At 59.3% G+C, this 224,769-nt stretch carries 229 protein-coding genes, 2 tRNA genes and 2 riboswitches (2 of these 233 cut by a window edge); of the genes, 135 read left to right on the top strand and 96 right to left on the bottom strand.

Annotated elements, in window-relative coordinates; translation table 11 throughout:
* The 5 genes in view from Q0864_RS09220 to Q0864_RS09200 are tightly spaced (at most 19 nt apart) and all read left to right on the top strand, a layout consistent with a single transcriptional unit that may run on beyond the window.
* On the top strand, positions 1-363 hold the 3' portion of the coding sequence (locus Q0864_RS09220) for an aspartate carbamoyltransferase catalytic subunit (RefSeq protein ID WP_298568372.1). The gene continues 600 nt to the left of window position 1, outside the view; the window shows 363 of its 963 coding nt (coding positions 601-963); the start codon falls outside the window, past its left edge; it ends in the stop codon at positions 361-363.
* On the top strand, positions 356-829 hold the full coding sequence (locus Q0864_RS09215) for a hypothetical protein (protein WP_298568369.1): 474 nt from the start codon (positions 356-358) through the stop codon (positions 827-829). Before Q0864_RS09220 ends, Q0864_RS09215 begins: the two co-directional genes overlap by 8 nt.
* Positions 826-2,097 (top strand): dihydroorotase, encoded by a 1,272-nt coding sequence (pyrC, locus tag Q0864_RS09210; RefSeq protein ID WP_298568366.1) that lies wholly within the window; start codon positions 826-828, stop codon positions 2,095-2,097. Before Q0864_RS09215 ends, pyrC begins: the two co-directional genes overlap by 4 nt.
* Positions 2,090-2,698, top strand: a complete 609-nt coding sequence (plsY, locus tag Q0864_RS09205) for a glycerol-3-phosphate 1-O-acyltransferase PlsY (protein WP_298568363.1) — start codon at positions 2,090-2,092, stop codon at positions 2,696-2,698. The genes pyrC and plsY overlap by 8 nt, the downstream gene beginning before the upstream one ends.
* A 19-nt stretch (positions 2,699-2,717) precedes the next feature.
* Positions 2,718-3,197: a DUF805 domain-containing protein gene (locus Q0864_RS09200; RefSeq protein WP_298568360.1), complete on the top strand. Its 480-nt coding sequence runs from the start codon at positions 2,718-2,720 to the stop codon at positions 3,195-3,197.
* Here Q0864_RS09200 and Q0864_RS09195 read toward each other — a convergent pair.
* Entirely contained in the window at positions 3,194-3,448 is a 255-nt protein-coding gene (locus Q0864_RS09195) for a DUF167 domain-containing protein (RefSeq protein WP_298568357.1), read from the bottom strand. The genes Q0864_RS09200 and Q0864_RS09195 overlap by 4 nt on opposite strands.
* A 76-nt stretch (positions 3,449-3,524) precedes the next feature.
* Between Q0864_RS09195 and Q0864_RS09190 the strand changes: the two genes are divergently transcribed.
* The 3 genes from Q0864_RS09190 to Q0864_RS09180 all read left to right on the top strand — a co-directional run bounded on the left by Q0864_RS09190 (position 3,525) and on the right by Q0864_RS09180 (position 6,000).
* Positions 3,525-4,637 carry a class II histone deacetylase gene (locus tag Q0864_RS09190; protein WP_298568354.1) on the top strand — a complete coding sequence of 371 codons (1,113 nt, stop codon included), beginning with the start codon at positions 3,525-3,527 and terminating at the stop codon, positions 4,635-4,637.
* A 77-nt stretch (positions 4,638-4,714) separates the two neighbouring features.
* Positions 4,715-5,293 carry a nitroreductase gene (locus Q0864_RS09185; RefSeq protein ID WP_298568351.1) on the top strand — a complete coding sequence of 193 codons (579 nt, stop codon included), beginning with the start codon at positions 4,715-4,717 and terminating at the stop codon, positions 5,291-5,293.
* The gene (locus tag Q0864_RS09180) at positions 5,290-6,000 is read left to right on the top strand and encodes an EI24 domain-containing protein (RefSeq protein WP_298568348.1); all 711 of its coding nucleotides are present in this window, start codon (positions 5,290-5,292) and stop codon (positions 5,998-6,000) included. The genes Q0864_RS09185 and Q0864_RS09180 overlap by 4 nt, the downstream gene beginning before the upstream one ends.
* Before the next feature lie 122 nt (positions 6,001-6,122).
* On the opposite strand, the gene Q0864_RS09175 is transcribed toward Q0864_RS09180, so the two are convergent.
* The 3 genes from Q0864_RS09175 to mce all read right to left on the bottom strand — a co-directional run bounded on the left by Q0864_RS09175 (position 6,123) and on the right by mce (position 7,703).
* Positions 6,123-6,701 (bottom strand): hypothetical protein, encoded by a 579-nt coding sequence (locus tag Q0864_RS09175; protein ID WP_298568346.1) that lies wholly within the window; start codon positions 6,699-6,701, stop codon positions 6,123-6,125.
* A 322-nt stretch (positions 6,702-7,023) separates the two neighbouring features.
* Complete coding sequence (locus Q0864_RS09170; protein ID WP_298568343.1) at positions 7,024-7,299, bottom strand: DUF1467 family protein; 276 nt, start codon at positions 7,297-7,299, stop codon at positions 7,024-7,026.
* Complete coding sequence (gene mce / locus Q0864_RS09165; RefSeq protein ID WP_298568340.1) at positions 7,299-7,703, bottom strand: methylmalonyl-CoA epimerase; 405 nt, start codon at positions 7,701-7,703, stop codon at positions 7,299-7,301. Before mce ends, Q0864_RS09170 begins: the two co-directional genes overlap by 1 nt.
* Before the next feature lie 158 nt (positions 7,704-7,861).
* Here mce and Q0864_RS09160 point away from each other — a divergent pair, with 158 nt between their 5' ends.
* Positions 7,862-8,581 (top strand): response regulator, encoded by a 720-nt coding sequence (locus Q0864_RS09160; protein ID WP_298568338.1) that lies wholly within the window; start codon positions 7,862-7,864, stop codon positions 8,579-8,581.
* A 139-nt stretch (positions 8,582-8,720) separates the two neighbouring features.
* Complete coding sequence (locus Q0864_RS09155) at positions 8,721-8,903, top strand: hypothetical protein (protein WP_298568336.1); 183 nt, start codon at positions 8,721-8,723, stop codon at positions 8,901-8,903.
* Positions 8,904-8,979: 76 nt separating this feature from the next.
* Here the strand turns inward: Q0864_RS09155 and Q0864_RS09150 are convergent, their stop codons facing one another.
* From Q0864_RS09150 to aspS, 3 genes are all read right to left on the bottom strand, one after another.
* Positions 8,980-10,206: a DUF1501 domain-containing protein gene (locus Q0864_RS09150; protein WP_298568334.1), complete on the bottom strand. Its 1,227-nt coding sequence runs from the start codon at positions 10,204-10,206 to the stop codon at positions 8,980-8,982.
* Positions 10,207-10,223: 17 nt separating this feature from the next.
* Positions 10,224-11,609, bottom strand: a complete 1,386-nt coding sequence (locus tag Q0864_RS09145) for a DUF1800 domain-containing protein (protein WP_298568332.1) — start codon at positions 11,607-11,609, stop codon at positions 10,224-10,226.
* A 96-nt stretch (positions 11,610-11,705) separates the two neighbouring features.
* Positions 11,706-13,556 (bottom strand): aspartate--tRNA ligase, encoded by a 1,851-nt coding sequence (aspS, locus tag Q0864_RS09140; protein ID WP_298568328.1) that lies wholly within the window; start codon positions 13,554-13,556, stop codon positions 11,706-11,708.
* 255 nt (positions 13,557-13,811) lie between these two features.
* Here aspS and Q0864_RS09135 point away from each other — a divergent pair, with 255 nt between their 5' ends.
* From Q0864_RS09135 to Q0864_RS09125, 3 genes are all read left to right on the top strand, one after another.
* Positions 13,812-15,125 (top strand): glycosyltransferase family 87 protein, encoded by a 1,314-nt coding sequence (locus Q0864_RS09135; protein ID WP_298568326.1) that lies wholly within the window; start codon positions 13,812-13,814, stop codon positions 15,123-15,125.
* 179 nt (positions 15,126-15,304) lie between these two features.
* Positions 15,305-18,541 (top strand): carbamoyl-phosphate synthase large subunit, encoded by a 3,237-nt coding sequence (carB, locus tag Q0864_RS09130; RefSeq protein WP_298568324.1) that lies wholly within the window; start codon positions 15,305-15,307, stop codon positions 18,539-18,541.
* Between the two features lie 125 nt (positions 18,542-18,666).
* Positions 18,667-18,966: a hypothetical protein gene (locus Q0864_RS09125; protein ID WP_298568321.1), complete on the top strand. Its 300-nt coding sequence runs from the start codon at positions 18,667-18,669 to the stop codon at positions 18,964-18,966.
* Between the two features lie 11 nt (positions 18,967-18,977).
* On the opposite strand, the gene Q0864_RS09120 is transcribed toward Q0864_RS09125, so the two are convergent.
* The 5 genes from Q0864_RS09120 to Q0864_RS09100 all read right to left on the bottom strand — a co-directional run bounded on the left by Q0864_RS09120 (position 18,978) and on the right by Q0864_RS09100 (position 22,883).
* Positions 18,978-19,460: a hypothetical protein gene (locus Q0864_RS09120; RefSeq protein WP_298568318.1), complete on the bottom strand. Its 483-nt coding sequence runs from the start codon at positions 19,458-19,460 to the stop codon at positions 18,978-18,980.
* A gap of 128 nt (positions 19,461-19,588) precedes the next feature.
* The gene (gene rimO, locus Q0864_RS09115) at positions 19,589-21,010 is read right to left on the bottom strand and encodes a 30S ribosomal protein S12 methylthiotransferase RimO (protein WP_298568315.1); all 1,422 of its coding nucleotides are present in this window, start codon (positions 21,008-21,010) and stop codon (positions 19,589-19,591) included.
* 70 nt (positions 21,011-21,080) lie between these two features.
* A complete protein-coding gene (locus tag Q0864_RS09110; RefSeq protein WP_298568312.1) occupies positions 21,081-21,275 on the bottom strand; it encodes a hypothetical protein in 195 nt (64 codons plus the stop codon).
* A gap of 48 nt (positions 21,276-21,323) precedes the next feature.
* Complete coding sequence (locus tag Q0864_RS09105) at positions 21,324-21,896, bottom strand: GcrA family cell cycle regulator (protein WP_298568309.1); 573 nt, start codon at positions 21,894-21,896, stop codon at positions 21,324-21,326.
* Positions 21,897-22,007: 111 nt separating this feature from the next.
* A complete protein-coding gene (locus Q0864_RS09100) occupies positions 22,008-22,883 on the bottom strand; it encodes a DMT family transporter (protein WP_298568307.1) in 876 nt (291 codons plus the stop codon).
* A 234-nt stretch (positions 22,884-23,117) separates the two neighbouring features.
* On the opposite strand from Q0864_RS09100, the gene Q0864_RS09095 reads away from it, so the two are divergent.
* A complete protein-coding gene (locus Q0864_RS09095; RefSeq protein ID WP_298568304.1) occupies positions 23,118-24,302 on the top strand; it encodes an aspartate aminotransferase family protein in 1,185 nt (394 codons plus the stop codon).
* Positions 24,299-25,225: an ornithine carbamoyltransferase gene (gene argF, locus Q0864_RS09090; RefSeq protein ID WP_298568302.1), complete on the top strand. Its 927-nt coding sequence runs from the start codon at positions 24,299-24,301 to the stop codon at positions 25,223-25,225. The genes Q0864_RS09095 and argF overlap by 4 nt, the downstream gene beginning before the upstream one ends.
* A 40-nt stretch (positions 25,226-25,265) precedes the next feature.
* Here the strand turns inward: argF and Q0864_RS09085 are convergent, their stop codons facing one another.
* The 3 genes from Q0864_RS09085 to hrpB all read right to left on the bottom strand — a co-directional run bounded on the left by Q0864_RS09085 (position 25,266) and on the right by hrpB (position 29,921).
* Positions 25,266-26,747, bottom strand: coding sequence for an inorganic phosphate transporter (locus tag Q0864_RS09085; RefSeq protein WP_298568299.1), 1,482 nt, complete (start codon positions 26,745-26,747; stop codon positions 25,266-25,268).
* Positions 26,748-26,880: 133 nt separating this feature from the next.
* Complete coding sequence (locus Q0864_RS09080; protein WP_363317612.1) at positions 26,881-27,294, bottom strand: NUDIX hydrolase; 414 nt, start codon at positions 27,292-27,294, stop codon at positions 26,881-26,883.
* A 173-nt stretch (positions 27,295-27,467) separates the two neighbouring features.
* Positions 27,468-29,921, bottom strand: coding sequence for an ATP-dependent helicase HrpB (gene hrpB / locus Q0864_RS09075; protein WP_298568293.1), 2,454 nt, complete (start codon positions 29,919-29,921; stop codon positions 27,468-27,470).
* A gap of 114 nt (positions 29,922-30,035) precedes the next feature.
* Between hrpB and meaB the strand changes: the two genes are divergently transcribed.
* The 5 genes from meaB to Q0864_RS09050 all read left to right on the top strand — a co-directional run bounded on the left by meaB (position 30,036) and on the right by Q0864_RS09050 (position 34,594).
* On the top strand, positions 30,036-31,022 hold the full coding sequence (gene meaB / locus Q0864_RS09070; protein ID WP_298568290.1) for a methylmalonyl Co-A mutase-associated GTPase MeaB: 987 nt from the start codon (positions 30,036-30,038) through the stop codon (positions 31,020-31,022).
* A 194-nt stretch (positions 31,023-31,216) separates the two neighbouring features.
* On the top strand, positions 31,217-33,046 hold the full coding sequence (locus Q0864_RS09065) for an ABC transporter ATP-binding protein (RefSeq protein ID WP_298568288.1): 1,830 nt from the start codon (positions 31,217-31,219) through the stop codon (positions 33,044-33,046).
* Between the two features lie 200 nt (positions 33,047-33,246).
* Positions 33,247-33,534 (top strand): 50S ribosomal protein L28, encoded by a 288-nt coding sequence (rpmB, locus tag Q0864_RS09060; RefSeq protein ID WP_298568286.1) that lies wholly within the window; start codon positions 33,247-33,249, stop codon positions 33,532-33,534.
* A 130-nt stretch (positions 33,535-33,664) separates the two neighbouring features.
* Positions 33,665-34,012 carry a hypothetical protein gene (locus Q0864_RS09055; protein WP_298568283.1) on the top strand — a complete coding sequence of 116 codons (348 nt, stop codon included), beginning with the start codon at positions 33,665-33,667 and terminating at the stop codon, positions 34,010-34,012.
* 48 nt (positions 34,013-34,060) lie between these two features.
* Complete coding sequence (locus tag Q0864_RS09050) at positions 34,061-34,594, top strand: copper chaperone PCu(A)C (protein WP_298568280.1); 534 nt, start codon at positions 34,061-34,063, stop codon at positions 34,592-34,594.
* A 114-nt stretch (positions 34,595-34,708) separates the two neighbouring features.
* Here the strand turns inward: Q0864_RS09050 and Q0864_RS09045 are convergent, their stop codons facing one another.
* On the bottom strand, positions 34,709-35,401 hold the full coding sequence (locus Q0864_RS09045) for an NAD-dependent deacylase (protein ID WP_298568277.1): 693 nt from the start codon (positions 35,399-35,401) through the stop codon (positions 34,709-34,711).
* A complete protein-coding gene (locus Q0864_RS09040) occupies positions 35,398-36,048 on the bottom strand; it encodes a helix-turn-helix domain-containing protein (RefSeq protein ID WP_298568275.1) in 651 nt (216 codons plus the stop codon). Before Q0864_RS09040 ends, Q0864_RS09045 begins: the two co-directional genes overlap by 4 nt.
* Before the next feature lie 131 nt (positions 36,049-36,179).
* On the opposite strand from Q0864_RS09040, the gene Q0864_RS09035 reads away from it, so the two are divergent.
* Both Q0864_RS09035 and Q0864_RS09030 read left to right on the top strand, forming a co-directional pair.
* Positions 36,180-36,413, top strand: coding sequence for a YdeI/OmpD-associated family protein (locus Q0864_RS09035; RefSeq protein ID WP_298568271.1), 234 nt, complete (start codon positions 36,180-36,182; stop codon positions 36,411-36,413).
* Positions 36,414-36,476: 63 nt separating this feature from the next.
* Positions 36,477-36,935, top strand: coding sequence for a low molecular weight protein-tyrosine-phosphatase (locus tag Q0864_RS09030; protein ID WP_298568268.1), 459 nt, complete (start codon positions 36,477-36,479; stop codon positions 36,933-36,935).
* Here Q0864_RS09030 and Q0864_RS09025 read toward each other — a convergent pair whose 3' ends face one another.
* The 3 genes from Q0864_RS09025 to Q0864_RS09015 form a co-directional block, all read right to left on the bottom strand.
* Positions 36,936-37,247 carry a hypothetical protein gene (locus Q0864_RS09025; protein ID WP_298568265.1) on the bottom strand — a complete coding sequence of 104 codons (312 nt, stop codon included), beginning with the start codon at positions 37,245-37,247 and terminating at the stop codon, positions 36,936-36,938. It lies immediately after the preceding gene.
* 103 nt (positions 37,248-37,350) lie between these two features.
* Positions 37,351-38,298 (bottom strand): 1-phosphofructokinase family hexose kinase, encoded by a 948-nt coding sequence (locus tag Q0864_RS09020; protein WP_298568262.1) that lies wholly within the window; start codon positions 38,296-38,298, stop codon positions 37,351-37,353.
* A gap of 134 nt (positions 38,299-38,432) precedes the next feature.
* Complete coding sequence (locus tag Q0864_RS09015; protein ID WP_298568258.1) at positions 38,433-39,482, bottom strand: Glu/Leu/Phe/Val dehydrogenase dimerization domain-containing protein; 1,050 nt, start codon at positions 39,480-39,482, stop codon at positions 38,433-38,435.
* 127 nt (positions 39,483-39,609) lie between these two features.
* On the opposite strand from Q0864_RS09015, the gene Q0864_RS09010 reads away from it, so the two are divergent.
* From Q0864_RS09010 to Q0864_RS08980, 7 genes are all read left to right on the top strand, one after another.
* Positions 39,610-40,065 carry an Lrp/AsnC family transcriptional regulator gene (locus Q0864_RS09010; protein WP_298568255.1) on the top strand — a complete coding sequence of 152 codons (456 nt, stop codon included), beginning with the start codon at positions 39,610-39,612 and terminating at the stop codon, positions 40,063-40,065.
* Positions 40,066-40,115: 50 nt separating this feature from the next.
* Entirely contained in the window at positions 40,116-41,915 is a 1,800-nt protein-coding gene (gene lepA, locus Q0864_RS09005; RefSeq protein WP_298568252.1) for a translation elongation factor 4, read from the top strand.
* Positions 41,916-41,919: 4 nt separating this feature from the next.
* Complete coding sequence (locus Q0864_RS09000) at positions 41,920-42,762, top strand: DUF4062 domain-containing protein (protein ID WP_298568249.1); 843 nt, start codon at positions 41,920-41,922, stop codon at positions 42,760-42,762.
* 100 nt (positions 42,763-42,862) lie between these two features.
* Complete coding sequence (locus Q0864_RS08995; RefSeq protein WP_298568247.1) at positions 42,863-43,369, top strand: alkylphosphonate utilization protein; 507 nt, start codon at positions 42,863-42,865, stop codon at positions 43,367-43,369.
* 46 nt (positions 43,370-43,415) lie between these two features.
* Positions 43,416-43,610 (top strand): CTP synthetase, encoded by a 195-nt coding sequence (locus Q0864_RS08990; protein WP_298568244.1) that lies wholly within the window; start codon positions 43,416-43,418, stop codon positions 43,608-43,610.
* A gap of 74 nt (positions 43,611-43,684) precedes the next feature.
* Positions 43,685-43,864, top strand: a complete 180-nt coding sequence (locus Q0864_RS08985; protein ID WP_298568241.1) for a CTP synthetase — start codon at positions 43,685-43,687, stop codon at positions 43,862-43,864.
* Positions 43,865-43,919: 55 nt separating this feature from the next.
* A tRNA-Arg gene (locus tag Q0864_RS08980) sits at positions 43,920-43,996 on the top strand.
* Positions 43,997-44,133: 137 nt separating this feature from the next.
* On the opposite strand, the gene Q0864_RS08975 is transcribed toward Q0864_RS08980, so the two are convergent.
* The 3 genes from Q0864_RS08975 to Q0864_RS08965 are packed head-to-tail and all read right to left on the bottom strand — an operon-like array spanning position 44,134 to position 45,285.
* Positions 44,134-44,325 (bottom strand): hypothetical protein, encoded by a 192-nt coding sequence (locus Q0864_RS08975; RefSeq protein WP_298568238.1) that lies wholly within the window; start codon positions 44,323-44,325, stop codon positions 44,134-44,136.
* Position 44,326: 1 nt separating this feature from the next.
* Complete coding sequence (locus tag Q0864_RS08970; protein ID WP_298568235.1) at positions 44,327-44,548, bottom strand: hypothetical protein; 222 nt, start codon at positions 44,546-44,548, stop codon at positions 44,327-44,329.
* Positions 44,545-45,285, bottom strand: coding sequence for a hypothetical protein (locus Q0864_RS08965; protein WP_298568232.1), 741 nt, complete (start codon positions 45,283-45,285; stop codon positions 44,545-44,547). Before Q0864_RS08965 ends, Q0864_RS08970 begins: the two co-directional genes overlap by 4 nt.
* 396 nt (positions 45,286-45,681) lie before the next feature.
* Between Q0864_RS08965 and Q0864_RS08960 the strand changes: the two genes are divergently transcribed.
* Positions 45,682-47,073: a hypothetical protein gene (locus Q0864_RS08960; RefSeq protein ID WP_298568229.1), complete on the top strand. Its 1,392-nt coding sequence runs from the start codon at positions 45,682-45,684 to the stop codon at positions 47,071-47,073.
* A gap of 71 nt (positions 47,074-47,144) precedes the next feature.
* Here Q0864_RS08960 and Q0864_RS08955 read toward each other — a convergent pair whose 3' ends face one another.
* The 13 genes from Q0864_RS08955 to fabA all read right to left on the bottom strand — a co-directional run bounded on the left by Q0864_RS08955 (position 47,145) and on the right by fabA (position 59,280).
* Entirely contained in the window at positions 47,145-48,683 is a 1,539-nt protein-coding gene (locus tag Q0864_RS08955; protein WP_298568226.1) for a hypothetical protein, read from the bottom strand.
* Complete coding sequence (locus Q0864_RS08950; protein WP_298568223.1) at positions 48,680-49,648, bottom strand: glycosyltransferase family 2 protein; 969 nt, start codon at positions 49,646-49,648, stop codon at positions 48,680-48,682. Before Q0864_RS08950 ends, Q0864_RS08955 begins: the two co-directional genes overlap by 4 nt.
* Before the next feature lies 1 nt (position 49,649).
* Positions 49,650-50,045 (bottom strand): GtrA family protein, encoded by a 396-nt coding sequence (locus Q0864_RS08945; RefSeq protein WP_298568220.1) that lies wholly within the window; start codon positions 50,043-50,045, stop codon positions 49,650-49,652.
* A complete protein-coding gene (locus Q0864_RS08940) occupies positions 50,033-50,731 on the bottom strand; it encodes a class I SAM-dependent methyltransferase (protein ID WP_298568217.1) in 699 nt (232 codons plus the stop codon). Before Q0864_RS08940 ends, Q0864_RS08945 begins: the two co-directional genes overlap by 13 nt.
* Positions 50,732-50,855: 124 nt before the next feature.
* On the bottom strand, positions 50,856-51,944 hold the full coding sequence (locus tag Q0864_RS08935) for a Zn-dependent alcohol dehydrogenase (RefSeq protein ID WP_298568214.1): 1,089 nt from the start codon (positions 51,942-51,944) through the stop codon (positions 50,856-50,858).
* A 9-nt stretch (positions 51,945-51,953) separates the two neighbouring features.
* Positions 51,954-52,661, bottom strand: a complete 708-nt coding sequence (locus Q0864_RS08930; RefSeq protein WP_298568211.1) for an alpha/beta fold hydrolase — start codon at positions 52,659-52,661, stop codon at positions 51,954-51,956.
* The gene (gene pcaD, locus Q0864_RS08925) at positions 52,654-53,448 is read right to left on the bottom strand and encodes a 3-oxoadipate enol-lactonase (protein ID WP_298568829.1); all 795 of its coding nucleotides are present in this window, start codon (positions 53,446-53,448) and stop codon (positions 52,654-52,656) included. The genes Q0864_RS08930 and pcaD overlap by 8 nt, the downstream gene beginning before the upstream one ends.
* A complete protein-coding gene (locus tag Q0864_RS08920) occupies positions 53,448-54,653 on the bottom strand; it encodes an endonuclease/exonuclease/phosphatase family protein (protein ID WP_298568208.1) in 1,206 nt (401 codons plus the stop codon). Before Q0864_RS08920 ends, pcaD begins: the two co-directional genes overlap by 1 nt.
* A gap of 12 nt (positions 54,654-54,665) precedes the next feature.
* Positions 54,666-55,637, bottom strand: coding sequence for a threonine/serine dehydratase (locus tag Q0864_RS08915; protein ID WP_298568826.1), 972 nt, complete (start codon positions 55,635-55,637; stop codon positions 54,666-54,668).
* A complete protein-coding gene (locus Q0864_RS08910; protein ID WP_298568206.1) occupies positions 55,634-56,461 on the bottom strand; it encodes an alpha/beta hydrolase in 828 nt (275 codons plus the stop codon). The genes Q0864_RS08915 and Q0864_RS08910 overlap by 4 nt, the downstream gene beginning before the upstream one ends.
* A 203-nt stretch (positions 56,462-56,664) precedes the next feature.
* Entirely contained in the window at positions 56,665-57,453 is a 789-nt protein-coding gene (locus Q0864_RS08905) for an SDR family oxidoreductase (RefSeq protein ID WP_298568203.1), read from the bottom strand.
* A gap of 28 nt (positions 57,454-57,481) precedes the next feature.
* Positions 57,482-58,711: a beta-ketoacyl-ACP synthase I gene (gene fabB, locus Q0864_RS08900; RefSeq protein ID WP_298568200.1), complete on the bottom strand. Its 1,230-nt coding sequence runs from the start codon at positions 58,709-58,711 to the stop codon at positions 57,482-57,484.
* A gap of 59 nt (positions 58,712-58,770) precedes the next feature.
* The gene (gene fabA / locus Q0864_RS08895) at positions 58,771-59,280 is read right to left on the bottom strand and encodes a bifunctional 3-hydroxydecanoyl-ACP dehydratase/trans-2-decenoyl-ACP isomerase (protein ID WP_298568197.1); all 510 of its coding nucleotides are present in this window, start codon (positions 59,278-59,280) and stop codon (positions 58,771-58,773) included.
* 189 nt (positions 59,281-59,469) lie between these two features.
* Here fabA and irrA point away from each other — a divergent pair, with 189 nt between their 5' ends.
* A complete protein-coding gene (irrA, locus tag Q0864_RS08890; RefSeq protein ID WP_298568824.1) occupies positions 59,470-59,886 on the top strand; it encodes an iron response transcriptional regulator IrrA in 417 nt (138 codons plus the stop codon).
* Positions 59,887-59,996: 110 nt separating this feature from the next.
* Here irrA and Q0864_RS08885 read toward each other — a convergent pair whose 3' ends face one another.
* Together Q0864_RS08885 and Q0864_RS08880 are read right to left on the bottom strand one after the other, a co-directional pair.
* Positions 59,997-60,425 carry a peptidylprolyl isomerase gene (locus Q0864_RS08885; protein ID WP_298568195.1) on the bottom strand — a complete coding sequence of 143 codons (429 nt, stop codon included), beginning with the start codon at positions 60,423-60,425 and terminating at the stop codon, positions 59,997-59,999.
* Between the two features lie 117 nt (positions 60,426-60,542).
* Positions 60,543-61,406: a hypothetical protein gene (locus Q0864_RS08880; protein ID WP_298568192.1), complete on the bottom strand. Its 864-nt coding sequence runs from the start codon at positions 61,404-61,406 to the stop codon at positions 60,543-60,545.
* 147 nt (positions 61,407-61,553) lie between these two features.
* On the opposite strand from Q0864_RS08880, the gene miaB reads away from it, so the two are divergent.
* The 18 genes from miaB (at position 61,554) to trpB (ending at position 78,337) form a co-directional block, all read left to right on the top strand.
* On the top strand, positions 61,554-62,885 hold the full coding sequence (gene miaB, locus Q0864_RS08875) for a tRNA (N6-isopentenyl adenosine(37)-C2)-methylthiotransferase MiaB (RefSeq protein ID WP_298568189.1): 1,332 nt from the start codon (positions 61,554-61,556) through the stop codon (positions 62,883-62,885).
* 234 nt (positions 62,886-63,119) lie between these two features.
* Entirely contained in the window at positions 63,120-63,698 is a 579-nt protein-coding gene (locus tag Q0864_RS08870; RefSeq protein WP_298568186.1) for an OmpA family protein, read from the top strand.
* Positions 63,699-63,702: 4 nt separating this feature from the next.
* The gene (locus tag Q0864_RS08865) at positions 63,703-64,038 is read left to right on the top strand and encodes a hypothetical protein (protein ID WP_298568183.1); all 336 of its coding nucleotides are present in this window, start codon (positions 63,703-63,705) and stop codon (positions 64,036-64,038) included.
* A 155-nt stretch (positions 64,039-64,193) separates the two neighbouring features.
* A complete protein-coding gene (locus Q0864_RS08860; protein WP_298568180.1) occupies positions 64,194-65,246 on the top strand; it encodes a PhoH family protein in 1,053 nt (350 codons plus the stop codon).
* 1 nt (position 65,247) lies between these two features.
* On the top strand, positions 65,248-65,739 hold the full coding sequence (ybeY, locus tag Q0864_RS08855; protein WP_298568822.1) for an rRNA maturation RNase YbeY: 492 nt from the start codon (positions 65,248-65,250) through the stop codon (positions 65,737-65,739).
* Positions 65,740-65,775: 36 nt separating this feature from the next.
* Complete coding sequence (locus Q0864_RS08850) at positions 65,776-66,723, top strand: hemolysin family protein (protein WP_298568177.1); 948 nt, start codon at positions 65,776-65,778, stop codon at positions 66,721-66,723.
* On the top strand, positions 66,716-68,239 hold the full coding sequence (gene lnt / locus Q0864_RS08845) for an apolipoprotein N-acyltransferase (RefSeq protein ID WP_298568174.1): 1,524 nt from the start codon (positions 66,716-66,718) through the stop codon (positions 68,237-68,239). Before Q0864_RS08850 ends, lnt begins: the two co-directional genes overlap by 8 nt.
* Before the next feature lie 32 nt (positions 68,240-68,271).
* A riboswitch (SAM-SAH riboswitch) is annotated at positions 68,272-68,320 on the top strand.
* Positions 68,321-68,324: 4 nt separating this feature from the next.
* Positions 68,325-69,491 carry a methionine adenosyltransferase gene (gene metK, locus Q0864_RS08840; protein WP_298568172.1) on the top strand — a complete coding sequence of 389 codons (1,167 nt, stop codon included), beginning with the start codon at positions 68,325-68,327 and terminating at the stop codon, positions 69,489-69,491.
* Between the two features lie 82 nt (positions 69,492-69,573).
* Positions 69,574-70,302, top strand: a complete 729-nt coding sequence (locus Q0864_RS08835; protein ID WP_298568169.1) for a tRNA (guanine(46)-N(7))-methyltransferase TrmB — start codon at positions 69,574-69,576, stop codon at positions 70,300-70,302.
* 67 nt (positions 70,303-70,369) lie between these two features.
* Positions 70,370-71,722, top strand: coding sequence for a 3-phosphoshikimate 1-carboxyvinyltransferase (aroA, locus tag Q0864_RS08830; protein WP_298568166.1), 1,353 nt, complete (start codon positions 70,370-70,372; stop codon positions 71,720-71,722).
* Complete coding sequence (locus tag Q0864_RS08825) at positions 71,719-72,240, top strand: hypothetical protein (protein ID WP_298568163.1); 522 nt, start codon at positions 71,719-71,721, stop codon at positions 72,238-72,240. Before aroA ends, Q0864_RS08825 begins: the two co-directional genes overlap by 4 nt.
* The gene (gene cmk, locus Q0864_RS08820; protein WP_298568160.1) at positions 72,237-72,839 is read left to right on the top strand and encodes a (d)CMP kinase; all 603 of its coding nucleotides are present in this window, start codon (positions 72,237-72,239) and stop codon (positions 72,837-72,839) included. The genes Q0864_RS08825 and cmk overlap by 4 nt, the downstream gene beginning before the upstream one ends.
* A gap of 103 nt (positions 72,840-72,942) precedes the next feature.
* Positions 72,943-73,572, top strand: a complete 630-nt coding sequence (locus Q0864_RS08815; RefSeq protein WP_298568157.1) for an NAD(P)H-dependent oxidoreductase — start codon at positions 72,943-72,945, stop codon at positions 73,570-73,572.
* A 239-nt stretch (positions 73,573-73,811) separates the two neighbouring features.
* Positions 73,812-75,491: a 30S ribosomal protein S1 gene (gene rpsA / locus Q0864_RS08810; RefSeq protein ID WP_298568154.1), complete on the top strand. Its 1,680-nt coding sequence runs from the start codon at positions 73,812-73,814 to the stop codon at positions 75,489-75,491.
* 291 nt (positions 75,492-75,782) lie between these two features.
* Positions 75,783-76,064 (top strand): integration host factor subunit beta, encoded by a 282-nt coding sequence (gene ihfB, locus Q0864_RS08805; RefSeq protein WP_298568151.1) that lies wholly within the window; start codon positions 75,783-75,785, stop codon positions 76,062-76,064.
* 9 nt (positions 76,065-76,073) lie between these two features.
* The gene (locus Q0864_RS08800; RefSeq protein WP_298568148.1) at positions 76,074-76,424 is read left to right on the top strand and encodes a LapA family protein; all 351 of its coding nucleotides are present in this window, start codon (positions 76,074-76,076) and stop codon (positions 76,422-76,424) included.
* 6 nt (positions 76,425-76,430) lie between these two features.
* On the top strand, positions 76,431-77,075 hold the full coding sequence (locus Q0864_RS08795; RefSeq protein ID WP_298568146.1) for a phosphoribosylanthranilate isomerase: 645 nt from the start codon (positions 76,431-76,433) through the stop codon (positions 77,073-77,075).
* A 14-nt stretch (positions 77,076-77,089) separates the two neighbouring features.
* Entirely contained in the window at positions 77,090-78,337 is a 1,248-nt protein-coding gene (gene trpB / locus Q0864_RS08790) for a tryptophan synthase subunit beta (RefSeq protein WP_298568143.1), read from the top strand.
* 6 nt (positions 78,338-78,343) lie between these two features.
* On the opposite strand, the gene Q0864_RS08785 is transcribed toward trpB, so the two are convergent.
* From Q0864_RS08785 to pth, 3 genes are read right to left on the bottom strand one after another with little or no spacing between them, the layout of a single operon-like run.
* Positions 78,344-79,510 carry a serine hydrolase gene (locus tag Q0864_RS08785; protein WP_298568141.1) on the bottom strand — a complete coding sequence of 389 codons (1,167 nt, stop codon included), beginning with the start codon at positions 79,508-79,510 and terminating at the stop codon, positions 78,344-78,346.
* 22 nt (positions 79,511-79,532) lie between these two features.
* Positions 79,533-80,555 (bottom strand): DUF2332 domain-containing protein, encoded by a 1,023-nt coding sequence (locus Q0864_RS08780; RefSeq protein WP_298568137.1) that lies wholly within the window; start codon positions 80,553-80,555, stop codon positions 79,533-79,535.
* Entirely contained in the window at positions 80,552-81,259 is a 708-nt protein-coding gene (gene pth / locus Q0864_RS08775; protein ID WP_298568134.1) for an aminoacyl-tRNA hydrolase, read from the bottom strand. The genes Q0864_RS08780 and pth overlap by 4 nt, the downstream gene beginning before the upstream one ends.
* A gap of 151 nt (positions 81,260-81,410) precedes the next feature.
* Here pth and Q0864_RS08770 point away from each other — a divergent pair, with 151 nt between their 5' ends.
* A complete protein-coding gene (locus Q0864_RS08770) occupies positions 81,411-82,064 on the top strand; it encodes an FkbM family methyltransferase (protein ID WP_298568132.1) in 654 nt (217 codons plus the stop codon).
* 56 nt (positions 82,065-82,120) lie between these two features.
* On the opposite strand, the gene Q0864_RS08765 is transcribed toward Q0864_RS08770, so the two are convergent.
* The 11 genes from Q0864_RS08765 to Q0864_RS08715 form a co-directional block, all read right to left on the bottom strand.
* Positions 82,121-82,780 (bottom strand): 50S ribosomal protein L25/general stress protein Ctc, encoded by a 660-nt coding sequence (locus tag Q0864_RS08765; RefSeq protein WP_298568129.1) that lies wholly within the window; start codon positions 82,778-82,780, stop codon positions 82,121-82,123.
* A gap of 110 nt (positions 82,781-82,890) precedes the next feature.
* Entirely contained in the window at positions 82,891-83,292 is a 402-nt protein-coding gene (locus Q0864_RS08760; protein WP_298568126.1) for a hypothetical protein, read from the bottom strand.
* The gene (locus Q0864_RS08755; protein ID WP_298568123.1) at positions 83,285-84,385 is read right to left on the bottom strand and encodes a flagellar type III secretion system protein FlhB; all 1,101 of its coding nucleotides are present in this window, start codon (positions 84,383-84,385) and stop codon (positions 83,285-83,287) included. Before Q0864_RS08755 ends, Q0864_RS08760 begins: the two co-directional genes overlap by 8 nt.
* Positions 84,385-85,158, bottom strand: coding sequence for a flagellar biosynthetic protein FliR (locus tag Q0864_RS08750; protein ID WP_298568120.1), 774 nt, complete (start codon positions 85,156-85,158; stop codon positions 84,385-84,387). Before Q0864_RS08750 ends, Q0864_RS08755 begins: the two co-directional genes overlap by 1 nt.
* Positions 85,155-87,236 carry a flagellar biosynthesis protein FlhA gene (gene flhA / locus Q0864_RS08745; RefSeq protein ID WP_298568117.1) on the bottom strand — a complete coding sequence of 694 codons (2,082 nt, stop codon included), beginning with the start codon at positions 87,234-87,236 and terminating at the stop codon, positions 85,155-85,157. Before flhA ends, Q0864_RS08750 begins: the two co-directional genes overlap by 4 nt.
* Complete coding sequence (locus tag Q0864_RS08740; protein WP_298568115.1) at positions 87,233-88,051, bottom strand: transglycosylase SLT domain-containing protein; 819 nt, start codon at positions 88,049-88,051, stop codon at positions 87,233-87,235. The genes flhA and Q0864_RS08740 overlap by 4 nt, the downstream gene beginning before the upstream one ends.
* Before the next feature lie 78 nt (positions 88,052-88,129).
* Positions 88,130-90,388, bottom strand: a complete 2,259-nt coding sequence (locus Q0864_RS08735; RefSeq protein ID WP_298568114.1) for a hypothetical protein — start codon at positions 90,386-90,388, stop codon at positions 88,130-88,132.
* Positions 90,385-91,254: a flagellar motor stator protein MotA gene (motA, locus tag Q0864_RS08730; protein ID WP_298568111.1), complete on the bottom strand. Its 870-nt coding sequence runs from the start codon at positions 91,252-91,254 to the stop codon at positions 90,385-90,387. The genes Q0864_RS08735 and motA overlap by 4 nt, the downstream gene beginning before the upstream one ends.
* A 75-nt stretch (positions 91,255-91,329) precedes the next feature.
* Positions 91,330-91,947, bottom strand: coding sequence for a hypothetical protein (locus Q0864_RS08725; protein ID WP_298568109.1), 618 nt, complete (start codon positions 91,945-91,947; stop codon positions 91,330-91,332).
* Complete coding sequence (locus Q0864_RS08720; RefSeq protein WP_298568107.1) at positions 91,944-92,333, bottom strand: hypothetical protein; 390 nt, start codon at positions 92,331-92,333, stop codon at positions 91,944-91,946. The genes Q0864_RS08725 and Q0864_RS08720 overlap by 4 nt, the downstream gene beginning before the upstream one ends.
* 15 nt (positions 92,334-92,348) lie before the next feature.
* A complete protein-coding gene (locus Q0864_RS08715; protein ID WP_298568105.1) occupies positions 92,349-92,846 on the bottom strand; it encodes a flagellar basal body-associated FliL family protein in 498 nt (165 codons plus the stop codon).
* A 127-nt stretch (positions 92,847-92,973) separates the two neighbouring features.
* Here Q0864_RS08715 and fliF point away from each other — a divergent pair, with 127 nt between their 5' ends.
* The 4 genes from fliF to fliP are packed head-to-tail and all read left to right on the top strand — an operon-like array spanning position 92,974 to position 96,284.
* Positions 92,974-94,620: a flagellar basal-body MS-ring/collar protein FliF gene (gene fliF, locus Q0864_RS08710; RefSeq protein WP_298568102.1), complete on the top strand. Its 1,647-nt coding sequence runs from the start codon at positions 92,974-92,976 to the stop codon at positions 94,618-94,620.
* 14 nt (positions 94,621-94,634) lie between these two features.
* Positions 94,635-95,243 (top strand): flagellar biosynthesis protein, encoded by a 609-nt coding sequence (locus tag Q0864_RS08705; RefSeq protein ID WP_298568101.1) that lies wholly within the window; start codon positions 94,635-94,637, stop codon positions 95,241-95,243.
* Positions 95,236-95,526: a FliM/FliN family flagellar motor C-terminal domain-containing protein gene (locus tag Q0864_RS08700; RefSeq protein WP_298568099.1), complete on the top strand. Its 291-nt coding sequence runs from the start codon at positions 95,236-95,238 to the stop codon at positions 95,524-95,526. The genes Q0864_RS08705 and Q0864_RS08700 overlap by 8 nt, the downstream gene beginning before the upstream one ends.
* Positions 95,527-95,543: 17 nt before the next feature.
* A complete protein-coding gene (fliP, locus tag Q0864_RS08695; protein ID WP_298568098.1) occupies positions 95,544-96,284 on the top strand; it encodes a flagellar type III secretion system pore protein FliP in 741 nt (246 codons plus the stop codon).
* Positions 96,285-96,334: 50 nt separating this feature from the next.
* On the opposite strand, the gene Q0864_RS08690 is transcribed toward fliP, so the two are convergent.
* A complete protein-coding gene (locus Q0864_RS08690) occupies positions 96,335-97,498 on the bottom strand; it encodes an alpha-hydroxy acid oxidase (RefSeq protein WP_298568097.1) in 1,164 nt (387 codons plus the stop codon).
* A gap of 192 nt (positions 97,499-97,690) precedes the next feature.
* Here Q0864_RS08690 and Q0864_RS08685 point away from each other — a divergent pair, with 192 nt between their 5' ends.
* The 5 genes from Q0864_RS08685 (at position 97,691) to Q0864_RS08665 (ending at position 102,647) form a co-directional block, all read left to right on the top strand.
* The gene (locus Q0864_RS08685) at positions 97,691-98,752 is read left to right on the top strand and encodes a Hint domain-containing protein (RefSeq protein ID WP_298568095.1); all 1,062 of its coding nucleotides are present in this window, start codon (positions 97,691-97,693) and stop codon (positions 98,750-98,752) included.
* A gap of 165 nt (positions 98,753-98,917) precedes the next feature.
* A complete protein-coding gene (gene rpsD / locus Q0864_RS08680) occupies positions 98,918-99,538 on the top strand; it encodes a 30S ribosomal protein S4 (protein WP_298568092.1) in 621 nt (206 codons plus the stop codon).
* Between the two features lie 182 nt (positions 99,539-99,720).
* On the top strand, positions 99,721-100,860 hold the full coding sequence (gene hisC / locus Q0864_RS08675) for a histidinol-phosphate transaminase (RefSeq protein ID WP_298568089.1): 1,140 nt from the start codon (positions 99,721-99,723) through the stop codon (positions 100,858-100,860).
* Positions 100,857-101,774: a prephenate/arogenate dehydrogenase family protein gene (locus tag Q0864_RS08670; RefSeq protein ID WP_298568087.1), complete on the top strand. Its 918-nt coding sequence runs from the start codon at positions 100,857-100,859 to the stop codon at positions 101,772-101,774. Before hisC ends, Q0864_RS08670 begins: the two co-directional genes overlap by 4 nt.
* 51 nt (positions 101,775-101,825) lie before the next feature.
* Entirely contained in the window at positions 101,826-102,647 is an 822-nt protein-coding gene (locus tag Q0864_RS08665; RefSeq protein WP_298568086.1) for an extensin family protein, read from the top strand.
* A gap of 2 nt (positions 102,648-102,649) precedes the next feature.
* On the opposite strand, the gene Q0864_RS08660 is transcribed toward Q0864_RS08665, so the two are convergent.
* Positions 102,650-103,651, bottom strand: a complete 1,002-nt coding sequence (locus tag Q0864_RS08660) for a DUF2125 domain-containing protein (protein WP_298568083.1) — start codon at positions 103,649-103,651, stop codon at positions 102,650-102,652.
* A gap of 71 nt (positions 103,652-103,722) precedes the next feature.
* On the opposite strand from Q0864_RS08660, the gene Q0864_RS08655 reads away from it, so the two are divergent.
* From Q0864_RS08655 to Q0864_RS08645, 3 genes are all read left to right on the top strand, one after another.
* Positions 103,723-104,262, top strand: coding sequence for a gamma-glutamylcyclotransferase (locus tag Q0864_RS08655; protein ID WP_298568080.1), 540 nt, complete (start codon positions 103,723-103,725; stop codon positions 104,260-104,262).
* Between the two features lie 80 nt (positions 104,263-104,342).
* The gene (locus tag Q0864_RS08650) at positions 104,343-105,542 is read left to right on the top strand and encodes a biopolymer transporter ExbB (RefSeq protein WP_298568077.1); all 1,200 of its coding nucleotides are present in this window, start codon (positions 104,343-104,345) and stop codon (positions 105,540-105,542) included.
* A gap of 3 nt (positions 105,543-105,545) precedes the next feature.
* On the top strand, positions 105,546-107,282 hold the full coding sequence (locus Q0864_RS08645; RefSeq protein WP_298568074.1) for a peptidoglycan -binding protein: 1,737 nt from the start codon (positions 105,546-105,548) through the stop codon (positions 107,280-107,282).
* 157 nt (positions 107,283-107,439) lie between these two features.
* Here the strand turns inward: Q0864_RS08645 and clpA are convergent, their stop codons facing one another.
* Together clpA and gloB are read right to left on the bottom strand one after the other, a co-directional pair.
* A complete protein-coding gene (clpA, locus tag Q0864_RS08640; RefSeq protein WP_298568071.1) occupies positions 107,440-109,764 on the bottom strand; it encodes an ATP-dependent Clp protease ATP-binding subunit ClpA in 2,325 nt (774 codons plus the stop codon).
* A 158-nt stretch (positions 109,765-109,922) separates the two neighbouring features.
* Entirely contained in the window at positions 109,923-110,687 is a 765-nt protein-coding gene (gene gloB / locus Q0864_RS08635) for a hydroxyacylglutathione hydrolase (protein WP_298568068.1), read from the bottom strand.
* A 78-nt stretch (positions 110,688-110,765) separates the two neighbouring features.
* Between gloB and Q0864_RS08630 the strand changes: the two genes are divergently transcribed.
* The 9 genes from Q0864_RS08630 to Q0864_RS08590 all read left to right on the top strand — a co-directional run bounded on the left by Q0864_RS08630 (position 110,766) and on the right by Q0864_RS08590 (position 119,245).
* The gene (locus Q0864_RS08630) at positions 110,766-111,404 is read left to right on the top strand and encodes a DUF938 domain-containing protein (protein WP_298568065.1); all 639 of its coding nucleotides are present in this window, start codon (positions 110,766-110,768) and stop codon (positions 111,402-111,404) included.
* Positions 111,405-111,496: 92 nt separating this feature from the next.
* Entirely contained in the window at positions 111,497-112,261 is a 765-nt protein-coding gene (locus Q0864_RS08625) for a methyltransferase domain-containing protein (RefSeq protein ID WP_298568062.1), read from the top strand.
* Positions 112,262-112,655: 394 nt separating this feature from the next.
* A complete protein-coding gene (locus tag Q0864_RS08620; RefSeq protein WP_298568059.1) occupies positions 112,656-113,216 on the top strand; it encodes a F0F1 ATP synthase subunit delta in 561 nt (186 codons plus the stop codon).
* Complete coding sequence (atpA, locus tag Q0864_RS08615; RefSeq protein WP_298568056.1) at positions 113,216-114,754, top strand: F0F1 ATP synthase subunit alpha; 1,539 nt, start codon at positions 113,216-113,218, stop codon at positions 114,752-114,754. Before Q0864_RS08620 ends, atpA begins: the two co-directional genes overlap by 1 nt.
* A 15-nt stretch (positions 114,755-114,769) precedes the next feature.
* The gene (locus Q0864_RS08610) at positions 114,770-115,648 is read left to right on the top strand and encodes a F0F1 ATP synthase subunit gamma (protein WP_298568054.1); all 879 of its coding nucleotides are present in this window, start codon (positions 114,770-114,772) and stop codon (positions 115,646-115,648) included.
* An 18-nt stretch (positions 115,649-115,666) separates the two neighbouring features.
* A complete protein-coding gene (atpD, locus tag Q0864_RS08605) occupies positions 115,667-117,091 on the top strand; it encodes a F0F1 ATP synthase subunit beta (RefSeq protein ID WP_247037074.1) in 1,425 nt (474 codons plus the stop codon).
* 12 nt (positions 117,092-117,103) lie between these two features.
* On the top strand, positions 117,104-117,517 hold the full coding sequence (locus Q0864_RS08600) for a F0F1 ATP synthase subunit epsilon (protein WP_298568048.1): 414 nt from the start codon (positions 117,104-117,106) through the stop codon (positions 117,515-117,517).
* A gap of 93 nt (positions 117,518-117,610) precedes the next feature.
* A complete protein-coding gene (locus tag Q0864_RS08595; RefSeq protein ID WP_298568045.1) occupies positions 117,611-118,825 on the top strand; it encodes a TCR/Tet family MFS transporter in 1,215 nt (404 codons plus the stop codon).
* Between the two features lie 72 nt (positions 118,826-118,897).
* Positions 118,898-119,245 carry an H-type lectin domain-containing protein gene (locus tag Q0864_RS08590; protein ID WP_298568042.1) on the top strand — a complete coding sequence of 116 codons (348 nt, stop codon included), beginning with the start codon at positions 118,898-118,900 and terminating at the stop codon, positions 119,243-119,245.
* A gap of 63 nt (positions 119,246-119,308) precedes the next feature.
* On the opposite strand, the gene Q0864_RS08585 is transcribed toward Q0864_RS08590, so the two are convergent.
* A complete protein-coding gene (locus tag Q0864_RS08585; protein WP_298568040.1) occupies positions 119,309-120,322 on the bottom strand; it encodes a ribose-phosphate pyrophosphokinase in 1,014 nt (337 codons plus the stop codon).
* Between the two features lie 106 nt (positions 120,323-120,428).
* On the opposite strand from Q0864_RS08585, the gene Q0864_RS08580 reads away from it, so the two are divergent.
* Positions 120,429-121,028, top strand: coding sequence for a 2-hydroxychromene-2-carboxylate isomerase (locus Q0864_RS08580; protein ID WP_298568036.1), 600 nt, complete (start codon positions 120,429-120,431; stop codon positions 121,026-121,028).
* Positions 121,028-121,858, top strand: coding sequence for an alpha/beta hydrolase (locus Q0864_RS08575; RefSeq protein ID WP_298568035.1), 831 nt, complete (start codon positions 121,028-121,030; stop codon positions 121,856-121,858). Before Q0864_RS08580 ends, Q0864_RS08575 begins: the two co-directional genes overlap by 1 nt.
* Here Q0864_RS08575 and Q0864_RS08570 read toward each other — a convergent pair.
* The 6 genes from Q0864_RS08570 to Q0864_RS08545 form a co-directional block, all read right to left on the bottom strand.
* Entirely contained in the window at positions 121,855-122,904 is a 1,050-nt protein-coding gene (locus tag Q0864_RS08570; RefSeq protein ID WP_298568032.1) for a beta-eliminating lyase-related protein, read from the bottom strand. The two genes, Q0864_RS08575 and Q0864_RS08570, sit on opposite strands and share 4 nt — an antisense overlap.
* On the bottom strand, positions 122,904-123,356 hold the full coding sequence (locus tag Q0864_RS08565; protein ID WP_298568029.1) for a YcgN family cysteine cluster protein: 453 nt from the start codon (positions 123,354-123,356) through the stop codon (positions 122,904-122,906). Before Q0864_RS08565 ends, Q0864_RS08570 begins: the two co-directional genes overlap by 1 nt.
* On the bottom strand, positions 123,356-123,646 hold the full coding sequence (locus tag Q0864_RS08560) for a Dabb family protein (RefSeq protein WP_298568026.1): 291 nt from the start codon (positions 123,644-123,646) through the stop codon (positions 123,356-123,358). Before Q0864_RS08560 ends, Q0864_RS08565 begins: the two co-directional genes overlap by 1 nt.
* A 9-nt stretch (positions 123,647-123,655) precedes the next feature.
* Entirely contained in the window at positions 123,656-124,594 is a 939-nt protein-coding gene (locus tag Q0864_RS08555) for a bifunctional riboflavin kinase/FAD synthetase (RefSeq protein ID WP_298568023.1), read from the bottom strand.
* Between the two features lie 77 nt (positions 124,595-124,671).
* Positions 124,672-125,115: a MaoC family dehydratase gene (locus tag Q0864_RS08550; protein WP_298568020.1), complete on the bottom strand. Its 444-nt coding sequence runs from the start codon at positions 125,113-125,115 to the stop codon at positions 124,672-124,674.
* A gap of 198 nt (positions 125,116-125,313) precedes the next feature.
* On the bottom strand, positions 125,314-126,186 hold the full coding sequence (locus tag Q0864_RS08545) for a TIGR01459 family HAD-type hydrolase (protein ID WP_298568018.1): 873 nt from the start codon (positions 126,184-126,186) through the stop codon (positions 125,314-125,316).
* A 312-nt stretch (positions 126,187-126,498) separates the two neighbouring features.
* Between Q0864_RS08545 and Q0864_RS08540 the strand changes: the two genes are divergently transcribed.
* Positions 126,499-126,834, top strand: a complete 336-nt coding sequence (locus Q0864_RS08540; protein ID WP_298568016.1) for a hypothetical protein — start codon at positions 126,499-126,501, stop codon at positions 126,832-126,834.
* Between the two features lie 147 nt (positions 126,835-126,981).
* Here the strand turns inward: Q0864_RS08540 and Q0864_RS08535 are convergent, their stop codons facing one another.
* Positions 126,982-127,902, bottom strand: coding sequence for a manganese-dependent inorganic pyrophosphatase (locus tag Q0864_RS08535; RefSeq protein ID WP_298568013.1), 921 nt, complete (start codon positions 127,900-127,902; stop codon positions 126,982-126,984).
* A 106-nt stretch (positions 127,903-128,008) separates the two neighbouring features.
* Between Q0864_RS08535 and Q0864_RS08530 the strand changes: the two genes are divergently transcribed.
* The 5 genes from Q0864_RS08530 (at position 128,009) to Q0864_RS08510 (ending at position 133,352) form a co-directional block, all read left to right on the top strand.
* Positions 128,009-128,677 carry a DUF2161 family putative PD-(D/E)XK-type phosphodiesterase gene (locus tag Q0864_RS08530; RefSeq protein ID WP_298568011.1) on the top strand — a complete coding sequence of 223 codons (669 nt, stop codon included), beginning with the start codon at positions 128,009-128,011 and terminating at the stop codon, positions 128,675-128,677.
* Between the two features lie 51 nt (positions 128,678-128,728).
* Positions 128,729-129,868 (top strand): cytochrome c peroxidase, encoded by a 1,140-nt coding sequence (locus Q0864_RS08525; RefSeq protein ID WP_298568008.1) that lies wholly within the window; start codon positions 128,729-128,731, stop codon positions 129,866-129,868.
* Between the two features lie 174 nt (positions 129,869-130,042).
* Positions 130,043-130,330, top strand: coding sequence for a co-chaperone GroES (locus Q0864_RS08520; protein WP_298568006.1), 288 nt, complete (start codon positions 130,043-130,045; stop codon positions 130,328-130,330).
* Between the two features lie 40 nt (positions 130,331-130,370).
* On the top strand, positions 130,371-132,011 hold the full coding sequence (gene groL / locus Q0864_RS08515) for a chaperonin GroEL (RefSeq protein WP_298568003.1): 1,641 nt from the start codon (positions 130,371-130,373) through the stop codon (positions 132,009-132,011).
* 204 nt (positions 132,012-132,215) lie between these two features.
* Positions 132,216-133,352: a hypothetical protein gene (locus tag Q0864_RS08510; protein ID WP_298568000.1), complete on the top strand. Its 1,137-nt coding sequence runs from the start codon at positions 132,216-132,218 to the stop codon at positions 133,350-133,352.
* Positions 133,353-133,419: 67 nt separating this feature from the next.
* Here Q0864_RS08510 and Q0864_RS08505 read toward each other — a convergent pair whose 3' ends face one another.
* Positions 133,420-133,899 carry an NUDIX hydrolase gene (locus Q0864_RS08505; protein WP_298567997.1) on the bottom strand — a complete coding sequence of 160 codons (480 nt, stop codon included), beginning with the start codon at positions 133,897-133,899 and terminating at the stop codon, positions 133,420-133,422.
* Between the two features lie 69 nt (positions 133,900-133,968).
* On the opposite strand from Q0864_RS08505, the gene Q0864_RS08500 reads away from it, so the two are divergent.
* Positions 133,969-134,718, top strand: coding sequence for an alpha/beta fold hydrolase (locus tag Q0864_RS08500; protein WP_298567994.1), 750 nt, complete (start codon positions 133,969-133,971; stop codon positions 134,716-134,718).
* A gap of 13 nt (positions 134,719-134,731) precedes the next feature.
* On the opposite strand, the gene hemN is transcribed toward Q0864_RS08500, so the two are convergent.
* The gene (gene hemN / locus Q0864_RS08495) at positions 134,732-136,087 is read right to left on the bottom strand and encodes an oxygen-independent coproporphyrinogen III oxidase (RefSeq protein WP_298567991.1); all 1,356 of its coding nucleotides are present in this window, start codon (positions 136,085-136,087) and stop codon (positions 134,732-134,734) included.
* A gap of 77 nt (positions 136,088-136,164) precedes the next feature.
* Here hemN and fnrL point away from each other — a divergent pair, with 77 nt between their 5' ends.
* Positions 136,165-136,905: a transcriptional regulator FnrL gene (gene fnrL / locus Q0864_RS08490; protein ID WP_298567988.1), complete on the top strand. Its 741-nt coding sequence runs from the start codon at positions 136,165-136,167 to the stop codon at positions 136,903-136,905.
* Between the two features lie 91 nt (positions 136,906-136,996).
* On the opposite strand, the gene Q0864_RS08485 is transcribed toward fnrL, so the two are convergent.
* Entirely contained in the window at positions 136,997-137,836 is an 840-nt protein-coding gene (locus Q0864_RS08485; protein ID WP_298567985.1) for a universal stress protein, read from the bottom strand.
* 217 nt (positions 137,837-138,053) lie between these two features.
* Between Q0864_RS08485 and ccoN the strand changes: the two genes are divergently transcribed.
* The 8 genes from ccoN to ccoS all read left to right on the top strand — a co-directional run bounded on the left by ccoN (position 138,054) and on the right by ccoS (position 146,156).
* On the top strand, positions 138,054-139,655 hold the full coding sequence (gene ccoN / locus Q0864_RS08480) for a cytochrome-c oxidase, cbb3-type subunit I (protein WP_298567982.1): 1,602 nt from the start codon (positions 138,054-138,056) through the stop codon (positions 139,653-139,655).
* Positions 139,656-139,669: 14 nt separating this feature from the next.
* The gene (ccoO, locus tag Q0864_RS08475) at positions 139,670-140,395 is read left to right on the top strand and encodes a cytochrome-c oxidase, cbb3-type subunit II (protein WP_298567979.1); all 726 of its coding nucleotides are present in this window, start codon (positions 139,670-139,672) and stop codon (positions 140,393-140,395) included.
* Between the two features lie 12 nt (positions 140,396-140,407).
* A complete protein-coding gene (locus Q0864_RS08470; RefSeq protein ID WP_298568820.1) occupies positions 140,408-140,584 on the top strand; it encodes a cbb3-type cytochrome c oxidase subunit 3 in 177 nt (58 codons plus the stop codon).
* Positions 140,585-140,617: 33 nt separating this feature from the next.
* Entirely contained in the window at positions 140,618-141,490 is an 873-nt protein-coding gene (gene ccoP, locus Q0864_RS08465) for a cytochrome-c oxidase, cbb3-type subunit III (RefSeq protein WP_298567976.1), read from the top strand.
* Positions 141,491-141,856: 366 nt separating this feature from the next.
* Entirely contained in the window at positions 141,857-143,269 is a 1,413-nt protein-coding gene (ccoG, locus tag Q0864_RS08460) for a cytochrome c oxidase accessory protein CcoG (protein ID WP_298567973.1), read from the top strand.
* A 3-nt stretch (positions 143,270-143,272) separates the two neighbouring features.
* Positions 143,273-143,758, top strand: coding sequence for a FixH family protein (locus Q0864_RS08455; RefSeq protein WP_298567970.1), 486 nt, complete (start codon positions 143,273-143,275; stop codon positions 143,756-143,758).
* A 34-nt stretch (positions 143,759-143,792) separates the two neighbouring features.
* Positions 143,793-145,991 (top strand): heavy metal translocating P-type ATPase, encoded by a 2,199-nt coding sequence (locus Q0864_RS08450; RefSeq protein WP_298567967.1) that lies wholly within the window; start codon positions 143,793-143,795, stop codon positions 145,989-145,991.
* A 3-nt stretch (positions 145,992-145,994) separates the two neighbouring features.
* Complete coding sequence (gene ccoS, locus Q0864_RS08445) at positions 145,995-146,156, top strand: cbb3-type cytochrome oxidase assembly protein CcoS (protein WP_298567964.1); 162 nt, start codon at positions 145,995-145,997, stop codon at positions 146,154-146,156.
* A gap of 8 nt (positions 146,157-146,164) precedes the next feature.
* On the opposite strand, the gene Q0864_RS08440 is transcribed toward ccoS, so the two are convergent.
* Entirely contained in the window at positions 146,165-146,785 is a 621-nt protein-coding gene (locus Q0864_RS08440; RefSeq protein WP_298567961.1) for a response regulator transcription factor, read from the bottom strand.
* Positions 146,786-146,950: 165 nt separating this feature from the next.
* Positions 146,951-147,619 carry an arylesterase gene (locus tag Q0864_RS08435; protein WP_298567958.1) on the bottom strand — a complete coding sequence of 223 codons (669 nt, stop codon included), beginning with the start codon at positions 147,617-147,619 and terminating at the stop codon, positions 146,951-146,953.
* Positions 147,620-147,646: 27 nt separating this feature from the next.
* Here Q0864_RS08435 and Q0864_RS08430 point away from each other — a divergent pair, with 27 nt between their 5' ends.
* Entirely contained in the window at positions 147,647-148,315 is a 669-nt protein-coding gene (locus Q0864_RS08430; RefSeq protein ID WP_298567955.1) for an ATP-binding cassette domain-containing protein, read from the top strand.
* A complete protein-coding gene (locus tag Q0864_RS08425) occupies positions 148,312-150,837 on the top strand; it encodes an FtsX-like permease family protein (RefSeq protein ID WP_298567952.1) in 2,526 nt (841 codons plus the stop codon). Before Q0864_RS08430 ends, Q0864_RS08425 begins: the two co-directional genes overlap by 4 nt.
* Here the strand turns inward: Q0864_RS08425 and Q0864_RS08420 are convergent, their stop codons facing one another.
* The 10 genes from Q0864_RS08420 to Q0864_RS08375 all read right to left on the bottom strand — a co-directional run bounded on the left by Q0864_RS08420 (position 150,838) and on the right by Q0864_RS08375 (position 158,484).
* On the bottom strand, positions 150,838-151,266 hold the full coding sequence (locus Q0864_RS08420; RefSeq protein ID WP_298567949.1) for a hypothetical protein: 429 nt from the start codon (positions 151,264-151,266) through the stop codon (positions 150,838-150,840).
* Between the two features lie 62 nt (positions 151,267-151,328).
* Positions 151,329-152,108 carry a succinate dehydrogenase iron-sulfur subunit gene (locus tag Q0864_RS08415; protein ID WP_298567946.1) on the bottom strand — a complete coding sequence of 260 codons (780 nt, stop codon included), beginning with the start codon at positions 152,106-152,108 and terminating at the stop codon, positions 151,329-151,331.
* 12 nt (positions 152,109-152,120) lie between these two features.
* Positions 152,121-153,926 (bottom strand): succinate dehydrogenase flavoprotein subunit, encoded by a 1,806-nt coding sequence (gene sdhA / locus Q0864_RS08410; RefSeq protein WP_298567943.1) that lies wholly within the window; start codon positions 153,924-153,926, stop codon positions 152,121-152,123.
* Between the two features lie 18 nt (positions 153,927-153,944).
* A complete protein-coding gene (gene sdhD, locus Q0864_RS08405) occupies positions 153,945-154,316 on the bottom strand; it encodes a succinate dehydrogenase, hydrophobic membrane anchor protein (protein ID WP_298567940.1) in 372 nt (123 codons plus the stop codon).
* 10 nt (positions 154,317-154,326) lie between these two features.
* On the bottom strand, positions 154,327-154,710 hold the full coding sequence (gene sdhC, locus Q0864_RS08400; protein ID WP_298567935.1) for a succinate dehydrogenase, cytochrome b556 subunit: 384 nt from the start codon (positions 154,708-154,710) through the stop codon (positions 154,327-154,329).
* 258 nt (positions 154,711-154,968) lie between these two features.
* Positions 154,969-156,003: a MaoC family dehydratase gene (locus Q0864_RS08395; RefSeq protein WP_298567934.1), complete on the bottom strand. Its 1,035-nt coding sequence runs from the start codon at positions 156,001-156,003 to the stop codon at positions 154,969-154,971.
* Positions 156,003-156,206 (bottom strand): DUF1737 domain-containing protein, encoded by a 204-nt coding sequence (locus Q0864_RS08390; protein ID WP_298567931.1) that lies wholly within the window; start codon positions 156,204-156,206, stop codon positions 156,003-156,005. Before Q0864_RS08390 ends, Q0864_RS08395 begins: the two co-directional genes overlap by 1 nt.
* Before the next feature lie 2 nt (positions 156,207-156,208).
* Positions 156,209-156,757 (bottom strand): NnrU family protein, encoded by a 549-nt coding sequence (locus Q0864_RS08385; protein WP_298567928.1) that lies wholly within the window; start codon positions 156,755-156,757, stop codon positions 156,209-156,211.
* A gap of 14 nt (positions 156,758-156,771) precedes the next feature.
* Complete coding sequence (locus Q0864_RS08380; RefSeq protein ID WP_298567926.1) at positions 156,772-157,620, bottom strand: CoA ester lyase; 849 nt, start codon at positions 157,618-157,620, stop codon at positions 156,772-156,774.
* A gap of 105 nt (positions 157,621-157,725) precedes the next feature.
* Positions 157,726-158,484, bottom strand: coding sequence for a sulfite exporter TauE/SafE family protein (locus tag Q0864_RS08375; protein WP_248369617.1), 759 nt, complete (start codon positions 158,482-158,484; stop codon positions 157,726-157,728).
* 158 nt (positions 158,485-158,642) lie between these two features.
* Here Q0864_RS08375 and mdh point away from each other — a divergent pair, with 158 nt between their 5' ends.
* The 9 genes from mdh to Q0864_RS08330 all read left to right on the top strand — a co-directional run bounded on the left by mdh (position 158,643) and on the right by Q0864_RS08330 (position 169,493).
* Positions 158,643-159,605 carry a malate dehydrogenase gene (gene mdh / locus Q0864_RS08370; RefSeq protein ID WP_298567919.1) on the top strand — a complete coding sequence of 321 codons (963 nt, stop codon included), beginning with the start codon at positions 158,643-158,645 and terminating at the stop codon, positions 159,603-159,605.
* A gap of 254 nt (positions 159,606-159,859) precedes the next feature.
* Positions 159,860-161,053, top strand: a complete 1,194-nt coding sequence (gene sucC, locus Q0864_RS08365) for an ADP-forming succinate--CoA ligase subunit beta (protein ID WP_298567916.1) — start codon at positions 159,860-159,862, stop codon at positions 161,051-161,053.
* A 4-nt stretch (positions 161,054-161,057) separates the two neighbouring features.
* The gene (sucD, locus tag Q0864_RS08360; RefSeq protein ID WP_298567913.1) at positions 161,058-161,942 is read left to right on the top strand and encodes a succinate--CoA ligase subunit alpha; all 885 of its coding nucleotides are present in this window, start codon (positions 161,058-161,060) and stop codon (positions 161,940-161,942) included.
* 61 nt (positions 161,943-162,003) lie between these two features.
* A complete protein-coding gene (locus tag Q0864_RS08355; protein WP_298567910.1) occupies positions 162,004-164,982 on the top strand; it encodes a 2-oxoglutarate dehydrogenase E1 component in 2,979 nt (992 codons plus the stop codon).
* A gap of 3 nt (positions 164,983-164,985) precedes the next feature.
* Positions 164,986-166,485 carry a 2-oxoglutarate dehydrogenase complex dihydrolipoyllysine-residue succinyltransferase gene (gene odhB / locus Q0864_RS08350; protein WP_298567907.1) on the top strand — a complete coding sequence of 500 codons (1,500 nt, stop codon included), beginning with the start codon at positions 164,986-164,988 and terminating at the stop codon, positions 166,483-166,485.
* 16 nt (positions 166,486-166,501) lie between these two features.
* Entirely contained in the window at positions 166,502-167,050 is a 549-nt protein-coding gene (locus Q0864_RS08345) for a hypothetical protein (RefSeq protein ID WP_298567904.1), read from the top strand.
* Positions 167,047-167,436: an MAPEG family protein gene (locus tag Q0864_RS08340; protein WP_298567900.1), complete on the top strand. Its 390-nt coding sequence runs from the start codon at positions 167,047-167,049 to the stop codon at positions 167,434-167,436. The genes Q0864_RS08345 and Q0864_RS08340 overlap by 4 nt, the downstream gene beginning before the upstream one ends.
* A gap of 87 nt (positions 167,437-167,523) precedes the next feature.
* The gene (gene lpdA, locus Q0864_RS08335; RefSeq protein WP_298567898.1) at positions 167,524-168,909 is read left to right on the top strand and encodes a dihydrolipoyl dehydrogenase; all 1,386 of its coding nucleotides are present in this window, start codon (positions 167,524-167,526) and stop codon (positions 168,907-168,909) included.
* Between the two features lie 92 nt (positions 168,910-169,001).
* Entirely contained in the window at positions 169,002-169,493 is a 492-nt protein-coding gene (locus Q0864_RS08330) for a hypothetical protein (RefSeq protein WP_298567895.1), read from the top strand.
* 92 nt (positions 169,494-169,585) lie between these two features.
* On the opposite strand, the gene Q0864_RS08325 is transcribed toward Q0864_RS08330, so the two are convergent.
* Both Q0864_RS08325 and Q0864_RS08320 read right to left on the bottom strand, forming a co-directional pair.
* Positions 169,586-171,130: an alanine/glycine:cation symporter family protein gene (locus Q0864_RS08325; RefSeq protein WP_298567893.1), complete on the bottom strand. Its 1,545-nt coding sequence runs from the start codon at positions 171,128-171,130 to the stop codon at positions 169,586-169,588.
* A gap of 21 nt (positions 171,131-171,151) precedes the next feature.
* Positions 171,152-171,586: a universal stress protein gene (locus Q0864_RS08320; RefSeq protein WP_298567890.1), complete on the bottom strand. Its 435-nt coding sequence runs from the start codon at positions 171,584-171,586 to the stop codon at positions 171,152-171,154.
* Between the two features lie 146 nt (positions 171,587-171,732).
* Here Q0864_RS08320 and Q0864_RS08315 point away from each other — a divergent pair, with 146 nt between their 5' ends.
* Complete coding sequence (locus Q0864_RS08315; RefSeq protein ID WP_298567887.1) at positions 171,733-172,191, top strand: Lrp/AsnC family transcriptional regulator; 459 nt, start codon at positions 171,733-171,735, stop codon at positions 172,189-172,191.
* Positions 172,192-172,207: 16 nt separating this feature from the next.
* On the opposite strand, the gene Q0864_RS08310 is transcribed toward Q0864_RS08315, so the two are convergent.
* Both Q0864_RS08310 and Q0864_RS08305 read right to left on the bottom strand, forming a co-directional pair.
* Positions 172,208-172,858, bottom strand: a complete 651-nt coding sequence (locus tag Q0864_RS08310; RefSeq protein WP_298567885.1) for a GntR family transcriptional regulator — start codon at positions 172,856-172,858, stop codon at positions 172,208-172,210.
* 48 nt (positions 172,859-172,906) lie between these two features.
* A complete protein-coding gene (locus tag Q0864_RS08305; RefSeq protein WP_298567883.1) occupies positions 172,907-173,638 on the bottom strand; it encodes a SprT family zinc-dependent metalloprotease in 732 nt (243 codons plus the stop codon).
* Between the two features lie 128 nt (positions 173,639-173,766).
* On the opposite strand from Q0864_RS08305, the gene Q0864_RS08300 reads away from it, so the two are divergent.
* The 8 genes from Q0864_RS08300 to Q0864_RS08265 all read left to right on the top strand — a co-directional run bounded on the left by Q0864_RS08300 (position 173,767) and on the right by Q0864_RS08265 (position 179,438).
* The gene (locus Q0864_RS08300; RefSeq protein WP_298567880.1) at positions 173,767-174,090 is read left to right on the top strand and encodes a TIGR02300 family protein; all 324 of its coding nucleotides are present in this window, start codon (positions 173,767-173,769) and stop codon (positions 174,088-174,090) included.
* An 86-nt stretch (positions 174,091-174,176) separates the two neighbouring features.
* A tRNA-Ala gene (locus Q0864_RS08295) sits at positions 174,177-174,252 on the top strand.
* Between the two features lie 99 nt (positions 174,253-174,351).
* A complete protein-coding gene (gene gph, locus Q0864_RS08290) occupies positions 174,352-175,008 on the top strand; it encodes a phosphoglycolate phosphatase (RefSeq protein ID WP_298567877.1) in 657 nt (218 codons plus the stop codon).
* A 71-nt stretch (positions 175,009-175,079) separates the two neighbouring features.
* Complete coding sequence (gene phnD / locus Q0864_RS08285; protein WP_298567873.1) at positions 175,080-176,054, top strand: phosphate/phosphite/phosphonate ABC transporter substrate-binding protein; 975 nt, start codon at positions 175,080-175,082, stop codon at positions 176,052-176,054.
* Positions 176,055-176,120: 66 nt separating this feature from the next.
* Positions 176,121-176,924 (top strand): phosphonate ABC transporter ATP-binding protein, encoded by an 804-nt coding sequence (phnC, locus tag Q0864_RS08280; protein ID WP_298567871.1) that lies wholly within the window; start codon positions 176,121-176,123, stop codon positions 176,922-176,924.
* Positions 176,921-177,733, top strand: a complete 813-nt coding sequence (gene phnE / locus Q0864_RS08275) for a phosphonate ABC transporter, permease protein PhnE (RefSeq protein ID WP_298567869.1) — start codon at positions 176,921-176,923, stop codon at positions 177,731-177,733. The genes phnC and phnE (Q0864_RS08275) overlap by 4 nt, the downstream gene beginning before the upstream one ends.
* Positions 177,733-178,548 (top strand): phosphonate ABC transporter, permease protein PhnE, encoded by an 816-nt coding sequence (gene phnE / locus Q0864_RS08270; protein ID WP_298567867.1) that lies wholly within the window; start codon positions 177,733-177,735, stop codon positions 178,546-178,548. Before phnE (Q0864_RS08275) ends, phnE (Q0864_RS08270) begins: the two co-directional genes overlap by 1 nt.
* Before the next feature lie 2 nt (positions 178,549-178,550).
* The gene (locus tag Q0864_RS08265; protein ID WP_298567865.1) at positions 178,551-179,438 is read left to right on the top strand and encodes an HAD hydrolase-like protein; all 888 of its coding nucleotides are present in this window, start codon (positions 178,551-178,553) and stop codon (positions 179,436-179,438) included.
* 29 nt (positions 179,439-179,467) lie between these two features.
* Here Q0864_RS08265 and Q0864_RS08260 read toward each other — a convergent pair whose 3' ends face one another.
* On the bottom strand, positions 179,468-180,232 hold the full coding sequence (locus Q0864_RS08260; protein ID WP_298567863.1) for a 3-keto-5-aminohexanoate cleavage protein: 765 nt from the start codon (positions 180,230-180,232) through the stop codon (positions 179,468-179,470).
* Positions 180,229-181,548, bottom strand: a complete 1,320-nt coding sequence (locus Q0864_RS08255; protein WP_298567861.1) for an aspartate aminotransferase family protein — start codon at positions 181,546-181,548, stop codon at positions 180,229-180,231. Before Q0864_RS08255 ends, Q0864_RS08260 begins: the two co-directional genes overlap by 4 nt.
* 100 nt (positions 181,549-181,648) lie before the next feature.
* Here Q0864_RS08255 and Q0864_RS08250 point away from each other — a divergent pair, with 100 nt between their 5' ends.
* From Q0864_RS08250 to Q0864_RS08225, 6 genes are all read left to right on the top strand, one after another.
* Positions 181,649-182,512, top strand: a complete 864-nt coding sequence (locus tag Q0864_RS08250; RefSeq protein WP_298567859.1) for a MurR/RpiR family transcriptional regulator — start codon at positions 181,649-181,651, stop codon at positions 182,510-182,512.
* A gap of 31 nt (positions 182,513-182,543) precedes the next feature.
* The gene (locus tag Q0864_RS08245) at positions 182,544-183,512 is read left to right on the top strand and encodes a TAXI family TRAP transporter solute-binding subunit (RefSeq protein ID WP_298567857.1); all 969 of its coding nucleotides are present in this window, start codon (positions 182,544-182,546) and stop codon (positions 183,510-183,512) included.
* 130 nt (positions 183,513-183,642) lie between these two features.
* Positions 183,643-186,255, top strand: a complete 2,613-nt coding sequence (locus Q0864_RS08240) for a TRAP transporter permease (RefSeq protein ID WP_298567855.1) — start codon at positions 183,643-183,645, stop codon at positions 186,253-186,255.
* Positions 186,252-186,686: a universal stress protein gene (locus Q0864_RS08235; protein ID WP_298567853.1), complete on the top strand. Its 435-nt coding sequence runs from the start codon at positions 186,252-186,254 to the stop codon at positions 186,684-186,686. The genes Q0864_RS08240 and Q0864_RS08235 overlap by 4 nt, the downstream gene beginning before the upstream one ends.
* Before the next feature lie 454 nt (positions 186,687-187,140).
* On the top strand, positions 187,141-188,346 hold the full coding sequence (locus Q0864_RS08230; protein WP_298567851.1) for an AMP-binding protein: 1,206 nt from the start codon (positions 187,141-187,143) through the stop codon (positions 188,344-188,346).
* Positions 188,343-189,458: a thiolase family protein gene (locus Q0864_RS08225; RefSeq protein WP_298567849.1), complete on the top strand. Its 1,116-nt coding sequence runs from the start codon at positions 188,343-188,345 to the stop codon at positions 189,456-189,458. Before Q0864_RS08230 ends, Q0864_RS08225 begins: the two co-directional genes overlap by 4 nt.
* An 8-nt stretch (positions 189,459-189,466) precedes the next feature.
* Here Q0864_RS08225 and Q0864_RS08220 read toward each other — a convergent pair whose 3' ends face one another.
* Positions 189,467-190,144 carry a nitroreductase gene (locus tag Q0864_RS08220; RefSeq protein ID WP_298567847.1) on the bottom strand — a complete coding sequence of 226 codons (678 nt, stop codon included), beginning with the start codon at positions 190,142-190,144 and terminating at the stop codon, positions 189,467-189,469.
* Between the two features lie 55 nt (positions 190,145-190,199).
* On the opposite strand from Q0864_RS08220, the gene Q0864_RS08215 reads away from it, so the two are divergent.
* The 9 genes from Q0864_RS08215 to Q0864_RS08175 all read left to right on the top strand — a co-directional run bounded on the left by Q0864_RS08215 (position 190,200) and on the right by Q0864_RS08175 (position 200,106).
* Positions 190,200-190,325 (top strand): hypothetical protein, encoded by a 126-nt coding sequence (locus Q0864_RS08215; protein ID WP_298567846.1) that lies wholly within the window; start codon positions 190,200-190,202, stop codon positions 190,323-190,325.
* Between the two features lie 316 nt (positions 190,326-190,641).
* Positions 190,642-192,612: an acetate--CoA ligase gene (gene acs / locus Q0864_RS08210; protein WP_298567844.1), complete on the top strand. Its 1,971-nt coding sequence runs from the start codon at positions 190,642-190,644 to the stop codon at positions 192,610-192,612.
* Positions 192,612-193,295: an adenylate kinase gene (locus Q0864_RS08205; RefSeq protein WP_298568818.1), complete on the top strand. Its 684-nt coding sequence runs from the start codon at positions 192,612-192,614 to the stop codon at positions 193,293-193,295. Before acs ends, Q0864_RS08205 begins: the two co-directional genes overlap by 1 nt.
* Before the next feature lie 63 nt (positions 193,296-193,358).
* Positions 193,359-193,619, top strand: coding sequence for a DUF4212 domain-containing protein (locus tag Q0864_RS08200; protein ID WP_298567842.1), 261 nt, complete (start codon positions 193,359-193,361; stop codon positions 193,617-193,619).
* A gap of 13 nt (positions 193,620-193,632) precedes the next feature.
* Positions 193,633-195,420, top strand: a complete 1,788-nt coding sequence (locus Q0864_RS08195) for a sodium:solute symporter family protein (protein ID WP_298567840.1) — start codon at positions 193,633-193,635, stop codon at positions 195,418-195,420.
* 104 nt (positions 195,421-195,524) lie between these two features.
* On the top strand, positions 195,525-197,360 hold the full coding sequence (locus Q0864_RS08190) for a DUF294 nucleotidyltransferase-like domain-containing protein (RefSeq protein ID WP_298567838.1): 1,836 nt from the start codon (positions 195,525-195,527) through the stop codon (positions 197,358-197,360).
* Between the two features lie 39 nt (positions 197,361-197,399).
* A complete protein-coding gene (locus tag Q0864_RS08185; protein ID WP_298567837.1) occupies positions 197,400-197,930 on the top strand; it encodes a hypothetical protein in 531 nt (176 codons plus the stop codon).
* Complete coding sequence (locus tag Q0864_RS08180; protein WP_298567835.1) at positions 197,927-199,342, top strand: 3'-5' exonuclease; 1,416 nt, start codon at positions 197,927-197,929, stop codon at positions 199,340-199,342. Before Q0864_RS08185 ends, Q0864_RS08180 begins: the two co-directional genes overlap by 4 nt.
* Positions 199,343-199,419: 77 nt before the next feature.
* Entirely contained in the window at positions 199,420-200,106 is a 687-nt protein-coding gene (locus Q0864_RS08175; protein WP_298567832.1) for a D-lyxose/D-mannose family sugar isomerase, read from the top strand.
* A 27-nt stretch (positions 200,107-200,133) separates the two neighbouring features.
* On the opposite strand, the gene Q0864_RS08170 is transcribed toward Q0864_RS08175, so the two are convergent.
* Positions 200,134-200,907, bottom strand: coding sequence for an amino acid ABC transporter permease (locus Q0864_RS08170; protein WP_298567829.1), 774 nt, complete (start codon positions 200,905-200,907; stop codon positions 200,134-200,136).
* 8 nt (positions 200,908-200,915) lie between these two features.
* Positions 200,916-201,617: an amino acid ABC transporter ATP-binding protein gene (locus Q0864_RS08165; protein WP_298568816.1), complete on the bottom strand. Its 702-nt coding sequence runs from the start codon at positions 201,615-201,617 to the stop codon at positions 200,916-200,918.
* A gap of 155 nt (positions 201,618-201,772) precedes the next feature.
* Between Q0864_RS08165 and Q0864_RS08160 the strand changes: the two genes are divergently transcribed.
* Positions 201,773-202,546, top strand: coding sequence for a transporter substrate-binding domain-containing protein (locus tag Q0864_RS08160; protein ID WP_298567827.1), 774 nt, complete (start codon positions 201,773-201,775; stop codon positions 202,544-202,546).
* 59 nt (positions 202,547-202,605) lie between these two features.
* On the opposite strand, the gene Q0864_RS08155 is transcribed toward Q0864_RS08160, so the two are convergent.
* Positions 202,606-203,727 carry a class I SAM-dependent RNA methyltransferase gene (locus tag Q0864_RS08155; protein ID WP_298567825.1) on the bottom strand — a complete coding sequence of 374 codons (1,122 nt, stop codon included), beginning with the start codon at positions 203,725-203,727 and terminating at the stop codon, positions 202,606-202,608.
* 109 nt (positions 203,728-203,836) lie between these two features.
* On the opposite strand from Q0864_RS08155, the gene Q0864_RS08150 reads away from it, so the two are divergent.
* Positions 203,837-204,865 (top strand): proline racemase family protein, encoded by a 1,029-nt coding sequence (locus Q0864_RS08150; protein WP_298567822.1) that lies wholly within the window; start codon positions 203,837-203,839, stop codon positions 204,863-204,865.
* Between the two features lie 6 nt (positions 204,866-204,871).
* Here Q0864_RS08150 and Q0864_RS08145 read toward each other — a convergent pair whose 3' ends face one another.
* A complete protein-coding gene (locus Q0864_RS08145; RefSeq protein ID WP_298568814.1) occupies positions 204,872-205,435 on the bottom strand; it encodes a DUF1285 domain-containing protein in 564 nt (187 codons plus the stop codon).
* Positions 205,436-205,551: 116 nt separating this feature from the next.
* Between Q0864_RS08145 and Q0864_RS08140 the strand changes: the two genes are divergently transcribed.
* From Q0864_RS08140 to Q0864_RS08125, 4 genes are read left to right on the top strand one after another with little or no spacing between them, the layout of a single operon-like run.
* Positions 205,552-206,556, top strand: a complete 1,005-nt coding sequence (locus tag Q0864_RS08140) for a MoxR family ATPase (RefSeq protein ID WP_298567819.1) — start codon at positions 205,552-205,554, stop codon at positions 206,554-206,556.
* Positions 206,553-207,413 carry a DUF58 domain-containing protein gene (locus Q0864_RS08135; RefSeq protein WP_298567816.1) on the top strand — a complete coding sequence of 287 codons (861 nt, stop codon included), beginning with the start codon at positions 206,553-206,555 and terminating at the stop codon, positions 207,411-207,413. Before Q0864_RS08140 ends, Q0864_RS08135 begins: the two co-directional genes overlap by 4 nt.
* On the top strand, positions 207,410-210,193 hold the full coding sequence (locus Q0864_RS08130) for a DUF4159 domain-containing protein (protein ID WP_298567813.1): 2,784 nt from the start codon (positions 207,410-207,412) through the stop codon (positions 210,191-210,193). The genes Q0864_RS08135 and Q0864_RS08130 overlap by 4 nt, the downstream gene beginning before the upstream one ends.
* Positions 210,190-212,298 carry a hypothetical protein gene (locus tag Q0864_RS08125; protein WP_298567810.1) on the top strand — a complete coding sequence of 703 codons (2,109 nt, stop codon included), beginning with the start codon at positions 210,190-210,192 and terminating at the stop codon, positions 212,296-212,298. Before Q0864_RS08130 ends, Q0864_RS08125 begins: the two co-directional genes overlap by 4 nt.
* 3 nt (positions 212,299-212,301) lie before the next feature.
* On the opposite strand, the gene Q0864_RS08120 is transcribed toward Q0864_RS08125, so the two are convergent.
* Positions 212,302-213,003 (bottom strand): DUF599 domain-containing protein, encoded by a 702-nt coding sequence (locus Q0864_RS08120; protein WP_298567808.1) that lies wholly within the window; start codon positions 213,001-213,003, stop codon positions 212,302-212,304.
* Positions 213,004-213,091: 88 nt separating this feature from the next.
* Between Q0864_RS08120 and Q0864_RS08115 the strand changes: the two genes are divergently transcribed.
* From Q0864_RS08115 to Q0864_RS08095, 5 genes are all read left to right on the top strand, one after another.
* A complete protein-coding gene (locus tag Q0864_RS08115) occupies positions 213,092-214,525 on the top strand; it encodes an FAD-linked oxidase C-terminal domain-containing protein (RefSeq protein WP_298567805.1) in 1,434 nt (477 codons plus the stop codon).
* Positions 214,522-215,646, top strand: a complete 1,125-nt coding sequence (gene glcE / locus Q0864_RS08110) for a glycolate oxidase subunit GlcE (RefSeq protein ID WP_298567803.1) — start codon at positions 214,522-214,524, stop codon at positions 215,644-215,646. The genes Q0864_RS08115 and glcE overlap by 4 nt, the downstream gene beginning before the upstream one ends.
* Before the next feature lies 1 nt (position 215,647).
* Entirely contained in the window at positions 215,648-216,928 is a 1,281-nt protein-coding gene (gene glcF / locus Q0864_RS08105; protein ID WP_298567800.1) for a glycolate oxidase subunit GlcF, read from the top strand.
* 89 nt (positions 216,929-217,017) lie between these two features.
* On the top strand, positions 217,018-217,842 hold the full coding sequence (locus Q0864_RS08100; protein WP_298567797.1) for a trypsin-like serine protease: 825 nt from the start codon (positions 217,018-217,020) through the stop codon (positions 217,840-217,842).
* A 118-nt stretch (positions 217,843-217,960) separates the two neighbouring features.
* Positions 217,961-218,413: an Hsp20 family protein gene (locus Q0864_RS08095; RefSeq protein WP_298567794.1), complete on the top strand. Its 453-nt coding sequence runs from the start codon at positions 217,961-217,963 to the stop codon at positions 218,411-218,413.
* A gap of 64 nt (positions 218,414-218,477) precedes the next feature.
* Here Q0864_RS08095 and Q0864_RS08090 read toward each other — a convergent pair whose 3' ends face one another.
* The 5 genes from Q0864_RS08090 to Q0864_RS08070 all read right to left on the bottom strand — a co-directional run.
* A complete protein-coding gene (locus Q0864_RS08090; RefSeq protein ID WP_298567791.1) occupies positions 218,478-220,679 on the bottom strand; it encodes a glycosyltransferase family 2 protein in 2,202 nt (733 codons plus the stop codon).
* 117 nt (positions 220,680-220,796) lie between these two features.
* A complete protein-coding gene (locus Q0864_RS08085) occupies positions 220,797-221,681 on the bottom strand; it encodes a DMT family transporter (protein WP_298567789.1) in 885 nt (294 codons plus the stop codon).
* A gap of 73 nt (positions 221,682-221,754) precedes the next feature.
* Positions 221,755-221,895, bottom strand: a riboswitch (FMN riboswitch).
* A 61-nt stretch (positions 221,896-221,956) separates the two neighbouring features.
* Positions 221,957-223,921: a VWA domain-containing protein gene (locus Q0864_RS08080; RefSeq protein WP_298567785.1), complete on the bottom strand. Its 1,965-nt coding sequence runs from the start codon at positions 223,919-223,921 to the stop codon at positions 221,957-221,959.
* Entirely contained in the window at positions 223,918-224,457 is a 540-nt protein-coding gene (locus tag Q0864_RS08075; protein ID WP_298567782.1) for an RNA polymerase sigma factor, read from the bottom strand. The genes Q0864_RS08080 and Q0864_RS08075 overlap by 4 nt, the downstream gene beginning before the upstream one ends.
* A 107-nt stretch (positions 224,458-224,564) precedes the next feature.
* Positions 224,565-224,769: the 3' end of an NAD-dependent succinate-semialdehyde dehydrogenase gene (locus Q0864_RS08070; RefSeq protein ID WP_298567779.1), read on the bottom strand. It continues 1,274 nt past the right edge of the window; 205 of the gene's 1,479 nt are visible here — the last part of the coding sequence; its start codon lies beyond the right edge, outside the window; its stop codon occupies positions 224,565-224,567.

Genomic DNA, 224,769 nt, shown 5'->3' with positions numbered 1-224,769 from the left:
TTCGGGGTCGAGGTCTATGACGACATGGAAGAGGGTCTGAAAGATGCCGATGTCGTGATGATGCTGCGTCTTCAGCGTGAACGGATGGACGGCGGGTTCATCCCATCCGAACGCGAATACTATCACCGCTTCGGGTTGGACGCTGAAAAGCTGGCCCATGCCAAACCCGACGCTATCGTCATGCACCCCGGTCCGATGAACCGTGGGGTCGAGATTGACGGCACCATTGCAGACGACATCAACCGGTCGGTCATTCAGGAGCAAGTCGAAATGGGCGTCGCCGTGCGCATGGCCGCAATGGACCTTCTGGCCCGCAACCTGCGCGCCGACCGTGCCGCCAAGCCCGAGGGTGTCTATGTCTGAGCATGACTTCGAACTGGAACCCCGTTTGGAAAGCCAGACCGGCCCTGCGCTTGAGTCGGGCGAGCGGCTGATCGAAAGCTTCTCCGGCAACCTGACCACCTATGTGAAAGAGCACGTCTTGCTGGCTGCGCTGGGGTCCGTTCTGATGTCTGGCATCCTGATCTATATGGGCAATCCCCATGCCTGGACCGGTGTGGTCGGGGCCGTCGCCGCCATCGCCGTGCGCGGGGTCTATGTGGCGCGCGAACAGGTGGGGTTCACATGGTATCTGACAAACCGGCGGCTGATTGGACCGGGCAATCGAACCATCCTGCTGGGCAATATCGCCAAGGTGAACACCATATTCTCGGCCGCTCAGGTGGTGACGACGATGGGCGACAAATACATGATGAAATACCAGGCCGACACCAAGGCCACCCAAGCCGCGATTGACCGCGCGCGGGGCGTGATGGGGGACACTGTATGACAACGACTTTCACCAATGCGCGCCTGATTGATCCTGAGATGGACACGGACGCGCTGGGCAGTCTGACCATCGAAGACGGTGTGATCTCGGGTGTAAATGCGGGCGAGGATGGCACCGTGATCGACTGCGGCGGCAAATGCCTTGCGCCCGGTATCGTCGATATCGGCGTGAAAATCGGCGAACCCGGCGAACGTCACAAGGAAAGTTTCCGCAGTGCGGGGCTGGCGGCGGCAGCGGGGGGCGTCACGACGATGGTGATCCGGCCCGACACGACGCCAGCCGTCGACACGCCCGAAACGCTGGCCTTTGTCGCGCGTCGGGCAAGCCAGGTGGCGCCAGTGAACGTGCATTCCATGGCCGCACTGACCAAGGGCCGCGCAGGCCGCGAAATGGTTGAGATGGGGTTCATGCTGGACGCAGGCGCGGTGGCCTTCACCGATTGCGACCATGTCGTCACCGACAACAAGGTGTATTCCCGCGCGATGACCTATGCGCGCAGCCTGGGCGCGTTGATCATCGGCCACCCGCAAGACCCGAACATGTCGAAGGGGGCCGCCGTGACCTCGGGCAAGTTCGCCAGCTTGCGCGGCTTGCCAGCGGTCAGCCCGATGGCCGAACGGATGGGGCTGGAACGCGATTTGGCGCTGGTCGAGATGACCGGCGTCGCCTACCACGTCGACAACCTGTCCACAGCGCATGCGTTGCCAGCTTTGGAACGGGCCAAGGCGGCGGGGCTGGATGTGACCGCCGGGGTCAACATTCACCACCTGACGCTGAACGAGCTGGACGTGGGCGACTATCGCACCTTCTTCAAGGTCAAACCCCCGCTGCGGTCGGAAGATGACCGGCTGGCGATGGCCGATGCCGTGGCGACAGGTTTGATCGACATTATCTCGTCCATGCACACCCCGCAGGACGAAGAAAGCAAACGCTTGCCGTTTGAAGAGGCCGCGTCGGGCGCAGTCGCGTTGGAAACCCTACTGCCCGCTGCTATGCGTCTGGTCCATGCCGGGTTGATTGACCTGCCGACGCTCTGGCGGGCTGTTTCGTTGAACCCCGCGCGCCGCTTTGGTCTGCCGGGCGGAGAACTGACACAAGGCGCGCCCGCAGATCTGGTTCTGTTCGACCCCGACGCCCCTTTCGTGCTGGACCGGTTCAAACTGAACTCGAAATCCAAGAACACGCCGTTTGACGGCACGCGGATGGAGGGGCGCGTGCTGGGCACATGGGTCGGTGGCGAACGCGTGTTCGGAGGTGACGATGCCTGAGCTGATCACCTCGCTGCCCGTGCTCGCGGTGGTCGCGGCCTTGGGTTACCTTCTCGGCTCGGTGCCCTTTGGCATCGTCATGGCGCGCCTGTTCGGGCTGGGCGATTTGCGCCAGATCGGGTCAGGCAACATCGGAGCGACGAACGTGCTGCGCACCGGGAACAAGCCTGCCGCCTTGCTGACGCTACTGGGGGATGCAGGCAAGGGGGCGGCAGCGGCGTTGATTGCGCGGGCGTTGTTTGCGGATGATGCGGCACAGATCGCAGGTTTCGCGGCTTTTCTGGGCCATTGCTTCCCCATCTTTCTGGGCTTCAAGGGCGGTAAAGGGGTCGCCACTTGGCTGGGCACGATGCTGGCGCTGGCATGGCCCGTCGGGCTGGCTGCCTGTGCCACATGGCTTGTGGTCGCCCTGCTGTTTCGCATTTCGTCGCTGGCGGCACTGGCTGCTGCTGCACTGTCTCCGATCTGGGCGATATTGCTGGGCCTTACGAGTTACGCAGTTCTGTCAATCGCACTTGCATTGTTGATTTTCATCCGCCATCGCGCGAACATTGAACGACTGATTGCCGGGGATGAACCCCGCATCGGGGGAAAAAAATAGCCCGGACAGGGGGACAGATATGAGCTTCATGGAGTCAATTCGGACGTGTTTTTCAAAATACGTCACGTTCCAAGGCCGCGCCCAGCGGTCGGAATTCTGGTGGTTCGTGCTGTTCGTGTTTGCGGGGCAGTTGCTGCTGGGCATGGTTGACAGCGTTCTGTTTGGCACGGTGACAACTTATGACGGCGGGTTCGAAGCCCAAACAAACACGCCGGTCCTGTCCGGTCTGTTCGGCCTGGCCACCTTCTTGCCGTCGATCTCGGTCGCTGTTCGTAGGTTGCATGACACCGATCGCAGTGGCTGGTGGTATTGGCTGTTCCTGATCCCCTTGGTCGGCTTCATCATCCTGGTTGTCTGGTTCGCCGGCAAAGGCACGCATGGCCCCAACCGGTTTGGCAATGACCCCCTTGGTGGGGAGGGCTACGGTGGTGACGGTGGTGGCGACGCAGATGGCGACTTTGCAGCCTCCTCAATTCCGCGCGTTCGCGACGAGGCTTAATCGATCCGAAAAACCTTGTCTCGCGATATCGCGCCCTGTGTCAAAACGAGGCGCGATTTTGCGATGCCAAGGGCGTGTGCCAGCAGTTTTATCACGGCTTTTGTGGCCTTGCCGTCCTCGGGCACGGCCGTGACAGAGACGTAAAGCTGATCCCCGCGTGCATCGACCTGATTGCGCGCGGCTTTGGGTGTGACGCGGACCGCCAACAGCGCGCCGGGATTTGCCAAATGGGACAGGTCACCTTTCTTCATGGCGCCATCCTGTCGGGCAGGGCTGGACGATGCAAGCGTGCTGGGTCACTCTGCCTGCAAAATAGGAGTGCGCGTGATGAACAAGACCGGCTTTTTCTGGGACGAAAAATGCTTTTGGCATTCGGGTGGGAATTATGCGGGCAAACTGCCGGTGGGTGGTTTGGTGCAGCCGCTGGCTGCCGGAGGGCTGCCTGAAAACCCGGAAACCAAGCGCCGGCTGAAAAACCTGATGGACGTGACCGGCTTGTTGGGCGCGCTGCGCACGCAATCGGCGGCCGAGGCTGATCGCGAGATGCTGGCGCGGGTGCATCCGGCGTCCTTTCTTGACGCCTTCAAGCGCGCCTCTGACACGGGTGGCGGCGAACTGGGTTTGCGCACCCCGTTTGGGCAGGGCGGATACGAGATTGCGACCCTATCGGTGGGGTTGTCCGTAGCCGCGCTAGAGGCCGTTCTAAAGGGCGATCTGGACAATGCCTATGCCTTGTCGCGCCCGCCCGGCCATCACTGCCTTCCCGAGTTTCCCAATGGGTTCTGCCTGCTTGCAAACCTCGCGATTGCGATCCGCAACGCGCAGGCGAAGGGGTTGGCCAAGCGGTTCGTGGTGTTGGATTGGGATGTGCATCATGGCAATGGCACTGAGGCGATCTTTATCGAAGACCCTGACGTTCTGACCATCTCGATCCATCAGGAACGGAACTATCCAACCGACACGGGGGATGTGGATGTCCGAGGGGAGGGCGCTGGGGCGGGCGCGAATATGAACATTCCACTGCCACCGGGGGCCGGGAATGCCACGTATCTTGAGGTGATGGAGCGTATCGTCGACCCTGCAATTCGCGCCCATGAACCCGATGTGATCGTGATTGCCTGCGGCTATGACGCGGCGGTGAACGATCCGCTGTCTTGTATGCTTGCGACCGCCGATACGTTTCGGCAGATGACACGCATGGTGATGGAACTGGCTGGCGATCTTTGCGACGGGCGTTTGATGATGGCCCATGAAGGCGGTTATTCCGAATCCTATGTGCCATTTTGCGGCCATGCTGTGTTGGAGGAGATGTCAGAGGCCGGCATTCATGCTGCCGACCCATTGGCCGAGAATTTCGCCGCGAGCCAGCCAAATGACAGAATGGTGCGCGTCTACTCGGACCTGATAACCGAGATGCGAGATTTTTTTAATGTTAAGTGACGTAACATCTTGACGCGCCACTCTCGACACCCGACATGTTCCCCACGCCTGCATTTTGCCAGATCAAGGACAAAACCATGCCCGACCGCAACCAAGCTGCGCTGGAATTCCTGCTGACGCGCCGCTCGCGACCTGCGAAAACGCTGACCGGACCCGCGCCTGACCGAGAGGCGCTTGAACCTATCCTGACCGCGGCTGCGCGCAGCCCGGATCACGGCAAACTCGAGCCGTGGCGGTTCATCGTGCTTGAACGCGGCGCGATGGGGCGGCTGGTGGAACTTGTCGGCGTCCGGGGTGAGGCATTGCATGAACCAGCTGAGCAGATCGCGAAAGCGCAGTCAGCCTTTGCCGACAGCCCTTTGGCGGTTGTGGTCGTATCCGCGCCCGTCGCAACCCCCAAGGTGCCACAGATCGAACAGGTCCTGTCCGCTGGCGCGGTTTGCTTGTCGCTTCTGAACGCCGCTCTGGCGTCGGGATGGGGTGCGAACTGGCTGTCGGGTTGGATCAGTCACGACCGGGTTTTTCTGAGCGAAGGGTTGGGGCTGCAAGACGACGAAACCGTTGCCGGCATCATCCACATCGGCACCGAAACAAGCCCACCGCCAGAGCGCCCGCGACCGGATCTGGCCACCATCACCGAATGGGTATCGACATGATCCTTGACGATTTCTTCCGCTCGGTCGGTCAAATGACTGACCCGCGGTTTCGTAATGTGCTGATGAAGGGGCTCGCCCTGACAGTTGGCTTGCTGGTTGGCGTCACGCTCGTGATGACATGGTTGGTGGGGTTCTTGGTGCCCGACACGCTTAGCTTGCCGTTCATTGGCGACGTGTCATGGGTGGACGGCTTGGCGTTGTGGGCGTCCGTTCTTGTGATGATCGTTCTGTCAGTGGTGCTAATGGTACCTGTAGCTGGTGCCTTCACTGGCATTTTTCTGGACGAGGTCGCAGACGCCGTCGAAGCCCGCCACTATCCCCAATTGCCACCTGCACCGGACGTTCCGATGCTGGAAACCGTTCGCGACAGTCTGGGGTTCTTTGGGGTGATCGTCGGTGTGAACTTGATCGCATTGATCCTGTTCTTCTTCGTCGGTCCCTTTGCACCGGTCCTTTTCTGGGTCGTGAACGGGTATTTGCTAGGTCGCGAATACTTTCAGATGGCCGCCATGCGCCGTGTTGGTCGCACCGAGGCCAACCGTTTGCGCGCGCGCCACAATCTACAGGTTTGGTTGGCAGGCACGCTGATGGCCATTCCGCTGTCGATCCCGCTGGTGAACCTGCTGATCCCTATTTTGGGGGCGGCGACCTTCACACATATGTTCCACCGCGTTTCAACGCGCGCAAACGGCGCGGGTGAGATCTGACCGCGAAAGGCTTTTCAACGGGTTTTCATCGGGCGCAAAAAAAGAGCGCGCCACGGGGCGCGCTCTTTCCAGTTATGTTTGGCTCTGTCCGGGTGGGTTTCGCCTGAATGTCGGCGGAACCCTTAGTTGGATCTTGGCTTGGGTTTGCACCCCTCTGCACCGCATTCCCCGGTATCGCCGACATGTTCCGGCGGGCAAACTTGCCCTCCTTCACCGCCGATTTCGTGACACCCGTTGTCGCCACCTGCTTCTTCGCCAGGCTCACCGGTGTCGCCACCGGGTTCACCAGTGTCGCCGCCGCCATTGTCAGGCTTGGATGGATCCTTCTTCGACGGATCTTTCTTGCTTGGGTCCTTTTTGGGCGGTTTGTCGTCCTTGCCGATCACCTTCATGCCGTCGGTTTTGTCGCGGCTTTCCCTTTCTTCTGCCGATGCTGCGGTTGGCATGTTGCCAAGGACCTTCGCAAAGGCCGGGCATTCTTCGGTCGTCTGCTCAAGCACATAGACGAAATCCGGATGGCGCTGAATATACGACACCATTCCCGGTGTCACGATCTCGCATTCGCAAAGATTGCTTGGCTCAAGCGAACTCTCAGCCGTTGCGATGGTGCAGCGGGTCTGCGCAGCGGCGGGCCCACCGGCAATGGCGAGCATTGCGCCAGATGATAGAAGTGCAACAAGTGCTGTGGTTTTGGAAATCATTTTTCTTACCCCCTCAAGTAAGGCGTTTAAATCTGACGAGGCGAGCAGGTTTGTCTTCCGCTTTCCTCACTAGATAGTTGGGGTGAAACTTTCCAAAATGCGAATTGCAAAATGCGAAGATGAGAAGGGAGGAGAAAAAGCCGGCGCCAGAAATCTCATTAATACGCTGTTTATAAACGAATAAAATATGAATCGTTCATAGGTTGCGTCAGATCGCCGCGCCGCGCAGAAAACCACAGCCTAAGCGTGTGCTTCACGAATAAGGGTGTGGGCAAATGCCTGAAAAGCGCAGGATAAGCCGGACTGGACGAGGTGATCGTGCCTAGGTAGGCGAGTCGTATTGGTCGAACCAGTCCAGATCCTCGACGGAGATCCAGCCCGATACGATGATCCCAGCCACCACAGCCCATACGGCGGTGGTGATGATGGTGACGATCACCATCGTGCGACCCAATTTGAAATTCGCGGGCGCGCCGGCATGGGTGCCGGGCACGACCTCGCCTTCGTCGCCCTGTGTGCGCAGACGCACTGGCAGGGTGACGAACATAACAACGAACCAAATGACAACATAAAGAACGATGGCGGCGGTGATTGACATCAGGTCTGCTCCAGCTCGACAAGCGTGCCGTTGAAATCCTTGGGATGCAGAAACAGCACGGGCTTTCCGTGTGCGCCGATCTTGGGCTCTCCGGTCCCCAGCACGCGCGCGCCTTCCGCTTGCAGCTTGTCACGTGCCTTAAGGATGTCGTCCACCTCGTAGCAGATATGATGAATGCCGCCGGCGGGGTTCTTTTCCAGAAAACCGGCGATCGGGCTGGCATCCCCCAATGGATAAAGCAGTTCGATCTTGGTGTTTGGCAAGGTGATGAACACAACGGTGACGCCGTGGTCGGGTTCGTCCTGAGGCGCACCGACTTCGGCCCCCAACGTGTCGCGATACTGCGCCGCAGCTGCGTCAAGGTCCGGCACGGCAATGGCCACGTGATTCAGACGTCCGATCATGTCAATTCTCCCTATCTTGTGCTGGGCTGGTTATGCCGGGCTTCATCCACTTCGGCAAGCGCCGCGGTGCCGCATGGAAAAAAGTCACACTGCCGCTTGGCCGCTTAACGGATTGTTAGGCAGTTTTGACGCACCTTGGGACGTGAAAGGAGAGGCAGATGAGCGATGACCTCGAACAATTCATGATGACCCAGCCACCAAGTGCTGACCGTCCTTTGCAAGGACTGACCGTGCTTGTCGTCGAAGACAGCCGATTTGCGTCCGAGGCTATCCGGCTCTTGTGTCTACGATCAGGTGCGCGCATTCGGCGGGCCGACAGCCTGTGCGCGGCCCATCGTCACCTTCGGGTCTATCGTCCCTCCATCGTGATCGTCGATATGGGGTTGCCGGATGGTTCTGGCGCTGACCTGATTGGGGAACTTGCCAACGATGTCATTCGGGTGCCTGTCCTGTTGGGGATGAGCGGCGATGAAACCACACGCGATGCCGCTATGAGCGCAGGCGCCGACGGGTTTTTGGCCAAGCCGGTCGAAAGCCTGGCGGTGTTCCAGCAGTCGATCATGTCCGTCCTGCCCGCAGCAGAGGGCCCGGTCGCCCCGCGTGCCTTGCCGCAAGAAATGGTCGAACCCGATCAGATGGCCTTTCAGGATGACCTTTCCCATGTGGCCGAGCTCATGCGTAATGACGTCGATGGATCGACACAGGACTATGTGGCACAGTTTCTTGGCGGTCTGGCGCGTAGCGCGCACGACCCATCGCTGGAAGATGCGGCCCAATGTTTGGCGCGCGCGCGTGCTGAAGGGCGTGGAACAGGCTCTGACCTGGCCCGCGTAGCTGGGATGCTGCAAGAACGGCTGGCGGCGCGTCAGATGCTCTGAAGCGTTGCGCCACACGCCACCGTATTACCCCCGGTGGGGCATGAAATTGGCCGCGCGCTTCCTCATTTCCGCCCAAATTGACTGCCAGAAAAAGACCTGAGGACGGGGTGGTCTGAACGTTTTTAACGAGGAAGTAACGATGAAAAAGCTGATCAAGCGTTTTGCAGATGACGAGTTTGGTAATGCCGTGATCGACTGGACTGTTTTGGTTGCAGGTGCTGGCATGATGGCCGTGGCCGTTTTTCTGACAGTAGCCGAGCAAACTAAGCCCCGAGCCGATGCGACAACAGAAGTGATTGATCAACGTCCTTTGGCTGGCTAACCGCCGACCATAGCGCCGCCTGGACCCGCGGTGCAAACTTTCAAGCGCGCGTTTTTTCTAACGCGCGCTTGTTTTGTTATAGCAGGATGCTGGGCAGGCCATCCGAGATATCCAAACCGGGGAAGATCGTTTGCTCAAGTTCGGATTTGTCCAGACCGAATAGCCCCTGCATCGCAGATGCGGCATAAAGTCGGATATCCGCAGTCGGCATCAGATCCCGCCTTTGATAAAGGTCTGCTTCGTCCAAGCCGGGCCATGTGCCGTGCACGGTCTCGCCACGCAGTGCGCCGCCGGCCATAACCACCGCCCCGCCGGTTCCATGGTCTGTGCCCCTGCTGCCATTTTGCCGAACCGTGCGCCCAAATTCGGTCATCGCCATGACCGTGGTCTTGCCCCAGAGGTCACCCAGCTCTGACTTCAACGTCATGATCGCGGCTTGCAGCTTTCGCACAGAACCCGCGAAACTGCCCGCCTGCGAGACATGTGTGTCCCAACCGGTGATCGAGAAAGACGCGATGCGCGTGTCTTCTTGCATCATGTCGGCGGTAAACTTGGCGATGGCCTCTATTCCGCCCCTGCGATTGGCCGCTTGCACGGATTGCATCATCATCTGCTGCGGGTCGTCCGTGTCATCAGGGTCTTGCGAATTGTCCAATCGTTTTGCCAAATCTATGGCCTCGTGCAGGGATACGGAAAACAAGGGATCGGACTTGTGCATCCGTTCAAGCAGAACTTGCGTGGCTGGCGACAGGGTCAACGACGCCTCGGGCGACCAACCCGTCGTTTGGGCTGTCCCATTCAGGATCAACAGGTCTTCGCGTCCTACCGCCAGAGCCGTTCGCAATTGAGCCTCTGGCATGGTCTGGACCAACCTGTTCAACCAACCATCCGAGATGCGACCATCCTTTCCGACGCCAGCTTCAAGGATGTCTTGCCCGTCGAAATGGCTGCGCTTGTCGCGGTAAGGCGTCGATACGGCGTGGGCAAAAGACAGCTCGCCTTGCGTCCAAAGCTGATGCAAGCCCTTTGCGGAGGGGTGAAGTTCGTAGAACCCGTCAAGCGGCAGGCCTTTCTTGTCGCCAAGGATCGTCGGGCGCAGGCCGGCGAAAGCCGGGTCGCCAACCGGGCGCACAAGATCCAGACCATCCATGCCGCCGCGCAAGATGATCACGACCAAACGGTGATCTCCCGGCGTTGCTGCCAAGCTGATCGGCGTCATCAAGGGGCAGGCGGCCAGTGAGCAACCCAGCGCACCAGCCCTTGCCAGAAACTGCCGACGGGTGGGGGGGCTTTGAACGGTCATGGGGGTCGTCCTTTCCATCAGCGCTTCTGAAACTCAGGCGAGGACAAGATCATCCCGACACCTTCTGTGCGGGTTTCAGCGGCCCGCGCGGCGAAAAGCGTGGTGTCCCCGGCAAGGCTGCCCAGTGCGGTCGTGACGAATTCGCGCGGGTCGGGTAGGGGGGTGGTCAGCACAGGCGGCGCAGTCATCGACCATTGTATGCGCGCCGCCAATCCTTGCGGTGTGATCCAGTTGCGTGCGTCTTCTGGCCAGCCATCGGGGCCACTTGGTCGTCCCCAGGCTTGCCCCATCAATTTCAGCGACCCAAGCAACATCAGGTTGCGTTCTTTCGGGGTTCGCGTTTCAAGCGCCTCGTGGGACACGTCCAATGCGCGCAGGCTGCTGGCAACGAAATCAAAGGGTTGTTTGACCTTCTGCAGATCGCGCGACCAGGCAGCCGGGTGGTCAAGCATCGCCTCATAAACAGTCACAAGATCGCCGTCACTTGCCAGAAAGGCCTGCTCAATTTGTGCGACAAGATCGGGGTCCGGGGTGTCTGCCACGAAATGCGTAGCTAGCTTCCGGGCAATATGACGCGCCGTATCCGGGTGACGTGCCAGATCGTCGAGCGCTTCCATCACATCCTCGACCCGAGGTGTCGTTGTGCCATAGCTTTTGCCAAGCACGGTTTCCGCGCCCGGATTGCCCTTTTTGTGGTCAAAGCCAGCTTTTCCGGTCTTTTTGAGCGTGAAGCCTGCCAGCAGGTTGGCAAACGCGCGCACATCCGTTTGGGTATAGCCCCCCTCGACCCCCAATGTGTGGAGTTCGAGGATTTCGCGGCCAAGGTTTTCGTTCAGGCTTCGCTTGCCCTTCTGCGCCAGCTTGCTGTTTTCACCGGCCGAGGCGAACTGGTCCAGATAATACAGCATCACGGGGTGCGTGCTGGACGCTTTCAGCATGTCGGCAAAACGGCCTGCGATATGAGGGCGGATTGCGTCCTCAGTAAAGGTCGTGCCGAGATACTCGAACTGGTTTCCCTTGCCGATGGCTGTGAAATGATCAGACCAGAACCGCACAAGGCGTTCGCGAAAAGTGTCTTCGGCCATGCTGGCGCGACTGAGGCTGGCAAGGAACCATGCATTCCGTTTGCGCCGCATCTCGCGACGTTTGACCTGTAAAGCCTTCTGCGCCGCATCGAAGTCAGTCTTTCCTTTGTCCTTGGCCGCCCTTCGTGCCCTGCCAAGGCCGCGGATCTCAAGGATGTCGGGATAGGTTTCGACAAAGCCGGGGATGGGCAGCATTGCCGCCTGCGTATCTGCGCCGCGTAGCGCTTCCAGCATTCCAGTGGTGCTTTGAACTGGCGCGCTGCGCGGGCCAAGTCCAAATCCAAAACGAACCGCAGCGATTTCGGGATCGAAACTCATCCCAGGTCTCCTGCAAAGAAACTTGCCCGCGTATCCTGCACGGGCAAGTCAATTATGAACAGGGGAATTTGTCCGACTTGGCGACGGAGCCTGCGATCAGTCTTGCGGGATGACCCGTAGGTGCAGTTCGCGTAGCTGTTCGTTCTGCGGTTCGCTGGGCGCGTTCATCATCAGGTCTTCGGCGCGCTGATTCATCGGGAACATCACCACTTCGCGGATGTTTTCCTGATCGGCCAGCAGCATCACGATGCGGTCCACCCCGGCAGCACAACCACCGTGCGGGGGCGCGCCGTATTGGAAGGCGTTTACCATGCCACCGAACCGCTTGCGCACCTCGTCTTCGCCGTAACCGGCCAGATCGAAGGCTTTGAACATGATCTCGGGCTTGTGGTTCCGGATCGCGCCGGACACCAGCTCATAGCCGTTACACGCAAGGTCATACTGATAGCCGCGCACAGCCAAGGGGTCGCCCTCCAGCGCCTCCATCCCGCCTTGTGGCATCGAAAAGGGGTTGTGGTCGAAGTCCAGCTTGCCGGTTTCGTCGTCCATCTGGAAGATCGGGAAATCCACGATCCACGCGAAGGCAAAGCGGTCCCGGTCCAGAAGGTTCAGCTCGTCGCCAATGACGTTGCGCGCGCGCCCTGCGACGGGCTCAAACGCTTTGGGCTTGCCGCCAAGGAAGAAGGCCGCGTCCCCAATGCCAAGACCCAGTTGCTGGCGGATCGCCTCGGTCCGTTCGGGACCGATATTCTTGGCCAGCGGACCGGCGGCCTCCATGCCGCCTTCGACTTCGCCGGACTTCAGCTTGGCCTGCGCGTCTTTGACCGGAATGCCCAGTTCCTGAGCAACCGCATCGGCGGTTTTTTCGCGCCAGAAGATGTAACCCATACCGGGCAGACCTTCTTGCTGCGCAAATTTGTTCATGCGGTCGCAGAACTTGCGCGACCCGCCCGTGGGGGCGGGAATGGCACGGATTTCGGTGCCCTCTTGCTCCAAGAGCTTGGCAAAGATTGCAAAACCCGAGCCGCGGAAATGGTCGGATACAACTTGCATCTTGATCGGGTTGCGCAGGTCCGGCTTGTCGGTGCCATACCACAGCGCCGCATCCTTATAGGAGATTTGCGGCCAGTCCTGATCGACTTTGCGACCGCCGCCAAATTCCTCGAACACGCCTTTCAGCACTGGTTGGATGGTGTCGAATACGTCCTGTTGAGTGACAAAAGACATCTCCATATCCAACTGATAGAAGTCGGTAGGCGAGCGGTCGGCGCGCGGGTCTTCGTCGCGGAAACAAGGGGCGATCTGGAAGTATTTGTCGAAGCCCGCCACCATCATCAGCTGTTTGAACTGCTGCGGCGCTTGCGGCAGCGCATAGAACTTGCCGGGGTGCAGACGCGACGGCACAAGGAAATCGCGCGCGCCTTCAGGGCTTGAAGCCGTGATGATCGGCGTCTGATATTCGCGGAAGTCCAATTCCCACATCCGCTTGCGCATCGAAGTAACGACATCCGACCGCAGCTTCATGTTTTTCTGCATCGCCTCGCGGCGCAGGTCGAGAAAACGGTATTTCAGGCGCGTCTCTTCCGGGTATTCCTGATCGCCAAAGACCATCAGCGGCAGCTCTTCCGAGGCGCCCAGAACTTCCAGATCGCGCACGAAGACTTCAATCTCGCCGGTTGGGATCTTGTCATTGATCAGGCTTTCGTCGCGCGCCTTCACGTTACCGTCGATGCGAATGCACCATTCGGACCGCACCTTTTCAAGGTCAGCAAAGACAGGGCTGTCGGGGTCGCACAAAACCTGCGTGATGCCATAATGGTCGCGCAAATCGACGAAAAGCACACCACCATGGTCGCGGATGCGATGGACCCAGCCAGACAGGCGGACGGTATCGCCGACGTTCGATTTGTTCAGTTCAGCACAGGTATGGCTGCGAAAAGCGTGCATTGGTTGCCCCCAAGAGCAGTTTATTTGTATCGCGCCGATACACCTGCCTTGAGGGGTAAAGTCAAGCCGAAGCGGTCGATTGGTCCCCATTTTGCGCCCGAGTGGTGATGATTTTCTTGGTCCGACAAGCCAGACGGGCTACAAATCAGCAAGAAGAACGCGGCAAGTCGTGTGCCCTTTGGTGATTAATTCGTCCAGGGTTGGTGACATCAGGTCGTCATGAGCATGTAATTGGTTTTCGAACGGGCATTCGCAATGAACGCGCACACACAGGCATTGGATCCTGAAAAGGATCGCAGATACATCAAGCTGTTTCTGAGCCTTTTCTTCGCCCTTGTCTTGTTCGCTTATCGAGAGACGTGGCCGCTGGACCTCTCAGCACTGTATTTCGCGGCACGCTTCTATCACGATGGCCAGTTCGATCAGATTTTCCCGATTGGGACCGCGTTTTTGTGGGATCCCGACGCCTATCCCCGCGCGTGGCGGCTGTTGGCCGCGGGTGAAATCAGTCGCTTCGATAGCCCGACATTGTATCTGACCCCATTTGTCTACCCACCGATCTGGGCGGCTGTTTTGGCGCCAATGGCAGGCGTGCTCTCCTTCAAGCTTTTCTGGCTCGCATGGCTTTCGATCTATGCCGGGTGTTTTGTCTGGATGTTTTTTCTCAGCTACCGATTGGTCAGGCCAACACGCCTGTCGATGCCAGCATGGATCCTTATCCTGCTGCCCTTCGTGGTCTTTGGCGCCGCGCCACAATTGGCATTGAACCTTGGGCAACCTCAAATTCTTGTGGCGATGCTGACGCTACAAAGCTTTGTGTGGTTGTCAGAGGGCAAGCCGCGCCGCGCCGGTGCGATACTTGCGCTGGCGGCGGCGATCAAGCTCACACCCGCGCTGTTTGCCCTGATATTTCTGATGGAGCGCGACTGGAAAGCGCTGGGTTGGTTTGCTGCGGTTGGTGCTGCACTGGCGGGGGCTTCGGTCGCCGTCACGGGTTGGCCCTTGCACGATCAGTTTCTGCGTCAACTCGCGCTTTTGGATGGCCAGGTCTTGATTTCGCGTATCAACCTCAGTCTCAACGCGGTTCTGACCGGCGCTGGCAGTCTGTTCAATGGTGCGTCGAGCCAACTCCAACCCGATCCGGGGTTCATCGCAGAGCCCGCTTGGGTCAGCTGGGTGATGCGCTTGGCTCTCATCTTGTCCCCCATCGCGATATTCGTCACAACACGCGATCACGGCCGGCGTAAACGGACGTGGTTACGTATCATGATGGTGGCGATGATAACGCTGTTTCTCAGCCCGCTGGGGTGGCTGCACTATCTCGTTCTGCCGATCTTTCTGCTGCCGGGTCTGTTGGAATTCAGTGGGCGGAGGTGGGTGGTGCCACTGTTGGGCCTCGTCGGTGTGGGTCTGTCGTTACCAGTCTATTTTCTGCTCGCCCTGTATCCGTCCACGTTTCTTTTGCAGGTCGCGATGAATGTCGGCATTTGTGGCGCGATCGTTGCGGCTTTGGTTGCCACCAGTCGCGGTGCTGCGTGCAGGGGCAATGCCCCTTCTGTCAGGGTCTGAACCAGTGGCAATCTTGCTGCTGTTTGCGCCCTTCTTGGCGCAAATGTCCATGTGTCCCTGTCAAACCGGTTGCTGATACGCATTCGGGGCTTGCGCAAAGTGCCCCTATGTCTATAACCCACGACAATTTGCGCGCGGGCGAGAATCCTGCGTGCGTCAGTCTGCCGATGGGGGTCTTCATGCCGAAAAGAACCGATATCAACTCTATCATGATTATCGGCGCGGGGCCCATCATCATTGGGCAAGCCTGCGAGTTCGATTATTCTGGTGCACAGGCGTGCAAGGCGCTGCGCGAAGAAGGGTATCGGGTCATTTTGGTGAACTCGAATCCCGCGACGATCATGACCGATCCGGGGCTGGCGGACGCGACCTATATCGAACCGATCACCGCCGAGGTTGTCGCAAAGATCATCGAAAAAGAACGCCCCGACGCGCTGTTGCCCACGATGGGCGGACAGACTGGATTGAACACCGCATTGGAACTGGCTGATCTGGGTGTGTTGGAGAAATTCGACGTAGAACTGATCGGTGCCAAACGCGAAGCCATCGAAATGGCGGAAGACCGCAAGCTTTTCCGCGAAGCTATGGACCGTTTGGGCATTGAAAACCCGCGTGCGACCATCGCCAATACGATGGAAGAATGCATGGCCGCGTTGGAAGACATTGGCCTTCCCGCGATCATTCGCCCGGCCTTCACCCTAGGTGGCACAGGCGGTGGCGTGGCGTATAACCGCAAAGAATACGAACATTTCTGCCGCTCTGGTCTGGATGCCAGCCCGGTCAGCCAGATCTTGATCGACGAAAGCCTGTTGGGTTGGAAAGAGTTCGAGATGGAGGTGGTGCGCGACACTGCTGACAACGCTATCATCGTCTGCTCAATCGAAAACGTGGACCCGATGGGGGTGCATACGGGGGATTCGATCACGATTGCCCCCGCGCTGACGCTGACCGACAAGGAATACCAGCTGATGCGCACGCACTCGATCAATGTGCTGCGCGAGATTGGCGTCGAAACCGGCGGATCAAACGTGCAATGGGCCGTAAACCCCGAAGACGGCCGCATGGTCGTGATCGAGATGAACCCGCGTGTCAGCCGGTCGTCGGCGTTGGCATCAAAGGCCACCGGGTTCCCGATCGCCAAGATCGCCGCGAAGCTGGCGGTGGGCTATACGCTGGATGAACTGGACAACGATATCACCAAGGTGACGCCCGCCTCGTTCGAGCCGACCATCGACTATGTCGTCACCAAGATCCCGCGCTTCGCGTTCGAGAAGTTTCCCGGCTCGGAACCTCACCTGACCACCGCCATGAAGTCAGTGGGCGAGGTTATGTCCATCGGGCGCACAATCCACGAAAGCCTGCAAAAGGCCCTGGCGTCGATGGAAACCGATCTGACAGGGTTCGACGAGATCAAGATCGAAGACGCGCCGCAGCATGCAGCACTTGTCCGTGCAATCTCGAAACAAACGCCTGATCGTTTGCGCACCATCGCGCAAGCGATGCGCCATGGCATGTCAGATGCCGACATCCACGCCGTGACGGCATTCGACCCATGGTTCCTGGCCCGCATTCGCGAGATCATTGAGTGCGAAGAGCAGGTAAAGGTCCAAGGCCTGCCGACCGACGCGGACGGCCTGCGCAAGCTCAAGATGATGGGCTTCACCGATGCGCGTCTGGCGACCCTGACCGGCAAGAAAGAGGCCGAGGTGCGTTTGGCGCGCCGCAACGTCGGGGTGAATGCCGTCTTCAAACGCATCGACACCTGTGCGGCCGAGTTCGAGGCGCAAACCCCCTATATGTATTCGACCTACGAAGCCCCGATGATGGGCGAGGTGGAATGCGAAGCCCGCCCGTCAGACCGCAAAAAAGTGGTCATTCTAGGCGGCGGTCCAAACCGGATCGGGCAGGGGATCGAGTTCGATTACTGCTGTTGTCATGCCTGTTTCGCGCTGACCGAAGCTGGCTATGAAACCATCATGGTCAACTGCAACCCCGAAACCGTATCGACGGATTATGACACTTCGGACCGGCTGTATTTCGAACCGCTGACGTTTGAACATGTGATGGAAATCTTGCGCGTCGAGCTGGAAAACGGAACGTTGCATGGTGTGATCGTGCAGTTTGGCGGCCAGACGCCGCTGAAGCTGGCCAATGCGCTGGAGGCCGAGGGCATCCCGATTCTTGGCACCACGCCCGACGCCATCGACCTGGCTGAAGACCGCGAGCGCTTTCAGGCGCTGGTCAACCAACTTGGCCTGAAACAGCCCCATAACGGGATTGCCTCGACCGATGCGCAGGCGATGAAAATCGCCGAGGATATCGGGTTCCCGCTGGTGATCCGCCCTTCATACGTTCTGGGTGGTCGCGCGATGGAAATTGTGCGCGATTTGAAGCAGTTGGAGCGCTACATCGCCGAAGCAGTGGTTGTGTCCGGTGACAGCCCGGTTCTGCTGGATCACTACCTGTCCGGCGCCGTCGAGGTCGACGTGGACGCGCTGTGTGATGGCGAAAAGGTCCATGTGGCCGGCATCATGCAACATATCGAAGAGGCCGGCGTGCACTCGGGCGACAGTGCCTGTTCGCTGCCGCCCTATTCGCTGTCGCCTGAGATCATCACCGAGCTGCGCAAGCAGACCGAAGCGCTTGCCCTCGCCTTGAACGTGGTCGGCCTGATGAACGTGCAATTCGCCATCAAGGATAACGAGATTTATCTGATTGAGGTGAACCCACGTGCCTCGCGCACGGTGCCGTTCGTCGCCAAAGCGGTGCTTAGCCCGATCGCCTCGATCGCCGCGCGCCTGATGGCGGGCGAAAAGCTGGATGCGTTCGATTTGGTCAATCCCGAGATTGACACCTATGCAGTGAAAGAGGCCGTTTTGCCCTTCGCGCGCTTCCCCGGTGTCGACACCATTTTGGGACCGGAAATGCGCTCGACCGGAGAGGTCATGGGCACCGACAAGAGCTTTGATATGGCGTTTCTGAAGGCCCAACTTGGGGCCGGCACCATCCTGCCTTCGGACGGAACGGTGTTCTTGTCGATCAAGGACAGCGACAAAGGCGACCAACTGGCGGACACGGCGAAAATGTTGGTGGAGCTTGGCTTCTCGATCCTCGCAACATCCGGCACGGCCGCGTTCTTGGCGCAGCATGACGTTGCCGCCATCGTGGCGCCCAAGGCGTTCGAACCCGGGCGCACCATCATTGACATCATGAAGGATGGCGGTGTGGATTTGGTGATGAACACCACCGAAGGCGCGCAGTCGGTCGATGACAGCCGCCAGATGCGCAGCGTCGCGCTGATGGACAAGATCCCGTATTTCACCACCCTGACAGGCAGCCATGCGGCCGCACGGGCAATGAAGATGCGCCTTGAACGGCCGATCGAGGTCAAAGCGCTGCAAGACACCAGCGCCTGACACCAAAACGGAGAAAAGCAGAGCAGCGCGCCGCCACGCGCGCTTTTCCGCCTCTCCGTGCGTGATGTTTTGACGGGGAGCGTTCAACTTATGGTATCATGGTGGTGATCCAGCAGGAGAGCTCTATGAAAAACGTTGTCCCCATAATGATGATCGGCCTTCTGGCCGCATGCGAAACCGCGCCACCCTATACCCCACCCGCAACAGACCTGCCGCTGTTTGGTGGAGGCTACCGCGCCGATGGCGACCAATGCCGCCGCGTCGGCGAAAGCGCGGCCACGGTGGAATATCTTGACCACACCGCTGACCTCGTGGCCTGCCCCGAAGACTACGAAGGGCTCGGCGTGTTCCAGGCTGATACCGGAGGGGTTGAGGTCGCCCGGATTGAGGGTTGGGTGTTGTTCAGTGTGAGTAGGGAGGGGTAGAGTGCCGTCCGCTAGGTGCAAGTGTTGATGCCCTTCTCAGAGATCTCTTTCCAATTCTCGCCCAAGACCTGCTTAGCCTGAATGGCGGAATTGTAGCCACGTTCGCCTTTTCTGAGCATCAGCACATTCAAGTCTTGATCATGTGTGCCAGTGAACAGAACACTCTGGCCACCATAATAGGTGTTGGATGTTCCATAAGCGCGATTGCCGTAAGCGGACGCATTGGCGTAGGTGGTGGCATAGGTTGGCCCAGTGACCACCGTCTGCGTATTGTTGGCAGATGCCGCCCCCAGAATCACAAAGCGGTCGTAGCCTCTGCGCAGAGTCTCGACTGCTGCCATTTTGTTGGCCACCTTTGTCGTCGCGATCCGTCCGCAGGCCGCTTCAGCCGAAGTCTGCAAGATGAACTGGTTTTTAGCCAAGTCGATGGTGGTCGATTCAGCACACGCGGTCAGAATCAAGGCCACGCTCGCAATTTTCAGAAATCTCATCATATCCTCGTGATTTCAACCAATTGGGGAATTGTATCTCGGCGGATATTAAGTTTCCGTTTAAAGCAGCCTGTAGGCTTAAGTAAGACATTTATGTGACGAAATGTTCGATGCGTGAGGCCGATCACGACTTACCGCAACCGCCCCCACAGATCATACTCCCCCGCCTCATCCACCTCAACGGACACGATCTGCCCGACGGCCAGCCCCTCTGTCCCCTCATCAATGAACAGGTTTCCGTCGATCTCAGGGGCGTCGGCTTTGGTGCGGCAGGTGGCGATGCCGTCCTCATCAATATCGTCGATGATCACGTCCATGACCTGACCCACCTTGGCGGCCAGTTTGGCTTCGGAAATCGCCTGTGCCTTCTGCATGAACCGGTCCCAGCGGTCTTGTTTGATCTCGGCGGGCACGTGGTCGGGCAGGTCGTTTGACCGGGCACCATCGACATTTTCGTATTGAAAACAGCCGACGCGATCCAGTTGCGCCTCGTCCATCCAGTCCAGCAGGGTCTGGAATTCAGCCTCGGTTTCGCCGGGATAGCCGACGATGAAGGTCGAGCGCAGGGTGATATCGGGGCAGGTCGCGCGCCACGCCGCGATCTCGTCCAGTGTTTTCGACGCGGCCGCCGGGCGGGCCATGCGTTTCAGAACGTCGGGGTGGGCGTGCTGGAACGGGATATCCAGATAGGGCAGGATCAGCCCGTCTGCCATCAGCGGGATCAACTGGCGCACATGCGGATAGGGGTAGACATAATGCAGCCGCACCCACAGGTCGCGCCCGGCCCCAAGCGCGCCAAGATCGCGCGCCAGATCGGTGATATGTGCGCGGTGGCCCCGATCTTCGGCGTGTTTGATGTCGACCCCATAGGCCGAGGTGTCTTGGCTGATCACCAGCAGCTCTTTCACGCCAGCCTCGACCAGCTTTTCCGCTTCGCGGATCACCGCATGTGCGGGGCGGCTTGCGAGCTTGCCGCGCATGTCGGGGATGATGCAGAACTTGCACTTGTGATTGCAGCCCTCGGAAATCTTCAGATAGCTGTAATGGCGCGGGGTCAGCGACACGCCGGTCGCTGGCAGCAGGTCCACGAACGGGTCGGGCGAGGGCGGCACGGCGCCGTGCACGGCGTCTAACACCTGTTCATACTGGTGCGGGCCGGTGACGGCCAGCACGCTGGGATGGGTGCCGCGGATGTAATCCTCTTCCGCGCCCAGACAGCCGGTGACAATGACGCGTCCGTTTTCGTTCAACGCCTCGCCAATCGCCTCAAGGCTTTCCGCCTTGGCAGAATCCAGAAACCCGCAGGTGTTCACGATCACCGCATCCGCGCCGGTGTAATCCGGGCTGATCGAATAGCCTTCGGCGCGCAGTCGGGTCAGGATACGTTCGCTGTCGACCAGCGCCTTGGGGCAGCCAAGGCTGACCATGCCGATGGTGGGCTGTCCGTCGCGTTTCGGCTCGGAAAACCGGGCTTTCGGGGCAAGGTCAGGGCGCAGGTTGGGTGGGTTCACAGGATTTGTCATGGCGGGCATATAGCTTGCAGCGGAACGCATGGGAAGGGGCGGTCGGCCATCATCCAGCGATCATTCCAGCCAAGGCGTCGCCAGAGATCGCCTGTGGCCACTAACTCTTCGGAGCGTCGCCTAATGCGATCAGTAATAAGATCGCCAGCAATGGGCTACCCACCAAAGAGATCAATACCCAGATCAAGGCACTGCGGTTGCGCTCGGTTGCCATGGATGCGGGCAAAATTAAGTATAGCCAGATCACAAAGACCAAAACGGCTATGGCAAGCAGGAAGCCGACTAAGCTATCCATTGCACTGACCTTCGAGATGAACGGGCCAACCTGAAATACGCTGAGGTATCACCGTTTCCGGTCACGCCGCGAGGACATCGGCTGGAACGCCACGCCCACATGCGCTTCGCAATACGGTTTGCCTTGCTGCACGGGCAGGCCACAGAACCAAAACTCCTCGGTCGCGGGGTCACCGATGGGCCATTTGCAGGTCCGCTCGGTCAGCTCCATCAGATGCAGCTTCTTTGCGCCCTTCTCGACCTCGCGCACCGAGGCGAGCGCTTCTGGGCTGATCTCGTTCGCAGATGGCTGTGGCGGCAGGGGTTGGCCGGCCGGGATGATCTGCTTACGCGCCGGGATCGGCTTTACGTCGGCTGCGGGTTTCGCAGTCGATTCAGCCTCTTTCTTGGGCGCGGCTTTCTTAGGCGCCGGTTTGGGTTTGGCGGCTGCTTTGGGCGCGGGTTTTTCCTTGGCGGGTGTTTTCGCACCGCCCCCGGAACGGTTTGACAGCCCCAGACGGTGCACCTTGCCAATCACGGCGTTGCGGGTGACGCCACCAAGTTCCTTGGCGATGACCGAGGCAGATTGCCCCTCGCCCCACATCTTTTTCAGGATTTCAACGCGTTCGTCGGTCCAGGACATATTTCTTCCCGTTTTTTTGGGGGTGGCTGCCGGGTAATCCCAGAAAGCCCAGTGAATTCACAAGCGGCTATTCTAGTCATAGGCGCGCGGGATACAAGCGCAGATGCAGCATCAGTGCGACCGGCGCCCCTCGCGCCAGACAAGAAGCGCAGCGCCCGCTACGATGATGCCCGCCCCAATCAGGCTGGTGGCGACCGGCACGACGGCGAAGGCCACGAAGTCATACAGCCCGGCGAAGACAAGCGTGGCATAGGAAAAGGGCACGGCAAAGCTTGCTTCTGCACGTTTCATGGACTGGATGAAGCACGCCTGCGCCAAAGCCATCATCAACCCAAGCGCCACCAGCGCCGCCCATTGCGCCGCGGTCGGCGGTGTCCACACCCAGATCACAGTCAAAGTCGCGACGGTCAGGCCAATGCCGTTGTTGATCCACAGGATCTGCAAGGGTGCTTCGTGCCCGGTCAGGCGCTTGATCAAGGTGATCTCAAGCCCCATGACGGCAGCGGCGGCCATCGCCAAAAGGGCTGCGGGGTGGAAGCTGCCCGCGCCGGGCTGGATCAGGATGACGGCGCCAGACAGAGCAATCGCAGCAGCGATCCATCGCCACGGTCCCACACGTTCACCAAGAAGAGGGATCGCCAGCAGCATGGCGAAGACCGGGTTAAGAAAACTGATCGCGGTGGCATCCGCCAGCGGGATAAACGTCACCGCGGCGAACAGAAGCGATATTCCGGTCCACCCCGCCACCGATCGCGCGACATGCAACGGCAGGTTCGGGGCTCGGATCTTTGGCCGGGTGATGGCGACCACCGTGCTGATGGCAAGAAAGGCGAACATGAACCGCCCGTGGCTGATCTGAAGCGGATGAAGTGGCGCCCCCAGCACATCGCGCCCCACGAGCTTTGCCATCAAAGTCGTGCCCGCAATCAGCGACGAAGCCAGCAGCATGAAACCAGCAGCGGCAAGGGGGGTGTGGCGTGTCTCCATGACACGGCATTAGCCCCTGGCGCGCGACTTGAAAAGGCTGGACAGCCCGCCCGCCATCCCGTAAGCCCACCGCATGATCAAACGCCAGCATATCGCCGCGACCCGACGCCGACGCATCCGCGCCTGACGTCCCGTCCTGTTTGTTCCCGCGCGTTTGCGCAAAACTCTTCTGAAAATGTTGACTTGAAGTCTGCCATACGGCACCCAAGGGCTTCTTTTATAAAGGATACCGGCATGATCCCGTCGCTTCTTCCGACCTATAACCGTGTCGATCTTGCGTTTGAGCAAGGTCAGGGCAGCTGGCTGTTCACGGCAGGTGGCGAACGATATCTGGATTTGGCAGCCGGGATCGCGGTGAACGCGTTGGGCCATGCCAACCCCGACCTGGTCGAGGTGCTGACCCGGCAAGCGGCGAGGCTTTGGCATATCTCGAACCTTTATACGATCCCGCAGCAACAGCAGTTGGCGGATATGCTGGTCGATGCGAGCTTTGCCGATACGGTGTTTTTCACAAATTCCGGCACCGAGGCTTGTGAGTTGGCGGTGAAAATGGCGCGCAAATACTGGCATGACAAAGGTCAGGAGGGGCGCACTCGGATCATCGGCTTTGAAGGCTCATTCCATGGCCGCTCTTCCGCAGGGATCGCGGCGGCGGGTGGCGACAAGCTTACCAAAGGGTTCGGCCCGCTGCTGCCCGGGTTTACGCATCTGCCTTTCGGTGATCTGGACGGGCTGACCAACGCGCTGTCCGAAGGTGACGTGGCGGCCGTGATCATCGAGCCCGTGCAGGGCGAGGGTGGCATCCGGCCCGTCGCAGACGATGACCTGAAAGCAATCCGTGCGGCGTGTGATGCTGCCGGTGCGCTTTTGATTTTTGACGAAGTTCAATGTGGCATGGGGCGCACGGGCAAGCTTTTTGCCCATGAATGGTCGGGTGTGTCGCCCGACATCATGATGGTGGCGAAAGGTATCGGCGGGGGCTTTCCGCTGGGTGCGGTTCTGGCCACCGAAGACGCGGCAAGCGGCATGGTTGCAGGCACACACGGGTCGACCTATGGCGGCAACCCGCTGGCCTGTGCCGTCGGGGCAAAAGTGGTCGAGATCATCAATGACCCGGCTTTTCTTGAAGATGTGCGTCGGAAATCCGGCCTGCTGCGCCAAAAGCTGGAAGGGCTTGTCGCGTCGCATCCAGACGTGTTCGACGCTGTGCGCGGTTCGGGCCTGATGCTGGGGCTAGTGTGCAAGGCGCCGAATACAGATGTCTTGACCGCGTGTTACGACGCCGGGGTGTTGTGCGTGCCTGCCGCCGACAATGTGTTGCGTGTGTTGCCCGCCCTCACGATCGAGGATGACGACCTGAATGAGGCGCTCGCCCGCCTTGAAACCGCCGCCAAGACCATAGAGGGGCAGGGCACATGAGACATTTTCTGGATATCAACAAGACCGACACTGCTGACTTGAAAGGCATGATTGCACAGGCGCGTGCGATGAAAGACGCCCGCGCCGGTTTGCCCAAGGGCACTCTGGATGAAGGCATGCCTCTGGCCGATCATCTGGTCGCACTGATCTTTGAAAAACCCTCGACCCGGACCCGTGTCAGCTTTGACGTGGGTGTGCGCCAGATGGGGGGGCAGACGATGACCTTATCGGGGTCTGAAATGCAGCTTGGCCACGGAGAGACGATTGCCGATACGGCCCGTGTGCTCAGCCGCTATGTCGACATGATCATGATCCGCACCTTTGAGGAAGCGACCCTTCTGGAGCTTGCCGAATTTGCCGATGTGCCAGTGATCAACGGGCTGACGAACCGGTCGCACCCTTGCCAGATCATGGCCGACATCCAGACCTTCGAGGAACATCGCGGCTCGATCGCGGGCAAAAAGGTGGTGTGGACCGGTGATGGCAACAACGTCTGCGCGTCGTTCATTCATGCCGCCGGGCAGTTTGGTTTCGATTTGACCTTCACCGGTCCAGAAGTGCTGGACCCCGAGCAGGTCTTTGTCGAAGAAGCGCGTGCCAAAGGGGCAAAGATCGAGATCGTGCGTGACCCGATGGAGGCCGTGGACGGGGCCGACCTGGTTGTCGCAGACACGTGGGTCTCGATGCATGATGCGCCATCCGCGCGCGAACGGCGCCACAACCTGCTGCGCCCCTACAAGGTGGATGCGGCGTTGATGGCAGGGGCCAAAGCAGACGCGTTGTTCATGCATTGCCTGCCCGCGCACCGGGAAGAAGAAGTCGCCAGTGCCGTGATGGACGGCACGCAATCAGTGATTTTTGACGAGGCCGAAAACCGCCTGCATGCACAAAAGGCTGTGATGCGGTGGTGCTTGGAAAAGTAGCACCCGTTCGGGCGCATTGCCTATGCTTAGGGCGCTGGGATCAGGCCACGATCGTGTTCAGCAGATAGAAGATAACCGCTGACATCAGGGCTGCCGCGGGCACGGTGATCACCCATGCCGCGACGATGGTCATGAAATGCGAGCGGCGCACCAGCTTGCGGCGACGGCGTTCTTCTGGTGCGATCCGTTTGACCTGCGGGCGCGCGGCCGAGGTGCGGCGCAGGCGGCGCTCCATGTGAAATTCGCGGTAGAACCCGACGCCAAAGACGCCGCCAACCGCAATGTGGGTGGAGCTGACGGGCAGGCCCAGCCAACTGGCGATGATCACGGTGATCGCGGCTGACAGCGCGACGCAATAGGCGCGCATCGGGTTCAGTTTGGTGATCTGGCTGCCCACCATGCGGATCAGTTTCGGGCCAAACAGAACAAGGCCAAAGCTGATACCGAATGCACCGATCACCATGACCCATGTGGGAATGGACACTTTGGCTGCGAAATCGCCGAAGCTTTCGACGTGCACGATGGCGGCCAGCGGCCCCACCGCGTTGGCCACGTCATTCGCGCCATGGGCAAATGACAAAAGGGCAGCCGAAAAGATCAGCGGCAAACCAAACAGGGTCTTGAGCGACTTTGTCCGGTTCTCCAACCCTTGCGCCTGACGTGCAATCAAGGGGGCCGAGACCACATAAAAGATCGCAGCCACGGCGGCACCGATCAAAAGCGCTGTGCCAAGGTCAATCTTGATGATCCGCTTGAGCCCCTTGAGCGCAAGGTAGGCACCAAAGGCGCCGGCCATGATGGCAATCAGAACTGGCACCCATCGTTTGGCGGCCGCAATCTTGTCGTCCTGATAGATGATCTGGTGTTTGATGAAGGCAAGAAACAGGGCCGCGATGGCGCCTCCCAGAACCGGTGAAATGATCCATGATGCCGCGATCGTGCCCATCGTCGGCCAATTGACGGCGGCAAACCCCGCCGCCGCGATCCCGGCCCCCATCACGCCCCCCACCACAGAATGGGTGGTCGATACCGGCGCGCCGATCCATGTGGCTAGGTTGACCCACAGAGCTGACGAAATCAGCGCCGCCATCATGGCCCAGATGAACGTGCGCGGCTGGGCAAACCCGGATGGATCAATGATCCCTTTCGAAATGGTTGAAACCACGTCCCCGCCAGCCAACAAGGCCCCGGCGCTTTCAAAGATGACGGCAATGATGATTGCCCCGGTCATGGTCAACGCATTTGCCCCAACCGCGGGGCCCATGTTGTTGGCCACGTCGTTGGCGCCAATGTTCAGAGCCATGTAAGCGCCGAACGCGGCGGCGGTGACAACGATCAAAGAGGTCGGGTTCTGGCCAAAGAAAACAGCCGCACCAAGTGCAGCGACAACGATGAAGGCAAGCGCAACACCCATGCCTACCAAGGGGCGCGCGACATATTGCGCTGCGTATTCGACCTGGCTGATCCGGTTAAGGTCCTTGTCCAGTGTCTTCCACTGGCTGCCGATCTTTTCCTTGGCCATCGATCGCTCCCCTTGATTTCAGGCTGTCAAAGGCCACGCCGCGGCCTCGCGTTTTCGCGCATGCGCTAGCGTGTCAGGGAAGCAATTGCAACAGATTCGGACCGTCCAGTTTCAATGGAAAACCGGGCGTGGCCTAAAACGCGCGAAGCAGGTCCTTTAGGCCTTTTTCATTCACCATCCGGGCAGCGTCTTCGGGCGCCACCCATTTGCGTGAGCGTTCGTCTGCTTCGGGGAATTCATCGGCAAGCGTTTCGACTTCAAGCGGAAAAACCGTGGCTTCACATCGTGCGATGCCACCGCAATCCATTTCTTTGTCAAATTCGAATGCGCCCACGGGGCCGCGATCCAGTTTGCCCTTTGCGACACCGGCTTCTTCCCAAGCTTCTTGCTGGGCGGCCTCGGCTGCATTTTTGCCGTCCATTGGCCAGCCTTTGGGCAGGATCCAGCGCCCGGTGCCGCGGGATGTGACCAAAAGAACTTCTTTGCCGTCGCCCGTGCCGCGATAGCACAAGGCAGCGACTTGAACCCGTTTGGGGCGTTGGATCATAGGGGACACAACCTCGTCCCAGGCTTGCTTTAGGAGTGAAGACATAATCGGACCTGCGCGTTTCTTGTTTGTGCTCGTGTTCTTATCGTTAGTCCTTAAAATAGGGGGTTTTATGGGGAAATTGCAAGTAAATCGCCCGTGATGGCGCGCGCAAGCAGTTCCCCGCGCCCTTTCTAACCCTTTCGGGGCTTGGCGCGCAGCGTCGGATCCTCTTGGGTCGGATCCTCGGGCCAGGGGTGTTTGGGATAGCGTCCACGCATGTCCTTGCGCACATCGGCATAGCTCGACGCCCAGAAGCCGGGGATGTCTGTCGTGGTCTGAACAGGGCGCCGCGCCGGAGACAACAGCGTGACCCGAAGCGGTGTCTTTCCGATCATGGGATGACGGGTCGTGCCGAACATTTCCTGCAAGCGAAGGCTGATTTCGGGACCATCACCGGAATAGTCGATGGGGATTTTACGACCCATAGGCGTGGTGAAATGCGCGGGCGCGCCCTGATCCAGCCGCGTCATCTGCGCCCAGTCAAGTCGTGCGCGCAGGGCGTCGAGCAATTCGAACCGCTTCCAGTCGGCGCTGGTCTTCACACCAGAGAGGTGAGGCAAAAGCCAATCCTCAAGCGTGTCCATCAGAGCACCGTCGGACATATCGGGCAAGTCGTCACCGCCTGCGCGCAATAGTTCAACCCGCGCAATGAACCGGCGCGCGGCGTTCGAAGGACGCAGCCCAAGCTCGCGCACCCCGTCCAGCATTGCGTGCGCGATCGCTTCAGTAGGGGCGTCTTTCCACATCCGGTCATCCAGCACCAAAGCGCCAAACCGCTCTTGTCGCCGGGCGATGACCCTACCGTCACGCTTGGACCAAGCGCAGTGGTCGATCCAAGTGATCTGATCGGCAAACAACTCGTGCAGCTCGCCTTCGCTGATCTGGATGGCTTGGCGAATGCGGGCTTCGCGCGGGTTTCCATCGGTGTCGGTGACGACGATCAGACGCGCGCCGGCAAGGGGGTCGCCTTCGTCCATCACGGCCCCTTTGCCGCCGGACAAAACGAAACGCGGCGTGTCACCGGGGCGCCGCAGCCCCACGCGGTCAGGATAGGCCAGCGCGGCCATTTGGGCTTCGCTGAGCGTGGTGTTCTTTGGCGGAACAAGTTTGCGAAGGCGTCGGGCCTCAGAGCGGAGGCGTTCTATCGCGCCTCGGTTTGGCGTGATGGCGCGGCGCGCCTCGAACGATTTCGGGTCGCGGATGGCTTCAAGCCTTAGGGAAAGATCACGGGGCGCGTGACGGGGCAGTGGATCACGCTCGCCCCACAGTGCAGCAAGATCGGCGGCATCGGGGCCGGCGGTTGCCAGCATGTGCCCAAGGCGCGGGTGCATCGGCAGGCGGGCCAGCGTCTGGCCGTGCGGGGTAATCCGACCATCTCCATCCAGTGCGCCGAGCGCTTGCAGCAACGATTGCGCCTCGGCCAGCACGCCTGAGTTCGGGGGCGTCAGAAAGGCTAGATCTGACCCATCGGGTGAGCCCCATTGCGCAAGCTCAAGCGCCAGAGGGGCAAGGTCGGCGGTTTCAATCTCGGCGGGTGGGAAGGGGGGCAGACCGCCCTCTTCGCCTTTGGTCCAGAGCCGATAGCAAACGCCCGGTGCGACGCGGCCAGCGCGGCCCCGGCGTTGCGTAGCCTCGGCCTTTGACACGCGTTCGGTGACCAGCCGTGACATGCCTGACCCTGGGTCGAACCGGGCGCGGCGCGACTGGCCCGCGTCGACCACAACGCGAATGTCCTGAATGGTCAGCGATGTTTCAGCGATCGAGGTAGCCAGCACGATTTTCCGTCCCGATGTGGCCGGTGCAATTGCGGCGCGCTGGGCCGCGAAATCCATCGCGCCGAACAGCGGATGCAGGTGACAATCGGCGGGCAAATGTGGGCGCAGCGCAGCTTCGGTCCGGCGAATTTCGCCTTCGCCGGGCAGGAACACCAACACGCCGCCCTCGGTCTCGTGCAGGGCTTGGCGCACCAGTGCGGCGGTCGCGTCGGGCAAGCGCGCGGTCTTTGGCAAAGGCGCGGGCAGGTGGCGTGTTTCAACTGGAAAGGCACGGCCTTCTGAGCGGATGATGGGCGCATCGTTCAACAGGCACGCAACTGGGTCGGCGTCCAACGTGGCGGACATGACGACCAATTTCAGATTTTCGCGCAGGGCCTGCATCGCCTCCCACGTCAGGGCAAGGCCGAGATCCGCATTCAGGGAACGTTCGTGGAATTCGTCAAAGATCACCGCACCGACCCCGTCCAGCGACGGGTCGGATTGCAGCATCCGAGTCAGGATGCCCTCGGTGACGACCTCGATCCGGGTGGCTTTGCTGGTTTTGGCCTCGCCGCGAATGCGATAGCCAACAGTTTCCCCCACCCGTTCGCCCAAGGTTTGCGCCATCCGCTCGGCGGCAGCGCGGGCGGCCAGACGGCGGGGCTCCAACATGATCAACTTGCCTGCAAAGGCCTTCGCCTCAAGCATGGCTAGCGGCACCACAGTGGTTTTCCCCGCCCCAGGCGGCGCCATCAGCACGGCGCGGCCCGCTTGGTGCAGGGCAGCCATCAGGTCGGGCAGGGCTTCGTGTATGGGCAGTGTGTCGTGCATCCCCCCTTATCGGGCGTGACGCGTCTTTGGTCCAGACGTCAGCGGGCTGTTAGCGCTGGACCTCTGGACAGACCGCAACTTGCGCGCCATGACTGTGCGAAAGTTGGAGGCGACATGGACATTCAGGATCTGGCAAAACGCGTGGCCGCGGGCGAACGGCGGGCTTTGGCGCGGGCAATCACTCTGGTGGAAAGTGGGCGGTCAGATCATCGCAAACAGGCGGGCGAATTGCTGGATTTGTTGGCGGGGGCGGGCCGTCAGGCGCTGCGGATCGGTCTGTCCGGCACACCGGGTGTGGGCAAATCCACCTTCATCGAAGCGTTCGGGATGTTCCTGATTGAAAAGGGTCTAAAGGTTGCCGTTCTGGCCGTTGACCCCAGTTCAGCCCGGTCGGGCGGGTCGATCCTTGGGGACAAAACGCGGATGGAAAGCCTGAGCCGCGAGAAGAACGCGTTTATCCGCCCCTCGCCATCGCAATCCCAGCTGGGCGGCGTGGCGCGACGCACCCGCGAAGCTGTGGCCCTGTGCGAAGCCGCCGGGTTTGATATTGTGTTGATCGAAACCGTCGGCGTTGGCCAGTCTGAAACGATGGTGGCAGAAATGTCCGACCTGTTTCTGCTGCTGCTCGCCCCCGCTGGTGGAGACGAGCTTCAGGGTGTAAAGCGCGGGATCATGGAAATCGCGGACCTGATCTTGGTGAACAAGGCGGATGGCGATCTGAAACCAACGGCGATGCGGACCTGCGCCGACTATGCGGGCGCGCTGCGCCTGTTGCGCAAGCGCGTTTATGACCCTGAGGGATTTCCCAAAGCCATGATGGTGTCGGCGGTGACGCAAGATGGATTGCCAGAAGCATGGGACGCGATGCGCGAGCTTGTGGATTGGCGGCGCGCCGAGGGACATTGGGACAAACGCCGCGCCCAACAAGCCCGCCACTGGTTCGAAGAGGACGTGCGCCTTGGCCTTTTGTCGGTGCTCGAACGCCCTGAAACGCGCACGCGCCTCAACACACTTGGCGCGCAAGTCGCGGGTGGGGAAATCTCGGCTGCCCGCGCGGCCGAAGAGTTGATCGACCATTTGCAGAACCCGGCTTCCGCCTGACGGGTAGGCGCGTTGCCTGTGGGACTGAAGGGGTTGATGGGCGCTAACATCTGGGCTAGCGTCCCTGAACGAACATGAAGGAGAGATGTGGGATGCGACTACTCAGGACCCGATACAGCCACTAGACGCTGGTCCTGTTGGGCTTTCGTTGGCCCCGTCCATCCTTTTTCTTTCCAAGCGCACGGAGCGCACGCATGTTTCGTTTCTTTGAAAACCTCGTTGATCCATTTGCCCCGCATGACACAGGCACGCCGCCCAATACGCTGTGGGCATATTACAAGTCGCAGTTCGGTCCCTTTCGCAAGTGGATGATCTGGATGGCGCTGACCGGCATACTGGTCGCGCTGATCGAGACAGGCGTAATTTTCTATACCGGGCGGGTCGTCGATATGATGAACCAGTCCGCGCCAGAGAGCTTCTGGCGCATGCATGGGATCGAGCTTCTGGCCGCGGCGGTGTTCATCATCTTCCTCAGACCGCTCGCCATCACCTTGAACCGTTTCTTTCTGGAGCAAACCCTTGCGGGCAATATGCAGGAACAAGTGCGCTGGCGGGCGCATCGTCACATGCTGGGTCAGTCGTTGGGGTTTTTCCAAAACGATTTCGCAGGACGCTTGTCCAACCGCGTGATGCAGCTTGGCCCGGCGGTCGAAGACAGCACCTATATGTTCTTTGAAGGCATCTTCTACGCCACCACCTATGTGCTCAGCGCGATGGTGATCCTCGGCCAAGTCGACGTGCGGCTGGCGCTGCCGCTTGGCATCTGGCTGGTGTTTTACGTGCTCTACGTCCGATATATCGCCAAACGCGTATCGGTGGCGTCCGAGAAATGGTCTGACGCGCGGTCGCTGGTTACAGGGCGGATCGTGGACGCCTATGCCAATATCGAAAGCGTGAAACTGTTTTCGCAAGGGGCGGGGGAAGAACGCTATGCCCTGTCGTCGCTGAAACGCCTGCGGCTGCGGTTTCAACGCTTTCTGCGGCTGATGACCGAACTCAGCTTCGGCCTAAACCTACTGAACGGCCTTCTGATTACCGGTGTGTTGGGGTCTGCTGTCTGGCTTTGGTCGCAGGGCGAAGTCTCGGTCGGAGAGGTCGCTGCAGCCTCGGCATTGGTGGTGCGTCTGAACGGCATGTCCGGGTGGATCATGTGGGTCACAATCCGGCTGTTTGAACATATGGGTGTGATCCGGGAAGGGTTGCGCTCGATCTCGGTCGCGCACGAGCTGACAGATGTTCCCGATGCCAAAGACCTTGTGATGACCGAGGGCCAGATCGAATTCGATGGCCTGACACATCACTATGGAAAAGGGTCCGGCGGGTTGGAGGACGTGTCGCTGAGAGTGCGCCCCGGCGAAAAAGTTGGGCTGGTTGGACGGTCAGGTGCGGGCAAATCCAGCCTTGTGAATCTGTTGCTGCGGTTTCGCGACCCGGAAGGCGGGCGCATTCTGATCGACGGTCAGGATGTGCGGCTGGTGACGCAAGACAGTCTGCGCGCGCAGATCGGGATGGTCACACAGGACAGCAGCCTGTTGCATCGGTCGGTGCGCGCGAACCTTCTTTACGGGCGCGCGGAGGCGACCGAGGACCAGATGATCGCCGCTGCCCGCCGCGCCGAAGCGCACGATTTCATTCAGCTGCTGGAAGATCCCAAGGGGCGCACCGGATACGACGCGCATGTGGGCGAACGCGGCGTGAAGTTGTCGGGTGGACAACGCCAGCGGGTCGCCATTGCGCGGGTCATGCTTAAAGACGCACCGATCCTTGTGCTGGACGAGGCGACCTCGGCATTGGACAGCGAAGTTGAAGCCGCGATCCAGAAAACCCTCTATGGCATGATGCAAGGTAAGACCGTCATCGCCATCGCCCACCGCCTGTCCACCATCGCGCAGATGGACCGGATTGTGGTGCTGGACGAAGGCCGCATCATTGAAGAGGGAAGTCATGATGAGCTTTTGGCAATGGGTGGCACCTACTCTGGGCTGTGGAACCGGCAGTCGGGCGGTTTTTTGGCCGAGGAATAGCAGATCGCAGCGCGCAGAAAAATCCCGTGTCGCGGTTCTTAGACTCACTTGACGTCCCATCCGATTGGGTCTATCCACCGCGGACGGAATTTGGGGCGCTGCCACTGCGGCGCCCGTTTGTATTGACCGGCTGGACGTGAGCGGCGCGAGGGCGCGCAGAACACCTCACCAATCTGGCCCGAGAGAGCAAGGAAGAAACCATGTCGCGCGTTTGCGAATTGACCGGAAAAGGCCCGATGACTGGCAACAATGTCAGCCACGCCAAAAACAGAACCCGCCGCCGGTTTCTGCCCAACCTGAACGATGTGACGCTTCAGTCCGAAGCACTGGGTCGCGCGTTCAAATTGCGTATTTCAGCAGCAGCCCTGCGCACGGTAGATCACCGTGGCGGATTGGACGCTTTCCTGGCCAAGGCAAAAGGCCCTGAGCTGTCGGACAACGCGCTGAAAATCAAAAAAGAAATCGCAAAGGCTCAGGCCACCGCCTAAGCCCCTTGCGTCCCGGATTGACCGGTTTTTGACCGCCCGAGGCTTGCCGCTTCGGGCGGTTTTCGCATGGCTGGGGCCTGTTACCTTTTGTCGCTTGTGCTGGTCGGAAAAGCAGCATAGCTCTTGATGGATGATCCGTGCGTTCGCAGCATATGTTTTGGCGCTTCTGCTGACCGTGACCAGCTTTTCGCTGGCGCAAGCCCGTGGCAGCAGCCCCGATGTCGGCGCTGCGATCGAAATGGTGATCTGCACAGGCGTCGGAATGACGACCCTGTCCGTCGGCCCGGATGGCGAACCCATCGAATCGGTGCATCTGTGCCCGGATGGCGCGCAGATTTTCGCCGCTGAGTTTAGTGTTCCCACCTTCGACAGACCCGAATTGCGGATCGTCTCTCATATCGTCCCGATGCAGGTTCTGGCCCATGTCGGGCGCACCGAACTGACGCCTTCAGCCCGTGGTCCCCCGGCGCTGGTCTGATCCACTTCACCTCAGACCACTTCTTTTTTCGGACCAAAGGATACTGAAATGTCCCCTATGAAAACCATTCTGGCCGCTGGTGCGGCTGCCCTGTTCGCCTTGCCCGCTTTCGCAGAAGGCATGATCATGATCGAGGACGCCTATGCACGTGCCTCTGGCCCCAAGGCCATGGCCGGTGCTGCCTTCTTCCAGATCATGAACCACGGCACTGAAGACGACCGGCTTGTCGCTGCCAAGTCGGATGTCGCCAAACGGGTCGAGCTGCATACGCACAAAGAAAACGCCGAGGGCGTCATGCAGATGATGGAAGTCGAAGAAGGCTTCCCGGTTGCAGCCGGCGGCATGCATGCGCTCCAACGCGGTGGCGACCACGTGATGTTCATGGGCCTGAACCAACCTTTCGAAGACGGATCAACCATCAGCGTCACGCTCGTGTTTGAAAAGTCAGGCGAGATGACCGTCGAGATCCCCGTCGATCTGAACCGCAACCCGATGATGGGCGACGGCATGCAGAACGGCAAGATGGACCATAGCAATATGGGCAATGGTCAGATGAACCAAGGCGCGGCCAAAACCAACTAAGGGTTGGGCGTGGGGCGGGCGGTGAATGCGTCCCCGGCCCACCCCATGCCCGTCTGGGGCTTCGTCACCCCGGTTGACCGCACCGCGTTGGTGCGGTCACACCACGATCTGGGATCAAGCGCGTAACATGCTGTCCACCCATTCGGGGACCAAATGGGTCGCAGGACCGAACCGTGCGTCATCGAAGGTGCCTGCTTGCGACGAGGGTTCCAGGTTCAACTCCAATGTCTCGACACCCATGGCGCGCGCTTCGGACACGAAGCTGGCCGCCGGGTAGACTTTCCCAGAGGTGCCGATCGCCACGAACAGATCCGCCTGTGTCAGCGCCTGATCAATGACCTCCATGTTATAGGGCATTTCGCCGAACCACACGATATCCGGGCGGGTGGCTGCGGTGTAACAGGCCGGGCAGGTCGCGGTCGGAGACATTTCAGCTGGCGCCGCCCACCGATGATCGCACGCGGCGCAAAGCGCACCCAAAAGCGAGCCATGCATGTGAATGACGCCCCGCGCGCCGGCGCGTTCATGCAGGTCATCAACGTTTTGCGTAACAAGGGTGACGCGCCCCGCGTGCAGGGTTTGAAGTCGTGCCAATGCGATGTGTGCCGCGTTCGGGCGGGCCTGCAGGCAATTGGCTCGACGGGCATTATAGAAATCGTGGACCAGCGCCGGGTTGCGGGCGAAGCCCTCGGGTGTGGCGACGTCGTTCAGGTCATATTTGGTCCACAGCCCGTCTTTGTCGCGAAACGTGCCCAAGCCACTTTCGGCCGATATCCCGGCACCCGTCAGTATGACGACGTGGCTCACTTGAACCCCCCATAAATATCGAGTGCCTTTTGAAGCAGGTCCAGAAGGGCAGCGACCTTGAGAGGGTCCTCGGCGGTGATTTCGCGTTCTGCGGCGAAGGCGGCCACGCGGAGATCTCCGTTGGCCACGGCCTCTACATCCGACCAGTCGAAGGCAAGGCGCACGGGCGCCAACGGCATCTCGCCGGTTTGCAACGCCGCCCGACCGCCTGCCACCGTCAGCGAAAAAGGGGTGCCGTTCAGGTCGATCTGGGCGCGGATGTCGTCAAGCGGCCCGGCGGCGCGTTCTATCGCGCCGGCCAGAATGACCGCATGATGGGCGATGCCTTCGGGATCAGACGGAGCCATTGGCACAGGCAGCACGCGCCCGAACCGGGCCAATTCAAACAAGATCGCCCGTGTCGAAAGCCCCTTGTCGGTCAGGGTGTAGATCCGTTCGGACTTGCGGATCAGTCCTGCGTCGCAAAGTTCGACCAGACGCGCGGACAGGATGTTGGACGCGATACCGGGCAGCCCGGTCTTGATCTGACCAAAGCTGGCAGGACCCGCATGCAATTCACGCAAGATATGCAGCCCCCACCTGTTGCCAAGCAGATCAAGCGACAGCGATATCGGGCAGGACATGGAGTAAGGTTTAGCACGAGACATGGCGCGCTTGTGACGGTGACAGCAGGCGTTTGCAAGGGGTGGTTCGGGCAATTGGCGAAGGTGCGCCCGTCTTCGCCTCCTTTGGCTGACTTGACTGCGGATCGCAACGCATGAGACGTTTAGGGATGGTCTTGAAACGCCCCATTGTTCCCATGCCACACGACATCAGGGACCGTCTTGATAGCGCCGGGTTGCGTGCGGCGTATGACGCGCGCCCTCCGTATCAGCGCAACGACTATCTTAGCTGGATCGCCCGCGCCAAGCGGCCTGAGACACGCGAAAAACGGGTGGCTCAGATGCTGGAGGAACTGAAAGGGGGGCAGCTATATATGAAGATGCAGTGGCGGCGCGGCGATGGTCCCTGACGGGCGGGCGCGGACCGGGGATTTCCGGGTGACGTGCCGTGTCTGGCATCTTATGAAAGAGGCATGACACAAAGCATCCTTTTCGTTTGCCTGGGCAACATATGCCGCTCGCCGTCCGCCGAAGCGGTTTTTCGCACAATGGCGCACGGAAACCCCGCGCTTGATGTGAGAGTCGACAGCGCCGGGACGTCGGACTGGCATGTGGGCGAACCGCCCTACGGTCCCATGCAACACGCAGCAAAGGCGCGCGGCTATGACCTGTCGGCGTTGCGCGCGCGCCAGTTTGAACAGGCAGATTTCGACCGGTTTGAGCTGATCATCTGCATGGACGACAATAACCTTCGCGAGATCGAACGCCTGCGCCCGACAGGATCGAACACGCGGGTCGTCGTCTTCACGGAATTCGCGCCAAAATCCGGTCTGGATCAAGTGCCAGACCCTTACTATACGCGCAATTTCGACGAAACGCTTGATCTGGTCGAGGCAGCTTCCGAAGGGCTTATCGACATGCTGACGGTCTGATCAGCGCGTGCAGTATTGCCCGACGACCTTCCCGAACTTCTTGTATTTTTTCCAGAATTTTTCGTCCGTGCCACGGTCGGATTGCCGTGTAACCTGACTGCGATGGGGTTCCGAAAAGAACTTGGCGACCTTCGATTGCTCAGAATTGGTCAGCATCGCTTCGGCAACATTCTGAATGCAATTGCAAAGCGACCGCGTCGCGTTCGGTCGGTCGGCGCGCAAACAGGCACGCTCGATGGAACCGCCGGCGAAAGCAGCCTGCGCGGGCATAAGGGTAGACGCAAATGCAAAGGCGAGAAGCAGTCGTTTCATCTCTTGTCCTCGTTAAAAAGCTGCCTCGATGGCGACGGGTCTTAGCGCCCATCTCACGAACAGAATACAGTGACTTCACGCGGGATGCAATTTCCGTAAGCGCTCAAAGCTTCGTGATCGTGACCTTGGGCAGAAGGTCATACACATCCGCGGGGCGGCACAGGTCGGTGGCGGCGCTCATTACAGCGGCACTTGCCGCCGCTACCCCAAGGCGCAATGCATCCGACCAGTCGCCACCCGTCGCGCGTGTCATGGTGAAGGCACCGACAAAACTGTCGCCCGCACCGACCTTGCTGACCACAGGCACCTCTGGTGTCACCGCGTGAAGCGTCAGCCCTTTTGTCGCCAGGACTGAACCCTTCGGGCCAAGCGCCAACACCACCGTGGCGGCTTTCCGGCTGGCCACCAGAGCGCGCGCAAAGTCTGCGACCGCGTCGATCGACGCCAAAGGATGGCCGGCCAGAACCTCGCTCTCCGCACCGTCCAGTCGCAACACATCGGGCACTGCTTTCGTATTGTCCCAGAGCGATTCCAACGCGGGGCCAGATGTGTCCAGCGTGAGCCAAGCACCCTTCGATTGGGTCAATTGGGTCAGTTGCGCCGGAAGATCGTTGGGCAAACCCGGCGGTTGCGAACCCGACAACACGACATGCATGCCGGGGCGAACGGCACGGTTCAGCTCGTTGATCAGCTCGTCACTGGTATCGTCATCCCAGCTCGGGCCCGGCATGACGAACCTGTATTGCGTCTTGGCCGCGCGGTCAGAGACCGCAAGCGACAGGCGGGTTTCACCGGGCAGCAGAAAAGGCAAGGCAGGCACACCTTCGGCCTCAAGCAAGGCGGCGAGCTGTTGCCCCCGAAAGCCAGCCAGAGCAACAAACGCCGTCGCATCCCCACCCAAACGCCGAATGGCGCGCGCCACATTGGTGCCCCCCCCGCCGGGGTCCAGCACCGGCGCACTGCACCGCAGCTTGTCCTCAGGTCTTACGGCATCGACGCTGGTCGACATGTCCAATGCCGGGTTCAATGTGATCGTCAGGATGTTGGGCATAGGGTCGCCTTGCGCTTTGGTGGCGCTAACGTAGCCGCCAATAGCTGCTTCGGCAATGGCGCCTAAAAACCTGCGGGCACAAGCGACGACACGAAGGTGCCGTTTGTGCCCGCGTCAATGGTTTTGAAGGCAGATCAGGCGGCGCGGGCCTTGATGGTTTTTGCAACCACGTCCTGTGCGATGGCGGCAGGGCTGACGCCTTGCTTTTCCGCTTCGGTCAGGATCGCTTCCATTGTCTCATCCAGCGCGACGAGCTTCTTGGCAACCCACGCAACGCGGCCTTCGATTTTCAGTACCTCGGTGGCGACGTTAATGATGCCACCCCCATTGGCCACGAAATCGGGCGCATACAGAATGCCGCGCTTCGCCAGAAGGTCGGCGTCTGCATGCGTGGCCAACTGGTTGTTTGCCCCGCCGGCCACGGCCTTCACACGCAATTGCGGGATCGTGTCCGCGTTCAAGATGCCACCTATAGCGCAGGGCGCGAAGATGTCGGCGGCCACAGCATAGATGTCGTCCAACCCAACAGCCTTCGCGCCGAAGGTCGTTTGCGCTTTGGCAACACGGTCCGCGTCAATGTCGGTGACGATCAGGCTTGCACCGGCTTCGGTCAGCAACCCGCACAGATTCCAACCCACATTGCCCAAGCCCTGAACTGAAACGGTGCGGCCGGTCAGGTCTGCGTCACCAAACTGATGCAACGCGACGCGACAGATCGCGTTGAAAATGCCCCGCGCGGTGATGGGCGACGGATCGCCCGAAGCAAACGCCCCATCCGCCAGTCCAGCAACATAGCGCGTTTCCTTTGCAAGCTCGGCCATATCCGAGGGGCTCATGCCCATATCCTCAGCGGTCCAATACCGGCCCTCGCAAGCATCAACCGCGCGTCCGAAAGCGTGCAAAAGCGCAGGCGTCTTCAAGGTTGCGGGATCGCCCATGATCACGGCTTTGCCCCCGCCCAGGCGCAGACCCGCGGCGGCGTTCTTGTATGTCATCCCCTCGGACAGGCGCAGCGCATCGGTCAGGGCTGCCTCTTCGCTGTCATATGGGCGCATCCGCAGACCACCAGCGGCGGGGCCAAGTGTGGTCGAGTGAATGGCGATAAAGCCGATCAAACCGCTGTCGGCGTCTTCGACACGGTACACTTCTTCATGGGTGGCGGAAGCCACTGGGGTGATGTTCATGATGTCCTCCCATCGTTTCGCGCGACTTTACTCTGGGTCAATGTCGAATAATCACCTATTTTCGGCGTGTCTTCAGCAAGAATTAGTGATAAAACTAAGTCGCGAGATGATATGCGAGAGAAATCTTATGGACTCCACCGACCGCCGCATCATTGCCGCCTTACAAAAGAACGGCCGCCAAAAGCTTGGTGACCTTGCCGAGACCGTCGGCCTGTCGCCCACCCCCTGCGCCCGCCGGGTTGCCGCGTTGGAGGATGCGGGCGTCATCACTGGCTATGGCGCGCGGGTCGATCAGGCCAAGCTGGGCTTGCCTGTGTCGGTGTTTATCTCGGTCGAACTGGAAAGCCAAAACCGCGATGCGCTGATCCGTTTCGAACAGGCGGTGTCGCGGATGGATGAGGTGATGGAATGCCATCTGATGACTGGCAACCGTGACATCCTTCTGCGCGTTGTCGTCGCCGATCTGACCGCGTTCGACCGTTTCATGGAGGACCGTCTGATGCGGGTCGCCGGGATCAGCCGCATGCGGTCCAGCTTCACGCTCAGAACGATGGTGCGAAGGAACGTGCTGCCGGTGGGGTAACGCCGCTTGATTTGCTTGACTGCCCTGCATTTCCCCCTCATATCCCGCACATGACTGACCTTAAACATATCCGCAATTTCTCGATCGTCGCGCATATCGACCACGGGAAATCCACGCTTGCTGACCGCCTGATTCAGGAGACGAACACCGTTTCTTTGCGGGATATGAAAGAGCAGATGCTCGACAGTATGGATATTGAGCGGGAGCGCGGGATTACCATCAAGGCCAACACGGTTCGGATCAACTACACCGCGGATGATGGCGAGACATATGTCCTGAACCTGATCGACACCCCGGGCCACGTTGATTTCGCCTATGAGGTCAGCCGCTCAATGCGTGCTGTCGAAGGCTCGCTGCTGGTTGTGGACTCGACCCAAGGGGTCGAGGCGCAGACGCTGGCCAATGTGTATCAGGCCATCGACGCGGATCATGAGATTGTGCCGATCCTGAACAAGATCGACTTGCCCGCATCCGATTGTGACCGCGTGGCGGAGCAGATCGAGGATGTGATCGGCATCGACGCCTCGGGCGCCATTCAAGTGTCGGCCAAAACCGGACAGGGCATCCACGAAACGCTCGAGGCGATTGTGCAGCATCTGCCGGCACCCAAAGGCGACGCCGACGCGCCGCTGAAGGCGATGCTGGTGGACAGCTGGTATGATGCCTATCTTGGCGTGATCGTCCTGATCCGCGTGATCGACGGCAAGCTGAAAAAGGGCGAGCGTATTCGCATGATCTCGACCAACGCCGTTTATCCGGTGGATCGGATCGGCGTGTTCACCCCCCAGATGGTCCCGATTGACGAGCTGGGGCCGGGCGAAATCGGCTTCCTGACCGCCTCGATCAAGCAGGTGCGGGATACGCGGGTGGGTGACACGATCACGCATGAGAAGAAGGGCACCACCGATGCGTTGCCGGGCTTCAAACCTGCGCAACCCGTTGTGTTCTGTGGCCTGTTCCCCGTGGATGCGGCGGAGTTTGAAGACCTGCGCGACAGCATCGAAAAGCTGGCCCTGAACGACGCGTCTTTCAGCTATGAGATGGAGACCTCGGCCGCGCTGGGCTTTGGCTTCCGTTGTGGCTTTCTGGGCCTTTTGCACCTTGAAGTGATCCGCGACCGGATCGAACGTGAATATGATATCGAGCTGATCACCACCGCGCCCAGCGTGATCTATCACATCTATATGCGCGACGGCACGCAATTCGAACTGCACAACCCCGCCGACATGCCCGACCTGTCAACGGTCGATCACCTGGAAGAGCCGCGCATCAAGGCGACGATCCTTGTGCCCGACGAATACCTGGGCGACGTGCTGAAACTGTGTCAGGACCGCCGGGGCATCCAGCTGGACCTGACCTATGCCGGGTCGCGCGCGATGGTTGTCTATGACCTCCCGCTGAATGAAGTTGTGTTCGACTTCTATGATCGTCTGAAATCCGTAACAAAGGGTTACGCATCGTTTGATTATCAAATGCTGGGCTATCGCGAGGACAATCTGGTCAAGATGTCGATCCTTGTGAATGACGAACCCGTCGACGCGCTGTCCACCATGGTTCACCGCGACCGCGCCGAAATGCGTGGCCGCGCGATGGTTGAAAAACTGAAAGACCTGATCCCCCGCCACATGTTCAAAATCCCGATCCAAGCGGCGATTGGCGGCAAAGTCATCGCACGCGAGACGCTGTCCGCGCTGCGCAAAGACGTGACCGCGAAATGCTACGGCGGCGACGCGACCCGGAAGAAGAAACTGCTGGAGAAGCAGAAGGCCGGTAAGAAGAAAATGCGTCAATTCGGGAAAGTGGATATCCCGCAGGAAGCGTTTATTAGTGCTTTGAAGATGGACGATTAAGCGCATGTATAATGCCAAGGTTCTACCCGTAATGATTGCTTCGCCTTCTGATGTAGAGGATGAGCGGCAGTTAGTTCGAGACATCGTTTATCAATGGAATTATACAGATTCATTTCACAGTGGTTTAGTTCTTCTGCCTATTGGATGGGACACGCATGCGTCGCCGGATATGGGTGTTCCAGCGCAAGAGCAAATCAATGAACGAATTGTGGATCGTTCAGATATCCTAGTTGGAATTTTTTGGACACGGTTAGGAAGCCCGACGAAGAATGAAATCAGCGGAACTGTCGAAGAAATCAAACGTCATATCGACTCAGGAAAGCCTGCGATCATCTACTTTTGCACCAAACCTGTCGCACCAGATGCTTTAGATCAGGAACAGTGGAGTCTTCTGGTTCAATTCAAAGAGTGGTGCAAGTCGCAAGGGCTATTTGATAGTTTTTCCACTTCAGGGGAATTGGAGCGAAAATTCACCCGGCACCTACGTCATACATTGCATGAAAACACGCACGTTAAAGAGATTATTGCGCGATTTGAGGCTATATCCGAAGAGGTCGAAGCTGGATTGAAGACGGTTTCATTCCCCGAAGAAGCGGTTCAATTACTAAAAGGGGCTGTCGACGGAAACGGCATTGTGGGAAAAAGAGATAATTTAGGTGGTTCTTCATATTTTGGAGGAGACTTCCAAATCAAAACCGATGGGGTTGGTAGGGAAGACGCTAGGTGGAGAGCCGCGGTAGAAAAACTTAGCGATTACTCATTGATAGAAGAACGCTCACTTGGTTCAGGTGTTTTTTTTGTAACACATGAAGGCTATGAAGCAATTGAGCGGAATTCCGTAAAGTAGCCTGATTATTGTGTAATTGCTTCTGTTTGCGACAGAACGCGTAAAACACATTTGGGCTCGACCTTTCTAACTTTACCTCCCACCCAACCCCGGAGCCCCCATGACCTGCCCCTTCTGCGCTTCAGACGCCCCTCTATCCAGTTTCCCTGTTCCCGGCGGGCTCGAGGGCGCGGCGGTTGATCTTTGTGCCACCTGCGCCGCTCAGATCGACGGCACGCCCGAGGCGAACCATTGGCGAGGGCTTGCGTCCTCGATGTGGTCCGAGGATGCGGCGGTTCAGGTGGTGTCTGTGCGGATGTTGAAGCGGATTGCCGCGCCTTGGGCGCAGGATTTGCTGGATCAGGTGTATCTGGACGAGGACACGCAGGCGTGGGTCGACAATCAGGCCGCCGCGTCCCAGCACAAGGATGCCAACGGGGCAACGTTGAACCAAGGCGACAACGTGGTGTTGATCAAGGACCTGCCCGTGAAGGGCGCAGGGTTCACGGCGAAACGCGGCACGGCCGTGCGCGGGATCAGCCTTGTGGCCGACAACCCCGAGCATATCGAGGGGCGCGTCGAAGGGCAGCGCATTGTCATACTGACGCAGTTCGTGAAGAAGAAGTAGGCAGGGCAAGGTCTGTCGGCTATGTCGCCGGGCAAGGAGGCCCCTGATGCGTTCATCGCTTTTAAAGATCGTCATGACATTTTACGGGATCATCGGGTCCACGCTGGCCTCGGTTCTGGTGGTGGTCGCGCTGGTCAACGGCGTGTCCGGCCTGTGGCCTTTGCTGGGCGCGGCGGGTGTCGGGTTCGTGGTCGGGCTGCCGGTGAGCTACTTTGTCGCAAAAGCAATGATCGGCGACTGATCCAGATCAAAGAGGCGCGGGCGTGCCGGGTCCACAACACGTGCGTATTCGCGAATGTATCGAAGGAGAATGCCATGTTCCGTCTCGCCGCCGTCATCTATATCCTGCTCGGCGCAACGCTCGCCGGGATTTTCATCGTCGCGGCCCTGACCGTCGGTATGGATACCGCCCAGCCGATCATCTACGCCGCCGTCGCGGGTTTTGCCGTGGCATTGCCGGTTTCGTGGATCGTGGCCAAGCAGATCAACGGCTGATCGGTCGATTTGAGGTTGAAACGAGGCGTGCGCCGGGGGTAAGGCTTCGGCGTGCGGTCCCTTAGCTCAACTGGATAGAGCAGCTGACTTCTAATCAGCAGGTTGAGGGTTCGAGTCCTTCAGGGATCGCCATCTTCTGCCGACAAACAAGAACCAATCGTGGGAACGGGTTTCGAAAGCTTGCCTGCGCAAGACTGTTGCCGTGATCCTTGGGGTCCGACTGGTAGAAGCGGATCATCGCAAAAGCAGGGACGCTTTGGCGGCTTTGGTCAGCGGCTGTGCAGGAACGGATAGGTCAGGAAATAATACCAGCGATACAGCCAGTTCCTGTCCTGTAGGTCTTCGCGCATGGTTTCGCAGATCTCTTCAACGCAGGGCTCGGCATTCGACGCGTATGTATCGGGCATCCCGCAGGACGCGAGGGCAGCACAGAAACTCAACAGCACAAGGGATCTGCGCAACCTACTTCTCCAACGCCGTGACGGCCTGATCGCGCACGATGGCCAGGCAGGCCTCGTAGCTGTCCGTCAGGCTATTCTCCAAAAGGTTACCCAATTCAATGGGCCGGTCGGCAGCCGCACAGGGGTCTTCCGGCACGATGCTTTGTGCACAGGCCGAGGTGAATGCGACGGCACACCCCAGAATGGCGGGGCGCAAGAAACGTGGAAAATCTGTCTTGATCATGTGAGCGTTTCCAGTGTGTTCAGGTTCTGCTCGAACTGAGAAATCATGGCCATCTGGCGATCAAGCTCGGTTTTCAGAGCCTGCTTCGCCACAGGGTTTTCATCATAGATCGGAAGAATTTCCCGCAGCGCCAGCGCCCTTGAAACCGCATGGGTTTTGAACGTGGTCAGCTTGGCAAGATCAGCCTTGGCCACCGGTGCTGCCTGACTTTTCTGTGCGGTCTTCACAAGCGTGTCCGAAAGCATCAGGTCAAAGCGCGTGTCCTTGCTGTCAGTCTTGACAGAGGCCAGCACCCGCTCAAGCGACCAGCGGCGGATCAGATAGTTCTTATGTTCCAGGATCAGCTTCGAGGCGACTTGTTGCCCGCTATGGCTGCCAATGATACCGCCGACAATCGCGCCACCTGCGATCAGGGCGGGGTCGGTGTCGATGATAAGACCGATCAGAGCACCACGTAGCGCACCCCCGACCATCCCTTGCTGGCGAGCCTGCACGGTCAGCTTCTCGTATTCGTCGCTGCGGGATTCAATCAGGTCTTGAACGGTGCTGGCGCTTGCATAGTCGATCGACGCGAATTGTGCGGGCTGGACGTCGGGTGCGGCCGTTTCAGTGACCTGCACCGGCGTGTCCTGCGCAGCGGCTTGTCCGTCATCTTCCATGTCTGGTTTCACGCAGCCAGACACAACAAAAGCGGCACAAAGCGCCATCCCCAAATGAGAGTTCTGAATTATTTTCATCCGCGAAGGCGCCCCAAAGCAATACAAATCAAGAAACAGCCTTTGCTGTTGGTCAATTCATACTGGCCTGAGCGAAACTAACAACCCTTTTGGGCCTGTTTTGATGCCAAAAAGGGCTGCTGCTCTCCTTTCTGGTGAATTCGGCGCCCAAATTTGTGCCGCACGCTGAAAAAACCAATCCACTTGCCGCACGAACGCATGCTTGGGTTGAGTAGGCACGTTCGTCGTGAGGGAGAGTGTGGGGCACCATATTCTTGATATGCGAGTTTTGTCCCCCACTATTTGGCAACACAGCCGCAAAAACCAAAGACCGGCAGGCGGCTATCCTTGACAAGTGGACTAACCCTGAAGTTGATCAAGGTGAGCAGGTGTTTTTTAGTAAGTTTAGGTTTTTCCATGCAAGCGATTCAGTCACCAAGTTTGCGGCTACCGGTGTTCTCGGTCTTCCTGTTTGCGGGCGGGCTGTTTGTGACAACGTCCATCGTGGCGTCGAACATGATTTGGCCCGCCAGCGATGACCTTGGGTTTATGGATGTGCCGGAACTGGCCGCCTATGAACAGGCCCCTGTCGCGCCTACTCCCCCTGCCAAAGCCCCGAACCTTGTGAACGAAGGTGAGACGCCCGTAGGCGGCGACGTGCAATCGCTGGACACGGCGGCCATTGCAGACATTGCTCAGGACGCCCCATCAGATTCCGCCGAAGCTGCCGCCTTACCCGGTCCTGTCCCAGCTGCGTTGCTGGCTTTCGCGGCTGAGCCTGTCACCCTTCCTTCCGGTGATGCCTTTGAGCCCGAGATGATCGCGGGTCAGCCTACGGTGGAACGGGGCGTTTCCGCAGCGTTGGTCGTGGCCGGTTTGGAAGGCTCCGCCACCCTGAACACAGCAGAGTTGTTCCCTTTGCCAGCGCAGCCTTTGCAACTGACGGCGCCGGCCAACAGCCCGGTCAAATGGCAACAACTTGTGGACCACGACCGCGTTTTGGCGGTCACTCAAACCGTTACCGCGCCGGCTGAAGAAAGGGCCATTCAAGCAACATTGCTGGATGTTCTGCCGCACACCAGCCCGGCGCCCAATGCGCTGGTTTTGCCTGATTTCCGTGTCGCCTCTCTGTCGCGTGAAGCGATGCTGTTGCCTCCGCGCAACCTGCCGCGCGTTGCTGTTGAGCAAGAGCCGCCCGTCCAGCCGAAGATCATGGGCAACGCGCCTCAACCACTGGGCCATCAAGGGGCCAAGGCTGACCTTGTGCAACCACCAGCCGCGATGACGAGCGTTGCGGCGTTGCCCAATGCGCCAGTGTTATCGCCGGTCGAGGTTGATGTCCGTCCAATCGACACGCCACCCACTGCAGATCTTGCCGCGGCCAGAGCAATGGAACCCGCCCCTGTTGAGGTCGCGGAGAGTGCCCTGAAAGTGCTTAATGCGCCGCACCAGTCCCCCCGCCCACCAGTGCGCCCACGCCGCATGGCGCAGAAGGACGTGTCACCAAGCCCGGTGCCGCCAAGCGCGCAACCCACGCCAGCCGCCGCACCCTTGCCTGCGAACACCGAAGCAGCTGCCACCGCAGTCGCCGCGCGGTCCGGGTCACGTGTGGCCGTCATTGGTGTGTTTCAGACCCGAAATGAAAGCTGGGCTTTGCTACAGCTTGCGGATGGCAGGATCGTGAAGGCCGCAAAAGGTATGGACCTGTCCGCATTCAAGGTCACGCGCGTTGATGCCAACAAGATCTGGATCAGGAACGGCAACTCTGAAAAAGGTTTGCGCACGGGTGACGTCTTTCAGGTGAACTAGCCGCACCTGTAATCATCAAACCAACCCGTCGAGAACACCCCGAAGAACTGAGCTGGCCGCCGACGTGGGGATCAGTCGTCTGGCTGAACCTCAAACAGCGTGAACCGCCCCTGCTGGTCGATTTTGCGCAAGGTTGGGTTGGCAGGCCATGCCTCGGCCGGTGGATCCATAAGCAGCAGATGCGTGAACTTGTCTGGCCAATCGGCCCAAAACGCGGCGCTGTTGGCGGTTGCCGACCGAATGACACCGCCGGACGGGTCAAGAACCCGGCGCCGGTCGATGGACATGCCGGCGGGGTGCGCCGCCGTCGACCATTCAGGCTTCAGTCGAAGGGAATGGACACCTTGAAACAACGTCGGGACAAAGCTTTCGGCCATCGGAACTGCGTAGGCCTGCGCATGCCAAAGCCGCGTATCCCGCTCGTTCCCGGCGGAGCGAATAGGCAATATCCGTGATCCGGCGGGAACCTTTTCAAGCACCCGCTCAAGCGTGATGATATCGCGACTGTAATCGGCAGCATTCAGGTAAAACTCGCCCCCGCGAAGGATCAATGCGACACTGATCGCGATCGTGATGGCGCGTGCTGCACCCTGATGCACGTGTTGCCAGCGTGTCGCCGCGATGAGCAGTATCATCAAGACAAACGGAAACCTGATTTGGACAAGCGCCACGCCGTTGATCGATGAAGGAATGAAGACACTCAGCAGCAGGACGGCAACAAGTGGCCCCTTCATCTGGCGCGCAAAGTGCAGATGAGGCGAGTCACGTCGCACCCCGAAATAGAACGTCAACAGGAGCACCCCAAAGACCAACGCACCGATCGCCGTCAAGCCAGTGGCGCCGTTACCACTCGCCGTGCCAAGTGGCGAAATCAACGCATAGTAGCGATCCACGAAGGAGCCGAAATCGGAGGCCGTCGCCGCTGGGTTGGGTGGTGCGGTGATGATGACGTAGGCCAGTAGGGCTGCGGGAATGAGGAATGGGATCCCCAAAGAGATATTGCCAAGAAGTGCCTTGGGCCAAGCTTTGCCAGCTTCAAACACCCGCTGCAGTTCGCGCCCCAGTGCAGCCACGGCCAGAAGCACGAACGCAAAAAGGTGCATCCAGAACAACAGCAAGCTAAGCGGAATGAACACCGCGATGCGCAGCCAGTTCGAACGCGCCTCTAACGACAGCCACAGGGCAAGCCCATAAATGGCGAACGGCACCGTGAAGATGAAATTCTGAAACCCCCAAAAGAACGTCGCATTGTAGACAAGCAGACCGCTTGCCAAAGGCCAGATCGACCACTTTCCGTGCACCACACGCGCAAGAACCATGGCCGATCCCACCAGGTTCACCGCATAGGTGATAAAGACGAAATGCGAGAACGCGACCGCGCCGAACGGATGCCCGGTGATGCTCCAGAGCAGATCAACGGCAGAGTTCGGTGTCAGGTCGAGGGAATAGTCGAAATACTGGCTCAGCGCGCTTTGAGGATTTGCCGCAATGAAATGGCGGGCAATGTGATTGGGCAAGTCCACCAGCGGCAGATAGGGGTTTGCCAGAATGGGCAAAGTGACAGCGGCGACAACCAACAGATAGGCCAGCAAAACACGAGACATCGTCATGGCGCGTCGTCGGCCTTGATTATTTCGTCGATGATGAATTGCGGGCGGCGCTTCGTTTCAAGATAAATCTTGCCAATATATTCGCCGATGATCCCAAGCGCGATCAACTGAACCCCGCCAAGCATAAAGGTTGGAACCGTGATCGAGGTCCAGCCGGGGATTGTCCCGCCACGCCACCAGGCGAAGATCGAATAACATGCCAGAAAGAAGGATGTCATTGCGACGATTGTCCCGATCCAGGTGACATAGCGCAAAGGTCGGGTGGAGAAGGAGGTCACGCCCTCGACCGCAAGCTGAAGCATTTTGGACAACGGGTATTTCGTCTCGCCGGCGAAGCGTTCGGATCGGTCGTATTCCACGATCTCGGTCTGATAACCGATGTTCTTGACCAACCCGCGCAAGAACAGATTGACCTCGCCGAACTCGCGCAATGTTGCAATTGCCTTGCTGCTCATCAAGCGATAGTCGGCATGGTCGGGCACGATGTCGATGCCCATACCCTGCAAAATGTCGTAATACAGCCGCGCAGTGCGCCGTTTGAAAACCGTGTCGGTGTCGCGCGATGATCGGACACCGAATACGACCTGTGCGCCGCGGTTATGGGCATCAAGCATCTTTGGGATCGCATCGGGGTCGTCTTGCAGATCGGCGTCAAGGCTGATGATAACGTCGGCCTCGGCGGTCATCAGGCCGGCCAAAAGCGCCGCTTGGTGGCCGTGATTGCGCGAAAGGCGAATGCCGGTGACGTTGTGCGTGGCCGTGGCCTCGGAAATCTTCTGCCACGTATCATCGGTCGATCCATCGTCAACCAAAACAATCGTCGAAGGGCTGCGAATGGCGTCCGCGGCAACCAATTGGTCGTCGATCTCGGCCAACTTGCGCAACAGTTCTGGCAGGCTGAGGCCTTCATTGTAACACGGCACCACGAAGGCAAGCGAGGGTGCGGCGGCAGAAGAGGTGTTCATGTCAATTCTTTCGCTCTGAAAACAACAGGAATTTCATTCCTAGAAAAACAATAGCGCTGTAGGTCACAATACCAAAAAACTGAGCAATATTGAATGACAGCCCGGCAGCGATCAAGCCGAAGGTGATCCCCAGGTTCGACGAAAACGCCACCGCGACAAGTGCGGCAAAGATCATGGGTGCAACGGCCGACCGCGTGGTGTCGCCAAAGGTCCAGTATTTGTTGCCGAAATAGCTCAGCGTCAGCCCCGCGCCATAACCGATCACGTTCGAGACGATGACGCCAAGTCCGAAGGCATTATGCGCCAGGTAAATCAGCGCCCCACCGACCAGTGTATTCAATACACCAATCGCGGAATAGCGCGACAACTGGCGGCCCAGGCGTTTCAGCCCGGACATTCAGCCACACACATGTATTGCGCGCCAAGCCCGCACCAGCGCAATCGTTTTTCCAATGGGCGCAGCGCTTTCAGCTTTGCGGGAAAAAAGATGTGATAGTCGATCTTCACATCCTTCCAGCCAGCCTGACGAACGGTCTTGCGCATCTCGCCAGTCTTGATCAGGCGGGCATTCACATCGAAGGGGCAAGTGTTGACCGCATGCACCGTCAGGGGGTTGCGCGGATTGTGTTCAAACACCACCAATTTGCCGCCGGGTCGCGTCACCCGCCTGATTTCTTCAAACCAGTGGACATGTTCGTTCTGCGGGATGTGGTGAAAGACACAGGCCGTGAAGACAAGGTCGAATTGATCATCGGGCAGGGGGATCGTCTTGCCGTCGATATGGCAATATTCCTCGTCGCCCGGATTCAGTTTGCGCGCCTGATCAATGCTCTCACTCGACACATCGGCGCAGACAATCCGCGAGCTGCCAAAATTTCGCCGGAAACCCGGAAGTGAGTTTCCGATGCCGCTGCCAAAATCCATTACGTCCGGGTTTTGCAGCCCCAAGCTATCGGCGAGCAGGCGCAACTGGTCGATTTTGTAGTCCGAGAAATAGCTCGGCTCCTCACCCGTAATGCGGATGTTGTCGAGGTGCATCTTCTCGTAATCTTTGGCGTATTCATCAAATTCTGCTGGATCCATTGTTCCTGACTAGCAGCCGGAAGACCTCAATCAAGTGCAAACTTGATCGGATCAGATCCCGGTGGGCAGGTGTTGTAAAATGGCTTGGGCGGTGCGATCGGCGGGCCACGGCTGCGTCGTCCGCCTATCGCATCACGATCACATTGCGCCGCGCGGCCCCCGATTTCGTGTCTGCAATGGCCTCGTTGATCTGGTCCAGTCGCCATCGCGCCGAGACAAGTTCATCAAGCTTCAGGCGACCCTGCTGGTAAAGCTCGACCATCCAGGGGATGTCGCGGCTGATCACCGTGTCCCCCATCAGGCTGGCCTGAACACCCTGTCCAAGTGCTGCCATCACAACCGGCTCATAACGTGCGGTTTCGCCGGAATGGGGCATGCCGACAACGATGACCTTGCCGCGCGGCGCAAGATAGCGTGGTGCAGTGTCATATGCTGCGACCTGACCGACCGTCACGAACACCGCATCCGCCCCGCGTCCTCCGCTTGCCTTGCGGGCGGCTTTCCATGGCGTCTCGGCGGTGGCAAGGATGCCGGCAGTCGCGCCGAACGCCATCGCGCCATCCAGCTTGTCTTGCGTCATGTCGACGGCAATGACATGGGCGGCACCGGCAAGATGCGCGCCCTGAACGGCATTCAGTCCGACACCACCCGCGCCGATGACAACAGCCACCTGACCGGGCCTGAGCCCCGCTGTGTTGACGACGGCGCCAACGCCGGTGATCACGCCACAGCCCAGAAGGCAGGCCACGTCGGGGGCGATCCCGTCCGGCAATTTCACGAGCTGCGCGGCTTCGACCACAACTTTCTCTGCGAAGGCCCCGGTTGCCAGACCTTGGTCCAGTGTGCCGCCCCCGAGTGTGTGGATTGGTCCTTTTGTGCTGTCATATCGGGTCGTGCAGTTGACCGGGTGACCCGACGCGCAAGTCGGGCAGCTTTGGCAGGACCGGATCAGTGTGACGACGACAGGGTCGCCAACCGAAAACCCCTTGGCGGAGGGTCCGGTGGCGGTGACCCGGCCTGCGGCCTCGTGGCCATAGACCGCAGGCAGCGTGCCGCCCCAAGCGCCTTCGGCATAGGAGATATCGGACTGGCAGACTGCAACGGCGTCGATCGTCACTTCGACCTCGCTGCCCTGTGGGGCGCGTATCTGGATGTCTTCCACCGTCAAGGGCTGCCCGAACGCGTGGCAGATGGCGGCTTTGATCGTTTGCATGGCAGGCTCCTATTTCAGTGCGCGAGCTGTCTTGGCAATCTGGTCCAGTCGCTGCGCCAAACCGGCAGGATTGGCAAAAAAGGGCGAATGGCCCGTGTCGATGTCGATCCGGGCCGTGCATCCCTTTGCCATCTCGGCTTGATAGGCCGGTGGGATCGCTTGGTCGCGGGTGCAGCGAATGTAGGTCGCGGGGGAACTGGGCTGACCAGAGACGGGCGTTCGCGACGGGCGCGCAGGCTCCCAGCACAGGTTTGCGCGCGCATAGGCTACGGCCTCTGGGCAATCTTGATAGAGCTTACCTTCGAGCAGGTCATCCTTGAAGGCAAAGGCGGTCTGGTCGGCCGACATCTCGAACGCGTCTGCCAAGGGCTGTTCGGGCCACGCGCGCCGCATCTCGACCAAGCTTTTGCCGGGGCCGGGCACATAGGCACACAAATAGACGAGGTGGCGGACCTTTGCAGGTTCCCGCACCGCAGCCTGGGTGATCGGAAAGCCGCCCATCGAGTGGCCGACAAGGATAACCGGGGTGTCAATCGCGGCAAGGATCGCGTCAGCATAGCTGTCGAGCGTTGCATCGCCCAAAGGCGTCTGATCGTCGCCATGGCAGGGCAGGTCGATGGCGCGCGCGGTATGGCCAAGCGCTTCTAGCGCCTCGATCAGGTCGCGCCAGCACCATGCGCCGTGTCCGGTGCCATGGATCAACAGAAAATCAGACATGGCCAATCCCGGTCAGGAAGGTCGTCAGAAGGCGTGCGACCTCTTCAGGCCGTTCAACAGGTGGCAGGTGGCCAGTCCCGCGGATCAACTCGAACTGTGCGCCCGGTATCAATCCGGCGGTTTCGCGCACCAGATCTGCCGGGGTCGATCCATCCTCGGACCCGGCGATGACAAGCGTGGGCAATCGCAGACGGGCCGTGCTTTCATAAAGGTCGGTTTCGGCGATGGCTTCCATTGCGCCAAGATACCCCTTCAGCGGTGTGGCCAGCAGGCGCGCGCGGACGTTGGCGACCCGGTCGGGGTGGGTGCGCAGGGTGGCGCGTGAAAACCAGCGCTCTAGCGTGGCGTCAGCGATCGCTTCAATGCCGCCACGGTGCACCTCTTCGATACGGTCCCGCCAGATCGCGGGCGTTGCGATCTTGGTGGCGGTGTTGGACAGGACAAGACCGCGCACAAGGTCCAACCGCTCTGCCGCCAGCCCCTGCGCGATAATGCCACCGATTGACAGCCCGACGAAAACGCACGCCTTCACCCCCAACCGGTCCAGTGCGCGCGCCGCATCCTCGACCAGATTCCCCATCGGATAGGGGCCATCGGGGCAGGGGCTTTGGCCGTGCCCGCGCATGTCCAGCCGGACAAGGCGAAGGGTATCCGGCAGATACGGTAGCATCGCATCCCACATGGTCAGATCCGTCCCCAACGCATGGGCAAAAACGACAACAGGGCCGTCTTTCGGACCGCTTTCGGTCACATGCAACGCGGGCGCGGCGTCGTCGGGCAGGATGATCAAGGCTCGTCCTCACGCAGGCTCAGTTGTGCCATGATCTGCCCATGATCAGACGCCAGTTTGTTATAGGGCGCTTCGGGGTGCGAGCCATCCGTGATGTGGTCGTTCAGGACGCTGAAATAGGTCATGTCGGCGATCCGCTTGGGATTGTCCGGGTGGAAATGGCGGCTCAGATAGATTTGGTCGATGCTTTCGAACACGCCACCAAACGCCGATGTGTAAACCATGTCGCGCAAGGATTTTCGGACGAAAAGCTTCTCGGCGGAATGAAGCCGCACCGCTTCGACGGCGCGGGTGATCCGCTCGTTCTCTTTTTCAGAGTAGCGGTCGCGATCGTTCTTCGCGTCATGGCGCAGCATCCAGGCGTAGTTTTTGAACGGCACTTCGCCCGAGACGATCTCGGAGCTGACGGCGTGTTCACCATCGTTGAAGTCGCCCAATACGACAACCGGGTGGCCTGCGTGCAGTTCAGCGATGATGAATTTGCGCAAGACCCAAGCTTCGGCCATACGGCGCATGGCGGCGCGTGCTGCCCCCAAGGCGCGGCCCACCGGGTCATAATTCGTCAGATCCTCTTCCGGCGCGAATTCTGCACCCGCCGGGCGGATGAATTCACCCAGCTTCGATTTGAGGTGACAATTGAACAAGGTGATCACCTGATCGCCAACCGGAATCCGGGCCTTCAGGATCGGACGCGACAGCCGGGTCAGCGTGTAGTGACCCGCTTCGCCTTCAAGCCCGCGCAGTGCGGCAAACGGAATGGTGAGCGGTTCAGGCAAATCCTGTATGGCAACAGGATCGCCCACGAAGCCAAAGCGCGACAGGACGGCCACGCCGGGGCGTCGCGCGCCGGGGCCACTGTCAGCGACATTGGGGGCAAAGGCCAGATGGTCCTGGTTCCATGCCGTAATGGCCAGTTTGCGAAAGATCGCCTTGCGGTGATAGCGTTTGCTTTCATCGGGAATGGTCGCGGCATTCAGCGCAGCGGCGCGTTTGTTCGCCTCGCCGATCACATCGCGCAACGCGTCTTCTTCGAAGATTTCCTGAAACCCGATGATATCCGCATCCAGAGACATCATCTGGTCCGCCATCCAGTCGCGTTTCCACGCGTATTCTTCGGGCGTATAGCTCAGGAATTCATAGAACTCCTGGTCGGCGCCAATCAGGTTCTTGACGTTAAACGAGGCGATTGTGAAGTCGGTCATCTGGTCCTCCGATTAGGCAAACTCGTTCAAGGCGCGGGCAAAAACGGGGGCGTCGACATTGCCACCCGAGGCGAAGGCGATCACCGTGTCGCCGTTGATCTGGTCTGGGTGGAACAGCGCAGCCGCCAACGCAACCGCGCCCCCCGGTTCAATCACCACCTTCAGTCGTGTAAAGGCCATCGCCATCGCGCGCAGGCAGTCCTCTTCGCTCACGACGATCCCAGTGCCGCACAGCCTGTGCATGATGGGAAAGGTCAAGTCGCCGGGTTGCGCGGTGATGATTGCATCGCAAAGCGACCCGGACAAGCGTTCGTTGCGCATGATCCTGCCCGACGCGAGTGACCGCGCCACATCGTCAAAGCCCGTCGGTTCAACGGGTCGAACGGTCATCTTGGGTGCGTCCGCCTCCAGCGCAAGCGCCACGCCCGAGGTTAGCCCGCCGCCGCCACAGGGCACCAGCACCTCGGCGACGGTGAGCCCTTCTGCGCGCGCCTGCTCGGCGATCTCCAGCCCGACCGTGCCTTGACCAGCCACCACATCGGCATTGTCGAAGGGTTTGATCAGGGTCAGCCCCCTGTCGGCCGCAATTTTCGCGCCGATTGCGTCGCGATCCTCGGTCGCGCGGTCATACAATATCACCTCGGCCCCCAGCGCGCGGGTGTTTTCGATCTTCATCGCAGGCGCGTCCGACGGCATGATGATCACAGACGGGGCCTGGTGTTGGCGTGCGGCCAAGGCAATGCCTTGTGCGTGGTTGCCCGACGAAAAGGCGATGACGCCGCGCGCGCGGGTGGTGGTCTCCAGCGCGGAAATTGCCGACCAGGCGCCTCGGTATTTGAAGCTGCCGGTGTGTTGCAGGCATTCCGGCTTTACCAACACGCGCCGTCCCGCGATGTCATCCAGAAAAGGCGAGGACAACAGCGGTGTCACGCGCGCGCGGCCTGCAGTCCGCTGGGCTGCTGCTCGGATGGCGTCGATGTTCATCGCATCTGATCCAGCCATGTGCCAATCACCTCAAGCGCTTCAGGCTCGTCAAGAAAGGGCACATGTCCGCGCCCCGGAACGCGGCCATACAGCATGTGGGGGCAGCGCCGCTGCATCTCGGCCACGGTGCTGTCGGTCAGAAGGTCCGAATTCGCACCATGGATCAGCGCAAGTGGCATGTCCTGAAAGGCGTCAAAGAAAGGCCAGAGGTCGGGCGCAGGTTGCGCACCAGCTTCGGCGACGGCCTCGCGCAAGGCTGGGTCATAGCGGTTTTTCAGACCAGTTTCCGACTGGCTGAACAGGTTGCGGACCTCGGCCTCCCAGCGTGCCATTGGCACGTCGTCGAATCCGACCGCCGCCATCGCGTGCGCCCGTGCAGCGGCGGCGTCCTTGTAGAACCGCGCCGTAGGGGGGCGGCCCAGATAGCCCATGATGTAGTCCAGCCCGCCCGGGTCAATCACCGGGCCGATATCGTTCAGGCACACGCCCAGCAGCCGTTCCTTGACCGAGGCCGCCAACCCCATTGCGATCAGCCCGCCGCGCGAGGTGCCAAGAATTGCCGCCCGATCGATCCCCAGATGGTCCAACAATCCAAGCGCGTCGGCGGCTTCCTGGGGAACGGTATAGCTTTGATGCGGGCCCCAATCCGATGCGCCACGACCGCGGTAATCCATACGGATCAAGCGCACCCCCTGCAAATGCGGGGCCACAAAGTTGAAATCGTCCGAATTGCGCGTCAGGCCAGACAGGGCCAGCACGGGCAGCCCTTCGCCTTCATCCCGGTAGGCAAGGATCAGGCCATCATTGGCGGTGAAGTTTTCCATTTGTGCTCCCGTCCGCATTTGTCTTTTGGACAGTAAGCACGGGTTCGCACCGAGGGTCCAGAGCCCGCGCCAATCCCGCTACACCGCTGTCGCAAAAGGCGACCGCCCTGCGTGTTGGGTCGAACCGAAAAAAGCCCCCGGCAGGGGCTTTTGTGGGCAGTTATTGTGGGCTGTGTCTTGACTTCAGCCGGTGAGCTGACTGCTTACAGATGGTCCGGCTGCGGCATGCCCAAAACGTGGAAGCCACTGTCGACGGTGATGATTTCGCCCGTCGTGCAGGCGCCGTAGTCCGAGGCCAGATAGACCGCGGTGCCACCGACGGCCTCTAGCGTGGCGTTCTTGCGCAGGGGCGCATTGGCTTCGGTATGGCGGAAGGTCTTGCGCGCGCCGCCGATGGCCGCGCCAGCCAGCGTTTTCATCGGGCCGGGCGAAATCGCGTTCACGCGGATCCCATCGGGGCCAAGGTCGTTTGCCAGATACCGGACCGAGCTTTCCAGCGCCGCCTTCGCGACCCCCATGACGTTGTAGAAGGGGGTCACGCGGTTCGACCCGCCATAGGTCAGGGTCAGAATTGTGCCACCATCGGTCATTTTCGGGGCCACGCGGCGCGCGACCTCAATCAGGGAATAACAGCTGATATCCATCGAGTGCTTGAAGTTCGCACGGCTGGTATCGACAAAGCGACCAGTCAGCTCGTTCTTGTCGGAGTAGGCGATGGCGTGGACCAGAAAGTCGATGCTGTCCCACTTGGACCACAGCGCATCAAAGCCCTTGTCCAATGCTGCATCGTCCGAAACATCCATTTCAACCAGCAAGTCCGATCCGACCGATTCTGCCAACGGGGCAACGCGTTGTCCGAACGCTTCACCCTGATAGGAAAACGCCAGATCAGCCCCTTCGTTGGCCATTGCCTGCGCAATGCCCCACGCGATTGACCGATTGTTGGCGACCCCCATGATGAGGCCACGTTTCCCTTGCATAAGCCCTGTCATGTCAGTCCCTCATATCAGTTTAAAAACATCAGTCGCGGTATTTGCTGAGAAGCATCGAGCCATTGGTCCCGCCGAACCCGAAACTGTTGGTCATGACCGTGTCCAACCCGGCGTTTTCCACCAAAGCGGTCGCAATCTCTTCCGGTTTGATTTCCGGATCCAGCGTTTCGACATTGATCGACGGTGCGATGAAATCATGTTCAAGCATCAGCAGGCAGTAAACGGCTTCCTGCGCGCCCGTGGCGCCCTGACTGTGGCCCGTCATCGACTTGGTCGAACTGATCGGAGGCGTTGTGCCAACTCCAAAGACGCGCCGCACCGCTTCCACTTCTCCGACATCGCCCACGGGTGTCGAGGTGCCGTGGGCGTTGATATATCCCACTTTTCGCGTTTCAGGCAGGGATTGCAGCGCCAGCCGCATGGCGCGTTCGCCGCCTTCACCCGACGGGGCGACCATGTCGTGACCGTCCGAAGTGGCGCCATAGCCAGTGACTTCGGCATAGATCCTGGCGCCGCGCGCCATGGCGTGCTCCAGATCCTCTAGCACCAAAATGGCACCACCGCCTCCGATGACAAACCCATCGCGGTCTGCGTCAAACGCACGCGAGGCCTTTTCAGGCGTGTCGTTATACTTGGACGACATCGCGCCCATTGCGTCGAACAAGCACGAAAGCGTCCAGTCCAATTCCTCGCCGCCGCCAGCGAACATCACGTCCTGCTTGCCCATCATGATCTGCTCGGCGGCATTGCCGATGCAATGCAGCGACGTCGAACAGGCCGAGGTGATCGAATAGTTGATGCCCTTGATCTTGAACGCCGTCGCGAGGTTCGCGGAAATGGTCGAGCCCATGCATTTGGGCACCGCGAACGGGCCGATCCGCTTGGTCGCGCCGGTTTTCAGCGCCGTCTGATGCGCGGCAAACATCGCGCTGGTCGATGGTCCGCCCGAGCCCGCGACCAGTCCGGTGCGGGGGTTCACGACGTCGTCTTCGGCAAGGCCCGCATCGGCGATTGCCTGCGTCATCGCGATATGCGCATAAGCCGCCCCCGGCCCCATGAACCGCAGCGCTCGCTTGTCCACATGTGCAGTTATGTCGATGTCAGGCTTGCCTGCAACCTGGCTGCGAAACCCATGTTCGGCCATGTCTGCATTTGCGGTGATACCGGACTTGCCAGCCTTCAGCGAGGCCAAAACCTCGTCCTTGTTGTTGCCGATGGCCGAGACAATGCCCAACCCGGTGACGACGACACGACGCATGCGCGCACTCCTTCGCAAAGCGGTGACGGGCGCCCGTCACCGGAAATCTTGTTGTCCCGTCAGCTTTCCGACAGGGCGACTTTCATATCCTTGACCTGATAGATAACGTCTCCATCAGCTTCCACAATCCCGTCTGCAACCCCCATGGTCAACCGACGGGTCTGGATGGCTTTGGTGAAATTGATCCGGTAGGTCAGCATTTTGCGGTCCGGGCGGACCATGCCGGTCAGCTTGACCTCACCTACACCCAGCGCATAGCCGCGCCCCTGCCAGCCACGCCAGCCAAGGTTAAAGCCAGTCAGCTGCCACAAGCCGTCAAGGCCAAGGCAGCCGGGCATGATCGGATTGCCCGGAAAATGGCAGTCAAAGAACCAAAGATCAGGTGTGATATCGAACTCGGCGATGACGTGGCCCTTGCCATGCTCGCCACCATCACCTGAAATATCGGTGATGCGGTCCATCATCAGCATTGGCGGGGCAGGAAGCTGCGCGTTTCCCGGGCCAAACAGTTCGCCCCGTGCGCATTTCAGAAGATCAGCCTTGTCAAAGCTTGTCGGATAATCCGCCATTCCCACCGCCCCAATACTTGTGTGTTACGTCTCTTCCCCCTCTATCACCCGCCCCAAGTCGGACGCAAGGGCGGGGCAGGGTCAAGGACCGGGTGGATTGGCGGGACGCCAAAAAATATTGGCACTTTCCACCATAAACCCCTATATTCCAGCAGTTGTTTCATGAAATGCGGATCAGGCGGCAAGGATATGGATCGTATCGACCACAAGAACGAAGCAGGCTGGTTGGCCAGCGCGGGGCTTCGCCCGACGCGCCAAAGGCTTGCCTTGGCACAGCTTTTGGTGGGCGATGGGCAGCACCGGCACGTGACGGCGGAAAGCCTGTATGAAGCCAGCCGCGACAGCGCCGAGCGGGTATCGCTTGCCACCGTCTATAACACGCTGCGGGTCTTTTCCGAGGCTGGGCTGCTGCGCGAAATCACCGTAAACGGCGCGCGCAGCTATTTTGACACCAACGTCTCCAATCATCCGCATTTCTTCTGGGAAGACAGCGAAGAGCTGATGGACGCCCCGGCAGAAGACCTGAAAATCGCCGGCCTTCCCAAAGCACCCGAGGGGGCCGAGATTAGCAAAGTGGATGTTGTGATCCGGTTGCGGCGCACCTAACTGACGCTCGACTGACGCATACCCGACGGACGCGGGCCAATCGATCACCCAATGAAAAACCGCCCAAGCATCTGCCGGGCGGTTTTCTTTTTTGCAGGCCTTGGGGCGGATCAGCTGATGCTGACGATCTCGAAATCGAAGATCAGGGTTTGGCCAGCCAATGCGTGGTTGGCGTCCAGCGTCACGCTGTCGTCGGTCAGCTCGGCCACGGTCACAGGCATCGGTTGCCCCTGAGGGCCGCTCATCTGCAATTGCAAACCGACCTCAAGCGGGATCTCGGCAGGGATGTCCTTGCGCGGGACTTCAAGCAGCGCTTCGTCCTGACGTGGGCCATAGGCTTCTTCCGGTGCAATCGTCACTTTCTTCTGCTCGCCAACACTCATGCCGGGCAGCGCCTTATCAAGGCCGGGGATGATCATGCCGGACCCGACAGTGAATTCCAGCGGGTCGCGCCCTTCCGAGCTGTCGAAAACAGTCCCGTCTTCAAGGGTGCCAGTGTAATGAATGCGCACAGTTGCGCCGGTGGTGACCTCGGTCATAGATGCCTCTCGATGTAAGGGGATTAATGGACGAGGCCGCTTGCTGCGCGGGTGCTCGTATGATGGGCGGAGCCTAAAGAATAAATGCCGGATGTAAAGGGAGGCGCAACAGCCACCCTAGAACCACTGCCCCGGCTCCATCAGACCCAGATCCAGCAACTGCTTGGAGGTCCAGTCAAACTCGACCGAGTTGTGCCATTTGAAGGTCGGAATGTCGAAGGTCGACCCGGCATTTGATTTCAAGGCCTTGGCAGTGCGGAAGCTGGCAATCGCGACAGTGATGTTGTTGTGCCAGGGACAGGCGAAGGTGTTATATTCTTCGTCGTTGAACGTGTGGTTCGGGCGCAGCCGCAACCCCTTTTTGGCCCGAAACAACGCGATGCGATCGATTTTGCGCCGGGCGGCGGGAATGTGTTCTTCGAACCGCCAGCGCAAGCCACCGAAGAAATCCAGCTGTCGTTCACGCGGTTCGCCCTGTTCGTCCATCCGACCAAGCGCGTAGTAGCCTGACTTGTCCATCAGGGCGTGGTCCAGCGACACCGCATCGGGGTGTTGGCCCAGATCGTCCGCATACAGGTCCACCACATAGGCCAGAACCGCGTCGCGTCGTTCCTCGTTCTGGAACGCCAAAAGCTCTCCGATGGATCGTGTTTCGCAGAAGGGATGAAACAGGTATTCCGCGTTGAAACCATAGTAGAGCCATATGCCGGGGGCGGCCTCGATGATCGTGTTGACCGCGTGTTCCAACGCCCCTTCGCGCGACAGATCATAGGGAATACGATGCAGCGTCTGCTCCAACGCTTCGGGCAGTTCCAGAGCGTCCGGTGCGAACAGAAGAACTTCGGCAAACCCGGCATTCTGATGGTGGGTGATGGTGCTGTCCACTGCGACCAGATCTTCGACGAAGATCATCGCAACCGGCCCCTTGGTCAATGCCGTGGTGCCGGTCTTCAGGAAATCTGTCAGGCCTTGATAACGCATCAGTCACTTTCTTGGGGCGCAGGTTTCTGCAGCATCTGCGCCAAAATGCTATGAATTCAAGGCCTTTTGCAAGCGTTGCGAGGCGAACTTCTTTCCTGTAGGACACGAGGCCTGATCCAAAGCCTTGTCCAATGGGAACTGCGCGTCATGTCCGACCCGAAAAAACTGTTCATTCGCACCTATGGTTGTCAGATGAATGTCTATGACAGCGAACGCATGGCCGAAGCGCTGGGCGCGGGAGGATATGTGGAAACGGACACGCCGGATGATGCGGACATGATCCTGCTGAACACCTGTCACATTCGCGAAAAAGCGGCTGAGAAAGTGTATTCGGAACTTGGCCGCTTCAAGGGTCTGAAGGCGGACAACCCCGATCTGAAAATCGGCGTGGCGGGTTGTGTCGCACAGGCCGAGGGTGAAGAGATCATGCGCCGCCAGCCGCTTGTCGATCTAGTGGTCGGCCCGCAGACATATCACCGCCTGCCACAGATGATGGAGCAGGTGGCGAAGGGGGAAAAGGCGCTCGATACCGACTTCCCCGAAGAAGACAAATTTGAACATTTGCCCAAGCGTCCGGGTGCGCAAAAGGCGACCCGCAACCCGTCGGCCTTCCTGACTGTTCAGGAAGGTTGCGACAAGTTCTGCGCCTTCTGCGTGGTGCCCTACACCCGTGGGGCCGAGGTCAGCCGCCCGGCAGACCGTATCCTCCGCGAAGCCCGTGATCTGGTCGAACGGGGTGTGCGCGAAATCACCCTGCTGGGGCAAAACGTCAACGCCTATCACGGCGCGGGCGAGGGGGGTGACTGGTCGCTGGCGCGTCTGATTTGGGCGCTGAACGATGTCGATGGGTTGGAGCGCATCCGCTTCACTACCTCGCACCCCAACGACATGACCGATGATCTGATCGAAGCGCATGGCACCTGCGAAAAACTGATGCCTTATCTGCACTTGCCGGTGCAGTCTGGGTCCGACAAAATCCTGAAACGGATGAACCGCAGCCACACAGCCGATGACTATTTGCGCGTGATCGAACGCATCCGCGCCGCGCGACCTGATATCCTTCTGTCGGGCGATTTCATCGTAGGCTTCCCGGAAGAGGATGATCAGGATTTCGAGGACACGATGGCCCTGATCCGCGAAGTGAATTACGGGCAAGCCTACAGCTTCAAATACTCGACCCGTCCGGGCACCCCGGCGGCCGAACGCGCGCTGGTGGATGATGCGGTCGCGACCGAACGTTTGCACCGTTTGCAGGCGCTGCTGACCGAGCAACAACACGCAGCCCAACAGGGCATGGTCGGCAAGGAAGTCGGCGTTCTGTTTGAAAAGCAAGGCCGCCTTGAGGGGCAGATGGTGGGCAAGTCTGACCACCTGCACGCCGTCCACGTCACCGCGCCGCATATCAAGACCGGAGAGCTGCGTCAGGTGAGAATCATCGAAAGCAGCACGAACTCCTTGGCCGGTGTTCTGGTCGATTGATCGCTCTACCCAATGGCGAAGTCACGCCTGAGTTTGCCACAATCTGTGAGAAAAGTCCTGTATTGGTGGGTAAATACCAACAATCGCAGGCGATTAGTTCTTTTTTAGGTAAACCGAAACTATTAGCGTGGCACAAATTGAAAAACGTGCCAGCTGGTGTCTGTCGTAACGCCTCCCTACCAGGAAGTGGGAAAAAACAGATCAGGCCAAGCGGGTATAGAAATGGTAGGGACCATGTTGGTCAAATGTATGGACTGGGCGGGGTTTTGGCGTATTGCTGCGATATGCGCCGCGTTTTCAGTTGCGGCCCCGGTTGCGATGGCCCAGCAAAGGGTTGAGGTCACAGGTGCGATCGAATGGGGTGTGTGGATCGACCCGGATGGATGCATGCACTGGTGGTCTGACGGTCTGGAAGAGGGTTATATGGTCACCCGCCTTCATCCGAAGACCGGAAAGCCCTATTGCCTGCGCCAGAACACGTGTCTGGTCGAAGCTTCAGATACGCTGTTCGCAACGAACAGCGCGCGCCTGACGTCGCCCGCACGCCAGAGGCTGGCAGAGTTCTTTGCCCGCGACAATTCGTTTTCCTATGCGATTTATGGTCATACGGACAGTCGCGGGTCGGACCGCCAGAACCTGCGATTGTCCGAACGCCGCGCCGAAGCCGTGGCCGCTATCGCACGTCAAAACGGATCGGTCGTCGACCGTTTGGCTGGTCTGGGGGAAAGCCAACCCATCGTCCCAAACTCATCTGCGGCCAATATGCAGAAGAACCGCCGTGTCGAGGTGGTTTGTTACAGGCTACCGGAGTGAGCATATGACCAAACCATTCATCAGCGCAGCACTGCTTCTGGGGCTTGTCGCATGCGGTCCGGGGGCAACGACGACCCTTCAGGGGCAATCGGGCATCCCGGTGATCGCACGCGCCACCGACACCGCCACCAGCAACAAAGACACCTTGCAAAGTCGTAACTTCGCCATTGCCGTGTTGCCTGACGGGTGCCAGGCGTGGCTGGGTGACAATGGGATCGAAGGTTACGCCGACAACCGGTATGACCCGGTCACCGGGCTTCCTGTCTGTTCGAACCGCTTGCCACGCGGCGCCGTGATCGGTGACCCGCGCCAGACCGGCCTTCGCGACCTGAAGCCTTGATCCAGCAAGCGCGTGACCGACGGCAAAACGCCGCCTGTTGCGCTGGTCCGGATGGCGCGCTTCATTTGGGAAACATGACAATTGCGGATGAGGGCTTGCGCCCGCCCCATTGTCTTGGCACCATCATCCCATAGGACCTGACCAGGAGACCCGTATTGGGATTTGAAGACCTGACTGCAGCCCCGGACGCTCAAACTGCACCTGAAGCGCTGCTTGAATTTCCCGACAACCGCCTTTTGATTGATTTGTGCGGTGAATTTGATCGCAACCTGACCCACATTGAAAGCCACCTTGGCGTGCAGATTTTGCGGCGCGGCAATCAGCTTGTCGTTATCGGTGAACCCGATGCGCGCGAAAAGGCGTGCGAGGTGCTGCGCGCGATCTATGAGCGGTTGGAGGCAGGCAAAACCGTGGAGGCAGGTGATATCGACGGCGAAATCCGTATGGGCGCCTCGGACCAGGGCACGGGCACACGTGACGGCGACCAGATGGAGATGTTCAAGGGCGGCCCGGTCGAAATCAAGACCCGCAAGAAAACGGTTGAACCCCGCACTGACGCCCAGCGCGCTTATGTCCTGAGCCTGTTTCAGAAAGAGCTTGCCTTTGGTATCGGACCCGCCGGCACTGGCAAGACCTATCTGGCCGTCGCCGTTGGTGTGAACATGTTTCTGGGGGGGCATGTGGACCGGCTTGTGCTGAGCCGCCCCGCGGTCGAGGCGGGCGAAAAACTCGGATACCTGCCGGGCGACATGAAAGACAAGGTCGATCCCTACATGCAGCCGCTTTACGATGCGCTGAACGACTTTTTGCCCGGCAAACAGGTCGCCAAGCTGATCGAGGAAAAACGGATCGAGATTGCGCCTCTGGCGTTCATGCGCGGGCGCACGTTGTCAAATGCGTTCGTGGTTCTGGACGAAGCCCAGAACGCGACCACGATGCAGATGAAAATGTTTCTGACCCGCCTGGGCGAGGGGTCGCGGATGGTGATCACGGGCGACCGCAGTCAGGTGGATTTGCCGCGCGGCGTGGACAGCGGATTGCGTGACGCCGAAGGGCTGCTCAAGGGGATCGACCAGATCGCGTTCAACTATTTCACCTCGAAAGACGTGGTGCGCCACCCGCTCGTGGCCAAGATCATCGAGGCCTATGATGACGCGGACCAGAAAGCGCTGGTCCGTGCGTCGAAAAATGGCCGCCGCGACAGCTGACATGCAGGTGGATCTGATCATTGAAGACGACCGCTGGAAGGCGGTTGATCTTGACGCCTTGGCTCATCGGGCTGCGCAAGCAACGCAGGCGCATCTTGCGCTTGCCCCTCTTGACGCGGGCCTTGAGGTAAGTTTGCTGGCCTGCGACGACACGCGTATTGCCACCCTGAATGGCGATTTTCGCGGCAAGCAGCAGGCGACGAATGTGCTGTCATGGCCATCAGAAGACCGTGCCGCAGCCGTTCATGGCGGCCCACCGACACCCCCAACCGACCCCGAGCTGGGCGATATCGCAATTGCCTATGACACCTGCCAGCGCGAAGCAGAGACGCAAGGCAAGGACTTTCCGGTCCATGTGACTCATCTTTTGGTGCATGGAATGCTGCATCTGTTGGGTTATGATCACATAAATGACAAAGATGCGGCCCTGATGGAGGGGTTGGAGGTTGAAATCCTTGGCAAGATGGGCATTTGCAACCCATATGAAGATTAACCTGCGCTAATTTGCGCGTTTACGGAAAAAGGGACGATGGGCGACACGACAGACGGCTCTTCTGAAGCAGCGCAAAGCGCGCAGAGTGAGACCGAGACCGAGACAGGGACCGAGACCGAAAGTGGAAGGACTGGCTTTTTTGGCCGTATCATTGGGGCACTTAGCCCTGCGGATGCGGGCGGCGAGCCACCACCGGAAGCCGTCATAGTTTCGAATGGCGCGACGCAATCCGTTACTCCCGGCATGATGAATCTGCGACGCATGCGCGTCGAGGATGTGATGATCCCGAAATCGGAGATCGTCTCAATCCCCGTAGAAATCCAGAAAGACGAGTTGGTCGAGGTGTTTCGAGACAGCGGACTGTCGCGCTTGCCGGTGTTCAATGGCACGCTCGACACACCCATCGGGCTTGTTCACCTGAAAGATGTGGCGTTGACCCACGGGTTCAATGGTAAGGCCGGGGCCAAGCCTGCGCGCTTTGCATTGCGCGATTTGATCCGTCCCCTTCTGTTTGCGCCGCCCTCGATGCCGATCGGCGTCTTGTTGCAAAAAATGCAAACTGAACGCACGCATATGGCGCTGGTGATCGACGAATATGGCGGTGTGGATGGCTTGGTCACGATCGAGGATCTGATCGAACAGGTGATCGGCGAGATTGAGGACGAGCACGACCTCGAAGAAGGGGCGCTGTGGATTGAGGAAAAGCCGGGTTGCTATCTGGCCGAGGCAAAGACGCCGCTTGATGAATTCGAGGCCGAGCTTGGGATGCGACTGCACGGCGATGACATCGACGATGAAGAGATCGAGACGCTGGGCGGCTTGGTCTTCGTCCTGCTGGGGCACGTGCCCGCACGCGGCGAGGTCATATCGCTGCCGGAAGGCCCCGAGATCGAAGTGGTCGATGCGGACCCGCGCCGGATCAAACGGTTGCGCGTGCGTGTGTCGGGGCAAACTGGCGCCGTCGCCAGAAACACGGATGATTGACAGCCTGAGCCGCGCCATAGGCAGGCCAGTCGGTCTTTTTCTTCTATCCTGCTTTTGCGGCTTGGTCGCGGCGCTGGGTCAGGCGCCGTTCGGCCTGTGGTTTTTCACCATTCTTGGTCTGGCGTTGGGATACCTGATTTGGTCGCGTGTCGCGACAACGCGCTTGGCTGCCGTGTCGGGCTGGGGGTTGGGCACAGGATATTTTGCGCTGACGCTTGTCTGGCTTGTGAACCCCTTTCTGGTGGAACCAGAGGTCCACGGCTGGATGGCGCCCTTTGCCTTGATCGGCATGGCCGCAGGTCTGGGACTTTTCTGGGCGTTTGCGGCGGCCGCTACACACTGGGGTCTGCGCAAGGCAGGGCAGGGCGGCTGGATCGCATGGCCCGCGTGGCTTTTCGTCGCAGAACTTTTTCGGGGTGTGATCTTCACCGGCTTTCCTTGGGGGGGCCCGGGGCTGGTCTGGATCGACACACCGATCGCGCAGCTTGCCGCATGGGTCGGGGTAAGCGGGCTTAGCTTCTTGACAGCGCTACTGGCGGCGGCGCTGGTCGCTGTCCCGCAGTCTGCGTCACGGGTGCGCGATGTGGGTGTCCTGTTGGTGGTCGTCTCGTTGGCGGTGCTCATCGGACTTGGTCGGGCAGGGGCGCAATTGCCCGACACCCGACCGGGCATCGTGCGGCTGATCCAGCCCAACGCGGCGCAGCATCTGAAGTGGGATCCCGACCACGCGCCCGGGTTCGTCCAACGCCAGCTTGACCTGACGGCCTCTGCGCCGGTGGGGCTTGCTCCGGACCTGGTGATCTGGCCAGAGACCTCTGTGCCTTACCTGATGGGCCAGTCGGACGGGTTGTTCGAAGTTATCTCGGACGCTGCGCGGGACGCCTCTGTGGTAATGGGGCTGCAGCGCGGTGAGGCGCTGAGATACTATAATTCGCTGGCGCATCTGGACCGGGAGGGCAAGGTCGCCGCCGTCTATGACAAGCACCATCTTGTCCCATTTGGTGAATACGTGCCCTTTGGGGATGCGTTCCTGAAGGTCGGCATCGGCGCCTTCGCCTCGCAGCTGGGGCAAGGGTATTCTGCCGGGCCGGGACCGGCGCTTCTGGATCTGGGGCCCTTGGGTAAAGTGCTGCCGCTGATTTGCTACGAGGCAATTTTTCCACGCGATATCCGCAATGCGCCGGGGCGGCCGGATTGGATGTTGCAGATCACCAATGACGCTTGGTTCGGCAGCTTTTCAGGGCCGCAACAACACTTCGTTCAAGCCCGGTTCCGCGCGATTGAGTTTGGCCTGCCTTTGGTGCGGGTGGCCAATACCGGGATCAGCGCAGTGGTGGATGCGCGGGGTCGTGTGCAAACCCAATTGCCGCTTGGACAGGCCGGGTTTCTGGACGCCGCTTTGCCCGGTGCGCTTGCTGAAACAGTTTATGCACGCTTCAGCGATGTTCCCCTGTCGGCGTTTCTGCTAAGCCTCGCGCTTGTATCACTTTTAAGCCGAAGGCGAAAATCGCATTGACCCCGGTCTTGTATCGCTGATACGCCGGGACATCACCGCCACAACGGCTTCCTGACGTGGCGGGTTGCAACCAACGGAGCATTTCATGACTCGCAAGAACCACGTATTTACCTCGGAATCCGTTTCCGAAGGCCACCCGGACAAAGTCTGTGACCGCATCTCGGATGCTGTGCTTGACGCCTTTTTGGCCGAAGACCCGCACGCCCGCGTTGGCTGCGAAACCTTTGCCACCACAGACCGTGTCGTGATTGGGGGCGAAGTGCGTGGTCCTCAGGCCGTGCTTGACCGGGTCGAGGATATCGCGCGTGCCTGCGTGAAGGACATTGGCTATACGCAGGAAGGTTTCCATTGGGAAACCATGGATGTATCGAATTTTCTGCACGCCCAGTCTGTGGATATCGCACAAGGGGTGGATGCATCTGAAAACAAAGACGAAGGCGCAGGTGATCAGGGGATCATGTTCGGATATGCGACCGTCGAAACCGATGCGTTGATGCCCGCGCCCTTGCAATACAGCCACGCCATTTTGCGCCGCCTGGCCGAAGTGCGCAAAGATGGGACCGAGGGCTGGATGGGCCCTGACGCCAAATCTCAGCTGTCTGTCCGGTATGAAAACGACCTGCCGGTCGAAGTGACATCGCTTGTGCTGTCGACCCAGCACCTGGACGACACCATGACCCCGGATGATGTGCGCGCCGCTATTGAACCCTACATCCGTGATACGCTTCCCGATGGGTGGCTGACGGAAAACACGGCGTGGCACGTGAACCCCACGGGCAAATTCGTCATCGGTGGCCCGGACGGAGATGCTGGTCTGACAGGCCGCAAGATCATCGTGGACACCTATGGCGGTGCGGCCCCGCATGGCGGCGGCGCGTTTTCGGGAAAAGACCCAACCAAGGTGGACCGTTCGGCCGCTTATGCCGCGCGGTATCTGGCGAAGAACATCGTAGCCGCCGGTATGGCGAAGCGCTGCACCTTGCAACTGTCCTATGCCATCGGGGTGGCGCATCCCTTGTCTATTTTGGTCGACACGCACCGCACCGGCGAGGTGGACGAGTCAGAAATCGAAAAGGCGATCGGCAAGGTGATGGATCTAACACCCCGCGGCATCCGCGAACACCTTCAGCTGAACAAGCCGATTTTTGAACGCACCGCTGCCTATGGTCACTTTGGCCGTGCACCGGACGCAGATGGTGGCTTCAGCTGGGAAAAAACCGATCTGGTGGACGCTCTGACAAAGGCCGTCTAGGCCGGTTTCCCATCACAAACCCACACCAAAAGGGCGGCCCGTTACTTGACGAGGCCGCCCTTTGCACGGCATAGGCGCGGCCATGACACAAGATGATGCTTCTAAAACCCATCACCGCTCGGGTGCGCCATGGCGCAATTTCTATGGCCGCCTGAAAGGCAAGCACCTGCGCGACAGCCAGCAAGGGTATCTCGAGGAAGACCTCGCCGCCCTTAGCCCCGGCGCGGTCGATTGGGAGGCGAACCCGGATCGCACACCGCTGGACCTTGAAGCCCTGTTCGGCGGCAGACCCGTTTGGCTGGAAACCGGCTTTGGTGGTGGCGAACATATGGTGCATCAGGCCGCGATGAACCCGGATGTCGGCATCATCGGATGCGAGCCATATATCAACGGCGTCGCCATGCTGCTGGGGAAGATCCGCACGGCAGGGTGCGAGAATGTCGCGGTCCACCCCGGCGATGTGCGCGATCTGTTTGACGTTCTGCCAGATCAATCCATCGACAAAGCCTTTCTGCTTTATCCCGACCCGTGGCCCAAGAAAAAGCACCATCGCCGGCGCTTCGTGACGCCGGAATACCTTGAACCCTTCCACCGCGTGCTGAAACCGGGGGCCGAGTTCCGCGTGGCCACCGATATTCCCGACTATGTCCGGCAAACGCTGGAAGAGGTGCCGCGCGCCGGGTTCGAATGGCTGGGAGAACGCCCTTCGGATTGGCGCGCGCCGTGGAGCGACTGGATTTCGACCCGATACGAGCAAAAGGCGCTGCGCGAGGGGCGGACACCGCACTATCTGACATTCCGCAGGCTCTGACGCGGCGGGGTCTGGTTTCGCGCCAATGTCTGCGCTATCAGCAATCGCAGATTACAGGAGTAGACACATGTCCGGACACGGTCCCGCCATCCCCATGACCTCGCGCAAATCCGGCCCGCTGAAAGGCGAGGCCCGTGTGCCCGGCGATAAGTCGATCAGCCACCGGTCCCTGATCTTCGGGGCAATGTGCATCGGCGAAACCCACATTACGGGCCTGCTGGAAGGTGACGATGTGCTGGGCACCGCAGACGCCATGCGCGCTTTCGGGGCCGATGTAGAGCGGCTGGGCGACGGCGAATGGCGGGTGAACGGTGTGGGCGTTGGCGGATTTGCTGAACCCGAGGACGTGATTGACTGCGGCAACGCAGGCACGGGCGTGCGCTTGATCATGGGGGCGATGGCGACCCAGCCGATCACGGCGACTTTCACGGGTGATGCCTCTTTGCGATCGCGGCCGATGGGGCGTGTGACGGACCCCCTGGCGCTGTTTGGTGCGCAAAGTTTTGGACGCGACGGTGGCCGGTTGCCGATGACCATTGTAGGCGCGCGCGACCCGGTTGCTGTGCGATATGTTACGCCGATGGCGTCCGCGCAGGTGAAGTCGGCCGTGCTGCTGGCTGGCCTGAACGTGCCCGGCAAAACCGTGGTGATCGAAAAGGAAGCCACCCGCGACCACACCGAACGGATGCTTGCGGGCTTCGGCGCGGACATCACGGTTGAGGAGACTGAGGAAGGCCACATGATTACGCTGACAGGCCAACCCGAACTGCGCCCGCAAACCATCACGGTTCCGCGCGATCCAAGTTCGGCGGCGTTTCCAGTTTGCGCGGCACTGATCGTGCCCGGATCGGACGTGCTGGTGCCCAATATCGGCCTGAACCCCACCCGTGCGGGTCTGTTTTATACGTTGCAGGACATGGGTGCGGACCTGACCTTTGAGAACGAACGCACCGAAGGCGGCGAACCCGTCGCTGACCTGCGCGCACGCTTCTCGCCCGACATGAAAGGGATCGTGGTTCCGCCAGAGCGGGCGGCCAGCATGATTGACGAATACCCCATCCTGTCAGTCGTCGCATCCTTCGCAACTGGCAAAACCGAAATGCCCGGCGTGCATGAATTGCGCGTAAAGGAAAGCGACCGGATCGACGCCATGGCCAAGGGGCTGCGCGCCGCTGGTGTGACCGTCGATGAAGGCGAGGATTGGTGGTCGGTCGAAGGCCTCGGCCCCGAAGGCGTTCCCGGCGGCGCGACTGTTGCCACCGTGCTGGACCACCGCATCGCGATGAGCTTTGCCTGCCTTGGGTTTGCGTCGAAAAAGCCCATCCATCTGGACGATGGCAGCCCCATCGCCACCAGCTTCCCGGTGTTTGAGCCATTGATGGCTGGTCTGGGCGCGCAGATCGTGCGCACGAACGCTTGAGTCTGCGGCTGGCATTCTGGCTCGCGTTTGCGGCGGCAACGGTGGTCTATCTCGCGATGGTTCTGTGGGCCTTGCCGATCATCTCGGGTGATGCGGGCGGGTTGATGCCATTCGACCTGCGCCCCTTTGGCTATACCACAGACGAGGCGCGGATGTTCCTGTCGGCTTTGGGCGATACAGGGCGGGCGCAGTATCTGGGGCCGCAGCACAAATTGGACACGCTCTATCCCGGACTCTTGGCACTGTCGCTGATCTTGGCGTATTTCCTTTTGTTTCCGCCGCGCTGGGCAATTGGGTTTGCGTCCATCGCCGCCTTGGGGGCGATCTTTGATTGGAACGAGAACTCCGCCGTTGCGGACCTGTTGCGGCTGGGCGTGGACCGCATCGATGAAGAGGTCGTTTCAATCGCCGCGCTTTTCACAATGCTCAAATCGGTCACAGTGACAGTCGCGCTTTCCATTTTTCTAGCAGGCGTGATGTTTGCGGTTTGGCAGCGCTGGAGGAGGCAAACAGGATGAAATTCACAGTCGCCATTGATGGCCCGGCTGCGGCGGGCAAAGGCACGATCTCGAAGGCCGTTGCGGCGCATTTCGGCTTTGCCCATCTGGATACAGGTCTATTGTATCGGGCGGTCGGGGCGAAGGTTCTGGCCGGCGGTGACCCGGTGGTCGCCGCCAAGTCGCTGACGGAACATGATCTGGACGGCGATCTGCGCACCCAAGAGGTCGCACAGGCCGCAAGTCGCGTGGCCGTCTTGCCCGACGTGCGCGCCGCCCTTTATGCGTTCCAGCGCGATTTTGCGGCGCGTGACGGGGGCGCTGTTCTGGACGGACGCGACATCGGCACCGTCATTTGCCCCGAGGCTGAGGTAAAGCTGTTCGTGACCGCCTCGGCGCAAGTGCGGGCAGAAAGACGGTTCGTGGAACTGTCAGAAAAAGGGGCCGATGTGACACGCGACGCGGTGCTTGCCGATGTCAAAGCTCGCGACAAGCGCGACAGCGAACGCGCTGAAGCACCTTTGAAGCCGGCACGTGACGCCGTGATCATCGACACCACAGATCTGTCGATCGAAGATGCGGTCGCCAAAGCCGTCGCCGCAATTGACGCTTGCCGTTAGGTCATTTCATCCGTTTCTTCGCCTGTGGTTGATCTGCGATTTTGTGCGCTTACCTCTGGGTCGAACCGGGATGATCCGGGCTCGTCAAAAAGGCAGGACCCACATGCTAGATAAGCTGAACTGGCGCTATGCCACAAAGAAAATGGACCCGTCGAAAGTGGTCCCTGATGAAAAGCTGGACCAAATTCTGGAAGCCATCAGGCTGGCGCCGACCTCCAGCGGCACGCAGCCGTTTGAAGTGTTCGTCGTCACCAACCCGGAAAAACGCGCGGACATCCAGAAGGTCGCTTGGAACCAGGCGCAGATCACGGATGGCTCGCATCTTTTGGTGTTTGCCGCATGGGACACCTATACTGCAGACCGCATTGATGCGGTGGTTGACCAGATGAAAGACGAACGCGGCGGAGAGAACCCGCTTTTGTCGCAGTATTATGACAATCTGAAAGCCAACTACCTGCCCCGTGAAGACCGCACCAATTTCGAACATGCTGCCCGTCAAGCCTATATCGCGCTTGGGTTCGCATTGGCGGCAGCAGCCGAATTGGAAGTCGACAGCACACCCATGGAAGGGTTCGACTCCGAAAAGGTGGACGAAATCCTGGACCTCAAGTCACGTGGCTTGCGGTCGGTCGTTCTGTTGCCACTTGGATACCGCGACGAAAGCGGTGATTGGCTCTTGTCGCTTAAAAAGGTGCGTAAACCAGTAGAAAAGCTAATGACGCGGATCGACTAGGCTACAATTGGAGCAGGGGCGATCAATTCCGCGCATCCCCCTTGCTTTATTGGCAGAATCCCCGTATTCCCCGCCCCTGTCGACAAGGTGAAAACACTGCGATCACAGGGATACGAGCAGGGTCGGAGGCTCCGGCCCTCTTTGTATTGTGGTTAACCCGTTGACCAAATTGGAAAATCCAAGACCTGCGGAGACAACCGCACGGCCCGAATAACGACTTGTAAAGGAACAAAACGCATATGTGCGCTAAAGCAACTATGGAGGAATTCGAAGCCCTCCTGAACGAAAGCTTCGAAATGGACACCCCCGAAGAGGGTTCGGTTGTCAAAGGTAAGGTCATCGCCATCGAGGCAGGCCAAGCCATCATCGACGTGGGCTATAAGATGGAAGGCCGCGTCGACATTAAAGAATTCGCTAACCCCGGCGAAGCTCCTGAAATCGCAGTTGGTGACGAAGTAGAAGTCTTCCTTCGTTCCGCCGAAAACTCGCGTGGCGAAGCTGTTATCTCGCGTGAGATGGCCCGCCGCGAGGAAGCATGGGACCGTCTGGAAAAAGCATATGCCGACGACGCACGCGTCGAAGGTGCTATCTTCGGTCGCGTCAAAGGCGGCTTCACGGTCGATCTGGGCGGCGCTGTTGCGTTCCTGCCCGGCTCACAAGTTGACGTGCGCCCCGTGCGCGACGCTGGCCCACTGATGGGTCTGAAGCAGCCGTTCCAGATCCTGAAAATGGACCGTCGTCGTGGCAACATCGTTGTGTCGCGTCGTGCAATTCTGGAAGAATCGCGTGCCGAACAGCGTGCTGAAGTCATCGGTAATCTGACCGAGGGCCAAGCGGTTGACGGCGTCGTCAAGAACATCACCGAATACGGTGCGTTTGTTGACCTTGGCGGTGTTGACGGTCTGCTGCACGTTACCGACATGGCATGGCGCCGTGTGAACCATCCTTCCGAGATCCTGACGATCGGCGAAACCATCAAGGTTCAGGTCATCAAGATCAACAAGGAAACCCACCGCATCTCGCTTGGTATGAAGCAGCTGCAAGACGATCCGTGGGATCTGGTTGCTGGCAAATACCCGCTGGAAACAGTGCACACTGGTCGCGTGACCAACATCACCGACTACGGTGCGTTTGTAGAGCTTGAGCCGGGCGTTGAAGGTCTGGTGCACGTGTCCGAAATGTCGTGGACCAAGAAGAACGTTCACCCCGGCAAGATCGTTTCGACAAGCCAAGAAGTCGAAGTCATGGTGCTGGAAATCGACCAGGCGAAACGCCGTGTGTCGCTTGGCCTCAAGCAGACCATGCGCAACCCGTGGGAAGTGTTTGCAGAAACACACCCCGAGGGCACCGAGGTCGAAGGCGAAGTCAAGAACATCACCGAATTCGGCCTGTTCATTGGCCTCGACGGCGAAATCGACGGCATGGTTCACCTGTCCGACATCTCTTGGGACCAGCGTGGCGAAGAAGCCATCCAGGACTTCAAGAAGGGCGACATCGTCAAAGCTGTTGTCTCGGAAGTTGATACCGACAAAGAGCGTATCTCGCTGTCGATCAAAGCCCTGGACGGTGACCCCTTCGCAGACGCCATTGGCGGCGTGAAGCGCGGTTCGATCATCACTGTTGAAGTGACCTCGATCGAAGAAGGCGGCATCGAAGTCGAGTATGAAGGCATGAAATCCTTCATCCGTCGTTCGGACCTGTCGCGCGACCGTGCCGAGCAGCGCCCCGAGCGTTTCCAGGTTGGTGACAAGATGGACGTCCGCGTGACCAACGTGGACAGCAAATCGCGCCGTCTGGGCCTGTCGATCAAAGCACGCGAGATTGCCGAAGAAAAAGAAGCCGTTGCACAATACGGTTCCTCGGACTCGGGCGCCTCGTTGGGCGACATTCTGGGTGCAGCGCTGAAGCAAGACGACTAAGCTTCATCCACACAAGACAACAAGCGGCCTCGTGCGATGCACGGGGCCGTTTTTCTGTCTGCAGCGTGACGAATCACGCTGCCTTTGCGGCCACTGTTTTCGAAGGGTTGTTCAGCTCTGCCCCATTTCTTGGCCCACGAAGGTCGGAAAAACAGACCGAAATTGGACGTTTTGCGCCGATTTTTTTCCTCGTCTGCTGCAAAGCTTGTATCTCGATCGTGTGTTTGCTCCTATAGTTGGACGGAATAAGGATGCAAAATCCATTACATAGACCAATTTGGGGGGACCAAGATGATCCGGTCGGAACTGATCCAGAAGATCGCGGATGAAAACCCACACCTCTATCAGCGCGACGTCGAACGCATCGTCAACACCATCTTCGATGAGATCATCGAGGCCATGGCCCGCGGAGATCGGGTCGAACTGCGCGGCTTTGGCGCATTTTCCGTCAAGAAAAGGGATGCTCGTATCGGGCGTAATCCCCGGACGGGCGAGTCGGTTGAAGTTGAAGAAAAACACGTGCCGTTCTTCAAGACGGGCAAGCTTTTGCGGGACCGTCTTAACGGCAAGTAAGAGGTAGTCATGCGCTATATCCGTTACACCTTCTTGGCGGTCCTTGCGATCGCCCTGATGACCGTCGCCTTCGCAAACCGCGACACAGTAACATTGAACCTGCTGCCGCAGGATCTTTCGGGGTTCTTGGGGTGGAGCTGGTCGATGACCCTTCCGCTGTTCGTCGTGATCTTCGCTGGCGTCATTGCCGGCGTTCTGATCGGCTTCATTTGGGAATGGTTCCGCGAACACAAGATCCGCGCCGAAGGTGCGCGCCATCGCCGCGAACGCGATCAGCTGGCCCGCGAAGTCAAAACCCTGCGCGAGCCAAAAGCCCGCACCGGGGATGATGTGCTGGCCCTGATCGACGACGCCAGCTGACTTTTCATGAGCGCAGTCGTGAAAATCTGTGGGCTGACGGAGCCTCGCCATGTTGTGGCTGCGGCTGCGGCGGGAGCGCGCTATCTGGGGTTCGTTTTCTTTCCCAAAAGCCCTCGAAATATCAGCGTGGCCGACGCGGCGCGTCTGCTGGAAGATGTGCCCATCGGCGTGGCTAAAGTTGCGCTGACGGTGAACGCCGATGACGCGTTGCTTGACCGGATCGTCGGTGAAACGACGGTGGACATGCTTCAGCTGCACGGTTCAGAAAGTCCCGAGCGGGTCGCGCAAGTGAAAGCCCGCTTCGGCCTGCCGGTTATGAAAGCCATTGGCATCGCCGGACCCGAAGATGTCGGGCAGATAGAGCTTTATGCCGGGGTGGCGGATCAATTGTTGATCGACGCCAAGGCCCCGAAAAGTGCGGACCTTCCCGGCGGCAACGGCATCAGCTTTGACTGGCGGCTGGTGCAGCGTAAATACTGGCCTTGCCCGTGGATGTTGGCTGGCGGGCTGACCCCGGAAAACGTTGCAGAGGCTGTCCGTTTGACAGGCGCAAAGCAAGTAGATGTTTCGTCAGGGGTTGAATCTGCGCCGGGGATCAAGGATGAGAAGTTGATCGCGGCGTTCTGTGCCGCTGCACATGCTGCCGCATAGGGGGGAGTGAGCCCATGGCCGACGAACTTTTCAACAGCTTCATGAATGGCCCCAATGAAAAGGGCCGCTTTGGCGACTTTGGGGGACGGTTCGTGTCCGAAACGCTGATGCCGTTGATCCTTGATCTGGAAGCCGAATATGAGCACGCCAAGACCGACGACAGCTTCTGGGCCGAGATGGACCACCTCTGGACCCACTATGTCGGCCGCCCCAGTCCGCTCTATTTCGCCGAGGGTTTGACCCGGCATCTGGGTGGCGCAAAAGTGTATATGAAACGCGACGAGCTGAACCACACAGGCGCGCACAAGATCAACAATGTGCTGGGTCAGATCCTTCTGGCCCGTCGCATGGGCAAGACGCGGATTATTGCAGAAACGGGCGCAGGGCAGCATGGCGTCGCCACCGCAACCGTGTGTGCCAAATTTGGCTTGAAGTGCATCGTCTATATGGGTGCCCATGACGTTCAGCGACAAGCGCCGAATGTGTTCCGCATGCGCCTTCTCGGGGCCGAGGTGATCCCCGTCAGTTCGGGCCGCGGCACGCTGAAAGACGCGATGAACGACGCGCTGCGTGACTGGGTGACCAATGTGGCTGACACGTTTTATTGCATCGGCACCGCCGCTGGACCGCACCCCTATCCGGCCATGGTGCGCGATTTTCAGTCGATCATTGGAAAAGAAGCCAAAGCGCAGATGCAAGCTGCCGAAGGTCGCCTGCCTGATACGCTCATTGCCGCGATCGGTGGGGGGTCGAACGCAATCGGCCTGTTCCACCCGTTTCTGGACGACAAAACCGTTCGCATCATCGGCGTCGAGGCCGGCGGCAAAGGTGTGAACGAAAAGATGGAGCATTGCGCGTCCTTGACAGGCGGGCGTCCGGGCGTTCTGCACGGCAACCGCACGTTCCTGTTGCAAGATGATGACGGGCAAATCCTTGATGGCTATTCGATCTCGGCCGGATTGGATTATCCGGGTATCGGCCCAGAACACTCCTGGCTCCACGAAATCGGTCGGGCGGAATATGTCGCGATCACCGACAAAGAGGCGCTAGAGGCCTTCCAGTTGTGCTGCCAGACCGAAGGGATCATTCCCGCGCTGGAACCCAGCCACGCGCTGGCGCATGTGATGAAGATTGCCCCGGATCTGCCGAACGACCACATCATCTGCATGAACATGTGTGGGCGCGGCGACAAGGATATCTATACGGTCGCCAAGTATCTTGGCTTTGACATGTCGGACACCGAGGGTCGCGACGCGGACTGAGCCTGCTTAGTCCATCGCTGCCGCAATAGCGCGAAACATGTCGATATTGGCGGCGTGGACGCCGTCTTGACGAAAACCCCGGTCGGCGCTGTTCACCGCGATCACCACGCCGTTGTCGCGGTCTATATAGATATACTGGCCGTATATTCCGCGCCCAAAGTATTCGCCTGCGGGCGCATCTGGCGCGATCCACCACTGGTATCCATATTGCTCGGCACCTGGCGCGGTCGCCGCAGAGGGGCGCGTTGACTGCGTGACCCAATCGGCAGGAACGATCTGGGTGTCATTCCATTCTCCGCTGCGCCGAAACATCTCTCCGAACCGGGCATAGTCACGGGTTGGCAGGTTCAGACCGCCCAGAACAAAGGCAACGCCGCCGCCATCAGTGATATAGACCGGGTCAGCTTCGAACCCCATCGGTTGCACCAAGTATTTCTGCATCAGATCGGGAATGGACTGCCCGGTCGCCCCCCGGAGCACCATTCCGATGATATGCGTGTCGATAGACACATATTGCCATGTCGCACCCGGGGGGGCGAAAGTTTCGCTTAGCCCGGCGGCGAACGCATCCATTGACTGGCCAAGCGCCAGAACCCGCCCCATGCGGTTGATGTCAGAATTAAAGTCCAGATAGTCTTCGTTAAACACCACGCCCGAGGACATGTTCAAGACATTGCGGATCGTCGCGCCTTCGTAGGCGCTGCCTTTCAGGGCTGGTGCATAGTTTTCGACGGGGTCATCAAGCGACGCAATCGCGCCCTGTTCCAAAACGATCCCGGTCAACGCCGACAAGAAGCTTTTCGCGACAGACCAGCTGATGCGGCGGTCATCGGGCGACGTATCAAGATAATAGCTTTCATGGCGCAGGGTTCCATCCTTCAACACCACCAAACCCGTGACAGCGCGGTCCTTGATCCAACCCTCTGTGCCCGCAGGTAGGACAAGTGGATCACCGGCAGGTAAGGGCGACACCTTCCCGCCGTCGCGCGCCATCGTAACGGTCAGAAAGGCCTGATCCATGTGCGAGAAGTTATGAACAATTTTCTCTTCTGAAAACAAAGAGTTCACGGTCAGCAACCTGCCGATTTCCTCCCGCTTCCAGAAGGCTGCGGCACCGACCAAAAGAGCGATGAACAGCGCAACCTGTAGCAGGCGCTTGAAAAACCGACGCATGTGACCTCCTGTTAGTTCAGGGTTAGGGTGCCGTCCAATCCACCCAACGTCCATGAAAATCGACGCGACCAAGCGTCAACTTCTGTCCCTCTGGCCATATCATCAGAGTGATTGCAGCCCCTGCGCCGCGTCGTTCGTCGGCTTCCATCGAAAGATGGGCGACCGGTCCGTGCTGTGACGCGGCTTTGATGGCCGCCGCGCAGCGCGCTTGCGTTTCGGGCGGAAAATACTGCCACGCGATCGTATGATAAACGAGCGTCAGGTGATCAGGTGCCGTGTGGCGCAACTGGGCCTCAAGCCATGGGGCTGCGTCACCGGCGTCAACTTCTGCGTCCAGTATCGCGATGGCGGCGCGGGTGCGGGCAAGCCGCTCTGGTTGGTCTGCCCAAAGATACGAGATCAGCCGAAGCGCATCATCAGGGTCACGCGCATTCATCGGCATCAGATCAACACCCCGCCGCCGCGTGATTTGCGGGCATGGCCCGGAAGGCGCATCACCGCGCCATTCAGGTGACAACGTCACAGCCGCGGTGTTTGGGCCAAGGCGCCCGTCGGGCAGATCAAGTGCAAACTGATCCCACATCAGGTTCAAGCCGGCGCTCGCCCCCAGTTCATACATATGTATCGGAAGCCCAAACCGCCCCACCAAAAGATGTCCGGCCGCAATCAGAATCGCGGCGCGACGCACCTCGTTGGTTTGTGGCGGATTGTCCAGCCAGCGGTCCAGAAGCGCGGCGTGATCGGTCAACGCCACTTGAATCGCAGCCCAAAGGCTGGCGTCGTCGGGTGACGGGTTCGGCGGATAGACCGCTTGCAACGCGGGGCAGGCGTCGATCAGGACCAGTGCGTGTAGCCCGGCCAAAAGGCGCAGCGGCACCGAATGCCCACGCGGTCCGATGTCACCCGACCAGTCAAACATCCGATCTGTCAGTGGCGTGCCGGGCTGGATGTTATCTGCCAGCAGGTCCAGCACGCGCGCGGTGAAAGGCGAGTCAAGATGCCTGTTGCTGCCCGCCTGGTGACGCAGCGCGTCACGTAGGCTCATGAAAACTTGTCCATCAGGCGTTGTAGTGGGCTGCGGGTTTCCTTGGGTTCGGCGTCCGCTTTTTGCTCGGAAGGCGACGCCGGTGCGGGATCGGCTTTGACGGCTTCGGTTTTCGGTTGCGACGTGGAAGAACGCGGCGGATTGATCCGCCGCCCGATGGCGTTCATGAACTTGCCACTGTCCCCTTCGACAAGATCCACCGCCCCGTCGGCACAGCCGCGCAACACGTCATCCAGCCAGCCTTCATCCGCCTTGGCGAAATCGCGCAGAACATAGGACGAGACCGCATTCTTGTTCCCCGGATGCCCGATGCCCATCCGCACGCGGGTATAGTCCGGCCCGATATGAGCGTGGATCGAGCGCAGACCGTTATGCCCGGCGTGCCCGCCACCCCGCTTCACGCGCACCTTGCCAGGGGCCAGATCCAGTTCGTCATGGAATACGATAACGTCGTCAGAAGTCAGTTTGTAAAACCGCATCGCTTCGCCGACGGACTGGCCCGACAGGTTCATGAACGTCTCGGGTTTAAGCAACAGCACCTTCTGATTGCCAAGCAGACCCTCTGAAAAGGCGCCCTGAAATTTACCCCGCCAAGGCGCAAACCCGTGGTCATCCGCTATCCGGTCCAGCGCCATGAAACCAATATTGTGGCGATTCCCGGCGTATTTCGGGCCGGGGTTTCCAAGTCCCACAAAGATTTTCATCGGCAGGCCTTTCTACTGGACATTTCGACGGAACCCCGGACATTCTGGGGTCCGAACAAAATAGAGGTCCCCTTAACAGGTTGCAATCATTGCATCGCACGCCAGCAGAAGGAGGCTATTTTTGCCCCGGTTTCACATAGACGGAATAACTTTGCAGATCCCTCAACGCTGCCTCAACCCTGCAATTGAAGACGCGATTGGGCAGGGGCATTATGAAGGTAAGGAGTTGGCAGGGATAAAGCGGCACCTCAAGCCCGAAGACCGTGTGTTGGATCTGGGCGGGGGGGCCGGCTATCTAGCCGTGCAGGCAGCAAAGATTGTGGGTGCAGGCAATGTAACCACCGTCGAAGCCAACCCCGATATGGTGCGTTCAATTGGTCGAACCCTGGCGTTGAACGATGCGCTTGACCTAAGGGTGCTGCATGGGGCTGTCGTGGCGGACAGTTACACGCAGGACACTGTCACCTTCGAAGCGAAGGCGGCATTTTGGGCGTCGTCCATCTCCAATGGTGCACCAGGTCAGAAATCAAAACTGGTGTCGGTTCCGGCCCTGAAACTGAGCGATCTGTTCGAGGCCTTCGACCCGAGCTTTGTCGTGATGGATGTAGAGGGCGCAGAGGTCGAACTGGCGCAACAAAGCTGGGCCAAGTCCGTGCGGTTTGTGATCATGGAAATCCATCCGCAGCTGTATGGTCCGCCTGTTATTCAGCAAATTTTCGATGGAATGTCGCGGGCGGGGTTTACCTATATGCCGTGGGGGTCGCGCGGAAATGTTGTTGTCTTTCAGAGGGTTGCATCAGATTGAGTCACAAAAAAGCGGACCCCAAGGGGCCCGCTTACCAATCATCCAGTCGGACGATCTTATTCTTCAGACTTCATTTCAGTCGCTTCGACTTCGTCTGCTGCGACCTCTTCAATCTCTTCTTCTTCGTCCTCATCAGCAGACCGCAGCGAGCTGGGCGCCGAAATGTTGGCGATTACGAAGTCACGATCAACCGTGACTTTCGCGCCTTTGGGAAGATCGACATCCGAGATGTGAATGACGTCGCCGACTTCGCGGCCCGTGAGGTCGACAACGATCTGATCGGGAATTTCACCCGCCATGACATTCAGTTCGACTTCCGGGCGCACAACGGTAAGAACGCCGCCTTTTTTCAAGCCAGGCGCTTCTTCTTCGTTGGTGAACTCAACGTGAATGAACAGGCTGATCCGCGTGTTGCGGTGCAGACGCATAAGGTCAAGGTGTGTCGGAAGGTCCTTCACCACGTCACGTTGAACGTTCCGGCAGATGACGCGGAAATCATCTGTGCCCTCAACCTTCAGGTTCCAAAGGGTCGAAAGGAAGCGGCCAGATTTCAGCTTCTTCAGCAGCTCGTTGAAGGGGATGTTGATCGGCATCGGATCTACACCGCCACCATACACGATACCCGGTACCAAGCCTTCGCGGCGAGCTTGACGAGCGGCCCCCTTGCCTGTCCCCGTCCGTACCGTGGCGACTAGATCAGGAATCTGTTTTGCCATGGAAATTCTCCAGTTTGTTTGAGCGGGATTCCTCCAAGGGTGTAAGTCCCGCGGTTGAAGCCGTGCCTATAGACCGGCATTCCCCAAAAGGAAAGCGATTTCTCGGCTCTTCAGTTTGATGACGCGCTTTGTTCCAGGGCCTTTGCGACCCTGACCCGCCGTTCCAGTGCGGCCCTGTCCTTCAAGGCCTCGGTGGCGCTGCGGCGTCCGAATGCAACGCGGGCTTGTGCAAGGTAGGATTCGCGGTCGGCGCGAGCGCGGGCCAACGAAATGTTCAGTTGCATAATCTGCACCTCTGCCCACCGCTGCCACTTGTCGAAATACCCGCTGGACATTGCGATTGGCACGTCGCCTGGCGAACCACCTTTGGGGATGTCGAAAAGGCGGCGTCGCAGATCCGAAATCTGCGCCTCCAGCGACTGTATCTTTTGATTGTGACGCGTAAGATCTGACATGGCCAGATCATATTTCATCGCCGAAAGCTTGTGCAGTTTTGATAGCTGATCAGTCATTCGCACCCCCGAAAGAGCGTCGCGCGCGGCTGCGCATTTTTTCGGCGAACCGGATAGCTGCGGCAACGGCCCGATACTGGTCTGGCGGGATTTGTTCGCCGATCTCTACTGTGGCATGCAGCGCGCGCGCGGTGGGTGGATCACGGTGGATGGGAATTCCGTGCTCTGCCGCGACTTCGCGGATGCGGGCGGCAATTTCATCGACCCCTTTTGCGACACAGACCGGGGCTTCGCCGGGCAGTCGTGACCATTTCAGCGCCACGGCGTAGTGGGTCGGGTTTACAACGATGACATCTGCCTCGGGCACCTCTGCCAGCATCTGGTTCATCGCAATATCATACCCCTTTTGCCGGCGCTGGTGCTTCATATGGGGGTCACCTTCGTTTTGCTTTATTTCGTCCATCAGCTCTTTGTGGGACATGCGGTTTTTGCGGGTATGTTCCTGCTGCTGCCACATGAAATCAATTCCACCGATGATCATTGCGATCAGCAGCACCAAACTGAAGAACGCGACACAAAGTTTGAGCAGCACGACGGTTGCCATCCCTGCGCTAAGCGACAAACTGGCCAGCATCTGAGGCAGCTTCACCCAAATGAAAACGCCCAGCACCACGGTGTAGATGGTGAGTTTGACGAAGCTCTTGAAAAATTCGAACAAACCGGATCGACCGAATTTGTTCTTCGCGTTGGAAAGCAATGACAGCCGGTTGAGCTTGGGCTGAACCTTCTCAGGCGCGACAACGAAGCTGCGCGTCGCAATCGACAGGACCAATACGGCAATGGCAGGCGCAATGAACCAAGGGGCCATTTGGCCACCAACGCCCAGCAGCAACGCGGCGGACAGGTCGCTCCCACCCCCTCGGAACACATCGCTTGCAAGCGTGTCAGCGCGCGCCAGCATGCCTGCCAAAAGCGCGCCCACACCTTTCAACGACGCCGCGCCAATGCTCATCGCCAGTAGGAGCAGGACAAGATAAGACATGGCGGTGTTCAGATCGGATGAACGGGCAACTTCGCCACGTTTTCGCGCATCGTCCAGCTTCTTTTGTGTCGGCTCGTGTTGTTTGCTGTCGTCGTCTTCCGTGTCGGACATCACCAGCCTCCGAACGGATCAGAGAGTGCGGCCGCCAGCGCTGCGCGCCAGATGGGCAGCAGCAAAGGGGTCGTTAAGAACAAAAGGATCAAGCCCCCCGCAGTGATGGCCGGCGCCCCCACGAAGGCCACCATCAATTGGGGCATCGCGCGGTTAATGACACCCAGGGCGACATTGTAGAGCAATGACACGATCACGAAGGGCGCGGCCAGAGTGAACGCTAAGGTGAAAGCCTGAGCAATGTGCGTGAGGCCCCAGTTCGAAAAAGCCTGTGCGGCCGGAAATACACCTGGGGGGAAGGCGCGATAGGACAGGATGAAGCCCTCGGCGATCCTGACATGCAGACCCATCATTGCCGCCAAGGCTAGCCCGGCGATCAGCAAAACATGCCCAAGCGCAGGTTGAGGGTCGGCATTCGCGCCCCCCATCAATTGTGCAAGCGACGTGGACTGTGCTGCAATACTGCCTGCGATCTGAAGGCTCATGATCACAAGTCGCAAGACCAACCCAAATGCCAGCCCGATAATAGGTTCCGAGGCGAGCAACAGCATCTGGGCTTGGGGCTCGATCGTGACGCCGATGTCGGATGCGACTGCCGGGGCGACGATCAGGCTGAAGGCAAGAGCAAGGCCCAACCGCACGCGCGGTGGCACCGATCTTTCACCGAAGACAGGCAACAATGCCATCGCAGCACCGACCCGCAGGAACACGATGAAACCGACCACCAAAAAGCCCGAAGCCAAGTCCGAGATATATGCAAGCGCCTCAGTCACGCTGAAATCATGCCGACCAAAGAGGGGCGCGCTTCAGTTCCGATTTCCTCGAACGATAGAACGGGATTCGCAATTCCCTTTGCAGATAGAACCGTGCGCAAAAACCGGCGCCGGCGTGATGAGGTGACAACCGCTGGGTAGATACCGTTTTCGCCGGCGCGTGCGATCCGGTCCGCAACCGAATTTGCCAGTTTGTTGAACTCTTCCGGTGGAAGTGCGACGTCATTGCCCCGGTCGCCGTCCAGTTGGTGGGCTTGAAATCTTTCTTCCCATTCCGGGGCCAGTTGAACCAGAGGAACGGTGCCGTCCTCTCGTTTCAGGTCGGCAATCAGCTGGAACCCAAGACGTTGCCGGACGTATTCACAGATGGCTTCTGGTGATCCGAAGACGGGCTTGGCCTCTGCGACACTTTCCAAAATGACGGGCAGGTTGCGAATTGACACGCGCTCTTCCAGAAGCAGTCTGAGCACGGAATGCAGTAGATCCAAGGGCACCTTGTCGGGGATCAGTTCCTCCAGCAAACGGCGGTTGGCCTCGGCGCGGGCGGGGTCTGAAAGATTGACAAACTCGTCCAGCAAACGCCGCAGCGCCTTAAGCCCGAGCAAACGCGGAAAGTTTCGTTTCATCACCTCAAGAAGATGCGTGGCCAATACTTCGGACGGGGCGATGACGGCGCAGCCAGAAAGGGCTGCTTCTTCTTGGTCGTCTTCGCTTACCCAGCGGGCAGGCGCACCATAGACCGGCTCCTTCACGTCCTCTCCGGCGGGGATGTCGTCACCATCGCCAGCCAGAATAACCAATGTCTTGTCCGGAATCAGCCTGCTGCGCGCCTGTTCGATGCCTTGAATCTTGATGGCGTAGGTGCCGGGCGGAAGCATGCTGTCATCGGTCAGTCGGATTTCTGGCAGGATCAAGCCGAAAGCACCGGCGATATGGTTGCGGATGCTTGATATGCGGGCGTCTAGTCCGGTCGAAGGATCCAACACCATCGATACGAGATCGGGCGCAAATTCAACATGGATGTCGTCAAGATCCAATATATCGCCCATACTTTCCTTGCGTGGCATGGTGCTGTCATCCAACGTTTCCGCAGCGGTGTTTTCAGCCTCTTTCTTCAGAATTTGATGGCCCTTCCATGCGGCGGCGGCCAAAGCCATTGCACCCAAGATAAACGGGATGAATGGCAAGCCCGGAACCAATCCGAAAAGTGCCATCAAGACGGCCACAGTTGCCAGCGCTGATGGGTATTTGCCCAATTGCGAAAACAACGCTAGATCGGTCGAACCAGAAGTGCCCCCGCGCGCCAATAGCAGGGCTGAAGCGATTGAAATGACGACCGCCGGGATCTGAGTCACAAGCCCGTCGCCGACCGTCAGGATTGCGTAGGTTTGAAAGGCGCGGCCGATCTCCATATCGTGGACAACCACGCCGATCAGCAGCCCCATCACCAAATTCAAGGCGGTGATCAGCAAACCTGCCACCGCATCGCCTTTGACGAATTTCGAGGCCCCGTCCAGCGATCCGAAAAACGTGGTTTCAGCCTGCTCGCGTTCACGGCGAGCCTTGGCCTCGGTGTGGTCAATAGCACCCGCGGACATGTCGCTGTCGATCGCCAATTGTTTGCCGGGCATGCCATCAAGCGCGAAACGCGCACCGACTTCGGCCATGCGCGCGGCGCCTTTCGTGATTACGATGAAATTCACGATCAGCAGAACGCAGAACACCACGAGCCCCAGCAGAACGCTCCCACCCATCACAAAGCTCGCGAACCCTTCGATAACGCTTCCGGCGGCTGAAGTGCCAGTGTGACCTTGCCCGATGATCAACTTCGTAGACGATACATTCAGGGACAATCGCAACATCAGCGAAGCAAGAAGAACGGTCGGGAAGGCCGAGAAATCCAGCGGCCGTTCAATGAACAACGTTACGGTGAACATGAGAATGGCCAAGGCAAACGATGCGGCCAGACCGACATCCAAAACCCAGGCTGGCATCGGCAAGATCATCATTACGATAATGGCCATTAGTGCCAGAGCGAGCAAAATGGTCGGGTGAAAAATCTTCTGAACCAGGATCATTTCCACAACCCCTGACCGCTTCGTTCTGAAAACAGGCTTGTTGCAGCCAAGGCGCCACTGATCGGGGCAAGCGAGCCGAGTGTGGTTGAACCGGCGTTTCTTTGTAGTAACGGAAAGTCATTTTGCCGTGGAACGATGTCGCGGGCGTGGCCAGTCGGAGCCACTGGTCCTGTTCGCAACTGTCGATTATGTGCAAGCCGGATCGGGACTCCATCTTCAGCCAGAAACTGACGGCGCAGCGTTCGGAACTTCGCCTTGTAGGTTGTCGCGTGCTGTGGCGTGCGCGAGTGGTAAGCTCCAGCAGCAGCATCCCACGTCCCAAACTCTTGATGTAACTCAAGAAGGAAGCGCGCTGCATAGCGCGCATTGGGCAGGGGGTCGAACATCTCACTTATCGACGTGAAGTGTTGTCGGTGCCATTTGTAGTTGATCTGGAAGCAACCAACATCAAAGCTTTCCGCTCCACGCGACAAATGGGTTTGAACATAGCTTTCTGCCTCTTCGAAAGTGTCAAACCAAACCCCCGTTCCTTCCATATTGACCGTCCAGGGCCAGGGCTGCAGCGCGGCCGTCTGCTTGCGTCCTGTTTCGACCAGAGTGATGGTTTTCAGAACCGAAACGGGAACACCGGTTTCGGCAGCCGCCAAATAAGCGGCGTCATAACAGGCTGCAGTCTGAAAAGTGCTGGCATGCGCTGCGGTTAGCTTGGCGATAAAGATGATCATTGGCATCAAGGCCAATGCAATTCTGGTCAATAATGTGCTGTGTTTGTGGTCGCCAGACAGCGAAGGAGATACTTTAAGGGCTTCGGGCATGTTGCTGCGCAATTCTTGCTGCGGATTTGATGCCCAGAATACGCATGCTCCCTTAACAAGCGGTAACCATGTCCCAACTTAGGGTGTCGGGAATTCAGCTAGCAACCGATCCAGCGTCGTCCTTGCCCCGGCACTTGCAGTTAACAAAGACTGATAGGCAGAAAGTGTGGTCGCATCAGCCAGTTGCGCATCGCTTGAACTGGCGAGCGACGCAGTGGCAGCAAGCGTTTCGTTCGGTGAGCGGCCCAATGCGGCCCAGGTACCAGATCGCCATAGCTCTGAAAGCCTTGCGTCCGGTTTCTGCAAGATCGCAAAAAGCTCTGCCGCATCCTCGTGGCGACCCAATCCAGAAAGCGAGGCCGCTCGCAATTCCAGCGCGTCCGGGCTGTCGAGACCCGCAAGATAGCCGAGTGCAACCTCAGGACGCCCTTCGGTCAAAGCTGAACGCGCGATGAGAATTCGCTCGTTTTTGTCGGGGGGCTGCTGGTCAAGCAGCACCATTTGCTTTGCCGGCTCCGCGAACCCGAGCCGAGACAGCCTTTGTGCGATTGCAAAGCGAGCGCTGTTGGTCGCATCCGTCCACCTGTCAGAAGACAAGGCAAATCGCAGGAAGACGGCATCAGAAGCCTTTTCAGTCAAGGCCTGCGCCAGCGTCGCAAGCAACTGCGCGCGCGCTTCAAAGTCGGGGCTTTCTAGTGCCTGATATGCGTCAAAAGCTTGTTCTATCCGCCCGACATGAGCAAGAGCGCGAATTTCGGCATGTGCCAGTTCGGATCCAATTTCTGTGGCGCGGTTTTCATAGGTGAGTGTCGAAAGGAGCTCCAATGTACGTTCTGGTATGCCTTCATCCGAGGCGATCAAAGTGTCGACATTGAGAAGCATAGCCTCCGCCGCTGTATCGACATCAGCATTGATTATGTTTTCAAGCTGTTGAAGGCCACGATGCTTGTCCCCTTCAAGTACTTGCAACCGCGCATTTGAGAGCGAAGGCGGGTGGAGGTCTTCAATTTGAGTGCGCTCCAATACCTGATTGATCTCATGTGCGGTCGCACGGTCTGCGCCAGAAAGGAATTTCTCGACCAGTAAAGGTCCTAAATGCGTTCGTAGATGCGTGGGTAGGGCCGAGAAAGCTCGAAGAATCCCAGAAGAATTGATTTCAGTTCCGGCACGAAGCGCGGGCTGAGCAAGCACTGCCCAAAGCGCGACCTCACCGTCACAGATTAGTTGGGGTGCCAAGAATTCAGAGTGTGATGACTCACCTTGGTCCATGACTTCGGCCATGGCAATCAAAACAGCGTGTTCAGAGATTTCGTTAGGGAAAGCAGATAGATAGGATAGGGCTTCTGCACCCAGAGTGAGATAAATTTGGTTGCGGACAAGCCGGTTCAGGGCTGTTTCATTCAAGCGATCAAATTCGCCAAACAGCTCGGCCCTTTGAGACGAGAAATCAAGTTCTCTCCCCTCGTTTGTGGCCCAGTGCGCGATTGCAAAAGCGTCCGCGTCCAGACAACGAACGCCATTTTCTGTGACCATAGTATGCCCGAGATTGCTGTTGGCCTCTCGATCTACGGCAGTCTGAATCGCGATATGGTCGTCTGGAGTAACCAGGACTGTTTCCGGCGCGGGCACATCGGGTGGTTCAGCACTCGTAAGGCCCGGCGCGTCAGTGTCTGCAACAGGAAGGAGTTGGTCGACCGAGGTGCTGACCAAGCCTTGGGCCGCAGCGCGCGAAAGCTGAGCCAAGAGCGTGTCTTCGGTCAAGCGGTCTGTAGTTTGAACCGCAGCGGCTTCATCGGCATCTTTGGAAGGTCTTTCCGCGATCGTGTCTTTGGTGCTTGCCTCCTCGGGCTTGTCAGACGAGGTCTGCCCAATCGGCAATCCCAGCCGAACGGCACTTGGCGTAAGGCTTGTCGCTGGAGATTGCGCAGGCGCGTCACGCTTGCTGTGAGCGACCAAGGTTTCTGGATTTTTACCGCTGGGACCATCAAAGATATCAATGACATACGGGCCACCAGGCAGTCGTTCCGTTTTGGCATGGCAATCACAATCTGCGATGATCTTTAAACTGCCGTCTTGAGCGCTGAAGACGGCAGAAATGCGGGTTCTGGGAATCTTCTCAAAGACACGCTTGGTATTGAACGTGTTGCTTGGGTCCTTCGTCGACAGGACATAGCCTTTTGGCGTTTGGTTGAACTCGGCCACGTCATTGGTGTCTGTATAGATCACCAGCCTTGAGAAATCTGCATGCTCGCCCGAGCGGACAACTATCTCGCGTGCTTCCGACAGCGTCGGCGCTAACAGAAGAGTGGCCAGGAAAAGGCGAACCATCGTAATCATGCCGCCGCTTGTTTGACCTCTTTTAACGCTTCCTCAAGGTCAGAGTAGCTGGGCCGGTGATGTCCCGGTGTGTTCTGGCGGCCCACCTCGATGCAGATGTTGACAGAATGGTTGTAGAGATTTGCCACCAGCACTTCACGGATAAGCTGGTAGAAGTGGGCATCTTCCTCGACCACTGTTTTGACCTTGGCTGAAAACGGCCCAACCAACCCATAAGCCAGAAAAACGCCAAGAAAGGTCCCGACCAGTGCCCCCCCGATCATCTTGCCAAGGATTTCGGGTGGCTGATCAATCGACCCCATTGTTTTGATCACCCCGAGAACAGCAGCGACAATGCCAAGGGCAGGCAAACCGTCTGCAACAGTCTGAAGGGCATGGCTGGAATGCAGTGCATGGTGCAGGTTTGCATCCATGCGCTTTTCCAAAACCTCCTCGACTTGATGGGGATCATCATAATTCATGGAGGCCGAACGGAGGGTGTCACAGATTAGGTTTACCGCTTCGGCGTCCTCCAAGATCTTGGGATAACGAGAAAAGATGGTGCTTTCGGATGGATTCTCAATATGCTCTTCAAGCGCCACAGCGTTTTGCCGGGCTTGTCGTATCAACTCAAACAGCAGGCACAGCAAGTCTTTGTAGTCTTCGTGTGTCCATTTGGGACCCTTGAACACCTTCCCGATGTCTTTCATTGTGTGTTTGATTGCTGCCATGTCGTTGGAAATGACAAAAGCGCCCGCCGCGGCCCCCCCGATCATGGTGAATTCGAAGGGAAGCGATTTGAGGATGATCCCCATCTTGCCGCCCGCAGCAAGGTAGCCGCCGAAAACCATAACGAAGATCAACGCAATACCGACGAAACCGATCATCTTTTACCTCTGCGCATATACGTGCTTGTTCGGGTTCAACATGACATCACTGGGTTAATAAAACGCGACCGTTGGTCAGTTCGTCGGCACATCTGTATGCCGGCCTGCCAACACAACGCTGATCGCGTAAGCGGTCTGAGGCTTCAACCCAGCCATGATCTGAGCCGCAATAGGCGCTTTCATACGCGACAGGAATCCTGCAGCAAATTCCGGCGCCATTTCCTCGAATAGAGGAATGGCCTGTTTGGGCTTCATGTTCTCATAAAGGGTCGTCAGCCCGTTCAGATCATCCGCAGCAGCTGTTTTGGCAGTCGCCATCGTCGCAGCCAATTTCTGTTCAGCAACGATCAAGGCATCCATTTTACGCGCTATCTGTTCGTCGGCGACAGACAAAGCCTTCAGGCGATCTTCAAGGGCAGTCTCTCGTTTCGCAACTGCAGCTTCGCGATTTTGCAGGGCTGCCAACAGCCGTTCGATATCTGCGTCGCTCTTGCAGCTGTCAATTTCGACGGGTTCAGCTGAAGTGCCTTTCAGGATGGTGGTTACATCATCTGCCACAGCCATACCCAAAGGCCCCAATCGAACCAGCCCGGAGGAGGCCAACATGATGGCCAGAAAAAGCAGTATGCGTCGGTTCGTGGATTTGCGCCGCGATGTTCTTGGCGGGCTGTCGGGGTTGTCCGGACGATTCATTCTGCAGCCTCCAGCACCCGATTGCTTGAAAACAGTGGTGGAGCGTCTTCCTGATGGTTCTGCGCCTGGCTATCGCTACTTGCGTCGTGGTTTTCAGTGTGGTCGGGAATGTCATGTAGACTGGCCATCATCAGTTCCAGATTGCGCGCAGAGCTTTCCGCGCGCTCTGTCAAGTCGCCCAGCACGGCGGCGCTTTCGCCTGCGGCCAATCGGGCTTTGTCCAGCGTTTTCGTCATGTCATCGACCTGTGCCGACAAAACCGCCACCGCACCGCCCATGCCATTTTGTAGATTGTTGAAGCGACGCAGGCGCCTGGACAGCACCAGACAATAGACAGCCGCACCAAGAGCACCGAGGCCCAAAAGAATGTCTGCGAGGATATCCATGTGTGTCCCTCCTTCTTAGTTGAGGACGAATTCCAAGATGAGCAGGTCCCGCACGCGACCTTCGCCGGTTACCAATTGAATGCGGCGCAGCATTTGCGCACGCAGCTGGATAAGAGCGGCTGGGTTTTCCAGCATCGGAAGTTCAACCGCGCGCAAATACGAATTCAGCACGTCCACCACGCGCGGCAGCACATTTTGCACGTCCGCTTCGTGACCTGGCACGACCTCTAGAGAGGCGCGGAAGCGCAAGTGGCGCGTGGCACCTGACTTTCCCAATGAAACGACAAGCGGTTCCATTTCGACGAATGCGACCAGCGGAAGATCGGTCAATTGCGGATCTTCCGTATGCGCATCTTCTTGGCTGAAGGCGCTGCCAACGACCCCAGTGTAGGCCGCAAAAAACCCGCCACCGCCAAGGAGAAGGGCCAACACCAACCCAATAAGAAGCCCCTTCTTGGAAGATTTTTTAGGTGCTTCGTCTGCGGTGTCTTCTTTGGTTTCCGGTTCTGCCATGAGTGCATCCAAGTTTCTTGTCTCGAATCGTTATAAACCTCTGGGCACTAACCAATTGTTAAGGGCGATTGACGATAACGGCATTCAGTGACGGGGGCAGAAGCCCGCTCGTGAAAGGAGTTACGTCTTGCAGCAGATCACTTCGGTTTGGACCGCCCTGGACATGAAAAAACGCGTGATCGTCGTGTTGGCCACGCTTGCGATGTTCGCTGCGGTGATTGGTTTGTCCCGTATAGCGACGAACCCGCGGATGACACTGCTGTATGCCGGTCTGGAAAATGGGGCCGCGGGTGATGTCGTCAACGCACTTGAAGCACGCGGCGTTGCCTATGAAATCCGCGGTGGCTCGATCTTGGTCGACGATTCCGCACGCGACAGCCTGCGTATGACGTTGGCCAGCGAAGGTCTGCCCGCAAATAGCGGTCAAGGCTACGAATTGCTTGACGGATTAAGCGGGTTTGGAACGACATCGCAGATGTTCGATGCCGCCTATTGGCGCGCCAAGGAAGGCGAACTGGCACGCACAATCGTCGCAAGCCCACTCATTCAGAATGCCCGCGTGCATATCGGAAATGTCTCCTCCCAACAGTTTCGTCAGCGCAACGAACCCTCAGCCTCGGTTACCGCGACCACGTCCAGCGGCACCTTGGCACCTGCGCAGGTCAAGGCGCTGAAATTCCTTGTCGCGTCGGCTGTGCCGGGGCTGTCGCCTGATCGGGTATCGATTATCGACAGTCGCGGTGGGCTGTTGGGCAGTGGTGATGAAACCGAAAATCTTTCTGGGGCGGCCTCTGACCGGGCGGCCCAATTGAAGCGCAATGTCGAACGATTGATCGAGGCGCGAGTCGGGTTCGGAAATGCCGTCGTCGAGCTGAACTTGGAGACCGCGACAGAGCAGGAATCCATTTTGGAACGCCGCTTTGATCCCGAAAGCCGCGTCGCTATCTCGACGGACACACAAGAGACATCGAACACAGCCAAGGACAGCGCGAACGCCGGCGTTACCGTGGCTTCGAACCTGCCGGAAGGCGACGCAGCGGGTGGTGGAAATTCGTCATCGAACACGTCAGAAAGCCGCGAGCGTATTAACTACGAGGTCTCTGAAACTACACGAGAAGTTGTGAAATCACCAGGTGCGGTGAAACGGCTGACGGTGGCAGTATTGGTTGACGGCTTAAAAACGACCGACGCTGACGGCAATGAAGTCTGGGAGCCTCGCCCCGCCGACGAGTTGGAAAGCTTGCGCGATCTGGTGGCCGGGGCGGTTGGTTTTGACGAAGGGCGCGGCGATCAAATTACAATCAAGACAATGCGGTTCGAAGCGATCGTCGCCGATGGGACGGCGCCATCGGCCGGACTTCTGGCGGGGCTTGACCTTGATGTAACCTCGTTGGTGCAGATGGCCTTCTTGGCGGTTGTGAGCCTCGTTCTTGGCTTGTTCGTTCTGCGTCCTATCTTTGCAGCGCAAGGAAAAATCGATCAGGGGGCGACGGGCGCTGCTGCGTTGCCGGGACTGCCTCAAGACCGCGCTAATACCTCTATGCTGCCCGCAACCCAAGAGATCGCGCCACTGCCAGCTTTTACTGGCGAGATCGACGATGGTGACTTTGCACCCCCCGAAATGGCAGTCGTGTCGGATATTGATTTCGGCGACGATGACACTGGTTCGGATGACCCTGTTCAGCGACTTCGAAACCTGATTGCCGAGCGTCAGTCCGAAACGGTCGAGATTCTGCGCGGTTGGATGGAAGATGATGAAGAGGTGGCGCGATGAGCGCGCGCGTGTTCTTGGAGGAATTCGGCGCTGTAGATGCGCGTGTTTCAAGTGATCTGCGGGGCAACGAACACTCATCAGATACAGATCAAACGGCAGCTGATCTGGAGAGCAAACGCCTGGAAGGCTATGCCGCGGGCTATCAGGCGGGCTGGGATGACGCATCGAAAGCCAATACCGACGAAAAAGAACGCGTTGAAGCCGAGTTCGCACGCAACCTTCAAGATCTAGGGTTCACCTTTCAGGAAGCACGAAGTCACGTCCTTGGAACACTGGAGCCGTTGCTGACTGCGATGGTGGAAACGGTTCTTCCAAAAGCCATTCAAGAAGCATTGGGGCAGGTGATCAACGAAGAGCTGATCCCGATGGCGGAGCAAGCCGCCGATTCACCTATCCAAGTCTTGGTTTCACCCGCCAGCCGTGGGGCTTTGGATCACCTGATGCAGCACCCAAATGCGGTTCCATTTGAAATCGTGGAAGAAAGCACATTGCCCGAGGGTCAGGTCTACCTTCGTTCGCCGACGGCTGAGCGGCGGATAGACCTGAGTTCGGCGCTCGACCGTATCAAAGATGCCGTCGAAGCAGTTTATGACATCAACGAGAAGGCATTCAACTATGGCTGAACCCGCACCTGAAACCGATGCTCAAGGCGCAAAAAGCCCGTTCGTCAAAGTTCCGATCGAAGTCACGATTTCGGTCGGATGCGCACGCCCGACAGTGCAAGAGCTTTTGCAGCTGGCACAGGATTCCGTCCTGCCTTTGGACAAGAAGATCGACGATCCTGTTGAGCTTTATGTCGGCGGGCAGCTTATCGCACGCGGCGAACTGGAAGAGCTGACCGGAGACTCGCAAGGCCAGCTCGCCGTTCGTTTGACCGAAGTTGCAGACCTCAAATCCGGATTGTGAAGCAAAGGTTGTTCCTCATGGCACCGCTCTTTCTTCGCGCTGTAGTGCTCGCGGTCCTGCTTGGGATCGGCGCCTCCGGTCAGGCCAGTGCGCAGGACATCTCCATCTCGCTCGGGGATGATGGGTCGCTGGCGACGCGAACAATCCAGATTTTCGTTCTGCTCACGGTGCTTAGCCTTGTGCCGGGGTTGGCCATCATGGTCACCTGCTTCCCCTTTCTCGTCACGGTTCTGTCTATTCTCAGACAGGCGATCGGCCTACAGCAGTCGCCGCCAAACATGTTGATCATCAGCCTTGCGCTGTTCTTGACCTATTTTATTATGGAACCCGTCTTCGTTGAGGCCTGGACCCAGGGTGGCCAGCCGTTTTCCGAAGGCAAGCTGGAAATCGAACCAGCGTTTCTGGCCGCGATTGAACCCTTCCGCCTTTTCATGGCAGACCGGATCGACCCGGAAACCTTCGAGCATCTTGCAACCCTTCGTGAGCAAACAGCGGGCGTAACTGTCGGTGCTGATGCGCCAATGTCTTTGCTGGTGCCGTCTTTCTTGCTGTCAGAAGTCGAGCGCGCCTTTCAGATCGGTTTTCTTGTGTTTCTTCCGTTTCTGGTCATCGACCTTGTGGTCGCGGCCATTCTGATGTCGATGGGCATGATGATGGTGCCACCCGCGATTGTGTCGCTGCCCTTCAAGCTGGCGTTCTTTGTTGTTGCGGATGGTTGGACGCTGATTTCAGGCGCCTTGGTCCGCAGCTATTTCTAGCAACGAGGGTTGGCGATGCCCAAACGCGACCCAACTGGTTCCGGGTCGGGCTATTCCCAGTCGCCTGAGAACCCTTTTGGCACGTGTAGAATTGAACGATCCACGGTCGAGATGTCGGTGTGACCGCAGAACGCCATCGAAATATCCAACTCTTTGTGGATCACCTCCAACGCCTTGGTGACACCCTCTTCCCCCATCGCGCCCAGGCCATAGGTGAATGCGCGGCCGATATAGGTGCCCTTGGCGCCCATCGCGACCGCTTTCAAAACGTCCTGTCCTGACCGGATGCCACTGTCCAGATGGACCTCGACCTTGTCACCGACGGCGTCAAGCACAGCGGGCAATGCGCGGATGGAACTGAGCGCGCCATCAAGCTGGCGCCCGCCATGGTTGCTCACAATGATCGCATCTGCACCGGCGTTCACCGCCTCGATCGCGTCTGCTGGCTCGATGATCCCCTTGATGATCATCGGACCGCCCCACATCTTTTTGAACTGTCGAATGCGGTCCCAATCCAGTGACGGATCGAAAGCCTGCGCGGTCCATGTGTGAAGCGATGAGGGGTCTTCGACCCCTTGTGCGTGACCGACAATGTTGCCGAAGAACCGACGCTTGGTGCCCAGCATTCCCAAGCCCCACTGGACCTTGGTCATCATGTTCGCGACCGATTTTGCGGTCAATTTGGGCGGGGCAGACAAGCCGTTCTTCAAGTCCTTGTGGCGCTGCCCCAGAACCTGAAGATCAACGGTGATGACAATGGCCGTGCAATTCGCGGCGCGGGCCCGGTCAAACAGCCGCTGCATAAAGTCGTCATCTTTCAAGGTGTAGACCTGAAACCAGAACGGCGCAGAGGTGTTTTCGGCCACGTCCTCAATCGAGCAGATCGACATGGTGGACAACGTGAAGGGCACGCCGAACTTTTCGGCCGCTCGTGCCGCCTTGATCTCACCATCTGCGCATTGCATCCCGGTCAACCCGACGGGCGCAAGCGCGACGGGCATGGCCACATCTTGCCCGATCATCTTGGTCTGGGTGGAGCGGTTGTCCATATCCACCGCGACCCGCTGTCGAAAATAAAGCTTTTCGAAATCCGAAGTGTTTTCGCGAAACGTCTGCTCGGACCAACTGCCGCTTTCCGCATAATCGTAAAACATCTTTGGCACCCGCCGCTGGTAGATGCGGCGCAGGTCTTCGATTTCGGTGATGACGGGCATTTCAGCCTCCTGAAAAATTGGTAAAGAAAACTTACCAGCAGTTCTTTTGCTTGGCAATGGACCTTTGGCGCGGCCTAATTTGGATCGAAAATTCCACGCACAGGGGCGACGCGGTAGGGACAAAAGCCTTAACAACGCGAATCACCCGTGGTAGTTTGCAAAAAACAAAAAGAAAAATGGCAGGTATCAGGCATGAAGACGGGCTATCGTGGCACGTTTGTCATTTCATGGGCGCAGACAGAAGTGGATGGTTTGCCGGGCGCACCGGTGGCCTCTCTTGGTGTCGGGGCAAGCTGGCGCTGGACGGGGAAACCGTTGCGCGTTGATGGGCCTCGTGAAGTTCTGGACCTTGAGGCTACTAGCGATGAAGAGGATCTGCGTCGTCGAGCGGCGTATATGGTGCAGAACCTGGTCGGGGCCGCGATGGACCCGGCCCAACCCATTGAGGCGCATGAGGTTGACAGCACACGGTTGAACATGGGCTTCGAAGTCACCGACGGTCACGCCAGCTATATAGCGTCATTGATTGATGCGAAAAGCAGGCAGCCCTTGTTGATGTTCGTCGGTCAAATGCCGCCGTCCGACACCGAGTTGTGGGTGGTGCGCGCTTCAATGGAACCTAGCTATGTCAACCGGTTGAGCGACCAGCCGACAGGGGTTATCTGTTTCACGCCGGGAACCCGGTTGCGGACCGCCGACGGTGAAGCGCTGGTCGAGCACCTGTCCGAAGGCGACATCGTTCAAACACGCGACAACGGCGCACAGAAAGTGTTGTGGGTCGGACGGCGCCGAATTTCTGGCGCGCGCCTGTTTGCCATGCCCGAACTGCGGCCAATCCGACTGCGCGCCGGCGCGATTTGCTCGGGCCAACCCGATGAGGATCTTCTCGTTTCGCCAGAGCACCAGCTTTTGATCACCGGTGCGCGTGCGCGCGACCTGTTCAACGAAGACGAGGTTTTGGTATCCGCCCGTGATCTGGTGGATGAACGTCGCGTGGTGGTCGATCGCCTGGCAAAAGAGGTTGTTTATTGCCACGTGCTTTTGGAACACCACGAAGTCGTCTGGGCCAATGGCGTGCCGACCGAAAGCTTTCACCCGGCCAATACCGATCTTGAAATGCTCGACGCGGGCCAACGCGCCCGGTTGCTCGAGATTTTTCCGCTTCTTGACTACGACCCCATGGCCTACGGCGCTTTTGCGCGACGTAGTCTGAACAAGGGCGAAACGGCAATTCTGCGCGGTCACGTGGCATAAGTTCTGCCGGGGGCGTTGACTCCCTCACTCATGGCGTTATAAGCCCTCAATCCGGTCCCGCGAGGGGCCGGTTTTCATTGGTGTTGGTGGCCCCTGCGAAGGGATGCCTGTCGGGCTTCGGCCAAAGGACAACGCCCTTCGATATCTTTATGAAGGAGACCAGCCGTGACCAAACGCACGTCTGCCAAGTACAAAATTGATCGCCGCATGGGCGAAAACATCTGGGGTCGCCCGAAATCGCCGGTAAACCGTCGCGAATACGGCCCCGGCCAACACGGCCAGCGTCGTAAGGGCAAACTGTCGGATTTCGGTCTGCAGCTGCGCGCCAAGCAGAAGCTGAAAGGCTACTACGGCGACCTGACCGAAAAACAATTCCGCCGCATCTATGGTGAAGCCGAGCGTGTCAAAGGCGACACCGGTGAAAACCTGATTGGTCTGCTGGAACGCCGCCTTGACGCTGTTGTCTACCGCGCCAAATTTGTGCCGACCGTGTTTGCAGCCCGTCAGTTCGTCAACCACGGCCACGTGCGTGTGAACGGCAAGAAAGTGAACATCCCGTCCTATCGCGTGCAAGAAGGCGACGTGATCGAAGTGCGTGATCGTTCGAAGCAAATGGCATCCATTCTGGAAGCGGTTCAACTGCCCGAGCGTGACGTGCCGGACTATATGGACGTTGACCATTCGAAACTGACCGCCACTTTCACCCGGACTCCCGGCCTGTCGGATGTGCCGTATCCGGTTGTGATGGAACCGAACCTGGTCGTCGAATTCTACGCGAAAAACTAAGCTAGTCTTGCAACATCGCAGTGTTTTGGAACCCGCCCAGGATCTGGGCGGGTTTCTTTTTGCGTTGCTGGAAATCGCAGATGCAGTGAAGCCTCAGCGCGGGGCACAATTCTCGCCGCGTTGCTTTCGTGCTTTGCAGGGTCTGGTGACCGCGCTACATCACTCGACAAAGGAGCATCCTCATGGCCAAGATCATACCCCAGCCGGGGATCATGCAGATCACGCCCTATGTGGGCGGCGCCTCGACGGTGGACGGCATTGCCAATGTCATCAAGCTAAGCTCGAACGAAAACCCGTTCGGGCCAAGCCCGCACGCAGTCGAAGCCTTCCAGCGCGCCGGGCACGAACTGCATCGCTATCCGAACACGGATCACGGCGCACTGCGTCAAGCCATTGGCGATTTCCACGGATTGGACCCTGATCGCATCATCTGCGGTGTCGGATCGGACGAGGTGATCACGTTCCTGTGCCAAGCCTATTCGGGCCCGGGCACTGAAGTGATTCACACAGAGCATGGCTTTTCGATGTACCGGATCTCGGCGTTGGCGGCAGGTGCGACACCGGTCATGGTGCCGGAACGTGAACGCATGGTCGATGTCGATGAAATCCTGAAAGGTGTGACTGACAAAACCAGTTTGGTGTTCGTTACCAATCCGGGCAATCCGACGGCCACGATGGTAAGCCACGGAGAGCTCGCGCGCCTTGCCCGCGAATTGCCCGATCACGTGTTGTTGGTTTTGGACGCAGCTTACGCGGAATATGTCGACGGCTTTGATGGAGAGGCGTCGCTGGTCTCCAAATACGAAAACGTCTTCATGACGCGCACGTTTTCTAAGATGTATGGCTTGGGTGGGCTGCGGATCGGTTGGGGGTATGGCGCGTCCGACGTGATCGACGTGTTGAACCGGGTGCGGGGTCCGTTTAACCTGTCGATGCCTCAGCTTGCCGCGGCCGAAGCTGCGTTGCGCGACCGGGATCATGCCACGCGCTGTCTGCGTGAAAATACGCGGCTGCGGTCCTGGCTGGCCGAAACCCTGGCCGAATTTGGTGTGCCGTCAGACACGTCTTGCACCAACTTCATTCTGGCGCGCTTTGCCAGCGAGGACGAGGCTTCGACCTGTAACACCTACTTGCAAGAACAAGGGATCATCGTGCGCAAGGTTGGCGGCTATGGCCTGCCCAACTGCCTGCGTATCACGGTTGGCGACGAAGCGTCCTGTCGCCGGGTGGCGCATATGATCGGTCGCTTCAAAGGCGGCGCGCCGGGGTCCAAGTTGATGCTGCTGGAAGAAGACAGGCTTGAGGAAGGGGAGGGTACATGAGCGTCATCTACAACCGTGTCGCCTTGATCGGTCTGGGTCTGATCGCGTCTTCGATGGCCCATGCGATGCGTCGCGCTGGCTTGGCGGGCGAGATTGTCGGAACCGCACGTTCGGTTGAAACCCGTGACGCTGCGCGCGAACTTGGGTTTTGCGACCGCATTGTCGACACCGCCGCCGAGGCCGTCGACGGGGCGGATCTGGTTGTCCTTGCCGTGCCCGTCGGTGCGATGGATGGCGTCGCTTCGGAAATCGGACCCAAGCTTGGCGAAGGGGCCACTCTGACAGATGTCGGGTCGGTCAAGCGCGCGGTGATCGAAACCGTTGCGCCGCATTTGCCCGATCACGTGCATTTCATCCCGGGCCATCCCTTGGCTGGGACCGAGCACAGCGGCCCTCGATCCGGCTTTGCCGAACTGTTCGACAACCGTTGGTGCATCCTGATCCCCAACGGCACACCCCAAGCCGCCACCGACCGGTTGACCGCGTTCTGGCAGGGGCTGGGTGCCAATGTTGACGTGATGGATGCAGACCATCACGACCTTGTTCTGGCTGTCACCAGTCACACGCCGCACCTGATTGCCTATACCATGGTGGGCGTTGCAGATGACTTGTCGCGCGTGACCGACAGCGAGGTCATCAAGTATTCGGCGGCGGGTTTTCGCGACTTTACGCGTATCGCTGCTTCAGACCCGACCATGTGGCGTGATGTGTTTTTAAACAATAAGGACGCGACGTTAGAGATCTTGGGCCGGTTCACGGAAGAGCTTTTCGCCCTGCAACGCGCCATTCGCACCGGTGATGGCGAAGAGCTGTTTGACTATTTCACTCGAACCCGTGCCATTCGCCGTGGTATTATCGAAGCCGGGCAAGACACCGACGCGCCCGATTTCGGGCGGTCCGGCAAACACGACTAGGCCGCACCACAAGTGCGTTCGACCGCGAAGAGCATGTGTGAAGGAGCAGTAATGAGGGTAATCGGTTTTGGTGTTCGGGCTGTGTTGAAGCGATCCCTTGGCGGGGTGGTTCTGGCCGCGATGTTTTCGACCACGGCCATGAGCGCGCCGCCTGACAGTTCGCTCAGACCGACGCCGCGCCCGGCAAGCAACCAAGGAGTCATCGCGACCAGTGGCGCGCAGCTGGCAGCAGCAGTGGCGGCCCCGACACGCCTTGCCGTCGCACGTTCGCTGCGCCCCAACAAACGGCCCAAAGGCTTTTCCCGCAAGGTCGCCGCATCCATGCCCGCGCCAGCGAATGTTGGGCGCAAGGGCCGCGTATGTGGCGTGAACGAGATCAAAGGCCAAGCCGTCTCGGCGATCCCCGGCAAGATCCGCGGCTGTGGTGTCGCCGATCCTGTGCGCGTGACCGAAGTGTCTGGCGTCAAGCTCAGCCAGGCTGCGGTAATGGATTGCACCACGGCAAAGGCGCTGAACAACTGGGTGCGAACGGGCGTCTTCCCCGCCGTTGGTCGGCTGGGTGGTGGACCGTCTTCGCTACGGGTTGTGGCGCATTATGCCTGCCGCACGCGCAACAACAAGTCTGGCGCAAAAATCAGCGAGCACGGCAAGGGTCGCGCGTTGGACATCGCGGCGGTGCGTTTGAAAAACGGGGCCGAAATTTCGGTGCTCAAAGGGTGGCGTGACCCGGTTCAGGGCAAAGTGCTCAAGTCGATGCACAAGGCGGCTTGCGGGCCGTTTGGAACGGTGCTTGGCCCAAATGCAGATCGATATCATCAGGACCATTTGCATCTGGACACAGCGCGGTATCGTAGCGGCGCGTATTGCCGCTAAGTTTACCGGATTACAAGAACCGGTGCGCGGCCAACTGGAACCGGCCCAAGAAAGACCGTGCCACCAGACAGGCGCAGTGGCACATCCAGCGTTTCACTGTTGCCCGACAGGCCTGCGACGAATTGCAGGGCGCCGGTCACGGTTGACACCAGCTCTGGCGCCAGCGCACCAGATGCTTCGGCAAGCTGGATCATCTGTCGCCAGTTGCGGGCCTTGACGGTCACATTGCCTGATGGATTGCCCCGCGCGTCTACGTCCACGGCGCCTGCCATGGCGAGTTCAAGCTCGCCCCATTTTGCCACGAAGGACGACAGGTCGATCCGCGTAACCTGAGGGCGGGCATCCTCGATCGCGCTGCGGTCCCATGGGGCCGAAAACGTGACGTTGGCGTCAAGCGACACCCCTTCGAAGACCGGTGGTAATACGTCATCGGTATCGAGATTTCGGATGAAGGAAGACGCAGGCGTCAGATCCGAAGCCTCGAAGTGAATATCGTGGCGGTTCTCTCCCTCGGTATCCCGACGGGTCGCCAGTTGCCCATGCACAAGCGACGATGTCCATCCGGCAGATGATGTCATGGTCAGCCCTTCGATGACAATCGAGCTGCGGTCCAGCGTCAACGCGGGCGTCGGATCGACAACCAGCGACCCCTTCAAATCCAAGGCGGAGATCGTGATCCGCTGTTGGGGCGTTGACAGAATTTGCTCTCCGGGCCAGGCGGCAATCACGTGATAGGGCTTGTAGGACAGCGCCAGGATCTGGAATTCGGGCGCGGCCCATGCCAGTCCCGTATCGGGGTCGGCCAGCTCTAACCCGGTGAAGACAGTGTCGAACCGGTTGGGAAACCCGCGTGTTGACAGGTCGCTGACCTCCGCGACCCAGCCGTCAGCCTGCCGATCCTTGATCCACGCCGCAAAGGCCCCTTCTGTGGCGCGCGCGCCGACATACCAATACCCGGCCCAAAGCCCCGCCAATACCAGCGTTATTACGATCAATCTGCGCATCACACTTTCCTCTTGTCACGTCACGTGCTTATTGGCGTATTTAAAGCGGCACGTGACGAAGAGCGAGTGAAATGAGCAGACAGGATCTATGGGTTTTCGGGTATGGGTCATTGATGTGGAACCCAGGGTTTGCCCATACCGAAGCAGTTGTGGCCAGTCTGCCGGGCTTTCACCGCAGCTTTTGCATGAGATCCATTCACCATCGCGGAACCGTGGACAACCCCGGACTTGTCCTTGCGCTGGACGAAATGGAGGCCGCACAATGCCAGGGTCTCGCCTTTCGTGCCTGCCCGAAAAGCCATGATCAGGCACTGGCCGATCTGCGCGAGCGCGAACTTGTCTCCTCGGCCTATCTTGAAAAAAAGCTGAAGATCTCGCTGCGCGATGGCCGAGAGGTCGAGGCCGTCACCTATGTGATCGATCCACACCACGTGCAATACTGCCAAATCGATTTGGAAGAACAAGCACGGATAATCGCACAAGCGATCGGCGGGCGTGGTCCGAACACAGAATACCTTTACAACACTGCTGCCCACCTGAACGAACTTGGGATCGAAGATGACGACCTGAACTGGCTTGCGCAGCAGGTGCGGAAGTTGGCGGGCGACTGACAGGTCTACACAGAGCTTGGCACCTGCACAAATCGCGCCTATCCTGTGCCCAACAACAACGGCGACAAGGAAATGCCCGCATGGATCAGTTGGATCGCGGGACGCTGACTGCGCCCAAAAAACACGGGGTCGAGCCGTCTTTCACCCATCCGGTCCGCCAAATCTTTGTGATGTTGGTGGTGTTGGGTCTTGTAGGCTTTGGCGTGTTTTTGGCTTTGCCAAGGGTGCTGCCGGTGTTTCAGGCAAATCTCTATCTGAATGGCTTCATCCTGTTTGTCTTCGTGATCGGCCTGCTGGCTTGTTTCTGGCAGGTCTGGCAGGTCTTTTCATCCGTCGGCTGGATCGAGGGCTACGTTCAGGAACGCGATGGTCATGACCCGGACCGGGCGCCGCGGTTGTTGGCGTCTTTGGCGGCGCTTTTTCGATCAAACCGTGGGTCGCATCTGCAGATCGGTGCGTCGTCCGCACGGTCGATCCTCGATAGCATCGCAACACGTATAGATGAAGCCCGTGACATCACACGATATATCGTCAACCTGCTGATATTTCTCGGACTTCTCGGCACATTCTACGGCTTGGCGACGACCGTACCGGCGGTGGTCGAAACCATCAGGTCGCTGGCGCCGGGTGAGGGTGAAGGCGGGGTTGATGTGTTCAACCGTCTTATGACCGGGCTTGAGGCGCAGCTGGGCGGCATGGGCACGGCTTTCTCATCCTCGCTGTTGGGTCTTGCGGGGTCGCTGGTCGTCGGGCTGCTGGAGCTGTTTGCCGGGCATGGCCAGAACCGGTTTTATCGCGAGCTAGAGGAATGGCTGTCCACCATTACGAAGATAAGCTTTGCCACCGGCGATGGAGAGGGCAACGACCAAGGTGCCAGCGCCTATCTTGGCGTTCTTGCCGAGCAGGTCGAAGCGATGCAGACCCTGTTCACCCAGACCGATGTGCAACGCAGCATGCTGGACCAGCGGCTGGGACATTTGGCCGACAAAATCGATGCGGTTGCCACGAAACTGCAAGACGGGGGCGGTCAGGCTGCCGCCTTGTCACGGCTCGCGGACGGGCAGGACAGGGTGGTCGAAGTGCTGCAGGCGCGCGCCGATGACGCGGACGATCACCCGGATGCGGAAAGCCGGATGCGGCTTCGCTCCATCGATGTTCAACTGCTGCGCATTTTGGAAGAAATGCAAGCTGGACGACAGGAAAGTCTTGCCGACCTGCGCGGGGATCTTGCAACCCTGACCCACGCGATCCGCGTGGCGTCCGGTCAGGACAGGGCGTAACCCATGGCCCTGACGCGGCGATCGGTTCAACGGATGAGCGGCTCGATCTGGCCGGGTTTTGTGGATGCCATGACGGCGCTTTTGCTTGTCCTGATGTTCGTCCTGACCATCTTCATGATCGTGCAGTTCATATTGCGCGAAACGATCTCGGGGCAGGCGGATGAACTGGACGAGCTTTCCTCGCAGGTGTCCGAACTGGCCGACGCGCTTGGGTTGGAGCGGACGCGGGCGGCGAAGCTTCAGGGTGAAGTCGGCACGTTGAACGCGACCTTGGCCGAAGCCAGATCTGTGTCTGAGGCACAAACAGCCCTGATCGCCCAGTTGACCGCACAAACTGCGGATCAGGCCTCTGAGCTAGCCGCGCGGGCCGCAAAGATCACCAGTTTCGAAGCGCAGGTTGCAACGCTTTTGTCGGAGCGCGATCGCGCAATTCGCGAGGGCGAGGCGCTTTCCGCGACGGTCGACGAACTTGAAGCGGCCCGTGTTGAATTGCTGTCTGAAAAAGATGCGCTGGCGCTGGCCTTGGCTAACGCGCGCGACGAGGTTGACGAAACCGCCGAGGCAGCGCGACTGGCCGCCGCAAAACGCGAAGCGCTTGAGGCGCTGGTGGCGGATCTTGAGGCGAAGGTGGAAGACAGCGCCGCCGCCCTGACTGAAGAAGAGGCAAGCCGCGTGACCGAGGCCGCCGCCGCCGCCGCCCTGCGTGACCGTCTGGCAAATGCGGATGAAGAACTAACCGCGATGACCTTGGCGCTGGAGGCTGAACGCAAGCGGGCCGAAGAGACCTTGACGCTTCTTGCAGCAGCCAAGGCTGCGGGCGTCGATGTGGAACGCCAGCTGTCTGCCGCTCTGCTAAGGCTGGAGGAGCAGAAAACCGACGGGGTTGAAACGGCAGATTTGCGGGATCGTCTGGAAGCCGAACTTGCCGCACGGCTCGAGGCTGAAAGCCAGGTGCAAGATGCAATCAGTGAGGCCGACCAACGGGCGCGTCTGCTGGCCGCCGCCAATCTGGCGTTGTCCGAGAAGGAAGCGGAAAGCGCAGAAAGCCAACGCAAGATTGCGCTTTTGAATGAACAGCTTGCCGCACTTAGAACCCAGCTGGGAAGTCTACAAGCCATTCTGGACGACAGCGCCGCGCGTGACGCCGCCGCGAAGGTGCAGATCAACAACCTTGGGTCCGAGTTAAACGCCGCGCTGGCCCGTGTTGCCTCTGAAGAACGCAAACGCGCAGCGTTGGAAGAAGCGGAACGCAAACGGCTGGAGGCCGAAACCAAAGAACTGGCGGCCTATCGGTCCGAGTTTTTTGGCAAGCTCAAGCAAGTGCTTGGCAATCGCGAAGGCATTCAGATTGTCGGCGACAGGTTCGTTTTCTCGTCCGAGGTTCTGTTCACAAGCGCCGATGCGACGTTGCAGCCCGAAGGACGCGCGCAGGTTGCCAAGGTGGCCGCGCTACTGGCCGAAGTGGCCGGAGACATCCCGAACGAAGTGGACTGGATCATTCGCGTTGATGGGCACACCGACAATGTTCCGCTGGCTGGCACAGGACGGTTCCGCAACAACTGGGCGCTCAGTCAGGCGCGCGCCTTGTCGGTGGTGGAATACATGATCAATGATCTGGGTTTTCCGCCCGATCGCCTTGCGGCAACGGGGTTTGGCGAATACCGCCCGGTCGACCCCGCCAATACCAGTGAAGCGCGCGCAAAGAACCGCCGGATTGAGCTGAAACTGACGGAACGCTGACCGCGTTTGCCTATGCGGAAACCAGTATAGCGGCAGCAGATTTTTTGCGAGATTGCAGATTGGCTGAGCGCTGCTCAGTGCTATTCCAGCGCCCCAAACGACGACGGGCCGCAAGAAGAACTGCGGCCCGTGCAAATGTGTCGTGCTCAGTTGGCGGTCAGTCCGCGGTCAACAATGGGGGTCGTTTGCGCGAACCAAGCTGCGGGTTTTTGGGTTTCTCCATCCGAAGGTCCAGCTTGCCGTTCTTCACGCCCACCTGAACCAGACCGCCCTTGGCAAGCTTGCCAAACAGCAGCTCTTCGGCGAGCGGCTTTTTGATGTGCTCTTGAATGACGCGGCCAAGGGGGCGGGCGCCCATACGGTCATCATATCCCTTCTCGGCGATCCATTCAGCGGCCGCACGGGTCAGCTCGATGCTGACGCCGCGATCCAGAAGCTGGGCTTCCAGTTGCAGAACAAACTTCTCGACCACTTGCAGGATCACTTCTTTGCCGAGTGGCGCGAAGCTGATGACCGCATCCAATCGGTTGCGGAATTCCGGCGTGAAGGTGCGTTCGATCGCGGCGGTGTCTTCGCCTTCGCGACGATCGCGACCAAAGCCGATGGCCGATTTGGCCTGTTCCGCTGCGCCCGCGTTCGAGGTCATGATCAAGACCACGTTGCGGAAACTGACCGTGCGACCGTTATGGTCGGTCAGCTCGCCGTTATCCATCACCTGCAGCAGGATGTTGTAGACATCCGGGTGCGCTTTCTCGATCTCGTCCAGAAGCAAAACACAATGGGGATGCTGATCAACGCCATCGGTCAACAGACCGCCCTGATCAAACCCGACATAGCCCGGAGGCGCCCCGATCAGGCGCGAGACCGCGTGTTTCTCCATATATTCCGACATATCAAAGCGCAAAAGCTCGACACCCAGATTGTCGGCCAGCTGTTTGGCAACCTCGGTCTTGCCGACGCCTGTTGGCCCGGCAAACAGATAGTTGCCGATGGGCTTTTCAGGTTCCCGCAGGCCCGCGCGGGCCAGTTTGATGGCCGAGGCAAGCGATTCAATTGCGTTGTCCTGCCCAAACACGACCCGTTTCAGCGCCTTTTCAAGGTCGCGCAATGTTTCGGCATCATCCTTGGAGACGCTTTTCGGCGGAATGCGGGCGATCTTGGCCACGACGGCCTCGATGTCCTTGACGCCGATCGTCTTGCGGCGCTTGCTTTGCGCAAGCAGGTGCTGCGCGGCCCCGGCCTCGTCGATCACGTCGATCGCCTTGTCTGGCAGCTTGCGGTCGTTGACATAACGATCCGACAACTCCACCGCGCTTTTGATCGCATCGGCAGTGTATTTTACGCCGTGGTGGTCTTCGAAATAGGGTTTCAGACCTTTCAGGATTTTCACCGCATCATCAACAGTCGGTTCGTTGATGTCGATCTTCTGGAACCGGCGGCTCAGCGCGCGGTCCTTTTCGAAGTGCTGGCGGAACTCCTTATAGGTGGTCGAGCCCATGCAGCGCAGCTTGCCGCCCTGAAGTGCGGGCTTCAGCAGGTTCGAGGCATCCATCGCCCCGCCCGACGTCGCACCAGCACCGATCACGGTGTGAATCTCGTCGATGAACAAGACAGCATCGGGGTGGTCTTCAAGCTCTTTCATCACGGCCTTCAGACGCTCTTCGAAGTCGCCGCGATAACGGGTGCCGGCCAGCAGCGCACCCATGTCGAGCGAATAGATTGTCGTTTCGGCCAAGATGTCGGGCGTTTCGCCACCGACGACCTTGGCGGCCAGCCCTTCTGCGATGGCGGTTTTGCCAACGCCGGGATCACCGACCAGAAGCGGGTTGTTTTTACGGCGGCGGCAAAGCACCTGAATGCAACGCTCTACCTCGTGTTCGCGCCCGATCAGCGGGTCGATATCGCCGTCGCGCGCCTTGGCGTTCAAGTCGACACAGTATTTCGCCAGCGCGCTGTCGTTTTCTTCGGCGGGCTGGGCGTCCTGCACGTCCTCTTCGAACTCCGGCGCACCAGAGATCGGCCGGGCCTCGCCCATGCTGGGATCTTTCGCGACCCCATGGGCGATGTAGTTCACCGCATCGTAACGGGTCATATCCTGTTCTTGCAGGAAAAAGGCGGCGTTGCTTTCGCGTTCTGCAAAGATTGCGACCAATACGTTCGCGCCCGTCACTTCGGTGCGGCCAGAGCTTTGCACATGGATCGCAGCACGCTGAATGACGCGCTGAAAGGCCGCTGTCGGCACGGCCTCGCTGCCTTCGATGTCGGTGACCAGTGTGGTCAGTTCTTCGTCGATGAATTCGACCAGAACCTTGCGCAGGACATCCATGTCGACCGAACAGGCCTGCATGACGCGGGCTGCGTCGGGTTCATCAAGCAGCGCAAGAAGCAGGTGTTCCAGCGTTGCCAGCTCGTGCTTTCGATCATTCGCCAGCGCAAGCGCGTGGTGAATGGCTTCTTCGAGCGGTTTTGAAAAGGATGGCACGTCGAACACTCCTCGTAAGCTATGCGGGATCTTCCGCTTGGCGGTTCTTCCACCTTTACTGTCGCCTCATATGTTTAAAGTTCGGTTTTCCGGCCGCGTCTTCAAGCCTTTTCTTGTCAATTGTTGCTCTCGGATGCGTGATTGCTGGTATTTATACCTTAGAAATTGTCCTTGCGCCGTCGGATTTCAGCAAAGACCTCGGTGTCTGGGGCGGTTTCCATATGTAGGGCCGCTTTGACCTGAGGCAAGTGGGCGCGCAGAAATGGATTCGTTTCAAGCTCCTGCGACAGGCGCGATGGCACTGTGGGGCGGTTTTCGGAGCGCGCGGCTTTGATCTGCGCCAGACGCTGGGCCAATGCGCTGTTGTCAGGTTCAATCGTGATCGCAAAGGCCGCATTTGCCGCGGTGTATTCGTGGCCCGAACAGACCAGCGTATCTGGTGGCAAGGCGGCAAGACGGGACAGGCTTGCCCACATTTGGTTTGGCGTGCCTTCAAACAAACGTCCGCAGCCAAGCGCCATCAGGCTGTCCCCGGTAAAGACCGCGTGTGTATCCGGAACGAAATAGGCGATGTGACCGACCGTGTGGCCCGAAACATCCAGAACCGATACTTCGTGGCCAGCAAATTCAAACGTGTCATCGTCACTATAGCTTCGATCCAATGGTGGTAGGCGGTCGGCATCTGCGGCTGCACCGACCACCTTGGCACCTGTGGCCTTCACCAGATCCGTGACGCCTTGGACATGGTCCCAATGATGGTGGGTCAACCAGATTTCGGTCAACGTCCAGCCGCGTGCCTGCAGTTCAGCCTTGATCGGCTGGGCGTCGGGCGCATCGACAAGCGCGGTTTGCCCCGTGACATCATCATGCAGAAGGAAGGCGTAATTGTCAGACAGACAGGGGATGGTGACAAGGGTGAGCATCTCGAACCTCCGGTTTTGAACTCCAGTCTTGCCGAAAGCCGGGGCAGGCTCAATACTGCCAAGCAACCGGGGGGCAAAATGACCGAAGAAATACCACATTCCGTGGCTGAAGCGCGCGCTGATGGTCGGCTGTCGGCGCCGTCAGCCGCCCGCAACCTGGCCCCGATCCTGAAAGAGCTTGCGCGTTTTGTTCCTTCCGGTGACGTCGCGTTCGAAATCGCCTCGGGCACGGGTGAACACGCCGTCGCGTTTGCCAAGGCCTTTCCGGATACGATCTGGCAGCCAACCGATATCGACTCGAACCGGTTGATCAGCATCGACGCTTGGCGGGCCGAAGAGGGTGTGCTGAACATGCGGATGGCCCAGGCGCTTGATGCGGCGCAGCCAGATTGGCAAATCGGACCTGCGTCCCTTGCTGTGACAGTCAACCTGATGCACTTGATCCCCGCACCGAACGCACAGGCCGTCGTTCAGGGCGTCGCTCGCAATCTGTCGCCGGGTGGGCATTGGTTTTTATACGGACCTTTCAGATCCAGGGGTGCCTTTCGATCGGGCAGCGACCAAAACTTCCATGCCTCGTTGATCAAGAACGATCCGGCCGCCGGGTATAAAGACATCGAAGATATCGAACGCTGGGCCGCGCAGGCGGGCATGGAGCGCGTCGACCTGATCGAAATGCCCGCAAACAATCTGGCGCTTGTTTTGCGCAAGCGGTGACCACCCCGACAAAGACCAAGGTTTCACATTTCCTTTTTGCGGTGATGCGATAGTCTTGGCGCAGAACCAAACGGTAAGTGGCTGAGCCTTTCATGCATCTCGATGTGCAGGATCTTCGGAATTTCTATTACCGCAGCATGCTGGGCCGTGCGGCGCAAAAGGCCATTCGTGACAAATTGGTAGCCCTCTGGCCAACGGCGCAGGCCAAAGGACAGACCGTCGTCGGGTTCGGTTTTGCCGTTCCCTTGTTGCGCCCCTATCTGCCGACAGCGCGACGTGTGATGGGGTTAATGCCCGCACCGCAAGGCGTGATGCCCTGGCCGGCGGGGATGCAGAATGTCTCGGCATTGGTCGAGGATACGATGTGGCCCTTGGACACGGGTGTCGTGGACCGGCTTGTGGTGATGCACGGGCTTGAGACGTCAGAAACCCCCACATTCCTGCTGGACGAGATCTATCGGGTGCTGGGTCCGGGTGGGCGGGCGTTAATCATTACCCCGAACCGGGCAGGGCTGTGGGCCCGGTCGGATGCAACGCCCTTCGGCTATGGCCGCCCCTATTCCCTGAGCCAGCTTGAGGGGCAACTGAAAGAGCATGGCTTTCGCGTCGAACGCCACCTGTCGGCGCTATATCAGCCCCCGTCCTCGAAACGGTTCTGGCTGAAGACCGGAAATTTTTGGGAGCGGGCGGGACTGCAACTGCCGGTCATCCTTGCCGGGGGTGTTTTGATGGTCGAAGTGTCCAAGCAAATCCCGGCCCCAAAACGCCCCGGTCTGGCGCAGGCGGTGCGGCGCCCCTTGAAGGTGCTGGAGGGGTTGGGAGTGCCTGAACCAAGCACGCACCTGCCCAACCCCTGACGAACCGCGTGGCAATGCCCGGCAAAAAGAATCAGCCCATTCACACCGGAATGCAGCTCGGTCGGGCGCGACGGGCTGGTTGCAGGGCGTGAAACCAAGAATTAGAACAGCGACGGTATGCATTTGTATTCAGAAATGCTTCACCGATTCCTGACCGCCCAGACGGTATTTTTTCCCTAGGGTGAAGGGTTCTGGCGGAAATGATCGAGCGTCCTTGCAAAAAAGGCAGGCAGATGTTGGCGATAAACCCATGCAAGCCTGTTGCGAGGGCCGCATATCCCTGCTACATGCTTCGTCGATTTAGATGATACGCGCGCAATCGCGGCATCTGTAGGCCGCCCCGATTTGCCGACAGGCAAATCACGATGGGGCTAAAGACATCGGAAGGGTGGACGTGTCCGAACCAGTCTCGATCTCAACTGGCATTGCCCAACGTTATGCCACTGCCATCTTTGACCTGGCCAAAGACGGCAAGAACCTGAAAGCAGTCGAGGCGGATGTCACCGCGCTTGATGCTGCTCTCGCCGAAAGCGAAGACCTTCGCAGCCTGATCAGTTCGCCGGTTTACAGCCGCGATGAACAGGGTGACGCGGTTGCCGCAATCGCCAAGAAAATGAAACTTTCGCCAATGGTCGCGAACGCGTTGGGGCTGATGGCCCAGAAACGGCGTTTGTTCGTGTTGCCGCAGCTTGTCAGCGCTCTGAACGCGCTGATCGCTGAAGACAAGGGCGAGGTGACCGCCAAGGTGACTGCCGCCAAGTCGATGACCAAGGCGCAACAAGACAAACTTGCCAAGGCCCTGAAGGCTTCCATCGGCAAGGATGTGAATATCAACCTGGCTGTCGATGAAACGCTCATCGGTGGTCTTGTCGTCCAAGTGGGCTCGCGCATGATCGACACGTCGATCCAGGCAAAGCTCAATGCACTTCAGAATTCCATGAAAGAGGTCGGATAATGGGTATCCAAGCAGCAGAAATCTCTGCGATCCTGAAGGACCAGATCAAGAACTTCGGTCAAGACGCCGAAGTGGCCGAAGTTGGCCGTGTGTTGTCAGTGGGGGATGGTATCGCCCGCGTCTACGGTCTTGATAAGGTCCAGGCTGGTGAAATGGTCGAATTCCCCGGTGGTATCCGCGGAATGGCCCTGAACCTTGAAGCCGACAACGTTGGCGTTGTTATCTTCGGGTCGGACCGCGACATTAAAGAAGGCGACACCGTCAAGCGCACGAACTCGATCGTGGACGTGCCAATCGGTGACGAGCTTCTGGGTCGCGTTGTTGACGGTCTGGGCAACCCGATCGACGGCAAAGGTCCGCTGAACGCGAAGAAACGCGGCGTGGCCGACGTGAAAGCGCCGGGCATCATCCCGCGTAAATCGGTTCACGAACCGATGGCAACCGGTCTGAAATCGGTCGACGCGATGATCCCGATTGGCCGAGGCCAGCGTGAGCTTATCATTGGCGACCGCCAAACCGGTAAAACCGCCGTGGCACTGGACGCCATTCTGAACCAGAAGTCGTATAACGACGCTGCTGGCGACGACGAGGGCAAAAAGCTCTACTGCGTTTATGTTGCTATCGGTCAGAAACGATCAACCGTTGCTCAGCTAGTGAAGAAGCTGGAAGAAAGCGGCGCGATTGAGTATTCGATCGTTGTGGCGGCGACCGCCTCCGATCCTGCGCCCATGCAGTTCCTGGCACCTTACGCCGCGACCGCTATGGCCGAGCATTTCCGCGACAACGGCCGTCACGCCCTGATCATCTATGATGACCTGTCGAAACAGGCTGTGTCTTATCGTCAGATGTCGCTGCTTCTGCGCCGCCCGCCGGGCCGTGAAGCTTATCCGGGTGACGTTTTCTATCTTCACTCGCGCCTGTTGGAGCGTTCGGCCAAGCTGAACGAAGATTACGGTTCCGGTTCCTTGACCGCACTGCCCGTGATCGAAACCCAAGGTGGCGACGTGTCCGCGTTTATTCCGACCAACGTGATCTCGATCACCGACGGTCAGATCTTCCTGGAAACCGAGCTGTTCTATCAGGGTATCCGCCCGGCTGTGAACACCGGTCTGTCGGTGTCGCGTGTTGGCTCGTCGGCGCAAACCAAGGCCATGTCCTCGGTCGCTGGTCCGGTGAAACTGTCGCTGGCTCAGTATCGCGAGATGGCAGCGTTTGCGCAGTTCGGGTCCGACCTTGATGCGGCAACGCAGCAGCTTCTGAACCGCGGTGCACGTCTGACTGAGCTGATGAAGCAGGCGCAGTATTCGCCGCTGACCAACGCGGAAATCGTGTGTGTCATCTACGCGGGCACCAACGGCTATCTTGACAAGATCGCGGTCAGCGAAGTGGGGCGTTTCGAAGCTGGTCTTCTGAACCACCTGCGTCAGAAGCATGCCGACCTGCTTGACGACATCACCAACAATGACCGCAAGGTCAAAGGTGAGCTTGAGGACAAAGTCAAAGCTGCGCTGGACGCCTTCGCCGCTGACTTCGCTTAAGGGGGGCGTTGAACGATGCCCAACCTTAAGGACCTCAAAAATCGGATCGAGAGTGTCAAGAACACTCGGAAGATCACGAAGGCCATGCAGATGGTGGCCGCCGCTAAACTGCGGCGGGCACAAGAAGCGGCCGAGGCTGGTCGCCCTTACGCAGAACGGTTCAACGCCGTTCTGGGTGGGTTGGCTGCTGCTTCGGGTGGGGGTGACAGTGCACCCAAACTGCTTGCCGGCTCGGGTGCCGATCAAGTCCACCTGTTGGTGGTCATGACGGCTGAACGCGGGCTTTGCGGCGGCTTCAACTCGTCGATCGTGAAAATGGCGCGTGCGAAGGCCGAACAGTTGCTGGCCAACGGCAAGACGGTGAAGATCCTGACCGTCGGCAAGAAGGGCCGTGAACAGCTGAAGCGTGAATACGGCGACCAGATGGTCGCCCATGTGGATCTGTCGGGCGTGCGTAATGTCGGCTATGACAACGCTCAATCCATCGCCATCGACCTGATCCATCGCTTCAACGAAGGCGAGTTCGATGTCGCGACGATCTTCTACAACACGTTCGAAAGCGTGATCACGCAGGTCCCGACCGCGAAACAGGTCATTCCGGCCAGTTTTGATGCCCCGGAAGAAGGTGCAAGCGCGTCGACGATCTATGACTATGAGCCGTCGGAAGAAGGTATTCTGGAAACGCTGCTGCCCTCGGGTGTGGCCACTCAGATCTTCTCGGCGCTCTTGGAAAATGCTGCGTCTGAGCAAGGTGCGCGGATGGCCGCAATGGACAACGCAACCCGCAACGCTGGCGACATGATCGAGAAACTGACCATTCAGTATAACCGCTCGCGTCAGGCTGTGATCACCAACGAGCTTATCGAAATTATTTCGGGCGCCGAGGCGCTCTAAGAAACCGGAGAAACAACAATGGCTAACGCTAAAGGTAAGATCACGCAGGTGATTGGCGCCGTTGTGGACGTTCAGTTCGGGGATGACCTTCCGGCCATTCTGAACGCCCTGACCACGGACAACAACGGCAACAAACTTGTTTTGGAAGTGGCACAGCACTTGGGTGAAAACACCGTGCGCTGTATTGCTATGGACGCATCCGAAGGTCTGGTGCGTGGTCAAGAGGTGACTGACACCGGCGCGCCGATCTCGGTGCCTGTCGGCAACGCCACCCTGGGCCGCATCCTGAACGTCATCGGCGAACCCGTTGACGAAAAAGGCCCCGTGAAGTCGAAAGACAGCCGCCCGATCCACGGCGATGCCCCTGCGTTTGACGAACAGTCGACGGAAACCGAAATTCTGACCACCGGCATCAAGGTCATCGACCTGCTGGCCCCCTACACCAAGGGTGGTAAAATTGGTCTGTTCGGCGGTGCCGGCGTTGGTAAGACCGTTCTGATCATGGAATTGATCAACAACATCGCGAAGGTGCACTCGGGTGTGTCCGTGTTCGCGGGTGTTGGCGAACGGACCCGTGAAGGCAACGACCTGTATCACGAGATGATTGAATCGGGCGTTATCGTTCCCGATGATCTGGAAAAGTCGAAAATTGCGCTGGTCTACGGCCAGATGAACGAGCCTCCCGGAGCACGTATGCGTGTGGCCCTGTCGGGTCTGACGCTGGCGGAACAGTTCCGCGACGACACGGGTTCGGACGTTCTGTTCTTCGTCGACAACATCTTCCGCTTTACCCAGGCTGGTTCGGAAGTTTCGGCTCTCTTGGGTCGTATTCCTTCGGCGGTTGGCTACCAGCCCACGCTGGCCACTGACATGGGTGCGATGCAGGAACGTATTTCGTCGACCAAATCGGGGTCCATTACATCGGTTCAGGCCGTGTATGTTCCAGCGGATGACTTGACCGACCCTGCGCCTGCAACCTCGTTTGCTCACCTTGACGCAACGACGGTTCTGGATCGTGCGATCTCGGAAAAAGGCATCTATCCGGCTGTGGACCCGCTTGGTTCGACCTCGCGTCTGCTTGACCCGTTGATCATCGGTGAAGAGCACTACAAAGTTGCCACCGACGTTCAGCAGGTGCTTCAGCGCTACAAGTCGCTGCAGGACATTATCGCCATTCTCGGCATGGACGAACTGTCGGAAGAAGACAAACTGACCGTTGCCCGTGCCCGGAAAATCGAGCGCTTCCTGTCGCAGCCTTTCGACGTTGCAAAAGTGTTCACCGGCTCTGACGGTGTTCAGGTTCCGCTGGAAGACACGATTGCGTCGTTCAAAGCCGTTGTGGCCGGCGAATACGATCACCTGCCCGAAGGCGCCTTCTACATGGTTGGTGGCATCGACGAAGTGATCGCGAAAGCCGAAAAAATGGCGGCAGACGCCGCTTAAGGAGGCCCTCTAATGGCTGATACGATGCAATTCGATCTGGTGTCGCCCGAACGAAGACTCGCTTCGCTTCAGGCGACGGCGATCCAACTACCGGGTGTCGATGGCGACATGACGGCGATGCCGAACCACGCACCGACGATCACGACGTTGCGCCCCGGTATCGTTCGCGTCGAAGCGCCCGAAGGCAATGCCGAGTATGCCGTGACAGGTGGTTTCGCTGAAATCACCGCGACCGGCACCTCGGTTCTGGCTGAACGTGCCTTGCCGGTTGCGGAAGTGACACAGGAAGTGCTGGACAGTTTCGTTTCCGATGCAGCTGCCGCATCTCAGAATGCAACGGCTGCAAACTTGGACGAACTGGCCAAGCGCACGGTCGATATCGCTGCCATGGCAAGCGATCTGGGTCTGTCGGTTAAGCCCGCCTAACGAAGCCCATGCCAAAGCTTTGCGAAAGCCCTGCCTGACCGGCGGGGCTTTTTGCATTTGCGCAAAGGGCTTATTCACGGCACTGATGGCCGTATGAGTTCAAAGACCCAAACCTCCAACCCTGCGGCTCTCTGGTTCATTCTGGCCACGATCCTTCTGGATGCTGTGGGCATTGGGATCGTATTTCCGATCATGCCTGACCTGATGCTGCGTGTCGGGGCGAGCAGCACGGCCGATGGGGCGTTCTGGGGTGGGATCCTGATGGCATCTTATGCGGCCATGCAGTTTCTGTTCGCGCCGATCATCGGTGGCATTTCAGACAGCTTGGGGCGGCGGCCGGTATTGCTATTGGCGCTGGTGACGCTGACCATTGATTATGTCGTCATGGCCCTGGCGACAACGTTCTGGTGGTTGCTTGTGGGGCGTATCCTGGCGGGGATTGCGGGGGCCACATACATCACCGCGACCGCCTATCTGGCCGACATCTCGAAGCCCGAAGACCGAGCGGCCAATTTCGGTCTGATCGGGGCGACCTTCGGGATCGGGTTTGTGATGGGCCCCGCAATAGGTGGCTTTGTTGCAAGCTTTCACCTGACCGCACCGTTCTGGCTGGCGGCGGCGTTTGCCGGGGCGAACGTGGTATTGGGGATATTTGTGCTGCCCGAAAGCCTTGCGCCAGAAAAGCGCCGCGCGTTTCGGCGCCGTGATCTTAACCCGTTTGGATCGATCCTTGATGCGTTCAGGTTGCCCGGCTTGGGCCTGCCGCTGGCCCTGATCTTTGTGTTTGAGTTTGCCAATATGGTTTACCCGACACTCTGGGCGTTCTGGACGCGCGAGGTGTTCGGCTGGGGCACAGCGCTGATCGGTCTGACGCTTGCGGCCTATGGCATCGCGGTTGCGTTTACGCAGGGAGTCATCATGCGACTGCTGATCCCGCGTCTGGGCGAATTTCGCACGCTCATCTTTTCAGTCACCTGCGCGACCGTTGCTCTGATTGTCTTTGGGTTCACAACAAGCGTTTGGGTGATGTTTGCCGTCATTCTCATTGCCGCATTGGCAGACATGGCCCCGCCGACGATGACGGCCATCATGGCCAACATGGTGTCTGAAGACCGACAGGGCCTTCTGCAAGGTGTAATTGCAAGTCTGGGGTCTGTTTCAGCAGTGATCGCGCCCATGGTTATGACGTGGATATTTCAGGGCTTCGCGGGGGCGGACGCATCGATCTATCTGCCCGGCGCACCGTTCTTGTTTTCTGCGGTGCTTATATTGCTGATTTTCCCTTTCTTTTTGCGGCTCAAGCGCTAGGCATGGGTTGCCTTAAGGTTGTGTTTCAGGTTTGTTTACCTGACGTGAGTTAAAGTATTGGGAAATCGCAGTATGCGAAGGGTCAAAAGTCATACAGTCGGGATCGATCGCGGCAGTCAGGTGCTGTTTTCTGATTTTGAACATGACGGAGAGATGTGGACAGGCCAAGGACCGCGTAAGCTGGTCACCGCAGTTCGCTTCTCAGAAGCATTCGTGACGCCTCCGGTCATTCATGTCAGCGTGTCCATGTGGGACCTCGACAAGCGAACCAACGCCCGCGCGGATATTGCAGCCCAGAACACAACGCCGACAGGGTTCGAAATTGTCTTTCGTACCTGGGGCGATACGCGGGTGGCGCGACTGAGGGTGGACTGGATGGCGATCGGTGAAGTGCGAAGCGACGACGATTGGGATGTCTGAATCCAGAGGTTGGATCAGAGATCGGCTCGAAAGGCCCTTTCTACGTCCGCTCGCTTGCCCTTTTTACCAATACATACCTTCGTAAAGCGGCCCCAGCGTGTCATGGTCGAACAGCGACGAAACCGAGGTGCCACCCCAAATGTTCAGGATTGCCTGTGCAAACATCGGTGCGGTCGGAACGATGCGTATGTTGGGCGCGTTTTTCACTGCATCGGTCGGCTGGATCGAATCGGTGATCACCAGCGATTTCATGACAGATTTCGAAACACGCTCGACCGCCGGGCCGGACATGACGCCGTGGGTGATATAGGCGTGAACTTCTTGCGCGCCGTTCTCCATCAGCACTTCGGCGGCCTTGCACAGCGTTCCGGCCGTGTCGCAGATGTCGTCGATGATGATACAGCGTTTGCCCTCGACGTTCCCGATCACGGTCATCTCGGCGATCTCGCCGGGCTTTTCGCGGCGTTTGTCCACGATGGCCAGAGGCGCGTTGATGCGTTTGGCCAATTCGCGGGCACGGGCCACGCCGCCGACGTCGGGTGAAATGACCATCACCTCGTCCATGCAGTCCTTGAAATGATGCTTCAGGTCCAGCGCGAAGATCGGGCTGGCATAAAGGTTGTCCACCGGGATGTCGAAGAAGCCTTGGATCTGGGCCGCGTGCAGGTCCATGGTCAAAACCCGTTCGATCCCCGAACCGGCAATCATGTTTGCGACCAGTTTGGCGGAAATCGGTGTGCGCGCTTTGGTGCGGCGGTCCTGACGGGCATAGCCGAAATAGGGGATCACGGCGGTGACGCGCGAAGCTGACGACCGGCGCAGCGTGTCTGAGATGATCAGAAGCTCCATCAGGTTGTCGTTGGCGGGGTTCGATGTCGGCTGGATGATGAACATATCCTCGCCGCGCACATTTTCATAAACCTCGACGAAAATCTCGCCGTCGTTGAAGCGTTCCACCCGCGCATCCACCAATCCGACAGAGGATCCGCGATGCATCGACATGCGTTTGGCAACAGCTTCGGCAAGGGGCCGGTTGGCATTGCCCGAAATGAGTTTCGGTTCGGTGATGGATGGCATGGCAGCGGTCCCCGGGCTGGTCTGAATGACAGAATCGTGACGTTGACACCCCTTACCATCGGGATAGATTCCTTGAAACAGCATTGGCGCAACAGGGACCGGAAAAATGAAGCAGATCGACTATTATTTCACAGTGTTGTCGCCATGGGCCTATTTGGCCGGATCGCGGCTGGAAGATATTGCATCGCGCCATGGCGCACAGATTACGTATAAACCGCTGGATATCGGGCAGCTGTTCGGACGGACCGGTGGGACACCGCCAAAAGACCGCCACCCGTCGCGGATGGAATACCGGATGCAGGAACTCAAGCGCTGGTCCAAGGCGTTGGATATGCCGATGAACCACATCCCGGCCCATTGGCCCACCAATGGTGCGCCAGCCTCCTATGCGATCATCGCGGCGCAGTCGGCAGGTGGCGGCGATATGGGCGCGTTGGTTCATGGGATCATGCGCGCCTGTTGGGCGGGCGAAAAGGATATTGCTGAGGATGCGGTGATCAAATCCTGCCTTTCAGATGCGGGCTTTGATCCCAGTCTTGCCGATAGCGGCTTGCTGGCCGGGGCCGAAGCCTATGGCCGCAATCTTGAAGACGCTGTCGCCGCCGGTGTCTTTGGCTCACCCTTCTATATCTGCGACGATGGTGAGAGGTTCTGGGGACAAGACCGGCTGGACGCGTTGGACACCCATCTGAGTGCTAAGTCCTGATGAACATAGATCCTTTGGCAGGCCATCCGACCTATTGGCACCGGGCAGGGCAGGGCGCGCGCGCCGCACTCATGGTGCATTGCTCGCTGGCACATTCCGGCGCGTGGCGCGGGCTGGAAAAACGCCTGTCAGACCAATTCACGATGCTTGCCTTTGACCTGCCGGGACACGGGCGCAGTGCCGATTGGGACGGAGCGGGGGACTTTCAGGACGCCAGCGTTCAGATCGCCGAGGCACTGCTAGATCGCGAGACCCCTGGACCTGTCGATTTGATCGGCCATAGTTACGGCGGCACGATTGCCCTGCGTCTGGCCCAACGCGCGCCGGAACGCGTGCGCAGCCTGACGATGTTCGAGCCGGTTTTGTTCGCCGCCGCCCGCGACCACCCGGCCTATGCCGAGAATGCGGCCTATATGAACGGGCCTTTCGCTGACGCCATGCGCTCGGGTGACCGGATGGAGGCTGCACGCCTGTTCAACGTTATGTGGGGGCGTGACGCCGCGTGGCAGGCTTTGCCTCAGGCCCTGCGTGAAGATATGGCGCGGCGTATTCATCTGATCTCCGCCGGGAATCCGGTGACGCATGATGATATCCACGGTCAGATTGCCCCCGGCGAGCTGGAGCGTGTCGAGCTGCCGGTGTTGCTGATGGAAGGTGCGCGCTCGCCAGCCTTGGTGGGGGCGGTCCACGATGTGCTTGAGGCGCGTCTGCCTAACGTCCAGCGCCATGTGATTGAGGGCGCAGGACATATGGCACCCATCACCCATCCCGCCGAGGTCGGCGATGCTATTTTGGCGTTTCTGCGCCAGACAGTGCCAACCAGACCTTAGCCGCGCACAAGGTCAACAAACCTGTCAATGTTGTCCTCGGTCATCGACCAGTCGGCCACCATGCGGGCGGTCAACACCTCGTCCGGGTCATCTCCATCAAGGTTATCGTCCCAGACATAGTAGGCGGCCCCGGCCTCATGCAGGCGGCGGTGACCGGCCCGCGACCAACCCGCGAAACTGATATTCGCGTCGGGTTCGTGCAGAAAACTGACGCCCTCAATTTGCTTTAGCCCCCGCGCCAGCCGGGCATTGGCGGCGTTTGAACGCCGGGCGAGGTCCAGCCACAGGTCGTCGGTCAGATAGGCCAGCATCTGGGCAGACAGATAGCGGTGTTTGGAAAACAGATGCGCCCCACGCTTGCGACGAAGCTCGAATTCCCAGGCGTGTTTGGGATCAAAGAAGATCACCGCCTCGACGCCCATGCAGCCGTTCTTGGTGCCACCGAAACTGACCACATCAATGCCTGCTTTCCACGTCATTTCGGCGGGTGTGCAACCGAGCGCAACCAAGGCATTGGCAAAACGTGCACCATCCAAATGGGCGGGCAAATCAAACTGCTTTGCGACGTCACAAAGCGCGTTCAGTTCGGCCACCGAATAAACCGTCCCGCGTTCGGTCACATTGGTAATCGATACGGGGCCGCGCTGTGGGCCGTGCACGCCACGGCTTTCTTCGGCCTCGATCGCAGCACGCAAGCTGGCGGGGGTCATCTTGGCGTGATCGGCGGGGACAAGGGTCAGCTTTGCGCCACCCGTGTAAAACTCCGGCGCGTTGCATTCGTCTTGGTGGATGTGCGCCTCTGGCGTGCAGAAAATCGTCTGCCACGGCTGCGAGAGGGTCGCCAGTGCGATCGAGTTTGCGGCTGTGCCGGTCGCCACCAGATAAACCGCCGCTTCTGGAGCTTCAAAGAGGTCGCGGATACAAGCGCGTACTTCGCCCATCAGCGTGTCACTGCCATAAGGCATCGCATAGCCTTCGTTCGCGCGCGCCAGTGCCTCCATCACCTTCGAGTGGGCGGGACCGGTATTGTCAGAGGCGAAAAACATCAGTGAGGTTCCTCTATCAGGTGGTCTTCCCATTCGTCTTCGGGAACTTCGAATTCGGGGATGGTCCACCCCATTACGCTGCGTCCAGTTGTGTGTACGCTGTCGGGATTGCCTGAAATGAGCGGGTGCCAGTCTTCCAGTGGTTTGCCCTCGTGGCGCAGGCGATAAGCGCAGGACGCGGGCATGAAATATGCTGTTTCGCCGATGTTTTCCGGGGTCAATACAATGCACTCCGGCACGAATTGAAGGCGAATGTCGTATTGCGAGCAGCGGCAGGTGTCGCCGTCAAGCAGTCGGCAGGAGACGCGGGTGAACACGATCTCGCCGGTTTCCTCGTCCTCAAGCTTGTTCAGGCAGCATTTGCCGCAGCCATCGCATAGCGCCTCCCATTCCGGGGGCGTCAGGCTGTCGAGTGGCAGCTCCCAGAATTTTTTGCGCAGAGGACCACCCATCAATCAGCCATGAAATCGGCGGCGATCCGAAGCTCGCGCAGAGGGCGCACGCGCTGAATGGCCTGCTGATAAAGCGGGTGGGATTTATAGGCCGCCAACTGCGCCTCGTCGTCAAATTCGCCGTAGACGATGAAGTCGGGTGACGGGCCAGGAATGGGGTCATTGGCGAGGTTCGACCCGATTTCCAGATGGCGGCAATCGGGGATGCCTTTTAACAATTCCAACCCTTCGCGGATCGTCTCGCGGTTTTCAGGGCGTTTGGATGTGAAAAATACGATATGGCGGATCATTTTGGACCTTTACAAGTTCGCCAGGATATCTCGGGCACGGGCGCAGTCGGCATCCATCTGCGCGATCAGTGCATCGACGTTGTCGAAGACCTCTTCGGGGCGCAGATAGTCGATCAAAGCGACCGAAATATCTTCGCCATAGATATCGCCTTTGAAGTCGAAAATGAAGCTTTCGAGATTTGGCAAGTTTTCCCCGAACATCGGACGTGTGCCAATCGAGGCCGCGCCGCCGTAGCTACCTTTGTGTATGCCGGTCAGAATGTCGATTTGCACCGCATAGACGCCGAACTTTGGCGGGTGCAGCCCGGCAATTGACATGTTGGCCGTTGGATAGCCCAGATCGCGCCCGCGCTGGTCGCCGCGTATGACCTCTCCGTCCATGCGGTGCCAATGGCCCAGCATCCGGGCCGCGTCGCGCGGTCGGCCTTCGGACAATGCGTCACGGATCGCGGTCGAGCTGACTTCGCCAACATCGTCAGACATCAAGGGGGCGACGGTAACACCAAATCCCAACTGATCGCCCAACGCGACCATGTCACCTGACGTGCCGGCGCGACCTTTGCCGAAATGGAAATCCTCGCCGATGACGACATGGCTCAGGCCCAACCCGTCGACAATCACACGACTGGCAAAGTCCTGCGGCGACAGGCTGGACAGTGTGTCGTTGAAGCTGAGTTCATACAGGCGTTCGATCCCCAGTTTTTCCAACCTGTGTGCACGTGTTTCCGCGCTCATCAATCGAAAGGGGCTGGATTTGGGGGCGAAGTATTGGCGCGGGTGGGGCTCGAAGGTCATGACCCCCAAAGGCACGGCCTGATCCGCCGCCTGCGCGCGTGCAATGTCGATCACGTATTGATGGCCCAGATGCACGCCATCAAAGTTGCCAATCGCGGCAGAGGCGCCGCGGTCCGCTTTCTCGACAAACTGATAGTCCCGAATAATCCGCATATGGTGGCATTAGCGCTCGCAGCGAACAGGTGCAAGCCCACCGGCGCTGGGTGGTCAGTTTTCCGGCTTTGGACAGGTCAGTCGAATTTGGCCGACGGGGCCAGGACCTTGGCTTCGCCTTTCAGAACCGGCTTGCCGTCGACAAGGCATTCGGTCTTCAGCGTGACGCGCCGTTTGGCGTGATCAATGTCCATCACGGTCACTTCGGCGCGCACCGTGTCGCCGGGGCGCACAGGCGCCAGAAAGGTTAGGCTTTGGCCCATATAGATGGTGCCGTGACCCGGAAGCTGTTCACCGATCACGGCCGAGATTAGCCCCGCCGTCAGCATCCCGTGGGCAATCCGCCCTTCAAAGATCGTGTCATTGGCGTAGTCATCATCCAGATGCACCGGGTTCCGGTCGGTCGAAATCTCGGCGAACATCTCGATATCCCGGTCTGTCACCTCTTTGGTCACATGGCGTGACATGCCGATTTCCAGCTCTTCAATACAGATCGTGCCGCGCGGGAAATTGTCCAACATCTGAATCCTCCGAGTTATAAAAAGACCAATAGCCTTCTGGATTGGCAATAATATTACTTTGCAGTCGCAGAAAATCAAGGAGAAATGTGATCTGGAATGAACGAGGCGGTCAGTCTGGATTTATGCAGCACAGTCAACGTGCCGACCATGCGCCGCTCCCAGCGGCCCAATTTCATAACGTTGGAAACGTATCGGAGCCTAGCGCAGGTAGCCGATTGCAAATGTCGGCGTGACCATTTCTGCCGCGACAAACCGCCCCAGCGCGTCTGTATCCGGTTGTCGATGTGTCTGCGTTTCGTCCCGCGCCAGCCCGCCAGTGATGAACAGAGAATCAATATCCTCCCCCTGCGCACCTTTGATATCGGTCAGGATGCCGTCGCCAATGGCAAGGATACGGCTGTCATCCACCGCGCGCCCTTCGGCGGTCATGCGGCGGCGGGCAAGGTCATAGATTGGCGGATGAGGCTTGCCGAAATAGAGGCTCTCGCCGCCCATCTCGGTATAAAGCTGCGCGATGGCGCCCGCGCACCATTCCCGCGTCTCGCCACGATCCACGACGATATCGGGGTTGGCGCAGAGCAGCTTCAGCCCCTTTTGCTTGGCCAGTAACAGCTGGGGTCGCAGGGTGTCGGGATGGGTGTGCGGGTCAAACGGGCCACAGCAAACGATGCCGTCTGCTTTGTCCAGCGCGACCTCTTCTATGTCGACGGGGTTGTCGATAAGGGCGAGCGGGTCGAAGAAGCTGCGGTCGTGATCCTCGCCCATGAACCACACCTTATTTCCAACCGCACCGGTGAACATCGCCGCCCGCGCGCTGTCGCCCGAGGTCGCGATCGTGTCCCAGCAATCGCGCGGCACACCGATTTGATCCAACTGCCCCTCGACCGAGGTCCGGTGGCGCGGGGCATTCGTGACAAGAACGACGAAACCGCCATTTGCCCGCACCTGCCGGAGAGCGTCAACTGCGTCGGTGTAAGGATGCACCCCGTCATGCACACAGCCCCAGAGGTCCACGAAATAGGCGTCGTAGTTGGTGGAAACTTCGCTGAGGCGTTCGATGATACGGGTCATGGTGGGTCTCCTTCGTGAAAGAAAGATATGGCAGAGGGGGACGGAGGTGGCTAGGGGGCAAACGTGTGCTTAGTCACCTTATTGCGGAGTGGTCGCTATTCGAACCGCGACGCCACTGAATTTCACGAGATTGCCTGAATGGAGACATATTTAAGTTGAGAAACAGTGATTGAAAAAAGCAAGAAACATCAGTCGGTACAAACCTAACTTCCTCCCAAACACACACCTGAACATGATAGGTGCTGGCAGACGCTTGGGAATGAAACAATTCGTTAAGTGTACCGCAAGAACGAAATTTAGGAACGGACCCCGATGAAAAAGTTGATTACGCTGGCCTTCGTTTTTTTAGCAACTCAGGCGGTTGCAGCCGAGAGTTGGACTGACCGAGAAATCTGCCGAGCTGCCACTAAGACTTATTTTTGGCTATCAGATCTACCCGCAGACGCGCCAGATCAAGGGGATTTTATGGGATTTGTGAGTGAGAAGAAGAATTTATACACCTGTCGCGTCGACGGGGACGTTGCCGAATTCAAATGGGTTAACAAGTCTTCAGAAAAAATGCACAGCCGAAGTACTAAAGTTGAAATCAGTGGGCCAAGTCTCATTGTAAAAAGTGATATTAAGACAGAGAGCTTCAGGGTTAGATAATATACTTCGTAACAATGTGAGAGGTTTTTCCGCTTCGGGGAATGCGCAACTTCCAAGCTTTGGCGGTCGCGAAATTCTGATCTTCCTCAACTATGCGAGAAAGGCCCACGCAATCGCGTAGGCCATCCCTTATGATCCAATTCGGCCTCAAACAGCCAAATTCGGAATAATCTGCTTCTTCCGGCTCATAATCCCCGGCAGGACAACCACGTCGCCTTCGACCTTCGCGCCGAAGCTCTTTTCAGCCACGGTTTTTACCACGTCGTTGGGGACCAGCAGGGTGGCCTCCTCTTTCAGGATGTCCACGACGAACAGAAGCACCTGATCGACACTGTCCTCGGCGGCGACGGTTTTGAATGTCTCCATCAGGCTGGCTTTGCGGCCCAGCGGGATTTCTGGCGCGGTGGTTTCCAGAACGCTGACACGGAATTTGGTGCCTGCGACTTCGTATTCCTTTGAATCCATGCGGATCAGTTCGGCGTCTGAGAATTCCGACACGTCCGACTTGGCGGCGAACATCTCGGCGGCGTAGTCGGTGATGTTGATACCCAGATCATCCGCCAGAACCTTCACCACTTCGCGGTCGCGGTCGGTGGTGGTGGGCGAGCGGAATTCCAGTGTGTCCGACAGGATGCAGGTCAGGGCCGCGCCTTTGACCCAGTCGGGCATTTTGGCCACGTCGTCGCCCATCAGATCATACATGATGGTCGCGGTGCAGGCGAGCGGGCGGATCGTGATGTCGATCGGGCCTTTGGTCTCAAGCCCGCCCACCAGCTTGTGGTGGTCGATGATGGCCTGCACGTCTGCGCCGTTGATATTGGCGGGCAGTTCGGCCGGGTTGTTGGTGTCGACGATGACGCAGGGCTGGTCGTCTTCCACGTCCGCAATGATGCGCGGCTTGGGCAGGTCCCAGCGGTGCAGCAGCCATGCGGCTTCGGTGTTGGGTTCGCCCAGCAAAACGGCCTCGGCGTTGCCGCCTTTGATCTCGTTCAGATACCACGCCCAGATGATGGGCGATCCGGTCGAGTCGGTGTCAGGGGATTTGTGGCCGAAAACAAGGGTGGTCATGTGCATCATCCGTCTTTGATTCAAAGCTGTTCGCGCGACTTATAAGAGCGGGATTGCGGGTTGTCACGGGTTGTTCGCCCCTGCGGGCTGCGGTTAAGGTTTGTGTATGTCAAAACCTGCCGAAACCGAGCTTTATGCCCCCGTGAAATCCTGGCTGGAGGGGTTGGGCTATGAGGTGAAATCCGAAGTTGGACCCGCTGATGTCGTGGCCCTGCGGGGTGACGACGCGCCAGTCATTGTGGAGCTAAAAGCGGGATTTTCACTGACGCTTTTGCAACAGGCGGTCGCACGGCAGGCGGTGACAGACGCGGTCTATGTGGCCGTGCCGCGTTGGGCGGGCAAACTCGGCTGGCGCGCGTTCAAGGGCAATGTGGGCCTATGCAAGCGGCTTGGGTTGGGAGTTTTGTCGGTGCGTCTGAAAGACGGGCTGGTGCAGGTGCATGCCGATCCCGGCCCGTTCCAGCCCCGAAAATCCAAGATAAAATCCGCGCGGCTTCTGTCTGAATTTGCCCGGCGTGACGGTGACCCCAACACCGGTGGCACGAACGGCAAGATCGTGACGGCGTATCGGCAGGATGCCGAGAAGCTGGCAGCCTGTCTGGCGCAACAGGGGCCGATGAGGGGCGCAGCGCTGGCGAAAGCCACAGGCGTCAAGACCGCGACCCGGATGATGGCGATCAATCACTATGGGTGGTTTGAGCGGGTCGAGCGTGGCGTTTACGGCCTGACGGTCCAGGGCCACACCGCCGTCAAGGGAACCAGTGACAAGGCTTGATCAGGGTCAAGTCGCAACCCATGCCGTTTCGGCAATGTGACGGAAACATCAATGGAACCCCCTCAGATGCGCAATGTCCTGTCGTTGATCCTCTTGACCGCCACCGCCTTGCCCGCAGGCGCGTTCGATAGCCTTGAAGAATTGGGTGAGGCGCTGTTTTTCGATGTGAATCTATCAAAGAACCGCACGCAATCCTGCGCAACGTGTCACGATCCGGAATATGGCTTCGTTGATCCGCGTGAAACGGAAGTGGGCCGCGCGGTGTCTTTGGGCGACGATGGAGAAAGCCTTGGCGACCGTTCCGCGCCGACCGCAGCCTATGCGAAGTTTACGCCGGATTTTGAGCAGTTGGCCGAACGCGCGTGGCGCGGCGGAATGTTTTGGGACGGGCGCGCAGCAGGTTTGGCCGGTCAGGCGGGCGAGCCACCCTTGAACCCGATCGAAATGGGGATGCCGGATCAGGCATCGGTCGTGGCACGACTGGCCGAGGACGCGGGGTATGTGGCCGCGTTCAAGGCGCTGTTTGGTGACACCATCTGGAACGACGATGCCTCTGCATATGCTGCGATGACGCAGGCCATTGCGGCGTTCGAAAGCACGGATCTGTTTTCACCGTTCGATAGTAAATACGACCGCATGTTGCGCGGGGATGCCAAGCTGACGGATGAAGAAGAACTGGGCCGCACGCTGTTCTTTTCCGAGCAATCCACGAATTGTAGTCTGTGCCACCAACTCCACCCCTCGGCAGTTGCGCCCAACGAGACGTTCAGCAACTATGAATACCACAACACCGGCACCCCCGTGAACGCAGCCGTGCGCGCCGCGAATGGGGTCGAAGGGCCGGATCTTGGCTTGTTGGCAAACCCCGACATCAACACCGCAGATGCGGGCGGGCGCTATAAGGTGCCAACCTTGCGCAATGTCGCGGTGACTGGCCCGTATATGCACAATGGTGTGTTCAAGGATCTGCGCACCGTCGTGCTGTTTTATAACAAATACAACACGCTGGATAAGGCGCGCCAGATCAACCCTGAAACAGGGAAACCTTGGGTCATGCCCGAAATCCCGCAAAACCTCGCGGTGACGGAATTGATTCACGGCCCGGCGCTGGATGACAAGCAGATTGACGCGCTGGTGGCGTTCATGAAGACGCTGACCGACGCGCGATACGAACATCTTCTAGAGGAATAAGACCCCACACAGACTGCTGTGGCCCAGACCAAATGCCGGGGCTTGGCGGTGGCGCGGCAGAATTCTTGACCGATTGCTTGACACCCCTCAAATGACTCCCTAACTCTTCGCCGTTAGCACTCGCGTCCGGTGAGTGCTAAGAGAACTGAAACTGAGCTTAGGGAGTCTCAGCAAATGGCATTTACACCACTGCATGACCGCGTGTTGGTCCGCCGCGTCGAAAGCGACGAGAAAACAGCAGGCGGCCTGATCATTCCGGAAAGCGCGAAAGAAAAGCCGGCCGAAGGCCTGGTTATCTCTGTCGGCGCTGGCGCCAAGGACGACGACGGCGACCGCATCGCAATGGACGTCAAAGAAGGCGACAAAATCCTTTTCGGCAAATGGTCCGGCACCGAAGTCACCATCGACGGTGAAGAGCTGCTGATCATGAAAGAATCCGACATCATGGGCATCATTGCCTGATCGTCTGACCGATTTACACGTATTTCCAGGAGTAAGCTAAATGGCTGCTAAGGACGTAAAGTTCGACACCGATGCCCGCAACGCAATGCTGCGTGGCGTCAATATCCTCGCTGACGCTGTCAAAGTGACCCTTGGCCCGAAGGGCCGTAACGTGGTTCTGGACAAGTCGTTCGGTGCCCCCCGCATCACCAAAGACGGTGTGACGGTCGCAAAAGAGATCGAACTGGAAGACAAGTTCGAAAACATGGGCGCGCAAATGGTGAAAGAAGTCGCCAGCCGCACCAATGACGAAGCCGGCGACGGCACCACCACAGCCACCGTTCTGACCCAGGCGATTGTTCGCGAAGGTCTGAAGCAGGTTGCTGCTGGCCTGAACCCGATGGACCTGAAGCGCGGCATTGATACCGCCGTTGCAAAAGTCGTCGAGAGCATCAAAGAGATGGCCCGCGAAGTCAAAGACTCCGATGAAGTCGCACAGGTTGGCACCATTTCGGCCAACGGCGAGTCGGAAATCGGCCGTCAGATCGCAGACGCGATGCAAAAGGTCGGCAACGAAGGCGTGATCACGGTCGAGGAAAACAAAGGCCTCGAAACCGAAACCACCGTTGTTGAAGGTATGCAGTTCGACCGCGGCTACCTGTCGCCCTATTTCGTCACCAACCCCGACAAAATGGTTGCCGAGCTGGACGATTGCCTTGTCCTGCTGCACGAAAAGAAACTGTCGTCGCTTCAGCCGATGGTTCCGTTGCTCGAGTCGGTCATTCAGTCGACCAAACCCCTGCTGATCATCGCAGAAGACGTAGAAGGCGAAGCGCTGGCAACTCTGGTTGTCAACAAACTGCGCGGCGGTCTGAAAATCGCTGCTGTCAAGGCTCCGGGCTTCGGTGATCGTCGTAAAGCCATGCTGCAAGACATCGCGATCCTGACCGGTGGTCAAGTGATCTCGGAAGATCTTGGCATGAAGCTTGAAAGCGTGACCATGGATATGCTGGGCTCGGCCAAGAAAATCCAGATCACCAAAGACGAAACGACTATCGTTGACGGTGCTGGCGAGAAGGCCGAGATCGCAGCGCGTGTCGCTCAGATCCGCACCCAAGCCGAAGAAACCACGTCCGACTACGACCGTGAGAAGCTGCAAGAACGCGTTGCCAAACTGGCAGGCGGTGTTGCCGTGATCCGCGTTGGCGGCATGACCGAGGTTGAAGTGAAAGAGCGCAAAGATCGTGTTGACGATGCTCTGAACGCGACCCGTGCAGCCGTGCAGGAAGGCGTGATCGTCGGTGGCGGTGTTGCTCTGGTTCAGGCTGGCAAAAAGCTTGTCGGTCTGGAAGGCGAAAACGCAGACCAGAACGCCGGTATCAGCATCGTGATGAAAGCGCTGGAAGCGCCGCTGCGTCAGATTGCTGAGAACGCTGGTGTCGACGGTGCCGTGGTTGCTGGCAAGATCCGCGAAAGCGACGACGTGACCTTCGGGTTCAACGCGCAGACCGAAGAATATGGCGACATGTTCAAGTTCGGCGTCATTGATCCGGCCAAGGTGACACGGACAGCTCTGGAAGATGCAGGCTCAATCGCCGGTCTTCTGATCACCACCGAAGCCATGGTGGCCGATAAGCCGCAAAAAGATGCCCCAGCTGGCGGCGGCATGCCCGACATGGGCGGCATGGGCGGCATGATGTAAATCGAATTCCGTAAGGAATTCGATTGCGACAGGCGATTGGCCGCAAGGCCAATCTGCCGACAGCGACCCAGACAAAAACTACAAAGGGCGCTCGCTTGGGCGCCCTTTTCATTTGTGCTATAAGTTTCATAACGGTCCGTTGCAAAGGGGAGCGTGTCTCCCTATGTTAACAGCAGTAACATAGACTCATTGGCGGGGACAGTCATGCTTAAATCCATTCTTTTGCTCTTTCTCACTTTTCTTGCAGTTCCAGCCACCGCGCAAGAGGTCTATCGCTTCGGCGATGACGTCTACATGGCCGGTGACAACGTGACCCTGACAGGCGAGGGCGTGGACGACGTCTTTGTCGCGGGCAACACTGTCGTGGTCTCGGCGCCCGTCGGCGGCAGCGCCCATGCCGGGGGACGGTCGGTATCGATCTCGGCGCCGGTTGGGCAAAACCTTTATGCCGCTGGCATGAATGTCAACGTCGCGGGGTCCATTGGCGGCGATGCGCAGCTTATCGGAGATACGGTGCTGGTCGGTGAGGCTGTGCAGGGTGACCTGCGGGTCGCCGCCCAACGCGTCGAGGTCAATGGCGCGGTTGGTGACAGTGCCCTGATCGGGGCAGAAAACATACTCCTGACGACTCAGATTGCCGGTGATGCAAGCTTTGCAACCGACAACATCACCTTCGGAGAAGGCGCGCGCATTGATGGAACGCTATTTCTTTACTCTGAGGATCCTGATGACATCATCGTGCCGGCTTCGGTCATCTCGGCGGACCGGATCGAACGTCACAGCATTGATGAGTTCGATGCACGTGCTGATGCCAATGGCGGTGCAACCCTTGATCGGTCCAGATACGGCTGGGGCAGTTGGCTGGTCGGCAAGATCAGTTCGATCCTGATCCTGACAGCGATGGCGACAGCGCTTGCAGCGCTTGCGCCGGTCTTTCTTATGGCTCTGCGGTCACGTACGCTTGAAACGCCTGTGCGGGCGCTTTGGATGGGGTTCCTGTCTATTTCTGCGCTGGCGGGGTCGCTGTTTTTGTTCGCAATGACGGGGATTGGCCTTCTGCTTGTGCCGGCCTCGATTGTGCTAGCCGTGCTGCTGGGCATCGCAGGCTATGTGATCGGCACCTATATTCTTGGTGTGGGCGTGCTGGGTGTGGCCAACCGCCCACTGCCCGAAACACTCGCAGAGCGCGCGATCGCCGCACTGGTTGGCGCGGTGGCGATTTCAGTGCTGGCGTTGATCCCTTATATCGGTTGGATTGCGACCTTGGCGGTAGCCGTCACTGGCGCGGGCGCATTGATCATCCGCTGGTTTGCGCCGGGGTTCCATACCGAGGTCCGCTAGCCCAACGCCTTTGCCCAACAAACGCCCCCGGCCAACGGTGCGGGGGCGTTCTATGTCACAAATCTGCCTATCGCACGATGGTTTCAAGCGCGTCATAGCGTGCAACCCCGGCCGCATCGCCCCACGCCAGTTCGGACAGGGAAAGCGGCCTGACGTATAAATCCGCCATTTCGTCCCGGCTGACCCAGCGACGTTCAGTCACGATTGCTTCTGGGTCTTGCCAGGCGGCGTCAAGCTGTCCGGCCTCCAGGCGGCACCGAAATACAATCTCGACCTGATGAAAGCCGGTGTCCGGGTCGTGAAATTCGTTGACCAAAGCAGGCGTCCCAACCGAAACCGTCAGCCCGGTTTCCTCATGCACTTCGCGCATCAGGTTGTCAGGAAGGCTGGCACCCGGATCGACACCACCACCGGGCAGACACATCAACGATGAGACACCGCCAGCATAGGCGTTGACCAGCAACAGGCGGTTGCGATGCAGGATAAGACCGCGAACAGCAACGCGGGGCGTTTTGAAACGGATGGGCATGCGCCAAGATTTGCGCATCCTGCCCCCTGTGACAACCCACCACTCGCATCCGGCGTCTTGGGTGCTTATCTATAACGTATGTTTCGGATGATGACCCTTGTTGCAGGTTTCGTCGCCGCGCTGGCCATGCCCGCGCGAGCAGATTGTGTCGTTCTGCTGCATGGATTGGCCCGGTCGCCGTCTTCGCTGTGGGTGATGGAGGAATCACTGCGCGCCGAGGGCTATACGGTCGTCAATCTGGGCTATCCATCAACCAAAGCGAAAATCAGTGTCCTGGTCGAGGCAGCCATCCCCCCCGCTCTGGTCGCCTGCGGGTCGCAGAAAGTGCATTTTGTCACCCATTCGTTGGGGGGCATCCTTGCGCGCGTCTGGTTGCAGGACAACAGACCCGACGATATGGGTCGCGTCGTGATGCTGGCCCCGCCCAACAAAGGGTCAGAGCTGATCGACGCCTTCGGGGATCTGGAGGCGTTCGGCTGGATCATGGGGCCGGCCGGGCTGCAGCTTGGCACTGGCGACAACGCGTTGCCAAACAGGATCGAGCTGCCCGCGTTTGAACTTGGTGTCATTGCCGGCAACCGGTCGCTTAACCCGATCTATTCAGCGGTCATTGAAGGCGCAGATGATGGCAAAGTGTCCGTAGACAGCACCCGGATAGACGGGATGAATGACCATATCGTGCTGCCCGTGACGCACACGTTCATGATGGTGAACCCGCTGGTGATCGCCCAAGTGATACGGTTCCTCGAAGACGGCGCGTTTGAGCACGGGCTGACGATCGCAGACGTGCTGGACCGGATCGCCGTAGACGCGGGCTATCGCAGGAAGGACAAATAAGCGTCTGGCGGCATCAAACCGCCTGACTATGTCCGCTTTCATTCACCTCGTAGGCGTCGAAATGGCGCGCGATCATACGCGCCAACGGTCGTGCACCCTCACGGATTGTCAGCACATTGTCCGTTAGATCCGTCGTGTCCGGCATGGCCTCTGGCAAGCCATCGACCAGCGCAAGGAACCAACCGATGGGCCGGTCCAATTCTTTGGCCAAGGCTGCAAAGTCCACCTTGAAATAGCAAAGAAGCTCTTCAATCACGCGGCCGCGCGCGATGTCGTCGGGCGTAAACGAGTGGCCTTTGGCGGCTGTTAAATTTCCGTCTCGGGCGGCGGCTTGATATTTCGATGTGGCAGGTTCGTTTTGCACATAGCCCTGCGGGTAGCGCGCAATTGAGCTTGCCCCGACACCGATCAACACCTGCGAGGCATCTTCCGTATACCCCTGAAAGTTTCGTTTCATCGTGCCCGCTTTATGCGCCTTGGCCAGCCCGTCCGAAGGTAGGGCAAAGTGGTCGATGCCAATCTCGTCATAGCCACTGGCGACAAACAAATCGCGCGCGGTGTTGTAAAGCTCCAGCCGTTCCTCGGCCGAAGGCAGCGCTTCGGTCGGGATCAGCGTCTGGCGCCGCGCCATCCATGGCACATGCGCATACCCAAACAGAGCCACGCGATCTGGGCCAAGGCTGATCAGTTTCTCGACCGAATCCGTGACCCGCGCGATATTCTGATGCGGAAGCCCATAAAGAATATCCATATTCAGACTGTCGATGCCACGCGCGCGCAAACCGTCGACGGCCTCTTTGGTGATCTCATAACTTTGTGGTCGGCCAATGACCTCCTGAATCATCGGGTCGAAATCCTGCACCCCGATCGACGCGCGGTTCATCCCGGCTTTTGCCAAAGCATCCAGCCGTGGCCCGTCGATTTCAGAGGGGTCAATCTCGACCGAGAACTGCGCATCCTGCGCCAACGGGGTCGTTGTCAGAATGGCGTCCGTCAGATCAGCGATCATGTCAGGTTGCAACAGAGTCGGCGTCCCGCCACCCCAGTGCAGATGTTCCAGCTTGATCCCAGGGGCCAGCAGATCCTTGATGGTGGCAAGTTCTTGCTTGATGCTGTTCAGGTATGCCGCGACAGGTTCCGAGGTCGACGTGCCCTGTGTTCTGCAGGCACAAAACCAGCACAATCTGCGGCAGAAAGGAATATGCACGTATAACGATACCGTGTCATTTTCCGGAATTGCACTGATCCACTCGGAAAGCGTTTCAGGCCCAAAGCCCGCTTTGAAATGCGGGGCGGTTGGGTAGCTCGTATAGCGGGGCACGCGCGCGTCAAAAAGACCAAGGCGTTTGAGTTGCGGAGAGGTCTGCATTCGAATAGGGTTTACCGAGAACGACGCGCGCAACTTTGATCAGGATCAAACAAGATACCTCTCTTGTTAAAAAAGACATGAACGAGATCAGTTTTAACACCCGTGATTGTGGCAGTTGCCCAATTCGCCACCGTGCCGTGTGTGCGCGCTGCCAGCCTGACGAGCTGGAGCAACTTGACGCAATCAAGTATTACCGCACCTTCGAAGCTGGCCAGCCCGTGATCTGGTCAGGTGACCCGATGGAGTTTGTGTCGAGCGTCGTGAGCGGCATCGCCACGCTGAGCCAGACCATGGAAGACGGACGCACCCAGATGGTTGGGCTGCTGCTGCCGTCTGATTTCATTGGGCGCCCGGGCCGTAACTCCGCACCCTTCGATGTGGTCGCGGTAACAGATCTGACGCTGTGCTGTTTTCGCAAGAAACCCTTTGAAGACATGATGGAAAAGACGCCCGCGATCGGCACGCGGCTTTTGCAGATGACGCTGGATGAACTGGACAGCGCACGCGAATGGATGCTGGTGCTTGGCCGCAAGACAGCGCGCGAAAAAATAGCAAGCCTGGTTGCAATTCTGGCCCGCCGGGACGCGTCTTTGCACATGCGCGCGCCATGCGACGGGATGAGCTTCGAACTGCCCCTGACCCGCGAGGCGATGGCGGATTACCTAGGCCTGACGCTTGAAACGGTCAGCCGACAGGTCTCTGCCCTGAAAAAATCCAGAGTGATCGAACTGCAAGGCAAGCGCCGTGTGATCATTCCCGATCTTCAGGCACTTATCGCTGAAACCGGTGACGACGTTGATGGTGGCCCCATCACCTGACCCGTTGGACCGGACAAAAGCGGGCAGGTGGCCCGGAAGACAACAGGAAAGGGCGCCAAAGCGACGCCCTTTCTGGTTTTTTAGTCTGTGTTCAGTGGGCCAGTAGGATGGGAACTTCAGCGACTTCCAGCATGTGGCGCGTCGCACCACCCAGAATTGATTCTCGGAATCGCGAGTGGCCATAGGCTCCCATGACAATCAAATCTGCATCCTTGTCACGGGCGTGCCGATTCAGGATGTCCGAGATGCGCGGCATCGTCTTGGCAAGAACCGACACCTCTGCCCTGATGTCATGGCGCGCGAGCATCTGGCTCAGCGCCCCGCCGGGGTCCGACCGCTCGGGGCCGTGTTGGGGTGGGTCAATGACCGCAATCGACACCATATCAGCTTGTTTCAGCAGCGGCAGTGCCAGTCGAATTGCGCGTAACGCTTCCGGGCTTTCATTCCAAGCGACCACCACATTGCGCACGGTCGTCGGGTATTGCGCGTCGTCGGGCATCACCATCACCGGCACGCGGCCTTCGAAAAGGGCCGCTTCGACAAGGGCTTCGGCGTCGTGTCCGCGGCCTTCGCCATACGGGCGCGGCATCACCACCAGATCTGAAAACCGGGTGCGATGTGCGATCAGGCCGTTCAGGGCCACCATCTGTGCCGTCAATGCCGATGTGGACCACGGATAGGCGTGCCCGGTAATTGCCTGCCGAACATGGCTTTCAAGCGCGAGGGCGTCCTCGCGTGCCTGCGCCAAGTTGTCCTGAACCACCATCGCCGAGGCCCCTGCATAGTAGAACCCCTGTTGCGACTGGTCGATCCCAAGGCACAAGACATCCAGATGGGCCTCGTGCTGGGCCGAAATGGTCATGGCAGCCTGCAGGGCCACCTGACCCAATGATTTTTCGGTGACGATCGTGGAAATGGTGCGGTAATCCATGGCAATGCCCTCCGGGTTGGCGTCACCTAAAGGTTGCCCCCGACCTGCCTGCGACGCTTTGACATGGGTCAATCCCGGTTTTTCTAGCCCATCGGCGCAGTTTTGATATGGATCAAAGCGGGCTGGAAGAGATAGGTAGAAACCGACAAAAGTCAAGACATGCCCCCCATCCGTCGTGGGAGGGGGGGGATAAAAGACAACGACGAAGGGACGCAAAATGTGGGATTACCTAAAATTGGCGATCTACGGCCTGATCGCAGTATTGGCCGCTATCGCTGCAAGTTATGCCCGCGACATCGCCTACCAGGTGCACGCCATCTTGGTAACGTTGATTGCGGGCGGCCTTTTCGTTTACTCGCTGCGTCGAGTGGGTGAAGAAAAAGTTGTTGAAACCGGTTATATGGATGGCCCCGTTCGCGTGGGTGTAGCTTTGACCGCCTTCTGGGGCGCTGTCGGCTTTCTGGTCGGAACGTGGATTGCGTTCCAGCTGGCCTTCCCAAACCTGAACTTCGGCTGGGCCGAAGGATACCTGAACTTCGGGCGCCTGCGTCCACTACACACCTCGGCGGTGATTTTCGCGTTCGGTGGAACGGCGCTGATCACATCGTCAATGTATGTGGTTCAACGGACCTCCGGTGCGCGTCTTTGGGGCGGCAATCTGGCGTGGTTCGTGTTCTGGGGCTACCAGATTGTGATCCTTTTGGCTGCCACGGGCTATCTGCTGGGCGCAACCCAATCCAAAGAATACGCTGAACCCGAATGGTACACCGACCTTTGGCTGACCATCGTCTGGGTGGCTTATCTGCTGTTGTTCATGGGCACGCTGATGAAGCGGAAAGAACCGCACATCTATGTGGCCAACTGGTTCTACCTGTCGTTCATCGTCACCATCGCCATGCTCCACGTGATCAACAACCTGGCTGTGCCGGTGTCGATCTTCGGATCGAAATCTGTTCAGCTCTTCTCGGGTGTGCAGGATGCCATGACGCAGTGGTGGTATGGCCACAACGCCGTGGGCTTCTTCCTGACCGCAGGCTTCCTTGGCATGATGTACTACTTCGTGCCGAAACAGGCTGAACGTCCGGTCTTCTCATACAAGCTGTCGATCATCCACTTCTGGGCGCTGATCTTCCTGTATATCTGGGCAGGCCCCCACCACCTGCACTATACCGCGCTGCCTGATTGGGCTGGCACGTTGGGCATGGTGTTCTCGATCATTCTGTGGATGCCGAGCTGGGGTGGCATGATCAACGGTCTGATGACCCTGTCGGGCGCTTGGGACAAACTGCGCACCGACCCGGTTATCCGGATGATGGTTGTGTCGATCGGTTTCTACGGCATGTCCACGTTCGAGGGTCCGATGATGTCGATCCGCGCCGTGAACTCGCTGAGCCACTATACGGACTGGACCATTGGTCACGTGCACTCTGGCGCGCTGGGCTGGAACGGGATGATCACCTTCGGGATGCTCTACTTCCTTGTGCCCCGACTGTGGAACCGTGCAGGGCTATACAGCCAGAAACTGGTCAGCTGGCACTTCTGGCTCGCCACCATTGGTATCGTGCTCTACGCATCGTCGATGTGGGTGACCGGGATCATGGAAGGTCTGATGTGGCGTGAAGTTGACGCCCAAGGCTTCCTGGTGAACTCGTTCGCTGACACCGTTGCCGCCAAGTTCCCGATGTATGTGGTGCGCGGCATGGGTGGGGTTCTGTTCCTCACGGGTGCTTTGATCATGTGCTACAACCTTTGGATGACCGTGAAGCGTTCGCCGGCAGCAGAAACTGCCAGTGACGCCCAAACGGCTCCGGCTGAATAAGGAGGGAAGGACCCATGGGAATTCTCGACAAACACGTTGTTCTGGAAAAGAACGCAACGCTTCTTATGGTCGGTAGCCTTTTGGTTGTTGCCATCGGCGGCATCGTAGAGATCGCACCGCTCTTCTACCTCGAAAATACGATCGAGGACGTGGAAGGCATGCGCCCCTACTCGCCTCTCGAGCTTGAGGGTCGGAACATCTATGTGCGTGAAGGCTGCTATGTCTGCCACTCGCAGATGATCCGCCCGATGCGCGACGAGGTGGAACGCTACGGCCACTATTCACTGGCGGCGGAAAGCCAGTATGACCACCCGTTCCAGTGGGGATCAAAGCGGACAGGGCCTGACCTTGCCCGCGTTGGTGGCCGCTATTCGGACGAATGGCATGTGGATCACCTGATGGATCCGCAGTCGGTCGTGCCGGAATCGGTGATGCCGAAATACGCGTTCTTGGCGGATCGCCTGATCGAGCCGACATATATCGAAGACCTGCTGAAAGCCAATCAGATGGTCGGTGTGCCTTACACCGACGAGCAGATGGAAAACGCCGCAGCTGACTGGCTGGCACAGGCCGATCCTGACAGCGACTATGATGGGCTTCTGGCGCGCTATCCGAAGGCGCAGGTGCGCAACTTCGATGGCAAGCCCGGTGTTTCGGAAATGGACGCTTTGATCGCCTACATGCAGATGTTGGGAACGTTGGTCGACTTTTCGACCTTCACACCTGACCCGAGCCGGTAAGGAGCTGGGATGATGGACACCTATTCACTGTTTCGCGAAATCGCCGACAGCTGGGTGCTTTTGGCCATGTTTGTCTTCTTCCTTGGAACGGTGGTCTGGGCGTTTCGCCCGGGCAGCCGCAAGGTCCACGAAGACACGGCCAACATCCCCTTCCGCCACGAAGACAAACCTGCCGGTGACCGGGATTAATCCCGGTCGCTCAGCTCAAGAGGAGTTGCGGCAATGAGTAAAAAACCTGTTGTAAAGAAAGAGCCCGAAACGACCGGCCATGAATGGGACGGCATTCAGGAGTTCAACAACCCCCTGCCACGTTGGTGGGTCTGGGTCTTCTACCTGACTATCATCTGGGGCGTGTGGTATTCCATCGCTTATCCGGCGTGGCCACTGATCAAAGGGGCGACCGCTGGCTATCTGGGCTATTCGACCCGCGCCGAAGTTGCTGCCGAAATTGATCGCTTCACCGCCATGAATGGCGAATTGGAGGCCCAGTTGGCGTCGGCCGATCTGAACACGCTGGAACAAGGCAGTGATTTGCATAACTATGCAATCCAATCCGGCCGCGCGACGTTTGCCACCTTCTGTTCGCAATGTCACGGGTCCGGGGCTGCGGGCAACGTCGGTTATCCCAACCTGCTGGACAATGACTGGCTTTGGGGCGGCACGCTGGACGACATCCAGTTGACCCTCCAGCACGGTATCCGGTCGGAAGATGATGACGACACGCGCTATTCGGAAATGCCGGCCTTTGGCGAAGACTATCTGAGCGACGAAGAAATCGCCCAGGTCGTTAACTATGCGATGTCGCTGTCGCCGGTCACCAAGCCTGACGCCGATATGGAGCTGGCTGCCGCAGGTGCGACGGTGTTCGCTGACAACTGCACCGCGTGTCATATGGAAGACGGCACCGGGGATCGCTCACAAGGTGCTCCGAACCTGACCGACGCCATCTGGCTCTATGGCGACACCAAGGACGAAATCACCGAGGTCGTCGTAAACGGTCCCTTCGGCGTTATGCCCGCGTGGAGCGGCAAGCTGACAGACAGCCAGATCAACGCTGTTTCGGCTTATGTTCACCAGTTGGGCGGCGGCGAATAAGCCACCGGCCAACCAGAAGTTCCGGGGCCTCATACCCCGGTCAACGGCACCGACCCCTGATCCTGTTCGCGCGTTTCTCCGGGGTCGGTGCCACCTAATCCAAAGACCCGGACGCATTGCGCGTTCGGGTCTTTGTGTCTACCAAAGAGGGCGCAGCCCACGCGCCGCAGAGGCGAACCAAGGTGCGGCTTTTTGACAGGCTGCGACCTGATGGCACTGCGACAAAATGGAAAATTGATAATTATCAAGGACTAATGCGATTGATTCTGCATTGCAGCACCGATTTTTTTGATCCACATCAAGGCTGCAATATAGAATAGTTCTTAACTGAACACCTACCTCGACAAGCAGGATTGGAATCTGTCCATGTCTGACGCCCCAGAACACCTCTATGCCGCCCGTGAACCCATCTTTCCCAAGCGGGTCAAAGGTATGTTCCGCAGCCTGAAATGGTGGATCATGGGCATCACTTTGGGCATTTACTATCTTGCGCCATGGATCCGCTGGGATCGTGGGCCGAACTTGCCCAATCAGGCGATCCTGATCGATATGGCGAACCGCCGTTTCTATTTCTTCTGGATCGAGATCTGGCCGCACGAGTTCTATTTCATTGCAGGCCTGTTGATCATGGCTGGATTGGGGCTGTTCTTGTTCACCTCTGCCGCGGGGCGGGTCTGGTGTGGCTATGCCTGTCCGCAGACGGTCTGGACGGATCTGTTCATCCTGGTTGAGCGCTGGGTCGAAGGCGACCGCAACGCTCGTCTGCGGTTGCATCGTCAGAAATGGGACGCCCAGAAGGTTCGCAAGCGGCTCGTCAAGTTCGTTCTGTGGATCGTGATCGCCGTCGCAACCGGCGGGGCGTGGGTCTTTTATTTCGCAGATGCGCCGACATTGTTGGTTGATTTGGTCACAGGCAATGCACACCCGCTGGCCTATTCGACCATTCTGGTCTTGACCCTGACGACCTTCTTCTTCGGGGGCATCGCGCGTGAACAGATCTGCATCTATGCATGCCCATGGCCGCGTATTCAGGCCGCGATGATGGACGAGGATACCATCACCATCGCTTACCGGGATTGGCGCGGCGAGCCGCGTGGCAAAGGCAAGGCGCGTGATGATCTGGGCGATTGCATTGATTGCAACGCCTGTGTGAACGTCTGCCCGATGGGGATCGACATCCGTGACGGCCAACAGTTGGAGTGCATCACCTGTGCGCTTTGTATCGACGCATGCGATGAGATGATGGCCAAAGTTGGCAAGGAACGTGGGCTGATCGATTACCTCGCCCTGAAGGACGAATCTTACGAGCGGGCCGGGAACAGCAAGATCCCCGTCATCAAGCACTTGCTGCGCCCGCGCACCATTCTTTACACCACGCTTTGGGCCCTTGTCGGGATCGCGCTGACGGTTGCGCTGTTCGTTCGCCCGAAGGTCGATGTAACCGTGCGCCCCGTGCGCAACCCCACCTATGTGACCCTGTCGGACGGCGCGATCCGCAACACCTATGATGTTGGCGTGCGCAACCGCCATGGCGAAGAACGCCCTTACTACTTTGCTCTTTCGGATGACAGCAATATGACGGTAGAGCTGGAAGGCAGCGACAAGCTTGTGCTTGTTGCACCGGCTGATACCGAGGCAAAGCAGCGCGTGTATGTCATAGCCCCTCCGGGGTCAGAGGCCGCACGGACGGACCGCACCGAGCTACGCCTTTGGATCGTGGATGGGGTGACGGGCGATCGAGCCCACCTTGACACCGTGTTCAACGGAAGAGGACGTTAAGCCATGGTTGATGAGACCGAGAAGAAAGAGTTCGAGCTGACGGGCAAACACGTGCTCGCCATCGTGGTGTCGGCCTTTGCCGTCATCATCGGGGTGAACCTTTTCATGGCTTATTCTGCGGTTGGCACCTTTCCAGGGCTTGAGACTCAAAACTCTTACGTGGCCAGCCAGCAGTTCGACCAGCAAAAGGCCGCACAAGAGGCTTTGGGCTGGGATGTGGCCGCGCGCGTTGACGGCGAAACGCTGATCCTCGATATCAAGGATCAAGCGGGCGAACCGGTAGAGGTGACCTCGCTTTATGGTCTTCTGGGGCGGGCGACGCATGTGAAGGAAGATCAGGAGCCTGCGTTCAGTCAGGGATCAAATGGCGCATACATGGCGCAGGTTGGTCTGCTGGGGGAAGGCAACTGGAACCTGCGACTGAATGTAGTGGCGGATAACGGCACCACGTTCCAGCGCCGCATACCGATCTTTATCTCGGCGAACTAGCGCCGGAACCAACGCGCGAACAAGGATCTGACTGATGGCTGCCCCGATATCTGCCTGCCCGGCTTGTGCCGCTGCCCCCCTCGCCGAAGATCAGGCGGGCGAAGGGTATCGCGGCAATGGCATGGAGGCGAAACGTATCCTGCTGTCGCTGCCGCAGATTTATTGCGCAGCGTGCATTTCGGGCGTTGAACGTGGATTGGCAGCGCAGCCGGGGGTGCGGGCTGCACGGGTGAACCTGACGCTGAAACGTGCCACGGTCGATGTCGATCCCGATCTCGAAGCCCAAAGCCTTGCCGATTACCTGACCGGCATCGGGTTCGAAGCTTACGAGCTTGATCCCGGCCAGCTGACCTCGACAACGACGGACAAGCGCGGCAAAGATCTGTTGATGCGTCTGGGCGTTGCTGGCTTCGCGATGATGAATGTGATGCTGCTAAGCGTCGCTGTCTGGTCGGGCGCCACCGACGCCACACGTGATTTGTTTCACTGGATCAGTGCCGGCATCGCCATTCCGACGATCGCGTTTTCAAGTCAGGTCTTTTTCAAATCTGCTTGGTCTGCGCTTCGCGTCGGGCGACTGAACATGGACGTGCCGATTTCCCTGGCGATCCTTCTGGCGCTGGGCATGTCGTTGTATGAGACGATGCACTCGGGCGAACATGCCTATTTCGACGCGGCCTTATCGCTGACGTTCTTCCTGTTGGCCGGACGGTATCTGGATTTCCGCACCCGCGCCGTGGCCCGCTCTGCCGCCGAGGAACTGGCCGCCCTTGAGGTGCCGCGCGCTGCCCGCGTGGTTAACGGTCAGGCCGACGAACAGGTGTCTGTCGCCGAGCTTACCCCAGGCGACATCGTGCGCGTGGTCCCCGGCGCCCGCGTGCCAGTGGACGGGATCGTCGAAACGGGCGAGAGCGAGCTGGATCGGTCGCTTCTGACCGGCGAAAGCTTGCCCGTTGCCGCCGCACCCGACAGTGTCGTTTCGGCAGGCGAGGTGAACCTGACCGGCCCGCTGACGGTGCGCGTCACGGCCGCCGGGCGTGACAGTTCGCTTCACCGGATGGCCGATCTTGTGGCCATCGCGGAAACAGCGCGCAACCGATATACCTCGCTGGCGGATAAGGCCGCACAGATTTACGCACCGCTTGTGCACATCCTTGCCTTTGCGGCCTTCTTGGCGTGGCTCTGGATTTCTGGTGGTGATGTGCGGCTGGCGCTGAATATCGCGGTTGCGGTTTTGATCATCACGTGCCCCTGTGCCCTTGGTCTTGCCGTTCCCGCGGTTACGACAGCGGCGTCTGGGCGGTTGTTTAAACAGGGCATGTTGTTGAAATCCGCCACCGCGATGGAACGGTTGGCCGAAGTGACCCATGTCGTCTTTGACAAGACGGGCACCCTGACCGAAGGCAAGCCCGCAATGGACGCGCTGCAACGCCACAAGCCACAGGATTTGTCGATCGCTCTGGCGCTGGCCGAAGGGTCAAGCCACCCTCTGGCGCAGGCGCTGACCGCAGCTGCCCGCAGCGCGGGCGTGACACCCGCCAAAGTGACCGCGGTGCGTGAGGTTCCCGGCAAAGGGATCGAAGCCACTTGGGACGGCAAGACTGTCCGTTTGGGGCGCGCCGAATGGCTTGGGGCCAATGCAGTTGGCCAGACCGCGACCTATCTGGCGGTGTCTGGCGCACGCCCTGTGGCGTTCACCTTCACCGATGCATTGCGGCCGGGTGTTGAGGCTGCAATCGACGCACTGAAAGCCCGAGGCTTGGGCATATCGCTTGTTTCAGGCGACGTGCCGGCGGCCGTGGCCGATATCGCCGGACGGGTCGGTATCGCTGATTGGCAGGCCGACATCCTGCCCGAAGGCAAAGCTGAATACGTGGCGCGTCTGGGCAAGGCCGGCAAAAAGGTGTTGATGGTGGGCGACGGGCTGAATGATACAGCCGCGTTGGCAGCCGCGCATGTGTCGATCTCGCCTGCCTCGGCGCTGGAGGCGGCGCGTGTTGTCTCCGACATCGTGCTGCTTGGCAAGTCGATGGAACCCTTGAGCGACGCGATTACCCTGTCGAAATCTGCGACGCGCCGGATCAAGGAAAATTTTGCGATCGCAGCGGGCTATAATGCGATCGCCATCCCGATCGCGCTGGTGGGGCTGGCCACGCCGTTGGCCGCTGCTCTTGCCATGTCATTCTCGTCAGTGTCAGTATCGCTGAACGCGTTGCGGCTGAAGAAAGGCTGAGTGATGAACGTTCTGGTCTATTTGATCCCTGTCTCGCTGCTTCTGGGTGGCTTGGGGCTTGTCGCCTTCTTCTGGACCCTGAAAAGCGAACAATATGACGACCCGGATGGCGACAGCCACCGTATCCTGAGTGACCGTTGGGACGACGCCCCGCCGAAAGACTGAATGCCGTGTCAGACCAGCCCTTGGTCGCGCGCGATCATCGCGGCGTGGGTCCGGTTGCGCGCGCCCAGCTTTCGGATCACCGCGCGCATATGCATTTTCACAGTGACCTCCTGAATGCCAAAGGCGTGCGCGATTTCTTTGTTTTGCTGCCCGTCACACAGAAGCGCCAAAATCTGAAGCTCGCGGCGTGACAGCGTGTGGGCCGCTCCCTGCTGCCTCGTTCTGAACCGGGGCAGCAGCATCAGGTTATGGCCCTCGCGGATTAGGGCCAGCACATGGGAAAGCGCCTTTTGCGACAGGGACGTCGGCGCGGTTGCCGAAACGCCAAGCGCAAGAGCCTGGCGCGCGATTTCGTTTGAATGTGGCGGGATCAGCAGGATCACGGCAAGTGCCTTTCGCGATTTCATCAACCGCTCGACCACTTTCAGCCCTCCGAGCGCTGCAAGCGTGAAATCGACGACCAGAAGCTGCGTATCACGGTTCTGGGAAAGGTAGATCTCGGCGGCCTCGGCCGTGGCACAAACCGCCGGCCGGGCAGAATTGGCGTCGCCTAACACAGTATCAAACCTGCGCTGGATGCCAGGATCCTCTGTCACCAAGAGTGTTTTCACCGAGGCACTCCGCGTCATATGGTTGCACCATTATGGCCGGGTGGGGCCGCTGTGGTGCGTAACAGTGGCACAACCTTCAAGGGTCGCCTAGGTGTCACTATGTATAGGTCAACGGGGATCGCCCGTCCTCATCAAGGGTCTGATCAGGGCCGGGAGTGCCTGCGCGATACAGTCGTATCGGCTCTATTCGACGGCGGCCTGTGGCACGATCTGCAACACTTTTGGGCCTATTGCGTCCACGATGCGGGACACGCCCTCACGGTTGGGGTGCAATCCGTCGGGCTGCAAATACAGGCGGGCGGTGTCTGCCGGATCAAGCGTATCCGTGATTGCGGCCAGAAAGTTTGGCTCCAACGGCACCTGAAATTCGGCTGCGAGCGTTTCGAAGTTTGCTTCAAACGCAGCCTTGTAATCAGGCCCGAAATTCGCCGGCCCCGGAAGACCCACGAGCAGCGCAGGCAGGTCACGGTTTTGCAGCTCGGTCAGAATGCGGCTCAGATGTTTGCGGGTTTCCTCTGGGGGAATACCTCGGAGCAGGTCATTGCCGCCCAATGTGACGACAACCGCGTTGACCTCGGGGGTCAATGCCCAATTGATGCGCGCAGCCCCCCCGGCACTTGTGTCGCCGGACACGCCGCCATTGATGACGCGCGCACTGACCCCACGGTCCTTCAACCAAGCCTCAAGCTGCGGAACGAACCCTTCGTCTTGGGCAAGCCCATACCCCGCTGTCAGACTGTCACCCAGCGCAAGAACCGTGACCGGCTGGGCCTGCGCGGCAAAAGCCACGAAGACCATTGCAACGACCCCCTTGGAAAGACGCGCCAAGACCCCATATCCAACCGTAATCATTATATTCCTTCCAAAGCCGGGTGCCCCATGACCACGCCGATCCTTTCCCTGACCGACGCGCGCCTGACACTTGGGCATAATGCAGGGCGCACCGAGATCCTCAAGGGCATAACGCTCGATGTGTCCGCGGGCGAAACACTTGGCCTGACTGGGCCTTCAGGCTCGGGCAAATCATCGCTCCTTATGTTGATGGGTGGGCTGGAACAGGCCACCGGTGGATCGGTATCGGCGCTTGGGCGTGATCTGGGTGTGATGGGTGAAGACGACCTTGCACGCTTTCGTAGGGATCATATGGGGGTGGTGTTCCAGTCTTTCCACCTTATTCCGACCATGACGGCCCTTGAAAATGTCGCAACCCCGTTGGAGCTGGCCGGTGCCCGAGACGCGTTTGATCGCGCTGCCGAGGAACTGGAAGCCGTCGGGTTGTCACACCGGCTGGATCATTACCCAAGCCAGATGTCTGGCGGTGAACAGCAACGCGTGGCCTTGGCCCGCGCGGCTGCCCCCCGGCCCGAGATCCTGTTGGCCGATGAACCGACCGGCAATCTGGACGGGGCCACAGGCGCCACCATCATGGACCTTCTGTTCGGGCTGCGCGATCGTCACGGCGCGACGCTGATCCTTGTGACCCATGCGCCCGAGCTTGCAGAGCGGTGTGACCGGATTGTGCACATTCAGGACGGAGTGCTTGCATGACCGGGTCGCTTGGCATGGCCCTGCGTCTGGCGCGACGCGAGATGCGCGGGGGGCTGCGCGGCTTTCGGATTTTTCTTGCCTGTCTTGTGTTGGGCGTGGCCGCCATCGCCGCGATCGGCAGTGTGCGCGAAGGATTGCGCGCGGGGCTGGCATCGCAAGGTGCGGTGCTGCTGGGCGGGGACGTCTCGGTGTCGTTCACCTATCGCTTTGCAGACCCTGACGAAGAGGCGCTTTTGGTCCCACAGGCCGCGCAGATAAGCGTGTTGGCGGATTTCCGGTCGATGGCGGTCACCGAAAATGACCGCGGTCTGACGCAGGTGAAGGCAGTGGACGATGCCTATCCATTGATAGGACAAGTTGTACTGGATCCACCGATGGCGTTGTCTGACGCGCTGGACGGGCAGGGCGGCATGCCCGGCGCGGTCATGGACGACTTGCTGATCGACCGGTTGGGGCTGTCCCCCGGCGACAGCTTCCGTCTGGGCGGAGCTGATTTCGTGCTGATGGCCGAACTGGTGAAGGAGCCGGACAACGCGACCGCCGGGTTCGGCTTGGGCCCGCGCAGCATCGTGCGACGCGCGGCACTGGAAGGCTCGGGCCTTCTGGCCGAAGGCACGCTGTTCAACAGTCACTACAAGATGCGCCTGCGTGAAGGCTTCAACCTAGATCAAGCTCATGCAGCCCTGATGCCCACGCTTGAACCGAAAGGTGCACGTTGGCAAGACGCCCGAAACGGCGCGCCTGGGATGAGCCGGCTCGTGGATCGGCTGGGCGCTTTTCTGGTGTTGGTTGGTCTGGCGGGGCTTGCGGTCGGTGGGGTCGGTATCTCGGCTGCTGTTCGCGCTTATCTGGACGGCAAGACTGGCACAATTGCGATATTGCGGGCGCTGGGCGCCGAACGCCGGATGATCTTTCTTACATATTTCCTGCAAATTGGCCTGTTGACGCTCATCGGCCTTGCCCTTGGCCTGATGCTGGGGGCAATTGTTCCGTTGCTGCTGGCTCCGGTCATTGCGCAATCGCTTCCGATCACCGCCGAGATCACGATCTACGCCCGCCCGCTGGCAGAAGCCGCGCTTTATGGGGGGCTCGCGGCACTTTTGTTCACACTGTGGCCCTTGTCGCGCACAGAAGAGGTCAAGGCCGCCGCCCTGTTCCGTGACGCTGCCTTGGGCGCAACACGTCTGCCACGCCCGCTGTTCATTGGCCTTTGTCTGGGGATACTTGCCACCCTGATCTGGGCTGCGGCGCGTCTGTCGGGTATGCCGTCCCTCGCGATGTGGAGCTTCATCGGTCTGTCCGGCGCCTTTGCGGCGCTGGTCCTGACCGGGCTTGCGGTGCGTTGGATCGCGCGCTGGCTTGGCCACAGAACAGCCCTGCGCGGGTGGCCCACGCTGCGCATGGCGCTTGGCGCGGTGGGCGGCCCGGGCGGCGAAGCGGGGGCTGTCGTGCTGTCCTTGGGGTTGGGGCTGGCGGTGCTGGCGGCTGTGGGACAGATCGACAACAACCTGCGCGGCGCCATTGCACGAGACTTGCCCGAAGTGGCACCCAGCTTTTTCGTGCTGGATATTCAACCCGATCAGATCGACGGCGTCTCTGCACGGCTGGAAGGTGATCCCTTGGTCAGCCGCATCGACACTGCGCCGATGCTGCGCGGGATGATCACCAAGATCAATGACCGCCCTGCCCGCGAGGTGGCGGGGGGACATTGGGTCGTGCGTGGCGATCGTGGCCTTACTTACTCTGACACCCCCACCCGCACCACGGTGGTGGACGGCGAATGGTGGCCCAAGGACTATCAGGGTCCGCCGCAAATCAGCTTTGCCGCCGAAGAGGCGCAGGAGATGGGGATCGGCATCGGGGACAGCCTGACCGTCAATATTCTGGGCCGTGATATTACGGGCGAGATCACCAGCCTGCGCGAGGTCGATTTCAGCCAAGCGGGTATGGGCTTTGTGATGACCATGAACCCTTCGGCGCTGGCAGGTGCACCGCACAGCTATATCGCCACAATCTATGCCGATCAAACAGGCGAGGCTGCCATCCTGCGCGATCTGGGCCGGGCTTATCCCAACATCACGCTGATTTCGGTGCGTGACGCGATCACCCAGGTCACCGGGTTGATGGGGCAGGTCGCCGGCGCGATCACCTATGGGGCGCTTGCGACCCTCGTGACCGGTTTCGTCGTGTTGATGGGGGCCGCCGCTGCCGGTGAACGCGCCAGAACCTACGAGGCAGCGGTTCTGAAAACGCTTGGCGCGACGCGGCCGGCGATTCTTGCCAACTTTGCCATTCGGTCGGCCGTTTTGGGCATGGCAGCAGGGGCAGTGGCTGTGTTTGCTGGCGGGGTCGCGGGTTGGGCCGTCACCCACTACATCATGGAAGATCGCTTTGTCTTTGACGCGCTAAACGCACTTGCCATCGTGGCGGGCGGAGTGATTGCGACCGTGCTGGCAGGGTTGGCTTATGCGTGGCGACCCTTGTCTGCGCGCCCAGCCCAAGTGCTGCGTGCGCGCGAGTGATCAGGCTTCATGTTGCTGGCGCAACGCCTTTCGAATGACAAGCTTGAGGCCGGACCAGATGTCATCCACTGCGCACACTTTCACATCCACGAGGGATGTCTGCAGCGCCAAATTGCGGATCACCTCCTCGGTCATATCAGTTGGAACTTTTGAGGCTTTCTTGGGCCAACTTACCCAGATCATACCGTCCTTATCGATATTTTTCAGAAGGTTGGGCAGGGCCAATTCAAAACGCGCTCGGCGAGCAGTGAACATGTGGATGACGTCATAGGGGCCGACCAGCGTCTCGGGCGCCACATCGTCCACTGCGATGAAGGCCCGGCTGCTGACCAGATAATCCTGAGCCGTGGGGCGTTCGACCCAAGCCACCCGCTGACCGTCTTTCAGGCCAAGCTTCTTTTCAAGCGGTGTTCCTGAATAGCCTGACATCGAACCTCCAATGAAAAAGGGCGGCCATAGGGCCGCCCTTTTCGCATAAATATCTGTTCCGATCAAAGCGTGCGTTCGACCATCATTTTTTTGATCTCGGCAATCGCCTTGGCTGGGTTCAAACCCTTCGGACAGGTCTTGGCGCAGTTCATGATGGTGTGGCAGCGGTAGAGTTTGAAGGGATCTTCCAACTCGTCCAGACGCTCGCCGGTGGCCTCGTCACGGCTGTCGATGATCCAGCGATACGCATGGAGCAACGCGGCTGGGCCGAGGTAGCGGTCACCGTTCCACCAATAGCTGGGGCACGAGGTCGAGCAGCTGGCGCACATAACGCATTCATACAGACCGTCAAGTTTCTTGCGGTCTTCGATCGACTGTTTCCACTCTTTCGCAGGGCGGTTTGTCTTGGTTTCCAACCATGGCATGATCGAGGCGTGCTGCGCATAAAAATGCGTCAGGTCCGGGATCAGGTCGCGCACCACAGGTGTGTGCGGCAACGGGTAGATTTTCACATCGCCCTTGATCTCGTCCATGCCATAGATACAGGCCAGCGTGTTGATCCCGTCGATGTTCATCGCGCAGGACCCACAGATGCCTTCGCGGCAGGACCGGCGGAAGGTCAGGGTCGGATCAATCTCGTTCTTGATCTTGATCAGCGCGTCCAGAACCATCGGTCCGCATTTGTCCATATCGACGAAATAGGTGTCGACGCGGGGGTTTTCACCATCATCCGGCGTCCAGCGGTAAATTTGGAACTTGCGGACATTGGTCGCGCCATCAGGCTTGGGCCAGGTCTTGCCGGTGCGGACTGTCGAGTTCTTCGGAAGTCTGAATTGAACCATTTCGTGTCCTCCTTAGAACGTCCGCGCTTTGGGCGCGATTTTCTTGAGGCTGATGCCACCCTCGGTTTCGGTGGTCAGCGGATCGGTGATCACGGGGCGATAGGTCAGATCGACCTTGTTGCCATCCACGCGGCTGACGGTGTGGACACGCCACTTCTTGTCGTCGCGTTTCGGGAAATCCTCGTGGGCGTGTGCCCCGCGGCTTTCTTCACGCGCTTCGGCCCCGTGGATGGTGGCCAGAGCGTTCGGCATAAGGTTCGCCAGCTCCATCGTCTCCATCAGGTCCGAGTTCCAGACAAGCGAGCGGTCGGTGACGGCCAGATCGTCCATCTTGGCGGCAACCTTGGTCATTTTTTCGACGCCTTCCTTCAGCGTCTTGGCGGTGCGGAAGACAGCAGCGTCTGCCTGCATGGTCTTCTGCATTTCAAGACGCAACTCGGCGGTGGGAACGGTGCCCTTGGCGTTGCGCAGCCCGTCAAAGCGATCGAAAGCTTTGTCGACGGACGGTTGGTTCAGCACCGGGTTCGCGCTTTCTGCATCGACAATCTTGCCGGCGCGGATCGCGGCGGCACGGCCGAAGACCACCAGGTCGATCAGCGAATTCGACCCGAGGCGGTTGGCCCCATGCACAGACGCACAGCCCGCTTCACCGACGGCCATCAGGCCGGGCACAACAGCGGTCGGATCTTTGGCAGTCGGGTTCAGCACTTCACCCCAATAGTTGGTCGGAATGCCGCCCATGTTGTAGTGAACCGTCGGCAGAACCGGGATCGGTTCCTTGTTCACGTCAACGCCTGCGAAGATCTTGGCGCTTTCCGAAATACCGGGCAGGCGTTCGGCCAGTGCCTCGGCCGGCAGGTGATCAAGGTGCAGATAGATGTGGTCTTTTTCGTCGCCCACGCCGCGCCCTTCGCGGATTTCCATGGTCATCGAGCGGGAGACATAATCGCGTGGCGCAAGGTCTTTATACTGGGGCGCATAACGCTCCATAAACCGTTCACCTTCGGAGTTGACCAGATAGCCGCCTTCGCCGCGCGCCCCTTCGGTGATCAGACAGCCTGAACCGTAGATCCCGGTTGGGTGGAACTGGACGAACTCCATGTCTTGCAGGGCCAGACCCGCGCGCGCCACCATGCCGCCACCGTCGCCGGTGCAGGTGTGGGCCGAGGTGGCCGAGAAAAAGGCGCGTCCATAACCGCCGGTGGCCAGAACGACCATCTTGGCGTTGAAGACGTGCATCGTGCCGTCGTCGAGCTTCCAGCACACAACGCCCTGACATTCGCCGTCGTCGGACATAATCAGGTCGATGGCGAAATACTCGACATAGAATTCTGCGTTGTTCTTTAGCGATTGACCGTAGAGCGTGTGCAGAATGGCGTGGCCGGTCCGGTCCGCGGCGGCACAAGTCCGCTGCACGGGCGGGCCGTCACCGAATTCGGTGGTGTGGCCGCCGAACGGACGCTGGTAAATCTTGCCTTCCTCGGTGCGAGAGAAGGGGACGCCGTAATGTTCCAGCTCGTAAACCGCCTTGGGTGCTTCGCGGGCAAGGTATTCCATCGCATCCGTGTCGCCCAGCCAGTCCGAGCCTTTGACGGTGTCATACATGTGCCACTGCCAGTTGTCCGGGCCCATGTTGGACAGGGACGCGGCGATGCCGCCTTGTGCGGCCACGGTGTGGGAGCGGGTCGGGAAGACTTTGGTCACGCAGGCGGTGCGCAGACCTTGTTCCGCCATGCCAAGCGTGGCCCGCAGACCTGCGCCACCGGCGCCGACCACGACCACGTCATATTCGTGTGTTTCGTATTCGTAAGCTGCCATTTGGGTTGCTCTCCGGTCTTAAAAGGCGATGCGGGCAAGGCCATAAAGGCCAATTGCCAGAACGGTGTAGGAAAGGGCGGTGCAGCAGACCACCAAGGCCTTCTTGGTGACACCGCGGGAATAATCCTCGATCACCACCTGAACGCCGTGGCGAAAGTGAACCATTGCCGTGACCAGCGTCATGGCTGCGATGATGGCTGGGAAGGGATGCTGGTAATAAGCGATCGCTTCTTCATAGGGCATGCCAAGCGCGTGGCCGAAAGTCAGGGCAAACAGCGGCATCAGCAGCAACAGCCCGACGGCAGAAATTGCCTGACCCCAGAAATGCTCTGTACCGGAATGAGCAGCCCCTTTGCCCACGGCGCGTTTGCGGTCGGTGAGATAATGCATGGCCGCCTCCTTACACGATTATGGCGACGATGATCGCCAAAATGACAGAACCGAAGATGACGCCAAGGCCCATCTTTTCGGCGGTTTCGACGTCAAGGCCAATGCCGACATCCCAGATCAGGTGACGCAAGCCCGACAGCGCGTGGTAGCACAGGGCCCACAGCGCGAGGAACATGATGACGTCACCAATGAACGAGGTCATCAATCCGTTCACCAGATCATAGTAGCCAGGGCCCATGGCGGCCGCGAAGAACCACCAAACGACCAAGATAGCAGCGCCCAAAAGCGCGACACCCGTGATGCGGGCAAAGATCGATGTGATGGAGGTCAGTTGCGGACGGTAAATCTGCAGATGCGGGGAAAGAGGACGGTTGCCTCTGTTCACGTCGGCCATGGTGGCCTCCTTCTGTCTGTTGCGACTGTTGTGACAGCAATAGCGTCTTTTACCGCGCAGAGTCACGTAAGAACCAGCGGGAAAAATGGTGAAATTGCGCTAACAAAGGGGAAAACAGGCGCTTGTGATCACAAATTTTCTAGATGTGATCACATTTTTCCAATGCTTAACCCTGACTGAAAAAATCAGGTTCTGCACACAACCGCATGCAGATATCCGGCGCGTGGTTGCTTCCGCCTTGGTTATGAAGCCGATGCATTATTTGGGCATCAATGCCCAATAATCGAGATCCAGCATCACTTCGGGAAGGTATTTCCCGTCCTCGCCCTTCAAGGCAAACTCAGGCGCGCCATGTTTGACGGCGACCAAGCGCAAGCGCACAGCCCCCACGCCCGGCGCGTCAGTGTCGGCCTTGTCCAGCACCTCGGACCATGCGCGGATCGTGTCGCCTGCAAAGCAGGGGTTCGCGTGCGCGCCGCCGTTTAGCCCAACGATCATCTGTGCGTTCGCCAGCCCGTTGAAGGACAACGCCCGCGCCATCGAAATCACATGCCCACCATAGATCAAGCGCTGCCCATCGGGACGGAAGGTTGCGTCGAAATGAACCTTGGCGGTGTTCTGCCACAAGCGCGTGGCGATCATGTGTTCGGCTTCCTCAACGGTAACGCCATCAACGTGGTCGATTTTCTCACCCACTTCATAGTCGCCCCAGCGGTGCGTCTCTCCGGCCAAGGAGAAATCATAGTCCTCGAAAGACAGCCCCTCAGGGATCACCAGATCGCTGGCGTTCAATGTGCCTTTCAGGTCGGGGATGACAGTTTCTGGTGCGGGCGCGTCCAAATCGTTCTTGCGCACCATCACCCAGCGCACATATTCCAACACCGGCTCGCCCACTTGGTTCACACCACGCGTGCGCACCCAGACCACGCCCGATTTCCCGTTGGAGTTCTGTTTCAGCCCGATCACCTCGGACGAGGATCGCAGCGTGTCACCGGGATAGACCGGTTTCAGCCAGCGACCTTCGGCATATCCAAGATTTGCCACTGCGTTCAGTGAAATATCGGGAACGGTTTTGCCAAACACCACGTGGAACGCGATCAGGTCGTCAATCGGTGACCCTTCCAACCCGCAAGCGCCTGCGAATTCGTCTGACGAATACAGTGCGTGGCGGGCAGGATACAGTGCGTGATACAGCGCGCGTTCGCCTTCGGCCACGGTGCGCGGCACGGCGTGGTGGATCACGTCGCCCAGCTTATAGTCCTCAAAGAAGCGGCCCGGATTGGTTTTCGCCATCAGTGGTCTCCGAGTTTTGTGTCGGGGGAGTAGTCGCCCGGCACGACCTTCACCACCGCTTGCGCGCAACGCATTAATCCGGTGGAGGCGTCGTGGGCATAGGCGGGATCGCCATGCAATTCCCAGCCTTTGTTCAAGGCTGCGGTCACTTTGTGGCAAAACGCCGAGGTGTCGTCTTCTGTCAGCAGGCGATAGAGTTTCATGTCTACCCTCCGAATACCGACGGCCCGATCAACCCGTGGATCAGCCCGATGATCAGGGTCAGCACAAGCGCCGCCCCAAGAAACATGCCGTCTTTGGCAATTGTGCCTTTCGGGTTCGGCGTCCAGTTCGGCTCGGCGCGGTTGATCACGATCACCTCGGCTACCGCCCAAATCGTCAGCCCGCCAAACAGCACAATCGAGGCCAGATCAGGGTTCACAACGATATGCGCGACGGACCAGATGATGAAGCCGGTCAGCATCGGGTGGCGCATCTTGTAAAACAGCGCGCCTTTCGAGGGGCCGGGGCTCATGAAGTAGATCGCGAACAGGATCGCCAGATTGTTGATGTGTTTCAGGAATGACGGATAGGTCAGCAGATCATAGCTTTCGACGCTGCGATACCCGATCACCATCAGGACGATGCTGGCGACGAGGATCAGCGCCGACGTCCCTTTTGCCTTGTCGCCCATCGCGGCGTGGCGCGCGGGCAGGGCGCGTTTCCAGAAATGCCCAGCATACCAAAGTGCTAAACCGATGATCAGGATGGTCATGTGCGTTCTCCGCCTTATTTTGCCATGTCGGCAATGGCCTTTGCTTTGGCCAGAATGCCCTTTGCCGTCACAACATGCAGGTTTTCGACAATTTTACCATCCACAACCGCGACGCCTTGGCCCGACGCCTCGGCGTCCTCAAACGCGGCGATCTGGCGCTGGGCGAGGTCGATCTCATCTTCGGACGGGGCGAAGGCGGTGTTGGCGATGTCCAGTTGCGCCGGGTGGATCAGAGTTTTGCCGTCCATGCCCATGTCGCGCCCTTGAGCGCATTCGGCGCGCAGTCCCTCATCGTCCTTAAAGGCATTATAGACGCCGTCGATGATCACCAGGCCGTGGGCCTTGGCGGCCAACAAGCACAGATGCAACCCGCCCATCATCGGTAGGCGGTCCGCGCGGAAACGGGTGTTGAGTTCCTTGGCAAGGTCATTGGTGCCCAAAACGAAGCCCTTAAGGCGCGGGTGGGCGGCGATCTCGGCGGCGTTCAACATGCCCAACGGTGTTTCCATCATCGCCCACAGGTCCACATCGGGGATCAGAGCGGCCAACTCGTCCAGTTGCGAGGCATTGTCCACCTTGGGCATCAGGATCGCGTCAATATCGGCACCAACAAAGGCGGCCACATCATCCTTGCCCCATTTGGTATCAAACCCGTTGATACGGACGATCTTGGCGCGGTTGCCATAGCCACCCTTGCCCAGTTCCGCCTTCAGGATCGCGCGGGCGTCGACCTTGGCGTCGGGTGCTACGGCATCTTCAAGGTCGAAGATAATCGCATCGGCGGGCAGCGTGCGGGCTTTCTCCAACGCACGCTCTTTCGAGCCGGGGATATAAAGGACGGAACGATAGGGACGAGTGGACATGATTCTGGGCCTCCGCAATATTGTTGCGCAAGGGACCACATTTGCGCACCAATCCGCAAGGCCAGATTTGCCGCATTGCAGAAAATCTTGGAAGGCGGGGCCGGATCAGGTCAGCCCTTCCCATATCAGCTTCGTGCCAGTGAGGATCAGGAACAGATAAGTGAAGGCGAAAAAGCCACGTTCGGACAGGCGGTGGTGCATATGCACACCGATCCAGACGCCGATGATTGCAAATGGAATCAGAAACAGATCGGCCTTGGCGGTCTGCCATGTGAATATCCCGAGTGCAAAATAGGGAATGAATTTCAGAAGGTTGATCGCCCAGAAACTGATCACCGTCGTGGACTGAAAGGTGGTCTTGTCAAGGCGTCGCGACAGCAGAAACACGGCTGCGGGCGGGCCACCTGCATGGCTGATAAAACTGGTGAAGCCTGCGATCAAGCCCCAGAACCCACCCATACCGGCAGACATTGGGTTCGGCGCGGGTTTGATCCAACCGCGTGACTTTGCGGCCTGAAACGCGACAAACCCGACCGCAATCAGCCCGATCAACAGACGAAAGATGTCGGGATTGGCGATGGAATACAAAAGCGCCCCAATCGCGACGCCGGGAACCGCGCCCAGCACCAGAGCCTTGGCCGACGGCGTATCCCATTTGCGCCAATAGGGTTTCAGCGCGGTCACATCCATCAGCATCAGAAGCGGCAACATCAACCCGATGGCCGCCCCCGGCTCCAGAATCAGCGCAAGCAGCGGGGTCGCTGCAAATGCCGCCCCTGACCCGAAGCCCCCCTTGGAAATACCTGCAAAGATCACCGCAGGGATCGCAAAGGCAAAGAATGTAAGGTCAAGTGCCTCGGGCATGGGATGCGCCTCAAACCGCTGGAAAACGTGTGTTTTAGCGCTATCGCGAACGGGGTTCTGAGGCAAGGACTGCGTCACGCCGCGCTGCAGCGCTCTTGCGCGAACGCCATATTCGGACTACGCATGCGCCCGAAAACAACTGATCGGAGATCACACTCATGGCCAGACCTAAGATAGCGCTTATCGGTAGCGGTATGATCGGTGGCACCCTCGCTCACCTTGCTGCACTGAAAGAAATGGGCGACGTCGTCCTCTTTGATATTGCCGATGGCATCCCGCAGGGCAAGGCGCTGGATATCGCCGAAAGCGGCCCCGTCGAAGGGTTCGACGCATCGCTGTCGGGCACCACAAGCTACGAAGGTATCGCGGGCGCAGATGTTTGCATCGTGACTGCCGGTGTGCCCCGCAAACCGGGCATGAGCCGTGATGACCTGCTGGGCATCAACCTGAAGGTCATGAAGTCGGTCGGCGAAGGCATCCGCGACCACGCCCCGGACGCGTTCGTGATCTGCATCACCAACCCGCTGGACGCCATGGTTTGGGCGCTGCGCGAATTCTCAGGCCTGCCGCATCAGAAAGTCGTCGGCATGGCTGGCGTTCTGGACTCGGCACGCTTCCGTCACTTCCTGTCGGTCGAGTTTGAGGTGTCGATGCGCGACGTCACAGCCTTCGTTCTGGGCGGCCACGGCGACACCATGGTGCCGCTGGCCCGCTATTCGACCGTTGGTGGCATTCCGCTGCCGGACTTGGTGGACATGGGTTGGACCAGCCAGGAAAAACTGGATGCCATCATTCAGCGCACCCGTGACGGCGGCGCCGAAATCGTTGGCCTGCTGAAAACCGGCTCGGCATACTACGCCCCGGCCGCTTCGGCGATTGAGATGGCTCAGGCTTACCTGAATGATCAAAGACGCGTTCTGCCCTGTGCCGCATATGTTGACGGTGCTTACGGTCTGGAGGGTTTCTATGTTGGTGTGCCGACAGTCATCGGTGCCAACGGGATCGAGAAGGTTATCGACATCAAGTTGAGCAAGGACGAGCAAGCCATGTTCGACAAATCGGTCGACGCGGTGAAGGGCCTTGTGTCTGCCTGTAAAGAGATCGACCCCTCGCTGGCTTGATCTCGCAATGCATTTTCCGGAAAGGGCGTCCTGTTGGGCGCCCTTTCTTTTTGGTAGGATTCCTAAACGAATTCACGATTCTTAGATGTTTCAAGCCAAGGAATTAGAATTTGTGATCACACTTTTTCGGCTGTGATCACAAAAAACGGAAAGTTAGCGCAAAACAGCGCCTTTCCCCAAAAAGTGTTTCTTATCACTGCTTCACCTGTGCATGGTGTCTCCGACCAAATGGACCAACTGGATAGGATGACTTCATGAACATTCATGAATACCAGGCGAAAGCCCTTCTGAAATCCTACGGAGCCCCCGTTTCCGACGGACGCCCCGTATTGAGAGCAGAAGAAGCCAAGACCGCCGCAGGTGAACTCGACGGCCCCCTTTGGGTGGTCAAAGCGCAAATCCACGCAGGTGGCCGCGGCAAAGGCACTTTCAAGGAAGCTGGCGCTGGCGAAAAGGGCGGTGTGCGCCTGACCAAATCGGTGCAGGAAGCTGCTGAAGAAGCCAAGAAGATGCTGGGCCGCACCCTTGTGACCCACCAGACCGGCCCGGCCGGCAAGCAAGTCAACCGCATCTATATCGAGGCCGGTTCCGGCATTGAGCGTGAGCTTTACCTCGCTCTGCTGGTTGACCGCCAAACATCGCGCATTTCGTTCGTCTGCTCAACCGAAGGCGGCATGGACATTGAAGAGGTGGCCGCCGCGACCCCCGAAAAAATCCTGAGCTTCTCGGTTGATCCCGCAACGGGTTATCAAGGCTTCCACGGCCGCCGCATCGCGTTCTCGCTGGGACTGGAAGGCGCGCAGATCAAGCAATGCGTGAAACTGATGGGCCAGCTCTACCAAGCCTTCACCGAGAAGGACATGGAGATGCTGGAGATCAACCCGCTGATCGTGTCCGACAGCGGTGATCTGAAAGTGCTGGATGCGAAAGTCAGCTTTGACGGCAACGCGCTCTACCGCCACGCCGATATCGCCGAACTGCGCGACACCACCGAAGAAGACCCCAAAGAGTTGGAAGCGTCGAAATACGACCTGAACTATATCGCTCTGGACGGTGAAATCGGCTGCATGGTGAACGGTGCCGGTCTGGCAATGGCCACGATGGACATCATCAAGCTTTACGGCGCTGAACCTGCCAACTTCCTTGACGTTGGTGGCGGCGCGACCAAAGAGAAAGTCACTGAGGCGTTCAAGATCATCACCTCGGACCCGCAGGTCAAAGGCATCTTGGTCAACATTTTCGGCGGCATCATGCGCTGTGACGTCATCGCCGAAGGCGTGGTCGCCGCGGTGAAAGAGGTCGGCCTGCAAGTTCCGCTGGTTGTGCGCCTTGAAGGCACCAACGTGGATGAGGGCAAAGCCATCATCAACGGTTCCGGCTTGAACGTCATCGCGGCAGACAACCTGTCGGACGGCGCAGAGAAAATCGTGAAAGCGGTGAAAGGTTAAGACAATGGCAGTCCTTATCGACGAAAATACCAAGGTAATCTGTCAGGGCTTTACCGGCTCGCAGGGCACCTTTCACTCGGAACAGGCCATTGCGTATGGCACCAAGATGGTCGGCGGTGTGACGCCGGGCAAAGGTGGGCAGACGCATCTGGATCTTCCGGTCTTTAACTCGGTACACGAGGCAAAGCACGTCACTGAAGCCAACGCTTCCGTGATCTACGTGCCGCCGCCCTTCGCAGCGGACTCGATCCTTGAAGCGATCGACGCGCAGATGGAACTGATCGTCTGTATCACCGAAGGCATTCCCGTGCTGGACATGATGCGCGTTCAGCGTGCGCTGGACGGCTCGAAAAGCCGCCTCATTGGCCCGAACTGCCCCGGTGTCATCACGCCCGACGCTTGTAAAATCGGCATCATGCCCGGCCATATCCACAAGCGTGGCTCGGTCGGTGTTGTGTCGCGCTCCGGCACTTTGACCTATGAGGCTGTGAAGCAGACCTCGGATATCGGTCTGGGCCAGTCGACCGCTGTCGGCATCGGGGGCGACCCCATCAAAGGCACCGAGCATATCGACGTTTTGGACATGTTCCTGGACGACGACGAGACGCAGTCGATCATCATGATCGGTGAAATCGGTGGCTCGGCTGAAGAAGAAGCGGCTGAATTTCTGGCCGAACAGAAGAAGAAAGGCCGCTGGAAGCCGGTTGCTGGCTTCATCGCGGGCCGCACGGCGCCTCCGGGTCGTCGGATGGGCCACGCTGGTGCCATCGTTGCTGGTGGTAAAGGCGGTGCCGAAGATAAGATCGAAGCTATGCGTGCCGCTGGTATCGTGGTTGCCGATAGCCCCGCCACACTGGGCGAGGCCGTGCTGGAAGCGATCGGCAAATAAGTAAAGCACTTCGCGCGCCCCATTTCCCGGGGCGCGCGTTTACCAATTTTCAGGTGACCCCATGACGGATCAGAGCCCGAACGACCTTTTCCATGCCTCAAGCTTCATGCAAGGCCACAATGCTGAGTATCTAGAACAGCTTTACGCCCAATATGCGCGCGACCCCAATGCGGTCGATGCTGCGTGGCAAGCGTTTTTTACCGAGCTTGGCGATGACGGCGGTGATGTAACCGCCGAAGCGGCTGGGCCGTCATGGTCGCGTAGTGACTGGCCGCCGATGCCGACCGGCGATCGGGTGCACGGGTTGGATGGCCAGTGGCCCGAAGAACCGGTGGCCGAAGCCAAATCTGCGGGCAAAAAGATCGAAGCGAAGGCGGCCGAGAAGGGTGTTCAGCTGTCGGACGATCAGATCAAACGCGCCGTGCTGGACAGCATTCGCGCCCTGATGATCATCCGGGCTTACCGGATCCGGGGCCATCTGGCCGCCAATCTTGACCCGCTGGGCATGCGAGAGGACAGCGATCACCCCGAGCTTGATCCAGCCTCCTACGGGTTCACAGAAGCTGATATGGATCGCCCGATCTTCATCGACAATGTGCTGGGGCTTGAAGTCGCCTCGATGCGGCACATCTTGGCGATTGTGAAAAGCACATATTGCGGCACGTTTGCACTGCAATACATGCATATCTCGGACCCCGTTCAGTCGGCATGGCTGAAAGAGCGGATCGAAGGGTTTGACCGCGAGATCAAGTTCACTCGCGAGGGCCGCAAAGCGATCCTGAACAAGCTGGTCGAGGCCGAAGGGTTCGAGAAATTCCTGCATGTCAAATACATGGGCACTAAGCGGTTTGGTCTGGACGGTGGCGAGGCGCTGATCCCCGCAATGGAACAGATCATCAAGCGCGGCGGGCAGCTTGGCCTGAAAGACATCGTGATGGGCATGCCCCACCGCGGGCGTCTGTCTGTGCTGGCCAATGTGCTGCAAAAGCCTTATCGCGCCATCTTCAACGAATTTCAGGGTGGCAGCTTCAAACCGGAAGAGGTCGACGGCTCGGGCGATGTGAAATACCACCTTGGCGCCAGTTCGGACCGCGAGTTTGACGGCAATATCGTGCACCTGAGCTTGACCGCCAACCCATCCCACCTTGAGGCCGTGAACCCCGTTGTTCTGGGGAAAGTGCGCGCCAAGCAAGAGCAGATGAATGACAAGGACCGCGATCAGGTTCTGCCGATCCTGCTTCACGGTGATGCGGCGTTTGCCGGTCAGGGTGTCGTGGCCGAAGGCTTTGGTCTTTCCGGTCTGGTCGGGCACAAAACCGGCGGCACCATGCATATCGTGGTCAACAACCAGATCGGCTTTACCACCGCGCCGCATTTCTCGCGTTCGTCGCCTTACCCGACGGATATCGCATTGATGGTGGAAGCGCCGATCTTCCATGTGAACGGCGATGATCCCGAAGCTGTGGTGCACGCCGCGCGTGTCGCGACCGAGTTCCGTCAGAAATTCCACAAGGACGTGGTTCTGGACATCTTCTGCTATCGCCGGTTTGGTCACAACGAAGGCGACGAGCCGATGTTCACCAACCCGCTGATGTATAAGCGGATCAAAAAGCACCCGACGACGCTTCAGATCTATACGGATCGTCTGGTGAAGGACGGATTGATTCCGGCGGGCGAGATCGAAGATATGAAAGCCGCTTTTCAGGCCAAGATGAACGAAGAGTTCGAGGCTGGGAAAGACTACAAACCCAACAAGGCCGATTGGTTGGACGGGCGCTGGTCGCATCTGGACAAGGAAAGCGACGAATATCAGCGAGGCAAGACCGAGATTTCGTCAGAAACTCTGGCTGAGGTCGGGAAAGCCCTGACCACGGCGCCCGAGGGTTTCCCACTGCACAAAACCGTGGGTCGCCTTCTGGACGCCAAGAAAGAGATGTTCGAAACCGGGTCCGGGTTCGACTGGGCAACCGGCGAGGCCATCGCGTTCGGCTCGCTTGTGACCGAAGGGTTCCCGGTGCGCCTGTCAGGGCAGGACGCCACACGCGGCACGTTCAGCCAGCGTCACTCCGGCCTGATCAACCAGGACACGGAAGAGCGTTACTATCCGCTCAACAACATCCGCGAAGGCCAGGCACGTTACGAAGTCATCGACTCGATGCTGTCGGAATACGCGGTGCTGGGGTTCGAATATGGCTATTCGCTGGCCGAACCCAACGCGCTGGTCATGTGGGAGGCGCAGTTTGGCGACTTCGCCAACGGCGCGCAGATCATGTTTGACCAGTTCATCAGCTCGGGCGAAAGCAAATGGCTGCGCATGTCCGGTCTGACCGTCCTTCTGCCGCATGGCTTCGAAGGGCAGGGGCCGGAACACAGCTCGGCCCGTCTGGAACGTTTCCTGCAAATGTGCGGGGGCGATAACTGGATCGTGGCCAACTGCACCACGCCCGCCAACTATTTCCACATCCTGCGCCGCCAGCTTCATCGCGGCTATCGCAAACCGCTGATCCTGATGACGCCGAAATCGCTTTTGCGTCACAAGCTGGCGGTGTCGGACGCGAAAGACTTCACCGAAGGCTCCAGCTTCCACCGCGTGCTGTGGGACGATGGCGACCGCGACAACGGCACGGGCCGGTCCGAGGCCAAGCTGGTCACGGACAAGAAGATCAAGCGCGTCGTGATGTGTTCGGGCAAGGTCTATTACGACCTGCTGGAAGAACGCGACCGCCGCGGGATCACAGACGTCTATCTGCTGCGGCTTGAGCAGTTCTATCCCTTCCCCGCTATGTCGCTGGTGAAGGAACTGGAACGCTTCAAAGGGGCCGAAATCGTCTGGTGTCAGGAAGAGCCCAAGAACCAGGGCGCCTGGACCTTCGTTGAACCGAATATCGAATGGGTGCTGACCCGGATCGGGGCCAAGCATACGCGCCCCGACTATGTGGGGCGCCCTGCTGCGGCGTCGCCCGCAACCGGTCTGGCCTCAACGCACAAAGCACAACAAGAGGCGCTCGTGGACGCGGCGCTGAACATGGAAGGGAAATAAGCCATGAGCATTGAAGTAAGGGTCCCCACACTGGGTGAAAGCGTCACCGAAGCCACCGTCGCCACTTGGTTCAAGAAGCCGGGCGATGCGGTCGCGGTCGATGAAATGCTCTGCGAGCTTGAAACCGATAAAGTGACCGTCGAAGTGCCATCGCCTGCCGCTGGCACGATGGGCGAAATTGTCGCTGCCGAAGGGGAAACCGTAGGCGTTGACGCGCTTCTGGCAACCATCGGTGAAGGCGAAGGGGCCGCCCCCGCGCCTGCTGCGAAGCCGAAGGCCGAAGCGGCCCCCGCTGCATCAGGTGGCGAAGGTCAGGCCGTAGACGTGATGGTCCCCAGCCTTGGCGAAAGCGTGACCGAGGCCACTGTGTCCAGCTGGTTCAAGCAAGTCGGCGACACCGTCGCGCAAGATGAAATGCTGTGCGAACTTGAAACCGACAAGGTTTCGGTCGAAGTGCCTGCACCTGCCGCAGGTGTGCTGACCGAGATCCTCGCCGCCGAAGGGACCACGGTTGATGCCTCGGCCAAGCTTGCTGTTCTGTCGTCGGGCGCTGGTGCCGCCGCCGCACCCGCCGCCAGCGCACCCGCTGCCGCGTCTTCGGCTGCGACCGCTGGCAAGGATGTCGAAGACGCGCCCTCGGCCAAGAAAGCCATGGCAGAAGCCGGTTTGAAGCCGGGCGACGTGCAAGGCACGGGCCGCGATGGTCGCGTGATGAAGCATGACGTTGCTGCCGCCGTGGCCGCACCGAAAGCTGCCCCTGCGCCCGCTGCCGCGCCCGCTGCACCGCGCGCTGCTGGGGACCCGGCCCGCGAAGAACGTGTGAAGATGACGCGCCTGCGCCAAACCATCGCGCGCCGTCTGAAAGACAGCCAGAACACCGCCGCCATGCTGACCACCTATAACGAGGTCGACATGACCGAGGTGATGGCGCTGCGCAACGAATACAAAGCCGAGTTTGAGAAAAAACACGGCGTGCGTCTGGGCTTCATGTCGTTCTTCACCAAAGCTTGCTGTCACGCGCTGAAAGAAGTGCCGGAAGTGAACGCCGAGATTGACGGCACCGACATCGTTTACAAAAACTACGTGAACATGGGCGTCGCCGCGGGCACCCCTACGGGTCTTGTGGTGCCGGTGATCAACGATGCGGACGCAATGTCTTTCGCCACCATCGAAAAAGCGATTGCTGAAAAGGGTCGTCGCGCCCGTGACGGCAAGCTCTCGATGGACGAAATGCAGGGCGGCACCTTCACCATCTCGAACGGTGGTGTCTATGGCTCGCTCATGTCCTCGCCGATCCTGAACCCGCCGCAATCGGGTATCCTTGGCATGCACAAAATCCAGGACCGCCCGATGGCGATCAACGGCGAGGTCGTGATCCGCCCGATGATGTATCTGGCGCTGTCCTATGACCACCGGATCGTGGACGGCAAAGGCGCCGTGACCTTCCTTGTGCGCGTGAAAGAAGCGCTTGAGGATCCGCGCCGGTTGTTGATGGATTTGTAAGTAAGGAGCCGACAAGGTGCTGAACATCCCCGGCTCTGTCCCTAGAACAGCGATCCTGATGGGCTTCGGAAGTGGCCCATTGGGCATGCTGGTCTACGTGGACGAAGACGGCGGAACGGGCGTTACGAGCAGTTATACGACTCTTTTGTCCGACGCCCCCATAAGTGGGTTTTATTACTTTGCGTTCAGCCTTGTAATCACTGTTTTTATTGGGGAATGCTTAGTTCAGTTCGGGCGGTGGTCTTTCTGGAAAATGCTGCGCAAATCGCAGAACGACATTCGCAAGTCGGTGAACAGATTGGTGTTCAGCGACAACAAAGAGCAGGCTGGAAGGCTGCTCTCGCTGGATTTGCGACTTGATATCACCTGCGGCATTCTTGGATCTGCAATCGTAATGCAAACAGCATTCTTGATTTGGGGGATCTTTAACCCGGTCGAAGCCGTCAACGGCGTCTTTACGATAATTCTGGTGTTCTTGATCGCTGCACTTGCGTTCTTGGTCGGACGCACTGTGCTGTCCGATATTACTCAGTCGCTTAGCGACGAAGCAGAATCCGTATCATGACCCCCGAACTCACCATCCTCGCCCTCGCAGGCCTGTTGCAAGTGGTCCAGTTCTGCATCTACTCCGTGCTGGGGCAGATGCAGGTGGGGTCGAAATACGCGGCCTCGCCCCGTGACAAGCCGCGGGAGCTGACGGGCAAGGCGGGGCGTGCGCAGCGGGCGATGAACAACCATTTCGAAGGGTTGATCCTGTTCACCGCCGCCGTGGTTGTGGTCTCGCTATCGGGTCAGTCCACGGCGACGACCGCAACATGCGCCTATGTCTATCTGGGCGCGCGGCTTTTGTATCTTCCCGCATACCTGTTTGGCTGGTCGCCTTGGCGTTCGCTGATCTGGTTCGTGGGTTTCATCGCGACGACCGTGATGTTGATCTCGGCGCTCATATGAATATCACTAGGCAAGAATGCTCCGGGGTGAGCGGGACGATGGCGGACATGCGCCGCGCCCAGACCCCAAATGAAAGGAACGAGACACATGGCAGACTATGACGTAATCATCATCGGCGGTGGCCCGGGCGGCTATGTCTGCGCGATCCGGTGCGCTCAACTTGGCCTGAAAACCGCCTGTGTCGAAGGGCGCGAGACGCTGGGCGGCACCTGTCTGAACGTCGGCTGCATCCCGTCCAAGGCGCTGCTTCACGCCTCCCACAGCCTGCACGAGGCCGAGCACAACTTCGCCAAGATGGGCCTGAAGGGGAAATCCCCCTCGGTCGATTGGAAGCAGATGCTGGCCTATAAGGATGACGTCATCGGTCAGAACACCAAGGGCATCGAGTTCCTGTTCAAGAAAAACAAGGTCGACTGGATCAAGGGCTGGGCGTCGATCCCCGCCGCCGGTCAGGTCAAGGTGGGTGACGACGTCCACAACGCGAAGAACATCGTGATTGCCTCCGGGTCCGAGCCGTCGACCCTGCCGGGCGTCGAGGTGGACGAGAAGGTCGTCGTGACCTCCACTGGGGCGCTTGAGTTGCCGAAGGTTCCAAAGAAAATGGTTGTGATCGGCGCAGGTGTGATCGGGCTGGAAATGGGGTCGGTCTATGCACGTCTGGGCGCCGAGGTGACGGTCGTTGAATTCCTTGACGCGATCACGCCGGGGATGGACAGCGACCTTGCCAAGACCTTCCAGCGCGCGCTGAAAAAGCAGGGGCTGAGCTTTATCATGGGTGCGGCTGTTCAGAATGTGGATGCCAAGAAAACCAAGGCGACCGTGAACTACAAGCTGCACAAGGATGACAGCGAACACGCGATTGACGCGGATGTGGTGCTGGTTGCCACCGGACGCCGTCCGTATGTCGAAGGTTTGGGATTGGACGCGCTGGGCGTGAAAATGACCGAACGGGGTCAGATCGCGACCGACCATTGGAAAACCTCGGTACCGGGCGTCTGGGCCATTGGCGACGTCATCGAAGGCCCGATGCTGGCCCACAAGGCCGAAGATGAAGGCATGGCCGCCGCAGAAGCCATCGCAGGTCAGGCCGGTCACGTGAATTACGATGTTATTCCGGGGGTGGTCTATACCGCGCCGGAAGTTGCCTCTGTCGGCAAGACCGAAGAAGAGCTGAAGAAAGAAGGCCGCGCCTATAAGGTCGGCAAGTTCAGCTTCATGGGCAATGGTCGTGCGAAAGCCGTGTTCCAAGGCGAGGGTTTCGTGAAAATCTTGGCCGATAAAGACACCGACCGCGTTCTGGGTGTCCACATCATGGGCCCCGCAGCGGGCGAATTGATCCACGAGGCTTGCGTGCTGATGGAATTCGGCGGCTCGGCCGAGGATCTGGCCCGCACCTGCCACGCCCACCCGACCTTCTCGGAAGCAGTGCGCGAAGCGGCGCTGGCCTGCGGCGATGGCGCGATCCACGCCTAAGGCCGCGATACGGACGGTGGACTTTAAGGCACGCTTTCGGGCGTGCCTTTTCATTGGCGTGTTGCACGTGATGAAACCGAAAGGCGACTAGTATGACCATTTCCCTAAGGCCGATCGAACAGGCCCAACGTTCGGCGTTTGAGCGACTGTTCCAGCTTTACCTGCATGATATGTCCCAATTCATGCGCTGGCCGGTGGGTGCGAATGGGTTGTTTGCCTATCCGCAGGATTTGCTGACACCGTATTGGGCGCGAGATGACCACTGGCCCTATTTCATCTATGCCGACGACCAAATTGCGGGGTTTTCGCTGGTGCGGGTGGCAACGGATGACGACGCGATCTTCGATATGGGTCAGTTTTTCACCCTGCGCGCCTTTCGCGGTAAGGCGGTCGGCATCGAGGCGTTTCACCAGACTGTCAGGTGCCATCCAGGACAATGGCAGGTGCGGGTGTTGGTTGAAAACACCCCTGCATTGGGGTTCTGGACCAAGGCGACGGCGGCTGTGGCCCATAGCGGCGTGACAGTCGCTCGCCGGGACTATCAGCAACACCTGATGGACTATTATAGCTTCTCAGCCGGTTGAAGCATGCGAAAGCGCGCGGTCTTCAAAAGAAAGAGCCACCGGCGGGGCCGGAGGCTCTGGTTTTTCTAGCAGATTGAACGATCAGGAGGTGATCATTCGAATTTCCGAATTTCACCCGATTTGAGGCGTGACAGATAGCTGTCGAGTTCGCCTTTCACGATCGGCATCAGGAAATAAAGCGCCACGATGTTTACGACCGCCATGGCAAAGATTGCCGCGTCCGAGAAGTCGATCACCGGGCCAAGATTGGCCGAAGCACCGATCACCACGAAGATGCAGAAAATCACCTTGAACACGATCTCTTTCGTGTGGCCTTCGCCGAACAGAAAGGTCCACGCCTTAAGGCCATAGTAGGACCAGCTGATCATGGTCGAGAATGCGAACAGGATCACCGCGATGGCAAGGACGTATTTGAACCAACCAAAGGATGACGAGAACGCCGCCGAGGTCAGGGCCACACCTTTGTTGCCATCAATGGTCTGGATGGTCGCGCCGCCTTCGTCCAGCAGATACAGGCCCGTTGCAGGGTCGCTGACCAACTGGCCCGTGATGATGATCACAAGCGCGGTCATGGTGCAGATCACGACGGTGTCGATGAACGGCTCAAGCAAGGACACAAAACCCTCGGTGATTGGTTCCTTGGTCCGCACCGCCGAGTGGGCAATCGCAGCCGACCCAACACCCGCCTCGTTCGAAAACGCGGCCCGTTTGAAACCCTGGATCAGAGCGCCAACCATACCGCCAGCAACGCCAAGTCCGGTGAAGGCACCTGCGAAGATCTGACCGAACGCCCAGCCGATCATGTTGGCGTTCATCAAAAGGATGACCAACGCGGTCAACACATAAAGAACACCCATGAAGGGCACGACCTTCTCGGTCACGCTGGCGATGGATTTCAGTCCGCCAATGATGACCGCGAAAACGATCGCGGCAAAGACGATGCCGGTGATCCAGCCTGGGAAGTCTCCGACCACGTTGGTGATCTGCGCATGTGCCTGATTGGCTTGGAACATGTTTCCACCGCCCAGCGCACCAAGAATACAGAAGATCGAGAACAACACCGCCATGAACTTGCCCGCAGGCAGGCCACGTTCGGTGAAACCCTTGGTCATGTAATACATCGGGCCGCCGGACACGGTGCCGTCTTCGTATTCGTTGCGGTATTTCACACCAAGCGTACATTCGGTGAACTTGGAGGCCATGCCCATCAGACCCGCAAGGATCATCCAGAACGTGGCACCTGGCCCGCCGATGCCGACGGCCACGGCGACACCTGCGATGTTGCCCAGCCCGACCGTGCCCGACAAGGCGGTTGCGAGTGCCTGAAAGTGGCTCACCTCGCCTGCGTCATCTGGGTCGGAGTAGTCGCCCTTGACCAGCGAGATTGAATGCGGAAACGCACGGAACTGGATAAATCCGAAGTAAAGCGTAAAGATGGTGGCTGCGATCACCAGCCAAGCGACGATCCACGGGAAGGATGTTCCGGGAAACGGGCTGAAGATCAGGTTCACAAACCATCCGGTCGAGTTCGCGAAGATTTCGTTGACCTTTTGGTCGATGGATTGGGCCAGTGCAGGCGCTGTCGCTGCCAGAACGGCCGGTGCGGCGATCGCCGCTGCCTTTAGTGTTCTATTCATAACTATCCCTGTTCGCTTTTTTTATGGAACAATTGTCACTGGCACAGGCGAGATCTGAGCCAAACTGCCCGCAACCGACCCGAAGATTCGAGACGACAAGCCAGAGTTGCCCGTCCGTCCGACGACCACTTGCGAAGCGCCTTCTGCCTTGACGATGTCACACAAGGTGTCGGCAATGCCGCCGTAGCGCAGCGCTTTGGTCACCGGGACGCCGCTGTTTTCCAGCTTTTTCATGACCGGTCCCAAAATGGCTTTTTCAGCGCGATCAAGCTCTTCACCACGTCTTTTGTGGCGTTCTTCCAGCTCGTTTGGTGTCAGGAATGAATAGGGCGACCATTCCAGCACATGGGCGACAACGATACTGGCACCTTGTGCTTTTGCCAGTCCGACCGCGAAATCTAGCGTCGCATGCGCGCTTTCGCTGCCATCGTACCCGACGACGATTTTGTTGGACATTTTCTTCCTCCCTTGGGTGAATTTGTCACGTGTTAAGTAACTTTAGCGTATCAGCACGGGACTTGAAAAGGTTCCCTTATTTCTTGCGGATTGGGATAAATTGCGCAAAAACTACGATCAGGCCAAAAAAATTAGGAAAAATTACGATGGATAAGCTGGACACACGTATTCTTTCCGTCTTGCAGAAAGACGGGGCGATTTCGATGGCCAAACTGTCTGATCAGGTCGGATTGTCCATTTCAGCCTGTCACCGAAGGGTCAAATTGCTGGAAGCGGACGGGATGATCACTAACTATGCAGCGCGCCTGAATCGCAAAGCCATCGGGTTGGAAATACAGGTGTTTATCGAAGCCAAACTGGTCAGTCAGCGGCGCGAGGACATTCAGGCGTTTGAGGCCGCGATCAAGGAGATGCCAGAGGTGCTGGAATGCCATTTGATCTCGGGAGAGTTCGACTATCTGCTCAGGGTCGCGGCCAAAAACACTGAAGATTACGAAAAGCTCTACCGTGAACGTTTGTCCTCGATCCCGTCATTCGCGCAGATGAAAACGCTGCTCAGCCTGTCAACCGTGAAGGAATTTCGGGGTTTCCATCTGGACGTTTAGTCAGCGACGACCTGCGCTAGCTGACCAGCATTTTCAACCCTTGGGTCACGTCCGTTCGGACCGCCAAACGCAAAGCTGGTTCATCCCCGGCGGCCAATGCGGCCAGGATCATTCTGTGGTGCGTCTGCAAATCTGTGCGTTGCCGGGTGGCATAAAGCACCCGCATTGTCGGCCCCAACTGCAGCCAAACCGTTTCGGCCATGGCCAGAATCGCGGGCGCCTGCGCCCTCAGATACAGCGTGCGGTGAAATTCCAGATTGGTGCGCAGATAGCCAACCGAATCCTGTTTGGCGACGCTTTCCGACACCCGCGCATTGATCGCGCGCAGCCGGTCGATAAGTGCCATGTGGGCGCGAGGCAGGGCGCGCGAGGCCAACTCGGGTTCCAGCAAGGCGCGCAGGGCCGCAAGTTCCTCGATCCGCTCAGAGGTCAGATCAGGCGCCGACACCCGACCTGAGCTGGACAGCGTCAACGCGCCTTCAGCGGCCAGCCGGCGCACCGCTTCGCGGGCCGGTGTCATCGAGACATCATAGGCCTTGCCGATGCCCCGAATGGTCAGGCTTTGACCCGGATCCAGCTCGCCGTGCATGATGCGTGATCGCAGGCTGCGATACACCCGTTCATGGGCGCTGGTGGTATCCGACTGTTGCCGAGGGTGTGCCTGCATGGCGCGATTGTGATCACAAATCCATTCAAGGTCAATATGTGTCGAAGTTCAGCTTCGAAACCGATAGCGGTGCAACTCTGTGCCGTTGGCCCGCAGCCACGCGCGCGGCGCCCGGTAGTCCGGGCAGATCGCTTCAACCTGTGCCCAGAACCGGGGTGAATGGTCCATGTGCACCAGATGCGCCACTTCGTGCGCGGCCACATAGTCCAGCACCGAGGCGGGCGCCATCACCAGCCGCCATGAATACATCAGATTGCCCTGAGAGCTGCATGACCCCCAGCGCGAGCGTGTGTCGCGCAACGATATCCGCCCGAAGCTGCGCCCGACGCGCTCGGCGTAGTGATCACTGGCTGCGGCCAGCCTGTCGCGGGCCTCTCGCTTCAGCAAGGCCTCAAGCCGCACGCCGATCTGGTTTGGGTCGCCATGGGGCAACAGAATGCGCCCGTCCACGATGCGCGCCGCCCGTCGGTCATCGCCCACTAAAGGATGAAGCTTGCCTTGAAACGGAATGCTATCGCCGAGGGTCGGGCGCAGTTCGGGCAAGGTGTTCAGCAAGTGTTCGCGGATCCATGCGGCACGGTCGCGCGCAAAGGTCTCCGCCTCGCGCCGGGATGCCCCATGCGGCACCGTCAAGGTTACCCGCCCGTCCAGTTTCGAGACACGCAAAGACAAACGGCGCGCACGCGAAGACGGCCGCAACAACACGCAGACCGATGGCTGCCCCTCCAGGGTCAGGTGTTCGCTTTGGACAAGCTTATCTGTCTTTTTCGACCAGAACATGCTGCTCCTTTTCCGTTACAGGTGCGGCCCGAACATCCCATGAATGGAAAAGCCTTTGACACCCTTGCGCACATGTGGCAGTTGGCGGCAAATCTCTCATGACTCAGACTGAACGGAAAGGGTTTAACATGCCCAAGGAAGAATGGGGCGTCAAACGCGTCTGCCCGACGACCGGTAAGCGGTTCTACGACCTGAACGCCGATCCGGTGGTCAGCCCGTATACGGGCGAGGTTGTGAACCTTGAAACCGGAAAGGTGTCGCGCACGATGGTTGCCGACAAGGAAGACAAAGCCACGATGAAGGACGATCTGGTCGAAGACGCAGATGCCGTTCTGGAAACAGATGACGAAGAGGCCGATGTCGATCTGGGCGATGATGTTCTGGACGATGACGACGACGACGAAGTGTCGTTGGATGACATCGCGGATGTCGCAGCCGACGACGAAGACTAAAAACAGCGAAGGCGCGTTTTTTGGGTTGAACCCATACGCGCCTTTGCATAAATACCGCGCATCGACGGCGGCAACGCCAGCGTGATGGGGCCTTAGCTCAGTTGGTAGAGCGCTTGCATGGCATGCAAGAGGTCAGCGGTTCGACCCCGCTAGGCTCCACCAATTCTTCCTTTCTCGAACTTTGTCCGGTGTGCTCTGAGGTCAGATCTTTGATCGCCCGCAACAGTGGTGTCCGTCCTCAAAACTGGCTAGAAAGCCATCATGACCCTACCTGATGCAATCATCTTTGATCTTGATGGCACGCTTGTAAATTCGGCCCCGGATTTGCAGGCCGCAGCCAATGTGATGCTGAACGACTTGGGGCGCGCGCCGCTTGATCTGGACACCATCATCACGTTTATCGGCAATGGGGTCGAAAAGCTGATTGAGCGAAGCCTTGAGGCGACCGGCGGGTATGATGATGATCTACGCCGTCACGCGCTGGCTGTTTTTCTGGACACCTACGAGACGAATATGACGACCTTGACCAAGCCCTATCCGGGCGTCGTCAATTGCCTGGAGCAACTTTGTGCCGCAGGGGTGCCGCTGGGCATCTGCACCAACAAGCCAGATGGTCCGGCCAAGGCCATATGCGCAGCGCTTGGCCTGTCGCAGTTTTTTACCGCGATCGACGGCGCCCGGCCTGACCAGCCGCGAAAGCCTGACCCAGCGCCGCTTTTGGCCTGTATCGCCAAGCTGAATACGGCGCCGCAGAACGCGCTTTATGTTGGCGACAGTGGTGTGGATTTCCTTACGGCGCACAACGCACGTGTCCCATTTCGCCTGTTCTCGCAAGGCTACCTGCACGCTCCGATCCCAGAGCTTCACGCGCGCGACCAATTCAGTGACTGGACGCTATCCAACCTGCTTGGCAGGTAAGGCGGCGCATATTATTCTCTTGATTGCACGTATCTTTCCGCTCTAGCCTCGTCGCTTAGGGAGGATATTTCATGAAAGTTATGACGACACTTTTGTCCGGGGCGGCGCTGGTCTTCAGCCTGTCGCTTGCCGGGCCTGCTGCTGCTCAGGATTGCCCACGCGGCGATCTGGACGACCGCTTTTGCGATGTCGATGGAGATCTGATCGCCGACACGCCCACCGATCCGGCCCAGTTGCTGGACCCCGACACGTTGATTTTTGCCTACACGCCTGTTGAGGATCCGGCCGTCTACAAGGAAGCCTGGTCCGATTTCCTGACCCATCTGGAGGCCGAGACAGGTAAACCTGTCGTCTTCTTCCCGGTGCAAAGCAACGCCGCCCAGATCGAGGCGATGCGGTCTGGCCGCCTGCACATTGCAGGCTTCAACACCGGGTCTAATCCGCTGGCGGTGAACTGTGCGGGCTTCAGTCCGTTCACGATCATGGCCTCGAAAGACGGCAATTTCGGGTATGAGATGGAGATCATCACCTATCCCGGCTCTGGCGTCGAAAAGGTCGAGGACATCAAAGGCAAGCAACTCGCCTTCACCTCGCCCACGTCGAATTCAGGCTTCAAAGCGCCCTCGGCTATCCTGAAAAGCGATTTCGACCTGCTGCCCGAACGCGATTTCGAACCTGTTTACTCGGGCAAGCATGACAACTCGATTCTGGGGGTCGCCAACAAAGACTATGTTGCGGCATCCATCGCCAATTCGGTCAAGTCGCGCATGATACAGCGCGATGTGATCAAGGAAGACGATGTGAAGGTGATCTATAAGTCGCAAACCTTCCCGACCACGGGCTTCGGCACGGTTTATAACCTGACGCCCGAGTTGAAGGAAAAGATCCGAAACGCCTTCTTCAGTTTCGAATGGGAAGGCACGTCGTTGCAGGCCGAGTTTGAAAAATCGAACGAAGGCCAGTTCCTTGAAATGACTTATAAGGAATTTTGGGACGTGATCCGCAAGATCGACGCCGCCAATGGTGTCAGCTACGCTTGCGAATAAACGCTGTCGGGGCGGGCTTTCGGGTCCGCCCCTTCCAATTAGAACATCTGGGGCAGGGAGGCTTTCATGCTGCGGCTTGAGAAGCTCGTAAAGACATACAAGACCGGGGATCAGGCGCTAAAAGCCGTTGATCTTGAGATCCCCGAGGGCCAGGTGCTGGCCCTGATTGGCCCGTCGGGTGCCGGGAAATCCACACTGATCAGATGTATCAACAGGCTGGTCGAGCCGACCTCGGGCAAGGTGTATCTTGCCGGGACCGAACTGACTGGTCTGTCTGCCGGTGCGCTGCGCAAAGAACGCCGCCGCATGGGCATGATCTTTCAGGAATACGCACTTGTTGAACGCCTGACGGTGATGGAAAACGTGCTGTCGGGCCGCTTGGGCTATGTCGGGTTTTGGCGCAGCTTCCTGCGCAAATTCCCACAATCGGATGTGGACGAGGCCTTTCGCCTGCTGGACCGTGTGGGTCTGGCCCATATGGCGGATAAGCGCGCCGACGAGTTGTCGGGTGGTCAGCGTCAGCGGGTTGGTATCTGCCGCGCCTTGATCCAGAACCCGGCCCTTTTGCTGGTGGATGAACCCACTGCATCGCTTGATCCTAAGACATCCCGCCAAATCATGCGTCTGATCTGTGAGCTCTGCAAAGAGCGCGGATTGGCGGCCATTATCAACATCCACGACGTGGCATTGGCGCAGATGTTCGTGCAGCGTGTTATTGGGTTGCGGTTCGGTGCGGTCGAATTTGACGGCCCCCCCGATGGGTTGACCCCGGACGTTTTGACGACGATCTACGGCGAAGAGGATTGGGAGGCGACCATCGAGAAAGTCGATGACGAAGAGATCGACGACACCATCGAGGCTGCACAATGAGCACGGAACTCGAAGCGATTCTGGGCAAGCCCTGGAAGAAACAACCGTTCATCCAGCGCCGTTGGCTGCGCTGGGTGTTGGTCGCGGGTTTCGTCGCCTATCTGATCGCAGCCTTCATGACCATCGAGATCAACTGGTCACGCGTCTACGAGGGGCTTGAGCGCGGAAAGCAGTTCGTGCTGGCGTTCACCAGCCCGGATTTCTCATCGCGATCGGGCGATATCTGGGACGGTATGATAGAGAGCATCATCATGACCGTCGCGTCTTCGGTGGTCGGGATCGCGATTTCCATACCCATCGCTTTGGGGGCGGCGCGAAATGTTGCGCCCTTGCCGATCTATATGATCTGCCGCGGGATCATCGCGGTGTCGCGCGCGCTTCAGGAAATCATCGTGGCAATCTTGCTGGTGGCGATCTTCGGCTTCGGGCCGCTCGCAGGCTTTCTGACGCTTAGCTTCGCCACCATTGGCTTTCTGTCCAAACTGCTGGCCGAAGATATCGAAAGCATGGACCGTGTGCAGGCTGAGGCGATCAAGGCTTCGGGCGCGAAATGGATGCAGTGGATCAACTATGGCGTCCAGCCGCAGGTCATGCCGCGCCTGATCGGGCTGTCGATGTATCGTCTGGATATCAATTTCCGCGAAAGCGCCATTCTTGGGCTTGTCGGGGCCGGTGGCATCGGGGCGACGCTGAACACTGCCTTTGATCGCTACGAATATGATACCGCCGCCGCGATCCTACTGATCATCATTATCATTGTCATGGCGCTTGAATACTTATCGGGCCTCATCCGGGCGAGGGTGCAGTAATGCCTGTGCAGGACTACAACGACCAGAAACTCTGGCAACGTCGCACCGGGCGCGAAAGCTTGTTTCACTGGGTTCTTTGGCTGACCGGCGTGGCGATCTTCGCCTATTGCTGGCAACAGATCTCGGACGCGACCACGTGGTTTTTCGTTTGGGACGCACCACGCATTGCAAACGACATCTGGACGCGCGCCACGCCGCCGAAATGGGAATATTTCACGCAGCTGGGCAAACCGATCTGGGATACGTTGAACATTGCCACGCTGGGCACCATCATTGCGCTGGTGTTGGCGGTTCCCGTGGCTTTCGCGGCCGCACGAAACACCACGCCGTCCAGATTTCTGGTGCGCCCGATCGCGTTGTTGATCATCGTGGCCACCCGCTCGATCAACTCGCTGATCTGGGCGCTATTGCTGATCGCAATCATTGGGCCGGGGGTCTTTGCAGGCGTGGTTGCCATCGCGATCCGGTCGATCGGGTTTTGCGCCAAGTTGCTCTACGAAGCCATCGAAGAGATTGACGAAACGCAGGTCGAGGCCATCACCGCAACCGGCGCAAGTCGCTGGCAGATCATGGCCTATGGCATCGTGCCGCAAATCCTTCCCGCCTTTGCCGGCATCGCCGTCTTCCGGTGGGACATCAACATCCGCGAAAGCACGGTTCTGGGGCTTGTTGGTGCCGGGGGCATCGGGCTGCAATTGTCGTCGTCGCTGAACGTGTTGGCGTGGCCGCAAGTGTCGCTGATCCTGCTTGTGATCTTGCTGGCGGTTGTCATTTCGGAATGGGTGTCGGCGAAAGTTCGGGGCGCCATCATTTGAGGATGCCCGAAGCCTTCGCCGCTTACGAGGCGGTGCGGCACAGGTTGCCCGCTCCCAACCGGGCAGCGCCTTGCCGCGCGCTGCCAAACCTTGAGGCGTTGGCCCAAGATTTTGACACGTTCCTTCTGGATGCCTTTGGGGTTCTGAACATCGGCGAAACCGCAATCGACGGCGTGCCGGGGCGCGTGGCCGATCTGCAGCGGGCTGGTAAGCGGGTGATGGTGGTGTCAAACGCAGCGGGCTATCCGCATTCCACCTTGATGGCGAAATACAAACGCCTTGGTTATGACTTTGCGCCCGAGGATGTGATCACCAGCCGCAAGGCCGTGCTGCATGCCATTGGCGCGATGCCAGACCGGCATTGGGGGTTGGTCGCGCAGGAAAGTTTCGGCCGCGAAGGAACCGATCATCTGACCTTGACCTATCTTGGGGCAGGGCCGTCAGCCTATAACGCGGTTGACGGGTTCTTGATGCTTGGCAGTTCCAACTGGACGGACGACGCGCAACACCTGCTCGAGGCCGCGTTGACCCGCCGCCCGCGCCCTGTGTTGGTGGGCAATCCCGATATCGTCGCCCCGCGCGAGCACGGGTTTTCGATTGAGCCGGGGCATTATGCACATCGGCTTGCAGACCGAACCGGTGTCACGCCGCAGTTTTTCGGCAAGCCGTTCCAGAACATCTATGATCTCGCGTTTGCCCAATTGGGCGATGTTGATCGCAGCCGCACAGTAATGGTGGGTGACAGCTTGCACACCGACATTCTGGGCGCGCAGGTTGCTGGCGTCGCCTCGGCGTTGATTGCCGGGTATGGGTTTTTCAGTGGGCACGAGGTGCAGGGGCCGATCGCAGCATCGGGCATTCAGCCGGACTATATTCTGGACCGCCCGTGACCAATTGGACCTATCAAACGGGTCCTGATCTAGCGTTTGATCCGTTCCGCGACACATGCGACCCGTTCGGCATTATCACGTGCGATGCGGCCATCGGGGTGGGTGCGTGCGTTTTCGAACCCGACACGGCATTTGCCGCCGAGCTTTGCGGCCCGCACAAGGGCTGCGGTTTCGTTCTGCCCAAAGGCACAGACCGCCCAGTCAGGCGTCAATGCCGCCTCGGTCATCCAGTTCAGAAAGGGATCCAGATCGCCCGGGTCCGAGTTCTGGTCGGCCGCGTATCGGCCCAGCACGAACAGCAATTGCAAATCGGGCGCGGCCAGCAGATCAGCCGGCAAGACGCGTGCCAGAAGGGCTGCATCGTCGGTGTCATAAAGGATGTGCTGGATCGCGATCCCCTGCGCGGCGCAATCTTCATAAAAGGCGCGCGTGACATCCAGTGGATCACGGCACAATTCGCGCACAGAGGCTGAGACCAGCGTCGCACCAGAGGTCAGCGCGATCTTTCGCTGGTGCGGTGGGTCATAGATCCCAACCGCCTCGGTGGTGATCTGCACGGCCATATCGGGCACGCGGGCGGACAGCGCGGCCACGGCGTCGCGATAGGCGCTTGCGTCCAGCAGGTGCCCACCGCCTGCATCGCGCAAGTGCAGGTGAAGCCCATCCGCACCCGCCGCCTGACAGGCCGCAGCGCAGTCCACGATCTCGGTCAGGGTCATGGGCAGGGCCGGGTGGTCGGCCTTGGTCAATCTGGCCCCGTTCGGGGCGACCATGAGCGACGGAAGCGGGGTCATAGCACCTCGGCGAAGGATTTGGACAGTTTGTCGACCAGTTCTCCGATCTGGTCCTCGGTGATGATGAAGGGTGGCGCCAGCAACACGTGGTCGCCGCGCTGTCCGTCAATTGTGCCCGCCATCGGATAGCAGATCAGCCCGTTCGCCATCGCTGCGGCTTTGACCTTGGCGGCAATGCGCTTGTCGGGGTCAAAGGGGGTCTTGGTCTCTCGATCCTGCACGATCTCCAGCCCGCGAAACATGCCGCGCCCACGGATGTCGCCGATATGGGGATGCTGACCAAAGGCGTCGGTCAGGGCGGTCATCAACGCCTCGCCCATCTGGGCGGATCGCACGACCAGACCGCCATCGGTTAGCTTTTTCACCACCGCGTCACCTGCCGCACAGGCAACGGGGTGACCGACATAGGTATGGCCGTGCTGGAAAAAGCCGCTGCCGTGTTCGATCGCCTCATAGATCTGCGCCGAACATAGCATCGCGCCGATGGGTTGATACCCAGCCCCCAACCCCTTCGCGATTGTGATCAGGTCGGGCCTGACGCCGTCCTGTTCGCAGGCAAACAACGTGCCGGTGCGCCCCATGCCGCACATGACCTCGTCCAAAATCAGCAAAATGCCGTATTGGTCACAGATCTCGCGGATGCGTTTGAAATAGCCCGGCACCGCCGGCACCGCGCCCGTCGTCGCGCCCACAACCGGTTCCGCAAGAAAGGCGATGACGGTTTCGGGACCCTGACGCAGCAATTCAGCCTCAAGCTCGTTTGCGGCGCGCAGGCCATAGTCCTCTTGTGTTTCACCGTCCTTGCGCAGGCGGTATTCATAACAGGGCGAGATGTGAGAGGCCGACACCATCACTGGCGAAAACGGTTCGCGCCGCCATTCATTACCGCCCGTGCCAAGCGCGCCCAGCGTGTTGCCGTGATAGCTTTGCTTGCGCGAAATGAACTTGGTGCGCTTGGGCTGGCCTGTTTCGATCATGTATTGCCGGGACAGCTTCAGCGCGCTTTCAACCGCCTCGGATCCGCCCGAAACGAAATAGACCCGGTCGATTCCGTCTGGTGCATGGGCAATCAGGCGATCGGCAAGCCGCTCTGCGGGCGCCGAGGACAGAAATCCCGTATGCGCGAATGCCAGCTTATCGACCTGCGTCTTGACCGCTTGGATCACGTCAGGGTCAGAGTGACCCAGGCACGAAACGGCCGCGCCGCCGGATCCATCAAGGTATTTTTTGCCTTCTGTATCAATAAGGTATATGCCATCCCCATGGTCTGCAATCGGTGGCATGACTTTGCTGTGTCTGGGAAAAACGTGCGACATGGAATCCTCCCGCAATTCAATGCCATTGAAACAAACCAGACAGCAATTGACAATCCATGAAACAAAGAGAACACTGAAATTGTCCAACCAGGGGGACTTCGTGAAGAAGAGCTTCGAAAAGAGGCTGGCGTTGGCCTATGCAGATTTGAGCGGTGCCCTGAAAGGGGCTGCCGATTTTCTGGTTGCCAACCCATTGGATGTCGTCACCCGCCCGCTGCGCACGGTATCACGCAACAGTGGCGTTTCGCCCGCTGCGTTTTCGCGTTTGGCTAAAGCGTTGGGTTATGAAGATTTCGAAGCCTTGCGGGAAGAAATGCGCGACAAGATCGACCGCCGGGTCAACAACTTTGCCACGCGCGCCGAGCAGCTTCAAAAACAGCACGAATACGGCGCGGACCGGTTTGTGGATCTTCACCTGGACGCCTGCCAAAGCAACCTCAGGCAGACTGTTGCCGCCTTGGACCATGCCGAACTTGAGCGGACCGTCGAAGAACTGGCCGGCGCGCGCAAGGTGCTTTTGCTCGGCGCACTTGGATCGACCGGGGTGATCGAATATCTGTCTTATATGGCGAACTTTTGTGCTGACAATTGGGTGCTTGCCAACCGGATGGGGGCGTCTTTGGGGGGCGCGTTGACCGGGCTGGACCAGCGTGACGTGCTTTTGATCGTAACCAAACCGCCCTTCGCATCGAATGTAATCAAGGCCGCCAAGCTGGCACAGCAGCTCGATGTTTTTGTGGTGGTGATCACAGATTCGCACATGTGTCCGGCGCTTGAATTTGCATCGGCGGCGTTTGTCGTGCCGACCGAGAGCCCCCAATTTTTCTCATCCTATGTGGCAACGCTTTTCTTGATCGAAACGATCATTGGAATGGTTGTCGGGCGGTCCGGCGCTTTGGCGCAGGAACGTATCGCAGAAGTCGAGCTGCGCAATCGGCAGATGGCCGAAGTGTGGTCCGAATAGAAAAAGAACATCAACACAAGGGAGTATTATGATGTTGAACAAGTTTAAACTAACCCTAGCAGGGATTGCCGCCACCGCGGTGCTCGCCCCAGCCGCAATGGCCGAGGAGTTCATCACCATCGGCACCGGTGGGGTGACGGGGGTCTATTACCCGACCGGCGGCGCGATTTGCCGTCTGGTAAACAAGGGCCGCAAGGATCACGGTGTGCGCTGCTCGGTCGAGTCGACTGGCGGTTCGGTCTACAACATCAACACCATTCGCGAAGGCGAGCTGGAGTTTGGTGTGGCCCAGTCCGACTGGCAGTATCACGCCTATAACGGCACCTCGAAGTTCGAAGATGCAGGGCCCTTCGAAGGTCTGCGCGCCGTCTTTTCGGTGCACCCTGAGCCGTTCACCGTCGTGGCCCGCGCAGATAGCGGCATCAAGACATTCGAGGACCTGAAGGGCAAGCGCGTCAACATCGGCAACCCCGGATCGGGTCAGCGCGGCACGATGGAAGTGCTGCTGGCCGCCCTTGGCTGGACCTCGGGCGATTTCGCCCTTGCGACCGAGCTGAAAGCGTCCGAACAGTCGGCTGCTTTGTGTGACAACCAGATCGATGCGATGGTTTACACCGTCGGTCACCCCTCGGGGTCGATTCAGGAAGCCACCACCGCGTGCGATTCCGTTCTGGTCGAAGTGTCGGGCGACGTGGTGAACAAGCTGGTCGAAGAAAACTCGTTCTACCGGACTGCCACCATCCCCGGCGGCATGTATCGCGGCAATGACGCGGACACGATGACCTTCGGTGTGGGCGCTACGTTTGTCAGCTCGGACCAAGTGTCGGAAGATGCCGTTTATGCCGTCGTTTCTTCGGTCTTTGAAAACTTCGAGGACTTCAAAGGATTGCACCCTGCGTTCGCCAATCTTGACCCGAAGGAAATGGCCTCGGCTGGTCTGTCCGCTCCGCTGCACCCTGGTGCTGCGAAGTATTACAAAGAAAAAGGCCTGATCGAGTAAGCGCCTTCAGGCACATCTTTGCTCGGGGGCGGTGCGCCGCCCCTGAGTGTTCGACCCGGCGCAAAGACCGGGCGTGTTAACAACCAACGAACCAATGCGGGCTGCCGCTTCACAGCCAAGGGAGAGACAGATGTCAACGACGCAAGAAAGAGCGCTTAGCGAAGCGGAGCTTCAGGAGCTTGTCGCCGCCAGTGATACAGGTGCCCGAAACCCCCATGGTCCCGTTGGGCTGATGATTGCAGCCATCGCGCTGCTTTGGTCGGTTTTTCAGGTGCTTTTGGCCTCTCCGGTTGCGCCCTATGTTCTGCCGGGTGATCTGATCAATAACTCGCGCCAGATCCATCTGGCGTTTGCGATCTTCCTGGCCGCGATGGCCTACCCGTTGTTCAAGTCCAGCCCACGCAATTACATCCCTTGGTATGACTGGATCTTCGGTGTCGGGGGAGCGATCCTCGCCATGTATGGCTATTTCTTTTACGAAAAGATCGTCGCCAATGGCGGTCTTGCGGACGACACCGATGCGATGATCTCGCTGGTCGCGCTGGGCTTTCTGTTCCTTGCCGCTTACCGCACGCTGGGCCCCGTCATGGTTGCCCTTGCCGTGGTCTTTCTTTTCTACGTTTTCTTTGGGTCATCCGAAGTTGTGCCCGACCAGATCCGCTGGGCCGGGGCAAGCTTGCGCAAAGCGATGAGCCATATGTGGATCACCTCTGAAGGTGTCTTTGGCATCGCGCTGGGCGTGTCCACCAAATTCGTCTTCCTGTTCGTGTTGTTTGGCGCGCTGCTCGACCGGGCAGGCGCAGGCAACTATTTCATCAAGATGGCGTTTGGCGCGCTGGGTCACCTGCGTGGTGGTCCCGCGAAAGCCGCCGTTGTCGGTTCGGCCGCCACTGGCCTGATTTCAGGTTCGTCGATTGCCAACGTCGTCACCACCGGCACGTTCACCATTCCGCTGATGAAGCGCGTTGGCTTCTCGGCTGAAAAGGCTGGCGCGGTCGAGGTTGCCTCGTCCGTCAATGGTCAGATCATGCCACCCGTTATGGGGGCCGCGGCCTTCCTGATGGTGGAATATGTGGGCATTTCCTATGTCGAGGTGATCACCCACGCCTTCCTGCCCGCGATCATTTCCTACATCGCGCTGGTCTACATCGTGCACCTCGAGGCGGTGAAAACTCGCATGCCGACCATCGGCAACAAGGTGGTGTCGATGGGCCGGACAATCGGCGGCATGTTCGCCTTCTTCGCAGGCTTCGCCCTTTTGTGCTATGCCACACAATATCCCGTCGGCTGGATCACGTCGCTGTTCCCGTCCGGGTCGGGTTGGGTGCTTTCGCTCCTGCTTTTTGCAATCTATGTCGCCCTGATCTATCTGGCCGCACAAGTGCCCGATCTGGAAGCTGATGACGCCAATGCGGATGTGGTCGAGCTGCCCGACGTGGCCAAGATCTATAAGTCGGGGCTTTACTACATGCTGCCGATTATCGTTTTGGTCTACTTCCTGATGATCGAACGCAAATCACCCGGCCTGTCTGCTTTCTGGGCGACGTTCCTGCTGTTTGGCATCTTGCTGACGCAGAAGTCTCTGAAAGCGGTTTTCCGTGGCGAAACCAACGCGATTGCGAAATTGCGCGAGGGCGTGAAAGACCTGATCGACGGAATGATCGACGGCGCGCGCAACATGATCGGCATTGGTCTGGCGACAGCCACCGCCGGGATCATCGTGGGCACGGTTTCGCTGACCGGGATCGGGCAGGTCATGGCCGATTTCGTCGAGTTTCTGTCGGGCGGCAATTTGATCCTGATGCTGGTCTTCGTGGCGATCCTGTCGCTGATCCTAGGGATGGGCCTGCCAACGACGGCGAACTATATCGTGGTATCCTCGCTGATGGTGTCGGTTGTGGTCGAACTGGGCGCGCAGTCCGGGCTGGTCGTGCCGCTGATCGCGGTGCACCTCTTTGTGTTCTACTTCGGGATCATGGCGGATGTGACGCCCCCTGTGGGGCTGGCCAGTTTCGCGGCTGCCGCTGTGTCGGGTGGTGACGCGATCCGCACCGGGTTCACGGCGTTCTTCTATAGCCTCAGAACCGTGGCGCTGCCGTTTGTGTTCATCTTCAACACCGACCTTTTGCTGATCGACGTGACGGTGACGCAAGGCATTATCGTCTTCATTGTCTCGACCATCGGCATCCTTGTCTTTACGGCTGGCACGATGGGGTGGTTCCTGACCAAATCCCGCATCTGGGAAACGGTTGCACTGTTGGTGATTGCCTTCGCGCTGTTCCGTCCGGGCTTCTTCATGAACCAGATCCAGCCGCCATTTGCGGAAATCCCGCCCGCCCAGTTTGCCACCGCGCTTGAGGAAGCATCACCGGGTGATCAACTTCGCGCCGTCATCCGCGGCCCAGACTTTGATACGCTGGAAAGCAAGGACCTGACGGTTGTGTTCGACGTGCCAGAAGGTGCCGATGTTCAGGCCCGCTTGGACAGCCTTGGCGTCATGCTCGTGCCTGAAGGGGAAACCATCAAACTGGACGAGCCGATGTTCGGCACCTTCCTGTCTGACAAGCTGTCGACCTTTGATTTCTATGGTGACGAACCCGTGCAGATCGCGACGGTGCAGGCCCCGTCCAATCAACTGCCGAAAGAGCTTATCTTTATTCCAGCGCTGTTGCTGCTGGCCTTTGTGGCCTTCTTGCAATCGCGCCGCGCAGAAGATGAAACACCGCAAGGAGAACTGGCATGACAAAGACAATCCTTTGTGCCGTCGACATCAACCGTCCTGACGAAGAAAAACAGGTGCTGACCACTGCGGCCAAACTGGCCAAGGTGGATGACGCCCAGCTTGACGTGATCACTGTCGTGCCGGATTTTGGGATGACCGTCGTGGGGGCCTATTTCCAAGACCACCACGTGGATAGCGCCAAGAACCACGCGGGCGATCTTCTGAAGGAGATGACGAAAAAGACTTTGGGGGCGGAACAGGATGCAAAAGTGCGTCACATCGTGGCGATGGGCAGCGTCTACGAAGAAGTGCTGCGCGCCGCCAAGCTGGGCAAATCTGACCTGATCGTCATCGGCGCGCATCGCCCGGATCTGAAGGACTATCTGCTTGGTCCGAACGCCGCCCGCGTCGTCCGCCATTCGCATTGTTCTGTCTACGTCGTGCGTCCTTAGCGCCATTCGACGCCCGATCCGGTGACGCTGTCGCCTTGCCGGATCGGTGATGCGTTCAAGGGCCAAGACCAATTGCGCTTGATTGGCGTCACCGTGCTGCAATCGGGTTTGGCGCGGGCTTTCAATGCGCGAAACAGTCAAGTCCAACCCGGCGATGGCGAGCAGAAATGGGGCTGGGATGTTGAGATATTGATCTCGCCCAGCAGGGCGAGGGCTCAAACAGAACCTGCTCATTCGCGTCGGCGGCCGTCCTGTGATTGCCTGATGACGCAAGCGGGCGAACGCATCATCGCTGAACACCGCATCTATAATGCCGCGCCTGAAGGCAGCGATGCGATGTTTTTCGTCACCACCAGCGAACAGTGCCTGCGTTGACCTGAAAGGACGCAAAAGCCTGTTGGGCTGGCGCCATCCGTCGTTATAGTGCGAGCTGAACAGACGGTAAGGAACGGTCGTGACCGCAGACCATTTTCGACGCAACAGCGAAAGCAAGGTTACCGTGCCGGGGGCTGACAAGTCTGCGAAAGGCGCAGCGGCGGCGCTGGGCATGGCTGCGCTGCGCAACGCTCTGGCCGACGGGGCTAGCTTGCGGGTCACGCCGTCGGGTGGTTTTGCCACTGCACCTGAACCGTCAACCTGCCAAGGCCAGTGGCTTTTGGTGCAAAGCGCCGGATCGACGGGGGCCGCGAAGACCATTCGCCGCCATCCGGCCTCGTGGATCGCGAGCTTCGATGTGACGATTGATCAGTTCGCGGTCGGTGCCGCGACACCTTATGCGGTGCTGGGCGCCCTGGGGCATTCGTTGACGCTCTATGCAGTGCTCGAAGCGTTGCATCTAGGCGCTGACCTGACGGTGCTCACGGGACTGACGCCGCGCGCGCAAGCCCGTCAAATCGGAGAAAACCGGGTTCAGGTTCTGTATGCCACGCCCACCCAGCTGCGGTTGCTTTGCGATGCTGCAGATCGACCGCTGACGACGTTGCGCTGGCTGTTTTGTGGCGGTGGCAAGCTGGATTCCCCCACTCGCGCGCGCCTCCATGACCTTTTTCCGAATGCTGAGCTGCGAGAGTTCTTTGGCGCCTCTGAAACCAGCTTTATCACCCTCAGTCACCCTGACACGCCGGAAGGGTCAGTCGGTCGCGCCTATCCTGGGGTTACACTGGCAGTGCGTGATGGCAGCGGGCAGGAAACATGCGGGCCCGGCGAAATCTGGGTCAATAGCCCGTATCTGTTTGACAGCTATGCAGAGGGCGGATGCGCCGATACCTTGTGGCAAGACGGCTACTTGTCGATTGGCGAAATGGGGCTGTTGGACGATCGCGGCAATCTGACCGTCTTGGGGCGCAAGAACCGCATGATCACGGTGTCTGACCAAAATGTCTTTCCCGAGGCGGTCGAGGCCTTGATCATGGCGACGGGAGATGTTGGAAAATTCGCAGCAATACCCGTCAAAGACCCCAGACGAGGGCATTCTATTGTCGGAATAGTGGAAGGCCCAACAAACCTGACCCTGGCCCAATCTCTGCTAAAGTCCTGTCGCGATGGCTTGGGGCCACATGCCACGCCGCGCCGCATTGTATTCGTCGATGACATGCCGCTTCTTGCGGCCGGAAAGCCGGACTTGCTGGCACTTCAGCGTATGCTGGAGACCGCGATATGAGCGATGCGCATATCATCGCCGCCCGTCGTTCAGCCGTGATGCCACATGACGGGGCCTTCGCGACGCTCGATATCCATGACCTTGCGGCCCCCGTGATCAGCGCGTTGCTTGAGGATGCAGGCCTTGCACCTGATGAGGTGGGCGAGCTGATCCTATCCAACGCATTGGGCGCCGGGGGGAACCCTGCTCGCATCGCGAGTCTGGCTGCAGGGTTGCCGATGCGTGTCGCCGGGCTGTCGATTGATCGGCAGTGCTGTGGCGGCCTTGATGCGCTGATGCTGGCCCGCGCGATGGTGTCTTCCGGCCTTCATGATGTCGTGGTGGCGGGCGGGGCGGAAAGCTATTCGCGTCGTCCCGTGCGGGCGCACCGCCGCGCAGGCGACACGCCACCCCAACCCTATGAGCAGGCGCGGTTCACACCGTGGCCCGACCGCGACCCGGACATGGCCGAGGCAGCAGACCAACTGGCCCGTGCGCTGGGATATTCCCGCCAGATGCAGGATGACTGGGCGGTGGAAAGCCACGCCAAGGCCCGCGCCGCGCAGCGCTTGGACCTAGGTAAGGAAATCGTCACGATTGCTGGCCATTCACGTGACGGTTTTACACGCCGCCTGACACCTGCGTTATGTGCACGTGCGCCGTCCGTGACCGGCGACATAACGGCGGCAAACATGGCAGTCGCGGCGGATGGGGCTGCGTTCTGTCTGGTGGTGTCTGACAAAGTTGCGCAACGCCATGCTCGATCGGTGGTGCGCATCCTGTCCGGCGCGACATTGGGCGGTGATCCCTGCTTGCCGGGTTTGGCGCCGGTCGCGGCAATCGATGCGGCCTTGGCAAAAGCAGGCCAAAGCCCGTCAACATTGTCGACAGCTGAGATCATGGAAGCCTTCGCCGTTCAGGCCGTGGCGTGCCAACAAGGTGCAGGGATTGCGCGGGGCATTGTGAACCCTGCGGGAGGGGCGTTGGCGCGCGGCCACCCCATTGGCGCTTCGGGTGCCGTTCTTGCAGTGCGCTTGTTTCACGAGTTGCGCGACAAAGGTGGCACCGGCGTCGCGGCGATCGCGGCTGCGGGCGGGCTTGGCACGGCTTTGGTGATGCGCGCGGATGACTGATCGGTCGGTCAGTCGAAGCCGTGAAAGCTGGTAAATGTCTCCAGATCGGCACGCGCGGTTCTGAATTGGTTTTCCGGGGCAGCTTGGTCTGCCACCCCAACTGCGATACCGCAAACGACCATTTCGTCGTCCGGCAGGCCCAGGTGTTGGTGAACCTCTGGGCCGTAATTTGCCAGTGCCCCGATCCCCGTCGCCCCATAGCCTTGGTCCTCGGCGGAGAGCAGGAAAGACATCAGCGACATTCCAAGATCCATAAAGCAGCCCTTGCCCATGTCCCGTTGGATGGTCACGACCACCCCGACGGGCGCGTCGAAAAACGCATAGTTGCGGGCAAACTGGGCGCGCCGCCCAGCCACGTCGCGCCGCCCGATGCCCAATGCCTGATAGAGCGCATAGCCTGCCGCCCGCTGCCGGGCCTTCAACTCCGTCGGCATGGGGGTCGGGAAATAGGAATACTCTGCCCGGTGCGGCGTTCCCTGTTCCTGTGCCTCGTGCAGGGCTGCGACCAAGCTGCCAAGCGCTGGACCCGTCAGGACATGAAACTGCCCCGGTTGCAAATTCGCACCGCTTGGCGCGCGCCGGGCTGCCTGGCACATATGTTCCAATGCCGCGCGCGGCACGGGCGCTGCGGTGAAGGCGCGGGTTGAGCGGCGCGATTGAAGCAGAGTGTCAAATGATCCGGGCATGGTGCACCTGTGGTTTGGCCTTCGGCTTTGGTAGTTGATCCCCGGACGATGGTCCATGACCGCCGCTGAACGCAAGGGAAACGGCAGTGGCAAGACGCTGGTGGGGCGGGTGTGCCGCGCTCTCGCAATGGTGGAATTGACCTTTGGGAAGGTCGTGGCAAATGCAAAGATTCTCTGCTGAGTGCGGGAAACAGCGGTGTGTCATGCTCGTCGCGGGCGGTCGCGAAAGAATGTTAGCGAAAAACCTGTAAAAGCTTTACAAATGATATGCGCGACACTTCACAGGCAAATACAAGCATTTCTATAGAAAAAAGCCCTAAACAGTAAAAAATTTACAAAACCCTGTGCTGCGAGTTAAATAAATTAACAGAAAAACTGTTGTTTCTCGGCTGTTTATCCCACTATTTTCAGCCACGGTGGGGATCGGGTTGTCAAACGTCCTTTCCATCACCTGTCGCGCCATGCGCGATCCGGAGGATTTATTTGGAGGACCTTGCATGTCGTTGGAAAACACGGCCGATAAAACTTACGCCCCATCTGCGGAGTTTGTCGCGAACGCTCATATTGATGCTGCGAAATACAAAGAGATGTATGCCGCTTCGGTGAATGACCCAGAAGCGTTCTGGTCCGATCAGATGACGCGCCTGACGTGGTCAAAGACGCCCACCAAGATCAAGAACACGACGTTCAAACACCCGGACGTGTCGATCAAGTGGTTCGAAGATGGCGAACTGAACGTCTCGGAAAACTGTATCGACCGCCACCTTGAGACTCGTGGCGATCAGGTCGCGATCATCTGGGAATCCGATGATCCCAACCTCGACAAGAAAATCACCTATCGCGAGCTGCACGAAAACGTGTCGAAGCTGGCCAACGTAATGAAGGGCATGGGCGTCAAGAAAGGCGATCGTGTTATTCTTTATCTTCCGATGATCCCAGAGGCCGCGTATTCGATGCTGGCCTGTGCGCGTATCGGCGCGATCCACTCGATCGTCTTTGCCGGTTTCTCGCCCGAAGCATTGGCGGCGCGCGTTGCGGGTTGTGAGGCGTCGCTGGTCATCACCGCCGATGAAGCGCCGCGTGGCGGGCGTAACACGCCCCTGAAAACCAATGTGGATGCGGCGCTGGATCATGGTGATCTTGGCAAGACGCCAGTTCTGGTGGTCGAGCGCACGGGTGGCGATGTGCCCATGGTGGCTGGTCGCGATCACTCCTATACCGCGGCGATGGCAGGTGCGTCTGCTGATTGCCCCGCCGAGCAGATGAATTCGGAAGACCCGCTGTTCATCCTGTATACGTCGGGCTCGACGGGCCAGCCGAAGGGTGTTGAGCACTGTTCAGGCGGCTATCTGCTGTATGCGGCGATGACCCATGAGTATGTGTTCGATTATCACGAAGGCGATGTCTATTGGTGCACGGCCGATGTGGGCTGGGTCACAGGCCACAGCTATATCGTCTATGGCCCCTTGGCCAACGGTGCGACCACGGTAATGTTCGAAGGTGTGCCGACCTACCCGGATGCGGGCCGGTTCTGGGCCGTGTGCGAAAAGCACAAGGTGAACCAGTTCTACACAGCGCCCACCGCGATCCGTGCCCTGATGGCCCGCGGCGAGCAGTTCGTCACCAAGTATGATCTGAGCGACCTGAAAGTGCTGGGCACCGTGGGCGAGCCGATCAACCCGGAAGCGTGGAATTGGTATAACGACGTTGTCGGCAAGGGAAAATGCCCGATCGTCGACACGTGGTGGCAGACGGAAACTGGTGGTCACCTGCTGACCCCGCTGCCCGGCGCGACCGCAACCAAACCCGGTTCGGCCACCACGCCGTTCTTTGGTGTGCAGCCCGTCATTCTTGAACCCACCACGGGCGAAGAAATTCACGAGACCGAAGCCGAAGGCGTTCTGTGCATGAAAGACAGCTGGCCCGGCCAGATGCGCACGATTTTCGGTGATCACGACCGCTTCGTGGCCACTTATTTTTCGGACTACAAAGGCTATTACTTCACCGGTGACGGCTGTCGCCGTGACGCGGATGGCTATTACTGGATCACTGGTCGTGTGGACGACGTGATCAACGTATCGGGTCACCGCATGGGCACTGCCGAGGTTGAAAGCGCACTTGTCGCCCACGCCAAAGTGTCCGAGGCCGCCGTGGTTGGCTTCCCCCATGACATCAAAGGGCAGGGCATCTATTGCTACGTCACTCTGATGGACGGCGAGGAATATACCGACGAGTTGAAGACCGAGCTTCGCAACTGGGTCCGTCAGGAAATTGGCCCGATTGCCAGCCCTGATCACATCCAGTGGGCGCCGGGCTTGCCGAAAACCCGTTCGGGCAAGATCATGCGCCGCATCCTGCGTAAGATCGCCGAAGATGACTTTGGCGCGCTGGGCGATACCTCGACTTTGGCCGACCCGTCAGTGGTGGACGATCTGATCGACAACCGTTTGAAAAAGGGTGACGCATGATGGACGGCGCAACGAAAACCGCCGCGCCCGTCCTGATCCTGCTTGGTCCTCCGGGGGCTGGAAAAGGCACCCAGGCACGGATGCTGGAAGACAAGTTTGGCCTTGTTCAACTGTCCACCGGCGACCTTTTGCGGGCTGCGGTTGCGGCTGGCACCGACGCTGGCAAGGCTGCGAAAGCAGTGATGGAGGCGGGCGGTCTGGTCTCTGACGACATCGTCATCGCGATCCTGCGCGACCGGCTTGCGGACGCTGACTGCGCCAAGGGCGTGATCCTTGACGGGTTCCCGCGCACCACCGGTCAGGCCAAGGCGCTGGATGCGCTGCTGGAAGAAAGCGGACAGCGGATCAACGCCGCGATCAGCCTTGATGTGGATGACGCCGCGATGGTGGCCCGCATTTCGGGCCGCTACACCTGTGGTGGTTGCGGTGAAGGCTATCACGACCAGTTCAAGCAGCCCGCCAAGGATGGCGTCTGCGACAAATGCGGCGGCACGGACATGAAGCGCCGCGCCGACGACAACGCCGAAACCGTGGGCAGCCGGCTAGAGGCTTACCACGCACAAACGGCACCGCTCATTGCCTACTACGAGGGCAAGGGCAACCTGCAAAACGTCGATGCCATGAAAGACATCGGCGCGATTGCAGGTGCACTGGATGCAATTGTTAAAGACGCGATTGCATAAGACACGGAAAGGCAGGGTCGCACGAGCGGCCTTGTTGGAGGAACGTCAGAGGGAGGAGGCTTCATGGCCGACAACTCATCCAAAAGCGCGTATTGGTCAGCCAACGTGCGCATCATTTTGATCAGCCTGGTTATCTGGGCGATCGTTTCATTCGGGTTCGGCATTCTGCTGCGCCCTATGCTGTCGGGCATCGCCGTAGGCGGTTCCGATCTGGGCTTCTGGTTTGCCCAGCAGGGTTCAATCATCGTCTTCCTGGCGCTGATTTTCAACTACGCCTGGCGCATGAACAAGCTCGACCGCGAACACGGCGTCGACGAAGAGTAAGGATTAGGGACAGATGGATCAGTTTACGATCAACCTGCTGTTTGTTGGCGCGAGCTTCGCGCTTTACATCGGCATCGCAATCTGGGCCCGTGCGGGCTCGACTTCGGAATTCTACGCCGCTGGGCGTGGCGTTCACCCCGTCACCAACGGGATGGCAACGGCCGCTGACTGGATGTCGGCAGCCTCGTTCATCTCGATGGCGGGTCTTATCGCCTTTACCGGCTATGACAACAGCACATTCCTGATGGGCTGGACTGGCGGCTATGTGCTGCTGGCCTTGTTGCTCGCGCCCTATCTGCGCAAGTTCGGTAAATACACCGTGTCGGAATTTATCGGTGACCGCTTCTACAGCCCCACGGCACGTATCGTGGCCGTAATCTGCCTGATCGTGGCCTCGACCACATACGTGATTGGTCAGATGACGGGTGTTGGTGTTGCGTTCGGCCGCTTCCTTGAAGTGTCCAACACAACGGGTTTGCTAATCGGCGCCTGTGTGGTGTTCGCCTACGCTGTGTTCGGCGGCATGAAAGGTGTGACCTATACGCAAGTGGCACAATATGTCGTGCTGATCATGGCCTACACCATTCCGGCCATCTTCATCTCGTTGCAGCTGACCGGCAACCCGATCCCGGCCCTTGGCCTGTTCGGTGACCATGCTGCATCCGGCGAGCCGCTTTTGGCGAAACTGGACGCGATTGTCCGTGAACTTGGCTTTGCCGAATATACGGCCCACCATGCGGACACGTTCAACATGGTGCTGTTCACTTTGTCGCTGATGATCGGTACGGCTGGTTTGCCGCACGTGATCATGCGCTTCTTCACCGTGCCTAAGGTGTCGGACGCTCGTTGGTCGGCTGGTTGGGCTCTGGTGTTCATCGCGCTGCTGTATCTGACAGCCCCTGCTGTTGGTGCCATGGCACGTCTGAACATCTCGGAAATGATGTGGCCGAATGGTGGCATCGAAGGTGGCGCTGTGACGGTCGAGCAGATCGAAAACGACGAGCGTTACGACTGGATGGCCACGTGGCAGAAAACCGGCCTTCTGGGCTGGGAAGACAAAAACGGCGACGGTGCGATCCAGTACTATAACGACAAGAACGAAGACCTTCAGGCCATCGCTGCTGAAAAGGGTTGGACCGGAAACGAGCTGACCAACTTCAACCGCGACATCCTGGTTCTTGCCAACCCCGAGATCGCCAACCTTCCCGGTTGGGTGATTGGCCTGGTTGCCGCAGGTGGTCTTGCCGCCGCGCTGTCAACGGCCGCTGGTCTGCTTCTGGCCATCTCGTCCGCTGTGTCGCACGATCTGATCAAAGGTTCGTTTAATCCGGGCATCTCGGAAAAAGGCGAACTTCTGTCAGCGCGTATTGCCATGGCGGTTGCGATTGTTGTTGCAACCTATCTGGGTCTGAACCCTCCGGGCTTCGCAGCGCAAACCGTGGCACTTGCCTTCGGTCTGGCAGCCGCGTCGATCTTCCCGGCGCTGATGATGGGCATCTTCTCGACCAAGATCAACAACACCGGCGCCGTCGCTGGCATGTTGGCAGGTCTGATCGTGACGCTGGTCTACATCTTCCTGCACAAGGGCTGGTTCTTCATCCCTGACACGAACAGCTTCACGGATGCCAACCCGCTTCTGGGAACGGTCAAGTCGACGTCGTTCGGTGCAATCGGTGCCGCGATCAACTTCGCAGTGGCCTATGTTGTGTCGGGCATGACCAAACCGACACCCGAGCACATCCGCGAACTGGTGGAAAGCGTGCGCGTTCCGCGTGGCGCCGGTGCGGCTCAGAACAAGTAAAAGGATTGGGCGGGTGGTCCTTGCGACGCCCCGCCCCCTTTCATTCCTGTCCCGTCCGGTGCAAACCGGGCGGGACTTTTACTTGCATATAAAGGCGCACCAATATGCCGCTTACCCAAGACCAGATCCTTCGCTTTCTGTCTTCCGTTCACCCCTATGATGCATTGCCGCAAGATGCGCGTCAGGCACTTGTCCCGGAAATCCAAGGCCGTGCTGTCAGTGCTGGCGAACAAATCTATGGTCTGGGCGAAACACTTGCCGGGATATTCATCATCTACGAAGGCGCGGTCGAAGTCACCGACGAGCACGGCGAGGTCGTCAGCCAATTGGGGCTGCGCAACAGCTTCGGTGAACGCGGGCTGCTGCGCGACGGCGTGGCGATCACCTCGGCACGTGCCGAAACGGATGCAACGCTTCTGATCCTGCCCGCCAAGTCGTTCCATGCGTTGATGAAGGCGCATGACCCCGTGCGCCTGTTTTTTGACCGGACCCGCGGTGGCAAGCCATCAAAGCAGAACCGTCAGGAGCTTGCCACGACGCAGGTCGACACATTCATGGCGTCAAATCCTGTGACCTGCGCCCCCGACGCAACGGTTCAGGCCGCAGCGATTCTGATGCGCGACAACCGCGTGTCATCGCTTTGCGTCACCGAGGGCGGCACACTGACCGGCATCCTGACCACCCGCGACATGTCCGGCAAAGTGCTGGCCGAAGCGCTTCCGATTGATGCGCCCGTCTCGCGGATCATGACGCAAAACCCAATTACCCTGGCCCCAAGCGCCATCGGCTCTGATGTGTTGCACGTGATGATGGAACGACGCATCGGTCACGTCCCGATCGTCGAAGGGGGCAAGCTGGTGGGCATCGTCAGCCAGACCGATCTGACGCGCTTTCAGGCCGTCAGCTCGGCCGAATTGGTGCGTGAGATCGCGCAAGCGAACTCGGCTGAGGATATGCGCAAAGTCACGGCCCGCATTCCGCAACTTTTGGTGCAGCTTGTGGCCGGAGGCAGCCCGCATCAGGTGGTCACGCGTCTGATCACCGACATAGCAGACACCGCCACACGTCGCCTTGTCGCGCTGGCCGAGGCCAAGCTTGGTCCGGCGCCTGCCCCCTACCTTTGGTTGGCTTGTGGCAGTCAGGGACGTCAGGAACAAACTGGCGTGTCCGATCAGGACAACTGCATGATCCTGTCCGATGACGTGACCGATGCTGACCGCGAAGGCTATTTTGCGGCGCTGGCCAAGTTTGTTTGCGATGGGCTTGATGTTTGTGGGTATATCTATTGCCCCGGCGACATGATGGCGACGAACCCGCGTTGGTGTCAGCCGGTGTCCAAATGGCGCAGCTATTTCGCGGGCTGGATTGCCAAGCCCGTCCCCGAGGCGCAGATGCTGGCGTCTGTCATGTTCGACCTGCGCCCGATCGCAGGCGACGCGTCGCTGTTTGCCGACCTTCAGTCCGAAACCCTGACACTGGCTGCGCGCAACTCGATCTTCGTGGCGCATATGGTGTCCAACAGCCTGAAGCACACACCGCCGCTGGGGCTGTTGCGCGGCTTTGCGACGATCCGGTCTGGCGAACACAAAAACCAGTTGGACCTAAAACATAACGGTGTTGTTCCGGTGGTCGATCTTGGGCGCGTCTATGCGTTGCAGGGCGAACTGACCGAAGTGAACACCCGCGCCCGACTGGTGGCCGCTATGCAGGCCGGGGCGCTTAGCCAATCAGGTGGACAGGACTTGTTGGATGCCTATGACCTGATCGCGGAAACCCGTCTGGAACATCAGGCTGCGCGCGTGAAAGCCGGGCAGGCACCCAACAATTTCCTGCCCCCGTCTGGGTTGTCGGAATTTGAACGCAGCCACCTGCGCGATGCGTTTGTCGTGGTGAAATCCATGCAAAGCGCGATCGGGCATGGACGCGGTATGCTGGGCTGAACACCGCGAAACACGCGGTAAAAATGGGAAGGAGAACCAATGTTTTTCGAAATGGTTGCGACACTGGTTGCCGGGGTTGCAGGTGCCGGCGTTGCGTTGATCCTGAACAAACTGACGGCGGGGCGCCTGCCAAAATGGGTCACGCCCCTCGGCGCAGCTTTCGCGATGATCGCGACGACAGTGGCCAATGAATATGCCTGGTTTGGGCGCACCGCCGACAATCTGCCCGAAGGACTCGTGGTGGTGATCGAGATTGAGAACCAGTCGCTCTATCGGCCCTGGACCTATGTGGTCCCGTTTGTCGAACGCTTCGTTGCGGTCGACCAGCCATCGCTGCGGACGCATGCCCAAAAGCCTGCCCTCAGAATGATCGACACAATCTTCATGGGGCGTTGGTCCGCGCCGGAAAAGATGGTCGTTCTGGCAGATTGTGCGGCGGGGCGGCGCGCGCCGCTGATTGACGCGGTCGCGTTCGATGCCTCGGGCGAGGTATCCGGCGTTGACTGGGTTAAGGTCGGCGACGATGATCCCTTACTGACTGCCATCTGCAATGTGGAGGCCCCCTCATGAAAGCCCTGACAACCCTTCCCCTTCGTTTGCGCATTTTCCTGTTCTTTGCCTTTCTTGCGGTGACCGGCGTTGCCTTGGTCGTCGGGGCCTTGGTTCTTGGCCATCAGAAATCTGTAACCACCGATCTATCCTCGGGGTTCGTGTTGGCCGGTGTTTTGGCAGGCTTTGGCCTGTTGGCTTTGACCGCGGGTGTCTGGTTCTTGTTCGATGAAAACGTGGCCCGCCCGATTGACCGGCTTGCTTCGGGGTTGCGGTCGCGGGCGCATGCAGGGGCTGGCGGTGTTGACCAGCATGCGGCGCGTTATCTAGGCGACCTTGCACCTGCAGCCGAAGCCGTATCGGAGCAGTTGATGCAATCGACCATGGATCAGGCCAGCATCGTCGCTGCCGAAACCTCGCGGTTGTCGGCGGACAAAGCTCGGCTGACGGCACTTTTGTCAGAAATTCCCGTGGCCATGGTGCTGGTCAACCCCTCCCACCAGATCGTGCTGTATGACACCCAAGCCGCAGGCGTCCTGTCGCAAGTGTGTCCCGCGCGCCTGAATGCCTCGATCTTTGATTATTTCCAGAAAGAGGCGTTTATCGCGGCCCACAAGAAGATGATTTCGACAGGATTGGAGCATCGGTTTACGGACTTGCCCGCCACCAATGGGCTTGAGTTTGACGGCCGCCTCAAACCTCTGGCTCCCGGCGAAGGCTACCTTCTGATGATCGACGAGGCGCATGCGAATTTCGCGCCAGACGAAAGCCGCCCTGTGGTGTTCGACTTCGATTTGATGGAGGGGCAGGCCACAGACAACCTGATGGACATGCAGCTGAACGACCTGACCTATGTGGTTTTTGACACCGAAACCACCGGCCTGTTGCCACATAAGGACGAGATTGTGCAGATCGGTGCGGTGCGCGTTGTGAAGGGCAAGATTGTGCCCGGCGAAGCCATCAACCAACTTGTCGATCCCGAAATGCCGATCCCGGCGGCATCGACAAAGGTGCATGGGGTCAGTGATGCGATGGTGGCTGGCAAGCCGACGATCGTTCAAGCGGGGCGGCACCTCAATGATTTCGCCCGCGGCGCGGTGCTTGTCGCCCATAACGCCCCGTTCGACATGGCCTTTCTGCGCCGCCATGCAGAGGCTTGCGGCGTCACTTGGACCCATCCGATCCTTGACACGGTCTTGTTATCGGCTGTGCTTTTTGGCACGACCGAGGTGCACACGCTGGATGCGCTGTGTGAGCGTCTTGGCGTGGTGATCCCGGCCGAATTGCGGCACACCGCGATGGGCGACGCACACGCAACCGCGGAAGTGCTGTGCAAGATGCTGGCCATGCTGCACAGCAAGGGCATCGCGACCCTTGCCGAAGCGATAGCCGAGGCGAAAAAGCATCGCCGCCTGCTGGAAGACCTGAACTGACCAGAATGGATTTCCATTGATCCGGGCGCGCCAGCGTTCTAGCCCTGTGTCTGCAGAAGACGACAGGAGTGCTGCTTATGAAACGGTCTTGGATCAACGCGATCGTGGGTGACGCGCGGGAACTGATCGCCCGGCATGGCTTCGTTCTGCCACCCTTTGCCAACTGGACTCCTGAAGACTTCACCACCCGCAAAGATGCCGCCCGGCATGTGATCGACGCGCGCTGTGGTTGGGATATTACCGACTATGGCGCGGGTGACTTCGACCGGATGGGACTGTTCCTGTTCACCTTGCGCAATGGTCGGTTGACTGACCTGAAGACTGGTCGGGGCATGTGCTATGCGGAAAAACTGCTGATCTCGCGGCAGGACCAGCTGTCGCCCATGCACACCCATCTGCTGAAGGCCGAGGATATCATCAACCGGGGCGGTGCCACGTTGGTGGTCGAGCTCTTCGGCTCGGATGATCAGGGCGGGTTTGCTGAGGATCAAGGCGGAACGGTCATGTGCGACGGTGTGCACCGGGCGTTCGCCCCCGGCGAAAAGCTGCGCCTACAACCCGGTGAAAGCGTCACCCTGATGCCCGGCGACTGGCATGCGTTTTGGGGCGAAGGCGGCGATGTTCTGATCGGCGAGGTTTCGACCGTTAACGACGATGAAACAGACAATATATTCCGCGACCCCATCGGGCGGTTCGCGCAGGTAGATGAAGACGTGCCACCGACGCATCTACTGGTCAGTGACTACGCAACCTACCTGCAATAGTGCCGCGCCCACCGTATGGCAGGCGGTCTAGCGGCTTTCATTCGCGCCCATCTTGCGCTCCAACCAGCGCACGCCCGCCGAGATGATCAGGACCAGCACCAGATATTCGAGGATCAGCAGCGTATAGATCTCCAGCGGGCGGTATTCGGTGACGACAAGCTCGTTGGCGCGGCGGGTCAATTCTTCCATCCCGATGACGGACGCAAAGGCGGACATCTTCACGATATAGATGAACTGGTTGGCCAATGGCGGCAGGATGCGCCGCACCGCTTGCGGCAGAATGACATAGCGCATCGCCTGCGCACGGCTTAACCCGATGGTCTGCGCGGCCTCGGCCTGTCCCCGCGGGACGGCTTGAATGCCAGACCGGAAAATCTCGGCCGTGAACGCGCTATCGGACAGGGCCAGCGTGATGACAGCTCCCCAAAACGGGTCGATGTTCAGGCTGATGCCCATAGAGCGCAACACGACCGGCAGTCCGTAAAACACCCAAAACAGCATTGGCAAAAGCGGGATCGCGCGGATGAACTCGACATAAATCCGGTTGGGCAGGCGCAGCCAGCGGCTTTGTGCAAAGGCGGGCAGGGCGACCAACAATCCAATGATGATGGACGCGACTGCCGCCAGAACCGAAATCTGGATGGTCGAGCTAAACCCCCTGAGCAGGAATTTCACATTGGTCCAGCCCGACGGATTGCTCGGATCGACAACATACCACCCCCACGTGCCCGGCGGGGCTGAACAGGCCGCCAATGCGCTCAGGGATACGATAGCGAGGATCAGGCGGGGACGGATGATCATTGCACGCCTCAATGCTTCAGGATCTTGTCAAGAAACTGCGCAAAGCGGGCAGATTTCGGCGCGGTAAAGGCGATCTCGGGGGGCTCAATCTCGACGATCTCGCCGTTGTCCATGAAGGCGACACGATCGGCCACGCGACGCGCGAACCCCATTTCATGGGTGACGCAGATCATTGTCATGCCATCGCGAGCCAGATCCTCCATCACCTCTAACACTTCGGCAATCATCTCCGGGTCCAGCGCGGATGTGGGTTCGTCAAACAACATGAGTTTTGGCTCCATGCACAGGGACCGGGCGATGGCGACGCGCTGTTGTTGCCCGCCGGACAATTGACCGGGGCGTTTGTCGGCCTGTTCGGGGATGCGCACGCGCTCTAGGTAAGCCATGGCGCGGTCGCGGGCTTCCGGTTTTGGCATCCCCAGTGCGCGCATCGGACCCAGCGTCAGATTGTCCAGAACGCTTAGGTGTGGAAAAAGGTTAAACTGCTGAAAAACCATGCCAATATCGCCGCGACCTTGGGCATCAACCGGTTGGTCATATACCCGGATCGTGCCTTTCTGGTGTGTCTCAAGCCCCGCCAGAAGGCGGACAATTGTGGACTTTCCCGACCCGGACGGACCGCAGATCACCAGCTTTTCGCCGTGATCCACGGTCAGCGAAATATCCCGTAGCACTTGGAAATCGTCATACCATTTGCTGACCGCATCCATCGTGATCGCGTGCTTGCTGTGCTCGGTGTTCGTCACTTGTTCTATCGCCTGCGATCCGTTCAACTGATTGTGAGCGGCAAGGCCAAGTGCCGCTTTGATCCGTATGGTATATGAACTTGCTAAGAAATTTATAACCACCAAAAGGACACCGCGCGATGAACTTTCTGCGAACTCTGGGGGCCGGGTTGCTGGCAATGACGATGCTGGCTGGCGGGGCACAGGCCCAATCCGCTCTGAACGATATTCTTTCGGGTGGCGTCCTGAAGGTGGGCACGACAGGCGACTGGAACCCGATGACAATGAAAGACCCCGCGACCGACAGCTATCGCGGGTATGATATCGACGTCATGACCGAGCTGGCCAAAGATCTTGAGGTCGAGTTGGAATTCGTCCCCACCGATTGGAAAACGCTGGTGAACGGAATTGTGGCGGGCAAGTATCACATGACCGGTTCTGCCTCGATCTCGCCGTCGCGGATGAAGGTGGCGGGGTATTCCGAGCCATACATTTCAGTGCAAATCCTGCCCTTCACCACTGAAGACAAGGTTGCGAAGTTTGATGGCTGGGAGACGGTCAACAAACCTGATGTGAAGGTTGCGACCACGCTTGGCACCTCGTTTGAAAAGATGGTGCGCGACTGGTTCCCGGAAGCAGATATCAAAGTGGTCGAAGCGCCCGCGCGTGGCTATCAGGAGGTTCTGGCCGGACGCGCCGATGTGTTCATCACGTCGAACATCGAAGGTGCCACACTGACCGAGAAATTTCCCCAAGTGACCGCTGTGCCGGTGGAAGCCCCGCGCGAGCCGACACCGATTGCGATGATTTTGCCGCAGAGCGATCAGGTGTGGATCAACTATGTGAACAGCTGGGTGAAAGTGAAGAAAGAACAAGGGTTCTTCACAGAAACCGCGGCGAAATGGGGTCTGTGACCTAAGCGGACGAGAGACCGAAAGGCCGGGCGATCATGCCCGGCCTTTCGCGTTAAGGGTCAGGGCAGTTTGGTCGTCAGATAAAGTTTCACCTTCGTGCCGCCATGATCGACAGGAGGTCCCGGCGTCAGGAAAGGAAGTGCAGTTGCTTTTGCCAACCCGCCATCGCTGGTGATGATCCCAACCCGCCAGCCCGAAAACCTTTCCAGCAGCGCCTTTCCCAGCGATCCGTAAAGCGCAAACAGCAGCTTCTTGTTGCCGATCCGTCCGCCATAGGGTGGGTTCACGATGACAAGGCCGCCGGGCGTGTCCGGGCGTTGCAGGTCGCCGATTGACCCTTCGGTGAATTGGGTCAACGCGGCGATCCCAGCAGCCTCTGCGTTCTGTCGGCTATTGGCAATCGCGCCCGCGTTTCGGTCCGAACCGAAGAAACGGGGGGTGTCGGCCTTAACCTCAATCTGCGCCGCCGCTTTCATCTTGGCGAAGGCGTCGGCATCAAAACTCGCCAAATTCTCAAACGCAAACGAGCGCGCGCGGCCGGGCAATAGGCCCACAGACATCTCGGCGGCTTCGATCAAAAAAGTACCTGATCCGCACATAGGGTCCAGCACGGGTTCTTGCCCGTCATAGCCAGCGGCCTTCAGGAACAGGGCCGCAAGGGTTTCACGCATCGGTGCCTTGCCCGTTGCGGTCTTATAGCCGCGTTTGTGCAGGCTTTCGCCCGAGCTATCCAAACTGATCGTCACCATATTGTCGTCAATCCGCACCTTCAAAACCAGCGCGGCCTCTTTCGAGATTGTCGCGCCCAATTCCTCGGAAATAGCCTTCTCGACCCGCTGGGCGGCCGCCTTGTGGTGATAGATTTTCGACCGCTTGCACACGGCTTCGATCCGCACTGGCATGTCCGCCCGCAGAAAATCCCCCCACGGAAACTTGCGCGCCCGTTTATCAAGTTGCGCCAGATGAAACGCCCGAAAGCTGCCCAGTCGAACCAACACACGGGTTGCGCCGCGCAGGGTCAGGTTGGCGCGCCAGACCTCGTCCCAGCCGCCGTGCGTGGTGACGCCGCCGGGGCTGGCCGTTGGGGTTGCAAAACCTGCGGCGCGGGCTTCCTCGGCCAACACGGGTTCCAGACCCGGTGGGGCGACAAGGAAAATTTCAAACGTGTCTGTGGTGCTCATGCCTGCTCTCTAGCCCATCGGCGTCAGCGGGGCGAGGCGAATTCTTCTTGTGCCGGGGCATCGTGGCAAGGACAGTGGTGGGGCTGAACATCCGCGAGGGGCCAAGAAAATGCGCAGTTCCAAGACCATTCACGTGATTTCCTGCCATGCAGAAGGCGAGGTGGGCGATGTGATCGTCGGTGGTGTCGCGCCGCCGCCCGGCGATACGATTTGGGACCAAAGCCGTTTTATCGCAAAGGATCAGACCCTGCGCAATTTCGTCCTGAACGAACCGCGCGGCGGCGTGTTTCGTCATGTGAACCTGCTGGTGCCGCCGAAGCATCCAGACGCCGATGCAGCGTTCATCATCATGGAGCCTGAGGACACGCCCCCCATGTCTGGGTCCAACTCGATCTGCGTGGCAACGGTGCTTCTGGACAGCGGCATCATCCCGATGACCGAGCCGGTGACGGAAATGGTGCTTGAAGCGCCGGGCGGGCTGGTGCGTGTTCGCGCAGACTGTAAAGACGGCAAGGCACACCGCATCACTGTCGAGAATGTTGCAAGCTTCGCAGACCGTCTGTCTGTGCCGCTTGAGGTCGAGGGCGTGGGCAGTCTAACCGTCGACACGGCATATGGCGGCGACAGTTTTGTCATTGTCGACGCGGCTGCTTTGGGCTTTGGCATTTGCGAGGATGAAGCCGCCGACATTGCGCGGCTGGGTGTGCGGATCACCAATGCGGCAAATGAACAGCTTGGCTTTACGCATCCGGAAAACCCGGATTGGGACCATATCTCGTTTTGCTTGTTTGCCGGGGCGCTCAGCCGTGAAAAGGATCACCTTACAGCCCGCGCCGCCGTTGCCATTCAGCCGGGAAAAGTAGACCGATCACCGACTGGCACCGCCCTGTCCGCGCGCATGGCGGTGTTGGTCGCGCAGGGCGAAATGGGCGTTGGCGACAGCCTCGTCGCGACCTCGATCATCGGGTCCACCTTCACCGGACAGATTGTGCGGGACGCCAAAGTTGGGGGCCGCGCCGCAATCGTGCCGTCCATTTCGGGTCGTGGCTGGATCACCGGCGTTCACCAGCACATGCTGGACCCGTCCGACCCCTGGCCCGAAGGCTATCGCCTGAAAGACACATGGGGGGCGTCTTGATGCCTGTCAGACGTCCAGATCAACGGAGGGGATGATCGGGAAGAACGTGCCGCCCGACCACAGCCCGAACCAACTTTCGCCGTCCTGATCTTCATGCGCGCCAAGGTCGATCAGTCGGTAAAAGCTCTTACGATCAATCAGCGCCTCAAGGTTCGTGCGCACCAGCACATAAGGCGAAGGCTCGCCAGTGTCCGGGTCACGCACAACGCGAATAGGGGCGTCCGGGCCCGCGCTGGTTTCGTCGCCCACATTGGTCGTGAAGGTCAGCACCTGATCGCGGCCCGTGCCAGATGGCTCGAAGTCGATGGCGACGAAGGGCGCGTCATCGACGGTGATGCCGACTTTCTCGACCGGGGTCACAAGGAAATAGTCGTCACCGTCCTTGCGAATGATGGATGAAAACAGCTTCACAAGCTCATGCCGCCCAATAGGCGTGCCAAGGTAAAACCACGTCCCGTCCCGCGCGATCCGCATGTCCAGGTCACCGCAAAAATCAGGGTTCCAAAGATGGACCGGCGGCGGACCCTTCTTGCCCGCTTTACGCGCGGCTGCGGCCAGCGTTTCGGTCATGTTTCCGCCGACGGCAGCTTTTTCCGGCGATTTCCCGTCACTTGGCGCTTTTGTCATTTGTTCCCCCGACGCGTTTGGCCTTTAATGAAATGTAATAGCGGAGCGGAGGAATTTCCATGACCAACGAAGCCCTTTTGGACGAGATCGAAGCCCTCAGCGGCACGCTTGCCCGCGCGAAAGAGATGATTGCCCGCCGGATCATCGGGCAAGATCAGGTGGTTGATCTGACCCTGTCCGCTTTGCTGGCCGGCGGTCACGCGCTGCTGATTGGCCTACCGGGCTTGGGCAAAACGCGGCTGGTGGAAACCTTGTCCACCGTGATGGGGCTGCGTGAGGGGCGCATCCAGTTTACACCTGACTTGATGCCATCAGACATTCTTGGGGCGGAAGTGCTGGAAGAAAGCGCAGATGGCGCGCGGTCGTTCCGGTTCCTCAAAGGCCCGATCTTCTGCCAGCTTCTTTTGGCGGACGAGATCAACCGCGCAAGCCCCCGCACCCAGTCCGCGCTGTTGCAAGCGATGCAGGAACATCAGGTTTCAGTCGCCGGGCAGACCCATGAACTGGGCACGCCGTTCCATGTGCTGGCCACGCAAAACCCGCTGGAGCAGGAAGGCACCTATCCGCTGCCAGAGGCGCAGTTGGACCGCTTCTTGTTGCAGGTCGATGTGGAATACCCCGACCGGGATGCAGAACGCGATATCCTGCTGGCTACGACCGGCACCGATGAGGCGCAGGCGGAACCGGTATTCACCGGCGCTGAATTGCTTGCAGCGCAATCGTTGCTGCGTCGGATGCCAGTGGGCGAAAGCGTGGTTGAAGCAATCCTTGACCTCGTGCGCGCCTGTCGTCCTGACGATGACACCGCCCCCCAGATCGTGCGCGACGCGGTCAGCTGGGGGCCGGGACCGCGGGCAGCACAGGCGCTGATGCTTTTGGCGCGGGCACGTGCGCTGATCGACGGGCGGCTTGCGCCGGGCATCGACGATGTGCGCGCCTTGGCCCGCCCCGTTCTGAGCCACCGCATGGCGCTGAGTTACCGGGCGCGCGCGGCCGGCCATACCCTGACCGAAGTAATTGACGCCGTGGTGGAACAGGCCACTAAATCCGTGGCGGCGGCGTGACCGCGCAGCCCATATTACGTAGCCGCGCCGAGGCGCTGGCAGAACGCTTGCCGCCCCTTTTGGCGCAGGCGCGTCATTTGGCGGCAAGCGTCGAACTGGGCGAACATGGTCGCCGCAGGCCAGGTCAGGGGGATGCGTTCTGGCAGTTTCGCCCGGCCCAGCCCGGTGATCCTGCGCACCGTATCGACTGGCGTCGGTCGGCCCGGTCGGATCATCATTATGTGCAGGAGAAAGAATGGCAGGCGGCGCAAAGCGTGCTGTTTTGGGTGGACGCGTCGCCTTCGATGGCGTTTGCATCCTCACCGGATGTGCCCGAAAAAGGCGCGCTGGCGCGTCTGATCGCGATGGCCTTGGCGACCCTTCTGGTGCGCGGCGGCGAACGTGTGGGGTTGGCCACCAACGCGGCCCCGGCCGGGCGCGGAGAGCTCGCCCTGTCGCGCATGGCATCTGCGCTAATCGCGCCTGCGCAGACGACCGGTTTTGCAGACCCGCCGGCCCGGTCGCGTGCGGTGTTTCTGTCGGATTTCCTGGGTGACCTCGATCCTGTGACGAAAGCTGTTGCCAAGTCGGCCGACCGGGGTGTCACCGGCGTTCTGTTCCAGATCCTTGACCCGGTCGAAGAAGCATTTCCCTTCCGTGGCCGTATGGTGTTCGAGGATATGGGTGGCCGGTTGGAACACGACACGCGCGAAGCACGCGACTTGCGCAGCCGGTATCTGGACCGTCTGGCGGCACGCAAGGCGGACCTTGCAGATCTTGCGCGTCGCACGGGTTGGCAATTCCACACCCACCACAGCGGTGATGCGGACAGCGCGGCCCTTTTGTGGCTTTACCACGCGATCGAGGGGCACCGATGATCCTGGGCCTTCCCATCGCATTTGCGACCCCTTGGCTGTTGGCCGCGCTGGTGGCGTTGCCCGTCTTGTGGTGGCTCTTGCGTGCGGTGCCACCTGCGCCGATCCGTCAGATCTTTCCTGCCGTGACGCTGTTGTTGGGGTTAGAGGATCGAGACGCAGAAAGTGAACGCACCCCGTGGTGGCTGCTTTTGTTGCGCATGTTGGCGGTTGCGGCGTTGATTCTTGGGTTTGCCGGGCCGGTCCTGAACCCGGAAGTCCGCCAGGCCCGGTCCGGCCCGCTGTTGATTTTCGTCGATGCGAATTGGGCGTCTGCCGCGGACTGGCCGCAACGGATATCTGCCATCGAAGATCAGTTGGACCAGGCAGGTCAGGCGGGCCGCCCTGTAGCGATCGCCTTGTCACACGCCGTGGCCACAGCCGACGCTGCACCGCCGCAGTGGCAAAGCGCGGGCGATTGGCGGGCGCGACTGCCCGGTTTGTTGCCCGTCGCTTGGAATGCAGACTACGGGTCTGCTCCGGATTGGGTGGCCGGGATCGGGCAAGTCGACACGATTTGGCTGTCCGATGGGCTGGCGCGCGATGGCCGCACCGCGCTTTTGACCGCCTTTGAAGCCGCAGGGCGTGTCGATGTGCTGGAGCCCACCGCGCCGCGCTTGGGTCTGTTGCCCGTGAAGGTCGAAGACGGCGCATTGGTGCTGACCGCACTGCGCAGCCCAGCGATCACGGAACAAAGCATTCAGCTGCAAGGGGTCGGGCCGGACCCGTCGGGGGTTGAGCGCGTCTTGGCCTCGACCATGGTGACCTTCGGGGCAGGGGCAGTGCGTGAAGAGGCGCGCCTTGATCTGCCGTCCGAACTTCGCAACCGGATCACCCGGTTTCAGGTGGAGGATCAACGTGCCTCGGGCGCGATCACCTTGGCCGATGACAGCCTGCGCCGCCGTCGGGTCGCGCTTCTGACCGGTGTTCAGTCGCGCGAAGGGTTGGAGCTGCTGTCGCCGCTGCACTATCTGCGCGAGGCGCTTGTGCCCTCGGCCGAGGTGGTCGAAGCCGATGTGATCAAGACCCTGATCGAAGCCGGCCCGGAAGTGGTGATCCTTCCAGACATTCCCAACCTGGCAGAGCCTGATCAGAAGGCCTTGGCGTCGTGGGTGGCGCAGGGTGGCTTGTTGCTGCGGTTCGCCGGGCCGCGTCTGGCGGCTGCCGACACGGGGCGCGGGGTTGAAGACATCTTGCTACCCGTGCGTTTGCGGTCGGGTGGGCGTGTGGTGGGTGGCGCGATGAGCTGGGGTGCCCCGCGCGCGCTTGCCCCATTCCCTGAAACTTCGCCGTTCTATGGGCTTCGTGTGCCACCTGATGTGACCGTGCGCGCCCAGATTTTGGCCGAACCCAGCCCCGACCTTGCAGACAAGACCCTCGCAACGCTTGCCGATGGCACACCGCTTGTCACACGCAAGGCCTTGGGCAGCGGGCAGGTTGTGTTGTTTCACGTCTCGGCCAATGCGGAATGGTCGTCCTTGGCACTGTCCGGGTTGTTCGTTCAGATGCTTGAACGGCTGGCTGTCTCGACGCCGCCGGGACAGCTTCAGCCCGAGGCGCTGGAGGGTACGCAATGGGTGGCCGCGCGCCTGCTTGATCCGTTTGGACAGCTGGGGCCCGCGGGCGCGCAAGCAGGTATTCCGGGCCCCGATCTCTTGGCGGGGGCCAGGCGCGAGGTGCCGCCGGGTCTGTATGCCGAAGGGGACCGCCTGTTCGCGGTCAACACTCTGACTGACAACGCCAACCTGTCTGCTGCCGCGTGGCCCGACCGCATTTTGCCCCGATGGCAGGAGGCGCGCGCGTCCCGCGATCTTGCGCCGCTTTTGCTGGCGGCCGCTTTGGGGCTGGGGGTGCTGGATGTGCTGGCCAGCCTGTGGTTGACGGGGCGACTGACAGGTCGGCTCAGGGCGCGACCCGGTGGGCAAGCAGCGGCGGTTCTGGTCGCGCTGTGTCTTGCCACGCCGTCCGAGGGTGTCGCGCAGAGCGATGACGCGGATGCGCTTGCGGGCGCGGTCGAAGCCGCAGCCGTTGTCACGCTGGCCCATGTGCTGACCGGTGACCGCGCCACTGATGACGTTGCGAAGGCAGGCCTGATGGGGCTGTCGGACGAGCTGTTTTCACGCACATCCGTCGAACCAGCGCCGCCCATTGGGGTGGATATCGAAACCGACGCGCTTGCGGTCTTTCCCTTTCTTTACTGGCCGATCACTGACACAACCGCGCTTCCCGGCCCAGAGGCCTATGGTCGCCTGAAACAATATCTGGCGGCGGGAGGCTTTATCCTGTTTGACACGCGCGACGCGGGCTTTGGGGGCGAAAGTCCCGCCGCGCGCCGATTGCGCGCCATTGCGCTTCCGCTTGGGTTGCCACCGCTTGAACCGGTGCCCAGCGACCACGTCCTGACCCGCGCCTTCTATTTGCTCGAGGACTTTCCCGGGCGCGCGCGCGGGCCCGCCTGGGTCGAGGCGGCGCCCCCGAACGCCGAACGCGCAGAAGGGATGCCGTTTCGCAACCTGAACGATGGCGTCAGCCCGGTGGTCATCGGCGGCAACGACTGGGCGGGCGCGTGGGCCATCCGGCCCGACGGGGCGCCAATGTTTCCGGTTGGGCGCGGGCAAGCGGGTGAACGGCAACGCGAGATGGCGATGCGGTTTGGGATCAATCTTGTCATGCATGTTCTGACGGGCAACTACAAATCCGACCAAGTGCATGTGCCGGCGCTGCTGGAAAGGTTGGGCGAATGAATGCTTCAGAGCTGATCTTCTCGCCGGGGCTGCCATGGCCGGTTATCGCGGCACTGGCGGGGCTTGTGGCCTTTGCGCTTGCCTTGGCGATCTGGCGGGGGCTGTCAGGCTGGGCGCTGCGTGCCGCCGCCGCGCTTGCGGTTTTGGTCGCCCTGTCCGGCCCGTCCTTGCAACAAGAAGATCGCGACCCGTTGTCCGATATCCTTCTGGTCGTTGTTGATGACAGCGCCTCGCAGACCTTGTCAGACCGAGAAGCGCAGTCATCCGCGGCGCTTGAGGCGTTGCAGACGCAAGTCGCCGCGCGTGACGGATTGGAACTTTCACTGCGGCGCTTGTCGGAATTTGCAGACATTTCCGCCCCTGACGGCACGCACCTGGTGGCGGCCGTGACGGCTGCCCTTGCAGACTTGCCACGCGACCGGGTTGCGGGTGTGGTGGCATTGACCGATGGGGTGATCCATGATCCCGCAAGCGCGCCCAGCCTGCCTGCGCCTTTTCACGCGATGCTGACCGGGCGCGCTCAGGATTGGGACTGGCGCTTATCAGTCATCAAAGCGCCCGCCTTTGCCATCCTTGGCGAAGAAACCGAAATTCACTTAAGGGTCGATGCGTTGGGCGCAGATCCCACCGCGAGCGCGGTCGCTGGCAACGCTTTGGTCGAACTGATGGTGTCGCATGACGGGGGGCCGGCGGAGCCTCTGTTGGCGCGGGTCGGGGAAGACATCGTTTTGCCGCTGACGCTGACCCATGCGGGGCGCAACCTGATCCACGTAACCTTGCCCGCAGCAGACGGAGAGCTGACCGTCCGCAACAATGCTGCCGTGATCGAGGTCAACGGCGTGCGCGACCGACTGCGCGTGCTCTTGGTGTCCGGCACGCCGCATCCCGGCACCCGGACCTGGCGCAACCTTCTGAAATCCGACAGCGCGGTGGACCTCGTGCATTTCACCATCCTGCGCCCGCCGGAAAAACAGGACGGCGTGCCCGTCTATGAACTGAGCCTGATTGCCTTTCCAACTCAGGAACTGTTCGTCGACAAGATCGACGAATTTGACCTGATCATTTTCGACCGATACCGATTACGTGGAATTTTGCCGGGCGGATATCTGGACAGTGTGCGGTCTTACGTTGAACGCGGCGGTGCGGTGCTGGTTTCGGCGGGGCCGGCACTGGCCAGCGCGGACAGCATCGCGCGCTCCAGCCTGTCTGACATCCTGCCGGCCCTGCCAACCGGGCGCCTTGTCGAAGCGCCTTTCCGTCCCAAGGTGACCGATGCAGGACAACGCCACCCCGTCACCCGCGATTTGCAGGACGACGCACCCGAAGGCGGCTGGGGTCCATGGTTGCGCTGGGTTGAGCTTGACCCCAAGTCGGGGCACGCGATCCTGTCTGGCCCCGACGACGGCGCGCTGTTGACCGTCGACCGCGTGGCCGAGGGCCGGGTGGCGCTTCTGGCCTCTGACCACGCGTGGCTGTGGGCGCGCGGCTTTGAAGGCGGAGGCCCCCAGCTTGAACTGTTGCGCCGGTTGGCCCACTGGTTGATGCGCGAATCCGAACTAGAGGAAGAGGCGCTTTTGGCCGAAGCGACCGAGGCGGGGCTGCTGATCACCCGGCGCACGATGATGGACACGCTGCCCGAGGCCACCGTGACATCACCTGACGGCACGACAGCGGCGTTGCGGCTTGATGAAACTGGCCCGGGCAGGTTCTCTGCCGATCTTGGGACGTCCGAGAATGGCCTGTTTCGTGTGACGCAGGGCGATCTGGCCACTGTAGTGGTGCGCGGCGTGGCTGCGGCGCGCGAATTTGCCCAGCCGATTGCCGATCCGGCAGGCGTCGCGCCCCTGACAAATGCCACTGGCGGCACCGTCGCCCGGATCGAAGGCGGATTGCCCGCTCTGCGCCCGGTGCGGGTTGGACAGGTCGCGCATGGGCGTGGCTGGATCGGCTACACCCCGCGCGATGCCTATGTGACGCAGGCGATCCGCGTCATACCGCTGGCCCCACCTTGGCTGATGCTGGCGCTTGCGGCCCTGACCCTGATCGGGGCATGGCTTGTTGAGGGGCGCGGCGGCGTGCGTCAGCCTGCGAAACGCCAGACCTAAGAACTACGCCTCATCCGGCTGCATCAAAACAGCGCGGGAATGGGACGCAAATTCGCGTCGCCACAAAACAATGACGGTCAGCAACGTCGCCGCGATCAAGGGGACGGGCCCAAGCAACCACGCCAGTGACCCCATCGCAAAATAGACCGAGCGCAAGCCGCGATTGAAACTGCGCGCGGCCGAGATGTTGATGTCGCCTGCCTTGCGGGCGCGGGGCAGGGCGGTCGGGTCGCTTGGATCAACGGACACCGAGGCCATGACCACGGCGCAATAGCCAAACAGGCGATGCGACCAGACGAAACTCAGAAACGCATTGGCCAGAAACAGAACGACCAGCAGGATCTTGACCTCCCACACCAGCTCTGGCGCGCTGGCAAGGGTCAGGTCGTGTGCGACCCCGCGCAACCGATCTGTATTGCCCAACAGCGCCATGCCGCCCCCGATCGCGATCATCGAAGCAGAGGCAAAGAAGCTGGCCCCTTGCCGCAAGGTGGACAGGATTGCGCTGTCAAAGATGCGTGGATCGCGGTCGACGAATTGCACCATCCAATCGCGCCGATATTGCGCCATAAGCCGCGAGACCGAGGGGCGATTGGGCGAGGCATGCTCAATCCGCCAGCCGATCAAGCTCCAGGCCAGGATGATCAGGCAGACAGCGGTGCCGTCCATCAACGAAAACAGTGAAAGGCGTTCGGTCAAAGACATGAGCGCACGCTATGCGCATTCCTTTCGGTTGCCAAATCGGAAAATTGGTAATATCTTTTTACCAATTGTCGAAAGTGGAGGGATTCCGATGCAGATGCCGACCCCAAACGCCGCGATCCTTGACCGCAAGGACCAGATTGTGAAGCGTCTGCAATCGGTGCTGTCAGACGGGGCGGTCGTGCATGACCCAATCCAGACCCGTGCTTACGAATGCGACGCACTGACAGCGTATAAATGCCCACCGCTTTGTGTTGTGCTGCCATCGTCGACCGCCGAGGTCTCGGCGGTCATGCGCATCTGCCACGAAGAAAGCGTGCCGGTCGTGCCGCGCGGGGCAGGCACATCGCTGGCCGGTGGCGCATTGCCCACGGCAGACAGCGTGATCCTTGGGGTCGCGCGGCTGAACGATGTGCTGGAAACCGACTATGCCAACCGGATCATCCGGGTGCAGTCAGGGCGTACCAACCTGTCCGTCACAGGTGCGGTCGAGGAAGAAGGGTTCTTTTACGCGCCCGACCCCTCGTCACAACTGGCCTGCGCCATTGCGGGCAACATCGCGATGAACTCGGGCGGCGCGCATTGCCTGAAATACGGCGTGACAACCAACAACCTGATGGGCGTGACGATGGTCATGGCCGATGGCGAGGTCGTGGAAATCGGCGGCGCGCATCTGGATGCGGGCGGGTTGGACCTGTTGGGACTGATCTGTGGGTCCGAGGGCCAATTGGGCATCGTGACAGAAGCCACTTTGCGCATCCTCGCCAAGCCAGAAGGCGCACGTCCGGTCTTGGTTGGCTTTGACAGCAACGAAGTCGCGGGCGCCTGTGTCTCTGACATCATCAAATCCGGCATCCTGCCCGTCGCGATCGAGTTTATGGACCGCCCCTGTATTCGTGCGACCGAGGCGTTTGCAGGTGCAGGATACCCCGATTGCGAGGCGTTGTTGATTATCGAGGTCGAAGGCTCGGACGCCGAGATCGACGACCAGTTGGCGCGCATCGTGAAGATCGCGCGAACGCACAACCCGGTGGAACTGCGTGAAAGCACCTCGGCTGAGGAAAGCGCGAAAATCTGGCTGGGGCGCAAGTCCGCGTTCGGCGCCATGGGGCAGATCAACGACTATATGTGTCTGGACGGCACAATTCCGGTGTCGGAACTGCCTTTGGTGCTGCGCCGCATCGGCGAGATGTCAAAGGACTACGGGCTGGACGTTGGCAACGTGTTTCACGCGGGCGACGGCAACATGCACCCACTGATCCTGTTTGATGCCAACAAACCCGGCGATCTTGAGAAATGCGAGGCGTTCGGGGCCGATATTCTGAAGCTCTGTGTCGAGGTCGGCGGATGCCTGACAGGCGAGCATGGGGTCGGAGTTGAAAAAAGGGACTTGATGGTTTCGCAATACAACCAAACGGATCTTGAGATCCAATTGGCCGTCAAAGATGTGTTTGACCCGGCATGGCTTTTGAACCCCGCCAAGGTGTTTCCCTTGGCCAGCACGGAAACAAGGCGCGCCTCATGACCCTGACCACTGAAGCAGACCTGGCCGAGGCGATTGTCGCGGCCAATGGCCCCTTGCGCATTCAAGGCGGTGGCACCCGCGATATCGGCGCGCCGGTTGATGGGGCGGAGCTTTCGACACGCGGCCTGACCGGCGTCACCCTTTACGAACCCGGCGCGCTGACGCTGGTGGCGCGCGCCGGAACGCCGCTGTCTGAAATTGAAACGCTGCTCGCCGCCGAAGGCCAGCGGCTTGCCTTTGAACCGGGCGACATGCGCGCTTTGCTGGGCACCAAGGGCGCGTCCACCATCGGCGGTGTGATCGCCACGAATGCCTCTGGCCCGCGGCGTATTCAGGTCGGGGCGGCCCGTGATTTCTGCCTTGGTGTGCGATTTGTCGACGGGCAGGGGCAGGTTTTGAAAAACGGTGGGCGCGTGATGAAGAACGTGACCGGCTATGACCTCGTGAAGCTGATGACCGGAAGCTGGGGCACGTTGGGCGTGTTGACCGAGGTCAGCCTGAAAGTGCTCGCCATTCCTGAAACCGAGGCAACGCTGGTCTGCGAGGGTCAATCGGCTGAAACTGCCGTGACCTCGATGGCGGCAGCCCTAGGGTCGCCGTTCGACGTGACCGGTGCTGCGCAGATGAACGGGCAGACGATGATCCGGCTTGAGGGCTTGGAACAATCGGTTGCCTATCGCGCCAAAGCCCTGCAAGACGGCGTGCTGAATGGCTTCGATGTGGTCGAGGGGGCGGCGTCCGCAGCCCTTTGGTCCGACCTGCGCGACGTCACACCCTTCGCTGGCAAAGACGGCGCGGTCTGGCGCATTTCGGTCAAACCCTCCGATGGCCCAGCGCTTGTCCGTGAACTGGGTGCGTTGTCACCCGACGCGATCTTTGACTGGGGCGGCGGGCTGGTCTGGCTGCGCGTCGCGGACGAAGGCGACGCAGGTGCCAAGATGATCCGCGACGATCTGAGCCATATCGGCGGTCATGCGACGCTGATCCGCGCCAGTGCCGCAACGCGCGCATCGGTGCCCGTGTTCCACCCGGAACACGCACCAATCGCGGCGCTCACCCAAGGCCTGCGTGCGAAGTTTGACCCGCGCGGCATTCTAAACCCCGGCCTGATGGGAGCCTGACATGCAAACGCATTTCACTGACGAACAGCTCAAGGACCCCGCGATCAAGCGCGCCAACGAAATCCTGCGCTCTTGTGTGCATTGCGGGTTCTGCACCGCGACCTGCCCCAGCTATCAGGTGCTGGGCGACGAGCTCGACAGCCCGCGCGGCCGCATCTACCTGATCAAGGATATGCTGGAGGCCGGACGCCCCGCCGACAAGAAAACGGTCGAGCATGTGGACAAGTGCTTGTCCTGTCTTGCCTGCATGTCGACCTGTCCGTCTGGTGTGCATTACATGCATCTGATCGACCACGCCCGCGCGCATATCGAAAAGACCTATAAACGTCCGCTGTTTGACCGGATGCTGCGCTGGACGCTGGCACAGATCATCCCCTATCCGGGCCGGTTCCGATTGGCGATGCAGGCTGCGCGCCTTGGTCGCCCGCTGCGAAAATTCATGCCCGACCCGCGTCTGGAAGCGATGCTGGAAATGGCACCGCCCAAGCTGCCCAAACCCAGCCCGAATGACAAACCGCAAACCTTTCCGGCCAAAGGCGAGCGCAAGAAGCGTGTGGCCTTGCTGACCGGTTGCGCACAGAAGGCGCTGGACACCGACATCAACGACGCGACCATCCGGCTGCTGACCCGGTTGGGGTGCGAGGTTGTTGTGGCCAAGGGCATGGGCTGCTGCGGCGCGCTGACCCATCACATGGGCAAGGAGCATGAAAGCCACGCCCAAGCCGGTGCCAATATCAACGCTTGGATGCACGAAAAGAACGACGCGGGGCTGGACGCGATCGTGATCAACACCTCGGGCTGTGGCACGACGGTGAAGGATTACGGGCACATGTTCCGCAATGATGCGCTGGCGGAACATGCCGCGACGGTGTCGGCGATGGCGATGGATGTCAGCGAGCTTCTGATGACGCTGGACCTGCCCGAGACACAAATGAACAAGCGTGTGGCCTATCATTCGGCCTGCAGCCTTCAACACGGCCAACAGGTCAAGACACACCCCAAAACCCTGCTGAAACGGGCGGGGTTCGAGGTGGTGGAACCGGTCGATGCTCACCTGTGTTGTGGCTCTGCCGGGACCTACAACCTGATGCAGCCCGCAATCTCGCAAGAACTGAAACGCCGCAAGGTCACCAATCTGGAGGCCAAAACACCCGAGATCATCGCGGCCGGCAATATCGGCTGCATGATGCAGATCGGGTCGGGCACAGGTATTCCCGTCGTCCACACCGTCGAGTTGCTCGATTGGGCAACCGGAGGGCCACAGCCGCGTAAATTGGCCTGACGGTTGCCATTTTTTCTTTCTCATGCCCATATTTTCGCCCTAAACATATGGTGAGAGGGTGGAGTAACCGCCCCGTCAGAGGCAGAGAAATGAGAAAAATAATCGCATTGATGGCGGTGGGTCTTTGGCTTGCCAGCCCGTTGGTCGCATCAGACCCGTCGCCGCTACGGTCGTTGATGACGGGCGATGACAGTCGTGGCTGGGAAGGTGTCGGCCGTTTGAATATCGGAGGCGCCCTGTGCACAGGCGCGATGATCGCGGACAATCTTGTCCTGACCGCCGCGCATTGCATGTTCGACAGGGACACTGGTCAACGCTATGGCCCGGAAGATGTCGAGTTTCTGGCTGGATGGCGCAACGGGCGGGCATCGGCCTATCGCGGCGCGCGGCGCGTGATCGTCCATCCCGATTTTACCTTCACTGCAGACGACAAGGCGGCGCGGGTGGTCAACGATCTGGCGTTGCTCGAACTGGATCAACCGATCCGGAAAAGCTCGGTCAAGCCGTTTGCCACCTTTACCCGCCCGCGCAAAGGCGCCGAGGTGGGCGTCGTTTCATATGCGCATGACCGCTCGGAAAGCCCGGCACTACAGGAAATGTGCAAAGTGCTGGCACGCCAAAGCGGCGCGTTGGTTCTAAGCTGCTCGGTCGATTTCGGGTCCTCTGGGGCGCCGGTGTTCGTTGTGCAGGACGGGCGCCCGCATATCGTGTCGGTCATTTCGGCCAAGGCGATGGTGCGTGACATTCCGGTGTCGCTGGGAACAAATCTTGAACGCCCACTGGCCGAGATGATGGAAATGCTGGCGGCAGGTGATGGCGTGTTTAGCCGCGTCCTGCCGGTGGCGCGCCCGTCGGTAAAAAGTCCGGGCATCGGTGCGGCCGGACCGGGTGGGGCAAAATTCCTGCGTCCATGACCCCTTGAAGGGGCAAAAATCCTCCATAAATTAGTGATGCGGGTGCCGCATGGGCGGGCCCGTTTCCCTGCCTGTCCCAATGGGAAGGCGTAACTCATGTCGCTTCTAGGAGGACACCATGCGTAACTTTGACCTTTCGCCCCTATACCGTGCCACTGTCGGGTTTGACCAGATCGCCGACTTGATGGATCGGGTGCTGACAAATGACGTGAGCCGCGAAAGCTATCCCCCTTACAACATTGAAAAAACCGATGAAGATGGCTGGCGCATCTCGATCGCTGTTGCAGGCTTTTCCGACGAAGACCTGACGGTCGAAGTCCGCGAAAACGCCCTGATTGTCGCTGCGAAAAAGGCGAACGAGGAAGAGCGGACCTATCTGCATCGCGGGATCGCAACGCGCGCGTTCGAACGCCGCTTCCATCTTGCCGATCATGTGCGTGTAACCAATGCAAGCCATGAACACGGAATGCTGCATATCGACCTTGTGCGCGAAGTGCCCGAAGCGCTAAAACCGCGCCGGATCGAGATTGCCTCATCCAAGGATCTGGACGGCAAAATGATCGAGGCGTAACCCAACCGCCTTCGACACCACGACGGGCGCAGCAATCTGCGCCCGTTTTTTCACCTGCCCCGGATCAGATATTCAAGTTCGGCAACACCCGTCGCAAGATACCCTTGGCGATGCGCTGTGCAGTCCATTTCTGCGGCGCCTGACCGTCATCGGTCGGCAGGGCTGCGGCCCAGGTTGCGCTTTGCATCATCGCTTGGATGTAGCGTTCAGGAATATCTATCGCGCCCGAGGCCGGTGCGTTCGCGATGTCAGCCTTCCAATCAGGTGCGGCGTGGGTATAGCCACGATCCGCGGCGAATTCAGCGCTTTCGGCCATAAACGTATTCACGATCTTTTGCCGGGCGTCAGGCGTCAGCAGGATGTCATGCTGGTCAGTCGGCGTGACCATTCCAGAGAAGGCCTGAAGTGTCGCTTGCCGCGTCGCCAGATTTGGCTGCAGCAGCGTGACAAGGCGGGCGATCTCGACTTGGGCGTTGCAGGGCGACGGATAACGCCCATGGTCGTGCTGAACCAGCGACGCGGCCAAGCCAGCGTCGCATCCACACAGGGCCAAAACCTGTTCAACCAGCGGTTTTTGGGTCAATTCGTCGAAATTTCCCAACCGCACCTTGTGTCCGGTCCGTGCCTCGAAATCGCCAAACAGATGAGGCAGCGACAAAATGCGTTCGTTGTTCAGCGCAAATTCGTCGATGGATTGATAAGAAGCCATCGCGCCATTGCCGGCGATCTCGCGGAAATACCGGTCGATCCAGATATCCGGCCTGCGGACCATCGCGAACACATGCGCGTTGCCGGGCGATAGCTTGATCATCGCAAGCAGTCGGTCGAATGTCGCGGTCCGATGGTCCTCATCGCTCAGCGGTGCGCTCAGGTTTTCGGCCGAGATTAATACCTTTTTGCAGCCTGACGCCCTGATCTCGGCACGCAGACGGTCAAACATCTCCGGGTCGTTATTGACCGCCCATAGCAAGGCCTGATGCCCCGGCAGCCCACCCGGGCGCACCGGATAGACCCCATCGGGAAAACCCAACCCGGTCGTCGGGAAAAGAAGTCCGTTCTTGGCGAGCTGTTCACGGTTATCGCGCAGCATGTTTTGGATAAAGGTGCTGCCGGTCTTGTGCAGACCAACGTGAAAATGGAACTCAACCCCTTCCATATAAGGGTCTGTGCGGCCCGTCTCGATTGCCGGTGCAGGTGGCTTGGCGGGGAGATTGTTGAACGCATCATAGATGCGCCGCAAGGTCACGTTGTCGCCTTTGACCGCGCTTTCGATCGACAACAGGAAATCCGCCGTGGACATCCGGTTTGGGCCCGTGCGTCGGGCATGCCGCATATCTGCTTTAAGGCAGTCACCAAGCTCTTCCTTTGTGAAGTCATATTTGCTCAGAATGCGCAGCAATGCGTCATGCACCTTTGCATCGGGACCAGCGATATTGCCGAACGCATGTTCGAACGGGCTGGAGGTCGATTGCGTCAGGGTATGCAACCATATCCGCACGAATTCGCGCACGCCGAAGCCTCGCAAGTCTTCAACGGAAAGCCAATGGTCGATACATTTTTCAAAGGCTTTCAGCTTCAGCAATGAATCCGCCACGCTGTTGGGCGACGTGGTGATCGAGCTTTCGCGCCTGCGCCATACACGCACCGGTTTTGCCATTTTGACCAAGGATTGCGCGTGACTGATGGCATTCACAACGAAAAGGCGATCTTCGAATATTCGCTGCTCGACGTCAAAACGCAGGTCGGCACGGGTCAGAAACTCGCGTTTGTAAAGCGATGACCAGCTTGAAAAGATGCCAAAACCTGCCTCTGGCACCTGACGGCCGACGGCAAAAACAGCCGTAGCATTGTTCTGTGCGTCCGCGACGCAGACCTGTGCCTGGGCCGCGTTGGAGCCATTGCGCACCGCCAGACCATGGATCATGTCTGCGCTTGTTTTTTCGGCAGTATCGAACTGCGCTTTCAAGCCAAGCGGAAGATAGTAGTCGTCGCTGTCCAGAAACCCGACCCACTTGCCCTCAGCATGTTCGATCCCGGTGTTTCGCGCTTGGGACAGGCCTGCATTTGCTGCGTGGTGCACCACTTTCACCTGCGTGGGAAAGTTCTGCTTTTCAAAGAATGTCTGGTCAAATTGTTCCGGGTTGTCATTGACGATGATGACCTCAAGATCGTCGATGCGCTGGCTCAACACCGACGCCACGCTAAGGTCAAGAAACGCGACTTCGTTATAGAACGGCATGACGATGGTCAGGGATGGCTTGGTCATGTTCTGCCTTCTTTCGCACAATCATCAATGGCGAGCTTCCCCCGCTCATACTGAGTGGCGCTTTCCAAGGTCAACCCGTTTTCTGGCAGCGCCTGCGCCTGAAGGCGCAGGACCAGACTACACCACCACCGTGGTTCGACGCTCCTGTTCCAGAAGGTAAAAGCTGGCGGCCAGAATGATCGCTGTGCCCAACCACATGGATCCGGTCGGTAGGAAGCCGAACACTACAAAGCCAAGCAACACGTTGAACACCAGTTTCAGGTGGTCGAACGGTTGCAGGAAGGCCGCGTCGGCCAGCGAATAGGCGCGCACCAACACATGTTGCGCCAAGGCAGTCAGCAGTCCCGCGCCGACCACCAACCAGATCGCGCCAGTCGGCAGGGTGAAACCTGTGCCAAGGGCCAAAGCAGCGTTGATCGGGCTGAGCAGCACCAGCAGATAGATGGTCACGGTTTCCGGCCCATCCGCACGGGTCAGAAACTTCGTGACGACCGAGCTTGCGGCCCACAAAGCCGCCGCGCCAACCGGCAGAAGGGCGACAAGCTCGAACCTGTCGGACCAGGGTTCAAGGATCACTGCGCCACCGATAATGCCAAGGATCACGGCCCCCCAGCGATGGATGGATACGGTCTCGCGCAGGACCAGCCCCGCGCCAAGGGTCACGAAAAACGGTGACAGCAGGATCAGCGCGATGGCCTGCCAGATTGGCACATGCGCCAGCCCCAGCGTCCAAAGCTGCACGCCCCCGGCGGCCAGTGCCACGCGCAGGATATGCAGCCAGACCTGCCCGGTTTTCATCGCCGCCGCGCGGTGACGAAACACCCACGGCAGATAAAAGCCCAATGCGATCAGATATTGCCAGAAGGTGACCGAGGGCGCAGACGCCCCCATTTTCATCGTTGCCCCTTGCAGGGCCGTGTTCACGACGGCGAAACTCGCGCCTGCCAGAACCATAAGACCCGCCGCCTTGACGGGCGTGGTCAGTGTCAGTTGATGAGCCATTGCGCAGTGTCCTTTCTTCCTTACGCGTTGACCCAAGGCAGAAGGACAAGGCGCGCGTTATACGCGCACCTCAGACCATCCTCTTCCATCCGGACTTTAACCGTCGGCCCCGGAATTTCACCGGATCTGCTGACCCAAGCGTTTCGTTAGAAACGCAAGGCGCTCGTGGGCTTTGACCACCGGTGGGGAGTTTCACCCCGCCCTGAGAATGTCGCCACCCCGGCAGGGGCAGCGACACGGAAGATAGGAGCGGGATGGTGTGTGGTCAAGCGCAGTTACTTCGACAAACTTTCCGCCAGACGCATCAGCGTGACAGCCTCGGCGCGGTAGCCGTAAGGGTCGTCGCCCTTGGCCCCATTGGCCAACGCGATGGCGTCACCATAGCTCCAGTCGCCAAGATATTTGTCCTCGCGCAGCAACTGGCCGAAGCCTGCGATGGCGGCGGCGAAGTGCTGTTCGGTGCCCGCATCGCCCGCGTCGGACATGATCGGCGTCTCGATCAACGTGCTGACATCCTCGCCGGGGCGTTTGTAGCGCAGTTTGAGAAACCCAAGCTCGTCCGACCCATCCGCGTCAGGGCTTGGGGCATAGCGCAGCGCGTCGGTCAAAACGGCGTCCGAGCCCACCGGCGTCACCTCATAGATCGCTGTGACCTGATGACCCGCGCCAATCTCGCCCGCGTCCACCTTGTCGTTGTTGAAATCCTCGCGCGCCAAGGCGCGGGTTTCATAGCCGATCAGACGGTATTCCGCGACCTGGGTGGGGTTGAACTCGACTTGTATTTTTACGTCATCGGCAAGGGGGTAAAGCGCGCCGGATAGCTGATCGACCAGCACTTTTCGCGCTTCTCCCAGCGTGTCAATGTATGCGGCCTGCCCATTTCCGTTCTGCGCAAGTGCCTGCATCGTCACGTCATCCAGATTGCCGCGCCCGAAGCCGAGAATGGACAGATAAGTGCCGGTGTCGCGTTTCTTGGCGATGAAATCTTTCAAAGCGTCAGGGTCATGAATGCCCACGTTGAAATCACCGTCCGTGGCCAGCAGCACCCGGCCAATTTCGCCGTCAGCGGCCATGCGGTCCGCAACCTGATAGGCCAGTTCGATTCCTTGCGCACCTGCCGTCGATCCACCGGCGTCCAGCCGGTCCAACGCGCCCAGAATGGTGGCGCGATCCGCGGCTTTGGTGGGTTCCAGAACTTCGCCCGCGCTGCCTGCATAGGCGACGATGGCGACCTCATCTTCGGGTCGCAGCTCGGACAGCATCAACCGCAGGCTTTGCTTCAGAAGCGGCAGCTTGTCTGGGTCAGACATCGACCCGGATGTGTCGATAAGGAACACAAGGTTAAGCGGCGGGCGGTCGGTGATCATCTCGCCCTGAATACCGATTTGCACTAGCTGAGTGCCCGCGTTCCAAGGCGTTTGCATCGTCGTAACGGTCGGGGCGAACGGATGCGGCCCTTCGGGCGCGGGGTATGCGTAGGGGAAATAGTTCACCATCTCCTCAATCCGCACCGCGTCCGGGTTGGGCAGATAGCCGGATTTCAGGTCACGCCGCACCACCGCATAGCTTGCCGTGTCCACGTCGATCGAGAAGGTCGAGACAGGGTCTTCGGAGGCGATCTTAAGGGGAGAAGGGGCAACGTTGGCGTATTCTTCGCCGCCTGCTTCCCGTGGCATGGGCAGGATGCCCGGCATTTCGTCATAGGTGATGTAACCGTCGCTGTCCGCAAAAGACGATCCGTCCGCCTCTATCAACGGTTCGGCAACAACGGAAGGGGCGGCCTGACCGGTTTGCGCACGCAACTCAGCCGTGGTGTCAGACCGAGACCGCGCGGGTTGCTGTGCGACTTTTCCCAACGGCTTGGGGGCGGGCGGCGCGTTTACCTTTTCGCGTTCAGCCAGCACCTCTTCGACTGTGGGTGTCGGGGTCATTGTCACCCTCGGCAGTTCCACCTGATCCACATTCGGCATCACCACCAGCACGGCAAAGCTCACCGCCACCAGCGCGGTCGTCGCTGCCAACCCGCCGCGTGTGTTCAAAGCATTCAGCATTTTCGATACTCCTTTTCCAAGCGCCCCGAATTTCGGAGCGTCAGAAGTAGGACGCGCGCCGTCACGCGATCCTTGGAGGTCATCGAAATTTTTCATCGCAAGCGCCAGATCGGCCTCTTTCTTCGAGGCGTCCGGGGCAGGTGGGGCCGCGTGCAGGGCGGCCTTCAGATCGTCAAGATCGTCGGTCATATCGCGTCCTCCTCAGCCCGCATGGCACGCAGGCGTTTCTTTACTTCGGACATACGCCAGGCGACTGTGCCTTCGGACAGGCCCAGAATGTCGCCGGCTTGTGCCTGTGTCAGTTCCTCGCCCAGCACCAGCGCCACGGTGTCGCGCAATTCGTCGGGCAGGGCGGTCATGGCCTGGGTCAGCCAATCTTGCGCCTCGGCCTCTTCACGGATCGCCTCGCGCCGGTTCACTTCCCAATCGCCCCAGCCATCCGCAGCCTTTGCGTGGGTTGCGGCACGGCGTCGGCGGTCATGGGCGGCGTTAACGGCGACGCGGTAGAGCCATGTTGTAAACCGCGCCTCCGCCCGGAAACCTTGCAGCTTGGCAGGCAGGGCGGCGCAGATATCTTGCGTCAGATCCTCGGCCTCCGCCCGGTTTCCCGTCATCCGAAACGTAAACGCGAACAGCCGGTCATAATGGCGTGACAGCAAGGCCGCGAAGGCGGCCCTGTCCCCTGTCGCCGCCGCCGCGGCCAGTTCCTCGTCCTGATCGGTCATCATCTTCACATAGAGTAAGACGCGGGTGAAACGTCAATCCTTGGCGTGAAAATGAAAAAAGGCGGTAGGTTGCCCCACCGCCTTCAATTCATTCGGTTTTCACGCGTTTACACCGACATGCAGATGTATTTCATCTCAAGGAAATCCTCGATCCCGTGGCGCGAGCCCTCGCGGCCAAGGCCCGATTGTTTCACGCCGCCAAACGGTGCGGTCTCGGTCGAGATGATGCCGGTGTTCACGCCGACGATGCCGTATTCCAGCGCCTCGGCCACCTTGTAAACGCGGCTGAGGTTGTTGGCATAGAAATACGAC

This window comes from uncultured Aliiroseovarius sp., assembly GCF_947497285.1.
Taxonomy (GTDB): domain Bacteria; phylum Pseudomonadota; class Alphaproteobacteria; order Rhodobacterales; family Rhodobacteraceae; genus Aliiroseovarius.
Note: the sequence above shows the minus strand (reverse complement) of the source record. Positions and strands in the feature narration are given on the sequence as shown.

Excerpts from the sequence above, each read along its gene's own strand:
- Q0864_RS09215 (WP_298568369.1), top strand. The coding sequence starts at position 356 with ATGTCTGAGCATGACTTCGAACTGGAACCCCGTTTGGAAAGCCAGACC.
- pyrC (WP_298568366.1), top strand. The coding sequence starts at position 826 with ATGACAACGACTTTCACCAATGCGCGCCTGATTGATCCTGAGATGGAC.
- plsY (WP_298568363.1), top strand. The coding sequence starts at position 2,090 with ATGCCTGAGCTGATCACCTCGCTGCCCGTGCTCGCGGTGGTCGCGGCC.
- Q0864_RS09200 (WP_298568360.1), top strand. The coding sequence starts at position 2,718 with ATGAGCTTCATGGAGTCAATTCGGACGTGTTTTTCAAAATACGTCACG.
- Q0864_RS09195 (WP_298568357.1), bottom strand. The coding sequence starts at position 3,448 with ATGAAGAAAGGTGACCTGTCCCATTTGGCAAATCCCGGCGCGCTGTTG.
- Q0864_RS09190 (WP_298568354.1), top strand. The coding sequence starts at position 3,525 with ATGAACAAGACCGGCTTTTTCTGGGACGAAAAATGCTTTTGGCATTCG.
- Q0864_RS09185 (WP_298568351.1), top strand. The coding sequence starts at position 4,715 with ATGCCCGACCGCAACCAAGCTGCGCTGGAATTCCTGCTGACGCGCCGC.
- Q0864_RS09180 (WP_298568348.1), top strand. The coding sequence starts at position 5,290 with ATGATCCTTGACGATTTCTTCCGCTCGGTCGGTCAAATGACTGACCCG.
- Q0864_RS09175 (WP_298568346.1), bottom strand. The coding sequence starts at position 6,701 with ATGATTTCCAAAACCACAGCACTTGTTGCACTTCTATCATCTGGCGCA.
- Q0864_RS09170 (WP_298568343.1), bottom strand. The coding sequence starts at position 7,299 with ATGTCAATCACCGCCGCCATCGTTCTTTATGTTGTCATTTGGTTCGTT.
- mce (WP_298568340.1), bottom strand. The coding sequence starts at position 7,703 with ATGATCGGACGTCTGAATCACGTGGCCATTGCCGTGCCGGACCTTGAC.
- Q0864_RS09160 (WP_298568338.1), top strand. The coding sequence starts at position 7,862 with ATGAGCGATGACCTCGAACAATTCATGATGACCCAGCCACCAAGTGCT.
- Q0864_RS09155 (WP_298568336.1), top strand. The coding sequence starts at position 8,721 with ATGAAAAAGCTGATCAAGCGTTTTGCAGATGACGAGTTTGGTAATGCC.
- Q0864_RS09150 (WP_298568334.1), bottom strand. The coding sequence starts at position 10,206 with ATGACCGTTCAAAGCCCCCCCACCCGTCGGCAGTTTCTGGCAAGGGCT.
- Q0864_RS09145 (WP_298568332.1), bottom strand. The coding sequence starts at position 11,609 with ATGAGTTTCGATCCCGAAATCGCTGCGGTTCGTTTTGGATTTGGACTT.
- aspS (WP_298568328.1), bottom strand. The coding sequence starts at position 13,556 with ATGCACGCTTTTCGCAGCCATACCTGTGCTGAACTGAACAAATCGAAC.
- Q0864_RS09135 (WP_298568326.1), top strand. The coding sequence starts at position 13,812 with ATGAACGCGCACACACAGGCATTGGATCCTGAAAAGGATCGCAGATAC.
- carB (WP_298568324.1), top strand. The coding sequence starts at position 15,305 with ATGCCGAAAAGAACCGATATCAACTCTATCATGATTATCGGCGCGGGG.
- Q0864_RS09125 (WP_298568321.1), top strand. The coding sequence starts at position 18,667 with ATGAAAAACGTTGTCCCCATAATGATGATCGGCCTTCTGGCCGCATGC.
- Q0864_RS09120 (WP_298568318.1), bottom strand. The coding sequence starts at position 19,460 with ATGATGAGATTTCTGAAAATTGCGAGCGTGGCCTTGATTCTGACCGCG.
- rimO (WP_298568315.1), bottom strand. The coding sequence starts at position 21,010 with ATGCGTTCCGCTGCAAGCTATATGCCCGCCATGACAAATCCTGTGAAC.
- Q0864_RS09110 (WP_298568312.1), bottom strand. The coding sequence starts at position 21,275 with ATGGATAGCTTAGTCGGCTTCCTGCTTGCCATAGCCGTTTTGGTCTTT.
- Q0864_RS09105 (WP_298568309.1), bottom strand. The coding sequence starts at position 21,896 with ATGTCCTGGACCGACGAACGCGTTGAAATCCTGAAAAAGATGTGGGGC.
- Q0864_RS09100 (WP_298568307.1), bottom strand. The coding sequence starts at position 22,883 with ATGGAGACACGCCACACCCCCCTTGCCGCTGCTGGTTTCATGCTGCTG.
- Q0864_RS09095 (WP_298568304.1), top strand. The coding sequence starts at position 23,118 with ATGATCCCGTCGCTTCTTCCGACCTATAACCGTGTCGATCTTGCGTTT.
- argF (WP_298568302.1), top strand. The coding sequence starts at position 24,299 with ATGAGACATTTTCTGGATATCAACAAGACCGACACTGCTGACTTGAAA.
- Q0864_RS09085 (WP_298568299.1), bottom strand. The coding sequence starts at position 26,747 with ATGGCCAAGGAAAAGATCGGCAGCCAGTGGAAGACACTGGACAAGGAC.
- Q0864_RS09080 (WP_363317612.1), bottom strand. The coding sequence starts at position 27,294 with ATGATCCAACGCCCCAAACGGGTTCAAGTCGCTGCCTTGTGCTATCGC.
- hrpB (WP_298568293.1), bottom strand. The coding sequence starts at position 29,921 with ATGCACGACACACTGCCCATACACGAAGCCCTGCCCGACCTGATGGCT.
- meaB (WP_298568290.1), top strand. The coding sequence starts at position 30,036 with ATGGACATTCAGGATCTGGCAAAACGCGTGGCCGCGGGCGAACGGCGG.
- Q0864_RS09065 (WP_298568288.1), top strand. The coding sequence starts at position 31,217 with ATGTTTCGTTTCTTTGAAAACCTCGTTGATCCATTTGCCCCGCATGAC.
- rpmB (WP_298568286.1), top strand. The coding sequence starts at position 33,247 with ATGTCGCGCGTTTGCGAATTGACCGGAAAAGGCCCGATGACTGGCAAC.
- Q0864_RS09055 (WP_298568283.1), top strand. The coding sequence starts at position 33,665 with ATGATCCGTGCGTTCGCAGCATATGTTTTGGCGCTTCTGCTGACCGTG.
- Q0864_RS09050 (WP_298568280.1), top strand. The coding sequence starts at position 34,061 with ATGTCCCCTATGAAAACCATTCTGGCCGCTGGTGCGGCTGCCCTGTTC.
- Q0864_RS09040 (WP_298568275.1), bottom strand. The coding sequence starts at position 36,048 with ATGTCTCGTGCTAAACCTTACTCCATGTCCTGCCCGATATCGCTGTCG.
- Q0864_RS09030 (WP_298568268.1), top strand. The coding sequence starts at position 36,477 with ATGACACAAAGCATCCTTTTCGTTTGCCTGGGCAACATATGCCGCTCG.
- Q0864_RS09025 (WP_298568265.1), bottom strand. The coding sequence starts at position 37,247 with ATGAAACGACTGCTTCTCGCCTTTGCATTTGCGTCTACCCTTATGCCC.
- Q0864_RS09020 (WP_298568262.1), bottom strand. The coding sequence starts at position 38,298 with ATGCCCAACATCCTGACGATCACATTGAACCCGGCATTGGACATGTCG.
- Q0864_RS09015 (WP_298568258.1), bottom strand. The coding sequence starts at position 39,482 with ATGAACATCACCCCAGTGGCTTCCGCCACCCATGAAGAAGTGTACCGT.
- Q0864_RS09010 (WP_298568255.1), top strand. The coding sequence starts at position 39,610 with ATGGACTCCACCGACCGCCGCATCATTGCCGCCTTACAAAAGAACGGC.
- lepA (WP_298568252.1), top strand. The coding sequence starts at position 40,116 with ATGACTGACCTTAAACATATCCGCAATTTCTCGATCGTCGCGCATATC.
- Q0864_RS09000 (WP_298568249.1), top strand. The coding sequence starts at position 41,920 with ATGTATAATGCCAAGGTTCTACCCGTAATGATTGCTTCGCCTTCTGAT.
- Q0864_RS08995 (WP_298568247.1), top strand. The coding sequence starts at position 42,863 with ATGACCTGCCCCTTCTGCGCTTCAGACGCCCCTCTATCCAGTTTCCCT.
- Q0864_RS08990 (WP_298568244.1), top strand. The coding sequence starts at position 43,416 with ATGCGTTCATCGCTTTTAAAGATCGTCATGACATTTTACGGGATCATC.
- Q0864_RS08985 (WP_298568241.1), top strand. The coding sequence starts at position 43,685 with ATGTTCCGTCTCGCCGCCGTCATCTATATCCTGCTCGGCGCAACGCTC.
- Q0864_RS08970 (WP_298568235.1), bottom strand. The coding sequence starts at position 44,548 with ATGATCAAGACAGATTTTCCACGTTTCTTGCGCCCCGCCATTCTGGGG.
- Q0864_RS08965 (WP_298568232.1), bottom strand. The coding sequence starts at position 45,285 with ATGAAAATAATTCAGAACTCTCATTTGGGGATGGCGCTTTGTGCCGCT.
- Q0864_RS08960 (WP_298568229.1), top strand. The coding sequence starts at position 45,682 with ATGCAAGCGATTCAGTCACCAAGTTTGCGGCTACCGGTGTTCTCGGTC.
- Q0864_RS08955 (WP_298568226.1), bottom strand. The coding sequence starts at position 48,683 with ATGACGATGTCTCGTGTTTTGCTGGCCTATCTGTTGGTTGTCGCCGCT.
- Q0864_RS08950 (WP_298568223.1), bottom strand. The coding sequence starts at position 49,648 with ATGAACACCTCTTCTGCCGCCGCACCCTCGCTTGCCTTCGTGGTGCCG.
- Q0864_RS08945 (WP_298568220.1), bottom strand. The coding sequence starts at position 50,045 with ATGTCCGGGCTGAAACGCCTGGGCCGCCAGTTGTCGCGCTATTCCGCG.
- Q0864_RS08940 (WP_298568217.1), bottom strand. The coding sequence starts at position 50,731 with ATGGATCCAGCAGAATTTGATGAATACGCCAAAGATTACGAGAAGATG.
- Q0864_RS08935 (WP_298568214.1), bottom strand. The coding sequence starts at position 51,944 with ATGCAAACGATCAAAGCCGCCATCTGCCACGCGTTCGGGCAGCCCTTG.
- Q0864_RS08930 (WP_298568211.1), bottom strand. The coding sequence starts at position 52,661 with ATGTCTGATTTTCTGTTGATCCATGGCACCGGACACGGCGCATGGTGC.
- Q0864_RS08920 (WP_298568208.1), bottom strand. The coding sequence starts at position 54,653 with ATGACCGACTTCACAATCGCCTCGTTTAACGTCAAGAACCTGATTGGC.
- Q0864_RS08915 (WP_298568826.1), bottom strand. The coding sequence starts at position 55,637 with ATGAACATCGACGCCATCCGAGCAGCAGCCCAGCGGACTGCAGGCCGC.
- Q0864_RS08910 (WP_298568206.1), bottom strand. The coding sequence starts at position 56,461 with ATGGAAAACTTCACCGCCAATGATGGCCTGATCCTTGCCTACCGGGAT.
- Q0864_RS08905 (WP_298568203.1), bottom strand. The coding sequence starts at position 57,453 with ATGACAGGGCTTATGCAAGGGAAACGTGGCCTCATCATGGGGGTCGCC.
- fabB (WP_298568200.1), bottom strand. The coding sequence starts at position 58,711 with ATGCGTCGTGTCGTCGTCACCGGGTTGGGCATTGTCTCGGCCATCGGC.
- fabA (WP_298568197.1), bottom strand. The coding sequence starts at position 59,280 with ATGGCGGATTATCCGACAAGCTTTGACAAGGCTGATCTTCTGAAATGC.
- irrA (WP_298568824.1), top strand. The coding sequence starts at position 59,470 with ATGGATCGTATCGACCACAAGAACGAAGCAGGCTGGTTGGCCAGCGCG.
- Q0864_RS08885 (WP_298568195.1), bottom strand. The coding sequence starts at position 60,425 with ATGACCGAGGTCACCACCGGCGCAACTGTGCGCATTCATTACACTGGC.
- Q0864_RS08880 (WP_298568192.1), bottom strand. The coding sequence starts at position 61,406 with ATGCGTTATCAAGGCCTGACAGATTTCCTGAAGACCGGCACCACGGCA.
- miaB (WP_298568189.1), top strand. The coding sequence starts at position 61,554 with ATGTCCGACCCGAAAAAACTGTTCATTCGCACCTATGGTTGTCAGATG.
- Q0864_RS08870 (WP_298568186.1), top strand. The coding sequence starts at position 63,120 with ATGTTGGTCAAATGTATGGACTGGGCGGGGTTTTGGCGTATTGCTGCG.
- Q0864_RS08865 (WP_298568183.1), top strand. The coding sequence starts at position 63,703 with ATGACCAAACCATTCATCAGCGCAGCACTGCTTCTGGGGCTTGTCGCA.
- ybeY (WP_298568822.1), top strand. The coding sequence starts at position 65,248 with ATGCAGGTGGATCTGATCATTGAAGACGACCGCTGGAAGGCGGTTGAT.
- Q0864_RS08850 (WP_298568177.1), top strand. The coding sequence starts at position 65,776 with ATGGGCGACACGACAGACGGCTCTTCTGAAGCAGCGCAAAGCGCGCAG.
- lnt (WP_298568174.1), top strand. The coding sequence starts at position 66,716 with ATGATTGACAGCCTGAGCCGCGCCATAGGCAGGCCAGTCGGTCTTTTT.
- metK (WP_298568172.1), top strand. The coding sequence starts at position 68,325 with ATGACTCGCAAGAACCACGTATTTACCTCGGAATCCGTTTCCGAAGGC.
- Q0864_RS08835 (WP_298568169.1), top strand. The coding sequence starts at position 69,574 with ATGACACAAGATGATGCTTCTAAAACCCATCACCGCTCGGGTGCGCCA.
- aroA (WP_298568166.1), top strand. The coding sequence starts at position 70,370 with ATGTCCGGACACGGTCCCGCCATCCCCATGACCTCGCGCAAATCCGGC.
- cmk (WP_298568160.1), top strand. The coding sequence starts at position 72,237 with ATGAAATTCACAGTCGCCATTGATGGCCCGGCTGCGGCGGGCAAAGGC.
- Q0864_RS08815 (WP_298568157.1), top strand. The coding sequence starts at position 72,943 with ATGCTAGATAAGCTGAACTGGCGCTATGCCACAAAGAAAATGGACCCG.
- rpsA (WP_298568154.1), top strand. The coding sequence starts at position 73,812 with ATGTGCGCTAAAGCAACTATGGAGGAATTCGAAGCCCTCCTGAACGAA.
- ihfB (WP_298568151.1), top strand. The coding sequence starts at position 75,783 with ATGATCCGGTCGGAACTGATCCAGAAGATCGCGGATGAAAACCCACAC.
- Q0864_RS08800 (WP_298568148.1), top strand. The coding sequence starts at position 76,074 with ATGCGCTATATCCGTTACACCTTCTTGGCGGTCCTTGCGATCGCCCTG.
- Q0864_RS08795 (WP_298568146.1), top strand. The coding sequence starts at position 76,431 with ATGAGCGCAGTCGTGAAAATCTGTGGGCTGACGGAGCCTCGCCATGTT.
- trpB (WP_298568143.1), top strand. The coding sequence starts at position 77,090 with ATGGCCGACGAACTTTTCAACAGCTTCATGAATGGCCCCAATGAAAAG.
- Q0864_RS08785 (WP_298568141.1), bottom strand. The coding sequence starts at position 79,510 with ATGCGTCGGTTTTTCAAGCGCCTGCTACAGGTTGCGCTGTTCATCGCT.
- Q0864_RS08780 (WP_298568137.1), bottom strand. The coding sequence starts at position 80,555 with ATGAGCCTACGTGACGCGCTGCGTCACCAGGCGGGCAGCAACAGGCAT.
- pth (WP_298568134.1), bottom strand. The coding sequence starts at position 81,259 with ATGAAAATCTTTGTGGGACTTGGAAACCCCGGCCCGAAATACGCCGGG.
- Q0864_RS08765 (WP_298568129.1), bottom strand. The coding sequence starts at position 82,780 with ATGGCAAAACAGATTCCTGATCTAGTCGCCACGGTACGGACGGGGACA.
- Q0864_RS08760 (WP_298568126.1), bottom strand. The coding sequence starts at position 83,292 with ATGACTGATCAGCTATCAAAACTGCACAAGCTTTCGGCGATGAAATAT.
- Q0864_RS08755 (WP_298568123.1), bottom strand. The coding sequence starts at position 84,385 with ATGTCCGACACGGAAGACGACGACAGCAAACAACACGAGCCGACACAA.
- flhA (WP_298568117.1), bottom strand. The coding sequence starts at position 87,236 with ATGATCCTGGTTCAGAAGATTTTTCACCCGACCATTTTGCTCGCTCTG.
- Q0864_RS08740 (WP_298568115.1), bottom strand. The coding sequence starts at position 88,051 with ATGCCCGAAGCCCTTAAAGTATCTCCTTCGCTGTCTGGCGACCACAAA.
- Q0864_RS08735 (WP_298568114.1), bottom strand. The coding sequence starts at position 90,388 with ATGATTACGATGGTTCGCCTTTTCCTGGCCACTCTTCTGTTAGCGCCG.
- motA (WP_298568111.1), bottom strand. The coding sequence starts at position 91,254 with ATGATCGGTTTCGTCGGTATTGCGTTGATCTTCGTTATGGTTTTCGGC.
- Q0864_RS08725 (WP_298568109.1), bottom strand. The coding sequence starts at position 91,947 with ATGAATCGTCCGGACAACCCCGACAGCCCGCCAAGAACATCGCGGCGC.
- Q0864_RS08720 (WP_298568107.1), bottom strand. The coding sequence starts at position 92,333 with ATGGATATCCTCGCAGACATTCTTTTGGGCCTCGGTGCTCTTGGTGCG.
- Q0864_RS08715 (WP_298568105.1), bottom strand. The coding sequence starts at position 92,846 with ATGGCAGAACCGGAAACCAAAGAAGACACCGCAGACGAAGCACCTAAA.
- Q0864_RS08700 (WP_298568099.1), top strand. The coding sequence starts at position 95,236 with ATGGCTGAACCCGCACCTGAAACCGATGCTCAAGGCGCAAAAAGCCCG.
- fliP (WP_298568098.1), top strand. The coding sequence starts at position 95,544 with ATGGCACCGCTCTTTCTTCGCGCTGTAGTGCTCGCGGTCCTGCTTGGG.
- Q0864_RS08690 (WP_298568097.1), bottom strand. The coding sequence starts at position 97,498 with ATGCCCGTCATCACCGAAATCGAAGACCTGCGCCGCATCTACCAGCGG.
- Q0864_RS08685 (WP_298568095.1), top strand. The coding sequence starts at position 97,691 with ATGAAGACGGGCTATCGTGGCACGTTTGTCATTTCATGGGCGCAGACA.
- hisC (WP_298568089.1), top strand. The coding sequence starts at position 99,721 with ATGGCCAAGATCATACCCCAGCCGGGGATCATGCAGATCACGCCCTAT.
- Q0864_RS08670 (WP_298568087.1), top strand. The coding sequence starts at position 100,857 with ATGAGCGTCATCTACAACCGTGTCGCCTTGATCGGTCTGGGTCTGATC.
- Q0864_RS08665 (WP_298568086.1), top strand. The coding sequence starts at position 101,826 with ATGAGGGTAATCGGTTTTGGTGTTCGGGCTGTGTTGAAGCGATCCCTT.
- Q0864_RS08660 (WP_298568083.1), bottom strand. The coding sequence starts at position 103,651 with ATGCGCAGATTGATCGTAATAACGCTGGTATTGGCGGGGCTTTGGGCC.
- Q0864_RS08655 (WP_298568080.1), top strand. The coding sequence starts at position 103,723 with ATGAGCAGACAGGATCTATGGGTTTTCGGGTATGGGTCATTGATGTGG.
- Q0864_RS08650 (WP_298568077.1), top strand. The coding sequence starts at position 104,343 with ATGGATCAGTTGGATCGCGGGACGCTGACTGCGCCCAAAAAACACGGG.
- Q0864_RS08645 (WP_298568074.1), top strand. The coding sequence starts at position 105,546 with ATGGCCCTGACGCGGCGATCGGTTCAACGGATGAGCGGCTCGATCTGG.
- gloB (WP_298568068.1), bottom strand. The coding sequence starts at position 110,687 with ATGCTCACCCTTGTCACCATCCCCTGTCTGTCTGACAATTACGCCTTC.
- Q0864_RS08630 (WP_298568065.1), top strand. The coding sequence starts at position 110,766 with ATGACCGAAGAAATACCACATTCCGTGGCTGAAGCGCGCGCTGATGGT.
- Q0864_RS08625 (WP_298568062.1), top strand. The coding sequence starts at position 111,497 with ATGCATCTCGATGTGCAGGATCTTCGGAATTTCTATTACCGCAGCATG.
- atpA (WP_298568056.1), top strand. The coding sequence starts at position 113,216 with ATGGGTATCCAAGCAGCAGAAATCTCTGCGATCCTGAAGGACCAGATC.
- Q0864_RS08610 (WP_298568054.1), top strand. The coding sequence starts at position 114,770 with ATGCCCAACCTTAAGGACCTCAAAAATCGGATCGAGAGTGTCAAGAAC.
- atpD (WP_247037074.1), top strand. The coding sequence starts at position 115,667 with ATGGCTAACGCTAAAGGTAAGATCACGCAGGTGATTGGCGCCGTTGTG.
- Q0864_RS08600 (WP_298568048.1), top strand. The coding sequence starts at position 117,104 with ATGGCTGATACGATGCAATTCGATCTGGTGTCGCCCGAACGAAGACTC.
- Q0864_RS08595 (WP_298568045.1), top strand. The coding sequence starts at position 117,611 with ATGAGTTCAAAGACCCAAACCTCCAACCCTGCGGCTCTCTGGTTCATT.
- Q0864_RS08590 (WP_298568042.1), top strand. The coding sequence starts at position 118,898 with ATGCGAAGGGTCAAAAGTCATACAGTCGGGATCGATCGCGGCAGTCAG.
- Q0864_RS08585 (WP_298568040.1), bottom strand. The coding sequence starts at position 120,322 with ATGCCATCCATCACCGAACCGAAACTCATTTCGGGCAATGCCAACCGG.
- Q0864_RS08580 (WP_298568036.1), top strand. The coding sequence starts at position 120,429 with ATGAAGCAGATCGACTATTATTTCACAGTGTTGTCGCCATGGGCCTAT.
- Q0864_RS08575 (WP_298568035.1), top strand. The coding sequence starts at position 121,028 with ATGAACATAGATCCTTTGGCAGGCCATCCGACCTATTGGCACCGGGCA.
- Q0864_RS08570 (WP_298568032.1), bottom strand. The coding sequence starts at position 122,904 with ATGTTTTTCGCCTCTGACAATACCGGTCCCGCCCACTCGAAGGTGATG.
- Q0864_RS08565 (WP_298568029.1), bottom strand. The coding sequence starts at position 123,356 with ATGGGTGGTCCTCTGCGCAAAAAATTCTGGGAGCTGCCACTCGACAGC.
- Q0864_RS08560 (WP_298568026.1), bottom strand. The coding sequence starts at position 123,646 with ATGATCCGCCATATCGTATTTTTCACATCCAAACGCCCTGAAAACCGC.
- Q0864_RS08555 (WP_298568023.1), bottom strand. The coding sequence starts at position 124,594 with ATGCGGATTATTCGGGACTATCAGTTTGTCGAGAAAGCGGACCGCGGC.
- Q0864_RS08550 (WP_298568020.1), bottom strand. The coding sequence starts at position 125,115 with ATGTTGGACAATTTCCCGCGCGGCACGATCTGTATTGAAGAGCTGGAA.
- Q0864_RS08545 (WP_298568018.1), bottom strand. The coding sequence starts at position 126,186 with ATGACCCGTATCATCGAACGCCTCAGCGAAGTTTCCACCAACTACGAC.
- Q0864_RS08540 (WP_298568016.1), top strand. The coding sequence starts at position 126,499 with ATGAAAAAGTTGATTACGCTGGCCTTCGTTTTTTTAGCAACTCAGGCG.
- Q0864_RS08535 (WP_298568013.1), bottom strand. The coding sequence starts at position 127,902 with ATGACCACCCTTGTTTTCGGCCACAAATCCCCTGACACCGACTCGACC.
- Q0864_RS08530 (WP_298568011.1), top strand. The coding sequence starts at position 128,009 with ATGTCAAAACCTGCCGAAACCGAGCTTTATGCCCCCGTGAAATCCTGG.
- Q0864_RS08525 (WP_298568008.1), top strand. The coding sequence starts at position 128,729 with ATGGAACCCCCTCAGATGCGCAATGTCCTGTCGTTGATCCTCTTGACC.
- Q0864_RS08520 (WP_298568006.1), top strand. The coding sequence starts at position 130,043 with ATGGCATTTACACCACTGCATGACCGCGTGTTGGTCCGCCGCGTCGAA.
- groL (WP_298568003.1), top strand. The coding sequence starts at position 130,371 with ATGGCTGCTAAGGACGTAAAGTTCGACACCGATGCCCGCAACGCAATG.
- Q0864_RS08510 (WP_298568000.1), top strand. The coding sequence starts at position 132,216 with ATGCTTAAATCCATTCTTTTGCTCTTTCTCACTTTTCTTGCAGTTCCA.
- Q0864_RS08505 (WP_298567997.1), bottom strand. The coding sequence starts at position 133,899 with ATGCGCAAATCTTGGCGCATGCCCATCCGTTTCAAAACGCCCCGCGTT.
- Q0864_RS08500 (WP_298567994.1), top strand. The coding sequence starts at position 133,969 with ATGATGACCCTTGTTGCAGGTTTCGTCGCCGCGCTGGCCATGCCCGCG.
- hemN (WP_298567991.1), bottom strand. The coding sequence starts at position 136,087 with ATGCAGACCTCTCCGCAACTCAAACGCCTTGGTCTTTTTGACGCGCGC.
- fnrL (WP_298567988.1), top strand. The coding sequence starts at position 136,165 with ATGAACGAGATCAGTTTTAACACCCGTGATTGTGGCAGTTGCCCAATT.
- Q0864_RS08485 (WP_298567985.1), bottom strand. The coding sequence starts at position 137,836 with ATGGATTACCGCACCATTTCCACGATCGTCACCGAAAAATCATTGGGT.
- ccoN (WP_298567982.1), top strand. The coding sequence starts at position 138,054 with ATGTGGGATTACCTAAAATTGGCGATCTACGGCCTGATCGCAGTATTG.
- ccoO (WP_298567979.1), top strand. The coding sequence starts at position 139,670 with ATGGGAATTCTCGACAAACACGTTGTTCTGGAAAAGAACGCAACGCTT.
- Q0864_RS08470 (WP_298568820.1), top strand. The coding sequence starts at position 140,408 with ATGGACACCTATTCACTGTTTCGCGAAATCGCCGACAGCTGGGTGCTT.
- ccoP (WP_298567976.1), top strand. The coding sequence starts at position 140,618 with ATGAGTAAAAAACCTGTTGTAAAGAAAGAGCCCGAAACGACCGGCCAT.
- ccoG (WP_298567973.1), top strand. The coding sequence starts at position 141,857 with ATGTCTGACGCCCCAGAACACCTCTATGCCGCCCGTGAACCCATCTTT.
- Q0864_RS08455 (WP_298567970.1), top strand. The coding sequence starts at position 143,273 with ATGGTTGATGAGACCGAGAAGAAAGAGTTCGAGCTGACGGGCAAACAC.
- Q0864_RS08450 (WP_298567967.1), top strand. The coding sequence starts at position 143,793 with ATGGCTGCCCCGATATCTGCCTGCCCGGCTTGTGCCGCTGCCCCCCTC.
- ccoS (WP_298567964.1), top strand. The coding sequence starts at position 145,995 with ATGAACGTTCTGGTCTATTTGATCCCTGTCTCGCTGCTTCTGGGTGGC.
- Q0864_RS08440 (WP_298567961.1), bottom strand. The coding sequence starts at position 146,785 with ATGACGCGGAGTGCCTCGGTGAAAACACTCTTGGTGACAGAGGATCCT.
- Q0864_RS08435 (WP_298567958.1), bottom strand. The coding sequence starts at position 147,619 with ATGATTACGGTTGGATATGGGGTCTTGGCGCGTCTTTCCAAGGGGGTC.
- Q0864_RS08430 (WP_298567955.1), top strand. The coding sequence starts at position 147,647 with ATGACCACGCCGATCCTTTCCCTGACCGACGCGCGCCTGACACTTGGG.
- Q0864_RS08425 (WP_298567952.1), top strand. The coding sequence starts at position 148,312 with ATGACCGGGTCGCTTGGCATGGCCCTGCGTCTGGCGCGACGCGAGATG.
- Q0864_RS08420 (WP_298567949.1), bottom strand. The coding sequence starts at position 151,266 with ATGTCAGGCTATTCAGGAACACCGCTTGAAAAGAAGCTTGGCCTGAAA.
- Q0864_RS08415 (WP_298567946.1), bottom strand. The coding sequence starts at position 152,108 with ATGGTTCAATTCAGACTTCCGAAGAACTCGACAGTCCGCACCGGCAAG.
- sdhA (WP_298567943.1), bottom strand. The coding sequence starts at position 153,926 with ATGGCAGCTTACGAATACGAAACACACGAATATGACGTGGTCGTGGTC.
- sdhD (WP_298567940.1), bottom strand. The coding sequence starts at position 154,316 with ATGCATTATCTCACCGACCGCAAACGCGCCGTGGGCAAAGGGGCTGCT.
- sdhC (WP_298567935.1), bottom strand. The coding sequence starts at position 154,710 with ATGGCCGACGTGAACAGAGGCAACCGTCCTCTTTCCCCGCATCTGCAG.
- Q0864_RS08395 (WP_298567934.1), bottom strand. The coding sequence starts at position 156,003 with ATGGCGAAAACCAATCCGGGCCGCTTCTTTGAGGACTATAAGCTGGGC.
- Q0864_RS08390 (WP_298567931.1), bottom strand. The coding sequence starts at position 156,206 with ATGAAACTCTATCGCCTGCTGACAGAAGACGACACCTCGGCGTTTTGC.
- Q0864_RS08385 (WP_298567928.1), bottom strand. The coding sequence starts at position 156,757 with ATGACCATCCTGATCATCGGTTTAGCACTTTGGTATGCTGGGCATTTC.
- Q0864_RS08380 (WP_298567926.1), bottom strand. The coding sequence starts at position 157,620 with ATGTCCACTCGTCCCTATCGTTCCGTCCTTTATATCCCCGGCTCGAAA.
- Q0864_RS08375 (WP_248369617.1), bottom strand. The coding sequence starts at position 158,484 with ATGCCCGAGGCACTTGACCTTACATTCTTTGCCTTTGCGATCCCTGCG.
- mdh (WP_298567919.1), top strand. The coding sequence starts at position 158,643 with ATGGCCAGACCTAAGATAGCGCTTATCGGTAGCGGTATGATCGGTGGC.
- sucC (WP_298567916.1), top strand. The coding sequence starts at position 159,860 with ATGAACATTCATGAATACCAGGCGAAAGCCCTTCTGAAATCCTACGGA.
- sucD (WP_298567913.1), top strand. The coding sequence starts at position 161,058 with ATGGCAGTCCTTATCGACGAAAATACCAAGGTAATCTGTCAGGGCTTT.
- Q0864_RS08355 (WP_298567910.1), top strand. The coding sequence starts at position 162,004 with ATGACGGATCAGAGCCCGAACGACCTTTTCCATGCCTCAAGCTTCATG.
- odhB (WP_298567907.1), top strand. The coding sequence starts at position 164,986 with ATGAGCATTGAAGTAAGGGTCCCCACACTGGGTGAAAGCGTCACCGAA.
- Q0864_RS08340 (WP_298567900.1), top strand. The coding sequence starts at position 167,047 with ATGACCCCCGAACTCACCATCCTCGCCCTCGCAGGCCTGTTGCAAGTG.
- lpdA (WP_298567898.1), top strand. The coding sequence starts at position 167,524 with ATGGCAGACTATGACGTAATCATCATCGGCGGTGGCCCGGGCGGCTAT.
- Q0864_RS08330 (WP_298567895.1), top strand. The coding sequence starts at position 169,002 with ATGACCATTTCCCTAAGGCCGATCGAACAGGCCCAACGTTCGGCGTTT.
- Q0864_RS08325 (WP_298567893.1), bottom strand. The coding sequence starts at position 171,130 with ATGAATAGAACACTAAAGGCAGCGGCGATCGCCGCACCGGCCGTTCTG.
- Q0864_RS08320 (WP_298567890.1), bottom strand. The coding sequence starts at position 171,586 with ATGTCCAACAAAATCGTCGTCGGGTACGATGGCAGCGAAAGCGCGCAT.
- Q0864_RS08315 (WP_298567887.1), top strand. The coding sequence starts at position 171,733 with ATGGATAAGCTGGACACACGTATTCTTTCCGTCTTGCAGAAAGACGGG.
- Q0864_RS08310 (WP_298567885.1), bottom strand. The coding sequence starts at position 172,858 with ATGCAGGCACACCCTCGGCAACAGTCGGATACCACCAGCGCCCATGAA.
- Q0864_RS08305 (WP_298567883.1), bottom strand. The coding sequence starts at position 173,638 with ATGTTCTGGTCGAAAAAGACAGATAAGCTTGTCCAAAGCGAACACCTG.
- Q0864_RS08300 (WP_298567880.1), top strand. The coding sequence starts at position 173,767 with ATGCCCAAGGAAGAATGGGGCGTCAAACGCGTCTGCCCGACGACCGGT.
- gph (WP_298567877.1), top strand. The coding sequence starts at position 174,352 with ATGACCCTACCTGATGCAATCATCTTTGATCTTGATGGCACGCTTGTA.
- phnD (WP_298567873.1), top strand. The coding sequence starts at position 175,080 with ATGAAAGTTATGACGACACTTTTGTCCGGGGCGGCGCTGGTCTTCAGC.
- phnC (WP_298567871.1), top strand. The coding sequence starts at position 176,121 with ATGCTGCGGCTTGAGAAGCTCGTAAAGACATACAAGACCGGGGATCAG.
- phnE (WP_298567869.1), top strand. The coding sequence starts at position 176,921 with ATGAGCACGGAACTCGAAGCGATTCTGGGCAAGCCCTGGAAGAAACAA.
- phnE (WP_298567867.1), top strand. The coding sequence starts at position 177,733 with ATGCCTGTGCAGGACTACAACGACCAGAAACTCTGGCAACGTCGCACC.
- Q0864_RS08265 (WP_298567865.1), top strand. The coding sequence starts at position 178,551 with ATGCCCGAAGCCTTCGCCGCTTACGAGGCGGTGCGGCACAGGTTGCCC.
- Q0864_RS08260 (WP_298567863.1), bottom strand. The coding sequence starts at position 180,232 with ATGACCCCGCTTCCGTCGCTCATGGTCGCCCCGAACGGGGCCAGATTG.
- Q0864_RS08255 (WP_298567861.1), bottom strand. The coding sequence starts at position 181,548 with ATGTCGCACGTTTTTCCCAGACACAGCAAAGTCATGCCACCGATTGCA.
- Q0864_RS08245 (WP_298567857.1), top strand. The coding sequence starts at position 182,544 with ATGTTGAACAAGTTTAAACTAACCCTAGCAGGGATTGCCGCCACCGCG.
- Q0864_RS08240 (WP_298567855.1), top strand. The coding sequence starts at position 183,643 with ATGTCAACGACGCAAGAAAGAGCGCTTAGCGAAGCGGAGCTTCAGGAG.
- Q0864_RS08235 (WP_298567853.1), top strand. The coding sequence starts at position 186,252 with ATGACAAAGACAATCCTTTGTGCCGTCGACATCAACCGTCCTGACGAA.
- Q0864_RS08225 (WP_298567849.1), top strand. The coding sequence starts at position 188,343 with ATGAGCGATGCGCATATCATCGCCGCCCGTCGTTCAGCCGTGATGCCA.
- Q0864_RS08220 (WP_298567847.1), bottom strand. The coding sequence starts at position 190,144 with ATGCCCGGATCATTTGACACTCTGCTTCAATCGCGCCGCTCAACCCGC.
- Q0864_RS08215 (WP_298567846.1), top strand. The coding sequence starts at position 190,200 with ATGACCGCCGCTGAACGCAAGGGAAACGGCAGTGGCAAGACGCTGGTG.
- acs (WP_298567844.1), top strand. The coding sequence starts at position 190,642 with ATGTCGTTGGAAAACACGGCCGATAAAACTTACGCCCCATCTGCGGAG.
- Q0864_RS08205 (WP_298568818.1), top strand. The coding sequence starts at position 192,612 with ATGGACGGCGCAACGAAAACCGCCGCGCCCGTCCTGATCCTGCTTGGT.
- Q0864_RS08200 (WP_298567842.1), top strand. The coding sequence starts at position 193,359 with ATGGCCGACAACTCATCCAAAAGCGCGTATTGGTCAGCCAACGTGCGC.
- Q0864_RS08195 (WP_298567840.1), top strand. The coding sequence starts at position 193,633 with ATGGATCAGTTTACGATCAACCTGCTGTTTGTTGGCGCGAGCTTCGCG.
- Q0864_RS08190 (WP_298567838.1), top strand. The coding sequence starts at position 195,525 with ATGCCGCTTACCCAAGACCAGATCCTTCGCTTTCTGTCTTCCGTTCAC.
- Q0864_RS08185 (WP_298567837.1), top strand. The coding sequence starts at position 197,400 with ATGTTTTTCGAAATGGTTGCGACACTGGTTGCCGGGGTTGCAGGTGCC.
- Q0864_RS08180 (WP_298567835.1), top strand. The coding sequence starts at position 197,927 with ATGAAAGCCCTGACAACCCTTCCCCTTCGTTTGCGCATTTTCCTGTTC.
- Q0864_RS08175 (WP_298567832.1), top strand. The coding sequence starts at position 199,420 with ATGAAACGGTCTTGGATCAACGCGATCGTGGGTGACGCGCGGGAACTG.
- Q0864_RS08170 (WP_298567829.1), bottom strand. The coding sequence starts at position 200,907 with ATGATCATCCGTCCCCGCCTGATCCTCGCTATCGTATCCCTGAGCGCA.
- Q0864_RS08165 (WP_298568816.1), bottom strand. The coding sequence starts at position 201,617 with ATGGATGCGGTCAGCAAATGGTATGACGATTTCCAAGTGCTACGGGAT.
- Q0864_RS08160 (WP_298567827.1), top strand. The coding sequence starts at position 201,773 with ATGAACTTTCTGCGAACTCTGGGGGCCGGGTTGCTGGCAATGACGATG.
- Q0864_RS08155 (WP_298567825.1), bottom strand. The coding sequence starts at position 203,727 with ATGAGCACCACAGACACGTTTGAAATTTTCCTTGTCGCCCCACCGGGT.
- Q0864_RS08150 (WP_298567822.1), top strand. The coding sequence starts at position 203,837 with ATGCGCAGTTCCAAGACCATTCACGTGATTTCCTGCCATGCAGAAGGC.
- Q0864_RS08145 (WP_298568814.1), bottom strand. The coding sequence starts at position 205,435 with ATGACCGAAACGCTGGCCGCAGCCGCGCGTAAAGCGGGCAAGAAGGGT.
- Q0864_RS08140 (WP_298567819.1), top strand. The coding sequence starts at position 205,552 with ATGACCAACGAAGCCCTTTTGGACGAGATCGAAGCCCTCAGCGGCACG.
- Q0864_RS08130 (WP_298567813.1), top strand. The coding sequence starts at position 207,410 with ATGATCCTGGGCCTTCCCATCGCATTTGCGACCCCTTGGCTGTTGGCC.
- Q0864_RS08125 (WP_298567810.1), top strand. The coding sequence starts at position 210,190 with ATGAATGCTTCAGAGCTGATCTTCTCGCCGGGGCTGCCATGGCCGGTT.
- Q0864_RS08120 (WP_298567808.1), bottom strand. The coding sequence starts at position 213,003 with ATGTCTTTGACCGAACGCCTTTCACTGTTTTCGTTGATGGACGGCACC.
- Q0864_RS08115 (WP_298567805.1), top strand. The coding sequence starts at position 213,092 with ATGCAGATGCCGACCCCAAACGCCGCGATCCTTGACCGCAAGGACCAG.
- glcE (WP_298567803.1), top strand. The coding sequence starts at position 214,522 with ATGACCCTGACCACTGAAGCAGACCTGGCCGAGGCGATTGTCGCGGCC.
- glcF (WP_298567800.1), top strand. The coding sequence starts at position 215,648 with ATGCAAACGCATTTCACTGACGAACAGCTCAAGGACCCCGCGATCAAG.
- Q0864_RS08100 (WP_298567797.1), top strand. The coding sequence starts at position 217,018 with ATGAGAAAAATAATCGCATTGATGGCGGTGGGTCTTTGGCTTGCCAGC.
- Q0864_RS08095 (WP_298567794.1), top strand. The coding sequence starts at position 217,961 with ATGCGTAACTTTGACCTTTCGCCCCTATACCGTGCCACTGTCGGGTTT.
- Q0864_RS08090 (WP_298567791.1), bottom strand. The coding sequence starts at position 220,679 with ATGACCAAGCCATCCCTGACCATCGTCATGCCGTTCTATAACGAAGTC.
- Q0864_RS08085 (WP_298567789.1), bottom strand. The coding sequence starts at position 221,681 with ATGGCTCATCAACTGACACTGACCACGCCCGTCAAGGCGGCGGGTCTT.
- Q0864_RS08080 (WP_298567785.1), bottom strand. The coding sequence starts at position 223,921 with ATGACCGACGATCTTGACGATCTGAAGGCCGCCCTGCACGCGGCCCCA.
- Q0864_RS08075 (WP_298567782.1), bottom strand. The coding sequence starts at position 224,457 with ATGACCGATCAGGACGAGGAACTGGCCGCGGCGGCGGCGACAGGGGAC.